We start from the raw sequence: 230,686 nt of genomic DNA, 5'->3' as shown, positions 1-230,686 counted from the left end.
CATGGCAAACACATCATTCACCGGTAAATTATTGTCGCGGAACAGCTGTGCCAGTGTCTGGCCTGATGCCACATTATAGGTGCGCCACTCGCCCTGCGAATCGGTTTTCGCCGGCGTGTTTTGCTGTTGATTATTGTCGTAAATCTCCGCCTGCATCGGCACTTCTTTAGCGCCAGTGTCCGCCGGACGCTCAACCGGATATTGCGGCGTGCTGCTCGGCCAGAGAAACGCCAGCAGCAGCACCAGCAGGGCAATGACGATGCCGCGACGATGCAAAGCGGGTAGCGGATCCATCCAGCGCACATCATCCAGCAAATGCCAGACGCGCTGTAGTGCGGCGGGAACGCGGGAAGGGTGATCGGAAGCCATTCGTGAATCCTCCTCGCTGGCGGCCTGGCGCGGAATGCGCGGCAGCCAACGTTGCAACCAAGGTAATAAAGTACGCGGTGCGCGCGTCCTGCGACGTCGTGGGGCGATCTGGCCCATGTATTCTCTCTTGTTCCGACGGTGGCGGGTGAAAACCTCGCCACAGCTATAGTATGAGCAATGCTGACAGGAAGTGCCTGGCAGCATTGAAAAATTTGACCGCTGTATTGTTTCCGTTTCGCCGGGAAATGTCATCTGCGGCGCGTGAGATTTTACGCCAGCCGCCCGCGCTGGTATGCTGCCGGTTCTATTTTTCTCCGGGATTAAGGAATCAAGATGACGACCCCTTCATTCGACAGCGTCGAATCACAAGCAAGTTACGGTATCGGTTTACAGGTAGGCCAGCAGCTGCAAGAGTCTGGACTGCAGGGTCTGCAGCCAGAAGCACTGCTCGCCGGCCTGCGCGACGCGCTGGAAGGGAACTCACCGGCCGTCCCGGTTGACGTGGTACATCGCGCACTGCGTGAAGTGCACGAGCGCGCTGAAGGCGTGCGTCGTGAGCGTGTAGAAGCGATGGCGGCAGAAGGTCAGACTTTCCTTGAGCAGAACGCACAACGCGAAGGCGTAAGCAGCACCGAAACCGGTCTGCAGTTCAGTGTCATCACGCAGGGCGAAGGTCCAATTCCTTCACGTCAGGATCGTGTGCGCGTGCATTACACCGGCAAACTGATCGATGGCACGGTATTCGACAGCTCAGTCGCGCGTGGCGAACCCGCAGAATTCCCGGTTAGCGGCGTAATCGCCGGTTGGATCGAAGCGCTGACGCTGATGCCAGTCGGTTCCAAGTGGGAACTGGCGATTCCACACAACCTCGCTTACGGCGAACGCGGTGCTGGTGCTTCCATCCCGCCATTCAGCACCCTGATCTTTGAAGTTGAGCTGCTGGAAATTCTGTAAGTAGCCAAGTTGATTCTCAAAACCGGCACGCGATCGTGCCGGTTTTTTTATATCTGTAGAACAAGCTGGTTTTAAATTAATCAGCGCATATAATGTGCGAATCGAACGATTCACACGAAAGGTGCGGTATGTATTCACTTTCCGCCAACGAAGCCAAAACCCAATTTGGCGATATGCTGCTGAAAGCGCAGCGTGAGCCGGTCCAGATTAGCCGTAACGGAAAGCCGGTAGCAGTGGTCATCTCCGCTGAGGAGTATCAGGCGATAGAGGCCATGAAGCAGCAATTTCTGCAGGAAAAAATTGCCCGAGCCAGAAATGATATTGCCAACGCACAACTGACCGATGGTGAAACCTTTTTCGACCAATTGCTGGGTTAAATGGCTAATTATCAGCTTACGGATGAAGCGCGGCAGGATCTTGTCGATATTCGCCGGTTCACTATGCAGAACTGGGGCGATGCGCAATCAAAAATCTATTTAAGGCGTTTGCAGGAGACGTTACGCACGCTGGCAGAAATGCCGACATTGGGAAAAAGCAGAGCGCTGGATGTTGCAGAAGGTGTACTCAGCTTTCCCTATGTCAGTCACATGGTTTATTACCAGCCAGGCCAGAAAGGCATTATTATTTTGGCGGTATTACATCAGAGCAGGGTGCCAGCTACGCATCTGGCAACCCGCTTATAACAACTATTTCTTCTGCAAATCCACCTGCCACAACGCAAAACCTATCTCGTCGCTGCCCACCGCTTTCATCGGGTAATCGGCGTGCTGTTCGATAAACTTCGTCGCTTTCGCACCAGGCGCGGTTTCAAAACGGATATCCAGCGGCGTGGTGCTGTTAATCGGCGCTAAACGCCAGTTGTGATCGGCCTGCGGTTTCACTTCGCCATGCACTTTGGTTTCGCTGCTGATATAGGCGGCAACCACCGAGCGATTCTCATCCGGCGACGCGAAGGCGACATACTTATCGCCGGTGCCGGCAAACTTGCCGCCATAAGCGCGATAGTTATTGGTGGCGACCAGGAAACTGGCCTGAGGATCAATAGGTTTGCCTTGCCAGCTGAGATCCTTAATGCGCGAAGCCCCCTTGTTAATCAGCGAGCACTCTGCGTCATAGCGCGCCGGCTGCGTGACATCGATTTGATACTGCACGCCATCGATTACATCGAAGTTATAGGTACGGAAATCCCAGTTAATCAGCGCTTGCGGTTTGCTGCTGTGCGGATCGATTTGATTAAACTGCGCGGCTGAACACTCCAGCCACTCTTTCACCTGTGCACCGCTGACTTTCATCACCACCAGCGTATTGGGGTAGAGATAGAGATCGGCGGCGTTACGGAAAGTGAGGTTACCTTTCTCCACTTCGACATAGCTGGCGGGATCGTTTTTGCGGCCGCCAGCTTTAAACGGCGCGGCGGCGGAGAGCACCGGCAAGCGGCCAAGATCAGGATCGCCCTGAATAAAGTGCTCGACGTAAGCGCGCTGCGCGTTGTTAACGATCTGCACCGTGGGATCGTCCTGCACCAGCGACAAGTAGCTGTACATCACGTCGGCGGATTTACCGATCGGTTTGGCAACAAAATCGCGCGTGGCGCGGTGATCCTGCTCCAGCACTTTCACCAGATCGGCATCTTCGGCAGCCAGCGATTTTTTCGCCGCGCTGTTATAAATTGGACGTGCCTCGGCTTTGCCCTGCGCAACCTGCCATTTGCCGCCCTCGTTATTCAGCACCAGATCGACCACACCCAGATGATCGCCCCACATACCGGGCATCACCGCCGGAATACCGTTAAGTGTGCCTTGGGCGATATCAGCGCCTTTAATTGCCGCAAACTCTTTGCTCGGGAAGACCGCGTGAGCGTGACCGAACATGATGGCGTTGATGCCAGCAACCTGGCTGAGGTAATAGACCGAATTTTCGGCCATGGCATGATAGGGTTCACTGCTCAAACCGGAGTGCGGAATAGCGATGATTATTTCAGCACCTTTTGCGCGCATTTCCGGCACATAGCGCTTCGCTGTTTCAGTGATGTCATCAACCCGCACTTTTCCCTGCAGATTGTTGCGATCCCAAACCATAATCTGCGGGGGAACGAAGCCGATGTAACCAATTTTCAGCGTATGCGGCTTACCGTCACGGTCTGTAACGGTGGTTTCCTTGATTAAGTAGGGCGTAAACAGTGGTTTTCCGCTCTTTTCATCGATAATGTTGGCGTTGACGTAAGGGAAACGCGCGCCGGCCAGCGCTTTTTGCAGATAAGGTAAACCGTAATTGAACTCATGATTACCGAGGTTTCCGACCGCGTAATCCAGCGTATTCATCGCTTTATATACCGGATGAACTTCGCCCGGTTTTAGCCCTTTCGCCGCCATGTAATCGCCCAGCGGACTGCCCTGAATAATATCGCCGTTATCGACCAGCACGCTGTTCTTCGCTTGCGCGCGGGCCTGCTGAATTAAGGTGGCGGTGCGTACCAGGCCAAATTTCTCCGTCGGCGTATCTTTGTAATAATCGAAATCCATCATATTGCTGTGCAGATCGGTGGTTTCCAGAATGCGCAGATCCACCGTAGCAGCCTGTACCGTGGCGGCAGTTATACAGAGTGCCAATAACGACATGCTCGCTTTGAACATCGCTTGCTCCTTGTTCGGTCCAATGGGCCTCTCAAAATAATGTAAAACCATGACGAATTATCATTTCAATTTGTGATGAAGCTCGGACTTTCATCCAATATCTCCCGCCGGGCCGCGCTAAAAGCGCATTCAGCATCCCGCCATAGCCGCCGATGATGAACTATGGTATTGATATTCAAATAGATTGCCGTAGCAGACAGCACAGTCGCAGGCTGTTGAATGACAACTGCTAAAATAAGGACAGATTGGCGGTTGGTGTCTGACAGGCAGAATCAGCGGAAAAGAGGTAAAGAATGTTAGATAAAATTTGTCAGCTGGCGCGTGATGCGGGCGATGCCATTATGCAGGTATATAACGGCGCAGAGCCGGTTGACGTGACCCGTAAGTCGGATGATTCTCCCGTTACCGCGGCCGATCTCGCGGCGCATCGCGTGATTGTGCAAGGTCTGACGGCGCTTTCGCCGGGGGTGCCGGTGCTATCTGAAGAGGATCCCCCGAGCTGGGACGTGCGTCAGCACTGGCAGAAATACTGGCTGGTCGATCCGCTCGATGGCACCAAAGAGTTCATCAAGCGCAACGGCGAGTTTACAGTCAACATTGCGCTGATCGAAAATGGCAAACCGGTATTGGGCGTGGTTTATGCGCCCGTGCTGGGCGTGATGTACTCGGCGGCTGAGGGTAAAGCCTGGAAAGAAGAGAACGGCCAGCAGACGCAGATTCATGCGCGTGAAGCGCGTCCACCATTAGTGGTGGTTAGCCGTTCGCATTTTGAGAGCGATACCGAGTTGCAGGAGTATTTGCACCAGCTCGGCGAGCATCAAACCACCGCGATTGGTTCATCGCTGAAGTTCTGTCTGGTAGCTGAAGGCAGCGCGCAACTCTATCCGCGCTTCGGGCCCACTAACATCTGGGATACCGGCGCAGGCCATGCGGTGGCGATTGCGGCTGGTGCGCATGTGCATGACTGGCAGGGGAAAACGCTGGATTACACGCCGCGAGAATCTTTCCTTAATCCCGGTTTCCGCGTTTCGCTGTTTTAAGATTTCATCGGGTCGCCATTGACGGCGACCTCCACTTACTTCTGCAACAACTCGTGAATTAACTTCATCGCCTGCTGCACTTCGTCCTGCGTCAGCGGACCATCTTTGACGTAGCGCACATGTGCGGTGTTATCCAGCACCACAATCGCGGATCCGCCTTTCTCCAGCTGCCAGGCCTGACGCGCGCTGCCGTTGCTATCGACGATAAACTGCGACCATGGGAACTGCTGCTTATTGCTCTCAAGGCTGCTGCGCACGAACATGCCGGTGCCCGGAATCGCATCGTCGGTATTGACGATAGTAGTGGTTTGATAACGATCGTGCGGCAGATGCGCAGCTTTGATGGCTTCAATTAACGCCGCATTCTGCTCTTTAGCAGAAGAGCGCCCGGCAATATGCAGGATAACGCGAACTTTTCCGCTTAGCTGCGCGCTATTCCAGGATTTGTAGCTAAACTTATCTTCATCTTGTTGATAAACCAGCTCTCCTTTGTCGTTAACGCCAACGGCTGGCACGCGTTCACCCAGTTTGAAGGCATGTGCCGCAGCCAGGCCCGGCAGCAAGAGTGCCAGTGCTATCACAGTGTGTCTCAAACGCATTTATTACTCTCCTTGGTGATCCGACCAGTTGTTCATGTTCCTGCAATATTAGGCGTGGATGATGCGTCTGTCGCAATGAGTTAACAGGTTTGCAACCTATGCCACAATTCCATAATGAGTGAAGGTTTATACTGGGTTTAGTGAGGCTGATAACAGAGTATTCTGTAATGATGTGTCAATTCAGTAAATAATTCACCTTTTCGGAACACGGCTAAGAAAGGATGCTCTATAGTTATGCCTCATTTGCGCTTCACGGGTTCGTACCAAATTTGGTGACGACGGAGCGTATTAAACATTTTAGGAGTTAAACAGCATGAAGATCTTCCAGCGCTATAATCCGCTGCAAATTGCGAAATATGTCAAAACGCTATTTAGAGGAAGGTTGTACATCAAGGACGTGGGCGCGTTCGAGTTTGATAAGGGCAAAGTGATGTTGCCGCGTGTCAAAGATAAACAGCATCTTAGCGTGATGTCAGAAATCAATCGCCAGGTGCTGCGGCTGCAAGCCGAGTACAACTAAGTAAGCATAAGAAAGGGCGCCGATGGCGCCCTCAGTTTTTAGTGCGGTTGTTGGCTTGTCGCCATCAATTGCGATCCTGGGACGACTCAGATTCATCCACCGTATTTTTGTTCACATTCAGCACCGGCGGGCGTTCATCAATACGCGTAACCAGCAGCTGGTCGATACGGTAGCTATCAATATCCACCACTTCAAACTTGTAGCCGGAAAACTTCACAAAGTCGGTACGCTTCGGAATCTTGCGCAGCATGTACATCATGAAGCCGCCGATGGTTTCATAATTGCCAGACTGCGGGAAATCATCGATATCCAGCACGCGCATCACGTCATCAATTGGCGTGCCGCCTTCGACCAGCCATGAGTTCTCATCGCGCGCGACAATCTGCTCTTCCTGACCTTGACCCACCAAATCGCCCATCAACGTGGTCATCACATCATTCAGCGTAATGATGCCCACCACCAGCGCGTATTCGTTCATGATCACCGCGAAGTCTTCACCAGCGGTTTTGAAGCTCTCCAGCGCTTCAGAAAGCGTCAGCGTATCCGGCACAATCAGCGCTGAACGAATCTGTACGCCGCTGTTCAGCGTCAGGCTTTGATTGCCGAGTACACGCAGCAGTAGCTCTTTGGAATCGACATAGCCGACGATGTGGTCGATATCGCCATCGCAGACGATGAATTTCGAGTGCGGATGCTGGGCGATTTTGGTTTTCAGTGTGGTTTCATCTTCGTGTAAATCGAACCACACCACGTTCTCGCGCGAGGTCATTGATGACGGCACGGTACGTGATTCCAGCTCAAACACGTTCTCAATCAGCTCATGTTCCTGCTTACGCAGCACGCCCGCCAGCGCACCGGCTTCCACCACCGCATAGATATCGTCGGAGGTGATGTCGTCTTTACGCACCATCGGCAGTTTGAACAGACGGAAGAAGACGTTCGCCAGGCCGTTGAACAGCCACACCAGCGGACGCAGCACCACCAGGCAGAAGCGCATCGGGTTGATAATGCGCAGCGCTACGGCTTCCGGTGCAATCATGCCGACGCGTTTTGGCGTCAGGTCAGCAAACAGAATGAACAGGCTGGTCACGATGGTGAAGGAGCAGATAAAACTGAGCTGTTCAGCCAATTCGGGTGCCATGATGCGGCTGAATAAGCTATTAAAGGCGGGCGAAAACGCCGCATCGCCGACGATACCGCCGAGGATCGCCACGGCATTCAGGCCAATCTGCACTACGGTGAAGAACATGCCAGGTTGTTCCTGCATCTTCAGCACGCGCTGGGCATTGATATTGCCTTCGTCAGCCAGCAGCTTCAGTTTGATCTTACGGGCGGCGGCCAGCGAGATCTCCGAAAGGGAGAAAAATGAACTGATGACGATCAGTAAAAGAATGACAAGTAAGCTATCGAGCATAAAAGGTCCGTTGGGTTAATCACTTGTCATTTTTGGCCTGGGCAGCGCGGGAATGGGCGTACGTCCGGTACTTGCCAGTCAAACAGGCTATCCGTGCCAAAAATGTCTGCGCCATTTCGACAAGATAAGGTTAACGTCGGGGCAGAAAGGGTGCAGGCGAGGCCTGCTGGTCGCTGATTATAGCAGCAGCGCTTATCATGCCGCTATAGGCGCGCATCAGGGGGTCGGATTAATCTGAGTGAGCGTCATTCGCGAGCTCAAGAATCGCCTTGGTTGTTGTATCGTTTAGCACATTTACCCACAATAGGTCACAATTTGGCTTAGTCGCTGAATTTGCGCCAGTGGGGGGAAAAGAGCGGCTATGCTGATGGGTAAACGCGCGCTGGTGATACCCTTCCAGAGAATAAACGCCCCTGCGGAATAGGGGCCGGCATTATTAACAGGAGTACGTGTGCCACGATTTCATATTTATTGTTTGGCCAGCCTGTTGCTTGCTGCACCTGCCGTTGAGGCAGCCAAAGTGCGCTTGCAGCTGGACGGTCTTAGCGGGGATTTGCAAAAGAACGTCAGGGCACGCTTGTCCACCATCGGCAGTGACGAGGTGTCGAACGACGGCCGTTTCCGCGCGCGCGTTGCGGAAGCGATCAAAGAAGGCCTGCGGGCGCTGGGTTATTACGAACCGGAGATCAATTTTGAATCGCGCCCGGCACCGCCGCAAGGTGGTCGTCCGGTATTGATCGCACACGTTAAGCCCGGCGAACCGGTCAAGATCGGCGGCAGCACCATTGTGATCGAAGGTGAAGCCCGCACCGACAAGGATTACCAAGCCTGGGTCAAACAGGGCACGCCGAAAGTCGGTACACAGCTGAATCACGGCGCCTATGACAAATTTAAAAACGGCTTCTCCAGCCTGGCATTGCGTAATGGTTACTTCGACGGTGACTTTAAGCAAAGCCAGCTTGGCGTTTCGGTTGAACGGCGCGAAGCCTTCTGGGACATCAATTACGATAGCGGCCCGCGCTACCGTTTCGGTGATGTCGGTTTCCAGGGCTCGCAAATCGACGAAGCCTATCTGCAAAATCTGGTGCCGTTCAAAAAGGGCGATTACTACAGCTCGCGCGATCTGGCCGAACTTAACCGCCGCTTGTCGGCGACCGGCTGGTTCAACTCGGTGGTGGTCGCGCCTGAGTTTGATAAAGGTCGTCAAAGCAAAGTGCTGCCGCTGAATGCGGTGGTATCGCCACGCGTGGAAAACACCATTGAAACCGGCGTCGGTTACTCCACCGATGTCGGGCCGCGCATTAAAGGCACGTGGAAAAAACCGTGGATTAACAGCAGCGGCCACAGCCTGGCCGCCAGCGCCTACGTTTCTGCGCCGGAGCAGCAGCTCGATCTCAGCTACAAAGTCCCGCTGCTGAAAAGTCCGCTGGAGCAGTATTACACCTTCTCCGGCGGTGTGAAGCGTACCGATCTCAACGACACCAAAGCCGATACCACCACGCTGGCGATGTCGCGAAACTGGGACAGCAGCAGCGGCTGGCAGAAGGCAATCAACCTGCGCTGGAGCCTCGATCACTTTACCCAGGCCAGCGTGACCAACACCACTATGCTGCTCTATCCGGGCGTTAGCCTGAACCGCACCCGTTCGCGCGGCGGTCTGATGCCGACGTGGGGCGATTCGCAGCGCTACTCGGTGGACGTGTCGGATACCACATGGGGTTCGGACGTTGATTTCGTCATCATGCAGGCGCAAAACGTCTGGATTCGCACGCTCGCCGATAAGCATCGCTTTGTGGCGCGCGGCAATGTGGGCTGGATCGAAACCAACGACTTCGACAAAGTGCCGCCGGATCTGCGCTTCTTCGCCGGTGGCGATCGCAGTATTCGTGGTTACAAATACAAAGACGTATCGCCACGTGATGATAACGGCAAGCTGACCGGCGCCTCGAAAATGGCCACCGGCTCGCTTGAATATCAATACAACGTGACCGGCAAATGGTGGGGCGCGGTGTTCGTCGATTCCGGCGAAGCGGTCAACGACATCAAGCAGAGCAACCTGAAAACCGGCGCCGGCTTCGGCGTGCGCTGGTCTTCTCCGGTCGGGCCGATCAAGTTTGATATCGCGCGGCCGATTGGCGACGACAAGGAGCATGGATTGCAATTTTATGTAGGATTGGGGCCTGAACTATGAAGCTGTGGAAAAAGGTCCTGATTGGCATCGGTATTTTTCTGGTGCTGCTGTTGGGCAGCATCGCGTTTCTGGTGGGCACCACGCCGGGTTTGCATCTGCTGCTGAAAGGCGCCGATCGCTGGGTGCCAGGTTTGTCGATCAAACAGGTGGAAGGTGGCTGGCGCGATCTGACGCTAAGCGGCGTGAAGTATGAGATGCCGGGCGTCAGCGTGGATGCCGGACGTTTCCACCTGGCGCTGAATCTCAACTGCCTGCTGCATTCGTCGGTGTGTGTCAATGACATTGCGCTGCAGGATGTCAGCGTGGTGGTCGATAGCAAAAAAATGGCACCGGCCAGCGCACCGCCGCCGGAAGAGGAGAGCGGCAGCACCAATCTCAGCACGCCGTATCCCATCACGCTCAGCAAAGTCGGGCTGCATAACATCAACGTTAAAGTGGATGACACCGCAATTTCCCTGCTCGACTTCACCAGCGGCCTGCAGTGGCAGGATCGCGCACTGACGCTGACGCCAACCCATATCCAAAGCCTGCTGATCGCGCTGCCGAAAGCGGCCAAAGTGGTGGATGAGCAGGTGGTGCAGCCAAAAGTGCATCAGCCGCAGCCGGATGAACCGCCGCTGGGCGAAACGCTGCAGGCGATATTCGCTAAGCCACTGTTACCAGATATGCCGGACTTCCAGCTGCCGCTGGATATCACCGTGCAGGAACTGTTGGGCGAACAGCTGCGCATCACCGGCGATACCGACATCTCAATCACGCGTCTGCTGTTAAAAGCCAAAACCGCCGATCGTCATCTCCAGCTGGAAACCTTTGATGTCGATTCGCCGCAAGGGCAGGTGAACGCCAGCGGTGAAGCAACGTTGGCCGATAACTGGCCGGTGAATTTTGCGCTGAACGGCACGCTCAATCTCGACCCAATCAAGGGCGAGAAGATCAAAATGAACCTTGCAGGCGCGATGCGTGACGAGCTGAAGCTGGGGCTGAATCTTTCCGGTCCGGTGCGTGCGCAGCTGGATGCGACCACGCAGCCTGCGGTCGCTGGTTTGCCGCTGGCGCTAAAACTCACCAGCCCGCAGCTGCGCTGGCCGCTCACCGGCGCGGTGCAGTATCAGGCGGATAATCTCGATTATCAGTTCAAAGGCAAAGCCACCGATTACGTGATGTCGCTGCGCACTGCGGTGAAAGGCGAAGGCGTGCCGCCTGCCAGCATTGCGCTGGACGGCAAAGGCAACGAGCAGCAGTTCAATCTTGATAAGCTGCGCGTGGCGGCGCTGCAGGGCAATATCGATCTGACGGCGCTGGTGGACTGGAGCAAAGCCATCAGCTGGCGCAGCGAATTGACGCTTTCGGGCATCAACACCGCCAAACAGTATCCGGATTGGCCAGCGAAGCTGGAGGGCAAAATTGCCACGCGCGGCAGCTTGTACGGCGGAACCTGGCAGCTCAGCGTGCCGCAGCTGGAGCTGAAAGGAAACGTTAAGCAGAACGCGGTGAGCGCCAAAGGTACGTTGACCGGCAACAGCTACAACCAGTGGAAAGTGCCCGGCCTTAACATTGCGCTGGGTCGCAACCATCTGGACGTGAAGGGCGAGCTGGGCGACACGCTCAATCTCGACGCCAGCATTGATGCGCCAAAGCTGGATAACGCGCTGCCGGGCCTGGGCGGCGTCGCCAAAGGCACCATCAAAGCACGCGGCACCTTACAAGCGCCGCAGCTGCTGGCCGATCTCACGGCTACCGGTTTGCGCTGGCAGCAGCTGCAGATCCGTCGTGTGGCGTTGCAGGGCGATGTGAAATCCAGCGATCAGATCGCCGGTAAGCTGCAGCTGCGCGTGGAACAATTGCAGCAGGGTGCGCTGAAAGTGAACCTGTTAACGCTGAACGCCGACGGCAACGAAAAGCAGCATCAGCTGAAGCTCGAGGTACAGGGCGAACCGGTTTCCGGTCAGCTGGCGCTGAACGGCAGCTTTGATCGCAAAACCCAGCGCTGGCAGGGCAATCTCAACAACACGCGTTTCGACACGCCGGTAGGCGAATGGCGACTGACGCGGGCGATGGCGATTGATTACCTCAACAGCAAGCAGACCGCCACCATTGGGCCGCACTGCTGGCAGAACCCGAACGCGCAGCTGTGCGTACCGGAACCGATTGAAGCCGGTGCCAGCGGACATGCGCATGTGGTGCTCAATCGCTTCGATCTGGCGATGATCAAACCGTTCCTCACCGATGCCACCAAACTGAACGGCGTGTTCAGTGGTGATGCGCGCGTTAACTGGACCGCCGACGGCGCGCTGCCAACCGGCGCCTTAGCGCTGAAAGGCAGCGGCGTGAAAGTGGAGCAAGACGTGCAGGGCAACAGTTTGCCTATCGCCTTCGACACGCTGAACCTGAATGCGGCGCTGCGTAACGGTCGCGCACAGCTTGACTGGCTGATCCATATCGTCAACAACGGCCAGCTGAGCGGCAATGTGCAGATCGCCGATCCTGAGAATCGGCGTCAGCTGTCGGGCAACATCGGCATCAGCAATATTTCGCTGGCGATGTTGAATCCGGCGCTGATGCAGGGCGAGAAGATCAAAGGCAACCTGAACAGCAACCTGCGCCTTGGCGGCACGCTGCAGCAGCCGCAGGTGTTTGGTCAGTTGGGGCTGAGCGATGTGGATGTCGACGGCAGCTTTATGCCGGTTGATCTCACCGCTGCCAACCTCAACATGGTGTTCAACGGCATGAGCTCAACGCTCAACGGCATGATTCAGACGGCGCAGGGCAATCTTAACCTGAGCGGCAACGCCGACTGGAGCCAGCTGGATAACTGGCGCGCGCGCGTGGCGGCGCAAGGTAGCCGTATCCGCGTTACCGTGCCGCCAATGGTGCGCATGGATGTCTCGCCGGATCTGGTGTTTGCAGCCACGCCGGCCGCGTTCAGCCTCGACGGCAAAGTGGATATTCCGTGGGCGCGCATTACCGTGCAGGAAGTGCCGGAAAGCGCCACCGGCGTCTCCTCTGATGAAGTGATGCTGGATCAAAATCTTAAGCCGATTCAGCCGAAAACAGCGGCAATCCCGATCAACAGCAATCTGGTGATCCACGTCGGTAATGATGTGCGGCTCTCGGCGTTTGGCCTAAAAGCCAGGCTGAATGGCGATCTCAAACTGGTGCAGGATAAAAATGGCCTCGGCTTGAATGGCCAGATCAACATCCCATCCGGCCGCTTCCACGCTTATGGTCAGGATCTGCTGGTACGTAAAGGTGAGTTGCAATTCGCCGGACCGCCGGACCAGCCTTACGTTAATCTCGAGGCGATCCGTAATCCTGAGGCCACTGAAGACGATGTCACCGCCGGATTACGGGTAACCGGGCTGGCGGATGAGCCGAAAGTGGAAGTGTTCTCCGATCCGGCGATGTCACAGCAGGAAGCGCTTTCTTACCTGTTACGTGGTCAGGGACTCAACAGCGATGGCGACAGCAACGCATTAACTTCCGCGCTGGTGGGATTGGGGGTTGCGCAAAGTGGTCAGGTTGTGGGTAAAATCGGCGAGACCTTCGGTGTCAGTAATCTCGCGGTTGATACCGCTGGCGTAGGCGATAGCCAGCAGGTGCAGGTGAGTGGTTACGTGTTGCCGGGTCTACAAGTAAAATACGGTGTTGGCATATTTGATTCACTGGCGACCTTAACCTTGCGTTATCGCCTGATGCCCAAACTCTATTTAGAAGCCGTGTCGGGTCTCGATCAGGCACTGGATCTGCTCTATCAGTTTGAGTTTTAGCAATGCGAATAATTGTCTATGGCAGTTTACGGCGCAAACAGGGAAACAGTCATTGGATGACGAATGCGCAGTGGCTCGGCGACCATCAGATTGTGGGGTTTGATCTCTACAATCTGGGTCACTATCCGGGCGTGGTGGAAGGAGAAGGCAGCGTTTATTGCGAGGTGTATCGCATTGACGCCAGCACGCTCGGCGAACTTGATGCCTTGCGCACCAAAAATGGCGAATACAAACGCCAGCTTATTCAGACGCCTTACGGCAGTGCCTGGCTGTATGTCTATCAGCGTTCAGTTGCGGGTCGCACGCATATCGCGAGCGGTGACTGGTTAAGGCGAGATGGCGAAACAGAGGCATAAATAAAAACACCGTCCATTGGACGGTGTTTTTTTATGCGTGGCAGAAAAGAATCTTACTTCTTCTGCGCGCGCTCGTAAGAGGCGATGATTTCAGCTTTGGCCGCTTCTGCGTTGTCCCAGCCGTCAACCTTCACCCATTTGCCTTTTTCCAGATCTTTGTAGTGCTCGAAGAAGTGGGTGATCTGCGCTTTCAGCAGTTCTGGCAGGTCGTTCACATCTTTGATGTGATCGTACTCTTTGCTCAGCTTGGTGTGCGGCACCGCTACCAGTTTGGCATCTTCGCCAGACTCGTCGGTCATTTTCAGCACGCCGACGGGACGGCAGCGGATCACTGAGCCCGGTACCAGCGGATAAGGGGTTGGCACCAGCACGTCAACCGGGTCACCATCCAGAGACAGGGTGTGGTTGATGTAGCCGTAGTTGCACGGATAGAACATGGCGGTAGACATGAAACGGTCTACAAACAGGGCGCCAGACTCTTTGTCGACTTCATATTTGATCGGATCGGCGTTAGCCGGGATCTCAATGACAACGTAGATATCTTCTGGCAACTCTTTACCTGCAGGCACCTGGTTCAAACTCATCTGGCTTTCCTTCATTAGTCATATGTTGAGTGACGGCTATTATAGCCAACTGACTCTGAAAGTATGCCCCCTTTTTGGCGTTTCGGAATGCTCCAACCCGCTACTTCGCCGTGACAAACAGCGAGACGATCCCCGCCGCAATCAGTGGTCCAACCGGCACACCACGGAAGAAGGCCACGCCAATCACCGTACCAATCAACAGCCCACCAATCACCGACGGCTGCACGCTCATAAAGTTCACGCCGCGTCCGCCCAGCCAGGCAACGAAAACCCCCACCACAATCGCGATAATTGATTGCCAGTTGGCGAACGATTTCAACAGCGAAGAAGCCGGCAGCGTACCGCTGGCCAGCGGCGCCATCACCGCAACGGTGAGGATGATGATGCCAATCTGAATGCCCTGTTTTTCCACATAGGGAAAGAATTGCGACAGCGGGGTGAGCTTGATCGCCAGCAGGATCAGAATCGAGATGGTAACGGCGCTGTTATGAACGAAATAGCTGAGGACGGCGAGGCAAACAAGAATGATGGTGGAGGCATAAGCAGCCATGGTTTCTCCCTGCAGATTAATGGGCGCGCTGGCCGATGCCAGCGCTAAGCGTATTAAACGCTTACATTAATCAACAATCGTCGGGGTTGGCGCAACTGCCTTTGTTAATTGATTGCAACATCAGCGCCTGATTACGCACCAGACTGACGCCCTGCGCACCAACTGACAGCGCGGCCATCGTGCCCTGGCTGCTAACAAAATAGCTGCGGCTGGCATCCAGCCAACTGTCGCGATAGGTCAGCCACGCGCGCTGGGCGCTGCGCAATTTGTCTTTAGGTGCGCCGGTTAATTTTTTCATCGCTTGGGTGTACTGCGCGTTCATCTCTTTATCCCAGGCTTTATTGGCGGTGCCGTAGCATTGAGACATGCCGGCGGTGCTGGATTCCTTATTCAGACACTGATCGAGCTGCTGATCGATAGGGTTTTGTTGCGCCGCCGCAAAACCACTGACCAACAAACACGCCATCGGGAGCCATTTTTTCATCGTTTCATTCCTTAAATTTTGCTGGGGCAGAGTTCAGTAAAAATGAAGTCTGGATGATCGTCAGCCAGTTGACCATCAACAATGGATAAAGTTTCCGCGATCAACTGCCGATAATCTTTCCGTTTTAGGGCCAGCGGATTTCTGCCTTTTCTTGCAAACGGGGATAATCATGTTCAAACAGCTATCAATTCGTACTGCATTACTCACGCTTTTGGCTTTTATGACGCTGCTGCTGCTGGCAGTCAGCGCGATGGGCATCTCTGCCATCAACGCAGGCAATCAATCACTGGATGCCATTAACCGCATTCAGGGAATTGAACTGAACAGTTTGTACCAAAGCAATGCCGACCTCATGCGCGCGCGCGGCAGCGCCGCATTGGCCGTGCGCAAAATCGAAATCGGATTACTGGAGGACGGCGCCAGCGTCACCAAACAAGCTGAGGAGGATGTCACCAGTTCCCAGCGTCATCTGAAAGCCTTTATTGATGCCGGGACGGTAACGGCTCAGGGTAAAATCCTCGCCGATGCCGTGGCTACTTCGTTCGCTTCCTATCATAAGGGCGCCATCGTGCCGATGATGGATGCGTTGCAAAAGCAGTATACCGACGAATATTACCAGGTTTTGGAAGGCAACCTCTCAACGCTGGCAAGCAACTACGCGAAAGCCGTGCATGATTTTGCCGTTTATGCTGATGAAGTCTCAGCTACACGTCTGGCGCAAGCTGCACACAATGAGTGGCAGATGAAAATCATGATTGGCGTGGCGATGGCGTTGACGCTATTGCTGATCGTCATTGCCTGGCAACTGCTGCGTCGTCTGCTGCTGCGTCCACTTGATGGCGCGATTGTGCATCTGGAGCAAATTGCGGCCGGCGATTTATCCCAGCCGCTGCCCGCAGCCGGAAAGAGTGAATTAGGCCGTCTCAATCAGGCGCTGGCGAATATGCAGCTGGCGCTCAGCAGTTCGGTCAGTCAGGTGCGCGAAGCCAGCTTGCAGATTGACGTAGGAAGCCGCGAGTTAGCGGCGGGCACCGTGCATCTCTCGCAGCGTACCGAAGAGTCCGCCGCTTCGCTGGAGCAAACCGCGGCCAGCATGGAACAGCTCACCGCCACCGTGCGTCTCAATGCCAGCAACGCCAAAGAGGCCAATCAGCTCGCCAGCAATGTCTCCGACAGTGCCGATCGCGGTGCCGAAGTGGTCGGCTACGTGATGGAGAAGATGCAGGAGATCACCCAAAGCGCCAATCGCATTGGCGACATCCTCAGCGTGATTGATGGCATTGCCTTCCAGACCAACATCCTGGCACTGAACGCTGCGGTTGAAGCCGCGCGTGCCGGTGAACAAGGGCGTGGTTTTGCCGTGGTCGCTAATGAAGTGCGCACGCTGGCTGGTCGCAGCGCCACCGCCGCCAAAGAGATCCGCGAGCTCATCGCAGAATCGCAGACGCGGGTGCAAGAGGGCAGCGATATGGCCACGCGCGCCGGTGAAACCATGGATGAGATCTCCAGCGAAGTGATGCGCGTGACTACGCTGATGAAAGAGATCTCCATTGCTTCGGAAGAGCAGAGTCGCGGTATCGAGCAGGTAAATCAGGCGGTGACGCAAATGGATGAAGCCGCGCAGCAGAACGCCGCGTTAGTCGAAGAAGCCAGCGCTGCCACCCAATCGCTGGAAGCGCAGTCGCAGCAGTTGCAGGATTCGATGGCGCAATTCCGCGTAGTCGCGGCTCTGCCTTCGTAGGCAGCAACAAAAAAGCCCGCACGGAGGCGGGCTTTGCACAGCGGGAAAAAACTTAGGCTGAATGGTCGTCCGGATATTCACGGATGAAGCGTTCAACGTCGCCTACCATTGCGTCGTTGCCGCAGAAGAACGGGCAGCGCTGATGCAGCGTTTCTGGCTGGATGTCGAGGATGCGATTGGCACCATCGCTGGCTTTACCGCCCGCTTGCTCCGCCAGGAAGGCCATTGGGTTGCATTCGTACAGCAGACGCAGCTTGCCTTTCGGGTGGCTGGCGGTGCTTGGATAGAGATAGATGCCGCCTTTCAGCAGGTTACGGTGGAAGTCGGCCACCAGTGAACCAATGTAGCGCGAGGTATACGGGCGCTTGGTGGCGATATCTTCTTCCTGGCAGAACTTCAGGTATTTCTTCACACCCTGCGGGAAGCGAATGTAGTTACCTTCGTTGATCGAGTAGGTGTAACCCTTCTCCGGGAAGGTCATGCGCTCGTGGCTCAGGCAGAATACGCCGAGCGACGGATCGTAAGTAAACGCATGCACGCCCACGCCAGTGGTGTAAACCATCATGGTCGAAGAACCGTAAACCACATAACCCGCAGCAACCTGCTTGTTGCCCGGCTGCATGAAGTCGGCTTCGGTGATTGGCGTGCCCGGCTCGCTGATGCGATGGTAGATAGAGAAAATGGTGCCGACGGAAACGTTAACGTCGATGTTTGAAGAACCGTCCAGCGGATCCATTAATACAACGTATTTGCCATTCTCTGAGCCTTCAAAGATGACGAACTCGTCTTCTTCTTCCGACGCGATACCGGCCACCACGCCGCGTGCTTTCAGGGCGGCTTTCAGCTTTTCGTTGGCAAACAGATCAAGCTTCATCTGCTGCTCACCCTGCACGTTTTCCACGCCGCTGGCACCCAGAATATCCACCAGACCCGCTTTGTTGATGTCGCGGTGGATAATTTTAGCGCCAAGCTTAATGGAAGAAATCAGCGCCGTCAGTTCACCTGTGGCGTGTGGAAAGTCGTGTTGCTTCTCGACGATGAATTCGCCTAACGTTTTCATAACACATTCCCTGCATCTACGATGGAGTGGCAGCAGCTGTAACAAGCTACCAACGTATGAGCGCAGTTTAGCCGATTGAACTTTAAAAACCATAGTCCTAATCCGTTTCTTCCCTCTCAACTCGGCGTTACACTGTGCGCCGAACTTTTGAGTAATGGATCTCTTTATGCGTATTCACATCCTCGGGATTTGTGGCACTTTCATGGGCGGACTGGCGATGCTGGCGCGCTCGCTGGGACACGAAGTGACCGGCTCAGACGCCAATGTCTATCCGCCGATGAGCACGTTGCTGGAACAGCAAAGCATTGAATTGACTGAAGGTTACGATGCCAGCCAGCTCGATCCGCAACCGGATCTGGTGATCATTGGTAACGCGATGACGCGCGGCAATCCTTGTGTCGAAGCGGTACTGGAACGCAACATTCCTTACCTCTCCGGCCCGCAATGGCTGCACGATTTCGTCCTGCGCGATCGTTGGGTGCTGGCGGTGGCGGGAACCCACGGCAAAACCACCACAGCCGGCATGGCAGCGTGGATTCTCGAGGCCTGCGGCCTGGAACCCGGCTTTATCATCGGTGGTGTGCCAGGAAACTTCGAGGTTTCGGCAAAATTAGGAAAAAGTCCATTCTTCGTCATCGAAGCGGATGAGTACGACAGCGCGTTCTTCGACAAGCGTTCCAAGTTTGTGCATTACTGCCCGCGCACGCTGATCCTCAACAACCTCGAATTCGATCACGCGGATATCTTTGACGATCTGCGCGCCATCCAGAAGCAGTTCCATCATTTGATCCGTATCGTGCCGGGCCAGGGTAAGATCCTGCTGCCGGAGCACGACAACAACATCAAGCAAGTGATGGCGATGGGCTGCTGGAGCGAGCAGGAAACGGTGGGCGATAACGGTCACTGGCAGGCGAAAAAGTTGACGCCGGACTCTTCACATTGGGAGATCTGGCTCGACGGCGAGAAAGTCGGCGAAGTGAACTGGGCGCTGGTGGGCGAGCACAACATGCACAATGGCCTGATGGCGATTGCAGCGGCGCGTCATGTTGGGGTGAAACCGGGAGATGCCGGTGAAGCGCTGAGCAGCTTCATTAATGCGCGTCGTCGTCTCGAACTGCGCGGTGAAGTGAACGCCATCAAGGTGTACGACGATTTCGCTCACCATCCTACCGCGATTCTCGCCACGCTGGCGGCGCTGCGCAGCAAAGTGGGCGGCACCGCACGCATTCTGGCGGTGCTGGAGCCGCGCTCAAATACCATGAAGATGGGGGTGAGCAAGAACGAGTTAGCGCCATCGCTGGGCCGCGCAGACGAAGTGTTCCTGTTCCAGCCGCACCATATTCCGTGGCAGGTTTCCGATGTCGCTGAGGCGTGCATTCAACCAGCGCAGTGGAGCGCGGATATCGATACGTTGGTGGAAATGGTGGCGAAGAAAGCCCAGCCAGGCGATTCGATTCTGGTGATGAGTAACGGCGGATTTGGTGGTATTCACCAGAAACTGCTGGAGCGGTTAGGGCGGTGATGGTGCGGCTTTTCCCCTCACCCTGGCCCTCTCCCGCAAGCGGGCGAGGGAATGTTTAGGTGGAGCTCGGTCAGCCCCTTCTCCCGCTTGCGGGAGAAGGTTGGGATGAGGGGAAAACCGCAGAAAACTTACGCTTCTGCCAACTCGCGCAGATACTGGAAAATCAGGCGGGCAGATTTTGGCGGCTTATTCGCGGCTTTCTCTTTCTGCGCGTTACGGATCATGCTGCGCAGTTGCTGACGATCGGCGTGCGGATAGAGGTTAAACACTTCAGCGACCGCGTCATCACCTTGCTCGATCAAACGATCGCGCAAAATCTCCAGCTTATGGAACAGCGCAACCTGCTGGTTGTGGCGGTTCTTCAGCTTATCCAGTGCCTGGCGAATCGGATCTTCATCGCGTGAACGCAACATCTTACCGATCAGCTGCAGCTGACGGCGACGGCCTTCTTTCTTGATGCGCTGCGCCAGTTCAATCGCGTCGCGCAGTTGTTCGTCGAGTGGGATCTTGTCGAGGGAATTTTTCCCCAGCTCAACCAGCTCGGCACCAAGGCGTTTTAGCTCTTCGGCATCGCGTTTAATTTCGCTTTTGCTGACCCAGATAATCTCTTCATCTTCTTCGTCATTATTATCCGGCACATCGTCGAGCCAGTCTTCGGGCTGCTTGGTCATCTCTTGGCTCCCAAAAAAAAGAGGCTAATCCTACCAGTTTATCGGGCGACTGCGAAATTGTTCTCTGAGTCTGATAGACTCAAACAATTCATACTTAAGATTAGACGGCAGGTCGATGAACGTATCTACTCAGGTTGCAGAACAACGTAAAGTGTTGGAACAGGCTGTCGCGCAGGCGTTGGAACTGGCAAAAGCCAGCACCGATGGCGCTGAAGTGGCGGTCACCAAAACCACCGGCATCGGCGTCAGTACCCGCTATGGCGAAGTGGAAAACGTCGAATTCAACAGCGATGGTGCGCTCGGCATCACCGTCTACCATCAAAACCGAAAAGGCAGCGCTTCCTCCACCGATCTCAGCCCGGATGCGATCAAACGCACCGTGCAGGCGGCGATCGACATTGCGCGCTACACCTCGGTGGATCCATTTGGCGCACCGGCCGATCCCGAGTTGCTGGCGTTTGACGCGCCGGATCTCGATCTCTACCATCCGTGGGAGATCGATGCCGATCGCGCTATCGAACTGGCCGCTCAGGCGGAACAAGCGTCGTTGCAGGCCGACAAGCGCATCACCAACACCGAAGGCGGCAGCTTCAACAGCCACGTTGGTATCAAAGTCTTTGGTAACAGCCACGGCATGTTGCAGAGCTACTGCTCCAGCCGCCATTCGCTCTCCAGCTGTGTGATAGCCGAGCAGGACGGCAATATGGAGCGCGATTACGCGTATACCATTGGCCGCGCTTTTGACGATCTGAAAAGCCCGGAATGGGTTGGCGCCGAGTGCGCCCGCCGCACGCTGTCGCGTCTGGCACCGCGCAAGCTCTCGACCATGAAAGCGCCGGTGATCTTCGCGCCAGAAGTGGCGACCGGTTTGTTTGGTCATCTGGTGGGCATGATCAGCGGCAGCAGCGTGTACCGCAAATCGACCTTCCTGCTTGATTCGCTCGGTAAGCAGATTCTGCCCGAGTGGCTGACCATTGAAGAGCATCCGCACCTGCTGAAAGGCCTGGCATCCACGCCGTTCGACAGCGAAGGCGTGCGCACCCAATCGCGTGACATCATTAAAGATGGCGTGCTGCAGAACTGGCTGTTGACCAGCTACTCGGCGCGCAAGCTCGGCTTGCAGAGCACCGGCCACGCAGGCGGCATCCATAACTGGCGTATTGCCGGTCAGGGCCACAGCTTTGACGACCTGCTGAAGCAGATGGGCACCGGTTTAGTGGTAACCGAGATGATGGGCTCCAGCATCAACGGCATGACCGGCGACTACTCGCGCGGCGCATCCGGTTTCTGGGTGGAAAACGGTGAGATTCAATATCCTGTGAGCGAGATCACAATCGCTGGTAACCTCAAGGAGATGTGGCTCAATATGGTGACCGTCGGTAACGACATTGAAACCCGCAGCAATATACAATGCGGTTCGGTGCTGCTGCCGGAGATGAAAATCGCCGGACAATAAGAGTCATCGCTTTTTGAAAGCAGCCCGCAAGGCTGCTTTTTTTTTGGCCCGACAATAATAAAAGGACATACCAATGCGTAATAAGCATGTGATTGCAGTGTTGTCGTTATCGCTGTTGTTCTCCTCGGCTAGCGTGTTTGCAGCCGATTTAGAAAAAGATATGGATACGCTCAAGGATGGTCTGAGCGTGGTGAAGAAAACCTCTGACGCGCAGGAAATGCATACCGCGTTGGGTAAGATGCGCCAGGCGGCAACGGATGCTAAGCAATCCACGCCGGAAAAACTGGAAGGTCAGGCGGCCGATAGCGCGCAGATCAAGGATTATCACGCCGGTCTGGATTCGCTGATTGCCCAGATCGATGTGGTTGATCAGTTGGCGCAAGCCAACAAGCTGGACGAAGCCAAGGCCGAAGCGAAGAAACTGGAAGATATTCGCAACGCCAACCATAAGAAATTCCGCTGATAACCCGGCCAGCCCCGTGGCTGGCCTTATTCCTCTTTGCCTTATCTCCGCTTTAATCCGCATAACTCCATCAATCCTCGCATTTTGTGACCGCTTTCGCACACTTCGTGCGTCCTGAGATCTGGCGCACACTCGCCCGCGGGATTTCCACTTTGAGGTGGAAAAGTTGCGACTCAACAGCCTGAAGGCGAAAGCGTACTTTCTTATCAACGAGAAATATCTGTAATTGTCCGCTGTAAACAGGAGTAACAAGGTGAGGAGTGAAGCTGTCCCGCTGAAACAGAGCACGCCGGAAGCGATCCAGGCGCTGGCGGATAAGGTGTTAAGCCAAATTGCAGCGATCTACGCCGCACATCACATCGAAGCCAACGCCGTGCAGCAGCAGATGCTGGCTTCGCATGTCCGGGCGATGGCATCGCGCTCTTTAACGGGTGAAGCGCTACCGGAAGTAGAAGCTGAGCTGTTTGAAGATATCTCGCCGGAAACCATGGCGCTGGCGCAGCAGGTGGTGGATCTGTTTGGCAATCTGCCCAAAGAGGAAGCCTGGTTGTTGTCCGTCCATATCGAAGTGGCGAAATCGAACGAAGCATAAATTGCGAGGAATTGAACATGGTAACTGTAGTGATTGGCGATCGTCTGGGTAAAGGTCAGAAAGTAGCAGCGGGCATCGAGAAAGCCGGTGGTCGTGCGGTGGTGGTGCCAGGCGTGGCAGCCGACATGAAGCTGGGCGATGTGATGAAAGCGGAAAACGCCGACTTCGGTATCTCCTTCTGCGGCAGCGGCGGTGCCGGTGCAATTACCGCGCAGAACAAATATGGCTACAAAGCCAAACACGGGATGCGTTCGATTGACGAAGGCATTACCGCCATCAATGAAGGTGCCACCGTGCTGGGCTTCGGCTTTATGGATAAAGAAGAGCTGGGTGAGCGTCTGGTGCAGGCCTGGACTAAAAAACACGGCAGCTAAGTATGAAACAGCAATACGAGACGCAGGTAACGGTGCAGGGCAAAGGCGACAGTAAAGCAAAAGCCTTTGCCGATGCGCTCAGCAAGGTGCAGCAGCAAGTGCTGCGCACCAGCCAAAAGATTCTGTTGCGCATTGAACCCATAGATGTGCGGGTGCTGCGCGCGCAGGAGAGCGTGCGCAAGGAAAAATTCTTGTTCTTCTTCCTCGCGCGTGAGCGACGGAATTACAGCGTTGAGCTGAACATTACCGTTAGCGTCACTGTGATCGACACCGACAAGGTGGACTTCATAGCGACTTAATAAAAACGACAACAAGGGTACGACGACATGTTTTTAATCATTTTGTTTAAGTCGTTAATCATTGGCGGATTGGTTGGCGTCGGGGTGGGAGCGGGCGCAGCGCGCATGTTCCACGCACCGACCACACAAGGTATGGGCGCGTTCCGTACCTTGGGAGAACTCAATTCCTGTGAAGGCGATCCGGCATCGCACTTCTCCTTTGGTCTCGGCTTCTTCTTTAACGCCTGGGCATCATCCGTGGCAGCGGGTTCCTTCACGCAGGACGTCGATCACCGCATTTTGCCGAACTGGGGCGCGGCGGCACTGATGGTGAAAAACCGCAACGTGGCGGAAACGCTGCACAACCCGAAACGCATGGCGATTGCCTGCGGCATCATCGGCATGATTGTGGTGGCCTTCCTTAACAGCACGGCATCTGCGGTTCCGGCGGCGCTGCAGGTTACCGCAGTAAAAGTGCTGGTGCCGGCGGCTAACCTGCTGGTGAATACCGTGATGCCAGTGATCTTCTGGCTGGCAGCGATTGATGCCGGTAAGAAATCTGGCTTCTGGGCCACCATTTTTGGCGGTCTGGCGCAGCTGATCATGGGTAACGCCGTACCGGGTTTGGTGCTGGGCATCCTGATCGGTAAGGGTGTGGAAGAGAGCGGCTGGAACAAAGTCACCAAGGTGATGATGTTTGCCATCGTGCTGCTGTTTGCCTTGAGCGGCTTCTTCCGCGGTTTCGATCTGAAACTGCTGCAATCCTTCCAGCTGGGTATTCCGGGCTGGCTGGATATGATCCACAACAGCGTCAGCGGCAAATAAGGAGCCATCAGCATGAACGAGAACGAAAACAAAGGGTTCTGGTACGCCGACTGGTCTTTCCCGATTTTTGTTGGCCTGCTCTCCTCCGGCGTATTTGCCGGTACGCACATGTATTACCTGTACGGCATTGGTGCTTTTAACGAAGTGGCGTTTGTCTCGATGCTGCGCTCCGGTATGGAAACCGGCGTGTATGGCGCGGTGGCGGCGTTTGGTGCCAGCTTCCTGTTTGCACGCATTATCGAAGGTTCGCTGGTGGGGATTCTCGATATTGGCGGCGCGATCCAGACCGGCGTCGGCCTCGGCGTGCCTGCGCTGCTGCTCGGTGCTGGCATTGTGTTCCCGGTCGCCAACTTTGCCGCATCGCTGGCTACGGGTTTGGTGGTGGGCTTAGCGATAGGTTATCTGATCATCCTGGCGCGTAAGTTCACCATCAACCAGAGCGACTCAACCTACGGCGCAGACGTGATGATGGGCGCGGGTAACGCATCGGGCCGTTTCCTCGGGCCGCTGATTATCCTTTCTGCCATGGCGGCGTCGATTCCTATTGGTCTCGGTTCGCTGGTGGGGGCGCTGCTGTTCTACCTGTGGAATAAGCCTATTACCGGCGGCGCGATTTTGGGCGCGATGGTGTTGGGTGCGATGTTCCCAATCTCACTCTGATACTGATGTGCGGCCATATGGCTGCACATATCCGTAGCGGCGCCATTTATTGCGCGATAAATCACGCCGCTACGAAATGAGCGTTTGTACGTGAGGAGTAAGCATGTTTGATCTGATTCTGCGCCGCGCACGTCTGTGCGACGAACAGCTGGTGGATATTGCCATCCAGCACGGCAAAATTGCCGCCGTCGGCGAGGTGAGCGGCCCGGCACAGCAGGAGCGCGATCTCGCCGGACGTTACTATGTCAGCGCTGGCTGGATTGATAGCCACGTGCACTGTTATCCCCAATCCCCGATTTATCACGACGACGCCGACACCATTGGCATGGCGCAAGGCGTCACCACGGTGGTGGATGCCGGCAGCACCGGCGCTGACGACATCGACGACTTTTATCAGCTCACGCGTTCGGCTACCACCGAAGTACGCGCGCTGATCAACATTTCACGCACCGGCATTGTGACGCAAAACGAGCTGGCCGATATGGCGCAGATTGATGGCGATGCGGTGGTGCAAGCGGTGAAACGCCGTCCCGACTTTATCGTTGGCCTGAAAGCGCGCATGAGCAGCAGCGTGGTGGGCGAGAACGGCATTCAGCCGCTGGTGCGTGCCAAGGCGATTCAGCAGGCAGCCGGAAACTTGCCGCTGATGGTGCACATTGGCAACAATCCGCCCGTGCTGGAAGAGATCGCCGATCTGCTGACCTCCGGCGACATCATTACCCACTGCTTTAACGGCAAGCCGAACCGTATCTTGTCACCGCAGGGCGAACTGAAAGCAGCGGTGAAAAATGCCATCGCGCGCGGCGTGAAGCTGGATATCGGCCACGGCGGCGCCAGCTTCAGTTTTGAGGTGGCGCGTCAGGCGATTGCGCAGGGCATTCTGCCCGACACCATCAGCTCCGACATTTACTGTCGTAACCGCATCAACGGCCCGGTGCATAGCCTGGCGCACGTGATGTCGAAATTCTTTAGCATTGGCATGACGCTGCCGCAAATCGTCGAGTGCGTCACCGTTAATGCCGCTGCTGGCTTGCGTCTGGCGGGCAAAGGGCGCTTGACCGCCGGTTATGACGCCGACCTGACCATTTTTACCGTCAAAGAGGAAGCCTGCCCGTTCGTTGATGCTGAAGGCGAACGGGTATTAGGTGAACAACATATTCTGCCGCTGGCCGTGGTTATCGCCGGTCACTGGCATCTGACTGATGAAGGGAAAGCGAATCATGTCTTCGATTTATGAAAAATATGACCTGAAACAGGTCATCAACGCCTCGGGCCGCATGACCATTCTCGGCGTCTCCACGCCGTCTGCGGATGTGGTGGATACCGTCAGCTATGGTCTGAATCACTATTTCGAGATGAAAGATCTGGTCAACAAGACCGGCGCTTACATCGCCAAACTGCTGGACGTGGAGAGCGCGGTGGTGGTGTCGTGCGCCTCAGCGGGCATTGCGCAGAGCGTGGCGGCGGTGATTGTTAAAGATAACGACTGGTTGCTGGAGAACCTGCACGCCGCACCGCTCAGCGTGCCGCACGATATCGTGGTGCCAAAAGGGCACAACGTGAACTTCGGCGCGCCGGTTGGCACGATGGTGGCGCTGGGCGGCGGGCGTTTGATCGAAGCCGGTTACAGCAATGAATGTTCGCCAGAGCAGTTGGCGGCGGCAATCACGCCGACCACAGCGGCGCTGATGTACATCAAATCGCACCACTGCGTGCAGAAAAGCCATCTTAGCGTGGAGCAGGCAGCGGTAGTGGCGCGCAAGCACGGCATTCCACTGATCGTTGATGCGGCAGCGGAAGAGGATTTGCAGTGTTACTACCAAATGGGCGCGGATCTGGTGATTTACAGCGGTGCTAAGGCGATTGAAGGGCCGACCAGCGGCTTAGTGATTGGTCGCACGCAATACGTTGAGTGGGTGAAGCGCCAGAGCAACGGCATTGGCCGCGCGATGAAAGTCGGCAAAGAGGGCATTCTCGGCCTGACGCAGGCGATTGAAAACTATCTGGTGCAGCCAAAAACCACCGGCGCCGAGATGGTCGCCAACATGACGCCGTTTATCGACAACCTCAACACGCTGAACGGCGTCACCGCCCGCGTGGTGTGGGATGCCGCCGGACGCGATATTGCGCGTGCCGAGATCAAGTTTGATGAAGCGGTCACCGGCTGGCCGACTGGCGAACTGGTGCAGGCGCTGAAAACCGGCGACATCGCCATCTATTTCCGTGGCTACAAAGCCAACGAAGGCATTATCGAAGCCGATGTGCGCAGCGTTAGCGCCGATCAGCTGCACATCATCTTTAGCGCTATTCAGGCGTTGATCAGCGGAGGAAAACGCGCATGAGTCTGAACCCGAATTTCTATCAGGATCGCCTGTGCCTTAACGTGCTGGCCGGTTCGAAGCAGAACGCAAAAGCGATCTGGCAGGCGGCTGAAGGTCATGTGCTGGTGGGCGTGCTGTCAAAAAACTACGCCAGCAATGAAGCGGCGATTGCCGATATGCGCGAGTATGCGGCGCTGATCGACAATGCGTTATCCGTGGGTTTGGGCGCGGGCGATCCCAACCAGTCGGCGATGGTGAGTGAGATCTCGGCGGTGCTGCAACCGCAGCACGTCAATCAGGTCTTCACCGGCGTGGCGACCAGCCGTGCACTGCTCGGCCAGACTCAAACCGTGGTGAATGGTTTGATTTCACCGACCGGCACGCCGGGCCTGGTGAAAATCTCCACCGGACCGCGCAGCTCGAAGAGCGCCGACGCGATTGTACCGATCGACAGCGCCATCGCCATGTTGCAGGACATGGGCGGCAGCTCGGTGAAATACTTTCCGATGGGCGGCCTGAAAGCGGTAAATGAGTATCGCGCGGTGGCGGAAGCCTGCGCGCGTCACGACTTCTGGCTGGAACCCACCGGCGGTATCGATCTCAATAACTTCGAAGAGATTGTGCGTATTGCGCTCGATGCGGGCGTCAGCAAAGTGATCCCGCACGTTTACAGTTCGATTATCGATAGCGCAAGCGGCGACACGCGCATTGACGATGTACGTCAGCTTCTGGCAACGTGCAAGAAACTGCTGTAACAAATGAGTGACAGGTGAGGCTCCGTGAGATTTCCCAATCAGCGTCTGACTCAGCTTTTCGCTGCGCTGCAAAATGAAACGCTGCCGCAGGATGAGCTGGCACGTCGCTTTTCCGTTTCAACGCGCACGGTGCGCACCGATATCACCGCGCTGAATGCGCTGCTGGAACAGCATGGCGCGCAGTTTGTGCTGGCGCGCGGCGCGGGATATCAACTCAAAATTGACGATGCGGCGCGCTTTGGCCGCTTACAGCAAGAGAGCGCGACGCCACTGCGCGTGCCGCGTACCTCACAGGAGCGCGTGCGCTATCTGCTGACGCGCTTTCTGACTGCGGCGTATTCGATCAAGCTGGAAGATCTGTCCGAAGAGTGGTTTGTCAGCCGCGCCACGCTGCAAAGCGATATGGCAGAAGTGCGCGAATGGCTGGGCCGCTATCACCTTAATATCGAAACCAAACCGCATTACGGCATGAAGCTGTTTGGCAGCGAGGCGGCGATCCGCACCTGCTTAACCGACCTGCTGTGGCAGATCGATCAGGAGACGCCGGACAGCCCGCTGCTGACGGTAGAAGCGCTGCACAGCGGCATTTTGGCGCAGCTCGAACCTTTGCTGCAACAGTGCTTCGCCCAGCACGCCATTCGCCTCAGTGATGAAGGCGACCGCTATCTGCAAATCTACTGCGCGGTGGCGGTACGACGCATCAGCGAAGGTTTCCCGCTCAACGATCCGGGTGCGGAAGATGTGGGCGAGGAAGTGCGCGAGGCGGCGCACGATCTGATTAACCTGATGCGTCCGCTGGTCGGCAAACCGATTTCACAGGCGGAAGAGAACTGGCTGCGGGTCAACATCGCCGCACGCCAGATTCAGGCGCTGGCACCGAGCACCATTAACGCTGACGACGCCGATGCGCTGGTCGATTACCTGCTGAATTACATCAACACCCATTACAACTATCGGCTGCAGCATGATGAGCAGCTGCGCGCCGATCTGCTCACCCATATCAAAACCATGATCACGCGGGTGCGCTACCAAATCCATATCCCCAATCCGCTGCTGAGCAACATCAAACAGCACTATCCAATGGCCTACGATGTGACGCTGGCGGCGGTGACCAGCTGGGGTAAATACACCCCTTACACTATCAGTGAGAACGAGATCGGTTTCCTGGTGCTGCACATTGGTGTTGGGCTGGAGAGGCATTACGACGTCGGCTATCAGCGCCATCCACAGGTGCTGCTGGTGTGCGACAGCGGCAACTCCACGCTGCGCATGATTGAGGCGCTGCTGCTGCGCAAATACCCGCAATTGGTGGTGACGGCGCGGCTGTCACAGCGCGACTATGAACTGCGCGAGCATATCGATGAAGACTTCGTGATCTCCACCGCGCGGCTCAGCGAGAAGAATAAGCCGATTGCGGTGATGTCGCCATTCCCAACCGAGTTCCAGCTGGAGCAGCTCGGCAAGCTGGTGCTAGTGGATCGCACGCGCCCGTACATGCTGGAGAAGTACTTCGACGCGCAGCACTTTATGGTGCTGGATAAGCCGATGGCGCAGTCAGAGTTGTTTCGCCTGCTGTGCGATCAGCTGGAGAGCGAAGGTTTTGTCGATGCGGATTTCTATCCGTCGGTTGAGGAGCGCGAAGCGATTGTCAGCACCCTGCTCGGCGAAGGCATCGCGCTGCCGCATTCACTCGGACTGCTGGCGCAGAAAACCGTGGTCTACACGGTGCTGGCGCCGCATGGCGTGAGCTGGGGCGAGGAGACAGCATCGGTGATTTTCCTGCTGGCGATCAGCAAGAGTGAATACGAAGAGGCGATGGCGATTTACGATCTGTTCGTCACCTTCCTGCGCGAAAGAGCGATGACGCGGCTGCGCGATTGCGCGGATTTTGTCAGTTTTAAAGCGGTGGCGATCGATTGTTTGAGTCGGATGTAAGGGTTGTGCGTGCTGTCCCCCATCCCGGCCTTCCCCCGCAAGCGGGGGAAGGAGATGCAGCTTCATCACTAACATGTGGCAGCATCTTCCTCCCCCATTTATGGGGGAGGACCGAGGAGGGGGAAACCCCGCACAATCTACCCGCGCTTCGCCAGTAACCTCGGAATCTCACGCAAACACCAGGCTTTGGCTTCGCCCATGCTGTCGCGGCGCCACGCCATAATAATGTCCACTTCGCGCGTATACTCGGCGCTCACCACGCGTAAACGACCTTCGGCGATATCCTGCTCCACCATCGGATACGGCATGGTCGCCACACCCAAACCGGCCAGCAGCGCGCGGCGTTTATCATCCATGCTGCTTACCGTCAGACGCTGCTGCTTATCCAGCAACTGCACCGTCAGCACTGGGCGCTCGCGCGCGGTGTCCGCCACTGCGATGCCGCGATACTTCACGCGCGTCACTTCTGACAGCGGCTCAGCTTCCTGATGAATGGGATGATCCGGGCTGGCAACGTAGACGCTCATCGTGCTGTACAGCTTGCGGGTGTTGATTTCGGTTGAGGCGCGGAAGTGCATATCCGGGGCAATCACGATATCGGCGCGGCCCTGTTCCAGCCGCTCCCAGGCGCCGGCTAACACTTCCGTGATGAGAGAAATTTGCGTATTGGCTTTTTCTGACAGCTTCTCAACCAGCGGGAATAAACGCTCGGAAGGCACCAGCGCCTCGGCAACAATGGTGAGATGCGTTTCCCAACCGCGCGCCAGCGCTTCGGCATCGGTGGTGAGCTTATCGGCGGCCTCCAGCAGCACGCGGCCCCGTTCCAGCAGCATGCGGCCCACGTTGGTGAACTTGGTGCGGTGGCCGGAACGGTCAAACAGCACCACATCCAGCTCTTCTTCCAGCTTCTGCATGGTGTAACTCAGCGCGGAAGGGACGCGACCCAGTTCATCGGCCGCAGCGGCAAAGCTGCCACGACGGTCAATAGCATCCATCACACGTAAAGCTTCAAGGGTTAACGCGCGGTCTTTTGCCATGCCGATTCTCTGTCAGTAAATTTGAACATGCCAGGCAGATTAACTGGCTTACAATCCGGCGTCCAGACTTTTACCATAATCCCATCAAGCCTGCGGTCGGTTCTCACCGCAGCGCGTCGGAGGATTATCATGATGACAACCCGCTGCGCGTCCGCATGTGGCCAGGCCGATTTCGGTTGGTTGCAGGCGCGCTACAGCTTCTCATTTGGCCACTATTTCGATCCAAAATTAATGGGCTACGCGTCGCTGCGCGTACTCAACCAGGAAATTCTGGCCCCGGGCGCCGCATTCCAGCCGCGCAGTTATCCGCAGGTCGATGTGCTGAATCTGGTGCTGCAAGGTGAAGCCGAGTATCGCGACAGCGAAGGCAATCATCTGGTGGCGCGTGAAGGCGAGGCGATGCTGCTCTCTGCGCGTCAGGGCGTGAATTACAGTGAAATTAACATCAGCAAAGATCGCCCGTTAACCCGCATGCAACTGTGGCTGGCGGCCTGTCCGGAACGTGAAAACCCGCTGTTGCAGAAGCTCGACCTGCCGCAACAAACCAGCGTACTGATCGCCTCGCCCGATGGCGCGCAGGGCAGCCTGCAGCTGCGCCAGCAGGTTTGGGTGCATCAGGTGACGCTAGCGCCGGGCGAGCAGTACACGGTGAAATTGCACGGACCGCGCGCTTACCTGCAATCGATCCATGGTTCGCTGGATGTGCAGGCCAGCAGCGCCAACCAGCAGCCGCTAGGCTGCGGCGACGGCGCGTTTCTCAGCGATGAGAACCAGATTAGCCTGCAGGCCAGAACGCCGCTGCGCGCGCTGGTGATTGACCTTCCCGCCTAACCCTCACGCACAAAAAAGGGCGACCGAAGTCGCCCTGATGCTTTGCTGCAACGCTTATTTGAGAATGGTGAAGGCCGTAGTCACGTGCTTCACGCCGCTCACCCGGCTGGCAACATCGGCCGCCGCCTTCGCTTCTTCTGCAGTAACCAGTCCCAACAGGAACACTTCACCGTTTTCGGTGGTCACTTTCACGTTGGAGGATTTCACCTGATCGCTGCCCAGCAGCTGCGAGCGGATTTTGGTGGTGATCCAGGTATCCGATGACGAGGTGCCGAGGCTGACTTTCTGTCCATTACGGATTTCGTTATACACCTCGGTGGCTCCATCAACGCCCATGGCGATCTGTTTGGCACGGCTTGCCAGATCCGGGGTTGGCGACTGGCCGGTTAGCAGTACTTTGCCCTGATAAGCGGTGACAACCACGCGGGCCTGGTTTTTGATCTGTTCATCTTTTGCCAGTGCGTTCGAGACGCGCAGCTCCAGCGTACCGTCATCGACCTGCGTGCCCACGGTGCGCGGGTCAGTGGCGGTTTTGGTGGCGACGGCAGCGCCGCCGGCAACCACGGCAACACAACCTTGCAGCAACATGGCGGTTAAGAGAATGGCGACAGCGTTCAATGCTTTCATTTGAGCTCCTTCAGTCATTCCTGGTGTGGGAATAAAGTGTTATCAATCAAATCGCACAGGCAGTTCAGCGTCAGCATATGCATTTCCTGAATGCGCGCACTGCGATGTGATGGAATGCGAATTTCCACATCATGCGGACCGAGCAGGCCCGCCAGCTCACCGCCGTCGTGGCCGGTTAACGCAACGATGGTCATATCGCGGGTAACCGCAGCTTCAACCGCTTTGACGATATCGCGGGTGTTGCCACGGGTGGAAATGGCCAGCAGCACATCACCAGCCTGACCAAGCGCTCGAACCTGCTTGGCGTAGATTTCATCGTGCAGACGATCGTTACCAATCGCCGTCAGCATCACATTATCAGCGCTCAGCGCCAGCGCAGGCAGGCTAGGGCGCTCTGTCTCGAAACGGTTAATCATGCTGGCGGCAAAATGCTGAGCATTCGCCGACGACGCACCGTTACCGCAGCTAAGGATTTTGTTACCGTTCAGCAGCGACTGCACCAGCGTCATCGCGGCGCGGGAAATCGCATCGGGCAGCGCTTCGGCTGCGGCGATTTGGGTCTGAATACTTTCGGTAAAACACGCTTTAATTCTGTCCTGCACAAGACCACCTGGTTCTATCCATCGGCATTAAAGGCATCGGGCAGCCACTCCAGCTCACGCCCGGTAATGGCAATGATGTCAAAACGGCAATTCACCGTATCAAAACTGCCGCCACGCGCCAGCAACCAGAGCGCGGCGGCACGCAGCAGCTTTTGTTGTTTCTGGCGCGTTACGCTGGCGGCGGCACCGCCGTAGCGCGCATCGCGTCGATAGCGCACTTCAACAAATACCCAGCAATCGGCGTCGCGCATAATCAGGTCAATTTCCCCGCTGCGACAGCGTACATTGCTGGCAAACCACTGCAGCCCGGCGCGCTCCAGATAGCGACGCGCCAGTTGTTCCTGCTCAGCGCCAATGCGCTGGCGGTTTACTGCACCGGAACGATCTGTCCCTGACGATACTGGTTCCATGCCAACTTCCTGTTGATCACGCAATCCGTGTCGGCGTTCAGCTTGCCGGTGTTGCCATCAATGGCAAAGCCAGGCACCTGACGCATCTGGTTAAAGTTATTCGCCAGCGTCCAGGCATCAATGCCCATCGCGTAGAGGCGAACCAGCGAATAATCGTTGTTAAACGACTTCGCCGCCTGCTGCATTAAGCCCGGATTGCTACCGGACAGCAGCGGAATATCGCTGAACTGCAGGCCATCCATCTCCAGGCGGAAGTCCGGGCCTGCACCCGCCTGCGCACTGCGTGAGCTGGCGTAGAGTGCGGTGTTGTTGCGGCTGCTGGTGCGCATCGCAATCATCGGCTTGATGAGCTGCAGCTCATCCTGGCTGGCGACGATGTACACCGCATCCACGCTACCGCTGCTGGCATCGGCCGTTGGCACCGGTGCGCTGGTTTGCGGTGCAGGAATCGTCAGGCCAGCAATCGCCACGCTCTGCGATTGCGCGGGCTCAACGTTGAGCGGCGTGCCGCTTAACGCGATACCCGCACCGCTGTTGATGCCTTGCTTGAGTTCGCCGACGCCGCCAAAACGCTGCTGCAGTACGGTTGAGCCACCCAGCGTTTGCCACTCTTGCGCGAACGCTTTGCTGATACGGTCGCCATAACTGCTGCGCGGCACCAGCAATAATGGCTGGCGTTTGCCTTGCTCGTAGATATGGTGCGCGGCATCGCGTGCTTCGTCTTCAGGAGAAAGCGCAAAGTAACAAATATTCGGATGGTTCTGGATCTGTTCTGGCTCGTTCAGGGCCAACACGTTAAGCGGCGTGTTGCTATTGGCGACGGTTTCAACGTCATTTTTTAGAAGCGGGCCGACCACCAGCGTGGCGCCATCTTGCTGCGCCTGCTGCATCACCTGCGCAATCTGCTGGCTACTGGTGTCATACACTTTCACCTGCGCATTGCTGTTGCCCTGTGCGGCGGCGGGTTGTGCGGCTGGCTGTGACTGCTCGGTTTGCGGCGGTGTGTTACCTGCAACGGCGGGGCTGACCACGCTATTGGCGTCCGCTGGCGGCTGTGCGCTGGCATCGGCTGTATTAGCCTCAGGAGCGGCTTGCGGTGCCGGTGCATTGAGCACGCCATTGCGCGCATCGGTGAAGCCTTTCTGAATCGCATTGGCAAACACCTGCGCCTGGCCGTTAAGCGGCAGCAGCAGCGCGATGGTATTGGTCGACGCTTTGGTGAAGTTCTGCACCTGGCTGAGCTGGGTTGGCAGTGTCTTCGCGCCTGGGTTCTGCGGATAACGCGTCTGCCAGTCCTGAATCGCCGCTTTCAACATTTGTGGGTCCTGGCTGTTTGCGCGCCAGGTATTCAGCAGATCGAGCCAGCCCTGCAGGGTATTTTCATCAGCATTGATCACCAGGCTGTTGATCTGATCCTGGGTCATCTGCGTCAGCGCTTGCCAGGTTGCATCGATATTGCTTTGGTGATCGGCACCTTTCAGCAGCGGCTCCTGCGCAATATAGGCACGCAGCAGCGAGAGTGAAGGGCGATTCTGTGCCGCCGCGATTTGCAGCGCGTAGTAACGCACCTGCTGGTCCTGCGACAAGCCGCCGCTTTTCAGCTGGCCCAGCAGCTGTTGCGCACCGGTGTAATCCTGCTGCCCAATCTGCATCTGCGCGCGCAGCAGCAGCAGTTCTTGCTGTTGCACTTCGCTTAACTGCTGCGGCAATTGATTGAGCTGATTCGCCGCCTGCGGATACTTTCCTTCCTTCAACAGGGCACGGATGGCAAGTAATTGCCAGTCGGTCTTGCTATCATCGCTGCTTTGCTGCACCTGCTGCAGATAATAGTCAGACCGGCCAGTCGCAGGACCCTGAATATTGACGTTAGAGGTTTGTTGCGGTCCCTGACCACTACAGGCGGCTAAAATCAGCCCAGCGAGAAGAACAGGTACTAAGCGTCCTGCTTTATGACGTACGACTTTTGAAGGAAGCATACTGTATCCAGTGATGTTTTTTTCAAGATGCTCAATATTAAATCGGCAATTCGGATGAAACAATGAAACAACTCGATCGGGCAGAGATTTCTGCCAGCACGCTCTATATCGTTCCTACCCCGATCGGTAACCTGGGTGATATCACTCAACGAGCGTTGACGGTGCTCTCAAGCGTCGATCTAGTCGCAGCGGAAGATACACGTCATACCGGGCTGTTGCTACAACATTTCGCCATCAATGCGCGACTCTTCGCACTTCACGACCACAACGAACAGCAGAAAGCTGAGGTGCTGTTAGCTAAGCTGCAAGAGGGCCAGAGCATCGCGCTGGTCTCCGATGCCGGCACGCCGTTAATCAACGATCCCGGCTACCATTTGGTGCGTCGCTGCCGTGAAGCTGGTGTGCGCGTGGTGCCGTTGCCAGGTGCTTGTGCGGCGATTACAGCATTAAGCGCGGCGGGGTTACCGTCCGATCGTTTCTGTTACGAAGGGTTTCTACCGGCCAAAAGCAAAGGACGTTGCGATGTGCTGCGCGCGCTGGGTGAAGAGCCGCGTACGCTGATTTTCTACGAATCGACCCATCGCCTGATCGATAGCCTGCAGGATATGGTCAGCGTGTGGGGCGGCGAGCGCTACGTGGTGCTGGCGCGTGAGATCACCAAAACGTGGGAATCTATTCAGGGCGCACCGGTCGGCGAGTTGCTGGCGTGGGTGCAGGAAGATGAAAATCGTCGTAAAGGCGAGATGGTGCTGATTGTTGAAGGCCATAAAGCCGATGAAGAAGCGCTGCCGGCGGAGGCGTTGCGCACGCTGGCGCTGCTGCAAAAAGAGCTGCCACTGAAGAAAGCCGCTGCGCTGACGGCGGAAATTCATGGGGTGAAGAAGAACGCGCTTTATAAGTACGCGCTGGAGCAGCAAGAGGCGTGACAAACGCTGGCAGATCGCCTATTATCCCGCGCCGAAGCTGACCAGACAGTCGCCGCTTTGTCGTCGTCCTCTTTCGGGGGGAGACGGGCAAAGGGGAGGAAAGTCCGGGCTCCATAGGGCAGGGTGCCAGGTAACGCCTGGGGGGCGCAAGCCTACGACCAGTGCAACAGAGAGCAAACCGCCGATGGCCCAGTAATGGGATCAGGTAAGGGTGAAAGGGTGCGGTAAGAGCGCACCGCGCGGCTGGCAACAGTTCGTGGCACGGTAAACTCCACCCGGAGCAAGGCCAAATAGGGGTTCACAAGGTACGGCCCGTACTGAACCCGGGTAGGCTGCTTGAGCCAGTGAGCGATTGCTGGCCTAGATGAATGACTGTCCACGACAGAACCCGGCTTATCGGTCAGTTTCGACTTTTTTAAACACAAAACCCGCTTCGGCGGGTTTTGTGTTTTCTGGGGCTGGGTGCGCGCTGGCCCTCATCCTAACCTTCTCCCGCAGGCGGGAGAAGGGACCGATCGAGCGATCTTTCAAACCGCAGCGGCTTATTCCCTCTCCTGTGGGAGAGGGCTAGGGTGAGGGCATCAGTCCAATAACATTAATTAAACGCCTCCACGTAAAGAAATGAAAATCCCTGAAAACATTACTGCCGCTATGCCAGAATAAGCGCGTGTTTAACTACTGAGGACAAATTTAATCCACACTGACGAGAAGCAACAACGTGGATAAGTTGTAATTTTATGGACAAAATGTTTGCGTCAAATAAGGCTCCACTCTCCTCCTCTCTCTCTGAATCAAACTGCTCAATCTGCGATCAGCACTGGCGCTTCGCGCTTTAGTTCCGTTCTCTCCTATTCTGACTTTTTAATTTAACTTTGCTAACACGCCTATTTTCGCGTGGGTGGCGTTTATTTCTCGTTCAGGAGAGAAATCATGCTGTATTGGATTTTATTAGCGCTGGCGATCGCCGCGGAAATTATTGGCACCGTCTCAATGAAATGGGCCAGCGTAAACGGTGGCAACGCCGGTTATATTTTTATGCTGGTGATGATCGCACTTTCTTATATTTGTTTATCCTTCGCCATCAAGCGCATTGCCCTTGGCGTGGCGTATGCCATGTGGGAAGGCATTGGCATTCTGTTTATTACGCTGTTTAGCGTGCTGTTGTTCGATGAAGCCTTATCCGCCATCAAAGTAGCCGGCCTGCTGACGCTGATCCTCGGCATCGTCCTGATCAAATCCGGTACGCTGAGCCGCAAGGAGCTGCGCCATGGCAACGTTTAACTGGCTGCATATCGCATGGCTGGCGCTGGCCATTGGCCTGGAGATCGTCGCCAATATCTTCCTGAAATACTCCAACGGTTTCCGCCGTCCACTGTTTGGCGTGTTATCGCTGGTGGCGGTGCTGGCGGCGTTCAGTGCGCTGGCGCAGGCGGTGAAAGGCATTGATTTGACGGTAGCCTACGCGTTATGGGGCGGGCTGGGATTGGTCGCCACCGTGGCGGCAGGCTGGATTCTGTTTGGCCAGCGTCTGAGTCGGGTTGGCTGGCTGGGCGTGGGATTGTTGTTGGTCGGTATGGTGCTGATTAAGTTTGCCTAAAGTCCCCTCTCCACGTTGGGAGAGGGTAAGAGCATCAACCCCGGCCGTGTGGCTCATCCCAGTCAAAGGCTGGACCCAGCGAGATCACGCCGCTTGGGTTGATGGTTTTGTGGCTGCAGTAGTAGTGATGGCGAATGTGCGGCAAATTAACCGTGTCAGCGATGCCTGGCATCTGATAGATATCGCGCAGGAAGCCGCTCAGATTACGGTAATCACTGATGCGGTGACGATCGCACTTAAAGTGGGTGACGTAGACCGGATCGAAGCGCACCAGTGTGGTCCACAAGCGCAAATCGGCTTCGGTAAGTTGGTTGCCAGTGAGATAGCGGTGTTGGCCAAGAATCTGTTCGAGACGCGCTAACGAATGGAACAGCGCCGTTACCGATTCATCGTACGCCGCCTGCGAAGTGGCAAAACCGCTTTTATACACGCCATTGTTGACCGTGTCGTAAACCCAGCTGTTCACTTCATCAATTTTGTCGCGTAGCTGCGCCGGATAATAGTCACCCGCGCGGGCACCTTGCGCATCAAAAGCGCTGTTAAGCATGCGCATGATGTCGGCAGATTCATTACTGACGATGGTTTGCTGGGTTTTATCCCACAGCACTGGCACGGTCACACGGCCGGAATAGTGCGCATCGGCGTGCAGATAGATTTGATAGAGAAACTCTTTTTGATACAACGCATCGCCGGTGGCGTCAGGGAAGCTGGCGTCAAAGGTCCAGCCGTTCTCCAGCATCAGCGGATGCACCACCGAAACTGAAATCATCTCCTCCAATCCCTTGAGTTTAAGCATTAACAGCGTGCGATGCGCCCACGGGCAGGCAAGCGAGACGTAAAGATGATAGCGACCACGCTCAGCGGCGAAGCCCGCTTTGCCGGTTGGACCGGCGCTACCATCGGCGGTAACCCAGTTACGCCAGACGGCTTCTGTGCGCTTGAAGCGGCCACCGGTTGACTTCGTATCGTACCAGGTATCATGCCAGACACCGTCAATCAGCTGTCCCATAAGCCCTCCATAATAAAAAGGGGCGAGGAAAATCCCCGCCCCTGCAATTCAGTATATGTGTTCTCTAACGGTTGTGCTGCTTAGCGTGCGGTTGCTGGCTGAACGCGCTGACGAATCAGTCGGTCAATGCTGTAAGCGCCTGGACCTACCAGACCCAACACCAGGAAGCCACCGGCGATGGAGAGGTTTTTCATGAACATCAGCTGGTTAACACCTTCCGCGAAGTTGCTGTGGAACAGGAACGCGGTCAGCAGAGTAAAGCCAGCGGTGAACAGGGCGGTAAAGCGCGTCAGGAAACCGAACAGAATCGCCAGGCCGCCACCGAACTCCAGCAGAATAACCAGCGGCAGCAGGAAGCCTGGGACGCCCATTGCCTGCATGTATTGTGCGGTACCGGCGTAACCGGTGATTTTGCCCCAGCCTGCGGTGATAAACAGAATGGTCATTAATACGCGTGCTACCAGCAGGCCTGAGTCTTCGAATTTTTTCATCATCTACTCCAACAAGGTTTTTGTTGCAGGTTGTTGGCCTGCGGGTTTTGAATCCCCTTGAACCGGTTGTTTCAGTTCACTGGGCTGATGGAGGGAGATGATAATCGCAGGTTGAAAGAGTTGTAAGCGAGATAAACTGTCAATGTTGTTCAGTAAATTTGAGGAGAGTAAAACCGAATCAATTCGATCCGGTTTTAGAGAGAGAAGCTAGCGGGTATTTAAAGTCGATTTGATCATGCGCCAGGTGCTCCAGACGCCGAAACCGCGCTTGGCCCAGCGCAGCAGACGATTGGGGCTGCGAATCGACCAAATGGCCAATGCACTGCTGCCAATCGCCAGATAACGACGCATGCCAATGATGGTTAACCAGCCGCGATCGTACTGCGCGGTGCTGGTCAGCCAGTCGCGGCTGTCGGCGCTGAGGTCAAGCCGCTGCTGCTGCACCTGATTGAGCAGTTCGTGAATGCGAGCTTCACGTTCGCGGCGGCTCATGAGCGATGCTCCTCCAGCAGTTTGCGATCGGTATCCAGCTCTTTACGCGTATGGCGCAACAACGTTGACTGACGCGATTTGTATAACGTCCACAAACCGAAGATGAGCGCCAGAGCAAATAGCACCGCCGTAGTGATGGCAATCGCCATCAGGCGATATTGTGCGTCCACCGCCCAGATGATCAACACCATCAGGCTCATGAGACCGAAAGCGGTAAACAGCATAGTAAGGCCCACCATCATCAGCATCTGAATCAGGTTGGCCTTTTCCTCTTCCAGTTCCACAATTGCCAGTCTGACGCGCGTCTCGACCATGCTAACCAGCGTGGTAACTACCCGTTGACCGATGTTAAAGACCCCTTTGCCGGGGCCGTGGCTTTGCTGACTATCACTCATCATTAACGCCGTGAGATTAAAATGCCGATGAGAATACCTACCGCTGCACCGATACCCACGCCGTGCCACGGATTGTCGCGCACGTATTCGTCCGCTTTTTCCGCTGCTTCACGCGTGGTTTGTGCAATACGTTCGCCGGAGTCGCCAAGACGTTCACGGGAGCTTTCAATAGCGCCGCGCGCTTTATGACGCAGTTTATCCAGCTCACCTTTGGATTTATCTGCTGAGCTGCTCAGCACTTCTTCCAGGGTATCAGCCAGATTTTTCAATTCAGCGCGCAGATGTTCAGATGTTGTTTCTTTAGCCATGGAAATCTCCTTTTACAGCATTGAGTTAAGTCCGATTAATAAGGTTCAGCTTCAAGCTTTTTCAGTTCGTGCTGCGCATCGAGCAGCTTACGTTCGCGCTTCTCAATTTTGTCCTTGTCGCCATCCTGACGCTCTTCTTTCAGCTCACGCTCACGTTCGGCGATTTTGTGCTTCTGCTCAGCGATGCGTTCGCTATGTGCAGATTTCAGCTTCTCATCGGTGCAGCCTGCGCGGACTTCGGTCAACGCGCGCTCCAGCCCGGTAACGCGGCGCTGGTTGTCGTGCTGTTTTGCCATATCGATCTCGCGTTGAATATCCTGCTCTTTTTGTTGGCAGAGCGATTCAGCCGCCAGCAGCGAACCCGAGAGTGAAAAAAGAATAGCACCTAGCAGTAATTGATGTTTCATCAGGTTGTGACCTTCCATTGTTGATGACCTGCCCGAGAGCAGACAGGAGAAGCTTCCCAGCATGTCTTAGGCTTACGCTATCTCTAAGGATAGACAGCAGACGAAAAAATTCAAAGAAGACGCGGGGATAGCGAGGATTAGCTCACCGCCTGGCTTAACGTCAGGCGGTGAAATTTAGCTAAAAATTGGGCGACTGGCGTCAGGATATTGCTGCGAAGCCTGCGGGCCAGCGGCGACGACAAAGCCTTGTGGCAACAGGCGCTTCAACACTTTTTGCGCCGCCAGGCTCTGTTCTTCATTCTCAAAATGAATCACCAGCGCATCGCCGGAGGGCGTAATACTTTTGATACGCACGCCCTGCGCAGAAAGTTGCTGATAAAGATAAAAACCATCGGGCAGATTGGTGCCGCTGTTGGCGACGCGGATCTGCACCACGGTTTCATGCTGCATCAAGGTCGGAACGAAACAGATCGCCAGCAGCGCCAACGCGCCACCCAGCGCCCAAGGCAGGAAACGCCTTGGGAATCCACGGAATGTGATCATGACTGTGAATTCCCGCTACGCGCAGACTGACGTTTACGCCAAATAACCACTAAAGAACCGACCAGGCCAACCACCAGCAGCACCAGCGGCAGCAGCATCAGGCACAACATCAGCTCATCTTCGTAACGACGGAAAATCGGCGTTTTACCCAGCGCGAAGCCCAGCACGGTAAGGATCAGCACCCACAGGAAGCCACTTACCCAGTTGAAGAACTGGAAGCGCGCATTACTCAGGCCAGAAAGCCCGGCGATGGTAGGGAGCAAGGTGCGAACGAAGGCAATAAAGCGACCCACCAGCAGTGCAGACAAGCCATGGCGATGGAACAATCGGTGGGCGCGTTGATGATATTGCGCGGGCAAGTGTGAAAGCCATTTTTGCACGGTAGGCGTATTACCGAGCCAGCGACCCTGAATGTAGCTCACCCAGCAGCCGAGGCTGGCGCCAGTGGTCAGAATCAGCAGCGTCAGCGGGAAACCCATGGTGCCTTTAGCAATCAAAACGCCGACCAAAATCAGTAAACTATCGCCCGGCAGAAAGGCGGCGGGCAGCAATCCATTTTCCAGAAACAGAATCATGAACAACACGCCATAAATGGCCCAAACCAACGTCGGGTCGGAGAGCATTTCGTAATCCTGCTGCCATAAGGCATGCAGCAATGCTTGCAAAATATCCATCAATCATTCCTGAACATCATTGTTAAACGTGCCCGTGAGGGGCTTAGGCGCAGACTGGCGTTGGTTATACATTTTAGATAAGCAGCCTGAGCAGGAGTTTCCGGATCCTTCCAGAATTGATTGTTAAATCAGCGACTTTTTAAAGCCCTGTCGCAAAGGGTAATAAAAGGGCGATAACTGTAACAAAAATAACGTTATCCAGACAGGGGAAAGTGCCTGCCGCACAGGAGTTTTACCTTTAGACGCAGGTGGTCAAAAGGAGCTTTACATGAGCTGACACTATTGCAGACTAACTGACTTTTTCAGCAACAAAACGCCTGAAAAATAAGCAGGATCAGCGTGGGTTTTCGCTACCTTCAGGCAGGATGACCGGATTTTCAGCAAACATGTAACGATCAACGTTAAATTCGAAATCATCGGTGGTGGCGTTAAACAGCATCTGCTTAGTATTTTCCAGATGTTGCCACATTGCCAGCTTACTGGCGGCGGGATCTTTGCGGATCAGGGCTTTGAGAATCTGGTCGTGATCGTCACACCAGCTGGTGATATTTTTGGCATCAATATGTTCGTGCAGCTTTAACCAGTAAGGATTGTGCAGACGGTGCAGCCACATCTTCTCGACAATCGCTGCTAAGGCGCTGTTCTGCGTCGATTGCGCAATGCGCACGTGAAACTCCATATCCCACGCCGAATCGCGCGAATGATCTTCCTGACGCGCTTTCTCCTGAATTGCCATCAATGCCACGATATCCTGGCGTGTCACCTGCGTGGCGGCAAACTCAGCCACGTTGCTTTCAATCAACTGGCGCGCCTGCAATAACTCGAAGGGGCCGAAATTAGCGAACTCCAGCTGGCTGGACGTTACCACGCGGTTCTGTTGCTGGCTGCTGATGACGTGAATGCCGGAACCTTTCCGCACCTCCACGTAACCTTCCACTTCCAGCATGATGATCGCTTCACGCACCACGGTACGGCTCACCTGCATCTCCTCCGCAATCAGACGCTCGGCAGGCAGTTTGTCGCCGACCCGATACTCGGCAGCTTCAATGCGGCGTTTGAGTTCGCTGGCGAGTTGTTGATAGAGGCGTCGTGATTCGGTCAGGTCCATTGCGCGGTCCGCTGTGGGAGAAAGTTGAGTTGTTATACCACTTCAGCCGCACAGAGGAAATGGGCTGGCCGATGCCAGCCCGGAAAGGTTAGGTGCGCACTGCAGCGGACTGCACCGCAGGCTGATCGTCGAGTTCAGAAACCGGCTGGTTTTTCAGCACCGTCCAGATAACCACCGCGCCTAGCAGATCAAACACCGCCAGCGCCGCGAACAGCGGGCTGAAGCCCAGCGTATCGGCCAGCGCACCGACCACCAACGCAAACAGGGTGCTCGCCGTCCAGGCCGCCATGCCGGTTAAGCCGTTGGCGGTAGCCACTTCGTTACGGCCAAATACATCCGAAGAGAGCGTGATCAGCGCGCCTGAAAGCGCCTGATGGGCAAAACCACCGACGCATAACAACCCAATCGCCACATACGGGCTGGTGAACAACCCGATGGTGCCTGGCGCAATCATTAACACCGCGCCCATGGTCACCACCAGTTTGCGTGAGACGATGAGATTGACGCCAAACCAGCGCTGAAACAGCGGCGGCAAGTAGCCACCGACGATGCAGCCGAGATCGGCGAACAACATCGGCATCCAGGCAAACATGGCGATCTCTTTCAGGTTGAAGCCGTACACCTTAAACATAAACAACGGGATCCACGCGTTAAACGTTCCCCACGCGGGTTCGGCGAGGAAACGCGGCAGCGCAATACCCCAGAACTGGCGATTGCGCAGGATCTGGCGTGCCGACATCTTCTTATTATTACCGGTTTGATGCTGCAACTCCTGGCCGGCAATGATGTAGTGACGCTCCTCATCGCTCAGCTTGGTTTGTTGTTTAGGATGCTTATAAAACACCAGCCAGCAGAGGGCCCACACCATGCTCAGCACGCCAGTAATAATGAACGCCATTTGCCAGCTGTGCGCCATGATCGCCCACACCACCAGCGGCGGAGCCAGCATTGCGCCAATCGACGAGCCCACGTTGAAATAGCCCACCGCCACCGAACGCTCTTTGGCAGGGAACCATTCGCTACTGGCTTTCAGGCCTGCGGGAATCATTGCTGCTTCGGCGGCACCCACCGCGCCGCGTGCCAGCGCAAAGCCGCCCCAACTGCCCGCCATCGCGGTTGCCGCACAGAAGATTGCCCACAGCACGGCAAACACTGCATAGCCTATTTTGGTGCCGAGCATGTCCAGCACATAACCGGCTACCGGCTGCATGATGGTGTAGCACGCCGAGTAGGCGGCGACGATATAAGAATATTGTTGCGTGGTGATACCCAACTGCGTTTCCAGCGTGGGCGCAGCGACGGCAATGGTATTGCGCGTCAGGTAACCGAGCACGGTGCCCAGCGTCACCAGCCCAATCATGTACCAGCGTAGCCCTTTGATCTTACGCATTATTAACCTCGTCCAGTCTGTCGTTGCGGTTTTACCGCTGTAGTTATCTGGAGCGGGAAGACGTGAACAGTGCTGTTCACTCCCGCAGTTCCTTGCCTATGCCATTAGTCCCGTTAGCAACGGAGCGAGAGGTTAACTTGTTATACCGCTTTAAAAGTTGAATGCCATCACATAAACCTTGCGGCCAGTGTGTGTTAGGGCTAAAGATCGTTAAAACAGCCATTTAATGCATTATCCGCAACATAATCGTCCATATACCCACAGTGAAACTGTCATTATTGTGAGTCGGATCGCAAATAATTTTGCCGCCCGTTTAAATTGGTATGATAACTTTTAGTTAAAAGCCATCTGGCTACAAAATGAGGAAGCAGGTATGTCGCGTTTTATGAGTGAGGATTTTCTACTCGACACCGAGTTCGCCCGTCGTCTGTACCACGACTACGCTAAAGACCAGCCGATTTTCGACTATCACTGTCACTTACCGCCGCAGCAGATTGCCGATAATTACCGCTTCACCAACCTCTATGACATCTGGCTGAAAGGCGATCACTACAAATGGCGTGCGATGCGCGCTAACGGCGTGCCGGAAGCGTTATGCACCGGCGATGCCAGCGATCGTGAGAAATTTAACGCCTGGGCGCGTACCGTGCCGCATACCATCGGCAATCCGCTCTATCACTGGACGCACCTCGAATTGCGCCGCCCTTTTGGCATCACCGATGTGCTGCTGAATGAGCAGAGCGCAGATCGCATCTGGCAGCAGTGCAATGAACTGCTGGCGCAGGACGCCTTCAGCGCGCGCGGCATCATGCAGCAGATGAAGGTGAAAATGGTCGGCACCACCGACGATCCGCTCGACGACTTACAGCATCACCGCAAGCTGGCGCAGGACAGCAGCTTTGACGTCAAAGTGCTGCCGAGCTGGCGTCCGGACAAAGCCTTTAACATTGAGCTGGAGAGTTTCCTGCCGTGGATTCAGCGCTTAGCGCAGGTCGCGGATGTTAACGTGCAGCGCTTTGACGATCTGCGCCGCGCCTTAAGCCAGCGACTCGATCACTTCGCCGCGCATGGCTGCAAAATTTCCGATCACGCGCTGGATGTGGTGGTGTTTGCGGAAGCGGATGACGCCACGCTGGATGGCATTCTGGCGCGCCGACTGCAAGGTGCAGCGCCTTCCGCTGAAGAGACGGCCCAGTTTAAAACCGCCGTGCTGGTGTGGCTCGGCAGCGAATATGCGCGTCGCGGCTGGGCGCAGCAGTATCACATTGGCGCGCTGCGCAACGCCAATCGCCGCCAGTTCGATAACCTCGGGCCGGATGTGGGCTTCGATTCGATTAACGATGCGCCGCTGGCGATTCCGCTGGCGCGTCTGCTGGATGCGCAGAACCGCAATAACGCGCTGCCCAAAACCATTCTTTACTGCCTCAACCCGCGCGACAACGAAGTGCTGGCGACCATGGCTGGCAATTTCCAGGGTGAAGGCGAACCCGGCAAGATGCAGTTTGGTTCGGCGTGGTGGTTTAACGATCAACTGGATGGCATGCAGCGGCAGATGACGCAGCTGGCGCAAATCGGCCTGCTGAGCCGCTTCGTCGGCATGCTAACCGACAGCCGCAGCTTCCTCTCTTACACGCGTCATGAATATTTCCGTCGTCTGTTGTGCCAGATGATCGGCAATTGGGTGGCGCGGGGCGAAGCGCCTGAAGACGAGGCGTTGTTAGGGCAGATGGTACAGAACATCAGTTTCAACAATGCGCGCGATTACTTCGGTATTGAGCTGGGAGCCTGATAATGCAGCGACTCAACCGTCACGATTTTCCTGGCGCGCACTACAGCGAGCGCGTTATCCAGTTTGGTGAAGGCAACTTCCTGCGCGCCTTTATCGACTGGCAGCTCGACTGGCTTAATCAGCATCACAATACCGATGCGGGCGTGGTGGTGGTGCGGCCGCGCAACCGCGTGGTGGAAGAGACGCTGAATCAGCAAGATGGCTTATACACCACGCTGATTCGCGGACTCAATGCGGCGGGCGAGCAGGTGAGTGAAGCCCGCCTGATCCGCAGCGTGAATCGTGAAATCCAGCCGTATCAGCAGTTTGATGCGTTTCTCGCGCTGGCACGCGCACCGCAAATGCGCTTTGTCTTCTCCAATACCACAGAAGCCGGCATTGCCTTTGCGGAGCAGGATCGGCTGGACGACACGCCCGCCTCATCCTTCCCCGGCAAGCTGACGCAGCTGCTGTGGGCGCGCTTCAACCATTTTGCCGGTGCCAGTGATAAAGGTTGGCTGGTGGTGCCCTGTGAACTGATCGATTACAACGGCGACACGCTGCGTGAGCTGGTGCTGCGCTACAGCCAGCATTGGCAGCTGCCGCCGGCGTTTGCCCGCTGGGTGCAGGATTACTGCGCGTTCTATAACACGCTGGTGGATCGCATTGTCACCGGTTATCCGGCGGATAGCGCGGCGATCGAAGCGTCATTAGGCTACGAAGATCGCTATCTGGTGGCGGGCGAAGTCTATTACCAGTTTGTGATTCAGGGACCAAATGCACTGGCGCAGGAGCTGCAGCTGCACGCGCTGGCACCGGAAGTGAAGCTGGTGGAGGACATCACACCGTACAAAGCGCAAAAGGTGGCGATCCTTAACGGCGCGCACACCGCGCTGGTGCCGGTGGCATTTCAGGCCGGGCTGGAGAGCGTGGGAGAGGCGATGGATGATGCGCAGATGGCTGGCTTTGTCGATGCGCTGCTGCGCGATGAGGTGATCCCCACGCTGGATCTGCCGCGCGACGAGCTGCACGCCTTTGCCGACGCGGTGCAGCGTCGCTTCCGCAATCCCTTTATCCGCCATGCGTTGCTCTCCATCGCCCTTAACGGCATGACCAAATTCCGCACCCGTTTGCTGCCGCAATTGTTGTTGTCGCAGCAGCAAAACGGGCAATGGCCTGTGCGGCTGACCTTCGCCTTTGCCGCGCTGCTGGCCTTTTATCGTGGTGCAGAGGGCAAACGTCACTGGCCGCTGCAGGACGACGAACAGTGGCTGCAGCGTTTCGCTGAACTGTGGTCAGCAGTAAATAACGATAAACAGACTCCAGAACAGTTGGTGCGTGCGGTACTCAGCGACGCCAATCACTGGGGCGAAGATCTCACTCAGCAGCCCGGATTAGTGGCTGCGGTCAGCCAACACCTGCAAAACATCATCGTCCACGGGATGCGGACGGCGTTGACACAACTGAGATAACGCTATGCAAGATGCCATTAGAATCCATTCACGCGACAACGTTGCTGTGGCGTTGCGCGATTTGCCAGCCAATACCCAGGTCGAAATCAATCAACAGGCGATCATCTTGCAGCAGGAGGTTGGGCGCGGCCATAAGTTTGCGCTGCAGCCTTTAGCCACCGACGCGCTGGTGATCAAATACGGTTTGCCGATCGCGCACGCCACTCAGCCGATTGCGGCCGGCGAGATCATTCACTCCAGCAATGCGCGCACCAACCTAAGCGACGTGGATGAGTATGACTATCAACCCGATTTTCTCGATCTGCCGCCGCAAGCTGGCGATCGCGACGTGCAGATCTATCGTCGCGCCAGCGGGGAAGTGGGCATCCGTAATGAGTTATGGATCCTGCCCACCGTGGGCTGCGTCAACGGCATCGCGCGGCAAATCCTGACGCGCTTTATGAAAGAGACCAATGACGCCGAAGGCATTGACGGCGTGCATCTGTTCAGCCATCCGTTTGGCTGTTCGCAGCTTGGGCAGGATCACGAGAACACCCGCACCATGTTGCAGAACATGGTGCGCCATCCCAATGCCGGCGCGGTGCTGGTGATTGGGCTTGGCTGCGAGAACAATCAGGTTGATGTGTTTCGTGAAACGCTCGGTGGCTTCGATAGCGAACGCGTGCAGTTCATGGAGTGCCAGAAGCAGGATGATGAAGTGGAAGCGGGGCTGGAACGTCTGCACGAACTCTATCGTGCCATGCGCGCGGATCAGCGTCAGCCGGGCAAACTCAGCGAGCTAAAGTTTGGTCTGGAGTGCGGTGGTTCGGATGGTTTTTCCGGCATCACCGCCAATCCTATGCTGGGCTGTTTCTCCGACCAGATGATTGCCAACGGCGGCACCACGGTGCTGACCGAAGTGCCGGAGATGTTTGGCGCAGAGCGCATTTTGATGAGTCGCTGCCGCGATGAAGCCACCTTTGAAAAAACCGTGGCGATGATAAATGACTTCAAGCGCTACTTTATCGATCACCAGCAGCCGATCTATGAAAATCCATCACCCGGCAACAAAGCGGGCGGCATCACCACGCTGGAGGAGAAGTCGCTCGGCTGTACGCAGAAGGCCGGACAAAGTCAGGTGGTGGATGTGCTGAAGTACGGTGAGCGCCTGCATACACCGGGACTGAATCTGTTAAGTGCGCCGGGCAACGATGCGGTTGCAACCAGCGCGCTGGCGGGCGCTGGCTGTCATATGGTGCTGTTTACCACCGGACGCGGCACGCCGTACGGCGGTTTTGTGCCGACGGTGAAGATCGCCACCAATACGCAGCTCGCCGAGAAGAAGCCGCACTGGATCGATTTTAATGCCGGGCGTTTGCTTGAAGGGATGAGTATGGCGGAGATGCTGGCGGACTTCGTCGATATGATTGTGGCGATTGCCAATGGCCAACCCGCGCGCAACGAAACTAATGATTTTCGCGAGTTAGCCATCTTTAAAAGCGGTGTGACCTTGTAAAACCAGGTCGCCATGAATGGCGACCTATTCAAAAACCTTACCTTACTCCGATTCTGACACCGTACGACGCGGCTGGCGCTCGGCTTCGGCCTGGCATACGGCCGCGGTAAACAGAATATCCGTCGAGGAGTTCAGCGCGGTCTCGGCGGAATCCTGCAGCACGCCAATAATAAAGCCCACCGCTACTACCTGCATCGCCAAATCATTCGGAATACCAAACATGTTGCAGGCTACCGGGATCAGCAGCAGCGAACCGCCGGCCACACCGGATGCGCCACAAGCACACAGTGACGCCACCAGACTCAACAGAATGGCGGTTGGAACATCCACCGCAATACCCAGCGTATGTACTGCCGCCAGTGTCAACACGGTGATGGTGATGGATGCGCCAGCCATGCTGATGGTGGCACCCAGCGGGATCGACACGGAATACGTGTCTTCATCCAGATTGAGACGTTTCGCCAGCGCCATATTGACCGGAATGTTAGCCGCTGAACTGCGGGTGAAGAACGCGGTGACGCCACTTTCACGCATGCAGGTAAACACCAGCGGATACGGGTTGCGGCGAATCTTCTGGAACACCAGCATTGGGTTGATTACCAGCGCCATAATCAGCATGCAGCCGAGCAGCAGCGCCAGCAGATTGGCGTATTCCCACAGCGCGTCAAAGCCGGTTGAGGCGAGGATGGAAGCCACCAGACCAAAAATCCCCAGCGGCGCACAGCGGATCACACAGCGCACGACCCAGGTCGCGGCATTGGACGCGTCGTTAAGAAACGCTTTGCTGCTTGGGCTGGCATGACGAAACGCCAGCCCCAATCCCAGCGCCCACACCAAAATACCGATGTAGTTGGCGTTCATCAGCGCTTCAATCGGGTTCGACACCATGCTCATCAGCAAACCGTGCAGCACTTCGGTAATACCCGACGGCGGCGTAATTTGCGTGGCGCCGACGTTCATCGACAGCGTCTGAGGGAACAGATGGCTGAAGATCACCGCCACAACCGCAGCAAAGAACGTGCTGAGCAGATACAGCATGATAATCGGGCGGATATTGGTTTTTTGTCCCTGCTGATGGTTAGCGATCGAAGAGATTACCAGCACCAAAACCAACAGCGGCGCGACGGCTTTTAGCGCACGCACGAACAGCTCACCCAGCAAGCCAACGGCCAGTGCGGCATCGCGTGAGAACCACGCCAGCGCCACGCCCGCCACCAGGCCGATCATGATTTGTTTTACCAGGCTTCCTGCGAACAGTGCGCCCAGACGTCCAATAAAGTTGTTTTGCATATCACAGTCTTTTTATATTCGCGGTCATGAGTATTGTGCGCGGTTCCACCACGCACAACGGTTTGCCCGGCGGAGTATAAGGAAAAGAGCTTATGAGGAAAGAGATAATTCTGTGCATGCGCAGCAGATCGGTTTTTTGATCTGCTGATGATGGGAAGTGTGACAGATATATAAAAGGTGAAGGTTGCCACTGGCGAAACAAAGCAGGGGCGATTAGCGCCCCTGCAGAAGATTATGGTGAGATCTTCTTCTGGTCGTTTCTGTGGTTTACCCAGGCGTTGATCAGCAGCGTACCGCCGAGAATTACACCCACCACCGTCAGCGAGATGCCGACGGGAATGTGATAGAACTCGACAATCAGCATTTTGATACCGATAAACACCAGCACAATCGCCAGGCCATATTTCAGCATCGAGAAACGCTCCGCCACGTTAGCCAGCAGGAAGTACATGGCGCGCAGGCCAAGAATCGCGAACAGGTTGGAAGTCAGCACAATGAACGGATCGGTGGTCACCGCGAAGATCGCGGGAATGCTGTCCACGGCGAAAATCACATCGCTTAGTTCAACCATGATCAGCACCAGCAGCAGCGGCGTAGCAAACAGCACACCGTTTTTGCGGGTGAAGAACTTCTCGCCGTCCAGACTATCGGTCATGCGCAGATGTTTACGCAGCCAGCGCACCACCGGTTTGTCGCCCACCGTGCTGTCATCTTCCTCTTTCGCCAGCGCCATTTTCAGGCCGGTGAACAGCAGGAAGGCGCCGAACACGTAAAGGATCCAGCTGAACTGAGTAACCAAATAGCTGCCAGCAAAGATCATGATGGTACGCAGCACAATTGCGCCCAATACGCCATAAATCAGCACGCGGCGCTGCAGGTTGGCCGGTACAGCGAAGTAGCTAAACAGCATCAGCCAGACAAAGACGTTATCCACCGCCAGCGCTTTCTCTAAAACGTAGCCAGTGAGGAAAGCGAGGGTTTGCGCGGTGGCGACTTCACGTCCGGCGGTGCCGTCGAGATACCACCAGAAGGCGGCGCTGAACAGCAGTGAAACTGACACCCAAATCAGCGACCAGACCGCTGCTTGTTTGAATGACATGGTCTGTGCGCCGCGTCGGCCCTGTAATAGCAGGTCGATCGCCAGCATGATGAGCACTACGACAGCGAAGCTGCCCCAAAGTAACGGTGTGCCAACTGAGTGCATAGTCGTATCCTTTTCCAGAAATAAAAAAGCGGCTGAAGTCAGAAGACGTCAGCCGCTTTGATCGTGCTGCAAGCAAACCTCGCCTTCCGGCAAGGTCTCACTTACAACTCAGAATAGATTCCGGGTTGCCTGACGACCGGATGCGTAACGCATATTGCGTGGCGCATCGTAATGACGATCAATCAGCGTAGAAGTTACTCCCCTTTGCAGCGCTAAACATACGGAGTTCGATAATCGCTTTCAAGAGGGCTCTGGAAATGTTTTGCAATATTTACACTTCAGTCTGATCCGCCGGGAATACCACGCCGGTCTGGCGACGGATTTCCGTGAGCAGTTGCGCCGTAATACGTGAGTTTTCTAAGGCCGCATGCTCAACTTCACCGGCTTCCACCAATTTGGCGAAGGTTTCGGCTTCATACAGCATGGTATTGATGTGCTGCGGCTGCGTCAGGTTTTGGCTCTCGCCACCGCGCGGGATAAAGCGCAGTTGCTGGCACTCGGAGATCTTTTCAATCACCAGCGATCCCGCTTCGCCCTGAATTTCACTCGGGATCAGTGAATCGCTGACCTTTGAGTGCAGCAGCGTGACATCAAAATCGCCGTAGCCCAGCACCACCACGCCATGCGCATCAACGCCACTTTCCAGCAGGGAAGCTTGCGCCTTGACCTGCTGTGGCGCACCCCATAAGGTGACAGCGGCGGCAAGGCAGTAAAAGCCGATATCCATCATCGAGCCATTCGACCAGCGAGGATTAAAGGTATTCGGGTTCTCGCCATCCAGATAGCGCTGATAACGCGAGGAATACTGGCAATAGTTGATCAAGGCTTTACGCAGTTTGCCCAATTGCGGCAGCGTTTTTTGCAGTTGCAGGAAGGTGGGCAGGCTGGCGGTTTTAAAGGCTTCGAACAGCACCACCTGATGCTGGCGCGCGCAGGCAATCATCGCCTCGGCTTCACGCAGGTTAGACGCCATCGGCTTCTCGCAAATCACATGCTTGCCATGTGACATAAACAGTATCGCCTGTTCACTGTGCAGCGCATTCGGACTGGCGATATACACCGCATCGATCTCACTGCTGGCGGCAAGCTCATCCAGAGAGGTGAAGGTCAGCTTGCAGGGATAATCCACCACAAACGCGTCGGCCTGCTGCTGATTACGCGAATAGACGCCGCTCAGCTTCATTTTGCCGGTTTCATGCGCGGCGTCGATAAACTGGCGGGTAATCCAGTTGGTTCCCACGATGGCGAAACGAATCACGTGCTGCTCTCCTGCTAAAGTAAAACGGCAGAGTAACATGTTCATCTGAGCGCCAGGCAGGCGAAATTTGATCCTGAGATCCGCATTCCAATATGATGATGCCGCACAACTTTTTAACCGACTTAGCGGGGACGCGCGGGTGAGTGGAAGTAAACATGCTCTGAACTGGACCACATTACTGATCGCCATCCCCGTTGGATGTGTGGCCTCGCTAGTGACGCTGGCCTTTCGCGGCGTAATTGAATTGATCAATTATCTGCTGTTCAACAGTGACAGTGAAATCACCGTGGCGATGCATGTCTGGCCATGGATCTTCTGGCCGCTGCTGGTGGGCGCGGGCGGCGTATTGGCCGGTTTTTTCCTGCGCTATGCGGTGGCGATTGAGAAACAGGAAACGGTGCAGACCGATTATCTGGAGGTGATCAACGCGCGGCTCGATGCGGTACCAACCAAAACCTCGCTGTTCCGTGCGCTGTCATCGATGGCCAGCATCGGCAGCGGCGCGTCGATTGGTAAAGAGGGGCCGATGGTGCAGCTATCGGCGCTTAGCGGCAGTTTAATTGGGCGCTGGCTGCCGAAATCGCTGAATCTGCGTAACAGCGATATCGTGGCGATGGCCGCTGCTGCCGGGCTTTCATCGGTGTATCACGCCCCGTTGGCGTCGGCGATATTTGTCGCGGAGATCGCTTTTGGCATCTCGGCGCTGCAACGCTTGATTCCGCTAATTGTCTCGTCGGCGGTGGCGGTGATGACCATGTGGTCGCTGGGTTTTCGCAGCGCGCTATATCCGTTATCCGAAGCGCTATTCCAGATGGATATCAGCAGTTTGCTGATGACGTTGCTGATTGGTTTTGTCGCCGGTATCGCCGGCTGGCTGCTGATCAAACTGATTGCGCGCAGCAAGGCGCTGTTTGGCCGCGTGCGTTCGCTGCCGCTGCGGCTCGGCACCGGTGGATTAGCGGTGGGCTTTTTGGCGCTGATCTCCACCGATATTCTCGGTAACGGTTACGAAGTGATCGTGAAAATCATTGATGGCCAATATCTACTGATGGGATTACTGGGATTGCTGGTGCTAAAAACGCTGGCGACCACGCTGTCGGTGGGTTCCAACGCGGTGGGCGGGCTGTTTACCCCTTCCTTATTGATCGGCGCACTGCTCGGCGTGGCGCTGGCGCAGATGGGTGTGATGCTGCATTTACCGGTCGGCAATACTTTGCTGTATGCGGCCATCGGCATGGCGGCGGTGCTGGCGGCGGTCAGCCAGGCACCGTTAATGGCGATGCTGATGGTGCTTGAGATGACGCTGAATAGTAGCCTGCTGTTCCCGATTATGATCGCGTCAGTGCTGGCCTCGATGGTGGTGTATCGCCTGCAATCATCCAGCACTTATCCGGTGGTGAGCAGCCATTTCAGTCGTTCCGAAGCCAAGTATGATTTCGATAACATGCGTGTCGATCAGTTGATCATTCCCGGCGCGGCGTTGCAGCCAGAAGAGTCAGTAGGTCAGGCGCTGGCGGTGAGCTCGCTCAAGCGGGAACGTTATGTCTATGTGATTAATAGTGAAGGGCAATTTCTCGGCGTGGTGTCGATACACGATATCTCACGCAAGGTGTTGTCGCAGGAGATCACGCTGCATTCGCCAGTCAGTAGCGTGATGGACAATAACTTTCCCTGCATTTATCAGAATCAAAGCATGCGCGAAGGCTGGGAAGCCTTTGCCCGCGTCACGCTTGAACGCCTGCCGGTGCTAAATAATCCGCAGGAGCGCCGTTTTATGGGCGCACTGACCAAAACCAGCCTGATCCAAAAAGCGCAGGAGTTTCTTTAAGCCGCGTTGCCGCGCATCGCCTGATCGGTCATCCACAAGCGGGCGTCAAATTCCAGCTGGTGATAATCCGGTTCCATGTGGCAGCAGAGTTGGTAAAACGCTTTGTCGTGCTCTTTCTCTTTCAGGTGTGCCAGCTCGTGCACCACGATCATGCGCAAAAACGCTTCCGGTGCGAGGCGGAAGAAAGTGGAGATGCGAATCTCCGCTTTGGCTTTTAGATTGCCGCCTTGCACGCGCGAAATCGCCGTGTGCAGCCCCAACGCGTGCTTCATCACCTTGATTTTATTGTCCCAAATCACTTTGCTCACCGGCGGTGCGCTGCGCATATAGCGGTTTTTCAGCGCCTGCGTGTAATCATAGAGCGCGCGGTCGCTGACGATATTGTGCGTATCGGGATAGCGTTGCTGGAGAAAGGCCCCTAAGCGCTCATGTTCGATCAGCGTCTGAACCTGCTCGAGGATGTTTTCAGGGTAGCCCTGCAGATAGATTAATGACATTGGGATTCCCGGCGAAAGACAGTATACTGCGCCCCCTTTTTAGGGCGAAAATCGCGCAAAGTGTACCACGCCGGAGATTCCATGAGCCAACTTGAACTGACCAATCGCACGCTGACGCTGCACCGCTTCCCGCCAATGCGTGAGGAAAGCCCGCTACAGGCGTGGGATTCCGCCGATGAATACCTGTTGCAGCAAGCGCTGCCTGAGGGACCGGTTTTGGTGTTCAACGACAGCTTTGGCGCGCTGACTTGCGGGTTGGGAGCACGTCCGGTGTGGCACGTCAGCGATTCGCTGCTGAGCGAACAGGCGGCAAAACAGAATCTGCGACTCAATGAGATGGATGAAGATCAGGTGCATTTTCTCGATAGCCTGGCGCCATTGCCGGCCGCACCGGCGGTGGTGATGATCAAAATCCCCAAAGCGCTGGCGCTGCTCGAGCATCAACTGCGTGCACTGCGCGAAGTGGTCACGCCGGACACGCTGATTCTGGCGGCGGCGAAGGCCAAAGATATTCACAACTCCACGCTGCAACTGTTCGAGCGCATCCTCGGCGAGAGCAAAACCTCGCTGGCGTGGAAAAAAGCGCGTCTGATTTACAGCCGCTTCACTGCGCCGCAATTAGCGGATCAGCCCGCCACCACCGTTTGGCCGCTGGATGATTCTGAGTACCAGATCCACAATCACGCCAACGTGTTTTCCCGCGCGTCGCTGGATCTGGGCGCACGCTTCTTTATGCAGCATCTGCCTTTTGACATTGAAGGTGAGATTCTCGACCTGGGTTGTGGCAACGGCGTGATTGGCTTGCTGGCACTGGAACAGAACCCAAACGCGGACGTGCTGTTTTATGATGAATCCTACATGGCGGTGGCATCAAGCAAACTGAACGTGGAAGTGAACCGTCCGCAGGATATGGCGCGCTGTCAGTTTCGCGTTAACAACGTGCTGAGTGGCTTCCCGTCCGATCGCCTGCACGCGGTGCTGTGCAATCCACCATTCCATCAGCAGCACGCGGTGACCGATCATCTGGCATGGCAAATGCTGCGTGATGCGAAACGCTGCCTGCAGTATGGCGGCGAGTTGCGCATCGTCGGCAACCGCCACCTCGGTTATCACGTCAAAATGAAAAAGCTGTTTGGCAACTGCGAGCTGGTGGCGTCCAACGCCAAGTTCGTGGTACTGCGTTCGGTCAAACTGCGCTAATTACACACTCAGCGCCAGTTCGGTCGCCTGAGCGATAGCGCGGCGAGCATCCAGCTCCTGCGCCACATCCGCACCCCCAATCACACGTACGGATTTGCCACGCGCGCTGAGCTGGTCCGCCAGCAGGCGCAGCGGTTCCTGCCCGGCACAAATCACCACGTTATCTATCGGCAGCGTCATCGCTTCGCCCTGATGGCGCAGATGTAATCCGGCGTCATCAATCTGCAAATATTCGACGTCGCCCCACATCTGCACGCCGTGCGCCTGCAAGCTGGCGCGGTGGATCCAGCCGGTGGTTTTCGCTAAGCCTGCGCCCGGCTTGCCGGATTTGCGCTGCAGCAGCCAGATTTGCCGATCGGCGGGCTGTGGCTGTGGCGCAATCAAACCGCCTCGCGCCTGCAGGCTGCGGTCGATGCCCCAGCTTTGGTAAAAATCGTCATGGCTGGTTTGATGCAGCAGAAACTCGGCGGTATCAAAACCAATGCCGCCCGCGCCGATAATCGCCACGCGTTTTCCCACCGGTTTTTTATCGCGTATCACATCAAGGTAGCTCAGCACGCTGGGATGATCGATGCCAGGAATCGTCAGCTGGCGCGGCAAGATACCGGTAGCGATGATTACTTCGTCAGCGGCTGCCAGTTCGTCAGCGCTGACGCGATGTTCCGTTTTAATCGTTACGCCTGCGGCAGCAAGTTGGTAACGGAAATAGCGCAGCGTTTCACTGAATTCAGCTTTGCCGGGAATCTGTCGGGCGATATTAAACTGCCCACCAATTTGCGCATCGGCCTCGTAAAGCGTGACCTGATGGCCGCGCTGCGCCGCCTGCAGCGCGAACGCCATACCCGCGGGTCCCGCACCCACCACCGCCAGCTGTTTCGGTTGCTTGGTGGCAATCACCGGCATCAGCGTTTCGTGGCAGGCGCGCGGATTCACCAGACAAGAGGTGATTTTGCCAACAAAGATTTGATCGAGGCAGGCCTGATTACAGGCAATGCAGGTGTTGATGGCATCGGGCTGGCCGGTTTCGGCTTTACGGACGAAAGCCGCATCGGCGAGGAAAGGGCGCGCCATCGAGACCATATCAGTGATGCCATCACGCAAAAGCTGTTCAGCGACATCGGGATGGTTGATGCGATTGGTGGCGATGACCGGCACCGATACGCGCTCGCGCAGGTGCTGCGTGACCCAGGCAAAACCAGCACGCGGCACGCAGGTGGCGATGGTGGGAATGCGCGCTTCATGCCAGCCAATGCCGCTGTTAAACAGCGTAACGCCGCACTGCTCCAACGCTTGCGCCAGTGAAAGCGTCTCTTCCAGCGAGCTGCCGTTATTGACCAAATCGAGCATCGACAGGCGGAAGATAATGATGAAGTCGCTGCCGACGGCATCACGCACCGCTTGCGTCACCGCTAACGCGAAGCGCTGGCGTCGCGTCACATCGCCGCCCCAGTCATCCTCACGCTGATTGGTGTGCGCCACCAGAAACTGGTTAATCAGATAACCTTCCGAGCCCATGATCTCCACGCCGTCATAGCCGGCCTGTTGCGCCAGTTTGGCGCAGTGCGCGAAGTCCTGAATGGTTTGCTGAATATCCGCATCGCTGAGCGCTTGTGGCGTAAAAGGATTGATCGGCGCCTGTAATGCCGATGGGGCAACCAGGTCACGCTGATAGCTGTAGCGCCCGGCATGCAGAATTTGCAGCGCGATTTTCCCGCCTTCTGCATGCACCGCATCGGTGATGATACGGTGCCAGTTGCACTGACTTTCCTGGTTGAGGATCGCTCCGCCTTGTGCCACCACGCCTTGCGGATTGGGCGCGATACCGCCAGTGACAATCAGCGCCACGCCTTCACGCGCTCGCTCAGCGTAAAAAGCGGCCAGACGCTCTGCGCCCTCAGCGTGTTCTTCCAGTCCGGTATGCATCGAACCCATCAGGAAACGATTTTTAAGCTGGGTGAAACCCAAATCCAGCGGGGCGAACAGGTGGGCATAATGCTCAGACATAATCACATACTCAGAGAGTGGTCGGATGAGTGAACTCTAGCGGGATTTTGCAGGGAAGGAAGTGTGTGGCGTTCAGCCTGTGAGAAGTATCAAAAAAAAGCAGGGCGGTAAGTCGCAGACGAAAGTATCGGACTTCTTTCGGCAGGCACGGGAAGAAACCTACTCGCCCTGTAATAGCATGAAGAAGGGGCTAATAAATTAGCTCTGTGGTTATTAATTCCTTTATAACTCAATCTTTTTAAAAACTGTCCGGGGTTAGGACAAGGCATATCATGCCACGCCATAACGTTATTAATCAGCAAGACTAGTCTTGATTTTTCTTTCAACAAGCCCCATTGCGACGTGCAAGTTCGATGATATCAACCAGGTTTTTTGACTCGAGTTTTTGGAATATCTTTGTTTTATAAGTGCTGATTGTTTTATTATTTAATCCCAATTCGCAAGCGATGGTTTTATTGGACTTCCCCTGTGCGAGCTGTCGCAAAATTAAATTTTCACGGTCAGTCAGGCGAGAAAGCATATCTTGCTCATTCGCATAACGCTGACGTTTATCCAGAATGTCGCCCGGTAGATAATTCACATTATTAGAAACGCAGCCAATGGCGGCGATCAGTGTTTGAATGGGATCGTAAGTTGACACGAACCCATTCGCACCCTGGCTAAGTGACTGTATAGAAAGGTGGTTATTGCCATCCTGACTAATCAGTATGACTTTCATCCACGTCTTTGATTTGACGATATCGCGTAAAAATGCGATGCCATTTTTTTCTTTAAAGTCAGGATCTAATATTAGTATGTCGATGTGGTGATGAATGATATCATCAATACCATCGTTAATTGTGTGCGCAGTAGTGACACAATTAAAGCCATTCATTAATAATAAAGCCTGCACGCCGGCGGCAACCAAACGATGCTCATCAACGATGAGGATTTTTGCATTAAACATATCTCTCCCTTTAACGGCACCGTAATGATGACGTTGACGGCCATTATGTCCGGCAGATTAATAGGGCGAACCGAGAAATGTCTCGATAAGATTATGATTCTATAAATCTTGATGATTTTTCAGGCGATGTTTCTCAAATTCTTGCAAGGATTCATTAACACGTTTCATTTCCTCGACAATCTGCTGAATTAACGCTTGCGGATCGAGGGCTTCTTCGCGGTGTTTCTCCAACTTGCGGCCCAGTTCAGTCAACGTTGGAGCATTTAGCATTGCTGCTCCTCCTTTTAATTTGTGACCCAGCTTTGACAGGGCGCTGGCATCATCGGTTTGCTGAAGTGATACCAACAACTCATCGTGGCTGGTTCGTATGCTGTTGAGTAACACCAGACAACCTTCACTATCCTGTTCGGCCAGTTGTGTTAACAGCTGTGGGAAGGAGGAGATACTCGCTGCCGGCGGGGCCTGGATTTCGGGTTTTATGGCGCTACGCCGGGTACAACGTGCAACCTGAGCAAGTAAGCTCTCTAAATCCAGCGGCTTGAAAAGACAATCGTTCATTCCCGCCTGAAGGCAGCGTTGCATAATATGCTGCTCAGCCGATGCAGTCAGGCCGAATAGCATGATCGGTGTTAACTGATGCTCATGCTCGTATAGACGCAGCGCTTCAGCGAACTGAAAGCCGTTCATGCCCGGCATATTACAGTCTGTGATGATGAGGTCGAAACGTAATGGATCCTGCTGCCATAATGTCAGTGCTTCTGCCGCACTTTCACTCACCATGACTTGATGGCCAGCCAGTTCAAGCTGTTTCCCAAGCAGTAATCGGTTGGGTGCGTGATCGTCGATGATCATCACGGAGAGCTTGTCGGAGATCAGCGGCTGCGACAAATGAGGCTGTGTTTGATCCTGCGGTTCCCCGGGCAAGGCACGGAAATAAAAAGAGAACACCGCGCCTTCCCCTGGCGCACTTTCCACAATCAGCTCACCATCCAGTAAATGCGCCAGATTACGACAAATGCTTAATCCTAATCCGGTGCCAATTTGCTGCTGCTGACGATCGCCCACCTGCACAAAAGGTTCGAAGATGGCGTGCTGTTGGTCTTCCGTCATGCCACAACCTTGATCGCTAACTTCGATCACGAATTCACAACCGTCCTCCTCCTGCGCAATGCCCTGCATGAGCACAACAGTGACAGTGCCGTAATCGGAAAACTTAATGGCGTTGCTCAATAGATTGGAGAGAATTTGATTCAGCATCAATGGGTCTGTTTTCACCCAGTAAGCAGCAATATCCATCTCTACCCGCAGTTCAAGTCCCTTAATCTCTGCTTTATTACGGAATAGCGTAACCGCTTGATCGAGAACATCAGGAAGGTAGACCGTTTCTAACGTTGGTTGATAAAGGCCGGACTCGATTTTCGACAAATCGAGAATATCGCCAATCAATGACAGCAACGCGCGTGCCGAATGGTACGCAACACGGATGTTCTCTGAGAGTGAATCAGCCGGTTGCAAGCGAGTTTCGAGCTCCAGTAAGCCAATCATGGCATGCAGTGGCGTGCGGATTTCATGGCTCATGCTGGCAAGAAATTCACTTTTGGAGCGGTTGGCTTTATCAGCCACATCTTTGGCGAGTTGTAACTCCTGCAGCAGCGCATTGCGTTCAGTGACATCCAGCCAGCCCCCAATAACACCTGCGACATCACCGTGCCGATCGCGAAACGGCAGTATCCAGTGATAAAGCTGGAATGTTCGCTGTTCAAAATCCATATGTATGTCGCGCATGACGGCTTCGCCATCCACTAAGGTTTTTTGATAGCCATCTTCAATACTGTGAATACTGGCGTTATTGCCAGTGAGAACGTCCGACAGTCGTTTACCGATGACATCTTCTCGCTGGAAATCCATAAAACGTAGGTAGGCATTGTTGCAATCCACTAATCGGGTTTGTTTGTCGCGGATATACATGGCAACGGGCGAGTCATTGAAGAGTGTATGGGTGAAATTGAGCTGATTTTTCAATGCATTTTCAGCCTGAATACGCTGCTGAATAACCTTCCGCAGATGACGGTTCCACAGCAAAATAAGGGCTATTAATCCGGTCGAGACCGACACAATCAGCAAGATAACTTGTTTGTAACTCTGCCATGAAGCACTGAGGAACGGCATCTCTGACTGACGCCAATGTGCCAGCAACTTGAACATGGTTTCGGGAGGAATCGCGATCAAGGCTTTATTGAGAATGCTAATCAGCGTTTCATTACCGGGTTCAACACGCATGACAAAACGTGCCGGGTCTGCACCCAACGTGGTTTCAATAATCAGGTCATCTGCGTAATGGTTGTGGAGCAGATAATCCACAAAAATCTTTGGCATCACTACCGCATCAATTTCATGCGCCTGCAATTCACGCAAGGCCTGCAAAGGATCATTGATATAGGCGAGGTTCAGATGGGGATAATGCAGAAGCATCCAATCCTTCATCTGCCGATTGTTCAGCATGAGAGCCGAGCCAAAGGGAAAAGGATCCCGAGCCATAATATTCCGAGGGCGTTTATGGCGAATAATGACCCAGTGTGAAACCAGCCATGGGCGGGTTATTAACTGAGGGGGCATATCCGGGGTAAGCATCTCAAGCGCATACAGATGTGGAAAATGCTTATCGGTTTGGTTACGTCCACTTTCTTCCTGAACTTCTGAATTAAATGTAATGCCACTTTGGTTGGCTATCAGATCTAAAACATCAATGATCATGCCGCGAAACGGCATGCTTCCGTTGCGACTGCTGAGTGGAGCGAGGGTTTGCGGTAGTGCGGTGTTAATACGCGGGTGTGCCTGTAGCCATTTCTCCTCTTCATGCTTGAGTGCAAGCGGATTACGCTGCAGCACATGGTACGTATCCAGTTGCCAGCGCTTCGCTATCTGCATGCGAATAGAGAGAGGAATTTGTGTTAAGGCAAAATTAATCGCTTCGGCAAGTTGTGGATAACGCGGGCTAATGCCAAAGCTGAAATTCATCGGAATAGCGTGGTTATCTTTGGTTATTTCCAGCCCATTTGCGAACATGAAGCGATTAAGGTGTGTAAGTGTGGCGGCATTGCCCCATACACGCTCTGTTTGGCCAAATGCTGTTGCTGCGACAGCATCGTAGTAACCAGGAAAGCGAACTAAAAGGTCGCTCTTAAAAGTCTCTTCTAAATGTGCACGCATCAACGCTGAACCAGACCAGGCCATGCGATTGGGTTCATCAATTTTTAATGGAGCGTTCTGCCCAGACTTAAAACCGATCGCTGCATAATCCAGCATCCAGGGGTCGCTGGCGATCAAGGTTTGCGGCTCTGATACTGAGGGGGGTTCTACATAGATCGCTAATAGTTGCATTTCTCCGCTGGTTACGGCTTCCTGGGCCGCGCTATGGCTGGCGTAATAATGGATTTCTATTGTGGTATCCAGCATATTCTGAATCAGAGAGAGATAATCCGCACTCACGCCTTCGAATCGTCGCGTATCTATATCCATAAAAAGGGGCGGTTGTGGTTGCCCAGCGACAGCAACTTTGAGAACGTGATGACGAAACTCCGAAGAGATTGGTTCAGCCAGTTGTAAAGCAGGTTGAGCTACATCATATCGCGCCAGTAATTGCAGTTTTTTCTCTGATGCTATTAATGAACATGAAACTAAAGCCAGAAAAAATAAGGCCAACAAGCGAAAAGTAGTAAGATTAATTAGCACGCTGCCTTCTTAAGGTATCCATTAATATCTATTGGGACCAGGGATTATAAAGATATTATTATCTTTCGCTCGTTCTATTCTTTTACTGTTGAAATTTTGCGACCATTCTCAAATATTTGATTTTTAGCGAAAGAGAGAGGGTGATGACGATGTAACTATATGATGTTCATTTCTTAGCTTATTCAGTTGGTTAGATTGCTCCTTTTCTTTCAAGACAATTCTTATGTGGTCTTGTTAAGGAGTTAAGTCAGACTTTTCCCACTTTTACGTGAGCAGGCAAGTAAGAATCTATCACGGAAAAATATAAACCTAAAAGGGGTATATGAAAATGACCGCTATTAGGGTGACGCTATCGATTTAGAATTCTGATGTTGTGAAGGCTATTTTTCACAGCTGTTGTAATCGACACCATTTATTTATTGAAGCGGGTGTGATAGTCAGAATTGGACAAAGTTAATGCTGTAATAAAGGAATAAATAAATGGTATATGCACATAATAAACAAGTGCGTGTGGCTGTCCTTGATGATCACCCCATGGTTCGTACCGTTTTCGAGTTGTGTTTAAAACATGAGCCCGATATTCATTTGGTGGGAACCTGGGCTTCAAGTAATGAATTATTTAATCAGCTAAGAAGTACCGTAGTTGATGTGCTGGTACTGGATTTCCTGCTGGGTGAACGTGAACTGGATGGTTTGGCGCTGGTGAAGCAACTGCGTAATCATTATCCCCAGCAAAAAATTCTGATCTCTTCTTCAATGGAGAGTCCGGCCATCGTCAAAATGGTGTTAAGCGCAGGCGTGAAGGGCTTTATTGGTAAAAGCCACAATATGCAGGAAATTACCCATGCGATTCGTCAGGTGGCGCAGGGCCGTTTGTTCTTGTCTAAAGAAGTCGCTTACGAGGTTGAAAATCTCTATGTCATGAGCGAAGAGTCGCTGGATGACAGCCTCGATTTCAGCAGCAAAGGCAATATGTATGAGAAGGTGAAAACCCTCAGCCCGCGTGAAGTTGAAGTGGTGCGCTGTTTTCTCGATGGTTTGAGCGTGTCGCAAATTGCCGTGAAGTTTAAACGCAGTCGTAAAACCGTGAGCGGGCAGAAACAATCGGCGCTGAAAAAGCTCGGTTTACGTTCGGATTCTGAGCTGTTCAAATACAGCCATGACCTGATGTCAGGCTATTAATTCTCTTCACAGGCGGCCACTTACGGCCGCCTGTTTCCTCTTCGGCATCGCAGACTTCACGTTCCAGGTAACAGCTTTCCGTAACATGTCTTTAGGTGATGTTCATCACAGTTTTAAGCCGCATAACCCGGTCTGATGGCCCCCATTGCTACAGCACTTATGGGGACGTTATGAATATCGAAACGCAATCCGGCGTGATCACTGGAAAAAAACAAGTCAGCGTTGCGCAGCAGCAGGTGAAATGGGACGGCAAAGGTACGCTGGTGCGTATCACGCGTGGCGGCATTTGTGGATCCGATCTGCATTACTATCAGGAAGGCAAGGTCGGCAGTTTCGAGATCAAAATGCCGATGATCCTGGGCCACGAAGTGATTGGTTATGTGGTGGAGAGCGACAATCCAGCTCTTAAACCCCAACAAAAAGTCGCGGTAAATCCCTCTAAGCCTTGTGGCGCGTGCAAATATTGCCAGCGCGATCAGGAAAACCAGTGCACCACCATGCGCTTCTTCGGCAGCGCCATGTATGTGCCGCACGTTGATGGCGGTTTTACCCAATACAAAGTGGTGGATAGCGCGCAATGCGTGCCGTTCCCGCAGGATGCTGATGAAACGGTCATGGTGTTCGCTGAGCCGCTGGCGGTGTGTATTCACGCCACGCAGCAGGCAGGTGATCTTAACGGCAAGCACGTGTTTATCTCAGGCGTGGGTCCGATTGGCTGCCTGATTGCGGCGGCGGCCAAAGCGCGCGGCGCGGCCTCCATTTTGTGCAGCGATATCAGCGAACGTTCACTGGAGATGGCGCTGCAGATGGGCGCAAGTGAGGTGATTCATGCCGCCGACGGCGATTTCGCGCCCTATCTTGCCGACAAAGGCTATTTCGATGTGGCGTTTGAAGCCTCCGGCCATCCTTCTTCGCTGCAGCGCTGCCTTGATGTGGTATGCGCCAAAGGCACGCTGGTGCAGGTTGGCATGGGCGGCACCATTCCCAATTTCCCGATCATGGCGCTGATTGCCAAAGAGATTAATCTGGTCGGTTCCTTCCGCTTCACTCATGAATTCAACACCGCCGTCGAATGGCTGGCCACCGGCGTGGTAAACCCGTTGCCGCTGTTCAGCGGTGAGTATGCCTTGCAGGATATCGATGCCGCGCTGCAGTTTGCCGGCGATAAAACCCGTGCCGCTAAAGTCCAGTTAACCTTTTAAGGAGCAGTGATGAGCCAGTTATTTTCCCTCAAAGGCAAGCGTGTGCTGCTGACCGGTTCGGCGCGCGGCATTGGATATCTGCTGGCGCGCGGCCTGGCGGAAGCCGGTGCTGACGTGATCGTCAACGCCACCACGCACGAAGGCGCAGAGAAGGGCGCGGCGCAGCTGCGTGAGTTGGGCTTACGCGCGCACGCCAAAGCGTTTGATGTCACGCAATCGGCGCAGGTAAAACAGGCGGTAGATGAGATCGAAGCGGAGTGGGGCGCGATTGATGTGCTGGTGAATAATGCTGGCATCCAGCGTCGTCGGCCGTTCCTTGAATTCCCGGAGCAGGACTGGAATGACGTCATCGCGGTCAACCAGACCGCCGTATTCCTGGTTTCGCAAACCGTGGCGAAAAAAATGGTCGAGCGTCAGCAGGGTAAAATCATCAATATCGGTTCGATGCAGAGCGAATTAGGGCGCGACACCATCACGCCTTACGCGGCCTCCAAAGGCGCGGTGACTATGCTGACGCGCGGCATGTGCGTGGAGTTGGCGCGTCACAATATTCAGGTGAACGCCATTGCGCCGGGCTATTTCGTCACGGAGATGACTCAGGCGCTGGCTGACGATCCTGCCTTTACCGGCTGGCTAACCAAGCGCACGCCAGCCGCTCGCTGGGGCAAACCGGAAGAGCTGATTGGCGCGGCAGTGTTCCTTGCTTCCAGTGCATCGAACTTCGTTAACGGGCATCTGCTGTTCGTTGACGGTGGCATGCGCGTCGCCGTGTGATGACCGGGCGCGGCTGGCATTATCATCGGCCCGCGCCTAAACCTTAATCACCCCTCTGTATTCCTAAGGATAATAAAAATGCCAATAACCATCATTGTGCTGGGTGTGATACTGCTGCTGGTGTTGATGATTGTATTTAAGGTCAATGGCTTCATTGCTTTGGTATTTGTCTCGGCGGTGGTCGGTATTGCCGAAGGCATGACGCCACTGAATGTAATGGCCTCGATCCAGAAAGGTATCGGCTCGACGCTGGGCGGATTAGCCATGATCCTCGGCTTCGGCGCCATGCTCGGGCGGCTGGTTTCCGATACCGGTGCCGCACAACGCGTGGCTACCACGCTGATCGCCGCTTTTGGTAAAGAGCGGCTGCAATGGGCGCTGGTGGTGACCGGACTGATCGTCGGCCTGGCGATGTTCTATGAAGTTGGCTTCGTACTGTTGCTGCCGCTGGTGTTCACTATTGTGGCGGCTGCCGGTTTGCCGCTGCTGTACGTCGGCGTGCCGATGGTCGCCGCGCTCTCGGTCACTCACTGCTTCCTGCCGCCGCATCCTGGCCCAACGGCGATTGCCACTATCTTTGGCGCCAATCTCGGTACCACGTTGCTCTACGGCATGATCATCACCATTCCAACGGTGATTATTGCCGGACCGGTTTTCTCGAAGTTCCTTAAAAGCTTTGAGAAGTCACCGCCGGAAGGGCTCTACAACCCAAAAATCTTCACGGAAGAGGAGATGCCAGGCTTCGGCATCAGTATTTTTGCCGCAGTGATTCCGGTGGTGCTGATGGCGATTGCCGCCGTCTTCGAGTTGACCACGCCGAAAGAGAACGCGCTGCGTCAGTTCTTCGAATTCATCGGTAATCCGGCAGTGGCGCTGTTTATCGCGGTGGTGATAGCGGTACTGACGTTGGGGCTGCGCAATGGCCGTAAGATGGAAGAAGTGATGGATATGTGCGGCGAATCGATTGCCGCCATCGCCATGATCATCTTTATCATCGCGGGCGGCGGTGCATTTAAACAGGTGCTGGTGGACAGCGGCGTGGGTAACTACATTGCCGATATGATGAAGGGATCGTCACTGTCACCGCTGCTGATGTGCTGGACGGTTGCGGCAATGCTGCGCGTGGCGCTGGGTTCAGCCACGGTGGCGGCGATCACCACCGCCGGTATTGTGACGCCAATTATCGCGGCCACGCATGCCGATCCGGCCTTGATGGTACTGGCGGTGGGTTCCGGCAGCGTGATCGCTTCACACGTGAACGATCCCGGCTTCTGGCTATTTAAGGGCTACTTCAACCTGAGCGTGGTGGAAACCCTGAAAACCTGGACGGTGATGGAAACGTTAATCTCGATTCTCGGTTTAGCCGGCGTGTTGGCGCTCAATGCCATAATTCACTGATCGATAAAGCTTCACAAGGACGTGAAGCTCTTAACCGCGCGTGCGGATCCACGAGAAACGTGACTGATAGCCGCTGTCAAAATGGGTGTTGTAGCGATAGCTGGAACCCGATTCCGCCATGCAGTAGGTACAGACGTTTAGCACTTCAATATGTTCCGCCACCACTCCCCGCTGTAACAACAAGCCTCGCGCCAGGTTAGGCAGATCAAACCAGATTCCATCCTGCTGGGCCTGCGGCTGCGGACGGATCGCTTGTGCGTTGTGCGGCTGCTGGGTGGAATAGGGTAACGGCGGAAGATCGTGACGATCCTGCATCTGTGTCACCAGATCGTTACCCAGTTCATAGCAGCACGGCCCGATCGCTGGACCGATTACCACACGCAGCGTTTCACGGCTGGCGCCGCGCTCTAGCAGACGATCAATCGCGTTGTTCAATACGCCACCGAGCGTGCCTTTTAATCCGGCGTGCACCGCCGCAACCTGCTGTTGTTGCGGGTCGGCAAATAACACCGGCAGACAATCGGCGGTATACACCGCGACCGGCAGATGATCTTCGCCAATCAAGCCATCCGATTCGCAACGCTTAGGCGGGATGTTTTGGCTTGCCAGCAACACATTGGCGCTGTGACGCTGTTGACCATAAGCCGCCTCTGCCGGAACGGGCTGGCCAGCCGGCTGAAAGGCGTATTCCAGCCAGGAAAAGTCATCCAATAGTCTTGATCGTGGACCGCTGTGGGGGTGCTGTACCATAAGTGTCTCCTCTCACCAAACCGCTGCTTTCTGCTGCCCACAGCTTACGTTAACTGCTACATTTTTAAAGCTTTACAAAAACTGACCCTAATCACTTAAGGATGAAATGATGAAGAAAACCACCTTGCTGGCGGCATCCGGCTTAATGGCGCTGGCATTAACCGGTTGTGCGCAGCCTTCTAAACAGCAGGCTCAGCAGCAGCTCGGCCAGCAATCGGTACTGGCAGTGAACTGGTTCCAGCAATCTGGCGAATATCAGGCATTAAGCTGGCAGGCGTTTAACAGCGCGCGCATGGCCTTCGATCAGGCGCCATCGCTGGCGGGTAAACCGAAAGCGGTTATCGTCGATTTAGATGAAACGATGATTGATAACAGCGCCTACAGCGCGTGGCAGGCGAAAAACGGCCAGCCCTTCTCGGGTAAAACCTGGTCAGCGTGGACGCAGGCGCGTCAGGCAACGGCCGTTCCGGGCGCAGTGGAGTTTGCCAACTACGTCAACAGCCACGGCGGCACTATGTTCTATATCTCCAACCGCGACCAAAAAGATTTTGCCGCAACGGTGGAGAACCTGAATAAGCTGGGCTTCAGCGGCGTGAGCGAGAAAACGGTACGCTTGAGCACCGGCAATTCTAATAAGCAAGAGCGCTTCGACGCGGTGAAGAATGCCGGTTACAACGTGGTGCTGTATGTGGGCGACAACCTGAATGACTTTGGCGGTTCAACCTGGCATCAGGGAAATGCGCAGCGTCAGCAGTTCGTTAGCCTTAATCATCAGCGTTTTGGCACCCAATTTATCGTGTTACCGAACCCGCTGTATGGCGACTGGGAAAGTGGCATGGCGGAAAACTACAACAAACTCACGCCTGAGCAGCAACTGCAGGTGCGTGAAGCGCGTATGAAAGCGTGGAACGGTAAATAATTCGTCAGGTAAAATAGCGTCTGCTTAGGCAGGCGCATTCATGTCCTTTTCAGGTCCATCAATATTTACATAACTCCGTAACTATTATTCCCCTCACTGTTTTCCTGATCTCTTACTAAATTCATGGCAACTGAATAGCGAAATATCTCGTCTTATTTGCTGAATGGCAGTGAATCGCACTAATCATAAATTTTTTAATTAGGAATTCTCCCAGCTCATAAGGATTAAATTATAGCGTCGCTAAAATGGCATATAATTTTTGCGTGTATTGTTTTGTAATTGCACCGAAAATATCACATTTAAAATCGCTCTTATTTAATTGTTAATAATGCTTTTTATCGTTCCTTCTCATCATTCCGCTCCTTGCATAAACTTACCTGATTCATACGTTTATTGAAGTTTCGTTTACAAAAAAATTCGTTTTGTCGACGCCAGAAATATTCATGATGCAAGGTAATGCTTAAGCGTCTATAAACTATTTTTGTGAGGAAGTTCTGCTTTCATCCTCAATGGTTCTCCATAGCCGCGTTTGATGACGTCGCTATCTGCCTGAAAGCGATCTTTTTAAATGTTGAGAGAAGATTATTGTGATGACCCTGAAACCCTTATTAGTGATAAATCGTACTCTGGCTTTGCGGCGCCGCGCGCGGTTAATTCAGCCATCTGCAGAGGAATCAACGCCATGAATTTAAGCACGCTTCGTCAGGATATTCCGGCTGGTTTGGTGGTGTTTCTGGTCGCGCTGCCGCTGTGTCTTGGTATCGCGCAGGCGAGTGGATTGCCGCCCTTTGCGGGTCTGCTCACCGGCGTGATTGGTGGGTTGCTGGTGACTGCGCTGAGCCCCTCGCGTTTTGCGGTTAGTGGTCCGGCGGCGGGATTGGTAACGATTGTGGTCGCGTCGATCGCCACGCTAGGCAGCTTTTCCGCCTTTCTCACCGCGCTGATTCTGGCGGGTGTGTTGCAGTGCCTGTTTGGCTTACTGCGTGCAGGACGTTTTATCGCCTTAGTGCCGAGCAGCGTGATTAAAGGCATGCTGGCGGCGATTGGTATTTTGCTGATTATGCAGCAAATTCCGGTAGCATTCGGCGCGGCGGGCGATGTTGAGCTGTTGTCGCTGGTAAAAGGGGAATTTCATTTTTCCAGCAGCGCGATGCTGGTTGCTGGCGTGGGATTGGCTATTTTATGGCTGTGGACCACGCCGCTGATCAAGTCAGTTAAAGTGCTGAGCTGGATGCCCGGTCCGCTGGTAGCGGTGCTGGTGGGCTGTGCGGCGACGGTGTTTGGCGATCGCCTGTTTCCAGCGTTAGCTGATGGCTTGCCGCGTATCGCGCTGCCCGCGTTCGACAGCATGTCGGCGCTGGTGGCTGAACTGGAAACGCCAGACTGGCAAGCATGGCAGAATCCTGCGGTGTGGATGGTGGCGATCACGCTAGCGCTCGTCGCGAGCCTTGAAACGCTGCTCAGCCAGGAAGCGCTGAAGAAACTGCGTCCGCAACATCCTGCACCTTCACCCAACAAAGAGATGTTTGCGCAGGGCATTGGTAACCTGACCGCCGGTTTCCTTGGCGCGATGCCGATTACTGCAGTGATTGTGCGCAGTTCGGTGAACGTCAGCGTCGGCGCGCAAACCAAACTGTCGATTCTGATTCATGGTGTGCTGCTGTTAATCTGCGGCCTGTGGTTCAGTAATCTGCTTAACGCGATTCCCCTTGCCAGCCTTGCGGCGGTGCTGCTGTATACCGGCTATAAGCTGGCCACGCCGCGCCTGTTCATTGAGCAGATGCGCATGGGACCGCAGCAATATGTGCCATTCCTTGCCACCATCGGCGGCATTATTGTGTTTGGCATGCTGGCCGGCATCGGAATTGGCATCGCTACGCAAATCCTCTACAGCATCTATAAAAGCCATCGCAACGCCTTGCAGCTTACGCGACATGACGATCACTACGTTTTACGCCTGCAGCAAAATCTGACCTTTATGCACAATCCAAAGCTGCAGGGATTGCTGGCGGAGATCCCGGAAAACAGCGTGGTGATTGCTGAGCACGGCAATGCCCAATATATGGATCCCGACGTTAAAGCGGTGCTAAAAGACTTTGGTGAAAACGCACGCCAACGTGGCATTCGTCTGAGTCAATGGCCTGTTGCGGTGAAATAGCCATAAGTCTGTGCTGGAACAACCGTTTTTAAAACTAAAAATCGGATATCTCGGATAGCCGATTTTTTTATTTACAGGGCATAATTGCCACAAGTTTTATCCTTTGTCTCTGGCGTTTCCACAATGCCATTTGGCGCGACGCTGCTTTTTATGGCAGGTGAGCGCCGTCCAGCCGCAGAGTAGGATGACGAACACTTGCTTAATTACCGAATCATCGCACGGTTATTTCCGGTTTAATGCTTGCTGATGCTTAGGGTTGATGCCGGCACTTTCCAGGTTACAGGGTTCAGACGTATGCGCGTTATGCTGTTTGAAGAGAATAATTTTAAAAAGAATGCCCTCACGCTGTTCTTCATTACGCTGTTTTTCTGCTTTATCGGCAGCCATTTACGCATCCCCGAAGAGTTCTCACTATTCTGGCCGGTGAATGCGCTGGTGGCGGGATTAATAGTGAGGAATCCGTTTTTGCACACTACCTCCAGCTATCTGGTGTGCTTCAGTGCGATGATTTTTAACGACACGGTATTTTCCGGCTGGGCGCTGCCAGCGTTTACCGTCAATTTTGCCAACATTCTGTTTATTCTCGTCGCGGTCAGCATGCTGATCAAACATCTGCAACGTCCTTCCGCCCACAGCCAGGTGTTCAATGCTATGCGCATTTTTCCCGCCTGTTTTCTTGGCGCGGCGGCTTGTGCAACCTGGGGCGCGTGGGCACAGGATATTGATTTCAATGCGCGCTTTATTGTGGCGTGGAGCGACTGGTTCAGCGAACAGTTCTCTACTTCGCTGATGCTGCTGCCGGTGATGCTGGCACGCCCGCTGCGAACGGTTTCACCGCGCACCTTAATGCATCCCGGCAAATTGCTGCCGCTGGCGGCGGTCATCCTGTCACTGATCGTTGGGGCATTGATTGGCGGGGCCGGCAGCCTGACGTTCCCGGTTCCAGCGCTGATCTGGTGCGCCATCGTGTTGCCGATTCCATTGACCAGCTTGGTGATCCTGATAACCGGTATCACGGAGATTGTGCTGGTGTCGCATGGTGTGATGAACATCCAGGGTGACGATGCACTGCTGCCGATTAGCCATCTCACCTCGGCACGGCTTGGCGTCGCCACCGTTGCGCTCAGCCCGCTGCTGGTAGCGGTGAGCATGGATGCGATCCGCCAGTTAAATCATCGCCTTGCACTCCGCGCTAATTTTGATTTTCTCACCCAGTTGCTGTCCCGTTCCGGTCTGTATGAAAGCTTAAGAAATGAACCTTTCTCGCTACAACGGGAAGCTGGCGTTATTATGCTTGATGTCGACTATTTCAAAGCCATTAACGACAATTTTGGCCACGATGCCGGTGATTGCGTGCTGGAAGAGATTGCGCGGCGCATTCAGCGTGTGGTTGGCAATCGTGGCATGGTGTGTCGCTTTGGTGGCGAAGAGTTTGTGATGGTGATGTTCGATTGTAGTCATAGCCAGCTTTACCAACTCGCCGAAACGGTACGTCAGGCGATGGTCAAAGAGAAGTTCTGGATTCAGGGCAATACGGTGACGGTAACTGCCAGTTTAGGTCTGGCGCGCGGCAGTGCGCAAAACGAACGTGAATGGCCAAGCGTGATCAATCGCTTAGTGTCAGCGGCGGATAAGAATCTTTATCTTTCCAAACGTAATGGCCGTAATCAAACCTCACCGGCGATGGAGCCGCGCAGCATGATGAATGACGTGGCCTGAGCCACGTCATGGCGATTCAAACGCTACTTTTCAGTTGGCTGGTTTGCTGGTGACGCTGCTGAGCCAGCTCAATCAGACGGGAAATCAGATCGCTGTAGCTCAAACCCGCGGCCTGCCATAACTTCGGATACATGCTGATATTGGTAAAACCTGGCAAAGTATTCACTTCATTGACAATGATCTCGCCGCTTTCCGTCAGGAACACGTCAACACGCGCCATGCCAAAACACTCCAGCGCCTGAAACGCAGTAATTGCCACCTGACGAATTGCCTCGCTGGCTTCATCGCTGATTGCCGCTGGCACCACCACTTGCGCACCGCTTTCGCTGATGTATTTGGTGTCGTATGAGTAGAAGGCATCATGCACCACCACTTCGCCGCACGGGCTGGCTTCTGGCGTATCGTTGCCCAGCACGGCACATTCAATCTCGCGCCCCTTAATCCCTTGCTCGATCAAGACTTTGCGATCAAACGTAAAGGCGAGATCCAGCGCGGCATCGAACGCTTCAGGGCTGTCGACTTTGCTCACGCCAACGGACGATCCCTGGTTAGCCGGTTTGATAAACAGCGGCAGGCCAAAGCGTGCAATCACGGCCTCAGCATCAATGTTCGCGCGCTGTGCCTGCGTCACGCTCAGCCAGGGTGCAACGTTCAGTCCGGCATCACGCAGCAGCCGCTTGGTAAAATCTTTGTCCATGCTGACGGCAGACCCGAGCACGTCAGAGCCGACAAACGGCAGATTCGCCATACGCAATAAGCCCTGTAGCGAGCCATCTTCACCCAGCGTGCCGTGCACGATGGGGAAAATGACATCCAGCTGTGACAAAGGCTGCGCTTGCTGACGGGTAATCAGCTGCTGGGAAGAACTGCCCGGAACCAGCGCAACATTTTCACCTGAACGATTAAGCGCAATCAGCTTCGGGTTCTCAGCGTTGAGCAAGTATCCCGAAGCATCATTGAGATGCCATTCACCCTGTTTATCTATTCCCAGCAACACCACCTCGTACTTGCTCTTATCGATGGCTTCGAGGATGTTTTTGGCCGATTGTAATGACACTTCATGCTCGGCCGATTTGCCGCCAAACACGATCCCTACGCGCTGTTTCACCATTGCTATTTGTCCGATTGCGATAAAGCGAGCCAGTAAGATAACACGCCCAGGACGAGCATCAACAGCCTTGCATTTTTCTGCGCCAGGCAGTGCAAAAAGCCCGCCTCCGTGCCTGCAATCACGAGTTTAAACAATTATTCCTAACCGTTTGAGACAAGTCTTGGACTGCTCAAAACCTGCCTTCTGTCAGAATTTTCCCAATTCAAACAGGTGCAACGGTGGGCAATGTGCTCACCGTTTTTTTGTCAGGTTTACAGGAGTCGGGAAATGGTCGACCAGAAGCAGGATGCTGTGGAGCAGGATGCGCGTTCTGTTGCTCGTATTGAAACCACGGTAGATGACACGCTGTTAAAAAGCGTGGCTTGGATCTGCAAACACTATAAACGCGAGAAAAGTGAAGAAGCGCTGGTGGCAGGTTTGCCAAAAGCGACATTGCTCTCACCATCACAGGCCATGACAGCGCTCGAAAACGCCGGCATTACCGGCGGCATGGTTGAGCGTCGTCTGCAGGATCTGCCGGAGCAGTTGATGCCGATGATTCTGCTGCGCAAAGGGGGCGGCGGTTGCATTGTGCTGTCGCGCCGCATTCACACTAATGAGGAAAATCAACGCGAATTGCGCTTCCAGCTGGTGATGCCAGAAGTCAGCGCTTCAGCCGTTGAGATGAATCTGGCCGAGCTGAATGAGATCTACGCGGGCTTCGCCGTCATGGCGAAACCCACTGCTGTGGTCGATGAGCGCGCCAGTGAAATGCTGCCGGAAGTAAAAGGCCATTGGCTGTTCACCACACTGTGGCGCTATCGCCGCTATTACCGCAGTGCCGCGATTGCGGCGGTATTGATCAACGTTCTCGGTCTTTCCAGCATCTTCTTCACCATGAACGTCTATGACCGTGTGGTGCCGAACCAGGCATTCGTGACGCTGTGGTCACTGGCGATTGGCGTGACCATTGCGATGATCTTCGAAGCCGTTACCCGCTTCGTACGCGCGCATCTGCTGGATATGGCCGGTAAAAAGGCCGATTTAGTGCTCGGCAGTATGCTGTTCCGCCAGGCACTTTCTATCCAGATGGAACACAAACCCGCTTCCTCCGGTACCTTCGCCAACCAGATTCGTGAGTATGAATCGGTACGTGACTTCGTGGCATCTGCCACGCTGGCGGCGATTTCCGATCTGCCCTTCATTCTGATGTTTGTGGGTGTGATCTTCTTTATCAGCGGTCCGCTGGCGATCATTCCACTGATGATGATCCCATTAATCATCATCGTCAGTGCCGCGATCCAGTGGCCGCTGGCCCGCATCATGAAAGAGAACCTGCGTGACGCCTCACTCAAGCAAGGTGTGCTGATCGAATCGGTTGAAGGTATGGAAACGCTGAAAGCAGTGGGCGGTGAAGCACACATGCAGCGTCGCTGGGAAAACTTCAGCGCACTGCAATCCGCTAACTCGATGAAATCAAAACGTTACTCAACGCTGGCAACCGGCGTGGTGACGTTCCTGCAGCAGTTTCAAACGGTGATGTTGGTGGTGGCCGGTGTTTATCTGATCAATGAAGGCACTTTCACCATGGGTGCGATGATCGCCACCGTGATGCTTGCCAGCCGCGCGACTGGCCCGCTCGGTCAGGTTATTGGCCTGGCTGTGCGTTATCAGCAAGCAAAAGCGGCGCTAACGTCACTCAATAAGCTGATGGAGATGCCTATTGATCGTGACAGCAGCAAAACCTATCTCACCGATCCGCCGCTGAGTGGTGAGATCACGCTGACCAATGTCAACTTCTCCTATCCGGCACCGCCAATGAAGCCGAACCCAGAGATCCTCAAAGATATCTCGTTGAGCATTAAAGCCGGGGAACGCGTCGCGATTCTTGGCCGCATCGGTAGCGGTAAATCCACCTTATTACGTGTGATGGCGCGTCTTTACCAACCGGTGAAAGGTCAGCTTTCGGCCGATGGTCTGGATGTTAATCAGATTGATCCGGCGGACTGGCGCAAGGCTGTTGGCTTTGTCGGTCAGGATGCGCGTCTGTTCTACGGCACGCTGCGCGAAAACGTAATGATTGGGCGCCCGGACGCCACCGCCAATGAGCTGCTGCGCGTGCTAAATCTGACCGGTTTGGACCACGTTGCGGCACGCCATCCAAGTGGTATCAATTTAACGGTTGGCGAGGGCGGCGAAGGCTTGTCTGGCGGTCAGCGTCAGCTGGTTTCTCTGGCGCGAACGCTGCTCACCCGTCCTAAAGTGCTGCTGATGGATGAGCCAACCAGCGCCATGGATAGCATGACGGAAAACCAATTCCTCGCGCATTTACGTCGCGCCAGTGAAGGACACACGCTGATTGTGGTGACGCATCGTCCATCCATTCTGGCATTGGTCGATCGCATCATCGTGGTGGAAGAAGGCAAAGTGGTGGCGGATGGCCCGAAAGATCAGGTGCTTGCCGCTTTAGAAGGAAAAAATAAAGCCCGCAAACAGCCGCGTCAGGCGGTTGAACCGGCGGTACGTGCGCCAGCTCCCGCTAACGATTCAGCGCCGAAGCAAGCAGCAGCAGAGGAGGCCGCAGTATGAGCAAGTTAATGTCATGGCGTAAGAGCGAGAAAGGTATGTCCGCTGCTGATGCCGAATTTATGAATGACGTGCAGGCTTCTCTGCTGTCGCAGACCACGCCGGGTTCCAAGCTAGTGATGTGGATCATCATTGCGGTGTTAGTTGGTGGCCTTACCTGGGCCAATTACGCACGAGTCGAAGAGATCACTAAAGGCGATGGCAAGGTCATCTCACGCAGCCGTGAACAGGTTATTCAAAGCCTGGAAGGCGGCATTCTGGCAGAGATGAATGTGCGTGAAGGTACGGTTGTAGATCGCGGTGATGTGCTACTGAAAATTGACCCAACGCGTGCGCAATCCAGCTATCGCGAAGTACTGAGTAAAGTGGTGGGTCTGAAGGGCAGCATTGCACGCTTACGTGCTGAAGCTTATTCATTGCCACTGGCGTTTGATGAGCAGGTACAGAGCGATCCCGCCGTTGTGGCGCAGGAAACTAAAGCTTATGAATCGCGCAAACGTGCGCTAAGTGACAGCATCAACTCATTGCAACGCAGTTACGCACTTTCGATGCGCGAGATACATCTGGCTGAGCCGTTAGCGGCCAAAGGTCTCTTGTCGGAAGTCGAACTACTGCGTATGCAGCGTCAGGCCAATGACATTCAGGCGCAAATCGTCGAACGTCGTAACCGCTATCAATCAGATGCCCACACCGAGCTGGGACGCCTGGAATTAGAACTGAGCCAGGTTAGCGAAAACCTGATTGGCCGTGCCGATATTGTTGATCGCACCACGATCGTCGCACCGGTGCGTGGCACGGTGAAAAACGTACGCGTTAACACCATTGGCGGGGTTATTCAGCCGGGTGAGCACATCCTCGAAATCGTTCCGCTGGAAGAGCAGTTGCTGGTGGAGGGAAAAATCCGTCCGTCGGATGTCGCCTTCCTGCGTCCAGGCTTACCGGCCAAGGTGAAAATCACCGCCTATGACTTTGCCATTTACGGCGGGCTTGATGGGCACGTGGAGTATATCAGTCCGGATACCTTAAAAGACGATCAAAAAGCCGCCAGTGGACGCCCGGATGATACCTACTATCGCGTACTGATCCTGACGGATAAAAGCACGCTGCACGCAGGTAACAAAGATCTGCCGATCATTCCCGGCATGATCGCTACCGTCGAGGTGCGCACGGGTGAGAAAACCATTCTCGATTACCTGCTGAAGCCGGTCCTGAAAGCTAAAGAAGCATTCCGCGAGCGTTAATAATCATGAAAAATAATAACAAGATGCGCCATGCACAGGCGCGTCATCTCTCTCTGCTTGCCGTTTGTATTGCCGTTGTGATGGCGCCCGCGGTTAACGTGATGGCGGATTCCACCAGTGAGTTGATGATGTTTGCGGAAATGAGCGGCCAGCGTCCTGTCGCTCCTGCGGCAGCGCCGGTGCGAACGCAACGTTTGCAAGGTTCTACGGCGCCTGCATCTGCTCCAACGACACCTGCGGCAAAGGTTGCGCAACCAACGTTCACTGCGCCAGCGCCGCTGTTTGTTGAAAGACAGATACCGGAGGTCGCGATTACTCCGCGGGTTCAGCCGTCAGTTGCGCCAATCGTACCGGCCCCAATAGCAGAAGCGCCGCACCAGCGCGAAGCCGCCGAACGTCCTGCACAGATCAGCGCGAAAACCAGCCAGTATGCTGAAATTCAGGGCGGAGGTTTCCTGACGGAGGATCAGCGTCGCCCTGAACCACAGCTGTTTAACCCGATGCAATCGTCGCGAAATGTGGGTCAGCAGCAGGCGGCAGCAACGAAAACCTATGCTCCAGCTGAAAGCGCTAAGGCAGATTTTAGTTATGTTAGCCTTCCAGCAGCGACTGCAGCGGCAGAAACGACTTCACCCGTTACGTTAAGCGGCGGAGTTAATGAAACAGTTGCCGAGAGTGAAATACGGCAAAAGTTTCTCTCAGCTGCGCGTATCACCTGGCGAATCAGCCCGGCACTGAAGTCCTATATCGCTCAGGGTGATGCGGCTGAAGCCAGCGTAGATGAAGCGAAAGGCCAGCGCTGGCCACAAGTTGATGTAAGTGCCGCTTCGGCAACCAAAGAGTTTGGTGGTGGAACTAAAAATTATGAATACCAAGGGAATATGCCGTCTTTAGGTGTTTCAGTAGCGACTAATCTAATCGACTTTGGCCAAACCAGTCGCACCATTGAAAGTCGCGAAGAGCGCGTTAAGTCAGCCTTACAGTCGGTACAGGCACAGCGAGAAGATTTGGCGATGCAGGTAAGTAACGCCTTGATTGAGTGGAATAAACAGCAGCACGTCATCGCCATCAGTAAGCAGTATTTGGCGCGTATGGCAGAGCTGACCAAAATGCTCAGCGGTATTGTTCAGTCAGATACTGGACGTCGCAGCGAACTGACGCAGGCAAAAGGGCGCTTACTGCAAGCGCAAAGCTACCTGGAAAATGCCGAGTCTCGCGCGCGGGATGTTGAAATCACTCTGAATCGCCTGATGGGCAACAACCGCGTGACGTTACCAGCCAGCGATAAGTGGGCGCTTTCCTTTGGTGATTTAAACCGCCAACTGACGAGTTTGGATGTCCATCCTCTGATCTTGCGCGCCAGCGCTGAGGAGCGAGCAGCATTCAAAGAGGCAGAGGCGATCAAAGCTTCTGGCCTGCCAAAGCTCAACTGGACGGTAAGCAAAAACACTCGTGAAGACCAGCTCGGACGACAACAGGCATGGCAAACCGGCCTGAACGTTAGCTGGGGCTTATTCCGCGGCGGTTCAACCAACGCCCAGGAAATTGCGGCGATTAAACGTGCCGAAGCGAGTCGTCAGCAGGTGCAGGAGCAACGCCGCGATCTGGAAAATCGTGTGCGTGCTGCCAACCAGAATGCCCACTCAACAGCGGAACGCGCCGTGCTGTATAAAAACCTGATTGTGGAATCCGATCGGATTCGTAAGGACTTCTTTGATCAGTGGTATCACTTAGGCCGCCGTTCATTGCTGGATGTATTGAGCGCAGAAAGCGATCTGTACAACAACCAGGTCAGTGAAGTCAGCAACCGTTTCGATAGCTATGCCGCCATTATCAGCGGATATGCTAACTCGGGCACGCTAAGTCGTTGGCTAACGACGGGGCGATAACAATTCCATACACCCGCTTCGGCGGGTTTTTTGTTTTAACCCAACGTAAACGAACGGGCTATTTGAGTTGGCAATGCTGCGTAAGTCACCTTAGAATCGCGGCGAATTTTTACCCAAGAGGAGAACGGCATTGGACACAAGTCCCAAACGATTACAGCAGGACCTCGCGGTAAGATAGCCTTCACGCTGTCTTAACTGCGCGTTAAGACGGTGAATTTCCTTCCAGAATCACCACTTTTCATAAGCACAATGCGGCTGGTTCCCAGCGGTATTCGCACTGTCTGTAATCCATTTATTAATCTTTTGTTCCGCAAACAGAAAGCTGCGGATTGAGGTCTATCATGGATTGGAAAATCTTTTTACTGCGCGTCACCGTCGCGCTGGTTTTGGGTGCGCTGATCGGCAGTGAGCGCCAACTACGTCAACGCATGACCGGATTACGCACCAATGCGTTGGTGAGCACCGGCGCTTGTCTCTTCGTTCTGATGACACAAAGCGTGCCCGGCATCGCTACGGATGCGTCACGCGTTGCGGCTTATGTGGTTTCCGGTATCGGTTTCCTCGGCGGCGGAGTGATCATGCGCGATGGCTTGAACATCCGCGGATTGAATACCGCCGCCACCTTATGGTGCACCGCGGCCATTGGCGTGCTGTGCAGCATGGGATTGCTGCTGGAGGCGGCCCTCGGCTGCATGGTGATCCTGTGCGCGAATATACTGCTGCGTGAACTGGCCTTGGGTATCAACCGCCAAACCATCGTCTCAGCAGCCGAAGCGATGCAACACTATAAAGTACAAATCATCTGCCTCGCGCAGGATGAGGTTCAGGTTCGCAGCCTAATGCTGCACACGCTGGGCGGCAGCGGATTGCGCCTGCAATCACTGCACAGTGAGGATTTGGATCCGCCGCATCGCATGGAGGTGAATGCTGAGGTGATTGGCAATCCAACATTAACCGATCAGCTGGAAAGCCTGGTGAGCCGCATCAGTCTGGAAAAGGGCGTAAGTTCGGTGCGGTGGCAGGTGAATGAGTTGGAGCGTGATTGATATTTAGATGTGCTTTAGAAAACGTATCGCCATTTGATCGCCACTATGAATGACAAACAAAAAGCCACCTCAAAAGGTGGCTTAACTGCATGATTTTCATCGCTAAATTTGGTGGCCCCTGCTGGGTTTGAACCAGCGACCAAGCGATTATGAGTCGCCTGCTCTAACCACTGAGCTAAGGGGCCAGCGGAGCGGGGATTATAGAGTATCTTGTTAGGGTGATCCAGAGTTCGCCATTTGGATGGTGAAAATTACAGCAATAGCTGACTCATTGATCTCAAAAGAAAATTCTATCGTCCCACGCTCTACGCTTATTAAGCGCCCAACCAGCATTGGTTTTTGAGACCAGGCTCATTCGAAAGTTTGCTTATGCTACAAATAGCGTGATGCAGGCTTGTTAAGCGAGATGAACGGCAATATGGCGATGCGTGCTTCTTCATAGCTCTGCCAAAGCTGCACATCTTCAACGGATGGGATGGTCACCAACTCGCCGGCATCAAGTCCACGTAGCGCAGCCGAGACTAAATCATCCACTTCCATCAGCATCTCAGCGGGAATTTCGTTAATGGATTTTCCTGCGCGCTCGAAGATCTCGGTACGCGTTAAGCCTGGCAACACCGCCTGCATACGCACACCGCTTTCGGCTAATTCACGATGCAAATTACGGGTCAGGGAAAGCACATACGCTTTGCTGGCGTTGTACGCGCCATTCGCCGATTCGCTCACTAGCGCTAGCACTGAAGCAATATTCACTATCGTACCATTGCGACGTGCACGAAACGCCTGCGCAGCAGTGTGGGCCAGCTGTGTCAGCGCCACGATATTTAACGTCAGCATTGTTTGAATTTTCGCGATGTCACCGTCGATGAATTCACCTTCAACCGTCATGCCCGCATTGTTTACCAGCAGAGTAATCGCTTTATTTTGCTGGATTTCGTGATCGACTCTTTGCAAATCATCATGGTTGGTGAGATCGGCCGCTAACACGCTGACTTCAACGCCATGTGATTCACACAAAGATTGCGCCAACAGATTGAGCCTGGCTGCATCGCGCGCCACCAGAATCAAGTTTGTGCCGCGTGCTGCCAGCTGTTTTGCATAGGTCGCGCCAATTCCGCTTGATGCGCCGGTGATTAAAGCCAGGTGTTGTGACATGGTGTATTCCTTTAAATGATGGTTATCATATTTACGAGGTTTAATATGACGACCATAATATTTGTCGTCAAGCTAGAATATGATGGTTGTAATAATTACACTGATTGCTATCAACGATATCGGAGTCAATGAAGATGGAAAAGCTGAGCCATAAAGCGCGTACGCGACAGCGCATTCTGGATGAAGCCTCTGTGGTAATGCGCGAGAACGGCACTGAAAGCATCGGTGTCGCGGCGCTGATGAAGCGCGTGGGCTTAACGCACGGCGGCTTTTATGCCCACTTCGCCTCGCGCGAAGATTTAGTGCAAGCGGTGATCGCTGAGATGTTTGCCGATTCGGCGCGCCGCTTTGCGGATATCACCTCAATTAACGATCCCGCTGAACGACTGAGTCAGTTAATCGATAGCTATTTATCCGAGCATCATTGCAACACGCCGGGTGAAGGCTGTCCGCTGCCTGCGCTGGTGAGTGAAATGGCACATTTATCGGTTGAGGCGCGCACACTATTTTCCCAGCGCCGAGAAGCGATGCGGCAGCGCCTGGCGTTGACGCTACATGAACTTAACCATCCGCATGCGGATGACGCCGCGACCACCATGTTGGCTGAGATGGTTGGCGCGGTGGCAATGGCACGCGCTTGTCCGGACGACGAGGAAGCACGTACGATGCTTGCGAGCAGTCGTCGGTCGGTAAAACAACGCGCCGGACTGGAGATGGCATGAGCGAGCACGATATCCGCGACATTATTGCGCCTGATTTACAGGTACTGTTTTGTGGCATCAATCCGGGCAAATCGTCGGCGCACACCGGATTTCATTTTGCGCATCCCGGCAATCGCTTTTGGAAGGTGATTTACCAAGCCGGCTTTACGCGCGAGTTACTTAAGCCCGAGCAGGAGCAGCGGCTGCTGGAAACCGGCTGTGGCATCACCATGCTGGTGGAGCGTCCAACGGTGCAGGCTAACGAGTTGGACGGCGATGAATTACGCGACGGTGGTTCACGCCTGCAGCAAAAAATTCTCCATTATCAGCCGCGTGCGTTGGCGGTGTTGGGCAAGGATGCTTTTCAGAAAGCGTTTCGTCAGCGCAAAGTTGAGTGGGGCGAGCAGCCGCAAACGCTGGGTGAAACGCGTTTGTGGGTGCTGCCTAATCCGAGCGGGTTAAATCGTGCGACGCTGGAAGAGATGGCCGCATCCTATCGCAAACTGCATGATTGGCTGCAGAACAACGCGTGAAAGAGCTATTCTTCAGGCAATAAAAAACCCCGGCAAGCCAGGGTTTTTTCATCTCGACAACGATTAATCGTCGAGGAAGCTACGCAGTACTTCTGAGCGGCTTGGGTGACGCAGTTTACGCAGCGCCTTGGCTTCGATCTGACGAATACGTTCACGCGTTACATCAAACTGTTTGCCAACCTCTTCCAACGTGTGGTCGGTGTTCATATCGATACCGAAACGCATACGCAAAACTTTCGCTTCGCGCGCGGTCAGGCCAGCCAACACGTCGTGGGTCGCTGAGCGCAGGCTTTCCGAGGTTGCGGAATCCAGCGGCAGCTCCAGCGTGGTGTCTTCGATAAAATCGCCCAGATGCGAATCTTCATCATCACCAATCGGCGTCTCCATAGAGATCGGCTCTTTAGCGATTTTCAGCACTTTGCGGATCTTATCTTCAGGCATCAGCATACGTTCAGCCAGCTCTTCCGGCGTCGGTTCGCGACCCATCTCCTGCAGCATCTGACGCGAAATACGGTTGAGTTTGTTGATGGTCTCAATCATATGCACCGGAATACGGATGGTGCGCGCCTGGTCAGCGATAGAGCGGGTGATAGCCTGACGGATCCACCATGTAGCGTAAGTTGAGAACTTATAACCACGACGATATTCAAACTTATCAACCGCTTTCATCAGACCGATGTTGCCTTCCTGAATCAGATCGAGGAACTGCAGACCACGGTTGGTGTATTTCTTGGCGATAGAGATAACCAGACGTAAGTTTGCTTCAACCATCTCTTTCTTCGCACGGCGCGCTTTCGCTTCGCCGATAGACATGCGACGGTTAATGTCCTTCACCTGCTCGATGGTCAAGCCGGTTTCTTCTTCGATCTGCTGCAGTTTGTACAGCGAACGATTCACATCATCTTCAACTTCCAGCAGCTTCTCAGACCATGGCTTGTTCATCGCCAGCGCGGCTTTGAACCAGCTTGGGTTGGTTTCGTTGCCGGTGAATAGCGTGATGAAGTTTTTCTTCGGCATCTTGCACAGTTCAATACACAGCTTCATGATCAGGCGCTCTTGCGTACGCACGCGCTCCATCATTTCACGCATATTGTTTACCAGGTAGTCGAACTGCTTCGGTACCAGGCGGAACTGCTTGAACACTTCAGAGAGATTCTGGATTTCGGCTACGGCGTCAGCATGGCTGCGACCTTTCGCTTTGATGACGGTACGCGTGGTTTCATACTGCGTACGCAGGTCGCCAAACTTCTCGCGAGCCAGTTCTGGATCGATAGAATTATCGTCGTCAGAGCTGTCGTCATCCTCTTCATCTTCTTCTTCATCGTCGTTACGATCTTCCTGAGATAACTCAGAACCCACGTGCGTGGCGGTCGGCGCGATATCTTCTTCCGCGTTAGGATCGATGAAGCCGATGATCAAGTCAGACAGGCGATAGTCGCCCGCTTCAACGCGATCATACTGATCGAGTAGATAGGTGATCGCTTCCGGATATTCGGCTACAGAGCATTGGACCTGGTTGATACCGTCTTCGATGCGCTTAGCGATGTCAATTTCGCCTTCGCGCGTCAGCAGTTCAACGGTACCCATTTCGCGCATGTACATGCGCACCGGGTCGGTGGTGCGGCCAATTTCAGATTCAACACTGGATAAAACCTGAGCGGCGGCTTCTGCGGCATCTTCGTCAGTATCGGAGCTGTTTTCATTCAGTATCAGATCATCAGCATCAGGCGCTTCTTCAACAACCTGAATACCCATGTCATTAATCATCTGGATGATGTCTTCGATCTGATCGGAGTCGACGATATCTTCCGGCAGATGGTCATTGACCTCAGCATAGGTCAAATAGCCTTGCTCCTTACCACGGGTGACAAGTAGCTTAAGCTGTGACTGCGGGTTTTGCTCCATAAGACGGTATCCACACTTCTGTTAATTAGATTGGTGTCGGTCGGCGCGAGCCAACTATAACAGTGAAGGCGTTGTGTTTTTGCCGCTGCCTACATCGCGGCCAGGGCTGAAGCCCATCTATAATCGGCACTTAAGCCGCTTGTGTTCTTTCCGAGGCTAACTTACTTGCCATTTTCAGTGCAGGCAGTGCTCGCAATCCTCACGTACTTCAGTACGCTCCGGTTGCTGTGCGCTGGCAGCACTGAAACTGGCTGCGACGTTGACGCCTCTAAATTTGTGCTGTGTGTTTCCGGCTTCGCTTATCGCGTCTATCAATCCGGAAATCACTGAACCAGAATGCTGTTTTTAACGTACTTGCGGTTCTGACCCCGTAAAAATCTTATTTTTTCGCTAATGCCTGGCTTAAAGCCCAGAATTCACGGCGTTCGACGGCGCTTAGGCCTTCAGTTCGCTCGCGTGCGATCAGCGCTTCAAGGCGCTGTTCGAGTGCGGAATCGTAAATGCTCGCCAGTGAATCCTGGAACACTTCTTCCGCCTCTTCATCCACTATCATGTGGTTCCAGGTGGCCAGTGTTTCAAGGGGCTGGCTAAAATTTGTTCCGCGATATAACTCTAGTAGCTGTCCGGTGGTCAGGCCAGGATTCTCTGTACAACGGCTGACTAACTCCACAAATAGCGGTAAACCCGCCATTTTTGACTGCTCCAGTCCATCCAGTGTAGGCACGATGGAGGCAAATTGCGGATTCTGCACTAATAACGCGATCAATACGCGCATGGTGGTGCGCTTCAACGGTGGGGCAGTTGGCAGCACTCCGCTTTCTGCCAGCTTCGGCATCAGCTTGTCTAACTGGTTATCGTCAAGAATCCCGAGTTTATTACCCAAGGTTTGACGCATATAAATGCGCAGCGTTTCACCGGGAATTTGACTAATCAGCGGTAACGCCAAGGTCGCCAGCTTGGTCTTGCCATCGCGTGTACTCAAATCCACTTGCGGCATCAGGCTGTCGAACAAAAACGTGGAGAGCGGTGTCGCCTGCTCCATCCGCGCTTCAAAGACTGCTTTGCCCTCTTTGCGTACCAGCGTGTCCGGATCCTCGCCATCGGGCAAAAACATAAAGCGTAGCTGACGACCATCATTCATGTAAGGCAATGCGGTTTCGAGCGTACGCCATGCTGCTTCACGTCCGGCGCGGTCGCCGTCGTAACAGCAAATCACGGTATCCGTTGAGCGATAAAGCAGCTGAACGTGTTCAGCGGTGGTCGACGTGCCCAACGAAGCTACGGCATAATCGATGCCAAACTGCGCCAGCGCCACCACGTCCATGTAACCTTCGACAACCAGCAAACGCGTGGGTTGCGGATGATTTTTTTGCGCTTCATAAAGTCCGTATAGCTGGCGGCCTTTATGGAAAATTGGTGTTTCCGGTGAGTTCAGATACTTCGGCGTATCGTTGCCCAGCACGCGGCCACCAAAACCAATCACGCGGCCACGTTTATCGCGAATAGGGAACATCACACGATCGCGGAAGCGATCGTAGGTGCGGCCAGAGTCATTGCTGACCAACATGCCCGCTTCCATCAGCGATTCGCGATCGTCTTTCTGCTGCCCAAAGCGCTTCAGAGCATTATCCCAACCCGCAGGCGCATAGCCGATAGCGAAGTGATCGATCACTTCCTGACTAAGACCGCGCGTGGCGAGATAGTTCTGTGCAGATTGCGCTTGTGGATTACGCAGGCTCTGTTGATAGAAGCCGTTCAGGCCATCCAGCAACTGATAAAGACTTTGACGTTGATGGCGCTCCATCTGGCTAGGACCGTTGCCCGCTTCATACGGCACTTCTAAGCCATGAAGCGTGGCGAGCTCCTCAACGCTCTCAACAAATTCCAGACGATCATGATTCATCAGGAAGTCGATGGCGTTGCCTTTGGCGCCACAGCCGAAGCAGTAATAGAACTGCTTCTCACCGCTTACGGTGAAAGAGGGGGTTTTCTCGTTATGAAAAGGACAGCACGCGTGATAGTTCTTACCCTGCTTTTTCAGCTTAACGCGGGCATCGATAATATCCACGATGTCCGTGCGGGCAAGTAAGTCGTTGATAAATATGCGTGGAATTCGTCCAGCCATAAGCCCCGATTTTTCAGCTCATAAACGACAACAAGCCGCGCTTCCTTTCGGAAAGCACGGCCTTTTACTTGACTCTGTCTGCGTTTATCACGCGGCGGAAGCAAGCTTCCGCAAGAAATTAGTACAGACGAGTGCGGCGTGCGTTTTCGCGAGCCAGTTTCTTGGCATGACGCTTAACTGCAGATGCTTTAGCGCGCTTACGCTCAGTGGTAGGCTTCTCGTAGAACTCACGGCTACGAACTTCTGCCAAAACACCTGCTTTCTCGCATGAACGCTTAAAGCGACGCAGTGCTACGTCGAACGGCTCGTTTTCACGTACTTTAATTACCGGCATGTAACTCTTACCTCGATAAAATTCGGTTTTTGCTGCTGACTGCGGCGCCAGCACATTTCAAAATGGTGCAGCATTTTACTCCAGCCGCGGCCGACTTGTAAAGCACCATGTATAATTTAGAACCAACAGGGGCATATGCCATCGCGGCTGCCGGTTTTTTCAGGCCGTGGAGTATAGCGCACTCTTTGTGCGACAGAAAAACACTTTTTCAGGGGCAAAGTCTCTGGCGTGAGAATTGCCTGTGTTACACTGCGCGCCGCACGAAGAGGGTGATAAAAGCTATGCGAGTTCTGGGTATTGAAACGTCCTGCGATGAAACCGGCATCGCGATTTACGACGATGCGTCCGGTCTGCTGGCAAATCAACTATATAGCCAGGTGAAACTGCATGCCGATTACGGCGGCGTGGTGCCGGAACTGGCATCGCGTGACCACGTCCGTAAAACCGTGCCGCTGATTCAGGCGGCACTGAAAGAAGCGGGCCTTGAGCCACAACAGATTGACGGCGTCGCCTACACCGCCGGGCCCGGATTGGTGGGCGCGCTGCTGGTTGGCGCCACCATTGGCCGAGCGTTGGCATTCGCCTGGAATGTGCCGGCGGTGCCGGTCCATCATATGGAAGGGCATCTTCTGGCGCCGATGCTGGAAGAGAATCCGCCGGAATTCCCGTTTGTCGCGCTGCTGGTTTCCGGCGGGCATACGCAATTGATCAGCGTGACCGGCATTGGTGAATACACCTTATTGGGCGAATCGATTGACGATGCGGCTGGCGAAGCGTTCGATAAAACCGCCAAGCTGCTGGGGCTGGATTATCCCGGCGGACCGATGCTGTCGCGTATGGCGCAGCAAGGCACGCCAAACCGTTTCCGCTTCCCGCGGCCAATGACCGATCGTCCGGGGCTGGATTTCAGCTTCTCCGGCCTGAAAACCTTTGCGGCGAATACCATTCGCGAGCATCAGGGCGACGAGCAAGCTCGCGCGGATATCGCCCGCGCATTTGAAGATGCGGTGGTTGATACCTTAATGATTAAGTGCAAACGCGCGCTTGAGCAAACTGGCTTTAAACGTTTGGTGATTGCGGGTGGCGTCAGCGCGAACCGCACGTTGCGTGAGCGCATGGCCGAGATGATGCAAAAGCGTGGCGGCGAGGTGTTTTACGCACGCCCTGAGTTTTGCACCGATAACGGCGCGATGATTGCTTACGCGGGCATGGTGCGTCTCAAAGGCGGCACCAGCGGTGGGCTCGGCGTCAGCGTGCGGCCGCGCTGGCCGCTGGCAGAATTGCCCGCCATCTAAAAAAACCGGCCTTGCGCCGGTTTTTTTATTTCTTCTTATTCCGTTTCCAGATCTTATTTTCCTGGCCGCGCCACAGGCGCTGGATGTTGTCGTGGTGCCGCAACAGAATCAGGCACGAGAGCATCGAAACGGGGAAAGTGAATTGCGGTTTGAACCACCACACGTAAAACGGTGCGATCAGCGCGCTGACAATCGCGCCAAGTGATGAATAGCCGCTTAGCAGCACCGTCAGCAGCCAGGTGCCGGTCATCAATCCCGTCAAATCCCAGCCAATCGGTGCAATCGCACCAAAGGCCGTCGCCACGCCTTTACCGCCGCGAAAACGAAAGAACACCGGATAGATGTGGCCCAGACAGGCGGCAATCGCCGTGAGGCCGAGATAGAGCGGGGCAACGTGCAGCAGATAAGCGATCCACACCGGCAGCATGCCTTTTGCCACATCGAAGATCAGCACTGCGGCAGCGGCGGCTTTGCCACCAATGCGCAAAACGTTGGTCGCGCCAGGATTGCCTGAGCCTTGCGAGCGCGGATCGGGTAAACCAGCCAGTTTACAGACCAATATCGCACTGGAAATCGAGCCGCAAAGATACGCGAAAATAATCATACCAAGCGCGATAGCACTCATAGCGTCGTACCGTTCCTTTTGGGTCGTTTTGTTCTCGATAAGCGTGGATAATACGCATAATCCGCCGGAAGTGGTATCCGGCTTAGCCAAAAACAGAGACTGACATCATGGATATCGTATTTATCGAGCAGCTTACCGTGTTCACAACTATTGGCGTTTACGACTGGGAACAGGGCATGCAGCAGAAGCTGGTGCTCGATGTCGAAATGGCGTGGGACAACCGTCACGCCGCCGCCAGCGACGATGTGAGTGATTGTCTGAGCTACGCCGATGTCACGGAAGTGATCCTTAATCATCTGCAAGGCCAGCGTTTTGCCCTGGTCGAAAGGGTAGCAGAAGAAATCGCCGATCTGTTGATGAATCGTTTCAAAACCCCTGGAGTACGCATAAAGGTAGGCAAACCGGGCGCTGTAGCGCAGGCGGCCAGCGTTGGCGTGCGTATTGAGCGCGGGACTATTCCGAAATAAATCTTCCGTGATTGCCATCACAATGAAACCAAACCAAATTATGGTGTGTCTCACTTGAGACCGTTGCGCTAACCAGCAGGAAGTGACCGAATTTCTTAAGGTTTCCTTCAGCGTGACGCAGGCATAATTTCAGGCGGTAGCCCTTTGCGACCGCCTTTTTACTGTTTAAAACGGATAGAGGAAATATTTTGATGGCAGACATTCACCAGCTTTGGGTAGCTGCAATCCTGGGGGTTGTAGAAGGCCTCACGGAATTCCTGCCGGTCTCTTCCACGGGCCACATGATTATTGTTGGCCATCTGTTGGGTTTTGAAGGCCAGACCGCTGAAACCTTCGAAGTGGTGATTCAGCTCGGTTCGATTCTGGCTGTGGTTGTGATGTTCTGGCGCCGCCTGTTTGGTTTGATCGGCATTCACTTCGGTGAGGTCAAACATGAAGGCGTGGGTACGGGCAAATTAACCCTGATTCATATTCTGTTGGGTATGGTGCCGGCGGTGGTGATTGGTTTGCTGCTGCACGACCAAATCAAAACGCTGTTTAACCCGATCAACGTGATGTATGCGCTGGTGGTCGGCGGTGTGCTGCTGCTGGTGGCGGAATACTTCAAGCCGAAGCAGCCGAAAGCGGTTGGCGTTGACGATATCACCTACCGTCAGGCATTTATGATTGGCTGCTTCCAGTGTCTGGCGCTGTGGCCGGGCTTCTCGCGCTCAGGTGCAACGATTTCTGGCGGTATGCTGATGGGCGTGAGCCGTTATGCGGCGTCAGAGTTCTCGTTCATTCTGGCGGTGCCGATGATGATTGGCGCCACCGGACTGGATCTCTACAAGAGCCTCGGCTTCCTGACGATGCAGGATTTCCCAATGTTTGCCGTCGGTTTTGTAACGGCTTTCGTCGTGGCGCTGCTGGCGATCAAGGTGTTCCTTGAGCTGATCAAGCGTATCTCGTTCGTCTCTTTCGCTATCTACCGCTTCATTGTTGCGGCCGTGGTTTACGCCATCTTTATGTAAGTTGCCCCGCGCGGCTGGTTACACTGGCCGCGCGTTAATCAATTGCGCCTGCAGCACCGCCACACGCCGACGCGTCAACTCTTCCCGCACTTCCGCCCCTTTAAAACCTGCTGCCACCACATCTTTGGTTGGCACCGCTTGCGCCAGCGCAAACGCCTGACGCAAATAGTCGCCTTGTGGATAAGTCATGCTTTCCAGACCCGCACGCCCGCGCGCATCCGCTTCGCTGGTCAGCGCCATCTTCTCCACGCGATCGGGCTTGCGCCAGGCATCAATTCGATCAAAAAGCGCGATTAACGCGTCAGCTGGCTGGCGCTCAATGGTGTGCACCACGTCATGAAATTCGGTCACCACTAACGCCAAATCACGCACCTGATTCGGCACGCGCAGGCGCTGGCACAGCGCTTCAACAATCGGCACGCCCGCGAGGCCATGACCATGATGGCTCGGCCATTTTTCTGCTGGCGTCAGCGCCTTACCGACATCGTGGAACAGCGTAGCGAAACGCACATCAAGCTGATCCGAGAGCGCAGCGGACATCGCCAGCGTCATCAGCGCATGGATGCCGGTATCAATCTCGGGATGCCATTTGATCGGGGCCGGAATGCCATAAAGATTATCGATTTCCGGGAACAGCACCTGCAGCGCGCCGCAATCACGTAATACCTGGAAATAGACCTGTGGATTGCGCGTCAGCAACGCTTTTTCCGTCTCTTTCCACACTCGTTCTGCGGTGAGATGCGCCAGTTCGCCGCTGACCGCCATTTCGCGCATCAGCGCCTGGGTTTCATCAGCAATCCGGAAATTCAGATGGGCAAAGCGGGCGGCGAAACGCGCCACGCGCAGTACACGCAGCGGATCTTCGTTAAAGGCGGCGGAAACATGGCGCAGCTGGCGTTTCGCCAGGTCGCGCTGACCGCCATACGGATCAATCAGCTCACCGCTGTCGCTTTGGGCGATGGCATTGATGGTGAGATCGCGGCGCTGCAAATCTTGCTCGAGCGTGACATCCGGCGCGAACTGCGTCACAAAGCCGGTGTAACCGTTGCCGCTTTTGCGTTCCGTACGCGCCAGCGCATACTCTTCACGGCTTCGCGGATGCAAAAAAACCGGAAAATCCCGGCCAACCTGCTGATAACCTTCCGCCAGCATCGCATCTGGCGTCGCGCCTACAACAACCCAATCTCTATCTTTTACCGGCAAACGCAGTAAGGCATCGCGCACTGCGCCACCGACCAGAAACGTCTTCACTCAACCACTCCAGAGGCAGATCAAAAATTGCGTGCTGAACACGCTTGTTACTTTATTGTTGCATACTTTGGCTAAATATCGGGCACGCCAAAAAGGGCATCTTACGATCCCCTTAAATAAAAGAACAAATCTGCGTGGCGCGTTAGTTCATCCAGCGATCGTTTTTCTTACGACGCGGCACCATATGCGGCAGCAACAGACCCAACAGCAGACCAACGCCCAGCACGCCGCCGCCATACATAAACCACTGCATGATGATGGTGCGCTGCTTGTCATCCAGCTGCACATTGGCGGCGCTGACTTTCTTCTGCGCGACAATCAGCTCATTTTTCAGCTTCTGATTTTCTGCTTTCAGGCCATCAATGGTGCCGTCGCTGTTGGCGACTTTGTTCTGCATCTCAGAAGTGCGCTGATTCCAGCTGTTGTCAATATTCGCTAGCTTGGCCGTCAGATCTTTAACCTGCTGCTCCAGCTGTGGTACGCGAGTACGCAGGCTAGGACTGGCGCTCAGTTGCGACAGTGGAATCCAGTTAGTTTTGCCTTCTGCATCACGAATCTGACCATATTGAGAGTCGTTATTGGTCTGCAGCAAGGTCACTTCTTCTCCGGCGTTCAGCTTACCGATTAGGCGATATTGATCGCCCGGACCGCTGCGCACCCAAGTGGATAATTCATCGGAGATGTAGCGTTTTTCGTCAGCAGCATGAGCAGGTGTGATGGCGCTGAAAGCCAGCAAAGAAAGGGCAGCAAGTGTGATTTTTTTCATTCGATGTCGTTTTTTCTTAATGGCGTAAAATTACCGGCACAGTCTGGAGACGCTTCTCAAAAATCTGAATGAGAACTATCCTGGTCTCAATCCGGTGCGAAAAGGGTCGTAAAAGCACAAGAAAGCGGAGACAGCGGGCTTCCGGTGCATTACTCTTCGCCAGATTAAACTCGTAAGTGCCAGCAGCGTATTGAATAAAAAATTATGACCATCGAAATCGAATTAAAGTTCATTGCTACACCGCAAGCCGCCGAAAAACTGGCGGAAAAGCTTGCCGCGTGGCCACATCAGCATTTCGCCGCGCGCGAGCTGACCAATATCTATTATGAAACCGACGACAACCAACTGCGTCGCTGGGACATGGGCCTGCGCATTCGTGGCGTTGATCAACGCTATGAAATGACGCTGAAAGCGGCCGGTAAAACCGTTGGCGGTCTGCATCAGCGTCCGGAATACAATGTTGATCTCACGGAGCCGCAGCTGGATATCGCGCGCCTGCCAGCCGAGATTTGGCCGCAGGGCACCGATATTGCTGCACTGCAATCGCGCCTGCAGCCGCTGTTCAGCACTCATTTCCAGCGCGAAGCCTGGTTGGTGCAATTTGGCGACAGCGAAATTGAAGTGGCGTTTGACCGCGGCGAAGTCGCTGCCGGTGAATTCAGCGAACCGCTTTATGAAGTCGAGCTGGAGCTTAAAAGTGGTCAACGCGATGACATGCTGAAGTTCGCTGAAGCGCTGGTTACGATGGGCGGATTACGTCTCGGCAGCCTGAGCAAAGCCGCGCGCGGCTATCAGCTGGCGCAGGGTAACTTACCGCGCCCCATCCGTACGTTGCCATTGCAGAAAATCGCCGCGAAAGCGTCGGTTGAGCAGGGCATGATCAACGCAATGACTGCGGCACTGAATCATTGGCAATATCACGAAGAAGTGTGGCTGCGTGGTAATAAAGATGCCAAAGCAGCGGTAATTGATGCGCTGGAAACGCTGCGTCAGGCGTTCTCACTGTTTGGTGCGTTGGTGCCACGCAAAGCCAGCAGCGATCTGCGCCAGAAATTAACCCGTCAGGAAGAGTTGCTGGCCGATGATGAGAACAATGCTGAAGCTACCTGCTTTTCGTTAACCTCGGTTGAAGCTCAGTTAGCACTTACTCACTGGCTGGTTGAGTCGCAGTGGCAAAAATGGCTCGACGACAAGAGCAAAAGCAAGCTGCAGGGATCGTTCAAACGCTTCAGCGATATTATGCTGAGTCGTATTGCCGCCGATCTCAGAGAAACATTCGTTGATGTTCAACTGTTCAATGAGTTCCAGGATAAAGCGACGCGCCTGAATCGCCAGTTGTTGGCGGTGAACCTGCTGGCGGGTGCTTATCCGGCCGAAGAGGTGAATGTTTGGCTGGACGGTTGGCTGGAGTTACAGCATGCGATTCGAGAGAAGCAGGAACGTGGCTTAATGCATCTGGTTAACCTGGCCGTGCGCCCCGCACCTTTCTGGCTCAATAGCGGAATCAAACGCTAACGAAAAATCCAATCAGGGAGAGAAGATGTTGTTACCGTTACCGGCGCTCATGCAGGCGCAGTTGGCTAATGTGGCAGAGCGACTTAATTTGCCATCCTCAGCGTTCACGCCAGAACAGGCGGGCGCGCTGACCTTTAGTGACTTTATCCTCGATAACCTGCAGCAGCATCCCGAATGGTGGCATCATCTGCAACAGCAAGCGCCTGCGCCAGATGAGTGGCAGCACTATGCCCGCTGGCTGAATGACGTGCTGCACTCAGTTGAAAATGAAACCTCCCTGATGCGTGAACTGCGTTTGTTCCGTCGTCATATGCTGGTGCGCATCGCCTGGATGCAGGCGCTGCAACATGCCACTACCGAACAAAGTTTGCAGCAACTCAGCACGCTGGCGGAAATCCTCATCGCTGCCGCGCGCGACTGGGTTTGGCAGGATTGCAGCCGCGACTTTGGTACGCCATGCAATGAAGCGGGTGAAGCCCAGCCGATGCTGATTCTCGGCATGGGTAAACTCGGCGGCTGTGAACTCAACTTCTCTTCTGATATCGATCTGATTTTTGCCTGGCCGGAAAACGGCGTAACCCAAGGTGGACGGCGCGAGCTCGACAATGCGCAATTCTTCACGCGCATGGGGCAGCGGCTGATCAAAGTGCTCGATCAACCAACGGTGGATGGATTTGTCTATCGCGTGGACATGCGCCTGCGTCCGTTTGGTGATAGCGGTCCGCTGGTGCTGAGTTTCGCGGCACTGGAAGATTATTATCAGGAGCAAGGCCGCGACTGGGAACGCTATGCGATGGTCAAAGCCCGGCTGATGGGCGACGATCACGGCCACTGGAGCCAGGAATTGCAGCAAATGCTGCGGCCGTTCGTCTATCGCCGCTATATCGATTTCAGCGTGATTCAATCGCTGCGTAACATGAAGGGCATGATTGCGCGCGAGGTGCGTCGACGCGGCTTGAAAGACAACATTAAGCTCGGCGCCGGCGGCATTCGTGAAACGGAATTCATTGTGCAGGTGTTCCAGCTGATTCGCGGCGGACGTGAGCGCTCACTACAACTGCGCTCCTTGCTCCCTACGCTCAAAGCAATTGGTCAGCTGGCTTTGTTAAGTCAGAAACAGGTCGATCATCTACGTGAAGCCTATTTGTTCCTGCGTCGGCTGGAAAACCTGCTGCAAAGCATTAATGACGAGCAAACGCAAACGCTGCCAGAGAACGAGCTCGACCGCCAGCGCTTAGCCTGGGCGATGGGCGCGGCAGACTGGACCGCGCTGATGGCGCAGCTTGAGCTGCAAATGGCCGGTGTGCGCGCCATCTTTGACGAGCTGATTGGCGACGATGCACCGGATGTCGACGATCAGCCGCAGTTGGCCGAGTTTGCCGGGCTGTGGCAGGACGCGCTGGAAGAGAGCGATCTCATCCCGGTGGTACCGCAATTGGACGATGCGCAGCGTCACGCGCTTTACAACGCGTTGAACAACTTCCGCCAGGATGTGAGCCGCCGGACTATTGGTCCGCGTGGTCGTCTGGCGCTCGACCAGTTGATGCCGCGTCTGCTCAGTGAAGTTTGTCCGCGCGAAGATGCCGATGTGCTGCTGAATCGTCTGACGCCGTTGTTGCTGGGCGTGCTGACGCGCAGCACTTATCTGGAATTACTCACCGAATATCATGGCGCGCTGCGTCATCTGATTCGTCTGTGTGCCGCGTCACCAATGGTTGCCAGCCAATTGGCGCGCTATCCGCTGCTGCTGGATGAGTTACTCGATCCCGCAACGCTGTATCAACCTACCGCAACCGACGCTTACCGCGACGAACTGCGCCAATATCTGCTGCGTATTCCCACCGATGACGAAGAGCAGCAGTTGGAAGCATTGCGCCAGTTTAAACAGGCGCAGCATCTGCGCATCGCCGCTGCCGATATTGCTGAAACGCTACCCGTAATGAAAGTGAGCGATCACTTAACCTGGCTGGCAGAAGCGATTATTGAATCCGTGGTGCAGCAAGCCTGGCAGATGATGGTGCAGCGATATGGTCGTCCATCGCATTTGACTAGCGACAGTGAGCGCGGTTTTGCGGTTGTCGGTTATGGCAAGCTGGGTGGTTGGGAGCTGGGTTACAGCTCTGACCTTGATTTGGTGTTCCTGCATGATTGTCCGGATGATGCGGAAACCGATGGCGAGCGCGTCATTGATGGTCGCCAGTTCTATCTGCGCCTGGCGCAGCGTGTAATGCATCTGTTTAGCACGCGCACGTCGTCCGGCATTTTGTATGAAGTGGATGCGCGTCTGCGTCCTTCTGGCGCGGCGGGTATGCTGGTCAGTACTTTTTCCGCTTTCAACGAATACCAGCGCAGCGAAGCATGGACCTGGGAACATCAGGCGCTGGTGCGCGCGCGCATCGTGTTTGGCGAACCTGCGCTCTGTGAACGCTTTGATGAAATCCGCCGTAACGTTCTTTGCCTGCCGCGAGACGTTGAGACGTTGCAAAAAGAAGTGCGTGAAATGCGCGAAAAAATGCGGGCTCATCTCAGCAACAAACAGAAAGGTCGCTGGGAAATTAAGACCGATGAGGGCGGGATCACCGACATTGAATTCATCGCGCAATACCTTGTCTTAAGCTACGCGGCCGATCAGCCAGCGTTGACGCGTTGGTCGGATAATGTCCGCATTTTCGAATTGATGGCGCGTCATGGCATTATGCCGGATGAAGAGGCGCAGGCTTTGACGCATGCGTACGTCACGCTGCGTGATGCGCTGCACCATCTGGCATTGCAGGAATTACCGGGCCATGTGGCGCCTGAAGCCTTTGTCGCTGAACGCGCGGTGGTCAACAACAGTTGGCAGCGTTGGTTAAGCGGTATCCAATCTGACAGCGCGGAACAGTGAGCCTGATGGCTTATGTGGTAATATCCCGCGCATTATTTTGACCGTGTTGGAGTCTCTGAATGAAAGTAACACTGCCCACTTTTGGCAAGGCCACTGTGCTGGTCGTCGGCGATGTGATGTTAGATCGCTATTGGTATGGCCCAACCAGCCGTATTTCCCCGGAAGCGCCGGTGCCGGTGGTGAAAGTGGATACCATTGAAGAGCGTCCAGGCGGCGCGGCAAACGTCGCCATGAACATTGCTGCGCTCGGTGCAGCATCACGGCTGATTGGCTTGACCGGCGCCGATGATGCCGCGCGCGTGTTGAGCGAAACCCTGCAAAAGGTCAACGTCGACTGTGATTTTGTGGCGGTACAAAGCCATCCAACCATCACCAAATTGCGCGTGCTTTCGCGCAATCAGCAGCTGATTCGCCTCGATTTCGAAGAGGGTTTTGAGGAGATTGATCCGCAGCCGATTCACGATCGTATGCGTCAATCGCTGACGCAAGCGGGTGCGCTGGTGTTGTCTGACTACGCCAAAGGCGCGTTGAACAGTGTGCAGACCATGATTCAACTGGCGCGTGAAGCTAAAGTGCCGGTGCTGATTGATCCTAAAGGCACTGATTTTGAACGTTATCGCGGTGCAACGCTGCTGACACCGAATTTGTCTGAATTCGAAGCGGTTGTGGGTAAATGCAAAACCGTGGAAGAGATTGTCAGCCGTGGCATGCAGTTAATCGCGGATTATGAGCTCTCCGCGCTGTTGGTAACCCGTTCTGAAAACGGTATGACGCTGCTGCAGCCGGGCAAAGCGCCGCTGCATCTGCCTACGCAGGCGCAGGAAGTGTATGACGTGACCGGTGCGGGCGATACGGTGATTGGCGTGCTAGCCGCGGTGCTGGCGGCTGGTGACAGCCTGGAAGAAGCCTGTTTCCTTGCCAACGCTGCTGCTGGCGTTGTCGTCGGTAAGCTCGGTACTTCCACTGTCAGCACTGTTGAGCTGGAAAATGCCATTCACGCCCGTCCGGAAACGGGATTTGGTGTGATGACCGAAGCGGAGCTGAAAGCCGCTGTTGCGCTAGCGCGTCAGCGTGGTGAGAAAGTGGTGATGACCAACGGCGTGTTTGACATCCTGCACGCTGGCCATGTTTCTTACCTGGCGAACGCGCGCAAGCTGGGCGATCGCCTGATTGTCGCTGTTAACAGTGATGCCTCAACTAAGCGTCTGAAAGGCGAAACGCGTCCGGTCAATCCGCAAGAAAACCGCATGATTGTGCTGGGTGCGCTGGAAGCGGTGGATTGGGTGGTGCTGTTTGAAGAGGATACGCCACAACGTCTGATTGCGGGAGTGCTGCCGGATCTGCTAGTAAAAGGCGGTGACTACAAGCCGGAAGATATTGCGGGAAGCAAAGAAGTGTGGGCGAACGGCGGTGACGTGCGCGTACTGAACTTTGAAGATGGCATCTCAACCAGCAACATCATCAAAACTATTCGCAGTCATTAAGTGTGAATAGGCGGGAGGAAAACTCCCGCCAATGAGCTTACTGCGGAGTATCAATTTTCCCAGCGGGATCTGGCGTGACGATCGCCGGCGCGGGTGCCGCTGGACTTTCACTTTCTAACTTCGCCAGGCGCTGTTCCAGCGCAGCTAATTTCTCGCGCGTGCGCAGCAGTACCTGCGTCTGCACATCAAACTCTTCACGATTAACCAGGTCCATGCGCGTCAACTGCGCCTGCAATACCTGACGGATTTTCTTTTCGACATCATCGCCAAAATCGCGAATCCCTTTCGGCATCGCTTCATGTACCTGGCGAGCCAGTTGTTCAATTTTTTTCGTGTCGATCATGATTATTTCCTGGTTACGGTGGCCGATAGCTGCGCGTGTTCGGACTCAATAGCTATTAAGTGTAATGCCTGAAACGAAAAGGTTAAACCTGAAATCCGCAACGCAGGAAATGCAAAAGCATTTGCACTTTTGTCGATTGCCCGACCAGATGATTGGCGTTATAGTTTGTTCGCTTATTCTCAGGGCGGGGCGAAATTCCCCACCGGCGGTAAATCAGCTCTCGCTGAAAGCCCGCGAGCGCTCTCACAGTAATGTGAGAGGTCAGCAGATCCGGTGTAATTCCGGAGCCGACGGTTAGAGTCCGGATGGGAGAGGGTAACGACATCAGCCGGGCTTTGCCCGCGTCACGTTTTTGCCATGTGTTTTGTACGCACTCCTAAGCACGCCCTGGTTCTGGTAACTCATATTTTATAAGGTTTTTTTACCATGAATCAGACGCTTCTTTCTGAATTTGGCACGCCTGAACAGCGTGTAGAGCGCGCCATTGATGCGCTGCGCAACGGCCGCGGTGTAATGGTGCTCGACGATGAAAATCGTGAAAACGAAGGTGACATGATCTTCCCGGCAGAAACCATGACCGTTGAACAGATGGCATTAACCATCCGTCACGGCAGCGGTATTGTGTGCCTCTGCATCACCGAAGAGCGCCGTCAGCAGCTTGAGCTGCCAATGATGGTGGAAACTAACACCAGCGCTTACGGCACCGGTTTCACGGTGACAATTGAAGCTGCAAGCGGTGTGACCACCGGCGTTTCTGCCGCCGATCGCATCACCACGATTCGCGCTGCGGTGGCTGATGGCGCGAAGCCTTCAGACCTTAACCGTCCGGGCCATGTTTTCCCGCTGCGTGCGCGTGAAGGCGGTGTTCTGTCACGTGATGGACACACCGAAGCGACTATCGATCTGGTGACGCTGGCGGGATTTAAACCTGCAGGCGTATTGTGCGAATTAACCAATGATGATGGCAGCATGGCGCACGCGCCAGAAGCGATCGTGTTTGCTAAGCAACATGATATGCCGGTCGTCACCATTGAAGATTTGGTGGCGTATCGCCGTCAGCGTGAAACGCGTCACGCCAGCTAACTGAATTAATACAGAAGAAAGAGGCCGGATAGATATCTATCTGGCCTCTTTTTTTTGTTTTAACGATTGGCATAAAACACGTGATTGCCAATTACTACTGTACGCTGAAAGGTATGACGCCAGGCCGGTTTAGCATGATGTGCATGGAAAAAGGTCGCGCCTTTCGTTACGTCCTGTAATTCCCCTTCAACAATCTTCTGTGCCAGCTTTCTGGCGCGTTGCCAGCTTTTATCTTCATGTGGTGGATAACGATAAGGATGCTTTTTGAGAGACGTCCAGGAGAACTGCTTAGGTGCATACACCACAGGGCAGATCTCTTTGACATCCCAATTGGCGCGGTTCATGGTCACCGTACCAACGGCTATTTGTCCTTTAATCGGTTCGCCACGCGCTTCATGGTAGATATTCATCGCCAGGCACAATATTGCTCCCTGAATTAACATAAATTCCAACTCATCTTTCTAAAACCGAATGGAGTTTAAGAAGTAGATTGATTGGATGTAACAAGACTGGTCTCGCTCGGTCTTAGGTGCGGGCTATATCACTGATACCCAAGAGGCGCGCGTGCAATATTAAGACCTAACCTGTGTCGAATTTATCCGCCCTATATCATTCAAATTCTCTGACAGAGACCATCATACTTATCAGCGTTAATCCCCCAGCGAAAGCGCGTATCGTAGCGGTTAACAAAGCGACACTTCGTCAAAGGATTAATCATGAGCACTACACGCATGCCTGCGCTGTTCCTTGGTCACGGCAGCCCGATGAACGTACTGGAAGATAATCGTTATACCCAAACCTGGCAGCAATTGGGCGCAACCTTGCCGCGTCCACGTGCGATTCTCGCGGTTTCGGCGCACTGGTACACACGCGGCACGGCGGTGACGGCGATGAATAATCCGCGCACTATCCATGATTTTGGTGGTTTCCCACAGGCGCTATTTGATGTGCGCTATCCCGCGCCAGGATCGCCAGAACTGGCTCAGCAAGTGATGAATTTACTGGCTCCGATCGCCGTTCATGCCGATCAGGAGTGGGGTTTTGATCATGGTTCCTGGGGGGGGCTGGCAAAAATGTATCCCGATGCCGACATCCCAGTGGTGCAACTGAGTATCGACGGCACTAAACCTGCTGAATGGCACTACGCCTTGGGGCAAAAGCTGGCGTCATTACGATATGAGGGTGTGATGATCGTGGCCAGCGGTAACGTGGTGCACAATCTGCGTATGCTGCGCTGGCAGGGCGCAGAAACCGCGTATCCGTGGGCGGAGAGCTTTAATCAGTTTGTACGTGAGAATCTGGATTTCCACGGTGAGGCAGCAGATCACCCATTGGTAAACTTTATGCAGCATCCGGATGCACAGCTTTCGAACCCAACGCCTGAACACTATTTACCGCTGCTCTATATTCTTGGCGCGCGTGCCGCTGATGAAGCGATCAGCATTCCTGTGGAAGGGATGGAGTTGGGGGCGATCAGCATGATGTCAGTGCAGATTGGCTAATGCGCAAGGCCGCCCGAAGAGTGCGGGCGGCACAGCCTTTACTCAACAAAGGTATGCGGATAGAAGCGCGACAGATCCTGCGTGATCAAGGCACGATCTTCGCGTAAGCCGATGCCCGCAGGTTGATCGTCAATCAGCCAACTGCCGATCAAGGTATAGCTATCACCAAATTTCGGTAGCTGATAGAACTGCTGGATAATCATGCCTTCTTCGCCATACGGACCATCGGCGCGGGCGATCTCCTGACCGTTTTCAATGATACGAATATTGGCACCTTCGCGTGAAAACAGCGGTTTCACCACGTACTTATCCATCTGCGGCGCGTTCTTATCATCGGCAAAGTAAGCGGGCAGCAAATTGGGATGATTAGGGAACATTTCCCACAGCAGCGGTAACAACGCTTTATTGGAAATGATGCTTTTCCAGGCCGGCTCCAGCCAACGCACGCCCGCATCCGCCAGCTTGGTGGAAAACACTTCGCGCAGCATGAATTCCCACGGGTAGAGCTTAAACAGATTGCTGATGACCTGATCGTTTACGTCGGTAAACTGGCCTCTTTCACCCAATCCAATCTCGTCAATATAGAGAAACTCGCTCGGCAAGCCGGCTTCAGTGGCGCAGTCCTGCAGATATTGCACCGTGGCGCGATCTTCCTCAGTATCACGGCAGCAGGAGAAGTGTAGCCAGTTGAAACCGAACTGCTGATGCAGCGTGGCGAAGCGCTCAATCAGCTTCTCTTGCAGGCTGTTGAACTGGTCGCTGCCCTGCGGCAGATTGCCCGCTTTGACCTGGTCTTCCAGCCAAATCCACTGAAAGAAGGCGGCTTCATACAGCGAGGTTGGTGTATCAGCGTTGTTTTCCAGCAGCTTAGCGTCACCTTTGCCATCCCATGCCAGATCGAGGCGCGAATAGAGCGAAGGCTGGCGCAACTTCCAGGAATCACGCACAAAGTCCCAGGTGTGCTTAGGAATACAGAAACGGGTGAGCAGCTCGTCACTGTTCACCACTTTTTCCACCGCCTGCAAAGACATCTGGTGCAGTTCGGCGGTGGTATCCTCAAGCTGTTCAACCTGCGCTAGCGTGAATTGGTAGTACGCATCTTCACACCAGTAAGGTTCGCCATACATGGTGTGAAACTGAAAACCATACTCCGCGGCTTTTTCACGCCAGTCTGGACGTTCGGGGATTGCAATACGTTGCATGCTGCGGCTTAGCCTCCCAGCGAGCGGCTGCCGGTGCCAGAAGCACTGCTGCGCTGCATGGTGTTTTGTTTTGCCACGCTGTCACCAAAGCCGCCACGCGTAATGGTGGAAGTGGTCGCGGGTTTCGGCGCCATTGCTGTTTTCGGCACGTTGATGGTGCGGCCCGATGTGGCATTACCGTAGTTTTTACCCGCAGCATCAACAAATTTACCGTTTGCCGGGCTGTTCGGATTTTTTGGCGAGAACAGGGGCTGCTGGGCAAAGCCTGCACCACCGCTCATCATGCGTCCCATCATGTAACCGGCCATCAACGGCATCCAGAAGCTACCGCTTTGCTGAGCTTCAGCATTGTTTGCGGTGGTGCCTACACCCGCTTGTGCAGGCGTTTGCTGGCATTGGTTTTCACCAAACTCAGCCACACAATCTTCGCGTGTAGCGTATTTTGGCGCGGTACGTTCGGCTTCTTTCTGTGCGTTGTTATACGCAGTGGTACATTGCGCGCTCTGGCCTGGATTGGCTTTGGCGCAATCATCCGCGTTTTGATAGAGCGACACCGTTTCGTCACTCTGCTCGCAGCCTGCCAGCATAAACACTGCGCTAACGGCAAAGGCGACTGGCGTTAAGTGGCGTGCCTGCCAGCTTTTACGAAAAGCGGCATGGCGAATATTTTTCGTCCGTTTCATTATTTTCATCCTGTGCCCAAAGGTGGGGTAAGGATAGGGGATGAGCGGTGGAAAATGAAGCGCGAAGCCAGATGGGGAAAGGATCTTTACGTAGCTATACGATTGAATGCGAAAGGGGCCGCATACGGCCCCCTGGGGAATTAATTACCGAATGGATTTCCGCTGCTGCGTGCGGCAGCTGGACGGGCTTGTGCGGCAGTTGAAGGCGATGAAGCTTTCGGACCGTTATCCACACGCGCGGCCTGCTGGTTATTCTCCGGCGCCACCACTTCAGGTGTTGTGGTGATCTCTTTGCCCAGCGTGCTGTTCAGCTGCTGCAGATCCTGCTCGTTCAGCGTACCCAGCGCATATTTGATATTCAGCTGGTTGATCAGATAGCTATAACGCGCATCAGAAAGCTGCTGTTTAGCATTGAACAGCGTGGTGGTCGCATCCAGCACATCGACGATGGTACGCGTACCGACCTGATACCCGGCTTCCATCGCATCCAGTGAGCTTTGTGCAGAGACAACGGCCTGCTTATAAGCATCAATGCTGCTGATTGAGGCATTCACGTTATTGAATGATGAACGCACCGTCTGAACCGCGCTACGATGCGCGCCTTCCAGCTGTTCGCTGGCCGCGACATAGTTGTACTGCGCCTGTTTCACCTGCGAGGTGACCGAGCCGCCGCTGTAAAGTGGCATGGTGAAGCTCAAGCCAACCTGGTTAGAACCTGTGATGGAATCGGTGCTGCCAGTGCTCTGATTGGCGCGACTGCCACCATATTTGTTGTTCGACATACCGGTTGAGGCGGTCAAATCCAGCGTCGGCATGTGGCCGGTTTCAGCTGAACGAATCTGCTCACGAGCCAAATCCTGGCTCAGTCGCGCAGAGAGCAAGGTCAGGTTGCGGCTTTCCGCTTCTTTCAGCAGGCTGGCCACAGCATCTGGACGCGCGGTTTTGAAACGATCGATATTCAATGAAGCCAGCGACAGATAATCCATGCCGGTAATCTGACGCAGCGATTCCACCGCATTATCGAGGTTGTTACGTGCGGTCACTTCGTTAGCCAGCACGGTGTCATACTGTGCACGGGCGTTCTGCACGTCAGTAATCGCGACCAAACCCACGTTAAAGCGCTGCGTGGTTTGATCCAGTTCGCGGTAGATAGATTGTTTCTGTGCTTCGGTGTAAGAAAGCGTGTCGATTGCCTTTAACACGTTAAAATAGGCAGTCGCCGTGTTAAGAATCAGGTCTTGCTGAGCAACCTGATAGGTAACATCCTGAATACCGGCCTGTTTTTCCTGCAGCGACAGCGCACGCCATTTCGACATATCGAAAATAGTTTGAGTTAATTGCAGAGAGGCGCTGGTCGTGTTGGAATGAAGTCCGCTGCTGTCACGGTAGCCATTGTCATATTTGTAATCTGCGCCCAAGCCTAACTGCGGCAATAATGGACTACGCGCTTCATTGATTTTCTCAAATGCAGCGTCGCGGTTAGCGGCAGAAGATCGCAGATCGGGGTTGCTAAGGCGCGCCTGCTGATAGACCTGCAACAGGTTTTCTGCCTGGCTGGCAAGGCTGAATCCGCCCAGAGTCAGCCCAATAAAAAGTGGGAGCAGTTTTTTCATTTGCATTCCTTTTGTTGCAGCAAAATGCACTGGTAGTGCTGCAGGTAAGCCAAAAAAATAATCGCCGATTCTACAGAGGCGGCGTCAGAGATAAGTTGGCTGAACGTGCCTTCTTCCCCTAATTTACGTAAATAATTCAAAAAGAACCACTCGGACGGAGCGGTAGACTTGGCTTTTCTTTGCTCCATCCCAATCTGCATAAGGAATCAGACGATGGCGAGTGAAAAAAAATCCCCTGTGACTTTCACAAAAAACGATGTAGAAATTATTGCACGCGAAACGCGTTACGATGGTTTTTTTTCCATCGTCAGCTACCGTTTCCGCCACCGTCGTTTTAATGGCGAAATGAGTGGTGAAGTGGTGCGCGAAGTTTTTGAGCGCGGACACGCCGCCGTGCTGCTACCCTATGATCCCTTGCGTGATGAAGTGGTACTGATCGAACAGATCCGCATTCCCGCTTTTGATTCCAGCCCAACGCCCTGGCTGCTGGAAATGGTGGCTGGCATCATCGAACCTGGCGAAACACCAGAAGATGTCGCACGACGTGAGGCGGTAGAAGAGGCTGGCCTTAAGGTTGGCCGCGTCAAACCGATAGTGAATTACTTAGCCAGCCCCGGCGGAACGTCTGAACGTTTATCGGTGCTGGTGGGCGAAGTGGATGCCAGCCTGGCAGAGGGAAATCACGGGCTGGAGGAAGAGAATGAGGATATTCTTGTCCATGTGGTGAGCCGCGAACAAGCTTATCGCTGGGTGGAAGAGGGGATTATTGATAACGCGGCATCTGTCATCGCCTTGCAATGGCTGGCGTTGCACCATGAAAAACTACGACAAGAGTGGAAGCTAAAATGAAACAGCGCTATACCCCTGACTTTCCCGAAATGATGCGCCTGTGCGAAACCAATTTCGCCCAGCTGCGTCGCCTGCTGCCGCGTAATGACGAGGCAGGCGCATCGGTGATTTATCAGGTGAATGGCGCCAGCTATCAGCTCACCATCGAAGAATCGACGCGTTACACCACGCTGGTGGAAGTGCGTCAGGTGGCGCCCGCAGTGAGTTACTGGAGCCTGCCTTCTATGTCGGTGCGGCTCTACCATGATGCGATGGTCGCTGAAGTGTGTTCCACTAAACAGATCTACCGATTTAAAGCGCGCTATGATTATCCTAATAAAAAACTGCATCAGCGCGATGAAAAACATCAGATTAACCAGTTCCTTGCGGATTGGTTACGTTACTGCTTAGCGCATGGCGCTGTGGCAGTACCGGTTTGCTGATAGCGTAAAAAGCGCAACGATGGCGTGGAGATTAAGGAAACGCTTTGGATAGCCTGCTAACTCTTCCTGCGCAAGATGGGTCTGATATCAGGATTTTACAAATCACGGATACCCATCTTTTCGCCGGAAAACATCAATCGCTGCTTGGGGTAAATACCTGGTCGAGTTTTGATGCGGTACTGGATGCTATTGAAGTACAACAGCGTCAGTATGATCTGATTATCGCCACTGGCGATCTCGCTCAGGATCACACCGTCGAAGCTTACCAACACTTTGTAGCAGGCATTAATCGTCTGCCAAAACCTTGCGTCTGGCTGCCGGGAAATCACGATTTTCAGCCGGCAATGGTGGATACGCTGGCCGACGCGGGCATCAAATCTGACAAGCACGTTCTTTTGGGCGATCACTGGCAACTGGTGCTGCTCGATAGCCAGGTATTTGGTGTGCCACACGGCATGTTGAGCGAGTACCAGCTGGAGTGGCTACACACCGCACTTAGCAAGTACCCGGAACGCCACACTTTGGTACTGCTGCATCATCACCCGCTGGCTTCCGGATGTACCTGGTTAGATCAGCACAGCTTGCGCAATCCGCATCAGCTGGAAGCGGTACTGCAGCACTTCCCACGCGCACGCAATCTGGTGTGCGGCCATATTCATCAGGAGCTCGATCTCGACTGGCATGGTCGCCGCGTGATGGCTTCACCATCAACCTGCGTCCAGTTCAAACCGCATTGCACTAACTTCACCATTGATACGCTGGCGCCGGGCTGGCGTTGGCTTACCTTGCAGCCCGACGGCTCGCTGCAGACCGAAGTGAACCGCCTGCAAAGTGACATGTTCCGCCCCGATCTTGATTCCGAGGGCTACTAAGCAATGGCGGCGCTGATCTATCTGCATGGCTTCAACAGTTCCCCGCAATCGGCGAAAGCCACGCAGCTGCAGCAGTGGCTCAACGAACAGCATCCGCATATTAATGTGATGGTGCCGCAACTACCGACGTTTCCGTCTGAAGCCGCCAGCATGCTGGAAGATCTGGTGATGCAATATGCCGGTGAACCGCTGGGATTGGTGGGATCGTCGCTGGGCGGCTATTTTGCTACCTGGCTGTCGCAGTGTTTTATGTTGCCAGCGGTGGTGGTTAATCCCGCCGTACGGCCGTTTGAGCTGCTGGTGGATTACCTCGGCGAAAACCGTAATCCCTACACCGGCCAGCAATATGTGTTAGAGTCTCGCCACATTTACGATCTGAAAGTAATGCAGATTGACCCTCTTGAAGCGCCCGATTTACTCTGGCTGCTGCAACAAACCGGCGATGAAATACTCGATTATCGCCAGGCGCTGGAGTATTACAGCGCATGCCGCCAGACGGTTGAAGAGGGCGGCAATCATGCCTATATCGGATTCGAACGCCATTTCGCACAGATCGTTGATTTTCTGGGATTAAACGCCCAGTGACCTTGCGAAGTGGGGCCATTTTCCTATTGCTAATCAGACATTTACGATGAGCCAATCAAGCTATAATGCCGATGCCATTGAGGTCCTGACCGGCCTTGAACCGGTGCGTCGTCGTCCGGGGATGTACACCGATACCACGCGCCCGAACCACCTGGGCCAGGAGGTGATCGATAACAGCGTCGATGAGGCGCTGGCCGGTCACGCTAAACGCGTGGAAGTCATTCTTCATGCCGACCAGTCGCTGGAAGTTATTGATGATGGTCGTGGCATGCCAGTGGATATCCATCCGGAAGAAGGCGTGCCAGCGGTTGAGCTGATTCTTTGTCGCCTGCATGCGGGCGGCAAATTCTCCAACAAAAACTATCAGTTCTCAGGCGGCTTGCACGGCGTCGGGATCTCGGTGGTTAACGCCTTGTCGAAGCGCGTGGAAGTTACCGTGCGACGTAACGGCGAAATCTACCAGATTGCCTTCGAAAATGGCGACAAGGTGCAGGATCTTACGGTTACCGGCACCGTCGGTAAACGCAATACCGGTACCAGCGTGCACTTCTGGCCAGATGAAAGCTTCTTTGATAGCCCGCGTTTCTCGGTTTCTCGTTTATCACATCTGTTAAAAGCCAAAGCCGTGCTTTGTCCGGGCGTTGAAATTGTTTTTAAAGACAAGGTCAACGACACCGAACAAACCTGGATGTATCAGGATGGCCTGACCGATTACCTGTGTGAAGCGGTTGACGGCTTACCCACGCTGCCGGAAAAACCCTTTGTGGGCAGTTTTGCTGGCGATGTGGAAGCGGTGGATTGGGCGCTGCTGTGGCTGCCGGAAGGCGGAGAGCTGCTAACAGAAAGCTACGTTAACCTGATCCCAACCATGCAAGGCGGCACGCACGTCAACGGCTTGCGTCAGGGCTTGCTGGATGCCATGCGCGAGTTTTGCGAATACCGCAATATTCTGCCGCGCGGCGTGAAGCTGTCGGCAGAAGATATCTGGGATCGCTGTGCATACGTGCTGTCGGTGAAGATGCAGGATCCACAGTTTGCCGGTCAGACTAAAGAGCGCCTGTCGTCGCGTCAGTGTGCGGCATTCGTCTCCGCGGTGGTCAAAGATGCCTTCAGCCTGTGGCTGAATCAAAACGTGCAGGCGGCTGAAATGCTGGCCGAGCTGGCAATCTCCAGCGCGCAGCGCCGCATGCGCGCCGCGAAGAAAGTGGTGCGTAAAAAACTCACCAGCGGCCCGGCGCTGCCGGGCAAACTGGCTGACTGCACCGCACAAGATTTGAACAAAACCGAACTGTTCCTCGTCGAAGGGGATTCTGCGGGCGGTTCCGCCAAGCAAGCGCGCGATCGTGATTATCAGGCGATCATGCCGCTGAAAGGTAAGATCCTCAATACCTGGGAAGTCTCTTCGGACGAAGTGCTGGCCTCACAGGAAGTGCATGATATTTCAGTGGCGATCGGTATCGATCCTGACAGCGAAGATCTGAGCCAACTGCGTTACGGCAAAATCTGTATCCTCGCGGATGCGGACTCCGATGGTCTGCACATTGCCACGCTGCTGTGCGCGCTGTTTGTGAAGCATTTCCGTACGTTGGTGCAACACGGCCATGTGTACGTGGCGATGCCGCCGCTGTATCGCATCGATCTCGGCAAAGAAGTCTATTACGCCCTGGATGAAGATGAGAAAGAGGGCGTGCTGGACCAGTTGAAGCGCAAGAAAGGTAAGCCGAATGTGCAGCGTTTTAAGGGCTTGGGTGAAATGAACCCGCTGCAGCTGCGCGAAACCACGCTTGATCCGAATACGCGTCGTCTGGTGCAATTGACGATAAGTGATGAGGATGTCGACCAAACCCTACGCGTGATGGACATGCTGCTGGCGAAGAAACGCTCGGAAGACCGCCGCAACTGGCTGCAAGAGAAAGGCGATTTAGCCGACCTCGAAGTGTAAAAAAACAGGGACGCCGCGGCGTCCCTGTTTTATTGCTGCTGTAATGCCTGTTTAACCCGCGTAATAACCGTGCTCCACGCTTCATCCTGCCCGCGCCCAAACAATCTCATTTGCGGATACCACGGCGATTCATCGCGATTTTCCAACCAGCGCCAGTCTCGCGCCCAGGCGGGAAGTAATACCCAGCAAGGTATCCCCATCGCCCCCGCTAAGTGAATCACCGACGTATCTACACCAATCACCAAATCCAGTTGTGAAATGACCGCGGCGGTATCCTGATAATCAGTGAATTGGGCACCAAGCGGCTGTATGTGTGGGAAGTCAGCGATTTCCTCTTCACCTGCACCTTTTTGCAGGCTAATCCAGTTGATATCAGGCAGGTCAAATAAAGGTGCAAACTGTGAAAGGTGCGCAAGCGATCGTTGGCTATCATTCTTATGCCCGCTAGAGCCTTTCCATACGATACCAATTTTTTTCCCGTTCCCCTTAATCGGCCACCTCGCCTGTTGTTCTACAGAGCTAAACAGATAGGGATGATGCGCGCTAAAGGGCTGTGTTGAGTTGAGGAAGTGCTGCGGTAAATCCAGTAGAGAGCACCAGTAATCTGCCGGTGGCAACGTGTGTTGTACATCTTCCCGTGTCAGATAATTATCGAGGTGCGGCAGCGTAACCATCAATGATTTTAAGGACTTGCTACCCAGCATGTTCACTTTTACCGCATGCTTCTCAGTTTTAACGCGTGTGAGATAACGACAGAACTGAATTTCGTCCCCCATGCCTTGCTCGGTCCGTACCAACAGCGTTTTGCCGCGCAGATCCTCTCCTTGCCAGTAGCGAATAGGGAGTTTCGGTAAGGTAAAGAAGCGATCGGGATTATCGGACGCATAACGCGCCTGATAGTTAGACCAGCCAGCAGCGAAGTTGCCTTGTTGTAGCTGAACCATGCCGAGCGAATTTCGGCAACGTTGATCGGCGTCACGCACTTGCAGCACTTGCTGCATCTGACTTTCTGCTTCTTGTAGCTGGCCCATGTGCGCTAGCAACGTACTTATGCCATAGCGGGCTTCGGTATAATCAGGCTGGCTCTGCAGCGCCAGTCGATACTGATCTAAAGCAAGGTGATAGCGCTGCTGTTTATGCAGCAAAATAGCGTAGTTATTGTGACAGGCGGCATAGCCCATATGTGATTGCAGCGCAGCCTGATAACAGGCTTCCGCCTCGCTCCAGCACCCGGCGTCATAATGGGTTAGGCCAAGACCGTTGAGTAATCCCGCATCTTTTGGCGCAAGTTTTAGCGCCCGCTGATAATAGCGCTGCGCCGTATCCAGATCGCCGTTGCGCCGTGCAAGCCGTGCGGCTTCATGAAGGAACCAGCCATCGTAGGGAGCAAGCGTCAGGTGCGCCCGAATCTTACGCCAGGCTTCTTCCTGTCGCCCTTGCTGCAGCAACTGGGTTACCGCTTGTTGCTGACGTAAATCGTTAGCCACCCGAGGTTTATGGCGCATTGTGATATCCTGCCGCTAATAAGGTGGCGTAATTTAAGCCAAAAGTGTCAGAAACCGCGCTAAGACAGGTCTCGATCTTTAAGGATGGGAATTTGAAAATAACACTGGAAGAGTTACGTGCCTGGGTTGCGGTGGTGGATACCGGATCAATCACATCAGCTGCGGAGCAGTTAGATCAAACCAGCTCTGGCGTGAGCCGTGCGCTTAGCCGGCTGGAAGGTAAGCTGCAAACCACCTTAATGCATCGCACCACGCGTCGCCTGGCATTGACCGAAGAGGGGCTGATTTTTCTCGATCATGCGCGGCAGATTCTGGCGTCGGTTGAACAGGCGGAAGAACTGATCGCGCAGCGCCGGGACATTCCTTCTGGACGCTTACGCGTCAATGCCAATACGCCTTTTACCCTGCACGTCATTGTGCCGCTGGTGGCGGAGTTTCGTCAGCGCTACCCGCTGATTCAGCTGGAATTAAACACCGACGATATTGTGATCGATCTGCTGGAGCAGCAAACGGACATCGCCATTCGCATCGGCGAACTGCGCGATTCGACGCTGCGTGCGCGTGTGCTCGGAAGCAGCGCCATACGCCTGTTAGCCAGCCCAGATTATCTTGAAAAGTTTGGTGTACCGGAAAACGTTGATGCACTGGCGAACCATCAGCTGTTGGGGTTCAGTCAACTTGATGTACACAACGTCTGGCCGGTTTGGCAGCGCGAAGGCGAGTTCCTGCGCATCAAACCTACGCTGTCCGCCTCCAGTGGTGAAACATTGCGTCAACTGGCTTTAGCTGGGCAAGGTATCGTACGTTTATCCGATTTTGTCAGCCGTGAAGATCGCGACAGTGGGCGTCTGGTACAGGTTTTAGCAACGGAAACCCGTGAACAGCGTTTACCCATCCACGCGGTCTATTATCGCAATCAATCCCTTACCTCGCGCATTACCTGTTTTCTGAGTTTTTTACGCGAAAAAATTCAGGAAAATCATCTGTTATAGTCTTGTTCCTGCTCAATAATTTACCCTTCATCTTCATATCTTTATTTATAAAAACGCTTTAATTCATATAGTTAATTAACTAATAACTTTTCTGTCAATGTTGGGAAATTTTTTCTTTCCTAACGGGACGTTTCTTATGTCTCGGAAATCTCTCTTTCCCGATTATGTCGCTCACTTTGAGCCCGCACAGGTGGGTTAAGCCAGGGAGATTGCTGCGTTTGTACGCAATCGCACAATCAAAATCTAATGTACGGAAGGGATTAAACATGAACGTTTCGCCCGTGAGTGTTGCGGTTATTGATAAAAAAACAATAACGAAAGCGGAAGCATTGCGTGTAGGTAAAGACGGTAAAGCTGCAAAAGTTCAGGCTATTACCAACGGCAAATATTTGCTGACCCAAGGTAATGACGGCGTTGCACCAGAAAACATTACCGTTAAGCGTGTCGGGAAAGATCTGCTGGTGATGCTGGAAGGATCCGACGCCAGCGAACCCGATCTGATTATCGAAGACTTTTTTGCTAAATCAGGTGCTTTAGTTGGTAAAGCTGAAGATGGCGCGATGCATGAATACGTCGCTACCGATGGTAATGCCGATCACGATGCTGCCGCATTGGCTGATGGCGAAACCACCGCATTAGCGCTTGGAGAGAGCACGGTTGATACCGATTCTGGTTTCATGCTGGCCTCGGGATTTGAATGGTCTCCGGCGTTGATCGCTTTAGGCGGATTGGCGGCTATCGCTGCGGCCGCCGGCCTGGGCTACGTGGCAGCCAAAGAGCAATATCAGGATAAAAACGCTCACGAAAACGGTAGCAGCGATCAAAATGGTGGAGACAACGGGAAGGGCGGTGATGACGGCGGTAAAGGTGGCGGCGACAGCGGCGGCGGCAATGTAAACGTCCCGGTAGTTAACGGCCTGTATGACGACGTAGGCAGCATTACCGGATTGATCGCGAAAGGCGGCCGTACCGATGACACCACGCCGACACTGAACGGCACGGGCACCAAAGGGAATGTCATTGAAATTTGGGATGGCAGCACAAAAATTGGTGAAACCACGGTTGGTGAAAACGGCACATGGTCCTTTACACCCGGTAAAGCATTGGGCGCCGGTAGCCACAGCATCACCACACGTGAACGCAATGAAAGTGGCGTAGTAGGCGATTCAAGCGAGGCCTGGAGCTTCGTTATCGATCTGACCGCCCCTGCCAAGGGCACCATTGGTAGCATGGTGGATGACAGCGTAAATCCGCCGAAAGAGATCGTGAAAGATGGCATCACCAAAGACAACACGCCGACGCTGGCGGGTAAGGCCGAAGCGGGCGCTACCGTTGAAATCTGGAAAGATGGCCAGTTGCTGGGCACTGCCAAAGTAGACAGCGAGGGTAACTGGACCTACACCAGCCCGACGCTGTCAGAGGGTAAACATGATTTCAGCATCGTCGTCGTAGATGAAGTCGGGAATAAATCGCTGCCTTCCGAAGCCTGGATTATCGAGGTTGATACCGTAGCACCAGAAAATAAAGGCATTGGTGCCATCGCTGATGATGAAGGTAAGTTGATTGAAAATGGTGGCGAAACGCAAGACAGCACACCAACCTTCTCTGGCGTCGGTGAAAAAGGCGACATCATTAAAATCATTGATAACGGCCAGGTTATCGGCAGCACCGTTGTCGATGACGAAGGAAAGTGGCAATTCACCCCAGAAAAAGCCATTGGTAATGGCGATCATGAATTCCAGATTATTGAAGTGGATCCAGCAGGTAATGAATCTGCGCCTTCAGAAAAAGTCATTATCGAAATTAACGATCCGAATAACCCTATTGATCCCGGCAAGGAAGTGATTCCGAATCCCGATGTACCGGTAACTGGCGCGGTTGACGACGTGTATCGTGATGAAATGTTGGATAACGGCGAAAAGTATTTCATCGGCAAACAGCCTATTGCTAACGGCGATGCGGTGAATGATTCAACGATTTTTGTGGGTGGAACCGGCAACGCGGGCGATATCGTTTATATCTGGCTCAGTGGGAGCAGTAACCATTATTACCTCTCCTCTGTCGTAGATGAGAACGGGAAGTGGAGTATCGCCACGCCAGAGTTATCTGATGATGTTTACAAGATTGAAGCGGCATTTAAAAATGCTGAAGGCGTAGTAACAGCCAAAACCGAAGCTTTTGAAGTTGAGATCGATACGATTCCACCGGAACCCATCGATCCGGGCGATCTCTTCCCTGATTTACTCAGCCATGTTGAATTATCTGAGCTGCTCTCGGCAAACGGTGACACGTTATTCAATGAAGCGCAGGAAGAATCTGCATTACTCAATAATATTGATGAAAGCATTTTAAGTAATATGGTTTTCGATGCGGATATTAAGAGTTCTGCAGTGGACGGCGTGATGTCTCTCGATATTACAGCTTTGAAGGATTTAGATATTCATTATTTATCTGAATAATTATCACATCATTGCGATTAATAGAATAAAAACAGGCGTCGTCTGGCGCCTGTTTTCTGGAGTTATAATGAAACTTAAAAAATATGCTATTGCCACGGTGCTTGCGTCATTGTCCATCAGCGCAACTCTCCAAGCGCAATCGAATTTTGGCAAAGCCTGGCAATCCATGCCGGCAGCGGCCTCAGAGCAAACCCGCATCGTTTATTATCGAGCTACAGACGATAATAATAATAAAGCAGCACACATCTATGTTGATGGCGAATTCCAAACGGCATTATTAACCGGCGGCTACACGGTGTTTTGCCTGAAACCGGGTGTACATTCGTTAGGAAGTTATATCGATGATGCGCCAGGTTATCAGGGCAAGCAGCAACAACCATGGCGCGATAATCTGGCGGCGGGCAAAACCTATTATATCATTGCCAGCCTTGACGGTTCCGGCCGTCCTCTGGTGATGGATAGCGAACAGGCTCAGCAGCAATTAGTGGGAACACGTCAGCAAACTCATTTGCTTTCCCGCGCGTCAGCGGTGGTGCCGTGCAAGGCTGGAACTACACAGTCTTATGATAATTATGAGTTTTCATCGGATTTGCTGTTTAATTTTGGTAGCGCGAACAGTGCCGATATTTCCGCTCAGGGTCATAGCGCCATTCAACAATTTGCAACCTTGTTGAAAAGCAAAAATAAAGCCGATCAGCGCATTATCGTCACCGGCTTTACCGATCCGATTGGGGAGGAGGAAAGCAACATCAAGTTAGGCCAACGCCGCGCGGATGCAATCAAGAAATTATTGGTTAATAACGGGCTCGCGAGTGATTATATTCAATCGCAAAGTATGGGTGAAAGCCAGGTCACTGCGCAGTGCGCGGGCTCCCTGAAGCAGCAGAAAGCATGCTATCAAGGCGAACGTCGTGTAATTATCAGTGTAGAGAATAAATAGTTTTATCACTTTCTAAAAATTAACCAATGGTCTGATTTTTTATAATTTAGGCCATTTTTTTCAACTTCACTTTACAATTAATGATTCTATTAAAAACCATTAATTAAGACATGTCCTGTGTTGGTTATTTCACTAACTGGTCGAGAATGCTTGCGTTCCGGGAGGAAACCGGAACACGAATCTAAATATTTAAAGGAATATATTCATGGCGAATAACAGCATTAATGAAATTAAAGAAATGAAAATCAGTACTATTACCGACAAAAAATTTGGTTGGAAAGATAAACAAGTCGATCTAAAAGATGCCGGTGGTCGTGTTGAGATTCTTATTGATGGTGTGGTTTACAAAGCACCTATCGATGAAAATGGTAAGTGGTCATTTACACCGCCAACGGGCTGGGACGAAGGCTTACATACCGTGCAGTTGATCACCATCGATAAAGCGGGTAACCGTGCACCACCAACGTCCTTCATTGTAAATCTGGATACCCAAGCTCCAGAAGCGCCAGAAATCTGGCGTGTGGTAGATAACACCGGTAGTAATAAAGGTAATTTGAATCCGGGCGAAATTACCGATGAACACAAGCCTGTCATTTCAGGCGTAGCGGAGCCGGACGCGATCGTTTACCTGTATGACAACGGTGGAAAAGATCCGATTGCTTCAGTCAAAGCTAATAGCATGGGGGCATGGACCATTACTCCAGAATTGGCTGATGGCGAACACAGCCTGACCGTAGTGGCTAAGGATGCTGGCAAACATGAAAGCCCAGTCTCAGCGCCATTCATTGTGAAAGTTGAAGCGGGCGCAGTAGTGATGGCCGAAGGCCCAACTGCAGAGTCGCAGCCGTCTGAGGATGCGACTGCAAATACCAATAATTTTGGTACTCATGGTAATGCTATTGAAAAATATACCAATAAAAGCTTTATCGAGATATCACCTAAAGTCGAACCTTTCGCACAGGTTCAAATTACGCTGAACAATGAAGTGTATCTTGTTACCGCAGATAAGGATGGCAATTTACATTTCAAGTCTGATGAACTGCCAGATGGGACCTACTACTATCAGACGCGTGTTCGCGATAGCGCTAATAACTGGGGTCCCGCTACCTCAATCATTCTGCATGTCGAAGCAGGCGCTCCGGAAGCACCACAGATCCTGCGCGTCATTGACGACGAAGGTAATGTTGATCACTTAACTTCGGGTCAATACACTGATGATAAAAACCCAACGCTGTCAGGCGTGGCTAAACCGGGATCGCTGGTCTTCATTTACGGCGTTGATTCAGCACCGATCGGCAGCGTGACCGCTGGCGGTGATGGACGTTGGACCTTCACACCGGAACTGACCACGGATGATACCTATATCTTCAACGTAGCGTATCAGGATCGCTACGGTCGTATGAGTCCGAAATCAGACAACTTCATCCTGAAACTGGATGCTACTGCACCTGAAGCGCCTTCACTGGAAGGTGTTTACGATGACGTAGGCCGCGTAACCGGTCAGCTGAAATCAGGCGATACCACTGACGACACCACTCTGTCGCTGTCGGGTAAAGCGGATGCCGGCTCCATTGTACGTATCTGGGATGGCGAAAAATTAGTTGCAACCGTTATTGCCAACTCACGTGGTCAATGGTCTTACGAACTGGATGTGGCCGAAGGCAAACATGCGCTGCGCGTAGATTCCGTCTCCAAAGGTGGTGCTGCTTCTACTCCATCAGAAGAGTTCATTGTGATTGTTGATACCCAAACGCTGCCTCCGGCACAGATTGAAGAGATTGTCGCCAACAACGGTGCAGAAGAGCGTCCACTGGTGAGCGGTGATGCAACCAACGATGACACCCCAGTGCTGCGCGGTTCAGGTGAAGAGGGTGAAATTGTTTATGTTTACGATAAAGACAAAGTCATTGGTTCTGCTGCCGTAGGCAAAGATGGCAAATGGGAAATCGAGCTTGATCCACTGGTAGAAGGTTCTCATGAGCTGAAGATCAAAGTCGAAGATCCAAAAACTGGCAAAAGTTCAGACTTCTCAGATCCGGTCACCATCGTGGTGGATTTAACTGCACCTGAAAAACCGGTCGCTCCGGGCATTATCGACAACACCGGTGATGAGCAGGGCGTCATCCAGCCAGGCACGCCAACTGACGAAACCCAGCCGGAGTTCACCGGTGGCGGTGCAACGCCGGGTGACGTTGTGGAAATCATCATCATTGATAAAGACGGCAAAGAGCAGGTCATTGGTAGCGGCGTCGTTGACGAGAAAGGTGATTGGACAGTCACCCCAACCGATCCAATCGGTGATGGTGATTACGACGTGGTGGTTGAAATTACCGATCCGGCGGGCAACACCTCCGATCGTTCCGATCCAATTGAACTGATTATCGATACCAAAGTGCCGGACGAAATCACGGACTTCGAATTGTGGGATGACGTGGGCGTCATCACTGGTCAGATCCTTGATGGCGGCATCACTGATGACAAATCACCAACCGTACGCGGTACCGGTGAAAACGGTTCTAAAGTCATTATCTATGATGGCGAAAAACAGATCGGTTCAGCAACCGTAGTTGATGGTAAATGGAGTATTGATCTGCCTGCCCTGACGGAAGGTGCGCATAATATCCGCGTTCAACCTGTCAGCGCTTCAGGTGTGAAAGGCCCTATCAATGACGGCATCAACTTTGATGTGGATCTGACCGCACCACAGGCTGGTACTTACACCGGTGGTTCATTCCTTGATGTAGAAGGTTTTACCCGCCCGATCGGGTCGGATATCAACGGTCGGGTCATGAAGCTGAACGGTACCGGTAAAGAAGATGGCACCGTGGTAGTGGTCTATGGCGATGCGGCTCGTACTGAAATTATTGGCAGCGCGGTGGTGACCAACGGCAAATGGACGCTGGATACCAATGAGCTGGCTGAAGGCAGCTACCATATCTCCTTCGGTTACCGTGACGCGGCGGGTAATGAAGTGGCCGGTGAAGAATCGTTCGATGTGAACGTCGACGTTACTCCACCAGAGCCTATCGATCCAGGCGACCTGTTCCCAGACTCATTCAACGAAGCGCTGATGAGCATGTCACTGACGGATATTCTGTCCATGAGCGATGACTCGTTATTCATCGACAACGGTAAAACGCAGTTGATGATTTCGGATTCTGCGCAGGAAGTGACCTTGCAAGACATCCTGCCGGAAGGTGAAGACGTGAATAACTGGAGCCAGGCAAATGGCACCGTAACCGTGGCAGGCGTTGAATATAACGTTTACCAGAACAACGGTGGCGATGCTGAAGTGATGGTTCCACAGCACCTGCTGCAGGAACAACAGCACTAATTTCTGATTAGCTGCGAAACAAAAGCCCCGATCGAAAGACCGGGGCTTTTTTATGCATAATGATGAACGAGAAAAAATCGGCTTACTTAGCCGGTTCCAGCACCAGGATCTTCACATCAACCACTTCATCTTTAATCAACGCGCGATGTGCATCCATGTGTGGCATCTGCTGATGCTGCTCCAGATGACGCAGTGATTCCCACAGCTCCAGCATGAAAATGGAATCGGGTGAATTCTGTTTCCAAGGCACTTGCGCCTGATGATCAACTAACGCGTCATATTGATGACAGCCATCTTCTTCCAGCACGGTAGGAATCAGCTGGTTAATCGCATCCAAAACCACCTGGCGACGGCCCGGTTTGACACAAATCTCTGCAACGACGGTTAACATAATGCTTCCTCTTTTCCCTGGGTGCTTACAGTTAAGCAAAGATCTGGTTGAGATGAGTCCGATAACGTTCGATATCGCGCGGTACGTCCGGCATTTTAATTACATCGTTACAGATAAAGGTCGGTAAACCTTCCATGCCGAGGAACTGGTTGGCCTTATGGAAGTGCAGATACAAACCGTCCACGCCCACGCCTTCAAAGAATTGCTCAGGATCGTTAAAGGCTTCCAGCGGAGCGTTCCAGGTCAATGACAGCATGTATTTCTTACCTTGAATCAGGCCGCCGGAGCCGTATTTTTTACCGGCATCGCTGCGTGTGCGGCCATCGCTGGCATACAGTGAACCGTGACCTTCGGTGAAGACATCATCGATATACTTTTTTACTGTCCACGGCTCGCCCATCCACCAGCCTGGCATTTGATAAATCACCACATCGCTGTCGAGGTATTTCTGCACTTCTTCTGCCACGTTGTAGTCGCTGTCAGCAATCGTTACCTGTACCTGATGACCAAGATCGCGCAACTGGCTGGCTGCGACGTCAGTTAAGGTATGGTTCAGTTCGCCTTTCGAATGGGCGAAGGTTTTGCCACCATCGATAATTAAAAAGTTCATGTCATCCGCTCCGTTTCTCGTTGATGCCGCACACTCTACGCGCGCGCAGCAGCGAGAAAAATGCGTGATTGATCACAACACTTTTGCTAATAAAGCAATAATACGCAGGGTTATGAAACAATCCGTGAGCAAACCAACATCAACTCCCATAAAAGAAGAAAACATGAAAACCCCGATACTGAGTGTATTATTTCTGGTGACGGGCGCTGCTCAGGCGCAATCCCACCTCGATGACATCCGCGCAAGCAAAACCTTAAAAGTCTGTACCACCGGTGATTACAAGCCATATAGCTATTTGCGCAGCGATGGCCAATACGAAGGATTGGATATCAGCATGGCGCAATCGCTGGCGGCAAGCCTGGGTGCAAAAGTGCAGTGGGTGCCAACCACATGGAAAACCCTGAGCGATGATTTTGTGGCCAAGCAGTGTGACATCGCATTGGGCGGCGTATCGGTCACCCTCAAGCGTCAGCAGATCGCCTGGTTTGCCCAGCCGCTCGGCATCGATGGAAAAATTCCACTGGTGCGCTGTGCTGATAAAGCGAAATATCAGACGGTTGAGCAGATTAACAAGGCGAGCGTGCGCGTGATCGAACCGGCAGGCGGCACCAACGAAGCCTTCGTGCACAGCCATCTGCCGCAGGCAACGCTGCAGCTGGCTGACAACGTGGGGATTTTCCAGCAGTTAGTGGATAACAAAGCGGACGTAATGATCACCGATGCGTCTGAAGCGCTGTTCCAGCAGCAGCATTATCCCACGCTGTGCGCCATCAATCCGGACAAACCGATGCAGTACGGCGAGAAGGCCTACATGATCCCGCGCGATGATATGAGCTGGAAGTTGTATGTCGATCAGTGGCTGCATCTCAGCACCGCCACCGGCGAATACGCCCAGATTACGAAGAAATGGTTAGGCGCGAAGTAGCGACGCCATTCCTGGCGATCTGAGTTTCTGGTGCGCCATAACGCGCACCAGATAACAGAACTCAGCGATACAAACTCGCCTTACCCAACCCGCCAAACAGATTCATTTTGTAGCGAATGACTTCCTTCGCCGCCGCAATGGCATCGGGATAAATCACATTCGGATCCCACCAGGTTTCGCGTGCCAAAATCTCGCGCAGCTTAGCGAAATAGGCGAACTTCATGTCGCTGGAAATATTGATTTTGCCCACGCCCAGCGTCACCGCTTCCGCGATCTCGGCATCCGGATTTGCTGAACCGCCGTGCAGCACCAGCGGAATAGTGGTGCGCTGCGCAATGTCTCTGAGGATATGCATCTGCAGCTCAGGCTTCATATCTTTCGGGTAGATGCCGTGCGCGGTGCCAATCGCTACCGCCAACGTATCCACACCGGTGCGCTGCACGAAATCCTCTGCCTGCGCCGGTTCGGTGTAGATCACTTTACTCACGCCGCCTTCCACTGAAGTGCCGGTATCGCCGATGGTGCCGAGTTCACCTTCCACCGAAACGCCCACCGCATGCGCCAGTTTCACCACTTCTTTGGTCAGCGCCACATTCTCTTCATAAGGCAGCAATGAACCATCGATCATCACTGAGGTAAAGCCGCATTGAATAGCGCGCAGCACCTGAGCAATGGACGCACCGTGATCGAGGTGGATGGTGAACGGCACTTTGCTTTTCAGCGTGCGCTCGCGCACATAGCCAAAGAACTCATCAGTGACAAACTCCAGCTCGCTTGGATGGATGGAAATGATCGCCGGCGTATGGGTAGCTTCAGCTTCTTCAACTACCGCGCGGATAAAGCAGCTGTCGGCCACGTTAAAAGCGCCAATCGCGTAGCGGTGTTCACGAGTTGGTGCCAACATCTCTTTCATTGAAATCAACATGTTAATATTTCCTCAGCGTGATGTTTACCGGAGCCGACGCATGCGCCGACCCGATAGTGGATATGAATGTGAAATTGATAATGCGACCTTGTGTCGCCATTCATGGCGAACACCAACCAACCTGATGACTAAACCTTGCCCGCCGATCCCGACCAGCTCAGATACTCCGCCACCACTTCACGGCAGGCGGACTCCATCAGCCCAAGCACATCGGCTAACTCAGCGTGAGGATGCTGCTTCAAGGCCTGTTCCACCGCCATTTTTCCGGCATCAAACACCGCCGCGCCGACGTTGATCTTAGCAACGCCAAACTCACTAACGCGGCGAATATCCTCAGCGGGCGTGCCCGATCCGCCGTGCAGCGCCAGCGGTCGCGAAGAAATGGCCTGCAACTCCTGCAAGCGCTGAAAGTCGATCTTTGGCTTCACGCCCGCCGGATAGAGCCCGTGCGCGGTACCGACCGAAATCGCCAGCAAATCAATGTGGGTTTGCTCGATAAACGGCAGCACATCGGCCACCTGCGTCATCTTCACTGAGGCATCAGCCAGTTCGTAGGTTGGCGCATCGGCAATATGTCCTAGCTCGCCCTCGACGCACACGCCGGCGGTATGCGCCATCTTCACCACGGCGGCGGTCTGGCGAATGTTCTCGGCGAGCGGTTCAGAAGAGGCATCGATCATTAAGCCGGTAAAACCGGCGCGAAACGCCTGACCAATCAGCGGAAAGGCTTTGCCGTGATCGAGTGCCAGCGCCACCGGCACGCTGGCAGTCTCGGCCAGCGCACGCACTAACGGCACCGCGACAGCAGGCGGGAAGTGCGCGCTGTGTCCCTGATAAACATTGAGGATCAGCGGAGCGCGCTGCTGCTCGGCGGCCTGAATGGCGGCGCGCGCGGTTTCAAGGTTGAAGCAGTTGATCGCTAACACCGCATAGCGCTGTTGGGCGGCGGCCTGAATCAGGTCGTTCATCATGGCAAACATGGTGGCTCCTTATTCCAGAGTGAATTTGATCTCTTCATCGCGGACGCCGGGGGCTTCCACGTCATCGAACTCTTCATCCGCCTGCGTCACCGGCTTTTTCAATACCGACAGCATCACGCCGCACACCGTGGTGCCGATGCCGAGTGCCAAACAGAACAGCCAGGGTTTAGTGAACAGCGGCACCACAAACATGCCGCCGTGCGGCACCGGTGCGCCGACCCCCCACACCATAATCAGCCCACCGGCGATGGCGGAGGCCACCACGCAGCTGCCGACCACGCGGAACAGGTCGCGCGCTGCAATTGGAATCACGCCTTCGGTAATCATGCAGATGCCCATCGGGAAGGCGGCTTTTAGCGCTTCTTTTTCCGCTTTGGTATATTTGTTGCGGCTCAGCAGATAAGAGAGCGTGATGCCGAACGGCGGAATCATTGAGCCAACAAACTTCACCGCTTCCGGTCCGTAAATGCCGTCAACCAGCATGCCGTCGGCGAACAGCGACATGGTTTTATTCACCGGACCGCCGAAGTCGAAGGTGGCCATCGCGCCAAGGATCGCGCCCATCACAAATTTCGAACCGCCTTGCATCGACTCCAGCAGGGCAATCAGCGCCTTCTGCAGCCAGACAATCGGCTGGCCGATGAAGGTCATCATCAGCAGCCCAGCGATAATGGTGCTCAGCACCGGCAGCACCATAATCGGCATCAAGCCCTGCATCGATTTCGGCAACTTAATGGTGCGGCGCAGCAGCAGCACGGTGTAACCGACCAGGAAGCCACCGAAGATGCCGCCGATAAAGCCGGTACCGATCTGCCCGCAGATAAAACCGACGATCAGGCCAGGCGCGAAGCCGGGACGATCGGCAATCGAGTAAGCAATCGCCGCGCTGATCAGCGGCACAATTAGCCCCATGCCCCAACCGCCGATCTGATTCAACATCCACGCGAGAGTGCCGGTCTGTTTGCCGACATCCGGCCCGCCGATCACCTGGCCGAGCGCGATGCAGATCCCGGCGGCGACGATCAGCGGGATCATCCACGAGATCCCGGTAAGCAAATGCCCTTTGATCTCCTGGCCGTACTGACGTTTGTTGTCACTCATGATGGATCTCCTCAGGCGCGCGCCAGTGAATCCGCCACTTTTTCGAGGAATTTCACCGGTGATTTGATCACTACTTCGGTTTTCACTCGCACAATGGGTTTGCCCTGAAAGCGCTCCTCGCCTTTGATCTTCACGTCAACGGCGAGGATCACCACGTCCGCAGCGGCGATATCTTGCTGCGTCAGCGCCGTTTCGGTGCCGATGGTGCCCTGAGTTTCAACGTGGATGGTGTGGCCCAGCGCGTGGGCCCCTTTAATCAGTTTTTCGCGCGCAATATAGGTATGCGCGATGCCTGCCGTGCAGGCCGCTACACAGACAATATTCATGTGTCACCTCAGAGAGTTAGGGTGTTAACAGAGGTCGGTTTCGGCGTACTGACTAAACAGCCGGATGATATTGCTGGCATCGTTTTCCACCAGCAGTTGGGCTATCACCTCATCATCGGCCAGCGCACTGGCCACCTGCGACAACAGGCGAATATGGGTGGTGTTCTGATCTTCCAGTCGCACCGCGAACAGGATGATGCAGCGCACCTGGCTGCCATCGAGCGTTTCCCACGGTATGTCGTGTTGGGTGCGGCCGATGGCGAGCGTGGTTTGTTTCACCGCGGCGGATTTACCGTGCGGGATGGCGATATGATTTTCGAAGCCGGTGGAACCTTCAGCTTCCCGCAGCCAGACGTCTTCAATAAAGGCGGCGCGGTCGCTGATGGCGCCGTCGTGGTAGAGCAAATCGGTGAGCTCATGAATCGCTTGCTCTTTGGTGGTGGCGGTCAGCGCCAGGTTAACGCGGCGCGGCGTCAGAATGCGCGAAATATCCATGATCAATCCTCATTCAATTAATGTTCAGCCAAAGCGCAGGAGGCGCCGTCAGGCAGCTGGCTGCCAATCATGGCGTCAGTCACCCGCCGAATATCGTCATCGTTAAAAAAGGCGCTGACATACACCGCCGGAACCGCTCCGGCGTTAAGGTGAATAGTAGTAATCACCAAATCCACCGTTTCTCGCTGGCAAAACTCCGCGTGATTACTGGCGGAAACCACGCCGACAATCTCCCAATCCGGGAAGGCGCGCAGAATGCGACTCTTCAAAAGATGCGAGGTTCCCACGCCGCTGGAGCACACCACCAGAATGCGTTTGTGGGCGATTTGTCGCTCCAGCGCTGCCTGGAAATGCACGCACAGATAACCTATTTCGTCATCCGCCACCGATGAAAGTCCCTGGCTGCGCGCGGTTAATTGCATCGCCTGTTGCGTTAATGAAAATATTTCCTTCATCTCCTGCTGAATATCCTCCAGCAGCGGATTACGAATGTGAATATGATATTTGAGTCGATTTAATAATGGCTTTATATGAACTAATAACCCTTCAAATAATAATCGGTCCTGCGCTAAGTCCTGCTGAATAAATGACGCGAAGCGATCGATTAATTCACAGGTTATTTTCACTGATTCAGCGGTGGAAAATTGATTATGCAGCGGGGCATTATCGCCACGCTCTTCCACCACAATGCCGGACGAGACAATATATTGATAAATAAAACCCACTTCATCGGCGGGCAATGCGCAGCACATGCGCTGTTCAATCTGCACCACCATATTTTGGGCAATCTTCAGAATGCGCTGGTCAAGATCCTGCGCGCTGGTCAGGGTTTCCAGCGCCAGCGCGTTACCTTGCGCCATGCGATGCATCATGATCAGAATATGGGTGCAGAGATTGAGGTACCACGCGTCGCCCAACGGATAACTCAGTTGCTGCTCCATTTGCTGCAGCAGCGCCTGCACAAAAGCCACATCCTCGTCGCCAAAATAGTGCACCAGCGCTTGCTGGCTGCCGGGATCGAGGCGTGGTAGCAGCGGCGTGCCGGCGACGTTTTGCTGCATCACATCATTAATTAGCGACACCATCGCCTGGCGCAGCGTCTGCTCATTGCCTTCGATGTGGGTGCCGCCGGGGCCGCGCTGCAGCACCAAACCCAGCGGCTGCAGCCACTCTTCGATCACCTTCAGGTCATTCACGATTGACGCATGACTAATAAAGTAGCGTTCCGACAATTTACTGATTGAAGTTGCGCGTGGCGCATCGCTCAGCAGCTGCGAGGCAATTTTCACCCGTCGGCTGTTGTGGCTCAGCGCATCCGAACTGCTTTCGTCGCCGTTAAGCTGCTGCTCCAGTTGCAGACGCTGCTGCAGATCGTCTACCCGCAGACGTATGCCGCGTCCCGGCATTTTTTCCAGCTGCAGCGACCAGTCGCGAAGCCAACTCTCCAGCCATTGCAAATCGCGCTGGATGGTTTTCTCCGACACGCCAAGCTGTAAAGCTAATTCTTTTGTCGGCTGCGGTGCGGCATGATGCAGCAGCAATTTTACTAATCGGTGTTGTCGCGAAGTCAGTATTTGCATTCGTTCACCCTTATTTTGGCAAAACGTTTATGGCTAATTGGTGGTTATATTTATTCCATGCCAGAAATCAGACGCGCAAAAATGTGGGGCTTGTGGAGTATGAATTTAGGAGAGTAATCACTAAGCAACAATACTAAATGTTGTCCTGGCTTGCGGACACTATTAATACGCTAATTGCCTCGCGATATTAATTGCGAAGTTGCTCACAGATTATTGCCGATATTCACTGTGACATGGCTCCCATTCCGTTTTAATTTTCCAACCAATATCACGCTATTTAATGCAAGACGATTCTGTTTGCTGAACGGGCTTCTCTGTGACTAAACCGCACGAATAAGGTAATATCCTCGCCAAATGACCGCCGGATGTCCCGCCGTTGCGGGCCACGAAGTGAGGATGCGAGCTGAATGAGCGAATTGACGCAGGATGGTGCAGAGCGTCTTGCCCTGCACACGTTTACCGAAAACGCGTACCTGAACTACTCCATGTACGTGATCATGGACCGCGCGCTGCCGTACATCGGCGATGGCCTCAAGCCAGTGCAGCGCCGTATTGTGTATGCCATGTCGGAATTGGGTCTCAATTCCAATGCTAAATTCAAAAAATCGGCGCGTACCGTTGGTGACGTGCTGGGTAAATACCATCCGCACGGCGACAGCGCCTGTTATGAAGCGATGGTGTTGATGGCGCAGCCGTTCTCCTACCGCTATCCGCTGGTGGATGGCCAGGGAAACTGGGGTGCGCCGGACGATCCAAAATCCTTCGCCGCGATGCGTTACACCGAATCGCGCCTGTCTAAATACGCTGAAATCCTGCTGGGTGAACTCGGTCAGGGCACGTCCGATTACATCCCGAACTTCGACGGCACCCTGCAGGAGCCGAAGATGTTGCCGGCGCGTCTGCCCAACATTCTGCTCAACGGCACCACCGGCATCGCCGTGGGGATGGCGACCGACATTCCGCCGCATAACCTGCGCGAAGTAGCGGAAGCAGCGGTCAAGCTGATCGACAACCCGAAAACCACGCTGAATGAGCTGCTGGATATTGTGCAAGGTCCGGATTACCCGACCGAAGCGGAGATCATCACGCCACGCAGCGAAATCCGTAAGATTTATCAGAGCGGTCGCGGTTCGATTCGTCAGCGTGCGGTGTGGAAAAAAGAAGATGGTGATGTGGTGATCACCGCGTTGCCGCATCAGGTGTCGGGCGCACGCGTGCTGGAGCAGATCGCTAACCAGATGCGCAATAAAAAGCTGCCGATGGTGGAAGATCTGCGTGATGAGTCCAACCACGAAAACCCGACGCGTTTAGTGATTGTGCCGCGCTCCAATCGCGTGGATCTCGAGCAAGTAATGAATCACCTGTTTGCCACCACCGATCTGGAAAAAAGCTACCGCGTTAACCTGAATATGATCGGACTGGATAACCGTCCGGCGGTGAAAAACCTGCTGGAAATCCTCTCTGAATGGCTGGTGTATCGCCGCGATACCGTGACGCGCCGCCTCAACTATCGTTTAGATCGCGTGCTGCGTCGCCTGCATATTCTTGAAGGTATGCTGGTGGCGTTCCTCAATATTGATGAAGTGATCCACATCATCCGTACCGAGGATGAGCCGAAGCCGGTGCTGATGTCGCGTTTTGACATCAGCGAAACCCAGGCCGAAGCGATTCTCGAACTGAAACTGCGCCATCTCGCCAAACTGGAAGAGATGAAGATTCGCGGCGAGCAGGCGGATTTGGAAAAAGAGCGCGATCAGCTGCAGGCGATTCTGGCGTCCGAGCGTAAGATGAGCAATTTGCTGAAGAAAGAGCTGCTGGCCGATAGCCAAACCTACGGCGACGATCGCCGTTCGCCGCTGCACGAGCGCGAAGAAGCCAAAGCGCTGAGCGAAACCGAGCTGGTGAGCGCTGAGCCGGTGACCATCGTGCTGTCGCAGATGGGCTGGGTGCGCAGCGCCAAAGGTCACGATATCGATCCGGCGGGCTTAAGCTACAAAGCGGGCGACAGCTATCTGGCCGCCGCACGCGGCAAGAGCAATCAGCCGGTGGCCTTTATCGACTCCACCGGACGCAGCTACACGCTGGATCCGACCTCATTGCCGTCCGCGCGCGGACAGGGCGAGCCGCTCACCGGCAAACTGACGCCACCGCCGGGCGCGGTGATTGAGCAGGTGCTGATGGAGCCCGACGATCAGAAGCTGTTGATGGCCTCTGACGCCGGTTACGGTTTCATCTGTACCTTTGCCGATCTGGTGTCGCGCAACCGTGCCGGTAAAGCGCTGCTGACGCTGCCGGAAAACGCCAAAGTGATGACGCCAATGGCGGTACATTCGGGCGATGATATGCTGCTGGCAATTACCCAGGCCGGACGCATGTTGATGTTCCCGGTTGGCGATCTGCCGCAGATGTCGAAAGGCAAAGGCAACAAGATCATTTCGATTCCTGCAGCGGAAGCCGCGGCGGGCACCGACAAACTACAATGGTTGCTGATTCTGCCGCCGGGCGCGTCAATCACCGTATATGTCGGTAAACGTAAGCTGATCATGCGTGATGAAGATCTGCAGAAAGTGCGTGCCGAGCGCGGTCGTCGCGGCAGCGTGGCGCGTGGCCTGCAACGCATCGATAGCGTAGAAGTGAATGCACCAGCGCGTCCGAAAGCCGACGCGAGTGAAGAGTAACGCTGTAATTCAGGCGATGGAATGCCCCATTTGAGGAATCTATGTTACTAATTTTACGAGCAATTATTGTTATTGTTTATTCGATTCTGGTCAGTATTGTTGGCTGTATCTGGTGTCTGTTTTCACCGCGTAATCCGCGTCACGTCGCAACCTTCGGCCATCTGCTCGGTCGTCTGTCGACGGTGTTTGGTCTCAAAGTGGAACTGCGTAAACCGGCGGAAGCCGCGCATTACGGTAACGCGATCTATATCGCTAACCACCAGAACAACTACGACATGATCACGGCGGCCAAAATCGTGCAGCCGACCACGGTGACCGTGGGCAAGAAAAGCCTGCTGTGGATTCCGTTCTTTGGCCAGCTCTACTGGCTGACCGGTAACCTGCTGATTGACCGTGATAACCGCTCCAAAGCGCACGGCACCATCGGTGAGTTGGTGGAACAGTTCAACAAAAAGCGCATTTCGTTCTGGATGTTCCCGGAAGGGACGCGCAGCCGCGGTCGTGGTTTGCTGCCGTTCAAAACCGGTGCGTTTCATGCAGCGGTAGCAGCCGGTGTGCCAATCATCCCGATTGTGGTTTCCAACACCCACGACAAGATCAAGCTGAACCGCTGGAACAACGGTTTGGTAATTGTGGAGATGTTGCCGCCGGTCGATACCTCGCAGTTTGCCACCACCTCGGTGCGTAAGCTCGCCACGCACTGCCGTGAATTAATGTCGACTAAACTGGAAGAATTGAACGCCGAAGTCGCCGAACGCGAAAAAAACGGTAAACTCTGAGCAGCCAAAATGGGGCAGGTGATCATCTGCCCCGTTCTCAAGCCACACAGCAACTCATCATTAATTAGAACAACATGGACACGGCGTCCTCACGCCACGCTCAAAAGGTCTGAAGTTTTATGTCTTGCAGCAGACGTCAGTTTATTCAGCTTTCTGCCGGTGTCGCACTGGCTTCCGGTGCTATGCCTTTCGCCGCCCGCGCCGCCGCGCCATTGGGCGATACGCCACTTCCTATTCCACCGCTGATTGAATCACGTCGCGGTCAGCCGCTGTTTCTCACCTTGCAGCGCAGCCATTGGTCTTTCAGCGGCAACAGCAACAAAGTGCCGGTGTGGGGCTTTAACGGCATGTATCTCGGCCCAACGGTGCGCGTGTATAGCGGCGACGATGTGAAGCTGATTTACAGCAACCGCCTCAACGAACCGGTATCGATGACCGTCAGCGGTTTGCAGGTGCCGGGCGCGTTAATGGGCGGTGCGCCGCGCATGATGTCGGCCGGAGCTGATTGGGCGCCGGTGCTGCCGATTCGTCAGGGCGCGGGCACATTGTGGTATCACGCCAATACGCCAAATCGCATGGCGCCGCACGTCTACAACGGACTCGCCGGCATGTGGCTGGTGGAAGATGACGTCAGTAAATCGCTGCCGCTACCGAAGCATTATGGCGTCGATGATTTCCCGCTGATTATTCAGGACAAGCGCCTCGATAACTTCGCCACGCCGGTTTATAACCCGCCCTCCAGCGGCGGTTTTATGGGCGACGTGCTGCTGGTGAACGGCGTGCAAAATCCCTATGTCGAAGTGTCGCGCGGCTGGGTGCGTTTGCGTTTGCTGAACGGCTCGAACGCGCGCCGCTTCGATCTCACCTTCTCCGATAGTCGTCCCTTTACGGTGATCGCCAGCGATCAGGGCTTCCTGCCTGCGCCGGTGGCGGTGCAGCTGCTGACGCTGGCTCCCGGCGAACGTCGTGAAGTGCTGGTGGATATGTCGCAGGGCGATGAAGTTTCGATCATGGCCGGAACGGCGGCGGGTTTGATGGATCGCCTGCGCGGATTGTTTGAGCCGTCATCGATTCTGACCAATACGCTGGTGCTGAGCTTACGCCCAACCGGTTTATTGCCGCTGGTGACTGACAATCTGCCGATGCGTTTGCTGGCGGATCAGATTCTTGATGGTGTGGCGGTGCGCACGCGCGAATTCCGCATTGGCGATAGCGAGCCGGGCATTAACGGCGTGTTGTGGGACATGAACCGCATCGATACCACCGTGCAGCAGGGCACCTTTGAGCGCTGGATTATCCACGCGGATCGCCCGCAATCGCTGCATATTCAGGGCGTGATGTTCCTGATTAAGAACGTCAATGGCGCGCAGCCGATGGGCGAAGATCGCGGCTGGAAAGATACCGTTTGGGTGGATGGCAGCGTGGAACTGCTGGTGAGCTTCCCGCAGAGTTCGTCGGATCATTTCCCGTTTGTCTATTACAGCCAGACGTTAGAGATGGCAGATCGCGGGACGGCGGGGCAGTTATTGGTGAATTCAGCGTCTTAATGCCCTCACCCCAGCCCTCTCCCGCAAGCGGGCGAGGGAGCAGATCGAGCAAAACGCACCTTACGGTTCCCTCTCCCGCAAGCGGGCGAGGGAGCAGAGCGAGCAAAACGCACCTTACGGTTCCCTCTCCCGCTAGCGGGTGTACAGTCCGGGGACATGGTGAACACTTGTTCGGGGACATGGTAGACACTTACAACTAAGGCATAAGAACCCGTTTATGGAGTCGCTTATGTCCTGGGATGCGAGAGATACCATGTCATTACGTAAAGAGTTTGTTCTGTTCGCCTCGCAAGACGGGGCGAACATCCGCGCACTCTGCCGTCACTACGGCATTTCTTCCGCCACTGCCTACAAGTGGCTTCGCCGCTGGGCTGAAGAGGGAGAATCCGGTCTTGAGGACCGCCCCTGCATACCCCATCACTCTCCCAACCGCTCGTCTGACGACATCACTGACCTGCTTCGTATGGCGCATGAACTTCATCAGCACTGGGGCGCGCGCAAGATAAAGCGCTGGCTCGAAGACCGCGGACACCGCATGCCCGCCTTCAGCACCGTCCACAGCCTGATGGCCCGCCACGACCTGCTGCCGGGCTCAGCTCCGGGTGTCCCGGCCACGGGCCGGTTTGAACATGCGGCCCCGAACCAGCTCTGGCAGATGGATTTCAAGGGGCATTTTCCCTTTGGCGGCGGCCGCTGCCACCCGCTTACCCTCCTTGACGATCACTCCCGCTTCTCGCTTTGCCTCGTACACTGCGCTGATGAGCGGCGTGAGACGGTGCAGAAGCAGCTGGTCAGCGTCTTTGAACGTTACGGCCTGCCGGACCGGATGACGATGGATAACGGTTCACCGTGGGGCGACACTACCGGGACCTGGACGGCCGTCGAGCTGTGGCTTATGCGACAGGGTATCCGGGTGGGGCACTCCCGGCCTTATCATCCGCAGACGCAGGGCAAGCTGGAGCGCTTTCACCGCAGCCTGAAGGCTGAAGTGCTGCAGGGGAAGTGGTTCGCGGACGACGGTGAGCTGCAGCGCGCCTTCGACCACTGGCGGACGGTTTATAACCTTGAACGCCCGCATGAGGCGCTGGATATGGCGGTGCCGGCGTCGCGCTATCAGCCATCGGCTCGGCAGTACAGCGCCAGCGTAACGTCAGCGGAATACGACGAGGGCGTGATGGTCAGGAAGGTGGATATCAGCGGGAAGCTGAGTATAAAAGGCCTGAGTCTGAAGGCAGGCAAGGCGTTCAGGGGAGAGCACGTTGGCCTGAAGGAGATGCAGGAAGACGGGTGCTACGAGGTATGGTGGTACAGCACAAAAGTGGGGGTGATCGACCTGAAGAAAAAGTCGATCACCATGGGTAAAGGATGTTAAAAAGTGTTCACCATGTCCCCGAACACCTGTCTACCATGTCCCCGGACTGTACAGCGGGAGAGGGTTAGGGTGAGGGGAAACGCGCGCCATTCTACCCGTTAAACGCCTCCGGATCCGGTCCCAAACGGTTGCCGCTATCCAGCTTACTGATCTCACTCACTTCAGTTTTATCCAACCTAAAATCAAACACCTGGAAATTCTCACGAATGCGTTCCGGGGTAATCGACTTCGGAATCACCACCAGGCCGCTATCCAGATGCCAGCGAATCACGATTTGTGCCGGCGTCTTGCTATATTTCTTCGCCAGCTCGCGGATAATCTCCTGATCAAACACGCCTTTACCGCCTTGCGCCAGCGGGCTCCAGGATTCGGTTTGAATCTGGTGCAGCGCATTCCACGCATGCAGCGTGCGCTGTTGCAGCATAGGATGCAGCTCGATCTGGTTCACCACCGGCGACACGCCGGTTTCATCGATCAAACGCTTCAGATGCGCCTCGTGGAAGTTACATACGCCGATGCTCTTGGTTAAGCCCTGTTGCTGCAGCTCAATCAAACCTTTCCAGGCTTCAACGTAGTGATCTTTTTCCGGGCACGGCCAGTGCATGAGATACAAATCCACCTGCTCTAACTGCAACTTCTTCAGGCTGGTTTCCATTGCCTGTTGCCAGTTGGTCTGGTCGTCGTTCCACAGCTTGGTGGTGATAAAAATCTCATCGCGCGCCACGTCGGTCTCTTGCAGCGCTTGCCCAACCGCTTCCTCATTTTTGTAGATAGCGGCGGTATCGATGGAGCGATAGCCAACTTTCAGGGCTTCCAGGATGGCGTTGCGCGCATCCTCAATGCTCGCTTGCCACACGCCGAGGCCAAGCTGCGGCATCATGTTGCCGTCGCGCAATTTAATAATGGGTTGATCTGCCATAATTGCTCCTTATCTGTTGCAGGGACTTACCGTAGAAAAGATGTGCTTAAGTCTAGTCAACAAACCTCACCTCAGGATCATTGTGGCAAGCGGGCGGCACTTTTGCCTGATAGATTTCTGCAAGAATCTTGCCTGATTCTCCAGAATGATGGAGCTTTGTACAGCCTTACGGCAAACTGACTTTTTTGCTGCCTGAGAGAGATGCATGCCAAACGACGCCCTTTGCCGCCAGCTAGCGCAGCGCGTAGTTGCGCTGATGAGTGACCTGCATAAGCCGCTGTGCACGGTAGAAAATGTCAAATTGATCTATGCCTGCGAAACCTTGCCGCGTACGCCGATGATGTATCAACCCGGCATCGTGATTCTGTTTCAGGGGCGTAAAACCGGCTATCTCGGCAGCACCGTTTTCCACTACGACGCCACCAAATATCTGATGCTCACCGTACCGCTGCCGGTGGAGTGCGAAACCGAAGCCACGCTGGCGGAGCCGCTGGCCGGCATGTGTTTGAGCGTGGATGTCGCCAGCCTGCAGGATTTGCTGATGGATATCGGCGATGACGAGCAGTTCCAGCCGCAGGCACAAACCTCCGGCATCCATTCGGCGTTCATGAGCGAAGAGATGCTGTGTGCGGCCGAACGCTTGCTGGATGTGATGAATAACCCGCGCGACGCCCGCGTGCTGGGGCCGCAGCTGGTGCGCGAGATCATCTATTACGTGTTAACCGGACCGATTGGCGGCGCGTTGCTGTCGCTGGTCAATCGTCAGACGCAGTTCAGCCAGATTGCGCGCGCGCTGCGTCGCATCGAAAACCACTTCGCGGAGAGTTTGAGCGTCGACATGCTGGCCGCTGAAGTGAACATGAGCGTTTCGGCGTTTCATCATAACTTCAAAGCGGTGACGCAAACCTCGCCGCTGCAATACCTTAAGCGCTATCGCTTGCATCAGGCGCGCCTGATGATGCTGCAGGATGGCATGAAAGCCAGCGCGGCGGCGGTGCGCGTCGGTTATGAAAGCCCATCGCAGTTTTCGCGTGAGTTTAAGCGCTATTTCGGCGTGACGCCGGGAGAAGAGGCGAGCCGCGTGCGTCAAACCTTACCGTTTGACGCCGCGTCGTAATCAGGAGAGTTTCTGGCGGCGTTTTTTCCAGATCACCACAATGCTGCCGGCCAGGCCGATAAACAGCAGCGCGATCGGCAGAATCATCAGGATCGCCATCACCTGATCTTCATGGCGCTTGATAAAGGGCACATGGCTGATGCCGTAGCCCAGCGTCACCACAATTCCAACCCACAACAAGCCGCTCAGCCAGTTAAACAGCTGGAAGCGGCCATTGTTTAAGCCGGAAATCCCGGCCATGGTCGGCAGTAAGGTGCGCACAAAGGCCAGGAAGCGGCCAACCAGCAGCGCCATCAAACCGTGGCGGTTAAACATATTCCACGCGCGCTGATGATATTGCGCGGGCAGATGCAGCAACCAGCTTTTCACCAGTTTGGTGTTGCCGAGCCAGCGTCCTTGCAGATAGCTGAGCCAGCAGCCGAGACTGGCCGCCGTGGTCAGAATCACAATGGTCGGCACGAAGTCCATCACACCTTTGGCGACCATCGCGCCCGCCAGTAACAGCAGGCTATCGCCCGGCAGGAATGACGCGGGCAGCAAACCGTTTTCCAGAAACAGCGTTAAAAACATCACGCCGTAGACAATCCAAACCACATCCGGATTGCCGAGCGCGGCAAAATCCTGATGCCAAAGCGCCTGGACAATCTCATGTAAAACACCCATCAGCTATTCCATCGAGTCACAAGGAGTCTAATTTTAACCTTCTGTGGCATTGCATACGTTGATCTCTCATCGCCGCCACAGCGTGGTTTATCTTCTGTTTAACTTCTTAAACGTGCAAAACCGGCTTTAAGATCATCCAGCAAGTCATCGACATGTTCGAGGCCGATATGCAGACGCACCAGCGTGCCGTCAAAATCCACGCCGCCCGCCGGACGAATCGCCGCCAGCTCTTCAGGCTGGTTCGCCAAAATCAGGGATTCATAGCCGCCCCACGAATACGCCATGCTGAAATGGTGGAAGTGATCGAGGTAATTTGCCAGCTGCTCACGGCTCAGTTTTTCATGCAGGATGAACGAGAACAAACCGCTGCTGCCGCTGAAATCGCGCTGCCAGAATGCGTGGCCTTTACACTGCGCCAGCGCCGGATGATTAACGCGCGCCACTTCCGGCTGCGTGGCCAGCCATTCCGCCACCTGCAATCCGCTCTCTTCGTGCTGACGCAGACGTGTGCCCAGCGTACGAATGCCGCGGCTCGCCATATAAGCGGTATCGGCATCGACCATTTGGCCCATCAGATAGGAGTTCTCGCGCAGCTGCGGCCAGCAACGCTCATTTGCTACCGCCGTGCCAATCATCGCGTCGCTGTGACCAATGATGTATTTGGTGCCGGCCTGAATCGAAATATCGATGCCATGCTCCAGCGCGTTAAACAACACGCCCGCCGCCCAGGTGTTATCGATCATGATGATCGCCTCCGGCGCTTTGGCGCGCACGGCGGCAACAATCGCGGGAATATCCTGCACTTCCATGGTGATCGACGCCGGTGATTCCAGGAACACCACGCGCGTATTCGGCTGCACCAGTTCGCCAATTTCGCTGCCGATGCAGTGATCGAAATAGGTGGTGGTGACGTTCAGCTTACTGAGAATTTTCGAGCAGAAATCCTGTGTCGGTTCATAGACCGCGCCGCTCACCAGAATATGGTCGCCGGCTTCGACAAAGGACAAAATGGCATTAGAGACCGCCGCCGCGCCGCACGGATAGAGCGCGCAACCTGCGCCGCCTTCCAGCTCGGTCATGGCGTCTTGCAGCGAGAAATGGGTGAGGGTGCCGCGACGACCATAAAACAGCTCGCCTGACGCGCGGCCAGCGGTAGCACGTTTCTTGTCGGCGACCGTGTCAAAAACCAGGGATGAAGCGCGTTGAATTACGCTGTTAACTGAGCCTTGCGTGTAACGTTTACTGCGTCCCGCGCTGACAAGCGTGGTGTCTATTTTTTTCGTTGCCATCACTGCCTTTCCTGACATTTCCCACAAAACATTCACGTTACCACGAATCAGTGTAGCGGGTTGAGCCTGATTGCGGATTATCAGAGTGAGGCCAGTATTGCGCATAACATCCGCTAACTTGTGGAAATGGCGGGCATCTTTGCTTTGTAAATAGTAATGAGAACCACTATCACTTCGGTGGTGTTTTTTGCTATGATCCGCGCTTCAATCGTGAACTGTGCAACAGAAGTTGGAGATGCAGCGTGGTAGCCAGTGATTTGATGCAAACGGATCTTTCCGTTTGGGGCATGTATCAGCATGCCGATATCGTGGTAAAGATTGTGATGATTGGCCTGTTACTGGCTTCGGTTGTCACCTGGGCAATTTTCTTCGGTAAGTTTGCTGAGCTGAGCGGGGCAAAACGTCGCCTGAAACGCGAGCAGCAAGCGCTGGGCGAAGCCCGCTCATTAAACGATGCTTACCGTGCTGCTGAAAACTTCAAAAGTAACAGCCACAGCGCTGTGCTGCTTAACGACGCGCAGAATGAGCTGGAGCTCTCCGCTGGTACTGAAGATCTGGATGGCATCAAAGAGCGCACCAGCTTCCGTCTCGAACGCCGCGTGGCTGCATTTAGCCGTCATGCCGGTCGCGGTAATGGATTCCTCGCCACCATCGGTTCCGTTGCGCCGTTTATCGGTCTGTTCGGTACCGTTTGGGGCATCATGAACAGCTTCATCGGCATAGCGAAAACGCAAACCACTAACCTCGCAGTCGTCGCGCCGGGCATCGCCGAAGCGCTGCTGGCTACCGCGATTGGTTTGGTGGCGGCAATCCCCGCCGTGGTTATCTACAACGTCTTCGCGCGTATGATTGCCAGCTACAAAGCGTCGCTGGGCGATGTCGCCGCGCAGGTGATGTTGCTGCAGAGCCGCGATCTGGATCTCGGCAACGTTGATACCGCGAAAGAAGCCAACCGTCCAGCGGCGGCACAGAAACTGCGCGTAGGATAAGTATTATGGCGATGCGTTTAAACGATGACTCGGTCGGCGATGGCGAAATGCACGAAATCAACGTGACGCCGTTTATCGACGTCATGTTAGTTCTGCTGATCATCTTTATGGTCGCCGCGCCATTAGCTACCGTCGATGTGCGCGTTAACCTGCCAGCATCGACCAGCGCGCCGCAGCCGCGTCCGGAAAAACCGGTTTATCTCTCCATCAAGGAAGATAAGCAGATCTTCATCGGAAACGATGCGGTCACCAAAGAGACGCTGGTGAATGCGCTGACGGCACAAACCGAAGGCAAGAAAGACACCACCATCTTCTTCCAGGCGGATAAATCGGTGGATTACGCCACCCTAATGGAAGTGATGGATCAGCTGCGTGAAGCCGGTTATCTGAAGATTGGTTTGATGGGCATGGAAACGGTGAAGAAGTAACGTCACTCCACTTAACCTTGCCGTAAAGGTCGCTCCCGCAGCGGCCTTTTTTAATGCCTGCACGCAATTTGTTAATTTATTGTTACTATTGGTCGTATTTTTGTAAACTGCAATGGTGAAGAAGATCACGTTTATTCCTGTCCCGGCACGCTACAACGGAAGAAAAACCAGGAAGGACAATATGAGCGCGAGTCACTCTTTACAAAAGTCGCCGCAAAGCGGTGCCAAAACCATCTTTAGCGTTACCAGCGGTAACTTCCTTGAGATGTACGATTTCATGGTGTTTGGCTATTACGCCACGGCGATCGCCAAAACCTTTTTCCCCGGCGATGATCCCTTTGCCTCTCTAATGCTCACGCTGATGACCTTCGGCGCAGGCTTCCTGATGCGCCCGCTCGGCGCGATTATTCTTGGCGCTTACATCGACCATCATGGCCGTCGTAAAGGCTTGCTGTTAACGCTCGGCTTGATGGCGATTGGGACCTTAACCATCGCGCTGGTGCCCGGATACGCCACGCTCGGTGCCGCCGCACCGATCCTGATTCTGCTCGGTCGTTTATTGCAGGGCTTCTCGGCGGGCGTTGAGCTGGGCGGCGTCTCGGTGTATCTGGCGGAAGTGGCGCCGAAAGGGCGCAAAGGCTTCTATGTCAGTTGGCAATCGGGCAGCCAGCAGGTTGCGGTGATCTTCGCCGCGCTGCTCGGTTTGGGCCTGAACCATCTGCTGGCGAAAGACGCCGTCACCGAATGGGGCTGGCGTATTCCGTTTGTGGTGGGATGTATGATCGTGCCGTTCCTGTTCTATATCCGCCGCATGCTGGAAGAGACCGAAGCTTTCAGCCAGCGTAAACATCATCCTTCAATGCGTCAGATTATGCGTTCGGTCGGGCAGAACTGGGCGCTGGTGCTGGCAGGCATGTTGATGGTGGTGACCACCACCGTGATGTTCTACATGATTACCGCCTTTACCCCGACGTTCGGCAAAACCGTGCTGATGATGAGTGACAAACAGAGCTTCCTGGTGACGCTGTTTGTCGGCATCTCCAACCTGTTTTGGCTGCCGGTGATGGGTTCGCTGTCGGATCGCATCGGTCGTCGTCCGCTGCTGATTGTCTGCACCCTCTTGATGATTTTAACTACCTGGCCGGTGCTGCATTGGCTGGTGGGAGCGCCGACCTTCTCCCATCTGGTTGAGGCCGAGCTGTGGCTGTCGTTCCTGTATGCCAGTTATAACGGCGCGATGGTGGTGTATCTGGCTGAGATCATGCCGGCAGAAGTGCGCGCTTCGGGTTTCTCACTGGCCTACAGCCTGGCAACCGCGCTATTTGGCGGTTTTACGCCAGCGGTGTCGAGCTATCTGATTCATGCGACAGGCGATAAAGCGATGTCGGGCGTGTGGCTCTCTTTTGCGGCGGTGTGCGGATTGGTCGGTACGCTGCTGATTGGCCGCATGGTGAAGCAGTATCAAGCGCAACACCGTTCCCCTCACCCTAACCCTCTCCCGCAAGCGGGAGAGGGAATGTTTAGGTAAAAACTTAACTCACAAACCTCTCGATCAGCCCCTTCTCCCGCCTGCGGGAGAAGGCTGGGATGAGGGACAGCGCGCACCCCGCTAAAACGACACATCCACCACCACGCTATCGGTATAATTCCCCGCCGCGGGCGTATTCTGCGTGGTCAAAATCTGCGCCGTATAGGTAAAGTTGCGCGTCACGGTATCCGCATTCAACGATGTCGAGGTGGTGCTGCTCCAGCGATCGGTGCCGGTCGGTCCCCAGCGCGATGTGGTAGTGGTGCCTTTGTAGATGTCATACGCCAGCCGGTTAGTTCCGCTCGCCATCTGCCGAGTGGTGCCGCTGTAGTAACTGCCGTTGCTCAAGCCCACGGTATAAGTGCTGCCCTTCGAACACACCACGTTAATCGTCTGCTGCACCGTTGAGAAACTGCCCACCAAAGGCGCGCTGCCAAAACTGACGTTGGGCGCAGTGATGGTGGTGCAATCGTTGGTCACCACCAGATTCACGGTAATCGGCATCGCCGTACCCGTGCTGCTCTGTACCGTTCCCACACACAATCCTCCCACGTTTAACCCGGCGCACACCGTATAACTCACGGTAATGGTAATGGTGGTGGTATAGGTGCCGGCGGCGATCACCTGGCCGGGTACGGTGCGGAAGTAGAGCGGAATATTGAAGTTAAGGGTGTTTCCCAACGCCAGCAGCGAGGCGGAACTCCAGCGATAGCTGCCGCCCTGCTGTAATTCGGTGGCGCAGGCGCTGTCGATACACAGCTGAATCGGAATGTTATCGGTGCCGCCGCTGGCGGTTTTCAACACGGCGCGCGTGCCGCTGAGGTTTGAGGCGGTGGTAAAAGCGTAGGTAATGTTATCGGAGCCCAGCAGCGAAAGCGTACCCGAACCGCAGTTGACGTTAGTGGTGCTTGAGGTGTTATTCACCGTTGAAGCGACGGAAAACGTGGTAACCGATCCGAACGTGGCGGCGGGGGCCGATAAGCTACACAACGCATAGCTGGTGCCCGGCAGTAAAAACAGCGCCAGCAGGAGCAGAAGCTTTCTCATGGTGAAATCCCTGACGGTGAATTATCCGCGTTGCTCACCCCAGAGCCTTGCGGTGGCGGTGGCAGCGGGCAGGTAAGCGGTCCGTAAGTTTCCAGCGCTTTTGGCTGGCCGTCGGCGATAGCCAGTTGCGTATCGCAGCTGCGTCCATCCGGCGTCACCACGTGAATCGGGTTATTGGCACCGAGATCTTCCATCCACACAATGCCGTCCCAGCCGACATATTCGGTGGCCTGATTCGGACGTAACACCTGGCTGGAAATCGGCAGCGGCTGATGATTGCTGTCATGCAGTACCACGCTGGCGGCGCGCAGACGCTCCACTGGGAAGTTGAGCAGATAGCCGCTCTTACGCTTCACCGCTAAGCGCTGTTCAACTTTCGGCGCAGTGCGATCGGCGGGCAGGTCCAGCGTATCGATGTCGTATTTGGCGCCGTAATAGCTGCTGATCGATGGCACCAGCAGATAGCCTTGTTTATCGGTGCGGCCCATGGTCTGGTTCTCATAACGCACCGTGACATCCGGATAATCGGTTTTCACTACTACGAAGGCATCGTTAATGTCGTTGGCAGCGAACACGCGGTTATCCATCAATACCACCGAGCCGGTAAAATCGGCCCATTGCGTGGTGTTGTCGTTATCGCCGTAGAAACCGGCTGAGGTATCAATTTTGTTATTGCGATAACGCAGGCTGCCCTGGCGATAATCGCCGCTGTCGCTGCCCTGATTAGCCCAGGCCGCATCCCAGGAGAAGCCACCGTCGGTTGGCATCGCGCGCGACACATACAGACGCTGGCTGTTATTGCCCTCCTGATCGCGTTCCGTACTTACCGAGGCGCTGCTCTGTTCGCCGAACGGGATGATTAGCGAAATGGCGCCGCTCCAGTTGCCCTGATCCTGATCGCGGCTGGCGGAGATATACAGGCTGCTGTTGCCCCACAGATTTTTACTCCACGACAGATTCAGTAAACGCGTACGGTCACCGTTGCCGCCGGAGATATCAAAATAAGCCAGGCCAAGACTGCCGTAGTCACTCAGCGACACGCTGGCGGTGTATTGCGCGCTGCGTCGTGCCAGCGAGTAACTGGTGTTCGCGCTATCGCCACGGCTGCCGACCAGCGCGAGATTCCCGAAATCGACGCTACGAATGATGTGCTGGGTTCCCAGGCTGAACCAACTATTGTTGTACTGATAGCCCCAGCTGTATTGCGTGCCGGGATTACCGTCCATCTGGCTCTGCGCCAGCGCGCCATTCACCACGCCAAAACTGCCCAGTTTCAGCAATCCACCCGCGCCGCCCATCGCCACGCTGTCGCTGCCTTCCGCATGGCTCTCCAGCGTCAGCCAGTCGTTCAGCCCGTAGCGATAGGAGCCGCTGGCTGCCGCCGCACCGTAATCAAAATTGTTGATGCCGTAGTTTTCGCGAATGGCACCGGCGGAGAATGAATAATCGGATAACCCGGTTTTCAGCAAGCTGCTGGAGACGTAAAACGGCAGTGTGGTGGTGACTTGTCGGCCCACCGCATCGGTGGTGGTGATCACCGCATCGCCGGCGCCGTTAACGAAAGGGACGTTGGTAAGCGACCATGGGCCCGGTTGCACGTCGGCCTGGGTGCTGCGATAGCCGTTGATAAACAGATCGACCGAAGAGGGCACCGCCGCCTGGCCGGAAAAGGCGGGCAGCGGATAGGTCACCAGATCCGGCCGTACGCTGAAGTCGCGGCCAATCTGCACGCCACCCAGCCGCACGCTGTTGCTCCAGCTCAGCGCATCAGTAACCAAATCCCCGGCGCGCCAGCTGATTGCTGCGTTCTCGTTTTCATTACTGAACCACGTATCGTAGCGGATATAGCCTTCCTGCTGACCGGCAACGCCACCTTCCAGTTGCTGCACGTAAACGCCGTTGGTAGAAAACTGACCAGCCGGGCCAAACAAGCGCAGTTCGTTCCAGCTGGAGAGGCGCGAACCGGCGTTATCGGTACGGGTGGCGTAAAAGTCATAGTTGAGCAGCGCGCCATTGCTGGCGCGACCGGGAAAGCGCGGTGCATGCTGTAACTGGCCAATGGTTTGACCCGGCAGCCAGGCCGGTGGCACCGTCAATAACAGGCGCTGGCGTCGTTCGTCATACTCCACTTTCGCTCCGTTGAGTTGATTGACATCGATCTGCTGGCCTTGCAGTTTCTCGGCCGGAATACCGGCGCGTTGCAAATCGCCGCGTCGCAACCAGAAATCACCATTCTTACGTTCAACCGGCACGATGTCGCCACGTTCGCCCTGATTCACCACCAGTTCCAGCATGTATTGCTGACCGCTGGCGTTATTCTCCAGCGCAGGCGGCGGTGGCAGTTCGGAGAAGGTCTCCGCGCTGCTACTCATCGGACTGATACAAAGCACGCTGGCGACGGCCAGCGCGCAGGGATGCGGCGTAAACTTCATCAACGCGCGGCCGCGCTGCTCCAGTGACCTTTATTCATTTCGGCCGACAGCTCACCGCTCACGCTGCGGGTTAACGGCCAGCGATGGCTGCTGTTGGCCAGCACATAGCCAAACAAGCCGTTGCCCATTTTGCGTCCGCCAATGGTGACGTTACTTAAGCGCGCGTGGCCATTACCGCGATTAGTCAGCTCCAGCCAGCGTTTGCCGCCGCTGTTCACTTCCTGCCAGCTCAGCTGCGGTTTTGCCGTGTCGCGCGTCACGCCGCTGCCGTAGATGAACAGCGGCACCGAATAGCGCATCTGGAAAGTGAGTCCGGCCTGATTTTCGCCTGGCGTACGCGGCGTAGGGATCTCATCCAGCACCACGCGAAAGGCCACTTCACGTCCGGCTTCAGGTGGCGTTTGCTTAATTAAACGCACCAGCTGCTTCTGTCCTGGCTCGAGGCGCACCATCGGCGGGCTCGCCACCACTTGCTGCTGGGTTTGATACTGCTCCTGGCCGTTAACCTGCTGCCAGCTGAAGATGCGCACCTGCATCATGGTGGTGGCATTGCCGCGATTCTCCAGCCACAGCTCGCTGGCTTTATCTTCCGGATCAATCGCCGGATCGATCGGCCACACCATCAGCGAATTGGCGGCATGCACCGCAGGCGTTAGGGCCACAAATAACAACAGGATCAGGGCGCGCAGGTTAATCATCATTCCTCCTTTTAAGTGACGCCATCACCAACTCAGCGTGACGGTTAAAGTGTCGGTATAGGTCCCGGCGCGCGTGGGGCCGGGCAGCGTTAATAAGCCGTAAATCGGCAACGTGATGTTGTTGGCATTGCTGTAGCTCAGCGCCATTGGGCTATTCACCGGAATAGCCGTGGTGTGTGCCGCATTGGTATACAGGCTGTACGCCACGGTATTGGTGTTACTGGTGTGTTTGAGATTGCGCGTGGAGGTGTAATGACTGCCGCCGTTGATGCTCATACTCACGGCGGTGCCTGGCGTGCAGGCGAGCGTGATGGTGGTGCTTTGTACATAGCTGGCGCTGACGCTGCTCGCGGCCACGCCAGATTGGGTACCAAAATTAAGCGTGCCAAATACCCCGGTATTGGTTCCGGAGACAACACAGCCTGCCACTACTGATGCTGAAACCTGAAACGTTGCGGTCGGCAACCCCCAGGCGGAGACGCTCCCTATCAGCAGGGCAAGGCCGCCTGCACTGTGCACCCACCGTTGCACCACGGCCTCCCTGATTATCCTTTCCCTCAGTAATTCACCGCCACGTTGATGGTGTCGGTGTAGGTCCCTGCCGGAATCAAGGGGTTAAACCCGCCGCCCACAACCTGACCATAGATGGCGTAGTTGGTCCCGAGTGTAGGATCGGTGGTACCACTGGCAGCGATATTGGTGTTGTTGGCGATGGCGGTAGTGAATGCGGCGTCGCTATACAGCGTATAGGCAATGCCTTGCGTATTGTTGGAGCCGAGGATCAGGTAGCGTGGCTGGCCACTCACCGTACCGTAAACGGTCGCCGGTGCAGCGTTGCTGCTGGTGACCTGCACGTTGAAAGTTTGTCCGGTGGTGCAGCGAACAAAGATGCCGTTACCTGCTGCGCCAACCAGGGTGGCATTGAGCGTATCAAAAGTGGCTGCGCTGCTACCAAAGTTCAGGGTACCGAAGTTCACTCCCGCCGTGGCCGATTGACCGTTCACCAAACAACCGGTGGTCAGCGTCAACGTCGCATTGATGGTTCCCGTTGTGGTGGCGGCAAAAACAGCATGAGGTGCCAGTGCGGCGCTTAGGCTAGACGCCACAAGAAAAAGCTTGAGTTTCATAATCATTCCTTACTGATTATCCAAGGTCAGTGCTTTTTCACCTGGTCATACATTTATGGAAATACATCCGAAATCAAACAAGAGCCGCAATGGACTCGACAGCGTAAGCGCCTGCCGCCTAAGAAAATTCCTGGATGGCGGATTAATGATTTATATCAGTTTTCTTTACTATAGATCAGCAAATTGGCCCCTGTATGCAGATGGTTCAATTTTTCCCTAATCAATTCACACTTTTCGCCGATAACTCAGTAATCACAAGGGGTAGCGAGCGGTTAAAAAAACTAAATAGACGATGATTTCACCCTCTACCGCGCGCTTCGGTTCAATGTTATGTTCGTGCATTAATCAGATATTATTAATTTTTCGCTTAACGACTGACGATGAAAATAAAAAAAATCCGCACGACAACTCCAGATTTTTCTGGACCAGTTCTGTATTGAACTGCGCCGCAGGGGGACATTAATCGCCCTTGATCGGCGCTTTATCATTCTTGTTTTGTTTTGACGACACCGCACCCGCTCCGCAGCGGGTAGAGTTTAGGAGCGCACATGCTGCTGGTTACCTGGGATAGCGTTCTGGTTACCGTTTCACTGATCGTGGCCTTCATTGCCGCGTTCACCGCCTTAGATACCGCCGGGCGCGTGGCCGTTTCACGCGGTTATCTGGCAACACTGTGGTTGATCGGCGGGGGCACCGCGATGGGCATCGGCGTGTGGGCAATGCACTTTATTGGCATGCTGGCGATGATGATGCCAATGACCATGCGCTACAACGTCGAGCTGACCGCCATCTCATTGCTGGTGGCGATTATCAGCGCCATCTTCGCCTTTGCGCAGGGCGTGCAGGGCAGTCATCTCACCCGACGCCGCTTAATTCGCGGCACCTTAATCATGGGAAGCGGCATCATTGTCATGCACTACCTCGGCATGAACGCGTTGATGATTGCCACCCCGATTTACTGGAATCTGCCGCTGGTGACGCTTTCGGTGCTGATTGCCTACGCAGCATCAGGTGCGGCGTTATGGCTGGCGTTTCATCTGCGCCAGGGCGAAAGCCTGCTGCTGCTGCGCGCCTGTGCAGCACTGGTGATGGGCATTGCGATTGCCGGCATGCATTACACCGGCATGGCGGCAGCAGAATTCGTTATGCCGGTGAGCATGCAACACCACGGCGCCAGCGAAGAGGGAATGGCGGTGTGGGTCACGATTATCACGCTGAGCATTCTGGGGCTGATGTTACTGATCTCGATGCTGGATGCGCAACTGCGTGCCGCGCGTCTCGCTGCCAAACTCAAGCGCGCCAACAGCGAGCTGCGCCAGCTGGCGATGCATGACAACCTCACCGCGCTGCCAAATCGCGTGATGCTGGAGCAGCAACTCACCACGGCGATCAAGCAGGCGACGCTGCAGGATGAAAACTTCGCGCTGATGTTCATGGATCTCGATGGTTTCAAAGCCATTAACGACACATGGGGCCATCACGTTGGCGACCGCTTGCTGATCGCGGTAGCCGATCGTTTGCGCGATGAACTGAGTGAGGAGATTCTTTTGGCGCGTCTGGGCGGCGATGAATTCGTCATACTGTGCCCGCAATTTCATCTGCATCAGGCCACCAAACTGGCGCAGCGTTTGGTTCAAATCATTGATGCGCCTTTCGAACTTGATCGCTATTCGCTGCGCGTCTCGCTCAGCGTCGGTATCGTTATCTTCCCGCTGCATGGTCGCAGCCAGCAGGAGCTGATGTTCAACGCCGACTCCGCCATGTATCACACCAAACACAGCGGGCGTAACGGCTGGTGCCTGTTTGAACCGGCGATGAGCGCGGTGGCGCAGCATCAGTTGGCGCTGGCTAACGATCTGTGGAACGCGCTGGAGTATCAGGAGATGCGCCTGTTCTATCAGCCAAAATTCCGCGCGGGTGGCACCGTATTGATGGGCTTCGAGGCGCTGCTGCGCTGGCAGCATCCGCGTCGTGGCCTGCTGATGCCCGATATGTTCCTGGCGCGCGCCGAGAAAACCGGGCAAATTGTCGCGCTGGGTAACTGGGTGATCAATGAAGCCTGCCGCCAGCTGAAGCAGTGGCACGATGAAGGTAACGGCGACTGGACGGTATCGGTCAACCTCTCGGCTCTGCAGTTCCAGCAGCGTGATTTGATTGAGAGCGTGCGCCAGGCATTGCAGCGCCATCAAATCCCTGACGGGGCGTTGATGCTGGAAATTACCGAGAATATCGCGATGCGCGATCCGCAGTTCAGCCAGCAGCGCATTGCCGAACTGCATTGTCTTGGGGTGAAAGTGGCGATTGATAACTTCGGCATCGGCTACGCCAACTTGCTGCACTTGAAACACCTTGAAGCTAGCGAGTTGAAAATCGACCGCGCCTTTATCAACAGTTTGCGCGCCGGCAGCGAAGACGCCACGGTGGTCACTGCGATGTTGACGCTGGCACAAACGCTTAACCTGCGCATGGTGGCGGAAGGGGTCGAAACCGAGGAGCAACAGCGTTTGCTCACCGGGTTAGGCTTCGACACGCTGCAAGGTTATCTGCTCGGCAAGCCCACGCCAGCCGATCGCATCGGTGAATTTACCGCTGCGCTTGCGGTGCCGCTGGCCTTTAGCGATAACGTGGTGCCGCTGGCGGGCGCGCAATAAACAATTTTTAGTTTCTTCCCCATCGGAAGGTTTCATCGTTCAAAAACTCATATCGGCAGTTACGCTGCCGATAATTCCTACAATAAAACCAATAGACCGCACTTTTTTAACAACAACACCACAGCTGACTTACACCGGCTTTTACTTGGGAAATCACTATGTTAGTGACTTCGTACGATTCGTTTACCGTCATCGTCTCGATTCTGGTAGCGATGCTGGCCTCGTTTACTGCGCTTGATATGGCAGGGCGCGTGGCTTCCTCAACTGGCAAGGTGGCGCTGGTTTGGTTATTCGGCGGTGGATTCGCTATGGGCGTGGGCATCTGGGCGATGCACTTCATTGGCATGCTGTCGATGAGCCTCGATATGGTCATGAGCTATGATCCCACGCTGACCGTCACCTCCATGGTGGTGGCGGTATTAGCCTCGGTTTTTGCGCTGTGGCTGGTGTGCTCAACGCCCACTTTGCCGTGGCTGCGACTGTGTGGAGGCGCTGTGGTGCTGGGTTCCGGCGTGGTCGCCATGCACTACACCGGCATGGCGGCGCTGATGTTTACGCCCGGCATCACCTGGAATTGGGGTTGGGTGGCGGCATCGGTGGCGATTGCGCTGGTGGCCTCAGGCGCCGCGCTCTGGCTGGCGTTTAACCTGCGCGAAGGTCACGGCCGCGTCACCGCGCTGCGGTTAGGCGCCTCCGTGGTGATGGGCTGTGCGATTGCCGGCATGCACTACACCGGCATGGCGGCGGCCAATTTCCCGATGCACAGCCATGCGACGCACATGGGCGTAAACAGCAACTGGCTGGCGGTGGTGGTGACGGTGGTGACGCTAGCGATCCTCGGCATTACTTTGCTGGTCTCAATGCTCGATGCACGTCTGCAAGCGCGCACCTCGATCCTTGCCCACTCGCTGGCGGAAGCCAACCGTGAGCTGGCACAGCTGGCGCTACACGATAACCTGACGCGTCTGCCCAACCGTATTTTGTTGGAAGATCGTCTGGAGCAAGCCCTCAATAAAGCCAACCGTGAGAAAACGCAGTTTGCGCTGATGTTTATGGATCTGGATGGATTCAAAGCGGTAAATGACGCTTTTGGCCATCACGTGGGCGACAACCTGCTGATTGGCGTGACCGAGCGCATGACCGAACAGATGAAAGGGCACTACACGCTGGCGCGCATGGGCGGCGACGAGTTTGTGCTGCTGCTGGAAATTGATGAACCCAATGATGCCGCAGCGGTTGCTGATACGCTGGTAAAAGCGGTGGATCGCCCATTCGATATCTCGCGCTATGAGCTGGTGGTGTCGCTGAGTATTGGAATTGCGGTTTACCCTGGTGACGGCAAAGATGATCGCGAGCTGATGTTCAACGCCGATGCCGCCATGTATCACACCAAGAACAACGGCCGCAACGGTTACACCTTCTTCCAGCCGTCAATGAACACACTGGCGCAGTCGCAATTGCAGCTGAACAACGATCTGTGGCAAGCGCTGGATAACGAAGAGTTACGCCTGTTCTATCAGCCAAAATATTGCGCGCCGAGCGGCCCGATCCTTGGCTTTGAAGCGCTGCTGCGCTGGCAGCATCCTTCACGCGGTTTACTGGCACCGGACGCCTTTCTGCCGATGGCGGAAAAGACCGGCATGATCATTAACATCGGCAATTGGGTGATCAACGAAGCCTGTCGCCAGCTGCGTGCCTGGCATCTGCAGGGTCATCCGCACTGGTCGGTGGCGGTCAATTTGTCGGCTGTACAATTTGAGCAAAGCAATCTGGTGGAAACCGTTACCGAGGCGCTGACGCAGCACCAGATTCCGGCTGAACTTTTGACGCTGGAAGTGACCGAAACCACGGCGATGCGCGATCCGGAAGAGAGCGTGCGTATCCTCACCGAACTCACCAACATGGGCGTAAAAGCCTCGATTGATGATTTCGGCACCGGCTACTCCAGCTTGTTGTATCTCAAGCGGTTACCGGCCAGCGAGCTGAAAATCGATCGCGCTTTTGTTAATGAACTGCAGGCGCATTCGGAAGATGCCACCATCGTCTCCGCCATTGTCGCGCTGGCGCAGTCGTTGCATCTGAAAGTGGTCGCCGAAGGGGTAGAAACCCAGGATCAACAGGCGTTCCTCACCGGTTTAGGCTGCGATACCTTGCAGGGCTATTTACTGGGTAAACCGGTGCCGCCGGAACGCATTGGCGAGTTGCCGAATTTTTATCAAGAAGAGTTAGCGCTGGAGCAGGTGCCTTAACGCCTTCATTCCCTCTCCCGCTTGCGGGAGAGGGTTAGGGTGAGGGAAACTAGCCGCCAAATCCTCTACATCGGAGTTCGGGTGGCGAAATATCAGCAGTTGGTCGAGCAGCTTCGCACGCAAATCGAGGCGCGCATCTGGCCGCCGGGCGAAAAACTGCCGTCGCTACGCCAGCAGGCGGAGCAGAGCGGGTTGAGCCTGATGACGGTGATGCACGCCTATGAAGTGCTGGAGAGTCAGGGCTGGATCGTCTCAAAGCCGCAATCCGGCTATTACGTGGCGCCGCGCGCCGCCGAAAGCCGTCCGCGACTGCCCACGCAAGAGATCGGCAAAACCGATCAGGCGGATACCAACAGCTTCGTGTTCGACGTGCTGCAAGCCACGCGCAATCCCGCCATCATGCCGTTTGGCTCAGCCTTTCCCGATCCCGAACTCTTCCCGCAGCGCCAGCTGATGCGCTCGCTGGTAAAAGTCTCACACAACTTAAAGCCCACCGATGCGCTCAACAACCTGCCGCCAGGCAATGAAGCGCTGCGCAAAATTCTCGCCCAGCGCTACGCACAGCAGGGCATCACGCTGTCGCCGGATGACATCGTCATTACCAATGGCGCAATGGAAGCGCTCAACCTCAGCCTGCAAGCCGTCACCGAACCCGGTGATTGGGTGATCCTCGAAAACCCATCGTTTTATGGTGCGCTACAGGCGATTGAACGCCTGAAGCTGAACGCGATTGCCATCGCCAGCGATGTCGAACACGGCATGGATCTGGATGAGCTGGAGCAGGCCTTGCAGCGCTGGCCGGTGAAAGCCTGCTGGCTGATGACCAACCGGCAAAATCCGCTCGGCTTTACCCTGAGCGCCGAGCGCAAGCAGCAGTTGGTGGAACTGCTGGCGCGCTTCAACGTGGCGATGATTGAAGACGATGTGTACGGCGATCTGTATGAAGGCCAGGACAAACCGCTGCCGGCTAAAGCTTTTGATCTTGATGGCAACGTGCTGCACTGCGGCAGTTTCTCGAAGAATCTGGTGGCGGGATTTCGTGTCGGTTGGGTGGCGGCCGGACGTCATGCGCAGCGCGTGCAGCGTATTCAGTTGATGAGCACGCTCTCGACCAGCGCGCCGATGCAGCTGGCACTGGCCGATTTCCTCAGCACGCGCAGCTACGACACGCATTTAAAGAAGCTAAGGCAGACACTGGCTAAACGTAAGCAGCTGGCGCAACAGGCGCTGCGCCGTGTGTTGCCGGCCGATGCCAGTATCAGCGATACGCCGGGCGGTTATTTTCTCTGGGTTGCGCTGCCAGTGCAGATCAATACCACTGAGCTGTATCATTTGGCCTTGCAGCAGGGCATCAGCATCGCGCCCGGCCAGCTGTTTTCCAGCAGCGAAGGCTTCAGCCACTGTTTCCGCTTCAACACCGCCTGGCCGTGGGATGCACGGGCCGAGGCGGCGGTAGAGACGTTGGGAAAACTGATTGGCACGCTAAACGGTTAAACCTGGGCCGCCTGCTGGTGGCCCCAGGTGAGATAGTAAACGTCGTAGAAATCCACTTCACCTTTCTGCTTCATCAGGCGATCAATGCCGCTGCGTACGCGCTCCGGCGTGTGGGGGTTATCGAGAATCTTATCCAGCGCTTGTTGAGAAACCGGCTGCACGTAATACCATTCGCCGTTGTAACAAACGCGCAAATCCAGCGTGTCGATATCTTCGAAGCGATATTTCGGGTTGATATCCATCAGCATCAGCACGCTCATCACCACCACAAACACCGTGGCAAACCAGAACGCTGGCCAGCCGAGCATGTCGGTTGAAAAGATCAGCGCCACGCACAGCGCGTAGCACAGATACATGATGGCCCAGAGCCCCGGATGGGTTTTGAGGAAGGAAAAGCTAAAGCGCGGCAAATTATCACGCTGTCCTTCGCGGTTCAGCGTGGCGATTTCGTCGAGCAGGATTTGTTTGATCGCGTCCATTGTTCACCTCTAATTATCACTGCCTGCCAGTAAAGCACATAACAGTGAAGCGAATTAGAGACAGATTCGCTGTGTTTTTTTATAACAGTTGCGAGGGGCCGGTGTTTCCCTCACCCTAACCCTCTCCCGCAAGCGGGCGAGGGAACCGATTGAGCCCGTTCTAACTACCCTTTCTACTTGTGGGAAAGGGCCGGGGTGAGGGCATCAAGCCGCAGAGTAATAAATCAAGAAACCTGACCCACAATCTGCAAATTCGCATCATCGGGCACTTCGTTGTACGACAACACATTCAACCCATTGGCAAACAGACGGGCGTAGCGCGCAATCAGCGGGCGCAATTGCGGTGTTACCAGCAGCACCTGCGTCAGGTTCTGCGCTTTCAACTGCTCCACCATCACCGGCAGCGTGCTCTGCAGCTGCGTCAGGATATTCGGATCAACCGGGAAGCTATCCAGCGCCACTTTGCCGGCTTGCTGTGCCTGATTCAGCGCCGCCAGCAGCAGATTCTCCAGGCTGTTTTCCAGCGTATAAGCCGACAGCGGTTTGTTGTCCGGCGCAATCGCCGCCACCATGGCGCGACGCAGGGCATAGCGCACATCGGAAGTCAGCAGGATCGGATCTTTGGTGATCGCCGCGCTCTCCAGCAACGTCGTCGCGATGGTGGTGATGTCTTTCAGCGACACCTGATCGTTCAGCAGCAGACGATACACCTTCAGCTGCAAGCTGAAGTTCACCGCCGCATTCACATCTTCCGACAGCTTAGGCGCCACATTCGCCAGACGCTGATGCAGCTGAGTGATGTCATCGTAGTTAAACAGCTCCGGCAGATTCTCGCGCACCACTTTATTCACATGGGTGGCCACCACGCTGGCGCAATCCACCACCTGATAACCCAGGTTCAGCGCTTTGGCTTTCTGCTCGGGCAGAATCCACGTCACCGCCATGCCGTAGGCCGGATCGGTATCTAATACGCCATCGATTTCGCCGTACTGTTCCGGCGTCGGGATCGCCATCAGACGATCGGCATGCACTTCGCCGACGGCGGTGCGCACGCCATTGATCTTGATCGCGTACTGCGCCGGCTTGAGGTGGAAATCTTCGCGCAGCGCAATTTCCGGCAGCAGCACGCCGCTGGTTTCCGACACCACTTGCCGCACGCCACGCATACGCAGCGTCAGCGGCGCACCTTTGCCTTTATCCACCAGCGTCACCAGCTTGTAGCCGAGATTCAGCCCGATCGGCTCAACCATCGGGATAGTGTCCCAACCGATGGCGGGCTGATCGTCCGGCTGCGTCAGCGCCTGGTTGATCGCTTCCATAGCGTGATGATCTTGCGTCGGCGCTTTGATTTTCTGGCTTTGACGCCACGCAGCGAACAGCAGCAGGCCGGTAAATACCAGGAACACCAGATGCGGCATGCCCGGCACCACCGCCAGCACAAACATCACGGCCGCAGCGGTATACAGCGTACCTGGCTTAGCCAGCAGCTGAGACTTGATGTCATCGCCCATGTCCGCACCATCGCTGATGCGCGTCACGATAATCGCCGCCGCCGTTGAGAGCAGCAGTGAAGGAATTTGTCCGACTAAGCCATCACCGATGGTCAGCAGGACATATTGTTCAAACGCTTGTCCTGCCGGTAAACCGTATTTGAATACGCCAATCAAAATACCGCCAACCACGTTAATCAGCAGGATCATGATGCCGGCGATGGCGTCGCCGCGTACGAATTTGGACGCGCCATCCATTGCACCGTAGAAGTCGGCTTCGTTTGCCACATCCTGGCGACGCGTGCGCGCCTGTTCCTGATTGATCAACCCGGCATTGAGATCGGCATCGATCGCCATCTGTTTGCCTGGCAACGCATCAAGCGTAAAGCGCGCCGAAACTTCAGATATACGTTCGGCACCTTTAGTGACCACCACAAAGTTGATCATCAAACGCGGCGGCAAAAAGGCACACCATGCGCATCATGGCGGCGCGTGGAAAGTGGCCTTTGCGGACTTCACGTTGGCGATGATGGCGCTGTTTATGGTGCTGTGGATCATGGGCGCGGTGAGTGAAGAGGAGCGTAAAGAGATCGTCGCGCAATTGAACGGCACGTCGGTTTTTGATGGCACCAATTTCAATCCTTTTGACGTTGAGAACTCCGGCGGATCGGCGATTATCGGCGAAACCATGGCAATTTCCCCGCCGACGCAAACAGCGACTGTCAGCCAAGGTAAGGCTGACATCAGTTTGAACGCCGGCAGCAAGCCACAGGAAGATTTAGACAGCGTGCTGTCACGCTCGGATGCGGAGTTGGTGTTGTTACACAACCAGCTGCAACGGATGATCAACAGCTATAACGCGCAAAATTACCTGATGCTGGAAACCTTGCCACAAGGGCTGCGCATTCTGATTCAGGACGATCAGGATCGCATGATGTTCCCACGCGGTAGCGCGGTACTAACGCCATTCTTCCAGAAACTGCTTACCGAGCTCGGCCCGGTGTTTAACCGCATCGACAACAAAATCATGATCAGCGGCCACACCGATGCCGCGCAGTACAGCGGCAACGCCGCCTACAACAACTGGAATCTGTCTGGCGATCGTGCGCTGGCGGCACGCCGCGCGCTGGAGCGTGGCGGGCTGGAGAGTGCGCGCGTATTGCAGGTTAATGCCATGGCGTCACGCATGCCGCGCGATCATGACGATCCCATGAGTGCGCGTAATCGCCGCATCGAAATTCTGGTGTTAACCGATGCCGCTGCAGAAACTCTGTTCCAGTTTTATGGCCGCGAAGGGGAGAACGTTGTGAAACCTATCGCTGAGCGCCTGCGATAACCTGTCAGTGCCTTTGAATCGCTTTTTTTGATTCGGCCGGTGGCGAAATCCACCGGTTTTTTTTGTCTTAAATTCGTGCCGCTTTGCGGCCAGGTGCGCATAAATGCGCGCCAGTTATGGCGACCCTCATTCACCCGCACGAGATGTTAATTATGTTGCTAATAAATTTGGCTTTAGTTAGCTAAATCATTCTTTTTTGTGAATTTTGTTGGTGGGCGCACATTGCAATGCCACTTTGGTAAGCCACAATTAAGCATCGTGATTAACCGGAGAAAGAGTATGACTGCCAACCACTCCAGCCTGCTGTTACTGATGTCTTTCGCCGCCGGCACCTTTTCCGCTGGATCCTCCAGCAATCCGCAACATCTGATGCTGTCGCTGCCGTCGGGCGGCGTGCCCAATAGCCCGCTGCCGCTGATCATCTGGCCCGGCATTGTGCCGTATGACGATGAAAATCCGACGGAAGACAGCGCCGCCTGGTTTGAAAAAACCTTTACCCGCAACGGCTGGCCCGCCGCATGGCGTGCGCCGATCTTCCCTTATACGCATTACCATCCGAACACCCATGAAGTGCTGGGTGTTGCGGCTGGCTGGGCGGAAGTGCTATTCGGCGGCGACAGCGGTCGCATGGTGACGCTGCGTGAAGGCGATGCGGTACTGATCCCGGCGGGTGTCGGCCACAAACAGGTGTTTGCCTCAGAGGATTTTTTCACCGTTGGCGCCTATCCTGAAGGCATGTCCCCGGAAACCGTGCGTGATGAGCCGTCGCGTTTACGTACGTCGAAGGAGAAGATCCAGCAGGTGCCGCTGCCATCCCGCGATCCTTTTACCGGTGGCGAAGGCGCGATGACGGAGATCTGGCTGCCAATCGCGCAGCAGTTAATGCACCAGTAAAGTGCAAAACAGCCATTTCCGTTGACGCGGCGCGTGTGCCTTACCGGGGCAAGCCTCTGGCACAGTTTGTGCAGGAGAGAGTGAGGTCCTCTGACAAGCGCCGGGTAAATCATGAAAGAAAGCTACCAGATAGCATCACAATTCTATGATGAGATGTGGCTGAGCGATGGCCAACACCGCGCTCACTACCAGCAATACTGGGAATGGTTACAACAGGCGGACAAAGAGGCCGTGGCGCGCAAACGTGAAGAAGCGGAACTGCTGTTTCATCGCGTCGGCATCACCTTCAACGTCTACGGTGATGACGGCGGCGCGGAACGTTTAATTCCTTTCGACAGCGTGCCGCGCATCATTCCTGCCAGCGAGTGGGCGATGCTCGATCGCGGCATTCGCCAGCGGGTACAAGCCCTCAACGCCTTCCTTCACGACATCTACCATCAGCAACTGATCCTCAAAGCCGGCATCGTGCCCGCTGAACAGGTGCTGGTGAACGATCAATATCAGCCCTGTATGCAAGGCGTCGATCTGCATCGCCACATCTACGCGCACATTGTTGGGGTAGACATGGTGCGCAATAACGACGGCGAATATTACGTTCTTGAGGATAATCTGCGCACGCCGTCTGGCGTCTCCTATATGCTGGAGAACCGCAAGATGATGATGCGCCTCTATCCGGAACTGTTCGCCGGGCAGCACATCGCGCCGGTAGAGCGTTATCCTTCGCATCTGCTGCAAACCCTGCGCGAAAGCTCGCCGGTCAACGATCCGGTGGTGGTGGTGCTGACGCCGGGCCGCTTTAACAGCGCCTACTTCGAGCACAGCTTCCTCGCGCAGCAGATGGGCGTTGAGCTGGTGGAGAGCGCCGATCTGTTCGTCAAAGATGGCGCGGTGATGATGCGTACCACCGCCGGGCCGTGCAAAGTCGATGTGATCTATCGTCGCGTTGATGATGCCTTCCTCGATCCACTGGCGTTCCGCCCGGATTCGATGCTCGGCGTGCCGGGCTTGTTGTCGGTGTATCGATCCGGCAACGTGGTGCTGGCGAACGCGATCGGCACCGGCGTCGCCGATGACAAATCGATCTATCCGTACGTACCGGACATGATCCGTTTCTATCTCGATGAGGATCCGATCCTCAATAACGTACCCACCTGGCAATGCCGCAAACCGCAGGATCTCACCTACGTGCTGGCCAACCTGGCGAAAATGGTGGTGAAAGAGGTGCACGGCGCGGGCGGTTACGGCATGTTGATTGGCCCGGTGGCGAGCCAGCAGGAGCTGAGTGATTTCCGCGATCGCCTCAAAGCGCGCCCGGAAAACTACATCGCGCAGGACACGCTATCGCTCTCCACGTGTCCAACCTTTATCGATAACGGCCTCGCGCCGCGCCACATCGATCTGCGCCCGTTTGCGCTGTGCGGCGCGGATATTCGTCTGGTGCCCGGCGGCTTAACCCGTGTGGCGCTGAATGAAGGTTCGCTGGTGGTGAACTCGTCGCAGGGCGGTGGCACCAAGGACACGTGGGTTCTGGAGGATGACGCATCATGCTAAGCCGCACGGCCAGTGGCCTTTATTGGATGGCGCGCTATCTTGAGCGCGCAGAACAACTCGCTCGCGTGTTAGACGTGACCAACCGTTTGTCGTTAATGCCGGTGCGCGGTGACCAGGGCGACGATCTGCTGCTGCCGCTTAATCTCACCGGCACGCGTGAACTGTTTGAAACCCTCAACGGCCGCTTCACCATGCCGCAGCTGTTCAACTTTTTCGCCCTCGACGATCGCAATCCGTGCAGCATTTTCAGCTGCTGGCAGGAGGCGTGGAACAATGCGCATGCGGTGCGCGGCAGTTTATCGTCGGAAGTGTGGGAGAGCATCAACTCGACGTGGATTGAGATGCGCAATACGCGGCGGCGCGGCATTACCAGCGCCAACGCCGATAGCTTTTTCGATTGGGTGAAAGAGCGCTCGCACCTGTTTCGTGGCGCGATGTTCGGCACCTTGCTGCGCGGTGATGCCATGAGTTTTATCCGCATCGGCACGCTGATGGAGCGCAGCGACGGCACCGCGCGTTTGCTGAGCGTCAATCAGCAACTGCTGGAACAACAGTCCGATTCGGTGCGCGAATATTATCGCCTCGACACCTTGCTGCGCGCGGTGTCGGCGCGTGAAGCCTACAACGCCATCTTTAAGCAGCAGCTGTTACCGGATCTGGTGAATGAGATGCTGATCCTGCGCAGTGAAAGTCCGCGATCGCTGCACTCCTGTATTGATGAGATCGCTACCCAGCTCGAGCAGATCGGCAGCAGCGGCGAAGATCGTCCGCGTTATCTGATCACCGTGCTGCTGGCGGAAATCAGGTTTAGTACCTGGGAAAGCCTGACCCAGGAAGGGTTAACGCACTGGCTCAATGCATTCCTGACGCGCCTGAACGCGCTGGCAGACAGCATCAATCACACTTATCTGGAGGCGAAATGAGACTGAACATCGAGCACAAAACCCGTTACGCCTACGAGCAGCAGGTGACACTCAGCACCCAGTATCTGCGTTTGACGCCGCAAAATTCGGTGCATCAGCAAATTATCTCGTGGGATTTGGAGCTGCCCTGCGCAGCCACCTGCACGCAGGATGCTTACGGCAACGTGATGCATGTGCTAACGCTGGATACGCCGCATCAGCAACTCGATATCGCCGCGCGCGGTGTGGTGGAGATCCTTGATGCCGGCGAGTGGGCACCCGATCCGGAGTGCGCGTTGTCGCCGCTGGTGTTTCTGCGCGCCACGCCGCTGACGCTGCCCAATCCCGAGATCCGCGAGTTTGCCCAGCGCTACTGGCGACCGGAAAAGCCGCTCGCCAGCCTGGAAAAGTTGATGGATGAATTGCTGCTGAAGATGCCGTATCGTCCCGGCAGCACCCAGGTAACTGATACCGCCGCGAAAGTATTTGCCGCCGGTAGCGGCGTTTGCCAGGATCACAGCCACGTGTTTCTCGCCTGCTGTCGCACTCTGGGAATTCCGGCGCGCTATGTAAGCGGCTATCTCTATACTGAAAACGTTGAGCACGTCGCCACTCACGCCTGGGTTGAAGCCTGGCTGGATGGCAGTTGGCACAGCTTTGATATCACCAATAATACTCGCAGCACGCGCCAGCATTTACGTCTGGCGGTTGGTGTGGATTATCTCGATGCCTGTCCGGTGCGCGGTATGCGGCTGGGCGGCGGCGGTGAAGATATGCTGGCGGTGGCTGCGGTGCTTCAGGTGCATGCGCAGCAGTAATCAGAACAGGCGTAACTATGACTTATTGTGTGGCAATGCGTTTATCGTCAGGGATGATTTTTGTCTCTGATTCGCGGACCAATGCGGGCGTCGATCATATTTCCTCATTCCGTAAACTGCATGTGTTTCAGGTCGATGATGAACGCACGCTGGTGCTGCAAAGCGCTGGCAATCTGGCTACCACGCAGAGCGTGCTGAGCCTGCTGCGACGGCATAACGGCGATAACGATCAACCCAATTTGCTGAATGGACGATCGCTGTATGACATTGCGCTGATGGTGGGTGAAACGCTGCGCGAGGTGATCAAGCGCGATGGCGAGGAGTTTGGCGGCACGCTGCTGCTGGGGGGACAGATTCGTGGCGAGGAGCCGCGTCTGTTCCAGATCTATCCGCAGGGCAATTTCATCGAAGCCAGCGTTGATACGCCTTATTTCCAGATTGGTGAGAGCAAGTACGGCAAACCGATTATTGATCGCGTGCTGCGCTATGAAACGCCGCTCAGTCAGGCGATGCAATGTGCGTTGATTTCAATGGATTCCACGTTAGCGAGTAATATTTCGGTGGGATTACCGCTGGATGTGATGGTCTATCGCACCGACAGTTTCAGCGATAGCGAGCAATATCACATCACCGAACAGCATCCCTATTTTTCACAAATTCGTCAGCTGTGGAGCAAAGGATTGTTGAGCGTGTTTTCGCAGCTGCCACCGTTAAAACTCTAATTGAGTGGGGTCGCCATGAATGGCGACCAGGTTTTTCACACTAACTCATTCAATTTTGCTGTCATATTAATGCCACTAATCCCTTTTAAACCTAATTTACGCAGGATTTTTATTTTATAGGTACTCACTGTTTTACTGCTGAGTTGCAATTGTGAGGCGATCTCTTTATTTGTCATTCCCGACGCCAGTTTCACCAACACCATCAGTTCCCGGCGCGTCAGGCTCATCAATTTTTCACTCTCAATTAACTCGTTTACCTCGGCCGCTTCCTCCGTTACCGGATAAAAACGCTTACCACATTCCACCTCTTTTATTGCGGTAAGGAGAGTGTCTAAATTGCCGCGTTTACACACATAGCCTTCCACGCCTAATTGCAAGCAACATCGTTGATAAAAAAGGCTTTCTGACGCGGTATAAACAATGATTTTGAGGTCTGGCAACGCGCGCTTAATGTCCGTAATCAACGGAATGCCAGCGCGCCCAGGCATGGTGAGATCGAGCAGCAAAACGTCCGGACGAGTCCTATGCAGCTCGGTAATTAACAGATCGCTTTTATTAGCAGTGCCAGCGATGGCGTAGTGATATGACTGCAGTAATGCCTGAATGCCCGTACAGATTAACGGATGGTCATCAACAATAAATACCGAATGAATCATATGTGTAGCCCAGAGGAAAAAATAAAAAATAAACGCAAAGTTAAAACACCCTTTAACAAACTATTTAACTGGTGTGACCAGATTAATTCACGCTGCTTAACAATAAGCTTTAAGTCATGTCTTGAATTTGGGGTTTTAAGGTCAGTTTTTGTTTTTTATGCGCAAGAACAATGCAAGTGGCTGCTTTTTAGGCTTTCACGACGCCGCAGTCATAAATCTGAAAACAAGCCGTTTTAACGTCGAGGCGATAAACCGCTGCGTGTAAAAGGTGAATGATGTTTTCCGTTGATCAGCTTCTCGATACCTACTGGCCAGGTCATCAACCGGCAAACTGGCAGAAAAGCGCCCTGAAATGGGCCGTTCGCGAACATGAATTCCAGGCGTTTGCCGCCCGCTATCGTCACCTGAAAGGCGTGGATATGGTGGAGCAGGTACTGGAGCATCTTGATGTGCGCTGTGAACTGAGCGAGCGCGATTTGGAGCAGATACCCACGCGTGGCCCGGTGGTGATTGTTGCCAACCATCCGCTCGGTGCGCTGGATGGTTTAGCATTGCTGGCGGCGGTTTCGCAGGTGCGACGCGATGTGAAAATTGTCGCCAACCGCATGTTGATGATGCTGGAGCCGATCAACAACATGATGTTGCCGGTGGATAACATGGGCAACCGTACCAGCCGCGAACAGCTAACGCGCATGCAGCAGCATCTCGATAATCAGGGCGTGCTGATTATCTTCCCGGCGGGTGAAGTGTCGCGCCTTTCCAGCCGAGGCGTGCGCGATCGTCACTGGCATCACAGCTTCTTACGCCTCGCGGCCCGCGCTCGCGCGCCCATCGTGCCGGTGCACGTGGTGGGGCGCAACAGCCTGGCATTTTACGCCGCCGCAAAAATTGCCTCGCCGCTCGCGCTACTGATGCTGGTACGCGAAATGTTTCGTCAGCGCGGTTCGCGCATTAAGTTACACATCGGCGAACAGATCCCGTTTGCCAACTGGCATGATGGCCACACGCCGGGCAAAGAGCTGGCGAAGCGGCTGCGCAAACATCTGTATCGCATTGGTCAGGGACGACGCGGCTTGTTTCAGACCGAAGCGGCGATTGCGCGGCCGGAAGATCGCGCCGAACTGAAAAAAGCGTTGATGGAGAGCGAGCGACTCGGCACGCTGCCGGATGGCAAGCAGATCTACCTGTGGCGACGCAACGGTGCCAGCTGGGTGCCGCTGCTGCGTGAGCTCGGGCGCTTACGGGAAGTGGCATTCCGCGCGGTGGGTGAGGGCAGCGGGCGGCGTCGCGACCTCGATAAATACGATGACGATTACTATCATCTGATTCTGTGGGACGACGATGCGCTGGAGATCGTCGGCGCCTATCGCTTTATTCCGGGCGCCGAGCAGCTGGAGCGTCGTGGGCTGGAAGGCATCTACAGCGACAGCCTGTTCCACTACGACGAGCGCATGTTGCCGATCATCAACCAAGGTCTGGAGCTGGGCCGCAGTTTTATTCAGCCTGCCTATTGGGGCAAACGCGGCCTCGATTATCTGTGGATGGGCATTGGTGCCTACATCGCTAAATATCCCGAAACCCGCTACTTATTTGGTCCGGTCTCGATCTCGGGCGGCATGCCGCTGGCGGCGCGCGATCTGCTGGTGGCGTTCTATCGTCTCTATTTCCCTACCGAACTGCCGCTGGCGACTTCACGCCGCCCTTATCCAGCCTCGTTACCGGAAGTGCTGGCGCAGTTCACCGGCGATAACTACAGCGAAGATTTACGCCGGTTGAAACATCTGCTGGCGAATCTCGGCACCGCCATTCCCACGCTCTACAAGCAATATTCCGAGGTGTGCGAGCCGGGCGGCGTGCAGTTTATCGATTTCGGCAGCGATCCCGATTTCAATAACTGTATTGATGGCTTAGTGCTGGTGGATCTCACGCGGGTGAAGCCCGCGCGCTATGAGCGTTATATCGGCATGCATCTGTGAATCGCGTCATGCCGCTTAGTTAAGCACGGAGCGGCTTTCGTTCGCCTTGAACCTGGGCAGTTGCAGCACTTCGGTGCGGCGACCGAGCAGAGGACGCCTGGCCGCGCCCTCTGCACTCCCGGGCCTTGCGCCAGCCCAACCCGCCGCTTCGCGGTGCCTTCACTCATTCACGATTCCTGACGGACCGGCGGCGATTCGCTCCTGCTCAGCGCCGCCTCTCGCCGCATCCCTGCGGCTCGCCCTGGAATCTCTCATTCGTTCAGCGGGTTAGGATGTCGCCCCCACACCCTCGCTGCAGCAGTGGTGCGTATTCTTAACTCAAAATCGCTATGAATCCCCTGGGATTGCCATTCATGGCAACCAGATGCGCATAAATGCAGACTCTCGAAAAACCAAGCCAGGCATTCTGATACTGCTGGATGCTTAGCGGGCGATACCCCTGCGATGTCAGCGCGCTGCTTATCAGACAAGCATTACGCCATTTAGGGCGACCAGCTTCAATGTCATGGAATCGTCATCACAGTGTCGTAGGGTCTTAGCCGGACGGTTAGCGAAAGGCCAGAAACATGGCATCAATCACACTGCGCGGGCTGCGCAAATCCTTTGCGGCGCAGCCGGTATTGCAAGACATCTCACTGCAGATTGCGCAGGGGGAATTTATCGCCGTATTGGGCCCGTCGGGCTGTGGCAAAACCACCTTGCTGCGCCTGCTGGCCGGTTTTGAAACCGCCGATGCCGGAGAGATCCACGTGGGCGAACGCTGCTTCGCTGCGCCGGGCGTGCATCTGCCGCCGGAAGATCGTCAGCTTGGCGTGGTGTTCCAGAGCTACGCACTGTGGCCGCATATGACGGTGGCGGAAAATGTTTCCTACAGCCTGAAAGTGAACGGCGTCGCGCGTGCCGAGCGCGAGCGCCGCACGCAGCAGGCGCTGGAGCTGGTGGGATTGGAAGCGTTCGCCGCCCGTCGTCCCGCCGATCTCTCCGGCGGTCAGCGTCAGCGCGTGGCGCTGGCGCGCTGTTTAGTGGCGCAACCGACCTTAGTTCTGCTCGATGAGCCGCTCGCCAACCTCGATGTCCACCTGCGCGCCACCATGGAAGAGGAGTTCCGCCGCTTCCATCATCACAGTCACGCCACCTTGCTCTACATCACCCACGATCAGCATGAAGCGATGGCGCTGGCCGATCGCATCGTGGTGATGGATGCCGGCCGTGTGATGCAGTTCGCCACGCCGCAAACGCTGTGGCGCGAACCGGCAAACGCCATGGTCGCGCGCTTTATTGACGACGGCAAAGTGCTGCCGATCAGCGATATCGAACCGCTCGGCGAGGGCCGCGCTTATGCCACCCTGTGCGGTATGCGCGTGTCGTTACGCTGCGCGCCGCATCAGCGCCCGCAGCCGCAGGCGCAAGCCAGTTTTCACGCAGTGGATTTCCACTTAGCCGCGCCGGGCGAACCACAGTTTGCCGCGCGCGTGCAGCGGGTGATCTATCGCGGCGGCCACTATCAGCTCAACGTGACGCCGCTGGCCGCGCCCGAATGCAGCATCACGCTGCTGCTGGCCGATCAGCCTTTACCCGTTGTCGACGCCACCGTGGGTGTGGCGCTGCGTGACGGCTGGATTCTTCCTTCTTAATCTTCTAAACCTTCAGGGAAATGCTATGCGTACGATGTTCAACGTGTTGATGTTAGCCAGTGGATTCGTAATCTCTGCCGCCAGCTTTGCCGACGAGGCGCCAGCAGGGAAATTGGTGGTTTATACCTCGCAGGCACCCGAAATTGCCCAGCAAACCATGGATGCGTTTAAAGCCGCCTATCCCAATGTGCAGGTCGAGTGGACGCGCAACGGCACCACGCAGTTAATGAACGTGCTGCGCACCGAAATGATGAGCGGCGAAGCCAAGCCGGATGTGCTGCTGATTGCCGACGCCATCAACCTCGGCGCGCTGAAAAACGAAAACCATCTCTACAGCTACAGCGATGCGCCGCTTAGCCACATCAATCCATCGTTTTACGACAAAGACAAAACCTTCTTCGGCACCAAAATCATCGCCACGGTAATTGCCTACAACACCCAGCATGCGCAGCCGATTGATAGCTGGAACGCGCTGGCGGTGGAAGCCAACAAAGGGCAGATTGCGGTACCAAGCCCGCTTTACTCCGGCGCGGCGCTCTACAAGCTGCACACCGATATCAACACGCCATCGATTGGCTGGAGCTTCTACAAAAAGTTGGCGGCCATCGGCATCGCGCCGCAGGGCGGCAACGGCCCGGCGCTGAAGGCGGTCGCCAGCGGGCTGGATAAGTACGGCATCATCACCGACGCCGACGTGATTCTGGCGAAGAAAAAGGGTTCACCGGTGGATCTGGTCTATCCCAAAGAGGGCGTGTCGTATGTCACCGAACCGGTTGCCATCATGAAAACCGCGCACAACCTGCCGGCCGCCAAAGCCTTCGTTAACTTTATGCTTTCCGAGCCAGGCCAGAAGCTGGTGGTCGAGCAGGGCAACCGTCCGGTGGATGATCGCGTCTCAGCACCGGCAGGTTTCACGCCGATCAATAAAATCAAGCTGCTGTCGCCGGACGTGGCGAAAGCGATCAAAGAAGATGCGGCAGTGCGCGATCGGTTCAGCGCGCTGTTTGGTGGCTAAGCATGAGCGTGTTGAGCAACGAATGGCGCAATGTGACGCGCAAAGCGCCGCGCGTTAACAGCGAACGGCTGATTCTGGCGCTGCTGGTGCTGCTGATTGGTTTGCTGTCGGTGGCGCCGCTGATGCGGTTGGTGTGGACCGCCATTGCGCCCAGCGGCGTGCCGGATATCGCACGCTTAACGCGCCTGCTGGCGAGCGATCGCGTGTTGATCGCCAGCGGCAATACGTTGCTCATCGCGCTCAGTTCTACTTTGATTTCCGTGGTGCTCGGCACCGCCGCTGCGTGGCTGGTGGCGCTTAGCGATCTGCGCGCCAAAACCGCGTGGGTGTTTGCGTTTATCCTGCCGCTGATGATTCCGCCGCAGGTGACGGCGCTGGCCTGGCTGCAGGCGCTGGCTCCGAGCAGTCCGCTGGCGCTGCTGTTTGCCACGCTTGAGTTGCCGTGGTTTGCGCCCGGCGAGCAGCCGCTCTACTCCTTAACCGGCATTGTGCTGCTGCTTGGCACGCACAATGCGCCGTTGGTGTTCCTCACCGTGCGCGCCGGTTTGCGCCGTTTGCCCGCCGATTTGGTGGAAGCGGCGCAGGCCAGCGGTGCGTCACGCGCGCGTATCCTGTTCACCATTGTGCTGCCGCTGGCGCGACCGGCGATTTTTGCCGGTGCCGCGCTGACCTTCGTTGCGGCGGCGGGCAACTTCGGTATTCAGGCGATGCTGGGGATTCCGGCACGCGTGCCAACGCTGATCACGCTGGTGTATCAGCAGTTGAATGGCATTGGTGCGAGCGCGCTGCCAAACACCGCGGTGTATGCGTTATTGATTGCGGTGATTACGCTGGCGGGCATGGCGGCCAGCGCCTGGTTGGGCGGACGCCATGATGTGCGCGTCAACGGTGCACCGCGCCTGTGGCAGCAATCGCTGGGGCGCGGGCGTATGGCGGTTGAGGGCGTCGCCTGGCTGTGGATGGCGCTGACCTTGCTGTTGCCGCTCAGCGCGCTATTGATCACCGCGCTCACCAGCGGTTTTGGCCAGGCGCTGAGCTGGCAAACGCTGACGCTGGAGAACTTCTGCGCCGCGTTGTGGGGTTATCCGGCGGTGCGACAGGCGTTTCTCACCAGCCTCGGATTGACCACGCTGGCGGCGCTGATTTTAACGGTTTGCGCGCTGTTTCTCGCCTATTTCCTCAGCTGGCGGCGAACCAAATTAGTGCGCGGTTTGTGGCTGGCGAGTGAACTGACTTACGCGCTGCCGGGCATTGTCACCGGCGTAGCGGCGATGCTGTTCTTCCTGCGTCCGCTGCCGATCGTCAATGTCTCGCTGTATGGCACGGTGTGGATCATCCTTGCCGCCTATCTGGCGAACTTCCTCGCGCTGGTGCTGCGCCCAACGCTGGCCGGATTCGCCCAGCTGGAACCGGCATTAGATGAAGCGGCACGTTTGTGCGGCGCCGGTTTTCTGCGCCGCATGCGCGACATCTTATTGCCACTGGCGGCACCGTCGGCGCTGGCGGGCAGCGTGCTGGTGTTTCTCACCGCGCTGAATGAAATCCAGGTTTCGGTGCTGCTGGTCACCTCGCAAACGCAAACCATCGGACCGACCATCGTATTCCTTGATGAAGGCGGATCCGCGTCGCTGGCGGCGGCGGTGGGCTGCCTGATGATTGTGGTGGTTTGCTTATTAATGGCGCTCGCCACACGCCTGACGCAACGCCTGCCGCACGGCATTTTGCCGTGGCAAGCGTAACGCCAGCCTGCCGTCAACGTATGATGATTTGTGAAGTATCCTACTGAACATTTTCTCGCCACTGCCGATAACTTACCTACCAACATTTGTCTGCGGATGAATAGCGCTTGTCAGCGCTGCGTATTTGCGCTTAAGTCTGCATGATAATTAAGAATTTTCTTAAGTTTTCAACGATACCAGCCCAGCAATAGGCGAATAACAATGAATAATAACTCTGACGTCATGTACCGACTTTTGGTACAGAGCGTGGTGGATTACGCCATTTACATGCTCAAACCCGATGGCACGGTGGCGAACTGGAATAGCGGCGCGCAGCGCGCCAAAGGTTACACGCCCGATGAAATCGTAGGGAAGAATTTTGCGCTGTTCTACAGCGAAGACGATCGTAAAAACGGCGCGCCACAGCGCGGACTGGCGACCGCGACAGCAACCGGGCGCTTTGAAACCGAAGGCTGGCGTTACCGTAAAGATGGCAGCGCGTTTTGGGCGCATGTGGTGATCGACGCTATCCGCGATGAGTTTGGTGAGCTGCTGGGTTTTGCCAAAATCACCCGTGACTGCACCGAGCAGCAAGAGCAGCAGCGCAAACAGCGCGAGCAGGAACAGCGCTTTCGCATGCTGGTGGAAGGCGTCAGTGATTACGCCATCTATATGCTCGACTTGGACGGCAACGTGGAAAACTGGAACGTAGGCGCACAGCGCGCGAAAGGCTACGTTGCCGAAGAGATTGTTGGACAGCACTTCTCACGCTTCTACAGCGCCCAGGATCGTAAAAACCATATCCCGGAAAAAAATCTCACCACCGCCTTCAAAACCGGTCGTTTCGAAGATGAAGGCTACCGGTACCGCAAAGATGGCAGCGCGTTTTGGGCACATGTCATCATTGACGCGATTCGTGATGATGCCGGCAAGCTGATTGGCTACGCCAAAATCACCCGCGACTGCACCGAACAACAGGCGCTGCTGCGTAAACAACACGAGCAGGAGAAGAACTTCCGTCTGCTGGTGGAAGGCGTGCGCGATTACGCCATCTATATGCTGGATGTGCAGGGCCGCGTGGTGAACTGGAACAACGGTGCACAGCGCGCCAAAGGTTATCTGGCTGACGAGATTGTCGGTCAGCACTTCTCGGTGTTTTACAGTTCAGCGGAACGTCATGCCAATGCGCCCGAAGCTAACCTCGGCATTGCGTTGAAAACCGGGCGTTTTGAAGATGAAGGCTGGCGCTACCGCAAAGATGGCTCGGCATTTTGGGCCCACGTTGTTATCGAAGCGATTCATGATGAAAGCGGCAAACTGATCGGTTTCGCCAAAATTACCCGCGATATCACCGAACGGCGTGAGAACGAGCAGCAGCTGCTGCGCGCACGGGATCTGGCGCAGTCGCAGAGCGCGAAAATGTCGGAGCTGTCGGGTTTTCTCGACACCATCATCAGCAATATTCCCTCGTGCGTGATCGTTGAAGATGCCATCAGCCGTGAAATCCTGATGGTGAATGACAAAGCCGAGCAGCTGTTTGGCATTAATAAAGCGCTGATCATGCATAAGCGCCCGCACGAATGTATGTCGGCGGAGCTGGGGGATTACTTCAACAGCCTGGCGGATGTGGCGCTGCGCAGCGAAGGCATTCACTCGCGCGAACAGCTGCTGCTGACGGCGGGCGGCGAGCGCATTCTGCATACGCGCGCCACCACCATTAGCGGCAAAGATATGCGTCAGAACTACGTGATGCTGATTGTTGAGGATGTGACCGACCAGCGTGAAGCCGATGCGCGCATTCGTCACATGGCACATCACGACAATCTCACCAGCCTGCCGAACCGCGTGCTGTTCCGCCAGAAGCTGAGTGAAGCGCTGCGCGTCGACAGTCAGAACCACCAGGTCAGCGCCACGCTGTGTCTCGATCTTGATAACTTCAAAAACGTCAACGATGCACTCGGCCACCAGATTGGTGATGACCTGCTGCGCGTGGTCGCAAAACGCCTGCGCAGCGCGCTGCGCGATCACGATACGCTGGCGCGCATTGGCGGCGATGAGTTTGCCATCGTGTTACCCAATGTTCGTGCTGCCGATGAAGCGGCGGTGGTGGCGCAGCGGCTGATCGAGGCGATTCGTCCGCCGATCAACGTTGAAGGGCATAATCTGTCGGTGGGCTTGAGCGTTGGCATCGCGCTCACCTCGCAGGCCACCAACACGCCGGAGCATATGCTGCGCTGCGCCGATATGGCGCTGTACGAAGCCAAACGTAATGGCCGCAATCGCTTCGAACACTTCACCATTGAGATGGACAATCAGGCGCGCAGCCGTCGCGTGATTGAGAACGATCTGCGTGATGCGATTTCTGGTCGTCAGCTTAAGCTTTACTATCAGCCGATTACCAACGAGCAGGGCATCATCGGCTATGAAGCGCTGATGCGCTGGCATCACCCGATCAAAGGGCTGATCATGCCGAACGATTTCATCCCGATCGCTGAAGAGACCGGTTTGATTCACATGCTCGGCGCCTATGCGCTGTATGAAGCCTGCCGCGAAGCGCAGAGCTGGAACACCGAACAATCGGTGTCGGTGAACCTGTCGCCGCTGCAGTTTAAAAACAGCTCGCTGGTGTCGGTGGTGGAAGGTGCGCTGCGGGAATCCGGGCTGGCGCCGCATCGGCTGGAAGTGGAGATCACCGAATCAGTGCTGCTGGACGACACGCTCGGTAATATCCGCACCTTGCAGAGTTTGAAAACGCTTGGCGTGCAGATTGCGCTGGATGATTTCGGCACCGGCTACTCATCGCTCAGTTATCTGCGTTCATTCCCGTTCGACAAAATCAAAATCGATAAGTCGTTTATCAACGATATGGGCGACAGCCGCGAGGCGCTGGCGATTATCCGCGCCATTACCGGCATGAGCCGCAGCCTCGATATTCAAATTACCGCTGAAGGCGTGGAGAACGGCGAGCAGTTTGCGAAGCTGCGCGAAGAGGGGTGTACGCTATTCCAGGGCTATTTCTTTGGCCGTCCGCAGCCGTCGGAGTTGCGGTTGAAAGAGTTGGAATAGGCATAAAAAAACGCCCGACATGTCGGGCGTTCTCAATTTTTGCTGTGTGTAATCTTTATTATTATGCGCCGTGGCCGTCGACGGACATGTGGCCGAGATCTTTGTCCACCAGGAACAGGCCTTCGCCTTTGTTGCCGACCATCGCCAGTTTATCCAGCACGGTTTTGAACAGCTTCTCTTCTTCATGCTGCTCGGCAACGTACCACTGCAGGAAGTTGAAGGTTGAGTAATCCTGGGTGGTTAAGGCGGTGTGCACCAGCTCGTTGATTTTTTTGGTAATCAGCTGCTCATGCTTCAGCGCTTCTTCCAGCACGTCGTTCAGTGAAGTCCAGCTAATCGCTGGCGCCGCAATGCTGCCCAGTACCGGCAAAGCGCCGGCATCGCTGACGTAATCGAACAGCTTCTGCATGTGCTGCATCTCTTCGCGAGAATGCATTTTCAGGAATGAAGCGGCACCTTCATAGCCTTTATCGCTGCACCAGGCACTCATCTGCAGATAGAGGTTGGCAGAGAAGAATTCGAGGTTCAGTTGGTCGTTTAAACGCGAGGTCATTTCAGCAGTTAACATGGCTGAGTCCTTTTTAATTTGTCAGGTGAAGTACGGCGAATTATGCATCAATCTATACTTTTTTGTGAAGGGTTTTTCGCAAAAAGGTTGAATTTATCTTATTGATTGTAAATGGAATTATTCCACATGTTGAATGCGAGGAGTTCTCATTTTTGACTAATTTTCATTCACGCTGGATTGATTATAGCTGCGCATCGGGCGATGCTGAGGCTTGCCTTTACTTGTCAGGAGCTTAGCGGTGTCGAACGTCTTAGAGCATTACCATTTTCTGCATGAAATTCCCGAACTGGGTTTTCAGGAATTCAAGACCTCTGCTTATATTGCCGATCAGCTGGAGAGCGCCGGAATTAAGGTGACGCGCGGCATCAATAACACCACCGGCATGGTGGCGGAAATCGACAGCGGCGTGCCCGGTCCGGTGCTGGCGCTGCGTGCGGATATGGATGCGCTCGGCCATATCATTGATGGCGTAGCCTGTGCGCGTCACACCTGCGGCCACGATGGCCATTCGTCGGTGGTGCTGACGGCAGCGCAAGAGCTGATGAAAGAGGGCGCGATCAAGAAAGGGCGGCTCAAGCTGCTGTTCCAGCCGGCGGAAGAGCTCGGTGCGGGTGCGCTGGCGATGATTGAGGGCGGCGCGCTGGAGGATGTGGAGATGATTCTCGGCTTCCATGTGCGTCCGCTGGAAGAGTGTCATGTGGGACAGGCGACGCCAGCGGTGATTTACTCTGCCTGCAGCACGCTGGAAGCCACCATCAAAGGTGCACCGGCGCATGCGGCGCGTCCGCATTTGGGCGTCAACGCGCTGGATGCGGCGGTGCAAGCGGTACAGGCCGTCAACGCCATCCATCTGCCGCCGGGTTTGACCTGGAGCGTGAAAGCTACACGCTTTCTGTGCGATGCGGGCGTGACCAACTCGGTGCCGGATGAGGCGCGCGTGGTGTGGGATCTGCGTTCGCAGGAAAACGCGCCAATGGCGGTGCTGAAAGAGAAAGTCACGCTGGCGATTCAGCACAGCGTGGCGGCGCTGGGTGCTACAGCGGACGTGGTGGTGCTAAAAGAGATGCCGGCGGCAGAAATTCATGAGGAAGCCACGGCGGTGATTCGCGCGGCGATTATCGACGTGCTGGGCGAAGCCGGTTTGCTGGATACCAAAACCACGCCGGGCAGCGAAGATTTCTTCTATTACCCGGTGAAAAACCCGCAGGTTAAAGCCGGTTTCTGGGGATTGGGAACCAATCTGGTGCCGGGTTTACATCATCCTGAGATGCGCTTTGAGCTGAGCTCGCTGGAGATTGGCGTGAAGATCTTCAAGGCGGCAGTGGTGCGGGTGTTGGGGTGATTAGAGGGTCAGGGTGAGGGCTATTAGGGCACCGATTCCCCCTTTCTGCGAAATATTGTATGCTATGCCGCCTCAATGCTGACGGGATTCAGGACTGCCGCCAATGTAGATCGCACACCTCTTGCTGTGAACCGACGCCACTGCGTCGCCATTGGCCGCGTTATCCTGCGGAATGACCTCGAAACGATTTATTCGCAGCGCGCTGTCCGCGTGTTGCCCTTGAAGAAGAATTCACTCAATGTCTAATGCCTCCTTTTTAGAAGAAGTGGCGCGCCGCCGTACCTTTGCGATCATCTCGCATCCGGACGCCGGTAAAACCACAATCACCGAAAAAGTGCTGCTGTTCGGACAGGCGATTCAAACCGCCGGTACCGTCAAAGGCCGCGGCTCCAACCAGCATGCGAAATCGGACTGGATGGAGATGGAGAAACAACGTGGTATATCCATTACCACCTCGGTGATGCAGTTCCCGTATCGCGACAGCCTCGTGAACCTGCTGGATACGCCAGGACACGAAGACTTCTCTGAAGATACTTACCGTACGCTGACGGCGGTTGACTGCTGTTTGATGGTGATCGACGCCGCGAAAGGTGTTGAAGATCGCACCCGCAAGCTGATGGAAGTCACGCGCCTGCGCGATACGCCAATCATCACCTTTATGAACAAACTCGACCGTGACATCCGCGATCCCATGGAGCTGCTGGATGAAGTGGAGAGTGAGCTGAAAATCGCCTGCGCACCTATTACCTGGCCGATTGGCTGCGGCAAGTTGTTCAAAGGGGTTTATCACCTCTACAACGACGAAACTTACCTGTATCAAACCGGTAAGGGCCACACCATTCAGGAAGTGCGCATTGTTAAGGGGCTGGCGAATCCAGAACTGGATGCCGCAGTAGGCGAAGATCTGGCACAGCAGCTGCGCGATGAGCTGGAGCTGGTGCAGGGCGCTTCGCACGAGTTCGATCAGGAGCTGTTCCTGAGTGGCAAAATCACGCCGGTGTTCTTCGGCACCGCGCTGGGTAACTTCGGCGTTGATCATATGCTGGATGGCCTGGTTAGCTGGGCGCCGCGTCCAATGCCGCGCAACACCGACGCGCGTTTGGTGGAAGCAAAGGAAGAGAAATTTAGCGGCTTCGTGTTTAAGATCCAGGCAAACATGGACCCGAAGCACCGCGACCGCGTCGCCTTTATGCGTGTGGTATCCGGCAAGTACGAAAAAGGCATGAAGCTGCGTCAGGTGCGTACCGGTAAAGATGTGGTGATTTCCGATGCACTGACCTTTATGGCCGGCGACCGTTCGCACGTAGAAGAAGCCTATCCGGGCGACATCATTGGTCTGCACAACCACGGCACCATTCAGATTGGCGACACCTTTACGCAGGGTGAAAACATGAAGTTCACCGGCATTCCGAACTTCGCGCCAGAGCTGTTCCGCCGTATCCGTCTGCGCGATCCGCTGAAGCAGAAACAGCTGCTGAAAGGGCTGGTTCAGCTGTCGGAAGAGGGCGCGGTGCAGGTGTTCCGTCCGGTGCACAACAACGATTTGATCGTGGGCGCGGTCGGTGTGCTGCAGTTCGAAGTGGTGGTGGCGCGCCTGAAAAGCGAATATAACGTTGAAGCGATCTACGAAGCCATCAATGTCTCAACCGCTCGCTGGGTTGAGTGTGATGATGCGAAGAAATTCGACGATTTCCAGCGCAAAAACGAAGTGAACCTGGCGCTTGATGGCGGTGATAACCTCACGTATATCGCGCCAACCATGGTGAACCTCAACATCACTCAGGAACGCTATCCTGACGTGAGATTCCGCAAAACGCGCGAGCACTAATCGCCGCTACCAGCAGGGCCTGTGATTTTCACTGGCCCTGTTTTGTTTGTTACAGACTCCTCCTAATTCCGCTGTTTTTTTCTCTTTTTGGCGATATATCAACCACAAGAGCCAGCAAAAGCTGTAATCCCTACTACTATTATCCTGTCGGACGAGAAAAGAGACCTTTCGGGTTTCATTACGTCCAGTAACTCAGCAACGCCGTTCGTTGCTGGCGCATCCGCGATAACGGATGAGTTAACTGATAGAAGGATGATATCGATGAATAAGACTAAGATTGCTAAAACCCTGATTGCTGCCCTGGCTGGTTCTGCTCTGCTGAGCGGTGCGGCATTTGCAGATGAATCACTGTCGCAGAAAGCACAGCAAACCTCCGACAGCGCGGGTGCGAAGATCGATAGCTCTATGAAAAAAGTCGATGGTTATATGGATGACAGCGGCATCACGGCTAAAGCCAAAGCGGCGCTGGTGGATGATGACGCAATTAAAAGCACGGATATCTCCGTCAAAACGCACGATGGCGTGGTGACACTGAGCGGCTTCGTGGCTTCTCAGGATCAGGCTGAAAAAGCCGTCGCGCTGGTGCAGAAAGTCGAAGGTGTTAAATCCGTCAGCGACAAACTACACGTTAAAGACAGCAAAAATGCTTCTCTGAAAGGTTATGCGGGCGATACCGCAACCACCAGCGAAATTAAAGCTAAGCTTTTAGCAGATGATATCGTGCCATCACGCAACGTTAAGGTGGAAACCACCGACGGCGTGGTGCAGTTATCAGGGGAAGTGGCGAATCAGGCACAGTCCGATCGTGCTGAGAAGATCGCCAAAGCCATTGAAGGCGTGAAAAGCGTGAAGAATGACCTGAAGGTGAAATCTTAACGCGAGCGACTCGGCACCAGCAGGTGCCGTTTCGTAATAAAAACAAAGGTGTAAATAAGCAGTTCGATTTTCACAATGGTAAAGGAGAGGCTTATGTTTCGTTGGGGTATTATCTTTCTGGTCATCGCTCTGATTGCTGCGGCATTAGGTTTCGGCGGTCTGGCGGGTACGGCAGCATGGGCAGCTAAAATTGTCTTCATTGTCGGTATTATTCTGTTCCTCGTGAGCCTGTTTACCGGGCGCAAACGACCCTGACTACTTGCGTCTCAATAGACGCTAACCCGCGAGTCACCTAAAGCGGAGACCGGTCTTGTGCGGCATACTACGAATCCGCAACGATTGCAGAAGCAATTGGTCAGGGAACGACAATGACTGGTTCTCTGGGATGCTGCTTCGGCGACTCCCTCAGAGCAAGCAACACTGAGGGACATCCATTGGGCACACGTATACCGTTGACATTAGGTTCATTCGAACCGCTGGCTTTAACTCCTTTCAAATCAAATAAAATTGCCTTGGTGTGCGAAGGCGGCGGTCAGCGCGGCATCTTTACCGCAGGCGTGCTGGACGAATTTCAACGCGCAGGCTTCAATCCTTTTCAACTGTTACTCGGCACCTCGGCCGGGGCGCAAAACCTGTCGGCATTTGTCTGTGGCCAGCCTGGCTACGCGCGACGCGTGATCTCCCGTTACACCACCAGCAAACTGTTCTTTGATCCGCTACGATTCGTGCGCGGCGGGCACCTTATCGATCTCGATTGGCTGATCGATATTACCAAACAGGAATTCCCGCTGGCGCTCAACACCGCCGAAGGGCTGTTTGCCAAAGGCAGCGAATTCTATATGTGCGCCTGCCGCAGCGATGATTACCGCGCCGAGTACTTCAACCCGATCAGCACCAACTGGCACGACATCCTAAAAGCGTCCAGCGCGATCCCCGGTTTTTACCGCAGCGGCGTGCAGATGGATGGCGTGAGCTATCTTGACGGCGGCATCAGTGATGCCATTCCGGTACGAGAAGCTGCGCGCCGTGGCGCGGATACCATTGTGGTGATCCGCACCGTGCCGTCGCAGGTGTCCTACACGCCGAAGTGGTTTAAACGCATGGAGCGCTTTTTGTCCGACAGCGCATTGCAGCCGATGATCAACATCCTGCATCAGCATGAAGAGAGCTATCGCGAGATTCAGCAGTTCATCGAGCAGCCGCCGGATAATCTGCGCATCATCGAAATCTGTCCGCCGAAACCGCTGGCGAGCATGGCGCTTGGCAGCCGCTTGTCATCGCTGAATCAGGATTACCATTTAGGCCGACGCAGCGGGCGCTATTTCCTCGCCACGCTTGGTCAATGGTTGAGTGATGCTGAGCCGCTGGTGCGTTCAACCACGGTTACGCCGCCGGCAGCGGTGGCGAATGCGCCCGACAATCGCCCACTGATTACGCCCGCGCTGGCGGAAAACGATGCCGATTTTGATAAAGGTTCGCTGGCATGAAGTTTATCGACACGCATTGCCACTTCGATTTTCCGCCGTTCGTTGATGATGCGCACGCCAGCATTGCACGCGCTGCGCAGGCCGGGGTGGAACGCATCATTGTACCGAGCGTGGATGCCAGCCGTTTCGCGCTTGTGACGCAACTGGCTCAGCAGCATCCGGCGCTGTATGCCGCGCTGGGCCTGCATCCAATCAATATTGCTGAGCATCAGGAAGATGCGCACCTTGATGAATTAGCGCGCTGGCTGAAAAAGCCGGATAGCAAGCGTGTGGCGATCGGCGAGATCGGCCTCGATCTCTATATGGACGATGCGCAATTTGCCAAACAGACGCGGCTGCTCGATAAGCAGCTCAAGCTGGCGAAGCAGTATGATCTGCCAGTGATTCTGCACTCGCGCCGCACCCACGATCAATTAGCGCTGCATTTACGTCGTCACGATCTGCCGCGTCGCGGCGTGGTTCACGGTTTTGCGGGCAGCCAGCAGCAGGCGGAGCGCTTTATTCAGCTTGGCTATGCCATTGGCGTTGGCGGCACCATCACCTATGAACGCGCCAGTAAAACCCGCAACACCATCGCCAACCTGCCGCTCAAGGCGTTATTACTGGAAACCGACGCGCCCGATATGCCGCTGCACGGTTTTCAGGGCCAGCCCAATCGTCCGGAGCGGGCGCGCAACGTGTTTGACGTGCTGTGTCAGTTACGCAGCGAATCCCCTGAAGCGATCGCCGATGCGCTGTGGCATAACAGCCAGCAGCTGTTCGCCTTGCCTGCCTGATTCTCACCCGACAGATTCTGCATTTACGCTGCCTTACGCCTGATTAGCTACATTGATAAAGCTGAGAGTACACTTTTGCGTCCATTTTTGTGATAATAATAACAATGGCCATCACGGCGCATTCCCGCTTGGTTAGCAATTATTTGTGATAATCATCACTAAATGATTGTATTTAAATGACAGGTTTTCTTTTTCGTGTGACGTGAAGCGCAATTCATTGTCACGGTAGTTGTTAGAATTATCACATTCCCCGGTGGGTTGTGCCCGCCGATCTGAATTTTGGAGAGCATCATGACCGACCTGAAAGCAGCAGCACAGCGCGCATTGCAACTGATGGATTTAACCACCCTGAACGAAGACGACACCGACGAGAAGGTGATCGCGCTGTGCCGTCAGGCGAAATCCCCAGCCGGTAACACCGCTGCCATCTGCATCTATCCGCGTTTCATCCCGGCAGCGCGTAAAGCGCTGCGCGAGCAGGGCACGCCGGAAATCCGCATCGCCACCGTCACCAACTTCCCGCACGGCAACGATGACGTTGAGATCGCGCTGGCCGAAACTCGCGCGGCCATCGCCTACGGCGCTGACGAAGTGGATGTGGTGTTCCCGTATCGTGCGCTGATAGCCGGTAACCGTGATATCGGTTTCGAGCTGGTGAAAGCCTGTAAAGAAGCCTGCGCGGCGGCGAACGTGCTGCTGAAAGTGATCATCGAAAGCGGCGAGCTGAAAGACGAAGCGCTGATTCGTGCCGCTTCGGAAATCGCTATCGATGCGGGTGCCGATTTCATCAAAACCTCCACCGGTAAAGTGCCGGTCAACGCGACGCCAGAAGTGGCGGCGATCATGATGCAAGTGATCCGCGACAAAGGCGTGAAGCAGCAGGTTGGTTTCAAACCGGCGGGCGGCGTGCGCACTGCGGAAGACGCGGCGCTCTATCTGCAACTGGCGGACGACATTCTGGGTGAAGGCTGGGCGGATGCGCGTCATTTCCGCTTCGGTGCCTCCAGCCTGCTGGCAAGCCTGCTGAATACGCTGGGCCACGAAACCGCGACCAGCAAAGCCGGTTATTAAGTTCACATCATTCTTTGTAGGGTCGCCATTTATGGTGACCTCTTTTTTATTCCGGGAGGCCATTGTGTTCCTGCCACAAGAAATTATTCGTAAAAAACGCGACGGCCAGGCGCTGAGTGAAGCTGAGATTCGCTTCTTCATCAACGGCGTGCGCGACAACAGCGTTTCGGAAGGTCAAATTGCCGCATTGGCGATGACCATCTATTTCCATGATATGACGCTCGACGAGCGCGTGGCGCTGACTATGGCGATGCGCGACTCCGGCACGGTGCTGAACTGGAAATCGCTGAATCTCAACGGCCCGATTGTTGATAAACACTCCACCGGCGGCGTTGGCGATGTCACTTCGCTGATGCTCGGCCCAATGGTAGCGGCGTGCGGCGGTTATGTGCCGATGATCTCCGGGCGCGGCCTTGGCCACACTGGCGGTACGCTGGATAAACTTGAAGCGATTCCGGGCTTTGATATCTTCCCGAGCGACGATCGTTTCCGCCAGATCATTAAAGACGTCGGCATCGCGATCATTGGCCAGACCAACTCGCTGGCGCCGGCCGACAAACGTTTCTACGCCACGCGCGATATCACCGCCACCGTGGACTCCATTCCGCTGATCACCGCATCGATCCTCGCCAAAAAACTGGCGGAAGGATTGGATGCGCTGGTGATGGACGTGAAAGTGGGCTCCGGCGCCTTTATGCCGACCTTCGAAGCCTCAGAAAATCTGGCGCAGGCGATTGTTGGCGTCGCCAATGGCGCAGGTTGTAAAACCACCGCGCTGCTCACCGACATGAATCAGGTGCTGGCTTCCACCGCCGGTAATGCGCTGGAAGTGCGTGAAGCGGTGCAGTTCCTGACCGGCGAGGCGCGCAATCCGCGCCTGCTGGAAGTGACGATGGCGCTGTGCGCGGAAATGCTGGTCTCCGGCAAACTGGCTGAGAATGACGCCGATGCGCGCCAAAAGCTGCAGCAGGTGCTGGATAACGGCAAAGCCGCTGAAGTGTTTGCCCGCATGGTGGCGGCGCAAAAAGGTCCGGTGGATTTCATCGAGCGCATGGACAGCTATCTGCCAGCGCCAACCCTGAGCAAAGCGGTATACGCCGATGGCGCGGGTATCGTCAGCGCGATGGATACGCGTGCGCTCGGCATGGCGGTGGTTGCGCTCGGCGGGGGCCGCCAGCGCGCCAGCGACAGCATTGATTACAGCGTGGGCTTGAGCGACGTGACCACGCTCGGCACGCAAGTTGACCCACAGCGTCCGCTGGCAATTATCCACGCCGCGTCGGAAGCGCAGTGGCAGCAGGCCGCCGCCGCCGTTAAAGCAGCCATCACGCTGAGCGACACTGCGCCAGCGATCACGCCGGTAGTTTATCGTCGCATTAGCGAATAACTGGCGCTTCTTCGTGCCAGGCAGCGGCCGTTCGGGTATACTGATCTGATCGCTTTTTTTTGACTTGTCATCGCGCATTGCGCAGGAGACTTGCATGAAACGTGCTTTTATTATGGTTCTCGACTCCTTCGGGATCGGCTCCAGCAAAGACGCCGATAAATTCGGTGATGAAGGATCGGACACGCTCGGCCATATCGCCGAAGCCTGTTTCGAAGGCCGCGCCAATGAAGGTCGCGAAGGCCCGCTGCACTTACCTAACCTGACCAAACTGGGCCTCGGCAAAGCGGCTGAGCTCTCTACCGGTCGTTTCCCGCCAGGCCTCGATCCCAACGCGGAAATCATCGGGGCGTATGCTTACGCCAGCGAATTGTCGTCCGGTAAAGATACGCCGTCGGGCCACTGGGAAATCGCTGGCGTGCCGGTGCTGTTTGATTGGGGCTACTTCAGCGATAAAGAGAACAGCTTCCCGCAGGCGCTGCTGGATACTCTGGTGAAACGTGCCGATCTACCGGGATATCTCGGTAATTGTCACTCATCGGGCACGGTGATCCTCGACCAGCTCGGCGAAGAGCACATGAAAACCGGCAAGCCGATTTTCTACACCTCGGCGGATTCGGTTTTCCAGATTGCCTGCCATGAAGAGACCTTTGGCCTTGACCGTCTGTACGAACTGTGTGAAATCGCCCGTGAGGAGCTGACCAATGGTGGCTACAACATCGGTCGCGTGATTGCGCGTCCGTTCGTGGGCGACAAAGCGGGTAACTTCGAGCGTACCGGCAACCGTCATGATCTGGCGGTGGAGCCGCCTTCAGCGACCATGCTGAAAAAACTGGTTGATGAGAAGGGCGGTGAAGTGATTTCGGTGGGTAAAATTGCCGATATCTACGCCGAGCAGGGCATCACGCAGAAAGTCAAAGCCACCGGCTTAGACGCGCTGTTCAACGCTACCATCGAGCAGATGAAGAAAGCGCCAGATACTTCGATTGTGTTCACTAACTTCGTTGATTTTGACTCAACGTGGGGACATCGTCGCGATATCGCCGGTTATGCGGGCGGACTGGAGTTGTTCGATCGTCGTTTGCCAGAGCTGATGGAATTGGTGAAAGAGGGCGACATTCTGATCCTCACCGCCGATCACGGCTGCGATCCAAGCTGGAAAGGCACCGAGCACACGCGTGAGCACATTCCGATTCTGATCTACGGCCCGAATGTGAAGCCAGGATCGCTGGGATACCGCGATACCTTCGCGGATATCGGCCAGACCATCGCAAAATATTTTGGCCTGTCCAGCATGGACTACGGCAAGAGCATGCTGTAAAACAGCGCCCCAAATTTAATAAGGAAAATAACCATGGCAACGCCTCATATTAATGCAGAAATGGGTGATTTCGCGGACGTCGTGCTGATGCCAGGCGATCCGCTGCGCGCAAAGCACATTGCGGAAACCTTCCTCGAAGATGTGGTGGAAGTGAACAACGTGCGCGGCATGCTGGGTTACACCGGGACTTATAAAGGCCGCAAGATTTCGGTGATGGGTCACGGCATGGGCATTCCATCCTGCTCGATCTACACCAAAGAGCTGATCACCGATTTCGGCGTGAAGAAGATTATCCGTGTTGGTTCTTGCGGCGCAGTGCGCGCAGACGTGAAACTGCGTGACGTGGTGATTGGTATGGGTGCCTGCACCGATTCCAAAGTGAACCGCATGCGCTTCAAGGATCACGACTTCGCGGCGATTGCTGACTTCGACATGGTGCGTAACGCCGTTGATGCCGCGAAAGCGCTGGGCGTTGATGCGCGCGTGGGTAACATCTTCTCCGCCGATCTGTTCTATACGCCAGATCCGCAGATGTTCGACGTGATGGAGAAGTACGGCATTCTGGGTGTGGAGATGGAAGCGGCGGGTATTTACGGCGTGGCAGCAGAGTTTGGTGCGAAAGCGCTGACCATCTGTACCGTGTCGGACCACATCCGCACCCACGAGCAGACCACGGCGGCTGAGCGTCAGACCACCTTCAACGATATGATTAAGATCGCGCTGGAGTCAGTGCTGCTGGGCGATTGATTTTTTCCCTCACCCTAACCCTCTCCCGCACGCGGGAGAGGGGATTGATCGAGCTCACATATGGCAGCGTCTCCCTCTCCCCGGGGTGAGGGCACCATCCCGTAAACATCTGACACACTTTTACCCAGGCTTGTGCATCTTCGTGCTGGCTCTGAAACAATCTCTGCTTATCATTAGCGTGATAACAAAGAGATTAAGCCCACCTGATGAATTTCCGTAATTTCGAAGCAGAAGAAAAGCTGTTTGCCCGCCGTGCGATTGTCGCTTTTGCCCTGGTTGTCATCTGCTTTACCATTTTAGGCATCAACCTGTATCGCCTGCAGGTCGATCAGCACAGCTATTACCAGACGCGTTCCAACGAAAACGACATCAAAATGATCCCCATCGCGCCCACGCGTGGATTGATCTTCGATCGCAACGGCATTCCGCTGGTGCGCAACGTCAGCTGGTATGACATTCACATCACACCGTACAAAATCGACAATATGCAGGAAACGCTGAAAGAGCTGACGCCGATTGTCGATCTTACGCCGGAAGAGATTGAAACCTTCGAGCATGAACTCAAACAGAACAGCCGCTACAAGCCGGTTGAACTGAAAGCGGAACTGACTGACGAAGAAGTCGCGCGCTTCGCCGTCAATCAATTCCGCTTTAGCGGCGTCACCGTCGATACCTATCAGGACCGTGAATATCCTTACGGTGCCGACCTGGCGCACGTACTTGGCTATGTTTCGAAAATCAACGATAACGACTACAAACGCCTGAACGCAGAAGGCGTTGGCGAGAACTACGCGGCTGACCACAACATCGGTAAGCAGGGCATTGAAGGCTATTATGAATCGCTGCTGCACGGCAAAACCGGCTATCAGGAAGTGGAAGTGGATAACCACGGCCGCATCGTGCGCGTGCTAAAAGAGGTGCCGCCGGTGGCCGGTCAGAACATCACGCTGACGCTCGATCTGCATCTGCAGCAGTACGTCGAGAGCCAGCTAGCCGGGCAACGTGCGGCGGCGCTGATTGAAGATCCGCACGACGGCAGCGTGTTAGCGATGGTTTCCGCGCCGAGCTACGATCCCAATCCGTTCGTCAAAGGCATCAGCTACAAAGCCTATAAAGCCCTGCTGCAGGATAAAGACCTGCCGCTGATCAACCGCGTTACGCAAGGCTTGTATCCACCGGCGTCCACCGTGAAGCCTTATATGGCGATGTCGGCGCTGCTGACCAAAGTCATCACGCCGAGCTTTACCCTATTTGGCGCGCCGACCTGGACGCTGCCGGGCACCGATCGTAAATATCGCGACTGGAAAAAAACCGGTCACGGCATGCTGGACGTCACTAAAGCCATCGAAGAGTCGGCGGACAGCTTCTTCTATCAGGTGGCGTTTATGATGGGCATTGATCGCATCCACACCATGCTGAGCCAGTTTGGCTACGGCAAATCGACCGGCATCGATCTTAACGAAGAGTACGCTGGATTGCTGCCGAGCCGCGAATGGAAGCAGAAGGTGCACAAACACGTGTGGTATCAGGGCGATACCGTTTCAGTGGGCATTGGGCAAGGTTATTGGGTGGCGACGCCGATTCAGATGGTGAAAGCGATGGTGGCGCTTATCAACAACGGGCGTGTGATCAATCCCCATCTGCTGGAGAAATCACAACGCGGCAAGGAGGTGCAGCTCTACCAGGCAAAACTACCGCAGCCGCAGATTGGCGATGCTAAATCGCCGTATTGGTCGCTGGTGCGCCACGCCATGTTCGGTATGGCGAATGCGCCGAACGGCACCGGCTACAAATACTTTCACACCGCGCCGTACGGCATTGCGGCGAAATCCGGCACCTCGCAGGTATTCAGTCTGAAACAGAATCAGGTGTATAACGCCAAAATGACGCCGATGCGCCTGCGCGACCACATCTTCTACACCGCGTTTGCGCCGTTTAACGATCCCAAAGTGGCGGTGGCGTTGATACTGGAAAACGGCGGCAACGAAGGCGTCACGGCGGCGCCGCTGATGCGCAATATTCTCGACCACATTTTTATGCCGGAAGCCACACCGCCGCCGGTGGCGACGGCGGCGCACTAAACCATGCGGCCTTGGCAGGTTATTGTCATGCCGCCTGGTTTGTGGGGTCGCGGTGCATTGCGACCTGCAACGCATCACTCCTCTCGCAATGTCGCGGTAACATGCCCAATCGCGCGCACCACTTCGCTGGAACTGTCACGAATATCCGCCATCATGCCGCCAGCTTCTTTCGCCAACCCCACGCCCTGATCGGCGCGTTTCAGGTTGGAGGCGATACCTTTCAGCGCTTTCTCCGCCAGCGTATGGTTCTGCTGCACCATGTTCTCAATTTCGGTGGTGGCGCGGTTGATGTTGGCAGCCAGCGTGCGCACTTCATTGGCCACCACGGCAAAGCTGCGACCATGCTGACCGGCACGCGCCGCTTCCACCGCGGCGTTCAGCGCCAGCAGGTTGGTTTGATCGGCAATCCGGCGAATACTCTCAACAATGGCGCCAATGCGATCCGACGACTGACTCAGATCGTTGATATCACCAGAAATGCCGTGCAGCTCGCCCGCCAAATCATTCATGGTCTGCACGCTGTTCTCAATCACCGTGGCGCCAAGGCGCGTGCTTTCGCTGGTTTGCAGCGCGGTTTGATACGCCTGCTGCGCCGCGTCGCGCTCTTGCTGATTCTTCTCCACCTGCGCGGTGACATCGGTAGCGAACTTCACCACTTTGTACAGCTCGCCGGTTTCGTTAAACACCGGGTTGTAAGTGGCGCGCAGCCACACCGTTTGGCCGCGCTTATTCACGCGCTGGAACTGGCCGGAGATAAATTCGCCCTGATTCAGCTTGTGCCAGAAGCGGCGATATTCGTCGCTGTTGCGCATCTCCGGCGGGCAGAACTGGCTGTGATGCACGCCGATCACTTCTGACGCGTTATAGCCCATGGTTTTCAGGAAGTTGTCGTTGGTCATCAACACTTCGCCCTTGAGATTGAAGGCAATCACCGCCATCGAACGCTCAATCGCAGTGGTCATGGCGCGCTGCTCTTGCGCATCCATGATGCGCGCGGTGATATCGCTCGCCAGCTTGACGATTTTAATCACGCGGCCGCTGCGATCCTGCACCGGCACGTAATTCGCCTCCAGCCAGATAGGACGGCTGTGTTTTGCCACGCGCAGGAATTTATCGCTGAAGCCTTCGCCGCGATTCAGGCGTCGCCAGAAGTCGCGGTATTGCGGTGAGTTGAGCATATCGGCGGTGCAGAACATGCTGTGATGCTGACCAACAATCTCTTTGAGCGTGTAACCCATGCGCTCGAGAAACAGCTCATTGGCGGTAAGGATCTTACCTTCTGGGGTGAATTCGACCATGGCGATGGCATCTTGTAATGAACTGAGCGTTGCCTTGCTGTGACCGCGTTTTTGCCACGCAAGGCGTGACAGTATTCCTGATGTAATAGTGCTGAACATGGTGGACCTTATTATTGGTATCGGTTGTCAGCAAGGTTATCGGCACAAGCGACTAAAAATTCACCTATACCAGCGATAGGCGAATGAATTTTTACCGGTTGGTCTGAAGGTTGCTGTAAAAGGCATCAGTCAGCTGATTTTTGCCGAAAAGCGTTTGACGGTGCCGCGCGAGTAGGGTTTAATGCGCCCCGTTGCCCGGATAGCTCAGTCGGTAGAGCAGGGGATTGAAAATCCCCGTGTCCGTGGTTCGATTCCGCGTCCGGGCACCAACATTCTGAAAACCCAGCTTATGGCTGGGTTTTTGCTTTTCTGGGTTTCATCACTCTTCATACAACCTTGCGACGATTACGGCTCGATGCGGTGCTTGAGTCTCAGTATCTCAAAAGCAGGAAAGGTTGTTCTAAGCGGTTGGACGCTCGTTCCAAGCATCGGTGTACTGGATGTTGCCATCCACAATTCGCCACGTGATTTTTTCATACTGCAAACTGACGCTTTCCGTATGGTTTAGTTTGTCATTGCCTGCAAGCTTCACATTTGCCACGCCGCAGTTAACGCCGGTGACTTTCACGTATTCCATCAGCACTATGTAATAGCAAACCTCCTGGCCAGCATCGCTAATGTTATAGAAGCGAAGTTCAGCGCTTTTTAGCGTCTGCCCGGTGGCTGCTGCCTTGTACAGATAAGGCGTGGAGCTATCCACTTCTTTCTCAATCATCATTGATGAATGCTGGCGCGTACCGGTGATCCTACCGTTAGATCCGTCCACTGGCAGGTTGATGCCGTGGGTCATGCCGATAATTTCAATGCTGCCTTCACGGTCGTGAACATCGACAGATCCTCGAATATCTGCGCCACCATCATCTTTAAGCCACATATACGGAGGGATTGGCATTTTACTTGCTCCGTATTTTTTTGATCAACTTCATGGTTATTAAGTAAACAGCCGTGGTGATGGACACCACGATGACAACATCAATGTAGAAATAGGCGTCGTAGAGAGTTTCAATGTTGGATTCGCCGCTGATAAACACGGCAACCTTTCGTGCGAAATTCAGTGAGATGTAGGTTTCAGCGCCACCGAGCGATCTGCCCACAGCCAGCGTTATTAGTATGAAGAAAACGCATTTTGCGGCCCTACGGGCAAGTGTTTGAGCCATTGGCAACAACCTCAATTAATTCTCGGGCCATCAGCGAAGGCTTGCCTGGCACGGGCACCATTAATGTGTTCATAAACGCCTGGCGGATACGCGCATAATCGGAGTTGTGGGGGGATGGTGATGCAACCTTCTGACACGGTTCCTGGATGAAGCCGGAATAATTCGCGGCGCACGCCCTCATACCAGGTTTCGTCGTCAATGGCTGCATCCTCCCGATAGAGTGCAAACCATTCACTTCGGCCAAAAGCCACGCCTTTCGTGTACTTGTTCCAGGCGTCCTGTAATTCCGCCTTTCGCTTACCAAAGAAACCACCCGCGCCGCGGTCGACAACCCAGTATTTCCCGGGTGGCAATGGGCCGTCACCCGAAACTGCGCCGCATCCACCTCGATTTCGATAAGCGCCGTTACCAGAAAACGCCATGAAAACGCCGACGCCATAGATGTTTAATGGTGCGTAATCCGCGCCGTTCAGAATAAGTGTTCCATTCAATGCCATCGTTCCCTCATTAACCATGTAATAACCGTGGGTGATAGTAACAATGAATGGAATATAGTGCCAAAAATTGTTAGGGATTCTTATGGGTTGATCTAACGTTTTGAACTAATGTTTTTTTGAATGGCGTAGTTTTTATTTTTTTATTTAATATAAAACAGTTGGATATAAGTATTTATCTCTAAAATTTGTTTGATAAAATCAGCACTGCCAATTGAATTATTGATAAGCCTGTAAAAAGGTTAACTCCAGAAATCAGCCTTACCACAGCAGCTATGTCCAAATAAAGAATCGCTTGTCGCCCACAACAATCCTTCATAAATTCTTTCACACCCCAACAAAATTAACGTAGGCCGCAGAGATGAGTGAGTTCGTCGTAGAAGAGTGGAACAAAGAGGGTTATTTGATCAGCACGGACGAAAATAAACTGGACCTCGCCGCCATACACCGTTATCTCACCACTTCGACATGGGCAGCAGGCATTGATGAAGAGACGGTCAATGCTTCGATACAAAACAGTCTTAACTTTGGTCTTTACCATCAGGGCGAACAGATTGGCTTTGCGCGGTTAATCACGGATTACGCCACCTTCGCTTATCTGTGCGATGTTTACGTGCTCGACGCGTATCAGGGAAACGGCCTGGCACGCTGGTTGATGGCGTGCATTCATGCGCATCCGGTTTTTGCGCGGCTGCGCAGAATTACGCTGTTCACCAGCACGGCGCCGTGGCTGTATGAAAAGTTTGGCTATCAACCGGTTAACCAGCCGAATTACGCGTGGACGATTACCCGGCCTGAGATCTACAAAAACAAAGCGTGATAAATCTCACAGCGCCAGCTGAATCGCCTGCACCTCATCCTCCTGCTGCGCCGGCCGCGCGCAGCAGATCAGCACTTCATCATCCGCCACTTGCGCGCTCGGTGGCGTTGGGTAAGTCACCGCGCCTTGCAGCAGTTTGGTTTTACAGCTGCCGCAATGTCCGGCGCGACAGCTGTACGCTGGGCTCAGGCCACGCGCTTCAGCCAGCTCAAGCAGCGAACCGGTATCCGGCGTCCAACGCGCCTCTTTCAGTGAATCCATGAACTTCACCGGCACCGATTGGGTTGCTATCGGCAACAGCGGTTTTGCTTCTTTAACAATATCGTTGGTGCGCTGCAGCGACGATGGCCCAAAGGCTTCGGCGTGAATGCGATCGTCGGCGATATTCAAGGCGCGCAGCCCGTCGTACAGCGCCTGGGTAAATTGCGGCGGACCGCACAGATAGAAGTCGTAATCGTTAAACGGCAGCACCCGCGAGAGCAGCGCCATATCGATGCGGCCGGCAAAATCGTAATCAACATCCGGTTCTGCATCCGCCGTCTGGCTTAGCACGCGCACCAGTTTCACCGCGCCGTGCGCCGCCGCCAGCAACTGGTCGAGTTCGCGCACAAAAGGGCGCTCGGCTTTGCTGCGCGCCGACTGGAACAGAAACGTAGGGCGCAGGCGCTGTTTGCGCACTCCTTCGTATATCAGATGTCGCAGCATCGCCAGCATCGGCGTGATGCCCACGCCAGCGGCAAGCAGCACCGCCGGACGCGGTTCGCTGGCGTCGAGAGTAAAATCACCCGCCGGCGCACGCGCTTCCAGCGTATCTCCGGTGTGGAGATGATCGTGCAGGTAACGCGAAACCGCGCCATCGCGCTTGACGCTGATGCGGTAAAAATTCTCCGATGGCGCGACCGAAAGCGTGTAGGCGCGCATCAGCGGCTTATCCGTACCGGGCAACTGCAGGCGAATCGGCAGATGTTGACCGGCCAGATGCGGCAACAGACCCGCGCCATCATCCGGCACTAAATGAAACGAGCGGATCGTGGCGCTCTCATCCACCACCTTAATCACCTTGAACGGACGCCAGCGCGAAGCCAGATCTGCTGCACGCAGGCGTTCGGCGGCGGCTTGCCAGTCGCCGGTCATCAGCGAACTGGGTGCGACGCCATCCGGCGGCGTTAACCAGCGTAAGGCGAGGGCGGCACGACGACGCACGATACGGCGCGCACGAAACGTCCACAGCCGCTCGGCACCCTGAAAGGCGGCGATCTCGGGCGAGTCGAGAATCACTTCGGCATCGCCGCTCAGTTGCAGCGTGTCGCCGCTGGCGTAATCAACAAACAGCAATCCCGCTTTGCCATTCTGGTGAATGTTGCCCAGCGTGGAGAAAAACAGATTGCCGTTGAAGTCGGGAATGGTCAGCAGGCCATCTTCACTGACGCGCACGAAACCCGGTTTACCACCGCGATGCGAGGCATCAACCTGGCGTTCGGCATAGCTGGCGACGTAAAAGGTATCCGCCGCGCCGATGCTGGCGCGCGCGGCATCATCCAGCGCGCTCAGGGTTTCCACCTCACCGCGATAAGGTTCGGCGGGAGGATGTGCAAAGTGAAAGTCACGCAGCTGGATATAGCGCGGGCAGTTGCCAAAACTCTGTTCCACCTGCACGCGAAAACCAGCGCCAATCGCCTGCAGCACGCCGTTCATGCGGTTACGTCGCCGCGTATGCAGTTCGATGCCCAGCAGCCCAATCGGCGCGCCATCCTGCATGCCCGCCGCCGCGGGATCGCCTTGATGCGGACGCGCCTCGATATCCAGCGTGGTGGCATTCGGCGAGAAGATAAAACCGGGTTGGCCTTCCAGCAGCGTGGCCCACGCATCGCCGTGCGCATCCACGCTGCCCGCCACAATAAACGGCAGCTGCGCGTAGAAGTCGCGGTGTTGATCGGGCATGTGATCGCGGATCACGCGCTGGCCGACGTCCGCCATGCGCTCCGCCACACCCGCCTGTTGCTGAAGCGCAATTTCACCCTGATGCCAAACCGGTAGTTTCTTGCTCATGATGGTGGACTCAGGCGATGCTGCGCAGGCCAGCCGCAGTTTGAGGGAAGGGCACAAAGCCCGGCAGCGCTTCGATGCGACGCAACAGCGCGTTCACCGCCGGATAGCCGGAGAGATCGACATTGCCTTCTGGCGCACCCACGATATAGCTGTACTGCGCAACGTCGGCAATAGTCGGGCGATCGCCAACCAGCCATTCACGGCCTTCAAGATGCTGCTCAATGCGTGACAGCACCAGATGCGCGCGGGCAATCACCTCTTCAGGATTGAACGGGCGGCCAAACACGGTAATCAAACGCGCCGCGGCTGGACCAAAGGCGATATCACCGGCTGCCACGGTGAGCCAGCGCTGTACCGCCGCCGCGCCCTGCGCATCTTCCGGCAACCATTCGCTGCGACCGCTTTTCTTCGCCAGATAGACCAGAATGGCGTTGGAATCGGCAATAAACACGCCGTCATCTTCCAGCACCGGCACCTGACCAAACGGATTCATGGCGAGGAATTCCGGCGTTTTGTTTTCGCCAGATTTGAGATCAACATCGATGACTTCATGCGGTAAATCCAGCAGCGACAGGAACAGACGTGCGCGGTGAGCATGACCAGAAAGCGGGAAGTGATAGAGTTTCATGTTGCGGTTCCTTAGGTGTTGCTCGGGATAATCCCGAGCCTTGCCATAAGGTTCGCACAGACAATTTAGCGGCAGAATAGCCGGGTTAGCGAAGTCATTGTTGCGAAAAATGGAAGAATCGTGCCGGAGCTACTTCTTAGCTTCCACGCCTGGCGTAGCGGAGCGAATCAAATACTGTTCGGTCACGTCCGGCAAATGCGTCAAGGTCCAGTCGGCCATGGCGATTTCCTGCTCGCGGATGCGCGAGAAGATATCGGCACTTTCGTGATCGTTGAGATGCTGCGCCGCCGCAATCAGTGAGGTGTAGCTGGCAATCTCAAGGTGCTCAAACACGTGGCCGCTGATCGCGCCTTTCACCACTTCATCTTCCACCATCACGCCGCCAATCGACTGACCGAAAGCGGAGATTTTGCCGGCGAGATCTTTCAATACCGATTGAGAAGTGGAGTAGCGATCGATCACGCTCTGCACCAGCGTCTGATGTTCACGGGTCTCAACAATATGCTGTTCGATACGCAGTTTAAGGTCGGGATAGTGTTCAAGGCGCGAGGCCATTTTTTCCAGCATGCTTTCAGCCTGTTTTTCCATGGCATGGGCATCTTTTACCCAATCGAGAAAGTGCTCTTCGCTGTTGTGGCTCATAATATTTTCCTGACAAATAAATAAAAGGAGATTGCGGCTGTTGCCGAATTACCGGCCGTTATGCGGGAGATTTATCGACGACTCGACGGCTTTTTTTACCGCCTTTTCGTCCCGCTTCAATCGCACGCTCTGGATTATTACGAAAATTGCCGCCGCTTAATTGGCCGCCTTTTTTACCCGCTTCGCGGGCTCTTTCCGGGTCCATGGCAAAATTGCCAGAACCGCCACGTGGTGTTGTCATAATGAATACCTCAGATAAAGGGGATAACGCATATTTCATTTGCTACTTAAGGTTAGCCCTAAAAGCCAAACGTACAACCAATTGCAATTAGGAATTATCCTAAGATGGTTGAAATCGTTAAGTTATTTTACATACTTAAAATAATTTGATTTGGCAAAAAAGATAATTAAAGCTTCGCGATTAATGGGTGAGAGAAAATAATTGACCGCTGCGCTTATAACTTTTTTCTCTTCCAACGTGATGAAATAAATTAACATTCCTGATGCTTTTATTTATTTCTCAAACAGAGAGTGGCGACCAGATCATTAGCCATAATCTTAAAAGGGGTTTAATAAATATAAATGCTAATAAAAAAGGGATTATTTTAAGCGAAGCGCACTATTTCTGCTTTTTAACCATAAATAGTGCGTTGGGATTATTTTACCAGCACCTGCGCACCGGCGTTTTTCTCCAGTCGCATTACGTCAAACAGCGACAGCAGCACCAACAGCGCCACACCGGCGAAGGCGATATGAATATCGCTTTGCGCAATTTCGCTATGCTCCTGCCACAACATGGATGCGCGCAGGAACAGCGCCGCCAGCGCAATACCCGCGCTCATGCTGAACTGGAAGAAGATGCTGAACACCACCGAGGCATCGCTCATCTTGTTTTGCGGCACATCGGCGAAGCCCAGGCTGTTGTAGCAGCTGAACTGCAGCGAGCGCGACAGCCCGCCAACAAACAGAATCGCGGCAATCGCGAAGTAGCCCAGCGACGGATTGAGCAGCAAGCAGCCGAGCATCGCTGCAAGGCTGATCATGCCATTGAACATCAGCACGCGACGAAAGCCCCAGCGCTTCATCAACCAGGTTGTCGCTGGCTTCATCGCCAGGTTTCCGGCAAATACCCACAGCACCATCGCACCGGCCTGCGCCGCGCTCCAGCCAAAGCCAAGCTGAAACAGCAACGGCAGCAAATAGGGCACCGCGTTGATCGAGGCGCGGAACAACGAGCCGCCAATCACCGCATTACGGAAGGTGGCAATTTTCATCGCGCTAAACGGCAGCAGCGGCTGCGCATCGCGGAAGCTGTGGCGATACGCCAGCCAGCTGCACAGCATGCCCAGCAGCAGCAACGGAATGCCAAAACTGAGATGCATCTGTCCCAGCGCTTCCAGCGCGATAATTAATGAGGTGCAGGCGGTGGCGGTAAGCACAAAGCCGCGCACATCAAACGGCCGCCGCTGTTCGCTTTTAAACTGCGGCACCAGATAAGCGGTGGCGATAATGGCGAGGATGCCGAGCGGAATATTGAGCCAGAAAATCCACGGCCAATGCCCGTAAGTAACAATCAATCCGCCCAGCGGCGGGCCAAGCACCGGCGCAATCAAACCCGGCCAGGTAATAAAGGCGATGGTCTTCACCATGTCCTTTTTCTCCGTGACGCGCAGCACTACCATGCGACCGACCGGCACCATCATCGCGCCGCCAATCCCTTGCAGAATGCGACTCAGCGTGAACGTCGGCAGCGTGTCGCTCAAGCCGCAAAGGATCGAGGCGAGGGTGAAAATCAGGATGGCGCTGGCGAATATCGTGCGCGCGCCAAAGCGCTCCGCCAGCCAGCCGCTCATCGGAATGAACACCGCCACCGCCAGTAAATACGCGCTGACGCCAATGTTCAGCGCTACCGGGCTGGAGGCGAAGTCGCGCGCCATCTGCGGAATCGCGGTGGTGATCACCGTGGCATCGAGGTTTTCCATAAAGAAGGTCACGGCAACCAACAACGCTAACAGCAGGGTGCGATGGGAATTCGGTCGGGCTTCTCTGCCTGAGTCGATCATGCGAGGTCCTGCGAAAACAGAAGGATGCAAAGACTTTTAATGAAAAGCGCAGCAGGTGCAAATCAAAATCACAGAATGCATGAGTCGTAGCGGCGCAATTCATTGCGCGATAAATCGCGCCGCTAAGCAATGTGCGATGACAGGATGCGCACTGGATAAAATCAGATGGCTTCTGCCACAGTAGCTTTTGCCTCAATAAACTCCACCACCGCACGCGTTACCTCAGCGGTATTCGCCGTGCCGCCGACATCCGGTGTCAAAATGCCCTGAGCGCAGACATATTCAATACCTTGCATAATCAGCGCCGCAGCATCCCGCTCGCCGAGATGCTCCAGCATCTGCACCGCCGTCCAGAACGTGGCGATCGGGTTGGCGATGCCTTTGCCGGTGATATCAAACGCCGAGCCGTGAATCGGTTCGAACATCGACGGGAAGCGACGTTCAGGATCGATATTGGCGGTGGGCGCCACGCCCAAACTGCCCGCCAGCGCTCCGGCCAGATCCGACAAAATATCGGCGTGCAGATTGGTGGCGACAATGGTATCGAGGCTCTGCGGATGCAGCGTCATGCGATGCGTCATCGCATCCACCAGCATTTTGTCCCACTGCACATCCGGGAACTCCTGCGCCACTTCGGCGGCAATCTCATCCCACATCACCATGCCGTGACGCTGGGCGTTGGATTTGGTCACCACCGTCAGCAGCTTGCGTGGGCGTGACTGCGCCAGTTTGAAGGCATAACGCATTATGCGCGTCACGCCAACGCGGGTGAAGATCGCCACTTCGGTGCCGACTTCTTCCGGCAAACCACGATGCGCGCGCCCACCATTACCGGAATATTCGCCTTCTGAGTTTTCCCGCACAATCACCCAGTCGAGATCGCCGGGGCCGCGATTGCGCAGCGGCGAGGTGACGCCCGGCAGAATTTTGGTCGGACGCACGTTGGCGTACTGGTCAAAGCCCTGACAAATTGGCAAACGCAAACCCCACAGCGTGATGTGATCCGGCACGTCGGGCGCGCCGACCGCACCAAAGTAAATCGCATCAAACGTCTTCAGCGTTTGCAGGCCATCTTCCGGCATCATTACGCCGTGTTGCTTGTAGTAATCCGAGCCCCAGTCAAAGGTTTGCACCGTAAACGTCAGCTGCGGATCGCGGCGCGTCAAGGCGTGCAGCACGGCAACGCCAGCAGAGATCACTTCCGGGCCAATACCATCCGCAGGAATCGCGGCAATTGAGTAGTTACGCATGATGTTTCTCCAGTTAGGTCAATGTGTATGAGGATGAGCAAGCTCTGCGGGATGCGGTGTTTTGCCGCGGGCAGAGAGAATCAGAACTACAATCGCCGATAGCACCAGCAGCCCGGCAACAAAATAGAGTCCCCACGTATAGCTGCCCGTTTGCTGACGGATCACGCCAATCATCATCGGGCCGACAAAACCGCCAAGGTTGCCGATAGAGTTGATGGTGGCGATGCCCGCGGCCGCCGCGGGACCGCTCAGGAACAGCGTCGGCATGCTCCACAGCGGCGGTTTGGAGGCGCTGATGCCGACGGTGACCAGCGTCAGGGCGATAATCACCGTAAACAGCGTGCTGACGTTCCCGGCATAAATCAGTCCGGCAGCCGCCAGCAAACAGGCACCGATAACATGCCAGCTGCGCTCTTTGGTGCGGTCCGAATGGCGCGCCCACAGAATCATGCCGATCACGCCCAGTACCGCCGGGAAGGCGTTGAGGAAACCAATTTCTATTGAGGACGCGCCGAAGCTGCGGATGATTTGCGGTGACCAAATGCCCAACGTGTACAAGCCTGCGGATGTGCCGAAATAGACCAGCGCCAGCGCTAACACACGCTTATCGGCCAGTCCGCGCCAGGCGCTGCTGTGGCTTTGATTGGCCGCGCGCGCCTGTTCTTCGGCCTGCATGGTCTTTTCCAGCCACGCCCGTTCTTCATCGGTGAGCCACTTGGCTTTCGCCGGGCGATCGGTGAGGTAAAACAGCACCACGATGCCGAATATCAGTGCCGGTATCGCTTCCAGCACAAACATCCATTGCCAACCGGCGTAGCCAAGCAGGCCATGCATCTCCAGTAATGCGGCGGAAATGGGCGAACCTAACGCAGTGGAAAGTGGGGCCGCAGCCATAAAGATGGCGGTGACCTGCGCACGTTTTGCCGCCGGGAACCAGTAGCTGAGATAGAGGATGATGCCGGGGAAGAAACCGGCTTCTGCCACGCCAAGCAGAAAGCGCAGCAGGTAGAAGCTGGTGGTGCCCTGCACAAATGCCATGCAGCCGGAAACCAATCCCCATGTGATCATGACGCGCGCAATCCAGATGCGGGCGCCGACTTTATGCAGAATTAAATTCGACGGTACTTCAAACAGAAAATAACCGAGGAAAAAGATTCCAGCGCCAAAGCCAAATACCGTGGGCGAGAAACCTAAATCCTGATTCATAGTTAATGCAGCAAAACCAATATTGACGCGATCGAGAAAAGCGATGAAGTAGAGCAGCATGATGAAGGGCACAATGCGTAACGTCACTTTACGCATCACCCTTTTTTCGAGGTGAGAGTTCATATTAAAGTGCTCCAGATTGTGTAGGGTGGTGTTATTTTTTTGTAATCGAGTTCAGTATGCAGTTTTGCTTTGGCTTATCATCAGATGTGGATTATATAAACTATTTGCATAATCAGCGGGTGAGGGGAATGTGGATATAAATCAATTGCGTTGCTTTATTGCGGTCGGTAAAGAACTGCATTTTGGCCGCGCCGCACAAAAGATGGAAATGATGCCTGCGTCACTTTCTCGCTTCATTCGTTTACTGGAAGAGGACCTCGGCGTGCGTCTGTTAAATCGATCGACGCGTAATGTTTCATTAACTGCCGAAGGCGCGCTCTTTTTTGACGACGCCAGCAAATTAATCGATCAATTTGATGCGCTGGCGAAACGTTTTAAAGTGGGATTAAAAGATGAACGCCGCACATTACGTATTGGTGCGATTGATAGTGCCGCGCGTGGGTTAGTTCCGGCGTTACTTAATTTATTTGTTCCGCTGCATCCGCACAGCGATATTCATATTATTGAAGACAAAACCATTAATTTAATTCCGAAATTAAAGTTGGGTTGGCTGGATATGATTTTTATTCGCGAGCCGCAAAGTATTGATGCGTCATTAGCGGTGCGCTTTATCACGCGCGAAAGCTGCGTGCTGGCGGTGCCGATTCAGCATGCGCTGGCGGCTCGTGAACGGGTGGCGGTGGCTGATTTTCAACACGAAGCGATGATCATTCCAGACCGGCGCACACGCCCGCACAGTCACGATCTCACCATGAGCCTGTTTAAACTGGCGGGATTCACGCCGCACATCGCGCAGTTTGCCGAAGAGAAACAAACCATCCTGAGCCTGGTTGCTGCGGGGCTGGGATTGGCGGTGGTGCCCGCCTCGTATCGCACCATGAACAGCGACAGCGTTAGCTATATTGCGCTGGATCTGCCGGAGCAGATTAAAGGATTGCCATTGAGCATTGCCTGGCAGAAGGGCAACGAAGATAGTTTTCTACTGGATATGCTGCGTTTGTTGCGTGAGCATCATGGCGAGTTGACGGAGAATTTGTGATAAAAATATTTTTAAACTCAAATGTAATTTAAGAGAAACATAAGGTCTTATTAAGCAGCTTAAATTGAAGCATGCTTTTGAAAGAGTCGCTTAAACAATTCTCGAACAATTTTTTTCGACAACTTGAAAGTTAAAGTTAAATCTAAAGATAATGATTTTATCTTTAGATTTATGAGTTAATTTGAGCCTTCGATTTGTCTAATAATGCTTAATGCGTGTGCTTTTATAAAAGGTGGAGGCAAAGCATTACCAATCATCAATGAAATTGAACCTTTACCATGTTCAGGGATGAACTTGTAACTAATCGGAAACCCCTGTAAAAGCGCGGCTTCTCTTAATGATATTGCCCTATCCTTTTCAGGGTGAATAAAACGTCCCTTCGATGGATTATTGCATCCGCTAGTAATTGTAGGTGATGGATCATCCCATTGCATTCGACCATAAACATCATAGAATCCATTTGATTTTCTATGACATTCAAGTTGTAGGTGTGGAGGTAATGAAGTTCTGCTACCTCCATTTTTGGGGATGTTTTTAATTATCTCCATTACTTTTTGAGAACGTTTATCAGTTAAACTATGTATGTTATCATTCTCAGGAATTTCTTTTTTTCCAATCGCATCTCTTACAGTTTTAAATTTTGATGACTTAGCTGCTAAATTAGGAATGCAACTTATAGAAGCTAATAAGATTAATCTTTTCCTTCTTTGAGGGACTGAATAATCTTTTGCATCGAGTACGTCAAATTTATAAGAGTAGCCCAATGTGTCTAATGAAAGGCAAAACTCATGAAATCTATGGTCTTTAATCAGTGTTGGGACATTTTCAAGCATGATGTTTTTAGGCTTCATGACTTTAATATATTCAAGAAAATAAAATATAAGATCATTTCTGGTATCTTCTGATGCAAATCCTTTATTTTTTGTTCTTAGACGTGAAAAGCCTTGGCATGGCGGGCATCCAGCTAAAAGATCTAATTCCCCAGGGGAAATGTTTAATTTATCAAGTGCTTCTTCAGGTGGTAAAGAGATTATATCCATATTGAACATTTTAGTTTTGGGATGATTCAATGTGTATGTTGTTGCAGCTTTTTTATCTAACTCAATAGCTGCCAAAACCTTAAAGCCAGCTTGAACTAAACCTTGAGATAAACCACCACACCCACTGAAAAGGTCAATAGCAGTATGTTTTTTATTGATAGTCTTGGCTTTTGATTTATCCACGCTGAATCCACTCCTTAACTTTAGATGCAATTATAACCAAATCAGCCGAATTGTCATCCATTTTATTTAAGTAGTGTTTTGATAGAGTAATTATCTCAAGTGACGAAATATCCGGATCGTTGTAGATTTGTTTTAATGCATTTTTATATTCTTCTGATGAATTATAAGTCGCGCTTTCATCTATAGAATTTAAAACGATAGCATCCGGACATAATCTTGGTAGGTAACTGAGATTATTATAAATCCATGACAAGTATTTTAATTTCATATCTGTTTCAGCAACTTTATTACCAGCTTTGTCATTTCCTCCATTTAATAAAAGTTGTGGTTTGCATTTGACTGTTTCTTTGATTTTTTCATCCAGCGTAAAGTATTCAGATGGTGGAATGGTGCTTGGATCATGAAAAGTTTCAAGTAGTTTTTGGTCGCCGTCAAGGTATACGAAACTTTTGGATTCTTTTATTATTAGTGTTGGGATAATATATTTTAAAATAGTATCGGCGCCACCAGGCGCAACAATTATTTCAATACTCAACTTTTCACCGGGGTCTAACTGTCTGGTTGCTCTTTCGATAACAGCTTTTGCCATCAAGTCTTCAACATAGATTGTAGTTTTATCATTATTTAAGCTTCCAAGTCTATTTAATGCAATTAGAGATGAGCAGCTATTCATAATCCTTGTTCTACCCATTCCATTACCTTCTAAAACTTTAATAGCATTGTTAGGTAATTCAGAAATCATATCACTTGAATGTGTGGAAATTATTATTTGTAATTTTTTTATGATGATCATTTCCAGTAAAAACGAAAGGAGTTCCCTTTGGGCTCCAGGATGTAAAGAAGTTTCTGGTTCATCGAGTAATACTAAAGTATTTTCATTAGAAGCTAACAATTCAGTAACAATTTTCACAATGGAAAGCTCACCACTTCCAGCATATGCTTCTGAATACTTTATTCCTCGGTCAAAGATAACGCTAAGGTCACTTCCATTTTGGCTAGGATATAAAGAATGTTCAATATAACGGGCTGAAATATACTTTCTACCTAAGATCCTTGAAACTATCTCCAGTTCATTATCATTTAATAATCTATTGCAGAATACTCTATCCCTGCCTCCGCCTAACTTCCATTCCTGAATGTTGTTGCTGGCAACTCGACTAAGTCGCTTTGCGCCCTTAAGCATTTCTTCATGTTTCTCACTTTGGCCAGTTGGCCCTTTATGAATTGAATAATTAATTTTGTCATCGAAATTCATTGTCCTGTCAAATGCGCCAATAACCATTTTCATATTCATGTAAAGAACTTCACGTTGCACTGGATTCCAGCGATCAGCATCTTTTCTTTCGTAAGGCTCTTTAGGCATTTTTTTCATATTATCACGAATGCTGATCTTCGTTGGTTCCCAGTATTCATAATTTCTGTTAACACGTTTCATTCGAGCTTTTCTAGTCTCAACAATATTATTGTATTTTTGATGCCAATGACCATATATATAGCGAGCAGGGTTTTTATTAATATCGATGATAGGATCTATATCAGTTGAAAACCAAAAACGTGATGTACTATATCTTTCAGGCATACCGTACAAAGCATGAAGAATTGAGCTTTTACCGCTTCCATTTGCGCCAACTAATGCAGTTAAAGGAAAGTCAAACGTAATTTTTGCGTTTTCTTCTAATCCTTTAAAGTTAGGGAATCTTGCGTGATGAATATAATTTTTAAATGCTTTTCCATTCATCATTTTTTGAATGTTTTCAATTAAATTCGAAACCGGAGGTTGTTTTTTGATTTTTTGGTTCATCAGCATATCCTAATGCAAAAATAAAATAATGGATTGTTTTGAGTTGTAACAAAATTTACTACTTTAAGAACGTTTTGTCTAATTTTTTAGATGGTAAATATAAGATGTTTGTAGTGTCTAGAGTGGGTTTGTTAAGGTGTGATTTAATAAAAATTTTTAAATCGTAATTTTAAATTTTATCTCTTAAGGATGGTTGTAATTAGGTTGATGCTTTAGATTTCATAATTAAGTGAAATGTTTAATGCTTTAAGTGATTGTATATACTTTACTTCCAGTAGCTAATTCCCACCACTCTCTCTATGATGAAAACTTTCCCGCGCCAATGTCGGGAACGATCAATGAGTTAGGGAAAAATTGCGCGATGACCATTTTAAACGACCTGGATTTGCGGCAGCTGGAAGCCTTTTCGGCGGTGATCTCTGCCGGTAGCGTCACGGCGGCGGCGAAGGCGCTCAATCGCTCGCAGCCGGCGGTGTCGCGTTTGATTCAGGAGCTGGAACAATCGCTGGGTTATCCGCTGTTTATCCGCAACGGGCCGCGCATTCATCCTTCGGAAGAGGCGCTGCAGCTGCATCAATACGTGCAGAAAGCGCTGCTCTCACTGCAGCAGATTCGCCTGCGCGCGCAGGAGATCGCCCATCAGCAGCATCGTCCGCTGAGCATCGCCGCCACGCCGGCATTGGCGGCGGGTTTGCTGCCGCAGGCGCTGGCCGCGCTGAATCTGCAGAACAAAGTGCAGATCATCAGCGAATCCGCAGTGCAGACGGCACATGCGGTGATCACTGCCGAAGCCGATCTCGGTTTATGCAGTTTGCCGCTGGAGCATCACGCGGTGGAGCTGCACTGGATTGGCCAGTCGCAATGCGTGGTGGCGCTGCCAGAGCATGACGAGCTGGCGGCGCAATCTCAGCTGTCGTTGAGCAGCCTGGCGGGACGCCGTTTGATTGCACCGTGGAGCCCGCAGCGGTTGCGCGGGCGCTACGAAAAGGCGCTGAAAATGGTCAAAACGCCGCTGCACGAAACCATCGAAACCAACTCCTCCGCCAATATTCTTGGCTGCGTGCGCGCCGGGCTGGGCGTGGCGATTCTCGAACCGGTCACCGGTTGGGGCATGCCGCTGGCCGGTGTGGCGATCCGTCCGATTGAGGAGGATATTCCCTACTACTTTGGCGTGATCACGCCGCAGGGAAGACAGATTTCAGCTGCCGCGCAGGCGCTGGTTGAGGCGTTAGCCAGCGTGGCCGCCGATTTGCTGCCGGGTTTTGAGCGTCTGCCCGCCAGCGAGCATCCGCGTATTATGCGGTTGATTAATCAGGATTAAATATCTCACCCCAATCGTATTTTGTAGCGGCGCAATGTTTTGCGCGATAAATCGCGCCGCTACGGAATGTACGTGATTTCAGTCATCAGCCTGCGTATGAAAATCTTCTTTTAAAAGCCTTATAACATTTCCGGCATAAGATATAAGAAATCCATTGGTCAAAAGCTGAGCGCGATTATTGACTCTGTTTTAGGGCAAGAGGATTATGCGAAACCTTAGCTCTTACTATGTGATTTAGTGATTAATGACCATTAACTATGTGTTATCAGGATAATGGAAATGCACAATCACTTACGCGATTTGGTGGTTTCGTCCGCACCCTGGCCGCCGCTTATTTCTGGGAAAACATGTATGACTTATGCCGCCGATGGCCTTGCCGCGCTGGAAGCTCAGCTTCAGCAGGATCTGGAATATCTTGAACTGCCCGCTAAATCCTGGGTGCCCGAGCGCACGCAGGATGGCGCACCCGTGCGTGACGTGGTGGTGATCGGCGCGGGCATGTGCGGGCTGGCGGCGGTGGCGAAATTGCAGTTCAGCGGCATCAGCAATGTGGTGGCGTATGACGCCGCACCCGCCGGGCTGGAAGGTCCGTGGGTGACCTTTGCGCGCATGGAAACGCTGCGTTCACCTAAATCTCTACAAGGCCCGGCGCTCGGCATGGCGCAACTGACGTTCCGCGCGTGGTTCACCGCGCAGTGGGGCAAAGAAGCCTGGCAAGCGCTGGATAAAATTCCCAAAGCGCAGTGGATGGATTATCTGATTTGGTATCGCAAGGTGCTGAATCTGCCGGTGCGCAACAATGTGCGCGTCACCCATATTGGCTTTGCTGGCGATCTGATTGCGCTCGATGTAAGCGGTGCCGAAACCGGCCGCATATACACTCGCCGCTTGGTGCTGGCCACCGGACGTTCTGGTCTTGGCGGCTTCGCCGTGCCGGATTTCCTGCAAGGTATTAGCCGCCAGTTCTGGGCGCACTCCGCTGACGACATTGATTTCTCAGCCCTAAAAGGCAAACGCATCGCGGTGATTGGCGCAGGTGCATCGTCAATGGATAACGCCGCCACCGCGCTGGAAAACGGCGCGGGCGCGGTGGATCTGCTGATTCGTCGCAAGCAGATGCCGCGCATCAACAAAATGACCGGCATCGGCAGTCAGGGCGTGGTGCACGGCATGCATCAGCTGCCGGACGCGTGGAAGTGGAAGTTTGTCGATTACACCGCCACCACGCAAACGCCGCCGCCGCGCTCCTCGACGCTGCGCGTATCGCGTCATGCCAATGCTCGCTTCTTGCTTAATTGCGGCATCAAAGCGGTTAAGCAAGAGGCCGATGGGCTGCTGATCGAAACCACGCAAGGCGCGCTGCGCTACGACTACCTCATTGCGGCTACCGGCTTTAGTAACGATTTCCACGACCGCCCGGAGTTTGCCGCGCTCGCGCCACATATCCGCAGCTGGCGCGACGGACGTTATCAGCCCGAAATGGGCGCGCCGCGAGCCAATCTGCTGGAAGCGCCGGATCTCGGCCTCGCCTTTGAATTCCGCGAACTGACACCAGGCGCATGCCCGCTGTTGGCGCACATTCACTGCTTCAACGATGCCGCGATGCTGACGCACGGCAAAGTCTCCGGCGATATCCCGGCGGTGAGCGCCGGTGCCGATCGTCTGGTGCGCGGCATTACCGCTTCGCTGTTTGCCGAAGACGTCGAGCAGCATTACGCCAACTTACAGGCTTTTGACACCCCTGAATTGCAGGGCGATGAATGGGTGGATTCCACGCCCTTACTCAACCAGGAGAACGCGCAGTGAGTGACGCAATTGATCGCGCAGTCGGCTTAAACGCTGAAGATGCGCTGTACGGCACGCGCCGCCTGCGCCCGGAATTTGTTGACGGCGCGGAGCAGTGCCGCATCTCGGTGCTGGCACCCAACGACGATCAGGGTTTAGCGCCGGATGTACGTTTTGCGCTGGCGCAGCGCATGGCGCAGCTGAATAACGATGCCGCGCTGCAACAGGATTATCAGACGCAGCTGGCGGCGTTGCAGCCGTCAGAGGCGCTGCTGGCGCTGGCGGCAGGCGCCGCCGATCTGCCAGAACCGCTGGCGACCATCGCGCGCCACGCCGATCTCATTACCCAGCAGCCAATGCACGCCACCGAGCAGCACATTCGCCTGCTGGAGCAAGCCGGATTGAGCAATCCGCAGATTGTGGCGCTCTCCGAGCTGATCGCTTTTATTAACTTCCAGACGCGCGTCGCGGCCGGATTACGTTTGTTGAGGTCTGCATGATTCCATCGGTTAATCTCAAGCCGCTGCACTGGCATCCGTATATCGCGCCGGTCGAGGTAGAAGAGGCCACGCCCGCGCAGCTCGATGCGATGAAAGTGACGCCATCCAATAAGAAGATCTCCGAATATGTGCGCACGTTAGCACACGATCCCGACAGCTACGTGGCGCGTACCGTGCTGTTCAACGCCATCATGTATGTCGATGGCGGGCTGGATCGCGCGGATCGTGAACTCGGCGCGCTGGGCGCGTCGATCGTCAATGGCTGCAAATATTGCGCGGTGGTGCATGCACGTCGTCATGCGCAGCTGGCCGAAAGTGATGCGGTGGTGAGCGCCATCTATTTTAATCGTGCGGATGTGCTCGGCGAGCGTGATGCGGCGATCTACCGTTTTGCCCGTCGCCTGTCGGTGACGCCGTCAGAAGCCAACGCCGAAGATATGGCGGCACTGCGCGCGGTCGGCATGAACGATCAGGAGATTATCGATCTGATCCACGCCATCGCCATTTTTGGCTGGGCCAACCGTCTGATGCATGTGCTTGGCCATGCTGACCTGCACAAATAAGGGCTGCTGCATGTTAGAACTCAACGATATTACGCTCTCTTACGGCAGCACGCCGATCCTGAAAGGTGTCGATCTGTCGGTGAAACGCGGCGATGTGGTGTCGATCATCGGGCCAAGCGGCACCGGCAAAACCACGCTGCTGCGCTGCATTAACTATCTGGCGAAACCGGCGTCGGGCACCATTCAGCTCGATCAGATCCGCATGGATTATCAGTCACCGGATAAAGCGGCGATCCAGGCGATCCGCCTGCGCACCGCGATGGTGTTTCAGCAGTTCAACGTGTTCAAAAACATGACGGTGCTGGAAAACGTGATGGATCCGCTGATCGTCATTCAACGCAAAAGCAAACAGCAAGCGCGCGATATCGCCGTGCAGGAGCTGGAGCGCGTCGGATTGTGCGCCAAACTCGATCACTATCCGTCGCAGCTTTCCGGCGGTCAGCTGCAGCGTACCGGCATCGCCCGCGCGCTGGCGGTGCGTCCTGATGTGATGTTGTTTGATGAACCGACCTCATCGCTCGATCCGGAGCTGGTGGGCGAGGTGCTGAAAGTGATTAAAGATGTGGCGTCCTCCGGCATTACCTCGCTGCTGGTGACGCACGAAATGCAGTTCGCCAAAAGTATCTCGAACCGCATCGTCTTTATGGATCAGGGCGTGGTGGCCGCGCAGGGCAGCCCGACTGAGATGTTTGATAATCCAACCCTGCCGCGACTTGCTCAGTTCCTCAATTCAGAACGCGTATTCTAATAATTAAAGGAATCAACGACATGCCTGCAATCAAAACCACTTTACGTCGCCTGGCCGCGCCTGGCATCATCGCGCTGGCACTCATCAGCGGTAACAGCTTCGCCGACGCGGTGCGCACTATCAAAATCGCCACTGCGGCGGAGTCTAAACCGCTGTCGTGGGGCGCGATTGGTCACGAGCCGCAGGGCTACGAGCCGGACGTGCTGAAAGCCATCAACGCTAAACTGCCGCAGTACAAATTTGTGATGGAAGGTGCGGCGGATATCGCCCAGGAAACCGGCCTCGCCACCGGCAAATATGACATGGCGACCGGCGGTTATTACAAAGCGCCAACGCGCAGCAAACAGTTCCTGATTCCGGATGCACCGATCGGTGCCAGCCTGATGAAAATCTACAGCCGCAGCGATAGCACCATCAACAGCATGAAAGATCTGGTCGGCAAGAAGATTGTGCCGGTTACCGCCGGCGGCGGCGTGTACAAATTCGTGACGCAGTGGCAGCAGGACAACCCGAACGGCAAAGTTGAGATCAAAGCTTCGAGCGCTGGCGTGCCTTATCCGGATCGTCTGAAAGAGGTGCAGCGTGGCAAATATGATGCGCTGATCCTGCCTTCGAACCTCGGCGAGCAAACGGTGATCGACAACCAGAAACTGGCGATCAAAGCCAGCGAGCCGGTTGCCATCAACAACACTTACGTGCTGATTCACCGTTCAGCCGAGAACCAGGCGCTGAACGATGACATCAACAAAACGCTGCAACAGCTGAAAGCGGACGGCACGCTGGATAAGCTGGCGCAGAAGTGGTTTGGCGAAGACGTCACGAAGTACATGAAGTAAGGATTCACTAAAGCTGCACCCGGTGCTGAGCCGGGCGTTGCTTCATTGTTAGCAGGAGTGTTTCACCGTGAATCTGACTTCGATGATTCCCGAGCTGCTCTCGGCGCTGCCGTTGACGCTTGGCATAATGTTTGTCGCGATGATCGTCGGGTTCTTCCTGGCGCTGATCGCCACCGTGTTCCGCGTGCGCCGCATCCCGGTTATCAGCCAGTTTGTGGATTTGTACGTCTCATACGCGCGCAGCGTGCCGGTGGTGCTGCAGCTGTTTGTCGCGTTTTATGGCTTGCCGCTGGTGGCCGAGCAGTTTGGCTTCAGCGATTTTGTCACCGCCAACATCGCGGCGATGATTGGCCTGAGTCTGTATCACGGCGGTTATCTGTCGGAAGTGATGCGCCCGGCGTTTCTCGCCGTGGAGAGCGGCCAGCATGACGCCGCCGACAGCATGGGCTACAGCTTCCGCCAGAAAATGCTGCGTATTGTCGGTCCGCAAGCGGTGCACTATGCGCTGCCGGGTTACGGCAATGCGATTATCTATCTGATTCATAACGTGGCGCTGGTGATGTACATCGGTGCGGCGGATGTGATGGCGACTGCGCATCTGATCATGGAACGCGACTACAACCAATATCAGTTCGGCACTTATCTGGTGCTGGCGGTGCTCTATTCGCTGCTGTGCGGCGTGGCCTGGTTGATTATCCGTTTCTTCGAACAACGTCACGCGAAGTACAGCTCGAAAACTGCTGCACGCGTCAAATTCACCAGCGTCTGATAAGGGAGAGAAACCATGTTTGATCTTGAGGTTTTACTGCCGGACTTCTGGAGCATTCTCGATGCGGTGCCGGTGACGCTGCTGATGGCGGTGACGGTGTTTATCTGTTCAACGCTGCTCGGCGGGCTGTTTGCCTTTGTTGAACATCGCCGCCTTCCGGTGCTGCGTCAGTTGGTGATCGCCTACAAAATTGCCTTTAAAGGCGTGCCGATGGTGGTGGTGATTTTCCTCGCCTATTACGGTTTGCCGCCGGCGCTGGATTTCGTCGCCACGCTGTTTGGCGTGAAAGTGAATGCGCACTCGCTGCCGAACTGGGTGATCATCATCGTCGCCCTGAGCGCCTGCGTCGCGGCGTTTCAGGCGGAAGTGTGGAAGGGCGCGCTCAACTCATTTGATAGCGGACAATCGGATGCAGCGCTGTCGCTCGGTTACAGCGGCGGCCAGCTGTTCCGCCGCGTAATGTTCCCGCAGATTATCGTGGCGGCGATTCCTGATCTGGCGAACGCCTTTATGGTGATCATGAAAGCGCTGTCGCTGGCGTTTGCCATCGAAGTGGTGGATATCTTCGCCCAGGCGCAACTGACCGCGGCGCTGAATTTCTACTACCTCGAAGCCTTCCTGGTGGCGGTGGTGTTTTACATGGTGATTGCCTATGTGGTGACCAAGATCGCCGATAAGATTGAGGCGAGATTGCGGGTACGGACCTGACCAAATCCGCGCGATAAATCGCGCCGCTACGATCAAGTGCGCCCAACCGTAGCGGCGCACTTTATTGTGCAAAGAAGCCATCGCCAAATCACTTTCACTCTGCAAGTTACTTGCAAAATGAAAGTCACTCTGCAACAGTATCCGCCATCAAACCGATGCGGGATAGCCAACCTTGAAAAACCAAACGCTCCACAACATGCCTTGTCCCATCGCGCGCAGCCTTGGGCGCATTGGCGATGGCTGGAGCATACTGATTATGCGCGATGCGCTGGCCGGTTTTACGCGCTTCGATGAGTTCCAGAAAAGCAGCGGTGTAGCGCCCAACATATTGTCGCGGCGGCTGAAAGAGCTGGTGGACGATGGCTTGCTGGAGAAGGTGTGTTACAGCACCAGCCCGGCGCGCTTCGAATATCACCTGACGGCCGTTGGTCGCGATTTTCGCGGCGTGATTCTGGCGCTCACCGAGTGGGGCAGCACGCATTTCTCGCCGGAAGGTCGCCAGATGCAGCTGGTGGAAAGCGCTACGCAGCGTCCGGTGAAGATGCAGCTGGTCGATAGCGAAAACGGCCAGCCGCTGACGCTGGATAACTATCAGATGGTGCCCGGCCCGGCAGCGGAGCCGATGATGCACTATCGCCATGATTATCTGCAGAAAAAACGCGCTGGAGATAACACCCAGAAATTTGCGCCGCCGCCGCTGCACCAGCCGCAGTCATAACGGCAACGCGCAAGTATCCGCAGATTAAGGAATAATAAATGAAACGAATTGTCATTACCGGCATGGGGCTGGTATCGCCGCTGGGCTGCGGCACGGAAGCGGTTTGGCAGTCGCTGCTGGCGGGAAAATCGGGCATCAGCGCCTTGCCGCCAGAGATGGTGCAGGATATCGCCTGCAAAGTGGCGGGACAGGTGCCGACGCTGGAGCAGGATCCCCAGCACGGTTTTAATCCAGACGGCATTATCGCCGCCAAAGATCGCAAGAAAATGGATCGCTTTATTGAGTTCGCGCTGGTGGCGGCGCATGAAGCACTGACGCAGGCCAACTGGTTCCCGCAGGACAGTGCGCAACAGCAGCGCACCGCCACGGTGATCGCCACCGGCATCGGCGGCTTTAACGAAATCGCCAACGCGGTTGAAACCACCGCCGAGCGTGGGCCGCGTCGCTTGTCGCCGTTTACCATTCCTTCGTTTCTCGCCAATCTGGCCGCCGGACACGTTTCGATTGCACACGGTTTTCGTGGGCCAATTGGCGCGCCGGTAACCGCGTGCGCGGCGGGTGCGCAGGCGATTGGTGATGCGGCGCGCTTGATTCGCAGCGGCGAAGCGGATATTGCGCTGTGCGGCGGCACCGAAGCGGCGATCCATCGCGTGAGCCTGGCCGGATTTGCCGCAGCGAAAGCGATGTCGGGCGGCTTTAACGATCGTCCAGAGCAGGCTTCGCGTCCGTTTGATCGCGACCGCGACGGTTTTGTGATGGGCGAGGGCGCGGGATTGCTGGTGATTGAATCGCTGGAACATGCGCAGGCGCGCGGCGCGGCACCGCTGGCGGAGCTGGTGGGTTACGGCATCAGCGCAGATGCTTACCATCTCACCGCCGGTCCGGAAAATGGTGAAGGGGCACGCCGGGCAATGGAAACCGCGCTGGCGCAGGCGGGCATTACGGCGAGCGAGGTGCAGCATATCAATGCGCATGCCACGTCGACGCCGGTCGGCGACAAGGGCGAACTGGCAGCAATTAGCTCGCTGTTTGCTGGCAGCAAGGTGGCAATCACTTCCACCAAATCGGCCACCGGACATCTGCTCGGTGCGGCGGGTGGCGTGGAAGCGATCTTCTCGATTCTGGCGCTGCGCGATCAGGTTGCTCCGCCGACGCTCAATCTGCAGCATCCGGATGAAGCGGCTGTTGGGCTGAATCTGGTGGCACTCAAGCCACAGCCGACGGCAATGACCTATGCGCTTTCCAACGGTTTTGGCTTTGGCGGCGTGAATGCCAGTTTGTTGTTTAAAGCCTGGCAATAGGTTTCCTAATGCTCGTCAGTCAAGACATGAAAACCCTTAATCACTGAGAGCACACATTGTAGCGGCGCAATTCATTGCGCGATAAATCGCGCCGCTACGAAATGTGCGGTGATTTGATAGGGTGCTTAACTGAGGCATTAGGCAATAGGTTTCCTATAATGGACCGACGATAGCGCGCAGGAATCGCCCCTTTGAGCACTGAAAATGAAACCCAGCAGCTGGCGGAAGAGCTCCGTAAGATAGTCAGCCATTTGGTACGTAACGTCCGCGTCAGCACCGCGACCGTGCGCACCTCGCAATATGAAACCTTAGATCTGCTCGACAGCCATGACGCGCTTTCTATCGCCGATCTCGCGCGGCTGCGCGGCGTGAAGCATCAAAGCATGCGATTAGTGATTAACGAACTCGAGGCGCAAGATTTGGTGCTGCGACAAAAAAGCGCGCAGGACGCGCGGGCGCAGGTGATTGTGCTGAGCGATCAGGCGCGCGCTGCGTTGGCGGCCGCACGTCAACAGCGTGCCGACTGGCTTGCGGCGCGCATCAATGAAACACTCGACCAGCAGGATCGCGACGATCTGCAAAAAGGGCTGGCTGCGTTACGCAAACTGCTTTAACTGCGTTATCACCGCCGCCAGCGTGTTCATGCCCCAATGTTCCGCGTATTTTCCCTCTTCAATTCGCACCATATCGATCACCGCGATCGTTACGGGTAAACCGGTGGGCGCGATGCCCATCAGCGATCCGCTGTGAACGCCGGTTATTGTTTTGCGCGTGGTGACCCAATCGCGCTCGGCGATTTGATCTTCAACGTGCACCTGAAGATGGGAGAAAGCGGGGCGCAGGATCTGATCGAAGGTGTGCCAAAGACTTTCGCGATCGCTGGGCGCGCCGGCTGGCGCTGAGCGGTTAATGAAGTTTTCGCCGACGAGTTGATCGAAAGCCTGGCGATCGCCTTCGGCAATCACCTGCTGATTGAATCGACGCACAACGGCTTTGTTATGTTCTGACATGGTGATTCCCCGCTGAATATGTACAGTTTGACTGTATATATTTAACGGCAAGTGGGGAAGGCGAGTTTGTCAGGTTGTGCGGTGATTATGGTGCGCGCTGATGCCCTCACCCCGGCCCTCTCCCACGGGGAGAGGGAGCAAAAAGTTCCTCTCCCGCTTGCGGGAGAGGGCTAGGGTGAGGGACAAAGCGCACCCAACTCAGCGCTTACCCAGCGCTTCCCACAATCCCAGCAGATAGGTGGTGCCCAGCGCGCGGTCGTACAAACCGTAGCCCGGACGGCCGGTTTCACCCCAGATAAAGCGGCCGTGATCTGAACGGATGTAGCCATCGAAGCCGTTGTCATACATCGATTGCAGCACTTTATACATATCCAGCGAACCGTATTCGGTTGGGTGCGCGCATTCGTAGAAATCTTTATCCCGAATAATCTTGATGTTACGCACATGGGCGAACGGAATACGTTTGCGGCGCGAGAACTCCGCCAGAATGGCGTACACATCATTACTCGGATCTTCGGCAATCGATCCGGTACATAGCGTGATGCCGTTAGCCTCGGAATCGACCACGTTACAGATCCAGTCGAGATCGTCGCGGTTCTTCACCACGCGCGGCAGGCCAAAGATCGAATACGGTGGATCGTCCGGGTGGATCGCCATCTTCACGCCCACTTCTTCACATACCGGGATCACCGCTTTCAGAAAGTAAGCGAGGTTTTCACGCAGCTTAGCGTCATCAACATCTTTGTATTGGGCAAACAGATCCTGCACTTTTGCCAGACGTTCCGGTTCCCAGCCCGGCAGGGCGAAACCATTGGCGTTGCCCAGCACTTCCTGCACCACCTCGTCGAGGCTCTTATCAATGCCTTTCTTCTCGAACGCCATGGTGAGCGAGCCGTCTGGCAGCACGTAGTTCATGTCGGTCTTCATCCAGTCAAACACCGGCATGAAGTTGTAGCAAATCACTTTCACACCCGCTTCGGCCAGGTTACGGATGCTCTGCTGATAATTTTCGATGTAACGATCGCGGCTTGACAGACCGATTTTGATGTCGTCGTGAATGTTGACGCTTTCGATCACTTCCACGGTCAGCCCGGCGGCATGCACCTGCTCAACCAGCGCGTTAATTTTCTCTTTCGGCCAGGTTTCACCTACCGGCACGTCATACAGCGCGCCCACGACGCCGCGCACGCCCGGCACCTGACGAATATATTCCAGCGAAACTTTATCTTCTTTCGGACCAAACCAACGCATTGTCAGCTGCATAATGTCATCCACCGTTATCGTGTCTGTGATAACTGATAAACTACCATTCTAGTAAACATCATGACAGCGCAGCGCGGCCAATAAGCCTTGATCCGCGTCACAGAACACAATTTATGCATCAGTGATGCAGCACAATTTCACCGAAATGCTCTTTGTATTTGAATAATTCCAAATCAGATCGCAGACCCAATTTACGCAGTGCAGTCTGTTTTTGCCCGCTGATGGTTTTACGGCTGCGCGCATATTTTCCGGCGATTTGCGTAATGCTTAATCCATCCAGATAGCAACGGATCACCTCGATCTCACGTGGGCTGAGATTGCGCAGCAGCAGCGTGATATCTTCGCCAGTTTGACGCGGCAATAAATAGTCATGCATTTCCCGATCGCTCTCCTGAAACTTATCCATCTCCAGCAGCATATCGGCGGTGAGAAAACGCTTGTTACGGCATACCTGATGCAGGGCGGTAATCAGCACTTCCTGGTCTTCACTTTTACCCACAAAGCCATGCACACCCGCTTTTAACAGCAGTTGCACTATTGCCGGTTTTTCTACTGCCGAGGAGATCAGGATTTTTAAATCGGGATATCGCGCGCGCAGCTGTTTCACCATCTGCAGGCCGTCGAGTTCGTCTTCGCCAAGCATGTAGTCCAGCACCAGCACGTCCACTGAATGACGCTGTAGAAATGCCATCAGCTGTTGGCGTTGCGAAAAGGCGCCAGCCAGCTCCAGCAGCGCTTCCTGCGCCAGACGATACTGAATTGCTTTGCCGATCAGTGGATGATCGTCTAATACGGCAACCTGCCAGATTGCATCTTGTTTCATGGTTTCACCTCATTATCAGGATTATTTTTTAGTGCGTGGAGGAAGATCGCTTCCAGTTCGGCCACTGCTGTAGCGACTGCGGGAATCAGCTGCTGCAGGAACGCACTCTCTCGTTGTTCGGCTGCCTGCTCGGCGGCAAGGCAACTCTGTTGTAGGCTTTCAGCGCGCAGTAATTTGGCGCTGCCAAGTAATTGATGTGCAGCGTGGTGTGCGCTTGGGAAGTCCTCCGCCATGGCAGCTTGCTCCAGTTGTGCAAGATCGCGCGCATTTTGCTGCTGAGCGGTGGTGACCAGATCGCGCCAGGCTTGCGGATCATTGGCCGCGAGGTTTTCCAGGGTAAGCAGGGTTTCATTGCGCGCACTGCTGGCAGCGCTGCCAGTGACCACTCGCAGCAGCTGGGTGCGCTCCAGCGGTTTAAACAGGCAACCATCCATGCCAGCCTGCGTCGCGAGTTGTGCAACACGCTCTTCTGCCATCGCCGTCAGGCCATAAATCGGGACTGCGCGGCGATTCATTAGCTTCTCCTCAATACGTAACTGGCGGGTAAATTCAAAGCCATCCATGCCTGGCATATTGCAATCGGTGATCACACGATCAACGTCATGTTCGCGCCACAGTGCCAGCGCCGTTTCACCGTCTTCTGCCACCAACACATGATGCCCGGCGTAACGCAACTGTTGTGCCAGCAGCAGGCGATTGGTGGCGTTGTCATCCACAACCAGCATTCTTAAGGATGCGTGCACAACGTCATCAACTGGCTCAGCTTCTGCTTCAGTCAGCGTGGCGGGCTGGGCGATGAAGCGCAGCATAAATACGCTGCCCTCATCGGGCTCGCTCTCTACATGCAGCTCGGTTCCCAGCATCACCGCCAGACGGCGACAGATGTTGAGACCCAGTCCGGTGCCACTGACGCGATTAGTGCCCTGATCCACCTGAATAAAGGGCTCGAAAATCGCCTTTTGCTGTTCTGGCGTGAGACCCACCCCACTGTCGCAGACTTCCAGTACGTATTCGGGTTTAGTGATATCTGCCTGGTAAAGCGCTACTTCAACTTCACCCCGCGCGGTAAACTTAATGGCATTGCTGACCAGGTTCGCCAGGATCTGCTTCAACGCCACGGGATCAAACAGCACGCTGTCCTGATCGATATCCAGCATGACATTGAGTGCCAGCCCTTTATTTAGCGCCACCTGACGGAATAGCGCTTCAGTGTCGTAAACCACATCGCTCAGTGACATCGGCATGTGGCGAATGCTGAAATGACCGGATTCGATTTTCGCCAGGTCGAGAATATCGCCGACCAGCGAGAGCAGTGAACGAGAAGATTCCCATGCCAAATCGATATTCTTTTGCCGCTGCGCTTCGTCGCTCTGACCTAAATGTTCAATCTCCAACAGGCCAATCAGTGCCGCCAACGGCGTGCGGATTTCATGGCTCATATGTGAAAGGAAAGTACTTTTCGCCTCGCTGGAGCGCAGTGCCGCACGCTTCGCTTTACGCACGTCCTCTAATAAGGTTTCGATCGTGTGCAGTTGGTTGCTGATTTCGCGCTCGTGCTGGCGCTGCCTCGCCAGCGACGATTTCAGCAGATGGTTGCGCCACAGGAAGAACAGCAGGCAAATGCCGGCCACCGCAGCAATACGCAGCACGTAACTGCGATAGCTCTGCCAGGACGTGCTGGTGGCGGGCGGCGTGTACTTGATCCAGCGCTCCATCAGTGACTGCATGGTTGGCTGCGGAATATCTGACAGCGCTTTATTCAGGATGGAATTCAGATGCTCATCCGCCACATTGGTGGCCATCGCCATGCGAAACATCGGCAACGGTGCGACAAACGCCACTTTGAAGCGATCGTTGAAGTGGTTATTCAGCAAATATTGCGCCGATTCGTAGGGCACGATAAAGCCGTCAACCTCTTTGTCCTGCAGCTGCCCGAGGGAGTCGAGCGAAACCGCATTTTCACTAAAATCGATGGTTGGCCAGCGGCGACGCAGATCAAAGCGATAATAAGAACGCTCGTAGATGCCGATGCGTTTCCCTGTCATCTCATCGAAACTGTGCCAGTTACTGTCGCTGCGGGTCATCACCACCCAAGGCGAATAGACATAAGATCGCGTGTATTGAATCTGCGGGCTCTGCTTTGACGCGCCGTCACTCACCACAATCAGGGAATCGCGTTGATTAACCAGCGCATCGCGCATATTGCTCAAGCCCCGCATTGGGTTGTAATGAAAACGAATACCGGTGCGTTGCGAGATAAGATTTAACAAATCAACGCTGAGTCCGGCGACACGCTGTTTGCTGTCCAGGAAGGTGAAAGGCAGATGTGTAGGGTCGTAATTCACCGTGATGTCGCGGTGCTCCGCCAGCCATTTTGCTTCGGCTTCGCTAAGGTCCAAAGGATGATTCTTCACCACCGACCGGTAATCAAGCCCCCAGGCTTCGGCAATTTGTACGGCATTACGTAGCGGGATATTTTTAAGAATTTCATTAATGGCGTCGATTAGCTCAGCATTGTCCGCGCGGGCGGCAAAGCGTGCATCCACATCGTTCATGTAAGGCGTGCTATGGCCTTCAATGATGTTCTGCAAGCCGCGCTGCGACAAATAGCGCTGCGTGGCGGAGTTACTCCAGAACACCATGTCCTCATTAAAAGCGGTATCGGTATAGGCCCAGAGCGGCGGTGAGGCGGGCGCTAATGTGGCTTCGGGATAGCGTTTATGCAGCAGCGCTTTCAGTTCGTCGTCACCGTAGTACATCAGGCGATAGCGGCTGTCATTCAGCTGACGATCAAATTTTGCCTGGCGGCGGCTAATCAACACGCTTTGCGCCAGCGAATAGGGAATACTCAGCGCCAGTTTGGTTTCATGATTAGCAGCCTGCGGGTAGTAAGGAATTAAATCGACTTGCTTGTTATTGAGCGCGTTAACCAGATCGAGACGGGTGTTATAGCGCTTAACTTCGACCGGGCGATTCAGCGTTTTCGCGATGATGGCCAGATAATCGGCGGACAGTCCTTCAAAGGTGTCCTCTTCGAATTCAACCGAATAGGGCGGTAACGTATGGCTCCATACGCCGATGCGCAGCACCGGATGACGTTTTAGCCACTGCTGTCCCTCTGCATTCAGCGTCACTTCAGGGGAAACCAGACCGTAACGCGGCGTGAATTTTAAGGTGGTGGCGCTCCAGGCCGACAGACAAAAGCCCAACAAAAAAATCATGCTAAAAATGCGTTTGCCCACGAATTGATTCTCAGTTTTCTTTGCTGCTTTAGGCACTGCCGTGCGGCGGTGCGGCCCTCTGGCTGCGCTTTAATGCGCCAGTGACCCTTCACAGCGGCACGAAGCTCAACGGTTATTAAATACTTTTTAAGAAATTTCTTACGTATGTAGGCGGGGCTTACTACAAGCTGGTACTTAAGTAAGTTAAGTTAGCTGTTTTGACAGGAAACTTTCGACGTAACTCCTGAAGTTTCTCCAATTTGCCGCTGCTAATCGGCTTTTCATTTGTTTTATTTACAGAAACTTCCCGGCAGGCAAAATAGCGCTTATTTCCTCTCCTTCAGCCAACCATGTCAGAAGAAGCGCTGCGTCAGCAGATTCAGAACCTGAAAAAGCATAATGCGCGGTTAAAGCGTATAGCGCATGACGCGCGTAATAAGCTGAGTGCAGCGCTGGATGGAACCGGTTTATGTTTGTGGCAGCTGGATATTCCCAGCGGTAAGCTGGTGATTTTTAATCGTCGCTGGGGTGCGATGCTGGGTTTTCAGCCGAAAGAGACCAAAGCGCAGTTCGATGTGTGGCGCGAACGCCTGCATCCGGATGACGCCGACGAAGTGCTCAAAGCCTTTTACGATCACATTGAAGGGCGCGCGCCTTATTACGAAGCGCTGCACCGCATGCTGGGCAAAAACGACAACATTAAATGGGTGCTGGATCGCGGACGCGTTACAGAATGGGACGCAGCGGGCAATCCGCTCAAAGTCACCGGCACGCACATTGATATGACCAAAGAGAAGCAGTACGAAGCGCAGCTCTCATCGCTGGCGCATCACGATCCGCTAACCGGACTGACTAATCGCCATGCGCTAAATACGCAGTTCAGCAGGATGAAAGCGCTCGGCCCACTGTGCGTGGCGTTTATCGATCTCGATAACTTCAAACACGTCAACGATACCTTGGGACATCGCAGTGGTGATGAGGTGTTGATTCAACTGAGCCAGCGCATCATCGACGTGGTGCCGCCAAACGTGGTGATTGGCCGACTCGGCGGCGACGAGTTTGTGCTGCTGATGCCGTTCCTGATCGACTATCCGAAAGTGCGCATTATGATGCAGGCGGTGCTGGATGCCGCGCTGACGCCGTTTGATATTGATAATGGACATGCGCAGATTGGTGCGTCAATTGGCATTGCGCAGGTGCAGGAACGCGACAGCTTCGATGAAGCGCTGACGCGGGCCGATGAGGCGATGTATCAGATTAAGAAGAATGGTAAGCAGGGTTTTGGGTTGGCGAGGTAGCTTTTACCCTCGCCCTAACCCTCTCCCGCAGGCGGGAGAGGGGACGGATCGAGCGGATACGTGTGGATATGTGGCAGCGTTTCCCTCTCCTCAGGCCCATCGAGCTTACATATGGCAGCGTTTCCCTCTCCCTGTGGGAGAGGGCCAGGGTGAGGGCATCAGGCCGCACCGATCTCAATCCGCCAGCAAATGCCCATACATGGTCATCAATCTGCGGGTGACGCCATTAGTCCAGCCGAAGCCGTCCTGCAGCGGATATTCGCCGCCGCCACCCGGACGGGCGCGATCGCCGCTGATGTCATACTTCTCCACCAGCTTATGATGCAGTGAATAGAAATTATTTACCGTATTCAGCCAGTTAACGGCAATTTCTGTCGCCAGCGTCTCTTCACCGTAGTGATTCAAACCGACCACCGCCATCCACTGCAACGGCGCCCAGGCATTGGGTTTATCCCATTGTTCGCCGCTCTCCACCATTGAGGTTAACAAGCCGCCTTGCGTCAGTAACAGATGACGCAGCGCAACGGCCTGCAGGTGCGCCTGCTCGGGCGAGGCGAGGCCGAGGAACAGCGGCACCACCGCAGCAGCGGTGAAGGCGCCAAAGCGTTCGCGACGCCAGTCGTAATCGCGGTACACCCCGGCAGTGTTATCCCACAGATAGCGATGAATCGCCTGCTTACGCGCATCGGCTTTTTTTTGCCACGCCAGCGCCGTGAGCTCTTCACCTTTGGCATGTGACAGCGTCGAAATCATCAGCTCCAGCTTGTAGAGGAACGCGTTGAGATCGATCGGAATAAATTGCGTGGTGCGGATACTCGCCAGACGCTGCGGATCGCGCAGCCAGCGTGAAGAGTAATCCCAGCCCGATGCGGCACCGGCACGCAGATCGCGATAAACCTCGTTGGCCGGACGACCTGATTTCTTCGCGGTTTCAATATCTTCCAGCCACGACTCATCGCGCGGCGTGTCGCGATCGTCCCAGTAACGGTTGAGCAGCGAACCATCTGGCATGCGCACCACGTGGCGATAGGCCTGATGCGGCATCAGCTCACCCGCGCCGTCCATCCAGAACTGGTACTCTTTCATCAGCTGATCGAGATAGCGTTTCGCACCGCGAATGCCATCTTCTTCAAACAGTTCCACCATCAGCGCAAACACCGGCGGCTGCGAACGGCTGAGGTAGTAAGTACGGTTGCCGTTCGGCACGTGACCGTAGTTATCAATCAGCCAGGCGAAGTTATCCGCCATATGACGCAGCAGATCGTCACGGCCTGCATCGGCGAGGCCGAGCATGCTGAAGTAGGAGTCCCAGTAATAGGTTTCTCCAAATCGGCCGCCGGGCACCACGTAAGGTTTCGGCAACGGCAGCAGCGATGAGTGCGCTAAATGTTGCTGTGGCATTTTGGTTAACACCGGCCACAGATCGTCAATATGTTCGGTTAAGGTTTTATCTGGATTAGAAACATAAAAACTCTCATTCACCTGAGGTGAATAAAAATGTTCGTGCACGAATGCTTCCAGATCAAAATCCGCTGCGCGTTTACGGCGACGAAAACGGATTAAAATATCCAGCGGATCGAATTTTGGTGCGCAGTCCGGAAACGTTTTGCTGTCAGCAAATATGTGCGATGTCTGTACCTGCTCAAACAGTTCCATGTAGCGATCGGCAGGCGTCAGCGCATCCGGCGCGGGCAAACCTTCAATCAGCTCGGGTTCCGGCTCCGAATCCTGCATACCTTCGCGAACGAACTCGTGAGGATTATATTGATACTCCAGTTCAGCATCAGCGCGTCGATCCTCGAAAGCGTTATATTGCTGTTGGTTAGTATTAATAGCAGCCTCCTGGTAAATTCTTGAATGCGTAAAGAACAAATTATAGAGCTCTGAACGGGCGAAACAACAATGCGATTTATCTATGAACGTAATAAATCATGTCGATGGATCCGGTGTTTTTATGATTTTTCAGTGATTACAACGGACTATATTTCAGGAAATGAAAGCGGCTTTTAGGATGGATGTTTAAATAGCTGCACAGAAATATCTGTATTTAAGAAAATCGCTAAAATTTGCGCAAAAAAGCGTGGAATGGCTTGATCAATTTATGGCAAACGCAGCGGAGATTGAGCTGTATTTCCCTCACCCTAACCCTCTCCCGCAGGCGGGAGAGGGAACCGATAGAGCTAAAATGTGGCAGCGACTCCCTCTCCCCGTGGGAGAGGGTCGGAGTGAGGGCATCAGGCCGCACCTTACTTCTGCAACGCCGCCTTTATCACGTCCGCATATGGCGTGGTGGGGCGACCAATCAGTTTGCTTAGCGTATGGCTATCGTCAAACAAACCGCCTTTTTCGGCGCCGGCATCTGAATCTGCCAGCATCTCTGACAAGCCCTCTGGCAAACCGGCACCTTTCAGCGCGGCGGCAAATTCGGCTTGTGGCAGATTGATGTAATCCACTTGCTCGCCAGACTGTTTAGCAATCTCGGCGCTGAACTGCGCCAGCGTGTAGCTGTCGTCGCCAGCCAGTTCATACACCTTGCCCGCCTGATCGTCACGGCTGATCACTTCGGCCGCTGCCGCCGCATAGTCAGCGCGCGCCGCGGAAGCGATGCGACCTTCGCCGACCGCACCAATAAAGGCATGATGCGCCAGCGCGGGCGCAATACTCGCCGCGTAGTTTTCGGTGTACCAGCCGTTACGCAGCAGCGCGAAAGGAATGCCTGAGGCTTTCAGCTGGGCTTCAGTCGCACGATGCTCAACGCCTAAACCCAACGGTGAGGTATCGGCATGCAGTAAGCTGGTGTAGGCGATAAAGCCAACGCCGGCGGCTTTAGCCGCATCGATCACCGCCTTGTGCTGCACTTCACGCTGGCCGACTTCACTGGAAGAGATCAGCAGCAGTTTATCGACACCGGCGAAGGCGCTTTGCAGCGTTTCCGGTTGGCTGTAATCCGCCGCTCGCAGCGTTACGCCCAGCGCCTGCAGATCGGCCGCTTTCTCGGGCGAACGCACCGCCGCAATGATTTCGCTAGCCGGCACTTTTTTCAATAACGCATTAATCACCAGACGGCCCAGTTGGCCTGTGGCACCTGTAATCGCAATCATGTTGTTCTCCTGTTGAACTGGTATGAAAACAGCCTAAGCGATAAACTAACTTTTAGTAAGTACTTACAGATTTGTTAGTTTGGAGAAGCTGAGTTAAATGTCTGAAAAGTTGAGTGAAAAATTTACGCGCGGTGAGTTGCTTAACGTGAATTGCCCGTCACGCGACGTGTTGAAGCGCATTACCAGCCGCTGGAGCGTACTGATTTTGCTGGCGCTGCGCGAAGAAACCCTGCGTTTTAGCGAGCTGCGCCGCAAGATTGGCGGCGTCAGCGAACGTATGCTGGCGCAGACGCTGCGTTATATGGAAGAGGATGGTTTTGTTGAACGCATTGCCTATGACGTGTTGCCACCGCACGTTGAGTATCGTTTGACGTCGTTAGGCCGCGAAGTGGAAGGGCAGGTGACCGGGCTGGCGGATTGGCTGGAGAGCAATGTGCATCGGATTTTGAAGGCGCATTGAGAAGGGCCGCCATTTATGGCGACCGCCGCACCCTCAAGCGCGTAAATACTTCTCAAACCAACCCAGCGTGCGGCTCCACGCTAATTCGGCGGCGGCTTTGTCATAACGCGGCGTCGAATCATTGTGGAAGCCATGATTCACACCGGGATAAACATAGCCTTCATAGATTTTGTGATTGGCTTTCAACGCCTCTTCATAGGCTGGCCAACCTTCGTTGATGCCTTTATCCAGCGCGGCGTAGTGCAGCAACAGCGGCGCTTTGATGCGCGGCACATCTTCCGCTTTAGGCTGACGGCCGTAGAACGGTACCGCGCAGGCCAAATCAGGGAACGCGACTGCCGCCGCATTGGCTACGCCGCCGCCGTAGCAGAAGCCGGTGATACCCACTTTGCCGGTGCCCTCTTCGTGGTGCATCAGGAAATCAATCGCGGCGAAGAAGTCATTCATCAACTTGGTGGGGTCGACTTTGGCCTGCATCACTTTGCCTTCATCATCATTCCCCGGATAACCGCCCAGCGAGCTCAAACCATCGGGCGCCAGCGCGATGTAACCGGCTTTCGCTACCCGTCGCGCCACGTCTTCGACATAGGGATTGAGGCCACGATTCTCGTGCACCACTACCACCGCAGGCACTTTGCCGGATGCATTGGCCGGTCGCACCAGATAGCCGCGCACCTCGCCGTGACCTTGCGGTGACGTATAGTGAATGTATTCCGGTTTGATCGCCGGATCGGTAAATTCCACCTGCTGCGCCAGAGCATAATTGGGGCTCATGGCGCTGAGCAGCGTGGCGCCGGTCATGCCGGCGATGGTGAATTTCGCCGCCATCGCGATAAATTCGCGTTTGCTGATTTTGCCGTGGGCGTAGTAATCGTAAAGCTCGAGCAGTTCCTGAGGGAAATCCTGTGCAGTAAGACGGGCCATAACCTCTCCTTCGCTGTTTAACTGGTTGATTACTGCTCTAAAAAAGCACAGCTTGTCGCCGCTGGCAAATACCATGCCGCAGTAGGTTAACGTCACTGCGTTTACATCACCTGTTTAATAAACAGCAGAAATATATCTTTTTGTTCTAAAAATATTAGCTTTTAATTAACAATCCTGATCATCCTGCGCTGTCCGGAAATATTTACATGCTCAACTTATTTACCGTAAATAACGCCATTTTTCTTCGCACTAAAAAATAAATAAATGAAGTGCTTACCTGATAAGCACAGCGGGAATAGGCGGAAAACAATAACAATATTGTCACAATGAATGAGGGTGATTAACCTTAACGTAGTGATTTTTAAAGTATTAGTTTCTGCTGAAAACAATGATCGAAATCAAAAAACACTGTTATAGTTTTACCGACTTCCCCTGTATCTTTTTGTTCGCACCACTTCCTTTTACATTGGCGCGACATTTCTTTAAGCACGGCGAAATAACCGCTGCGCTCTGCTTGTTAATTATAAGTAAAAATTCGGTGTAATTTGTGGCAATGAGGTAAGCAATGTTTGGATTAGACGCCTTTCATCTGGCCAGGATTCAGTTCGCATTTACTGTTTCCTTCCATATTATCTTTCCAGCCATCACCATCGGTCTCGCCAGTTTCCTGGCGGTGCTTGAAGGGATGTGGCTGAAAACCCGTAACGAGACCTATCGCGATCTCTACCATTTCTGGTCAAAAGCGTTTGCCGTTAACTTCGGCATGGGCGTGGTATCCGGATTGGTGATGGCGTACCAGTTCGGTACTAACTGGAGCGGTTTCTCACAGTTTGCTGGCAGTATCACCGGCCCGCTGCTCACCTATGAAGTGTTAACCGCCTTTTTCCTTGAAGCGGGCTTCCTTGGCGTGATGCTGTTTGGCTGGAACCGCGTCGGTCCGGGCTTGCACTTCTTTGCAACCTGCATGGTCGCGCTCGGCACCATCTTCTCCACCTTCTGGATTCTGGCGTCAAACAGCTGGATGCATACGCCGCAGGGCTACATCATCCAGAACGGCATCGTGGTACCGGAAGATTGGCTGAAAATCATCTTCAACCCCTCGTTCCCTTATCGCTTGTTTCACATGTCGGTCGGTGCCTTCCTGGCCAGCGCCTTCTTTGTCGGCGCGTCGGGCGCATGGCATTTACTGCGCGGTAACGACAATCCAGCGATTCGTAAGATGTTCTCGATGGCGCTGTGGATGGCGCTGATCGTGGCACCGATTCAGGCGATGATCGGTGATGCGCACGGCCTGAACACCCTTGAGCATCAGCCTGCGAAAATCGCGGCAATTGAAGGACACTGGGAAAACAAGCCGGGTGAAGCCACGCCGCTGATTCTGTTCGGTGTGCCGGATATGGAGCAGGAGCGCACCAAGTACGCGCTGGAAATCCCGTACCTCGGCAGCCTGATTCTGACGCACAGCCTGGAGAAGCAAATCCCTGCGCTGAAGAGCTTCCCGAAAGAGGACCGTCCAAACTCCACCATCATCTTCTGGTCATTCCGCGTGATGGTGGCGCTGGGCCTGCTGATGATTACGCTCGGCGTGGTGTCTTTGTGGCTGCGTTTCAAAGGCCGTTTGTATCACTCGCGTCCGTTCCTGTGGTTCACGCTGCTGATGGGTCCATCGGGTTTGATCGCCATTCTGGCCGGTTGGTTTACCACCGAGATTGGGCGTCAGCCGTGGGTGGTATATGGCGTGCAGCGCACCATTGATGCGGTCTCGGCACATGGCGATATGCACATGAGCATCAGCCTGCTGGCGTTCATTCTGGTCTACTCGTCGGTGTTTGGTGTCGGTTATCTCTACATGATGCGTCTGATCAAAGAGGGTCCGGTGACCGGCGAAGGTAAAGAGGTTGATCACGGTGGTCCGGGTCAGCATCACACGCCAGCGCGTCCGTTGTCGGCGGCCAAAACCCATAGCGAAAAGAGTGGGGAGCACTAAGATGATCGACTTTTCAATTATCTGGTTTGCCATCATCGTGTTTGGCACCTTGATGTACATCGTGATGGATGGTTTCGATCTCGGCATTGGCTTGCTGTTGCCGTTCAATAAAGATCCCATCGAACGCGACATGATGGTTAATACCGTTGCCCCGGTTTGGGATGGCAACGAAACCTGGCTGGTGCTGGGCGGCGCGGCGCTGTATGGCGCGTTCCCACTGGCCTACTCGGTGTTGCTGGATGCGCTGTCGATTCCTTTGACGGCGATGCTGATTGGCCTGATCTTCCGTGGCGTAGCGTTTGAGTTCCGCTTTAAAGCCACGCTAGAACACCGTGCGTTCTGGGATAAGTCATTCATTGCCGGTTCACTGCTGGCCACCTTCAGTCAGGGCGTGGCCGTGGGCGCTATCCTGAATGGTTTCCCGGTGGTTGGCCGTGAATATGCGGGTTCAGCGATGAGCTGGTTAGCGCCGTTCCCGCTGTTCTGCGGCGTCGGTCTGGTCATCGCCTATGCACTGCTGGGTTGTACCTGGCTAATCATGAAAACCGAACACGATCTGCACCGTAAGATGTCTGCGCTGGCGACGCCGCTGACGCTGACGTTGCTGCTGGTGGTGGGCATTATCAGTATCTGGACGCCGCTGACGCACGCGGATATCGCGCAGCGCTGGTTCTCGCGTCCGAACCTGTTCTGGTTCCTGCCGGTTCCGGTACTGGTGGTGCTGTGTTCGTGGGGGATTGTGCGCGCCATCAAACGTGAAGCGCATTACTCGCCGTTCATCCTGACATTGGCGCTGATTTTCCTTGGCTTCTCGGGCCTCGGTATCAGCATCTGGCCGAACATCATTCCACCGTCAATCACCATCTGGCAGGCGGCGTCTCCGGCGAGCAGCCAGGCGTTTATGCTGGTGGGCGGCCTGCTGATTATTCCGGTAATTCTGGGTTACACCTTCTGGAGTTACTACGTGTTCCGCGGAAAAATCAAAGCCGACGAAGGATACCATTGATATGAAAACCTAGGTCAGCAACATGAAAACTCACTCTGAAACGAAGATTCCGTGGTGGAAGCAGGTGATGTGGCTGGTAGTCATTTACGGCGCAAGCGTGCTGGCACTCGGTGTGGTGGCATCACTGTTTCGTATGATGATGACGGCAGCAGGCATGCGTTCGCACTGAGCCCGCGCACCGCTTCAAGCAGTTGATATCACCGCAAGGTCGTCATTCGTGACGACCTTTTTTCTTTTCGTGCGCGATAAAAACGTTAGTAACCTAAGCAATTAATGCTTTTCCCGTTGCGCTACCTTTACTCTTCCTTACGTTGGTAATACGTTTTTGTTATATTTATGTGACGAATAACGCAAATTCATGACGTTAACCACCTCATTCGACTATCAAAATCATGCTCAGCCTGAATGTAAAAAAACAGTACATCAACGATCTGGTGGACTGGATAGAAGCGAACCTGACCGACGAGCTCAACATCGATCTGATTACCCTGAAATCCGGTTACTCCAAATGGCACATGCAGCGCATGTTCAAAGAGATGACCGGACAAACGCTGGCGTCCTACACGCGCAAACGTCGTCTGACCATGGCGGCGATGGCGCTGCGTCTGACCAGCATGCCGCTGATCGATATTGCGGTGCGCTTTGGTTTTGATAATCAGCAGAATTTTACCCGTGTGTTTAAAAGCCACTTCTCGATGACGCCGGGTGCTTATCGTCGCATTCCGGAAATGCTGATGAAGGATTTCCACAGCCGCATCTCCACGCAGCGTGAGTGGGTCAATGCGCGTCTGGCGCAGAAGCCGGAGATTCAGTTGTGTGGCGAAGTGATTGAGTGGGAATGCCGCTTCGGGGAATACATCGATCATCAAAATCATGTGGTGGCGCAGCATACGCGCGATTTCATCGCTTTTGCCGGTCAGCATGTGAACCGCGGCTGGCTGGGCTTTCAGTTCAGTCCGGGCGTGCATTCTGCCGACCAGCAACACATCAGCCTGTTCCAGGCGCTGGAGAGTCAATACGCCGACGTGCTGCCGCGTAACGTGCAGAACTGGACCGGCGAGAGGGGTTTGTGTGCGGAGATTGACTGGCACGGCGCGCCGGAAGAGATCAACGCGTTCACCGCGGAGATTTACTACAACCACTTGCCAGCGCTGGGCGTGGCACGCCGTGCGGGCAAAGATTTGCTTAAGCTGGATTTGAAATACAGCACGCCCGATCTGCTGCAAGGCACCTTCTATATTCCGGTGACGGATAAGTAATGCATAATTCGTGCGGTAAACCGTGACAAACCGCACGATTTTATAAACTCACTGGCGTAATAAGCGTAAAATTCTTCATCGAAACCTGATTGGCCGCGTAAATCACCAGCCGCCACACATCAGGCTGGATAATCACCTGCATTTCTGGTCCATTCCGGGCCGCTATAGTGAACAGACAAAAAAATTATGCGACTTCTACCGTTGTTCCTCATGACAGCGCTTGTAGCGTTTTCTTCGCTGGCAAGTGCACAAATGGCTGAGCCTTTTTCACCGCCGGGCGGACTGCATCCGCATCAACCGCATTGTGCGCAGCATGAAATTCTGGGCGACAATGTGCTGCCGAAACATAGCCAGGATGATGGCAGTTTCGTGACCTGCGGCAATCGCCAGGCGTAATCCGGTTTTAAAATCCGTGACCGCTGCAATCTAAGCGCGGTCTCGGCAGTCAAACGCATTTATGTATTGCGTAATAAATTGCGGCGCTCCACTTCCTGCTTGTCATTTGCACCTTATCCCTCACTGCTCTTCATCGTAGCGGCGCGATTTATCGCGCTGTTTTAACATGCCAATTTACCAATAGCATTTTTCGGCATTGCGTCGAAGATATATCATAACTATTCTCTCCCCATCAGATGAGAATGACTTTCACTATCTTTTAGGGAGACACTACTTGCAAACTCACCCTTCCAAACGCGCGCCACGTCGTGTGCGCAATGAACTGCGTTTCCGCCACATCAGCGTGGTCAGCAAGACGCTGATTGCCGGTGAATTCTGGCGCATTGTTTTCAACGGTAGCGATCTGGCCGGCTTCAACTCGCCATCGTTTGACGATCACATCAAAGTGTTCTTCCCGGAACATGCCGGTGCAGAGTTGGCGCTGCCGCAGATCACCGATGAAGGCATCGTTTGGCCGAATGGTGTGCGTCCTGCCGCGCGTGATTACACGCCGCTGGAATTTAACGGCGTCGATTCTCTGACCATCGATTTCTACATCCACGATGGCGGCGTTGCCAGCAGCTGGGCAAACCAAGCCAAAGTGGGCGATCAAATCGCGATGGGCGGCCCGCGCGGTTCGTTGGTGATACCGGCGGATTACGCCTGCCAGATTTACGTCTGTGATGAGACCGGTCTGCCCGCCTTTAAACGTCGTTACAGCGAAATCCAGGCGCAGGAAATTCACCTGCTGGCCTATGCCGATGAAGCCACCGGCCGCGATTATCTCGGTGATCTGCCAAATGTGCAGGTGAGCTGGTTGGGCAGCGGCACCATGCAAGCCGATAACCTGGCACCGATTAAGGCGCAGCTGGATAGGATTGCGCTGCCTGCCACTGAATACTTCATCTGGCTGACGGGCGAGGGCGAAGCGGCGAAACTGCTGAGCGATTACTTCACCCAGGGACGCGGTGCACATACCGATTTCGTGCGCGCCGTAGCTTATTGGCATCAGAAATAACGCCAACGCCGCGCGCGCTGCCGCCTGTGTTGAATTTTGCCAGGTGGCAGACTACTATCAACCTCCCTTAATTAGCGCTCAGGAAGGCAATGAAACAGCAGCGGGATTTTCCATGGCAGTCCGATCACGCACAGCGCACCGTCTGTGCAGGCGCACGCAAGAAGCGTCGGGAGCGGATGCTGGATGCCAGCGATATCCGATTGTTAATGCTGCACTTTCTCGCCATCAGCTCTGCGCACGGGTATGAGCTGATTAAATCGGTTGAAGAGCTCTCCAAAGGGGAATATTCACCCAGCCCCGGCATTATCTATCCCAACCTTACGTTGCTCGAAGAGATGGATGCGATTCGCGTGGTCGATGCGCAGGCATCGCGTAAAGCCTATGCGCTGAATGAAGGCGGCGAGGCGCTGCTGGCGGAGAATCGTGACAATGTGAATGCGATTATCGAGCGCTTAACCTCGCTGGCGATTTTGGTGAATAACCGCAGCATTCCGCAGGTCGAACAGGCGATTCATCTGATCAAACACACCTTGAATCATCGTCTGGCGCAGGAAGAGATTTCGGATGAGGCGCTGGAGATCGTGATCAGCGCGCTGCAGGAAGCGGCGGAAAAAATCGCTAAAAGTTAGCAGGTTGCCATGAATGACGACCTTAGGTGCGTGTACATCCGTTTATTCCGATAACGCACGAACCCCAAATCAACTCTTCTTCTTATCCACATGCCCTAACGCGCGATCCGGCCAGCAGACGTCGCGCACGCGCTGCTTCAGCGCTGCCGCATCCGGGAATCCGCCTTCCTGCTTACGCTCCCAAATCACCTGACCATCAATGGTAATCTCAAACACGCCGCCGGTTCCCGGCTGTAGCGTTACCGCTCTTAAATCCTCGGCAAAGGTATGCAGCAACTCCTGCGCCATCCAGGCGGAACGCAGCAGCCAGTTACATTGTGTGCAGTAATGAATGGTAATCGCTGGTTTTTGTGACATAACGTGTCTCATTTAGATAATGAAGTTAACAAAATGTGCGGTCCAAGATACATCTTAGCTTACTGCTAGTTGATAATGATTACCACTTGCATTACATTCCTTTCGACATCATTTATTACAAAAAATAAGTCCATAATTTTTGCGGTCTTTTAACCAAGGTCCGTACTTTCCGGCAGCAAGCAAGTGAGCGAATACTAACAATTAACCAGGTATTTCGCGCATGTCTTCACTCTTTCAGGGAACAGCCCAGCAACGTCTTTTCAAAGTTGCCATCTTATCTTCAGCTATTCATGCCGCTTGCAGCTTTGCCGCCAGCGATAGCACCAGCAATGGACCGGTTCTCACCGTCACCGCGCCAAAACAGCAGGCCGGCAATAAAACCACCATCACAGCACAAGAGCTGCAAAAACGCGGTGCGAACGATTTCGGTTCGATCATGCGTTATGAGCCGCTGATCAGCGCCACCGGATCCAGCGGCGGATCCTCTGCCGGTAAAAGCGGTTTCGACCGCGCGGGTTACACCGGTTACAACATTCGTGGTCTGGAGAGTAATCGCGTCGGCATGGATATCGACGGCATTCCGATTCCCGATGCCACCGGCCGCCCTTACGTCAGCCGCACCGGCAACAACACCTTTGGTATTGGCCGCGATTACATCGATCCCTACCTGTTCGGCAGCGTTGATATTGAGAAGGGCGCCACGGCGGTGGATCAGCCGAATACCTCGATTGGCGGTAACGTCTCGTTCCACAATAAAACCGCTGACGATTACCTTAGCAGCGACAAAAATACTTATTTCGGTTACCAGAGCGATTACGACTCATCGAATCGCAGCTGGCACAACGGCATCACCGCCGCTGCTGGCGATGATGAGCTGCGCGGCCTGTTTGTTTACAGCCGTCGCGATGGCCAGGAAACCCGCAACAACAGCGACGCGAAACAGGCTTATCCGGCCAACTGGCACTCTGACGCCTTTATGACGTCCGGGATCTGGCAGCCGAACGATCAGCACAAGCTGAGCGCTACCTTTGATTACTACCACAAAACCAACCACAGCCATTACGATACCTGGGACACCAGCGGCAACACCGTTTGGGGCACCGCGCAGCAGCAGAGCGATACGCGCCGCTGGGGCATCAATCTGGCGGATGAGTGGACGCCGTACAACGACTTTATCGATACGCTGACCACGCGCCTTTACTGGCAGCAAACTCAGGCGCACGACAATACCTATCTGCCGACCAGCGCCAGCCAGTACGGCTTTGTCTATTCCGATTTCAACGTCGATAGCTATGGCTTCGACACGCGCGGCACCAAAACGCTGGGCCGCCACGAGCTGAGTGCCGGTGTCAATGCGCGCCTCGACAACAGCGAGCGTCCGTTCCGCCAGGAGCCAGCGCCGAGCGCCTTTAGCGCCATCACCCAACCGCAGTCTGACAGCCGCACTTTTGCGGTGGCAGGATACCTGCAAGATAAGATCAATTTCGATCTTGATAGCCACAACTTCGCGGTCATCCCCGGCGTGCGCGTGATGTATCAAAGCACTAAGCCGAAAAATCTCGGCGATCTCACCACCGGCAGCACGGTGCTGACCGAAGAGCAGGTTGATGCGCTGTATGGCAAAACTAACTCCGATACGCAGGTGCTGCCATCGCTGACTTTCCAGTACGATTTAACGCCATCGCTGACCACCTATCTGCAATACAAACGCGGCGTGCAGTTCCCCACCACCAGCCAGCTGTATGGCTCATGGAACCTGGGTTCCAGCTATGCGGGTAGCGCGCAATATGCGCTGATTGGTAACACCGATCTGAAAACCGAAACCAGCAACAACTTTGAGTGGGGCCTGAAAGGCCAGGCGACAGAAGGTGTAACGGTCAACACCTCGGTGTTCTATAACCAGTACAAAAACTTCATCGCCTACACCCGCTATCGCCGCGCCACCAATCCGGAGATGTTCGTCAACGTTCCGAGCAACATCTACACCAGCTATCAGGCTGAAAACCGCGATAAGGCCTACATTTATGGTGCTGAGATATCCACCAAAGTGAATTACGGCACCTGGTTCCCGCAGGTCGATGGCCTGAGCAGCACCTTTGCGCTGGGCTATAACGAAGGTAAATCCAAGTCCAGCTACGCCGGTGACAAGTACATCGATCTCGATAGCGTCGCGCCATTGAAAGCGATTGTTGGCCTGGCGTGGGATGACAAAGCGCGCGGCTACGGCGCCGCGCTGACCGCCACCTTCGTGAAAGGCAAGCAGGCCACGGCGACCAACCGCGAAAGCTACACCAACACCGGCACGGCGATCACCGATTCCACCACGGAATATATGCGCGTGCCGGGTTACGGCATGGTGGATGCAACGGCTTACTGGCAGGCGACGAAAAACGTCAAGCTGAGCGGCGGTATCTACAACATTACCGATCGCAAATACTGGGATTACACCAGCAGCCGCACGCTGACCAGCAGCAACGCCCAGGAACGCAACGACATCAACCTGGCGGTGATGCCAGGCCGCACCTTCCAGTTGGGTGTGAACGTCGATTTCTAATCCCTTTTCGCCCTGCGGCAGCGCAGGGCATTTTCATGGAGCAAGGCAATGAACTCACGTTACGATCACTATCTGGCGCTGAAAGGCGAGCATCCGAAAAAGTACGCGCGCGATCTCGCCGCGCTGATGGGCATTGGCGAAGCGCAGCTGTGTGAAGCGCG

The 230,686-nt window shown here is 54.6% G+C and carries 205 protein-coding genes, 2 tRNA genes, 1 other RNA gene, 2 pseudogenes and 1 riboswitch (2 of these 211 only partly in view); of the genes and pseudogenes, 120 read left to right on the top strand and 90 right to left on the bottom strand.

Annotated features, from left to right (window positions below):
- A protein-coding gene (locus ACYAC5_RS17010; RefSeq protein WP_158238609.1) for a LysM-like peptidoglycan-binding domain-containing protein crosses the window boundary here: on the bottom strand, positions 1-486 show its 5' portion. It extends 168 nt beyond the left edge of the window; 486 of the gene's 654 nt are visible here — the first part of the coding sequence; its start codon is at positions 484-486; the stop codon falls past the left edge of the window.
- Positions 487-702: 216 nt separating this feature from the next.
- Between ACYAC5_RS17010 and fklB the strand changes: the two genes are divergently transcribed.
- The 3 genes from fklB to ACYAC5_RS16995 all read left to right on the top strand — a co-directional run bounded on the left by fklB (position 703) and on the right by ACYAC5_RS16995 (position 2,006).
- Positions 703-1,323: an FKBP-type peptidyl-prolyl cis-trans isomerase gene (gene fklB / locus ACYAC5_RS17005; protein ID WP_008103590.1), complete on the top strand. Its 621-nt coding sequence runs from the start codon at positions 703-705 to the stop codon at positions 1,321-1,323.
- Positions 1,324-1,451: 128 nt separating this feature from the next.
- Positions 1,452-1,700: a type II toxin-antitoxin system Phd/YefM family antitoxin gene (locus ACYAC5_RS17000; protein WP_192412251.1), complete on the top strand. Its 249-nt coding sequence runs from the start codon at positions 1,452-1,454 to the stop codon at positions 1,698-1,700.
- Positions 1,701-2,006 (top strand): type II toxin-antitoxin system RelE/ParE family toxin, encoded by a 306-nt coding sequence (locus ACYAC5_RS16995; protein WP_192412249.1) that lies wholly within the window; start codon positions 1,701-1,703, stop codon positions 2,004-2,006.
- A 3-nt stretch (positions 2,007-2,009) separates the two neighbouring features.
- On the opposite strand, the gene ACYAC5_RS16990 is transcribed toward ACYAC5_RS16995, so the two are convergent.
- Positions 2,010-3,956: a bifunctional 2',3'-cyclic-nucleotide 2'-phosphodiesterase/3'-nucleotidase gene (locus tag ACYAC5_RS16990; protein ID WP_192412247.1), complete on the bottom strand. Its 1,947-nt coding sequence runs from the start codon at positions 3,954-3,956 to the stop codon at positions 2,010-2,012.
- A gap of 293 nt (positions 3,957-4,249) precedes the next feature.
- Between ACYAC5_RS16990 and cysQ the strand changes: the two genes are divergently transcribed.
- The gene (gene cysQ / locus ACYAC5_RS16985; RefSeq protein ID WP_101762878.1) at positions 4,250-4,996 is read left to right on the top strand and encodes a 3'(2'),5'-bisphosphate nucleotidase CysQ; all 747 of its coding nucleotides are present in this window, start codon (positions 4,250-4,252) and stop codon (positions 4,994-4,996) included.
- Positions 4,997-5,031: 35 nt separating this feature from the next.
- Here cysQ and ACYAC5_RS16980 read toward each other — a convergent pair whose 3' ends face one another.
- Complete coding sequence (locus ACYAC5_RS16980; protein WP_101762879.1) at positions 5,032-5,595, bottom strand: YtfJ family protein; 564 nt, start codon at positions 5,593-5,595, stop codon at positions 5,032-5,034.
- A 313-nt stretch (positions 5,596-5,908) separates the two neighbouring features.
- Between ACYAC5_RS16980 and ACYAC5_RS16975 the strand changes: the two genes are divergently transcribed.
- Positions 5,909-6,115 (top strand): DUF1107 domain-containing protein, encoded by a 207-nt coding sequence (locus tag ACYAC5_RS16975; protein ID WP_007892150.1) that lies wholly within the window; start codon positions 5,909-5,911, stop codon positions 6,113-6,115.
- Positions 6,116-6,179: 64 nt separating this feature from the next.
- Here ACYAC5_RS16975 and paeA read toward each other — a convergent pair whose 3' ends face one another.
- Entirely contained in the window at positions 6,180-7,529 is a 1,350-nt protein-coding gene (gene paeA, locus ACYAC5_RS16970; protein ID WP_101762880.1) for a polyamine export protein PaeA, read from the bottom strand.
- Positions 7,530-7,980: 451 nt separating this feature from the next.
- On the opposite strand from paeA, the gene tamA reads away from it, so the two are divergent.
- The 3 genes from tamA to ACYAC5_RS16955 are packed head-to-tail and all read left to right on the top strand — an operon-like array spanning position 7,981 to position 13,843.
- Positions 7,981-9,720 (top strand): autotransporter assembly complex protein TamA, encoded by a 1,740-nt coding sequence (gene tamA, locus ACYAC5_RS16965; RefSeq protein ID WP_137386596.1) that lies wholly within the window; start codon positions 7,981-7,983, stop codon positions 9,718-9,720.
- A complete protein-coding gene (gene tamB / locus ACYAC5_RS16960; RefSeq protein ID WP_312464850.1) occupies positions 9,717-13,487 on the top strand; it encodes an autotransporter assembly complex protein TamB in 3,771 nt (1,256 codons plus the stop codon). Before tamA ends, tamB begins: the two co-directional genes overlap by 4 nt.
- Before the next feature lie 2 nt (positions 13,488-13,489).
- Positions 13,490-13,843, top strand: coding sequence for a gamma-glutamylcyclotransferase family protein (locus ACYAC5_RS16955; RefSeq protein ID WP_101762883.1), 354 nt, complete (start codon positions 13,490-13,492; stop codon positions 13,841-13,843).
- A gap of 53 nt (positions 13,844-13,896) precedes the next feature.
- Here the strand turns inward: ACYAC5_RS16955 and ppa are convergent, their stop codons facing one another.
- The 3 genes from ppa to ACYAC5_RS16940 form a co-directional block, all read right to left on the bottom strand.
- On the bottom strand, positions 13,897-14,427 hold the full coding sequence (gene ppa, locus ACYAC5_RS16950; protein WP_007892166.1) for an inorganic diphosphatase: 531 nt from the start codon (positions 14,425-14,427) through the stop codon (positions 13,897-13,899).
- 100 nt (positions 14,428-14,527) lie between these two features.
- Positions 14,528-14,977, bottom strand: coding sequence for a DUF441 domain-containing protein (locus tag ACYAC5_RS16945; RefSeq protein WP_008103576.1), 450 nt, complete (start codon positions 14,975-14,977; stop codon positions 14,528-14,530).
- 70 nt (positions 14,978-15,047) lie between these two features.
- Positions 15,048-15,461 carry a lysozyme inhibitor LprI family protein gene (locus ACYAC5_RS16940; protein ID WP_101762885.1) on the bottom strand — a complete coding sequence of 138 codons (414 nt, stop codon included), beginning with the start codon at positions 15,459-15,461 and terminating at the stop codon, positions 15,048-15,050.
- A 169-nt stretch (positions 15,462-15,630) separates the two neighbouring features.
- Between ACYAC5_RS16940 and ACYAC5_RS16935 the strand changes: the two genes are divergently transcribed.
- Positions 15,631-17,202: a methyl-accepting chemotaxis protein gene (locus tag ACYAC5_RS16935; RefSeq protein WP_462062049.1), complete on the top strand. Its 1,572-nt coding sequence runs from the start codon at positions 15,631-15,633 to the stop codon at positions 17,200-17,202.
- A 52-nt stretch (positions 17,203-17,254) separates the two neighbouring features.
- Here ACYAC5_RS16935 and fbp read toward each other — a convergent pair whose 3' ends face one another.
- Positions 17,255-18,262 (bottom strand): class 1 fructose-bisphosphatase, encoded by a 1,008-nt coding sequence (gene fbp / locus ACYAC5_RS16930; protein ID WP_008103565.1) that lies wholly within the window; start codon positions 18,260-18,262, stop codon positions 17,255-17,257.
- A 166-nt stretch (positions 18,263-18,428) separates the two neighbouring features.
- On the opposite strand from fbp, the gene mpl reads away from it, so the two are divergent.
- Entirely contained in the window at positions 18,429-19,784 is a 1,356-nt protein-coding gene (gene mpl, locus ACYAC5_RS16925) for a UDP-N-acetylmuramate:L-alanyl-gamma-D-glutamyl-meso-diaminopimelate ligase (protein ID WP_277974144.1), read from the top strand.
- A 128-nt stretch (positions 19,785-19,912) separates the two neighbouring features.
- On the opposite strand, the gene yjgA is transcribed toward mpl, so the two are convergent.
- Entirely contained in the window at positions 19,913-20,455 is a 543-nt protein-coding gene (gene yjgA, locus ACYAC5_RS16920; protein WP_101762888.1) for a ribosome biogenesis factor YjgA, read from the bottom strand.
- 115 nt (positions 20,456-20,570) lie between these two features.
- Between yjgA and pmbA the strand changes: the two genes are divergently transcribed.
- The 11 genes from pmbA to ACYAC5_RS16865 all read left to right on the top strand — a co-directional run bounded on the left by pmbA (position 20,571) and on the right by ACYAC5_RS16865 (position 30,114).
- Positions 20,571-21,911, top strand: a complete 1,341-nt coding sequence (gene pmbA, locus ACYAC5_RS16915; RefSeq protein ID WP_110867418.1) for a metalloprotease PmbA — start codon at positions 20,571-20,573, stop codon at positions 21,909-21,911.
- 73 nt (positions 21,912-21,984) lie between these two features.
- Positions 21,985-22,374, top strand: a complete 390-nt coding sequence (gene cybC / locus ACYAC5_RS16910) for a cytochrome b562 (RefSeq protein ID WP_110867416.1) — start codon at positions 21,985-21,987, stop codon at positions 22,372-22,374.
- 253 nt (positions 22,375-22,627) lie between these two features.
- Positions 22,628-22,966: a glycine dehydrogenase gene (locus tag ACYAC5_RS16905; RefSeq protein ID WP_007892186.1), complete on the top strand. Its 339-nt coding sequence runs from the start codon at positions 22,628-22,630 to the stop codon at positions 22,964-22,966.
- Positions 22,967-22,983: 17 nt separating this feature from the next.
- The gene (locus tag ACYAC5_RS16900; RefSeq protein ID WP_462062048.1) at positions 22,984-23,340 is read left to right on the top strand and encodes an SFCGS family glycine-rich protein; all 357 of its coding nucleotides are present in this window, start codon (positions 22,984-22,986) and stop codon (positions 23,338-23,340) included.
- A gap of 2 nt (positions 23,341-23,342) precedes the next feature.
- On the top strand, positions 23,343-23,639 hold the full coding sequence (locus ACYAC5_RS16895; RefSeq protein ID WP_462062047.1) for a DUF4312 family protein: 297 nt from the start codon (positions 23,343-23,345) through the stop codon (positions 23,637-23,639).
- Positions 23,640-23,666: 27 nt separating this feature from the next.
- Positions 23,667-24,443 (top strand): DUF4311 domain-containing protein, encoded by a 777-nt coding sequence (locus ACYAC5_RS16890; RefSeq protein ID WP_101762892.1) that lies wholly within the window; start codon positions 23,667-23,669, stop codon positions 24,441-24,443.
- Between the two features lie 12 nt (positions 24,444-24,455).
- Positions 24,456-25,103 (top strand): DUF4310 family protein, encoded by a 648-nt coding sequence (locus ACYAC5_RS16885; protein WP_064738408.1) that lies wholly within the window; start codon positions 24,456-24,458, stop codon positions 25,101-25,103.
- Between the two features lie 103 nt (positions 25,104-25,206).
- A complete protein-coding gene (locus ACYAC5_RS16880) occupies positions 25,207-26,340 on the top strand; it encodes an amidohydrolase/deacetylase family metallohydrolase (protein ID WP_137386586.1) in 1,134 nt (377 codons plus the stop codon).
- On the top strand, positions 26,324-27,445 hold the full coding sequence (locus tag ACYAC5_RS16875; protein ID WP_101762894.1) for a DgaE family pyridoxal phosphate-dependent ammonia lyase: 1,122 nt from the start codon (positions 26,324-26,326) through the stop codon (positions 27,443-27,445). The genes ACYAC5_RS16880 and ACYAC5_RS16875 overlap by 17 nt, the downstream gene beginning before the upstream one ends.
- The gene (gene dagF, locus ACYAC5_RS16870) at positions 27,442-28,179 is read left to right on the top strand and encodes a 2-dehydro-3-deoxy-phosphogluconate aldolase (protein ID WP_280172129.1); all 738 of its coding nucleotides are present in this window, start codon (positions 27,442-27,444) and stop codon (positions 28,177-28,179) included. The genes ACYAC5_RS16875 and dagF overlap by 4 nt, the downstream gene beginning before the upstream one ends.
- A 24-nt stretch (positions 28,180-28,203) precedes the next feature.
- On the top strand, positions 28,204-30,114 hold the full coding sequence (locus ACYAC5_RS16865) for a BglG family transcription antiterminator (protein ID WP_222185353.1): 1,911 nt from the start codon (positions 28,204-28,206) through the stop codon (positions 30,112-30,114).
- A 137-nt stretch (positions 30,115-30,251) separates the two neighbouring features.
- Here ACYAC5_RS16865 and ACYAC5_RS16860 read toward each other — a convergent pair whose 3' ends face one another.
- On the bottom strand, positions 30,252-31,151 hold the full coding sequence (locus tag ACYAC5_RS16860; protein WP_101762897.1) for a LysR family transcriptional regulator: 900 nt from the start codon (positions 31,149-31,151) through the stop codon (positions 30,252-30,254).
- A gap of 129 nt (positions 31,152-31,280) precedes the next feature.
- On the opposite strand from ACYAC5_RS16860, the gene ACYAC5_RS16855 reads away from it, so the two are divergent.
- Positions 31,281-31,982: a pirin family protein gene (locus tag ACYAC5_RS16855; RefSeq protein WP_110867406.1), complete on the top strand. Its 702-nt coding sequence runs from the start codon at positions 31,281-31,283 to the stop codon at positions 31,980-31,982.
- 54 nt (positions 31,983-32,036) lie between these two features.
- On the opposite strand, the gene dolP is transcribed toward ACYAC5_RS16855, so the two are convergent.
- The 4 genes from dolP to ACYAC5_RS16835 are packed head-to-tail and all read right to left on the bottom strand — an operon-like array spanning position 32,037 to position 35,597.
- Complete coding sequence (dolP, locus tag ACYAC5_RS16850; RefSeq protein ID WP_101762899.1) at positions 32,037-32,609, bottom strand: division/outer membrane stress-associated lipid-binding lipoprotein; 573 nt, start codon at positions 32,607-32,609, stop codon at positions 32,037-32,039.
- 14 nt (positions 32,610-32,623) lie between these two features.
- Positions 32,624-33,211 carry a DnaA initiator-associating protein DiaA gene (gene diaA / locus ACYAC5_RS16845; RefSeq protein WP_007890352.1) on the bottom strand — a complete coding sequence of 196 codons (588 nt, stop codon included), beginning with the start codon at positions 33,209-33,211 and terminating at the stop codon, positions 32,624-32,626.
- A 14-nt stretch (positions 33,212-33,225) separates the two neighbouring features.
- A complete protein-coding gene (locus ACYAC5_RS16840; RefSeq protein ID WP_008103534.1) occupies positions 33,226-33,621 on the bottom strand; it encodes a YraN family protein in 396 nt (131 codons plus the stop codon).
- Complete coding sequence (locus tag ACYAC5_RS16835; RefSeq protein WP_462062046.1) at positions 33,579-35,597, bottom strand: penicillin-binding protein activator; 2,019 nt, start codon at positions 35,595-35,597, stop codon at positions 33,579-33,581. The genes ACYAC5_RS16840 and ACYAC5_RS16835 overlap by 43 nt, the downstream gene beginning before the upstream one ends.
- A gap of 62 nt (positions 35,598-35,659) precedes the next feature.
- Between ACYAC5_RS16835 and rsmI the strand changes: the two genes are divergently transcribed.
- From rsmI to mdtI, 4 genes are all read left to right on the top strand, one after another.
- Positions 35,660-36,523 (top strand): 16S rRNA (cytidine(1402)-2'-O)-methyltransferase, encoded by an 864-nt coding sequence (rsmI, locus tag ACYAC5_RS16830; protein WP_101762901.1) that lies wholly within the window; start codon positions 35,660-35,662, stop codon positions 36,521-36,523.
- A 33-nt stretch (positions 36,524-36,556) separates the two neighbouring features.
- An RNA gene (gene rnpB / locus ACYAC5_RS16825) (RNase P RNA component class A) lies at positions 36,557-36,935 on the top strand.
- Positions 36,936-37,453: 518 nt separating this feature from the next.
- Positions 37,454-37,804 (top strand): multidrug/spermidine efflux SMR transporter subunit MdtJ, encoded by a 351-nt coding sequence (mdtJ, locus tag ACYAC5_RS16820; RefSeq protein WP_101762902.1) that lies wholly within the window; start codon positions 37,454-37,456, stop codon positions 37,802-37,804.
- A complete protein-coding gene (mdtI, locus tag ACYAC5_RS16815; protein ID WP_101762903.1) occupies positions 37,791-38,120 on the top strand; it encodes a multidrug/spermidine efflux SMR transporter subunit MdtI in 330 nt (109 codons plus the stop codon). Before mdtJ ends, mdtI begins: the two co-directional genes overlap by 14 nt.
- A 34-nt stretch (positions 38,121-38,154) precedes the next feature.
- Here mdtI and ACYAC5_RS16810 read toward each other — a convergent pair whose 3' ends face one another.
- The 10 genes from ACYAC5_RS16810 to ACYAC5_RS16765 form a co-directional block, all read right to left on the bottom strand.
- A complete protein-coding gene (locus ACYAC5_RS16810) occupies positions 38,155-39,129 on the bottom strand; it encodes a glutathione S-transferase family protein (RefSeq protein WP_101762904.1) in 975 nt (324 codons plus the stop codon).
- A gap of 80 nt (positions 39,130-39,209) precedes the next feature.
- A complete protein-coding gene (locus ACYAC5_RS16805) occupies positions 39,210-39,620 on the bottom strand; it encodes a DoxX family protein (RefSeq protein WP_008103518.1) in 411 nt (136 codons plus the stop codon).
- A gap of 207 nt (positions 39,621-39,827) precedes the next feature.
- Positions 39,828-40,112 (bottom strand): YqjK-like family protein, encoded by a 285-nt coding sequence (locus tag ACYAC5_RS16800; protein WP_008103516.1) that lies wholly within the window; start codon positions 40,110-40,112, stop codon positions 39,828-39,830.
- The gene (locus tag ACYAC5_RS16795; RefSeq protein ID WP_192236531.1) at positions 40,109-40,507 is read right to left on the bottom strand and encodes a phage holin family protein; all 399 of its coding nucleotides are present in this window, start codon (positions 40,505-40,507) and stop codon (positions 40,109-40,111) included. The genes ACYAC5_RS16800 and ACYAC5_RS16795 overlap by 4 nt, the downstream gene beginning before the upstream one ends.
- 2 nt (positions 40,508-40,509) lie before the next feature.
- Positions 40,510-40,815, bottom strand: a complete 306-nt coding sequence (locus ACYAC5_RS16790; RefSeq protein ID WP_007890363.1) for an ElaB/YgaM/YqjD family protein — start codon at positions 40,813-40,815, stop codon at positions 40,510-40,512.
- Positions 40,816-40,850: 35 nt separating this feature from the next.
- Positions 40,851-41,222 (bottom strand): DUF1090 domain-containing protein, encoded by a 372-nt coding sequence (locus ACYAC5_RS16785; protein WP_146001298.1) that lies wholly within the window; start codon positions 41,220-41,222, stop codon positions 40,851-40,853.
- A gap of 174 nt (positions 41,223-41,396) precedes the next feature.
- Complete coding sequence (gene mzrA, locus ACYAC5_RS16780) at positions 41,397-41,765, bottom strand: EnvZ/OmpR regulon moderator MzrA (RefSeq protein ID WP_101762907.1); 369 nt, start codon at positions 41,763-41,765, stop codon at positions 41,397-41,399.
- Complete coding sequence (locus ACYAC5_RS16775) at positions 41,762-42,439, bottom strand: DedA family protein (protein WP_101762908.1); 678 nt, start codon at positions 42,437-42,439, stop codon at positions 41,762-41,764. Before ACYAC5_RS16775 ends, mzrA begins: the two co-directional genes overlap by 4 nt.
- Before the next feature lie 334 nt (positions 42,440-42,773).
- Positions 42,774-43,547: a transcriptional regulator ExuR gene (exuR, locus tag ACYAC5_RS16770; protein WP_192412237.1), complete on the bottom strand. Its 774-nt coding sequence runs from the start codon at positions 43,545-43,547 to the stop codon at positions 42,774-42,776.
- Positions 43,548-43,635: 88 nt separating this feature from the next.
- Positions 43,636-44,937 (bottom strand): MFS transporter, encoded by a 1,302-nt coding sequence (locus ACYAC5_RS16765; RefSeq protein WP_101762910.1) that lies wholly within the window; start codon positions 44,935-44,937, stop codon positions 43,636-43,638.
- 373 nt (positions 44,938-45,310) lie between these two features.
- Here ACYAC5_RS16765 and uxaC point away from each other — a divergent pair, with 373 nt between their 5' ends.
- Genes uxaC through ACYAC5_RS16750 form a run of 3 tightly spaced genes read left to right on the top strand, consistent with a single transcriptional unit; the run spans position 45,311 to position 49,672 of the window.
- Positions 45,311-46,726 (top strand): glucuronate isomerase, encoded by a 1,416-nt coding sequence (uxaC, locus tag ACYAC5_RS16760; protein ID WP_462062045.1) that lies wholly within the window; start codon positions 45,311-45,313, stop codon positions 46,724-46,726.
- A gap of 2 nt (positions 46,727-46,728) precedes the next feature.
- Positions 46,729-48,177, top strand: coding sequence for a tagaturonate reductase (locus tag ACYAC5_RS16755; RefSeq protein WP_462062044.1), 1,449 nt, complete (start codon positions 46,729-46,731; stop codon positions 48,175-48,177).
- 4 nt (positions 48,178-48,181) lie between these two features.
- Positions 48,182-49,672 (top strand): UxaA family hydrolase, encoded by a 1,491-nt coding sequence (locus ACYAC5_RS16750; RefSeq protein ID WP_462062043.1) that lies wholly within the window; start codon positions 48,182-48,184, stop codon positions 49,670-49,672.
- 42 nt (positions 49,673-49,714) lie between these two features.
- On the opposite strand, the gene sstT is transcribed toward ACYAC5_RS16750, so the two are convergent.
- The 3 genes from sstT to ACYAC5_RS16735 all read right to left on the bottom strand — a co-directional run bounded on the left by sstT (position 49,715) and on the right by ACYAC5_RS16735 (position 53,424).
- The gene (gene sstT / locus ACYAC5_RS16745; RefSeq protein WP_101762914.1) at positions 49,715-50,962 is read right to left on the bottom strand and encodes a serine/threonine transporter SstT; all 1,248 of its coding nucleotides are present in this window, start codon (positions 50,960-50,962) and stop codon (positions 49,715-49,717) included.
- A gap of 232 nt (positions 50,963-51,194) precedes the next feature.
- Positions 51,195-52,166 carry a TerC family protein gene (locus tag ACYAC5_RS16740; protein ID WP_008103489.1) on the bottom strand — a complete coding sequence of 324 codons (972 nt, stop codon included), beginning with the start codon at positions 52,164-52,166 and terminating at the stop codon, positions 51,195-51,197.
- A 271-nt stretch (positions 52,167-52,437) separates the two neighbouring features.
- A complete protein-coding gene (locus ACYAC5_RS16735) occupies positions 52,438-53,424 on the bottom strand; it encodes a Gfo/Idh/MocA family protein (RefSeq protein ID WP_192412319.1) in 987 nt (328 codons plus the stop codon).
- A gap of 139 nt (positions 53,425-53,563) precedes the next feature.
- On the opposite strand from ACYAC5_RS16735, the gene ACYAC5_RS16730 reads away from it, so the two are divergent.
- The gene (locus tag ACYAC5_RS16730; RefSeq protein WP_462062042.1) at positions 53,564-55,252 is read left to right on the top strand and encodes a chloride channel protein; all 1,689 of its coding nucleotides are present in this window, start codon (positions 53,564-53,566) and stop codon (positions 55,250-55,252) included.
- Here ACYAC5_RS16730 and ACYAC5_RS16725 read toward each other — a convergent pair.
- Entirely contained in the window at positions 55,249-55,749 is a 501-nt protein-coding gene (locus ACYAC5_RS16725; RefSeq protein ID WP_101762916.1) for a M48 family metallopeptidase, read from the bottom strand. The two genes, ACYAC5_RS16730 and ACYAC5_RS16725, sit on opposite strands and share 4 nt — an antisense overlap.
- A gap of 81 nt (positions 55,750-55,830) precedes the next feature.
- Between ACYAC5_RS16725 and rlmG the strand changes: the two genes are divergently transcribed.
- Positions 55,831-56,949 carry a 23S rRNA (guanine(1835)-N(2))-methyltransferase RlmG gene (gene rlmG / locus ACYAC5_RS16720; protein ID WP_309833052.1) on the top strand — a complete coding sequence of 373 codons (1,119 nt, stop codon included), beginning with the start codon at positions 55,831-55,833 and terminating at the stop codon, positions 56,947-56,949.
- Here the strand turns inward: rlmG and ACYAC5_RS16715 are convergent, their stop codons facing one another.
- The 3 genes from ACYAC5_RS16715 to ACYAC5_RS16705 form a co-directional block, all read right to left on the bottom strand.
- Positions 56,950-58,953, bottom strand: a complete 2,004-nt coding sequence (locus ACYAC5_RS16715; protein WP_309833055.1) for an NADPH-dependent 2,4-dienoyl-CoA reductase — start codon at positions 58,951-58,953, stop codon at positions 56,950-56,952. It lies immediately after the preceding gene.
- Between the two features lie 322 nt (positions 58,954-59,275).
- The gene (locus tag ACYAC5_RS16710; protein ID WP_192412225.1) at positions 59,276-59,899 is read right to left on the bottom strand and encodes a response regulator transcription factor; all 624 of its coding nucleotides are present in this window, start codon (positions 59,897-59,899) and stop codon (positions 59,276-59,278) included.
- 99 nt (positions 59,900-59,998) lie between these two features.
- Positions 59,999-63,631 (bottom strand): ATP-binding protein, encoded by a 3,633-nt coding sequence (locus ACYAC5_RS16705; protein WP_309833057.1) that lies wholly within the window; start codon positions 63,629-63,631, stop codon positions 59,999-60,001.
- A 480-nt stretch (positions 63,632-64,111) separates the two neighbouring features.
- On the opposite strand from ACYAC5_RS16705, the gene ACYAC5_RS16700 reads away from it, so the two are divergent.
- The 4 genes from ACYAC5_RS16700 to ACYAC5_RS16685 all read left to right on the top strand — a co-directional run bounded on the left by ACYAC5_RS16700 (position 64,112) and on the right by ACYAC5_RS16685 (position 68,187).
- A complete protein-coding gene (locus tag ACYAC5_RS16700) occupies positions 64,112-64,813 on the top strand; it encodes a response regulator (RefSeq protein WP_008103473.1) in 702 nt (233 codons plus the stop codon).
- A gap of 170 nt (positions 64,814-64,983) precedes the next feature.
- Entirely contained in the window at positions 64,984-66,015 is a 1,032-nt protein-coding gene (gene idnD, locus ACYAC5_RS16695; protein ID WP_309833059.1) for an L-idonate 5-dehydrogenase, read from the top strand.
- A gap of 9 nt (positions 66,016-66,024) precedes the next feature.
- Positions 66,025-66,789 carry a gluconate 5-dehydrogenase gene (gene idnO, locus ACYAC5_RS16690; protein WP_309833061.1) on the top strand — a complete coding sequence of 255 codons (765 nt, stop codon included), beginning with the start codon at positions 66,025-66,027 and terminating at the stop codon, positions 66,787-66,789.
- A gap of 78 nt (positions 66,790-66,867) precedes the next feature.
- A complete protein-coding gene (locus ACYAC5_RS16685) occupies positions 66,868-68,187 on the top strand; it encodes a gluconate:H+ symporter (RefSeq protein ID WP_008103467.1) in 1,320 nt (439 codons plus the stop codon).
- 30 nt (positions 68,188-68,217) lie between these two features.
- On the opposite strand, the gene ACYAC5_RS16680 is transcribed toward ACYAC5_RS16685, so the two are convergent.
- Positions 68,218-68,937, bottom strand: a complete 720-nt coding sequence (locus ACYAC5_RS16680; RefSeq protein WP_309833064.1) for a purine nucleoside phosphorylase YfiH/LACC1 family protein — start codon at positions 68,935-68,937, stop codon at positions 68,218-68,220.
- Between the two features lie 109 nt (positions 68,938-69,046).
- On the opposite strand from ACYAC5_RS16680, the gene ACYAC5_RS16675 reads away from it, so the two are divergent.
- From ACYAC5_RS16675 to ACYAC5_RS16665, 3 genes are all read left to right on the top strand, one after another.
- Complete coding sequence (locus tag ACYAC5_RS16675; protein WP_101762925.1) at positions 69,047-69,856, top strand: 5'-nucleotidase, lipoprotein e(P4) family; 810 nt, start codon at positions 69,047-69,049, stop codon at positions 69,854-69,856.
- A 682-nt stretch (positions 69,857-70,538) separates the two neighbouring features.
- Positions 70,539-72,014, top strand: a complete 1,476-nt coding sequence (locus ACYAC5_RS16670; RefSeq protein WP_377726298.1) for a SulP family inorganic anion transporter — start codon at positions 70,539-70,541, stop codon at positions 72,012-72,014.
- A 294-nt stretch (positions 72,015-72,308) separates the two neighbouring features.
- Positions 72,309-73,733: a GGDEF domain-containing protein gene (locus ACYAC5_RS16665; protein WP_462062041.1), complete on the top strand. Its 1,425-nt coding sequence runs from the start codon at positions 72,309-72,311 to the stop codon at positions 73,731-73,733.
- A gap of 16 nt (positions 73,734-73,749) precedes the next feature.
- Here ACYAC5_RS16665 and ddlA read toward each other — a convergent pair whose 3' ends face one another.
- Entirely contained in the window at positions 73,750-74,844 is a 1,095-nt protein-coding gene (gene ddlA, locus ACYAC5_RS16660) for a D-alanine--D-alanine ligase (protein ID WP_462062040.1), read from the bottom strand.
- Between the two features lie 267 nt (positions 74,845-75,111).
- Between ddlA and ACYAC5_RS16655 the strand changes: the two genes are divergently transcribed.
- The 4 genes from ACYAC5_RS16655 to ACYAC5_RS16640 all read left to right on the top strand — a co-directional run bounded on the left by ACYAC5_RS16655 (position 75,112) and on the right by ACYAC5_RS16640 (position 81,585).
- Complete coding sequence (locus tag ACYAC5_RS16655; protein WP_110867372.1) at positions 75,112-77,412, top strand: type I secretion system permease/ATPase; 2,301 nt, start codon at positions 75,112-75,114, stop codon at positions 77,410-77,412.
- On the top strand, positions 77,409-78,650 hold the full coding sequence (locus tag ACYAC5_RS16650; RefSeq protein WP_137386563.1) for an HlyD family type I secretion periplasmic adaptor subunit: 1,242 nt from the start codon (positions 77,409-77,411) through the stop codon (positions 78,648-78,650). Before ACYAC5_RS16655 ends, ACYAC5_RS16650 begins: the two co-directional genes overlap by 4 nt.
- A 5-nt stretch (positions 78,651-78,655) precedes the next feature.
- Positions 78,656-80,539, top strand: coding sequence for a TolC family protein (locus ACYAC5_RS16645; RefSeq protein ID WP_309833070.1), 1,884 nt, complete (start codon positions 78,656-78,658; stop codon positions 80,537-80,539).
- A 341-nt stretch (positions 80,540-80,880) separates the two neighbouring features.
- The gene (locus ACYAC5_RS16640) at positions 80,881-81,585 is read left to right on the top strand and encodes an MgtC/SapB family protein (protein WP_110867369.1); all 705 of its coding nucleotides are present in this window, start codon (positions 80,881-80,883) and stop codon (positions 81,583-81,585) included.
- A gap of 109 nt (positions 81,586-81,694) precedes the next feature.
- On the opposite strand, the gene ACYAC5_RS16635 is transcribed toward ACYAC5_RS16640, so the two are convergent.
- A tRNA-Ile gene (locus ACYAC5_RS16635) sits at positions 81,695-81,770 on the bottom strand.
- A 187-nt stretch (positions 81,771-81,957) separates the two neighbouring features.
- Complete coding sequence (locus ACYAC5_RS16630; RefSeq protein WP_280172097.1) at positions 81,958-82,740, bottom strand: SDR family NAD(P)-dependent oxidoreductase; 783 nt, start codon at positions 82,738-82,740, stop codon at positions 81,958-81,960.
- Positions 82,741-82,874: 134 nt separating this feature from the next.
- Here ACYAC5_RS16630 and ACYAC5_RS16625 point away from each other — a divergent pair, with 134 nt between their 5' ends.
- A complete protein-coding gene (locus ACYAC5_RS16625) occupies positions 82,875-83,462 on the top strand; it encodes a TetR/AcrR family transcriptional regulator (protein ID WP_192412310.1) in 588 nt (195 codons plus the stop codon).
- The gene (mug, locus tag ACYAC5_RS16620; RefSeq protein WP_210081095.1) at positions 83,459-83,974 is read left to right on the top strand and encodes a G/U mismatch-specific DNA glycosylase; all 516 of its coding nucleotides are present in this window, start codon (positions 83,459-83,461) and stop codon (positions 83,972-83,974) included. The genes ACYAC5_RS16625 and mug overlap by 4 nt, the downstream gene beginning before the upstream one ends.
- Positions 83,975-84,037: 63 nt before the next feature.
- Here mug and rpoD read toward each other — a convergent pair whose 3' ends face one another.
- From rpoD to rpsU, 3 genes are all read right to left on the bottom strand, one after another.
- The gene (gene rpoD, locus ACYAC5_RS16615) at positions 84,038-85,879 is read right to left on the bottom strand and encodes an RNA polymerase sigma factor RpoD (RefSeq protein WP_064738465.1); all 1,842 of its coding nucleotides are present in this window, start codon (positions 85,877-85,879) and stop codon (positions 84,038-84,040) included.
- Between the two features lie 379 nt (positions 85,880-86,258).
- Positions 86,259-88,004 (bottom strand): DNA primase, encoded by a 1,746-nt coding sequence (gene dnaG / locus ACYAC5_RS16610; protein ID WP_462062039.1) that lies wholly within the window; start codon positions 88,002-88,004, stop codon positions 86,259-86,261.
- A gap of 118 nt (positions 88,005-88,122) precedes the next feature.
- Positions 88,123-88,338 (bottom strand): 30S ribosomal protein S21, encoded by a 216-nt coding sequence (gene rpsU / locus ACYAC5_RS16605; protein WP_008103436.1) that lies wholly within the window; start codon positions 88,336-88,338, stop codon positions 88,123-88,125.
- A gap of 281 nt (positions 88,339-88,619) precedes the next feature.
- Here rpsU and tsaD point away from each other — a divergent pair, with 281 nt between their 5' ends.
- Positions 88,620-89,633, top strand: coding sequence for a tRNA (adenosine(37)-N6)-threonylcarbamoyltransferase complex transferase subunit TsaD (tsaD, locus tag ACYAC5_RS16600; protein ID WP_008103434.1), 1,014 nt, complete (start codon positions 88,620-88,622; stop codon positions 89,631-89,633).
- Positions 89,634-89,658: 25 nt separating this feature from the next.
- On the opposite strand, the gene plsY is transcribed toward tsaD, so the two are convergent.
- Positions 89,659-90,258, bottom strand: a complete 600-nt coding sequence (plsY, locus tag ACYAC5_RS16595; RefSeq protein WP_101762983.1) for a glycerol-3-phosphate 1-O-acyltransferase PlsY — start codon at positions 90,256-90,258, stop codon at positions 89,659-89,661.
- Between the two features lie 107 nt (positions 90,259-90,365).
- On the opposite strand from plsY, the gene folB reads away from it, so the two are divergent.
- Together folB and bacA are read left to right on the top strand one after the other, a co-directional pair.
- Entirely contained in the window at positions 90,366-90,725 is a 360-nt protein-coding gene (gene folB / locus ACYAC5_RS16590) for a bifunctional dihydroneopterin aldolase/7,8-dihydroneopterin epimerase (RefSeq protein ID WP_309833087.1), read from the top strand.
- Between the two features lie 191 nt (positions 90,726-90,916).
- Positions 90,917-91,735: an undecaprenyl-diphosphate phosphatase gene (gene bacA / locus ACYAC5_RS16585; protein WP_101762986.1), complete on the top strand. Its 819-nt coding sequence runs from the start codon at positions 90,917-90,919 to the stop codon at positions 91,733-91,735.
- An 18-nt stretch (positions 91,736-91,753) separates the two neighbouring features.
- Here bacA and ACYAC5_RS16580 read toward each other — a convergent pair whose 3' ends face one another.
- Together ACYAC5_RS16580 and ACYAC5_RS16575 are read right to left on the bottom strand one after the other, a co-directional pair.
- Positions 91,754-92,986, bottom strand: a complete 1,233-nt coding sequence (locus ACYAC5_RS16580; RefSeq protein WP_192412132.1) for a multifunctional CCA addition/repair protein — start codon at positions 92,984-92,986, stop codon at positions 91,754-91,756.
- 142 nt (positions 92,987-93,128) lie between these two features.
- Positions 93,129-93,752 (bottom strand): TIGR04211 family SH3 domain-containing protein, encoded by a 624-nt coding sequence (locus tag ACYAC5_RS16575; RefSeq protein WP_101762988.1) that lies wholly within the window; start codon positions 93,750-93,752, stop codon positions 93,129-93,131.
- A gap of 204 nt (positions 93,753-93,956) precedes the next feature.
- Here ACYAC5_RS16575 and ACYAC5_RS16570 point away from each other — a divergent pair, with 204 nt between their 5' ends.
- The 3 genes from ACYAC5_RS16570 to hldE are packed head-to-tail and all read left to right on the top strand — an operon-like array spanning position 93,957 to position 99,635.
- Entirely contained in the window at positions 93,957-95,267 is a 1,311-nt protein-coding gene (locus ACYAC5_RS16570; RefSeq protein ID WP_110867315.1) for a CYTH domain-containing protein, read from the top strand.
- A 25-nt stretch (positions 95,268-95,292) separates the two neighbouring features.
- Positions 95,293-98,151, top strand: a complete 2,859-nt coding sequence (gene glnE, locus ACYAC5_RS16565) for a bifunctional [glutamate--ammonia ligase]-adenylyl-L-tyrosine phosphorylase/[glutamate--ammonia-ligase] adenylyltransferase (protein WP_462062038.1) — start codon at positions 95,293-95,295, stop codon at positions 98,149-98,151.
- 59 nt (positions 98,152-98,210) lie between these two features.
- On the top strand, positions 98,211-99,635 hold the full coding sequence (gene hldE, locus ACYAC5_RS16560) for a bifunctional D-glycero-beta-D-manno-heptose-7-phosphate kinase/D-glycero-beta-D-manno-heptose 1-phosphate adenylyltransferase HldE (RefSeq protein WP_222185383.1): 1,425 nt from the start codon (positions 98,211-98,213) through the stop codon (positions 99,633-99,635).
- 37 nt (positions 99,636-99,672) lie between these two features.
- Here hldE and ubiK read toward each other — a convergent pair whose 3' ends face one another.
- Positions 99,673-99,978 (bottom strand): ubiquinone biosynthesis accessory factor UbiK, encoded by a 306-nt coding sequence (gene ubiK, locus ACYAC5_RS16555; protein ID WP_110867312.1) that lies wholly within the window; start codon positions 99,976-99,978, stop codon positions 99,673-99,675.
- A gap of 171 nt (positions 99,979-100,149) precedes the next feature.
- A riboswitch (FMN riboswitch) is annotated at positions 100,150-100,299 on the top strand.
- A gap of 105 nt (positions 100,300-100,404) precedes the next feature.
- On the opposite strand from ubiK, the gene ribB reads away from it, so the two are divergent.
- Positions 100,405-101,061, top strand: a complete 657-nt coding sequence (gene ribB / locus ACYAC5_RS16550) for a 3,4-dihydroxy-2-butanone-4-phosphate synthase (RefSeq protein WP_312464405.1) — start codon at positions 100,405-100,407, stop codon at positions 101,059-101,061.
- Positions 101,062-101,120: 59 nt separating this feature from the next.
- Here ribB and ACYAC5_RS16545 read toward each other — a convergent pair whose 3' ends face one another.
- Positions 101,121-101,504, bottom strand: a complete 384-nt coding sequence (locus tag ACYAC5_RS16545; RefSeq protein ID WP_110867311.1) for a cell wall hydrolase — start codon at positions 101,502-101,504, stop codon at positions 101,121-101,123.
- A gap of 273 nt (positions 101,505-101,777) precedes the next feature.
- On the opposite strand from ACYAC5_RS16545, the gene ygiD reads away from it, so the two are divergent.
- Entirely contained in the window at positions 101,778-102,563 is a 786-nt protein-coding gene (ygiD, locus tag ACYAC5_RS16540) for a 4,5-DOPA-extradiol-dioxygenase (RefSeq protein ID WP_462062037.1), read from the top strand.
- A gap of 38 nt (positions 102,564-102,601) precedes the next feature.
- Here ygiD and ACYAC5_RS16535 read toward each other — a convergent pair whose 3' ends face one another.
- The 4 genes from ACYAC5_RS16535 to ACYAC5_RS16520 all read right to left on the bottom strand — a co-directional run bounded on the left by ACYAC5_RS16535 (position 102,602) and on the right by ACYAC5_RS16520 (position 106,249).
- Positions 102,602-103,765, bottom strand: coding sequence for a glutathionylspermidine synthase family protein (locus ACYAC5_RS16535; RefSeq protein ID WP_192412128.1), 1,164 nt, complete (start codon positions 103,763-103,765; stop codon positions 102,602-102,604).
- Positions 103,766-103,773: 8 nt separating this feature from the next.
- Positions 103,774-104,448: a DUF1190 family protein gene (locus ACYAC5_RS16530; protein WP_061720467.1), complete on the bottom strand. Its 675-nt coding sequence runs from the start codon at positions 104,446-104,448 to the stop codon at positions 103,774-103,776.
- Positions 104,449-104,588: 140 nt separating this feature from the next.
- Positions 104,589-106,061, bottom strand: a complete 1,473-nt coding sequence (gene tolC, locus ACYAC5_RS16525; protein WP_462062036.1) for an outer membrane channel protein TolC — start codon at positions 106,059-106,061, stop codon at positions 104,589-104,591.
- On the bottom strand, positions 106,058-106,249 hold the full coding sequence (locus tag ACYAC5_RS16520) for a hypothetical protein (RefSeq protein ID WP_225614418.1): 192 nt from the start codon (positions 106,247-106,249) through the stop codon (positions 106,058-106,060). The genes tolC and ACYAC5_RS16520 overlap by 4 nt, the downstream gene beginning before the upstream one ends.
- A 25-nt stretch (positions 106,250-106,274) precedes the next feature.
- Between ACYAC5_RS16520 and nudF the strand changes: the two genes are divergently transcribed.
- From nudF to parE, 5 genes are read left to right on the top strand one after another with little or no spacing between them, the layout of a single operon-like run.
- Positions 106,275-106,910: an ADP-ribose diphosphatase gene (gene nudF / locus ACYAC5_RS16515; protein WP_101762996.1), complete on the top strand. Its 636-nt coding sequence runs from the start codon at positions 106,275-106,277 to the stop codon at positions 106,908-106,910.
- Complete coding sequence (locus tag ACYAC5_RS16510) at positions 106,907-107,332, top strand: DUF1249 family protein (protein WP_008103400.1); 426 nt, start codon at positions 106,907-106,909, stop codon at positions 107,330-107,332. The genes nudF and ACYAC5_RS16510 overlap by 4 nt, the downstream gene beginning before the upstream one ends.
- A gap of 44 nt (positions 107,333-107,376) precedes the next feature.
- Positions 107,377-108,204 carry a 3',5'-cyclic-AMP phosphodiesterase gene (gene cpdA / locus ACYAC5_RS16505; RefSeq protein ID WP_192236279.1) on the top strand — a complete coding sequence of 276 codons (828 nt, stop codon included), beginning with the start codon at positions 107,377-107,379 and terminating at the stop codon, positions 108,202-108,204.
- 3 nt (positions 108,205-108,207) lie between these two features.
- Positions 108,208-108,789 carry an esterase YqiA gene (gene yqiA, locus ACYAC5_RS16500; RefSeq protein ID WP_101762998.1) on the top strand — a complete coding sequence of 194 codons (582 nt, stop codon included), beginning with the start codon at positions 108,208-108,210 and terminating at the stop codon, positions 108,787-108,789.
- A gap of 46 nt (positions 108,790-108,835) precedes the next feature.
- Positions 108,836-110,731 carry a DNA topoisomerase IV subunit B gene (gene parE / locus ACYAC5_RS16495; protein ID WP_101762999.1) on the top strand — a complete coding sequence of 632 codons (1,896 nt, stop codon included), beginning with the start codon at positions 108,836-108,838 and terminating at the stop codon, positions 110,729-110,731.
- Between the two features lie 29 nt (positions 110,732-110,760).
- Here parE and ACYAC5_RS16490 read toward each other — a convergent pair whose 3' ends face one another.
- Complete coding sequence (locus ACYAC5_RS16490) at positions 110,761-112,236, bottom strand: glycosyltransferase family 9 protein (protein ID WP_462062035.1); 1,476 nt, start codon at positions 112,234-112,236, stop codon at positions 110,761-110,763.
- Between the two features lie 92 nt (positions 112,237-112,328).
- Here ACYAC5_RS16490 and ACYAC5_RS16485 point away from each other — a divergent pair, with 92 nt between their 5' ends.
- From ACYAC5_RS16485 to ACYAC5_RS16470, 4 genes are all read left to right on the top strand, one after another.
- Positions 112,329-113,228, top strand: a complete 900-nt coding sequence (locus ACYAC5_RS16485; protein WP_192412124.1) for a LysR substrate-binding domain-containing protein — start codon at positions 112,329-112,331, stop codon at positions 113,226-113,228.
- A gap of 266 nt (positions 113,229-113,494) precedes the next feature.
- Positions 113,495-115,687 carry an Ig-like domain-containing protein gene (locus ACYAC5_RS16480; RefSeq protein WP_462062034.1) on the top strand — a complete coding sequence of 731 codons (2,193 nt, stop codon included), beginning with the start codon at positions 113,495-113,497 and terminating at the stop codon, positions 115,685-115,687.
- A gap of 67 nt (positions 115,688-115,754) precedes the next feature.
- On the top strand, positions 115,755-116,627 hold the full coding sequence (locus tag ACYAC5_RS16475) for an OmpA family protein (RefSeq protein ID WP_137386547.1): 873 nt from the start codon (positions 115,755-115,757) through the stop codon (positions 116,625-116,627).
- Between the two features lie 205 nt (positions 116,628-116,832).
- Positions 116,833-119,961 (top strand): Ig-like domain-containing protein, encoded by a 3,129-nt coding sequence (locus tag ACYAC5_RS16470; protein ID WP_462062033.1) that lies wholly within the window; start codon positions 116,833-116,835, stop codon positions 119,959-119,961.
- Between the two features lie 82 nt (positions 119,962-120,043).
- On the opposite strand, the gene ACYAC5_RS16465 is transcribed toward ACYAC5_RS16470, so the two are convergent.
- Positions 120,044-120,352: a putative quinol monooxygenase gene (locus ACYAC5_RS16465; protein WP_210081107.1), complete on the bottom strand. Its 309-nt coding sequence runs from the start codon at positions 120,350-120,352 to the stop codon at positions 120,044-120,046.
- Between the two features lie 31 nt (positions 120,353-120,383).
- Positions 120,384-120,962 (bottom strand): NAD(P)H-dependent oxidoreductase, encoded by a 579-nt coding sequence (locus tag ACYAC5_RS16460; RefSeq protein ID WP_192412121.1) that lies wholly within the window; start codon positions 120,960-120,962, stop codon positions 120,384-120,386.
- 163 nt (positions 120,963-121,125) lie between these two features.
- Here ACYAC5_RS16460 and ACYAC5_RS16455 point away from each other — a divergent pair, with 163 nt between their 5' ends.
- The gene (locus ACYAC5_RS16455) at positions 121,126-121,887 is read left to right on the top strand and encodes a transporter substrate-binding domain-containing protein (protein ID WP_192412120.1); all 762 of its coding nucleotides are present in this window, start codon (positions 121,126-121,128) and stop codon (positions 121,885-121,887) included.
- Between the two features lie 61 nt (positions 121,888-121,948).
- Here the strand turns inward: ACYAC5_RS16455 and ACYAC5_RS16450 are convergent, their stop codons facing one another.
- From ACYAC5_RS16450 to ACYAC5_RS16425, 6 genes are all read right to left on the bottom strand, one after another.
- Entirely contained in the window at positions 121,949-122,812 is an 864-nt protein-coding gene (locus ACYAC5_RS16450) for a ketose-bisphosphate aldolase (protein ID WP_101763006.1), read from the bottom strand.
- A gap of 128 nt (positions 122,813-122,940) precedes the next feature.
- A complete protein-coding gene (locus ACYAC5_RS16445) occupies positions 122,941-123,792 on the bottom strand; it encodes a class II fructose-bisphosphate aldolase (protein ID WP_462062032.1) in 852 nt (283 codons plus the stop codon).
- A 9-nt stretch (positions 123,793-123,801) separates the two neighbouring features.
- Positions 123,802-124,893 (bottom strand): PTS fructose transporter subunit IIC, encoded by a 1,092-nt coding sequence (locus ACYAC5_RS16440; RefSeq protein WP_101763008.1) that lies wholly within the window; start codon positions 124,891-124,893, stop codon positions 123,802-123,804.
- A gap of 11 nt (positions 124,894-124,904) precedes the next feature.
- On the bottom strand, positions 124,905-125,219 hold the full coding sequence (locus ACYAC5_RS16435) for a PTS fructose transporter subunit IIB (RefSeq protein WP_101763009.1): 315 nt from the start codon (positions 125,217-125,219) through the stop codon (positions 124,905-124,907).
- 24 nt (positions 125,220-125,243) lie between these two features.
- A complete protein-coding gene (locus ACYAC5_RS16430) occupies positions 125,244-125,714 on the bottom strand; it encodes a PTS sugar transporter subunit IIA (RefSeq protein ID WP_061720482.1) in 471 nt (156 codons plus the stop codon).
- Positions 125,715-125,731: 17 nt separating this feature from the next.
- The gene (locus ACYAC5_RS16425; protein WP_101763010.1) at positions 125,732-127,294 is read right to left on the bottom strand and encodes a BglG family transcription antiterminator; all 1,563 of its coding nucleotides are present in this window, start codon (positions 127,292-127,294) and stop codon (positions 125,732-125,734) included.
- Positions 127,295-127,701: 407 nt separating this feature from the next.
- On the opposite strand from ACYAC5_RS16425, the gene parC reads away from it, so the two are divergent.
- The 4 genes from parC (at position 127,702) to ACYAC5_RS16405 (ending at position 133,670) form a co-directional block, all read left to right on the top strand.
- Positions 127,702-129,972 carry a DNA topoisomerase IV subunit A gene (gene parC, locus ACYAC5_RS16420; RefSeq protein WP_137386541.1) on the top strand — a complete coding sequence of 757 codons (2,271 nt, stop codon included), beginning with the start codon at positions 127,702-127,704 and terminating at the stop codon, positions 129,970-129,972.
- Between the two features lie 41 nt (positions 129,973-130,013).
- Positions 130,014-130,751 carry a 1-acylglycerol-3-phosphate O-acyltransferase gene (locus ACYAC5_RS16415; RefSeq protein ID WP_101763012.1) on the top strand — a complete coding sequence of 246 codons (738 nt, stop codon included), beginning with the start codon at positions 130,014-130,016 and terminating at the stop codon, positions 130,749-130,751.
- A gap of 119 nt (positions 130,752-130,870) precedes the next feature.
- On the top strand, positions 130,871-132,298 hold the full coding sequence (gene ftsP, locus ACYAC5_RS16410) for a cell division protein FtsP (protein ID WP_462062031.1): 1,428 nt from the start codon (positions 130,871-130,873) through the stop codon (positions 132,296-132,298).
- A gap of 229 nt (positions 132,299-132,527) precedes the next feature.
- On the top strand, positions 132,528-133,670 hold the full coding sequence (locus ACYAC5_RS16405; protein ID WP_462062030.1) for an IS481 family transposase: 1,143 nt from the start codon (positions 132,528-132,530) through the stop codon (positions 133,668-133,670).
- Positions 133,671-133,761: 91 nt separating this feature from the next.
- On the opposite strand, the gene dkgA is transcribed toward ACYAC5_RS16405, so the two are convergent.
- Positions 133,762-134,589: a 2,5-didehydrogluconate reductase DkgA gene (gene dkgA, locus ACYAC5_RS16400; RefSeq protein ID WP_462062029.1), complete on the bottom strand. Its 828-nt coding sequence runs from the start codon at positions 134,587-134,589 to the stop codon at positions 133,762-133,764.
- 205 nt (positions 134,590-134,794) lie between these two features.
- Between dkgA and ACYAC5_RS16395 the strand changes: the two genes are divergently transcribed.
- Positions 134,795-135,706, top strand: a complete 912-nt coding sequence (locus ACYAC5_RS16395; RefSeq protein ID WP_462062028.1) for an AraC family transcriptional regulator — start codon at positions 134,795-134,797, stop codon at positions 135,704-135,706.
- On the opposite strand, the gene ACYAC5_RS16390 is transcribed toward ACYAC5_RS16395, so the two are convergent.
- The gene (locus tag ACYAC5_RS16390; protein WP_101761796.1) at positions 135,707-136,369 is read right to left on the bottom strand and encodes a DedA family protein; all 663 of its coding nucleotides are present in this window, start codon (positions 136,367-136,369) and stop codon (positions 135,707-135,709) included. It abuts the gene before it with no gap.
- Positions 136,370-136,467: 98 nt separating this feature from the next.
- A complete protein-coding gene (gene metC / locus ACYAC5_RS16385; protein WP_192412117.1) occupies positions 136,468-137,658 on the bottom strand; it encodes a cystathionine beta-lyase in 1,191 nt (396 codons plus the stop codon).
- Between the two features lie 260 nt (positions 137,659-137,918).
- On the opposite strand from metC, the gene exbB reads away from it, so the two are divergent.
- The 3 genes from exbB to tcuC all read left to right on the top strand — a co-directional run bounded on the left by exbB (position 137,919) and on the right by tcuC (position 140,603).
- Positions 137,919-138,647: a tol-pal system-associated acyl-CoA thioesterase gene (exbB, locus tag ACYAC5_RS16380; RefSeq protein ID WP_192236537.1), complete on the top strand. Its 729-nt coding sequence runs from the start codon at positions 137,919-137,921 to the stop codon at positions 138,645-138,647.
- A gap of 5 nt (positions 138,648-138,652) precedes the next feature.
- Positions 138,653-139,075 carry a TonB system transport protein ExbD gene (gene exbD / locus ACYAC5_RS16375; protein WP_008103349.1) on the top strand — a complete coding sequence of 141 codons (423 nt, stop codon included), beginning with the start codon at positions 138,653-138,655 and terminating at the stop codon, positions 139,073-139,075.
- A gap of 181 nt (positions 139,076-139,256) precedes the next feature.
- Positions 139,257-140,603, top strand: a complete 1,347-nt coding sequence (gene tcuC, locus ACYAC5_RS16370; protein WP_462062027.1) for a tricarballylate/proton symporter TcuC — start codon at positions 139,257-139,259, stop codon at positions 140,601-140,603.
- Between the two features lie 81 nt (positions 140,604-140,684).
- Here tcuC and ACYAC5_RS16365 read toward each other — a convergent pair whose 3' ends face one another.
- From ACYAC5_RS16365 to ACYAC5_RS16345, 5 genes are read right to left on the bottom strand one after another with little or no spacing between them, the layout of a single operon-like run.
- Positions 140,685-141,650 carry a Csu type fimbrial protein gene (locus tag ACYAC5_RS16365; RefSeq protein ID WP_137386536.1) on the bottom strand — a complete coding sequence of 322 codons (966 nt, stop codon included), beginning with the start codon at positions 141,648-141,650 and terminating at the stop codon, positions 140,685-140,687.
- Complete coding sequence (locus ACYAC5_RS16360) at positions 141,647-144,082, bottom strand: fimbria/pilus outer membrane usher protein (protein ID WP_462062026.1); 2,436 nt, start codon at positions 144,080-144,082, stop codon at positions 141,647-141,649. The genes ACYAC5_RS16365 and ACYAC5_RS16360 overlap by 4 nt, the downstream gene beginning before the upstream one ends.
- Positions 144,082-144,780, bottom strand: a complete 699-nt coding sequence (locus tag ACYAC5_RS16355; protein WP_192236538.1) for a fimbrial biogenesis chaperone — start codon at positions 144,778-144,780, stop codon at positions 144,082-144,084. The genes ACYAC5_RS16360 and ACYAC5_RS16355 overlap by 1 nt, the downstream gene beginning before the upstream one ends.
- 24 nt (positions 144,781-144,804) lie before the next feature.
- Positions 144,805-145,314 (bottom strand): Csu type fimbrial protein, encoded by a 510-nt coding sequence (locus ACYAC5_RS16350; protein WP_192412114.1) that lies wholly within the window; start codon positions 145,312-145,314, stop codon positions 144,805-144,807.
- A gap of 23 nt (positions 145,315-145,337) precedes the next feature.
- On the bottom strand, positions 145,338-145,907 hold the full coding sequence (locus ACYAC5_RS16345; protein WP_101761803.1) for a spore coat protein U domain-containing protein: 570 nt from the start codon (positions 145,905-145,907) through the stop codon (positions 145,338-145,340).
- Between the two features lie 548 nt (positions 145,908-146,455).
- Between ACYAC5_RS16345 and ACYAC5_RS16340 the strand changes: the two genes are divergently transcribed.
- The 3 genes from ACYAC5_RS16340 to ACYAC5_RS16330 all read left to right on the top strand — a co-directional run bounded on the left by ACYAC5_RS16340 (position 146,456) and on the right by ACYAC5_RS16330 (position 152,301).
- Positions 146,456-148,558: a putative bifunctional diguanylate cyclase/phosphodiesterase gene (locus ACYAC5_RS16340; protein ID WP_192412113.1), complete on the top strand. Its 2,103-nt coding sequence runs from the start codon at positions 146,456-146,458 to the stop codon at positions 148,556-148,558.
- Positions 148,559-148,716: 158 nt separating this feature from the next.
- Positions 148,717-150,807, top strand: a complete 2,091-nt coding sequence (locus tag ACYAC5_RS16335) for a putative bifunctional diguanylate cyclase/phosphodiesterase (RefSeq protein ID WP_192412112.1) — start codon at positions 148,717-148,719, stop codon at positions 150,805-150,807.
- A gap of 81 nt (positions 150,808-150,888) precedes the next feature.
- The gene (locus tag ACYAC5_RS16330) at positions 150,889-152,301 is read left to right on the top strand and encodes an aminotransferase-like domain-containing protein (protein ID WP_462062025.1); all 1,413 of its coding nucleotides are present in this window, start codon (positions 150,889-150,891) and stop codon (positions 152,299-152,301) included.
- Here the strand turns inward: ACYAC5_RS16330 and ACYAC5_RS16325 are convergent.
- Positions 152,298-152,780 (bottom strand): YlaC family protein, encoded by a 483-nt coding sequence (locus ACYAC5_RS16325; RefSeq protein ID WP_101761807.1) that lies wholly within the window; start codon positions 152,778-152,780, stop codon positions 152,298-152,300. The genes ACYAC5_RS16330 and ACYAC5_RS16325 overlap by 4 nt on opposite strands.
- A gap of 224 nt (positions 152,781-153,004) precedes the next feature.
- A pseudogene (locus tag ACYAC5_RS16320) lies at positions 153,005-154,720 on the bottom strand (flagellar biosynthesis protein FlhA); the annotation flags it as partial.
- Between ACYAC5_RS16320 and ACYAC5_RS16315 the strand changes: the two are divergent.
- The 6 genes from ACYAC5_RS16315 to ACYAC5_RS16290 all read left to right on the top strand — a co-directional run bounded on the left by ACYAC5_RS16315 (position 154,695) and on the right by ACYAC5_RS16290 (position 160,493).
- A complete protein-coding gene (locus ACYAC5_RS16315; RefSeq protein ID WP_280172075.1) occupies positions 154,695-155,606 on the top strand; it encodes a flagellar motor protein MotB in 912 nt (303 codons plus the stop codon). The pseudogene ACYAC5_RS16320 and the gene ACYAC5_RS16315 overlap by 26 nt on opposite strands.
- 279 nt (positions 155,607-155,885) lie before the next feature.
- The gene (locus ACYAC5_RS16310; protein WP_110867284.1) at positions 155,886-156,500 is read left to right on the top strand and encodes a cupin domain-containing protein; all 615 of its coding nucleotides are present in this window, start codon (positions 155,886-155,888) and stop codon (positions 156,498-156,500) included.
- A gap of 111 nt (positions 156,501-156,611) precedes the next feature.
- Positions 156,612-158,051, top strand: coding sequence for a circularly permuted type 2 ATP-grasp protein (locus tag ACYAC5_RS16305; protein WP_101761811.1), 1,440 nt, complete (start codon positions 156,612-156,614; stop codon positions 158,049-158,051).
- Positions 158,045-158,974, top strand: coding sequence for an alpha-E domain-containing protein (locus tag ACYAC5_RS16300; protein ID WP_101761812.1), 930 nt, complete (start codon positions 158,045-158,047; stop codon positions 158,972-158,974). Before ACYAC5_RS16305 ends, ACYAC5_RS16300 begins: the two co-directional genes overlap by 7 nt.
- A complete protein-coding gene (locus ACYAC5_RS16295) occupies positions 158,971-159,771 on the top strand; it encodes a transglutaminase family protein (protein WP_101761813.1) in 801 nt (266 codons plus the stop codon). The genes ACYAC5_RS16300 and ACYAC5_RS16295 overlap by 4 nt, the downstream gene beginning before the upstream one ends.
- A 17-nt stretch (positions 159,772-159,788) precedes the next feature.
- Positions 159,789-160,493 carry a proteasome-type protease gene (locus ACYAC5_RS16290; protein WP_101761814.1) on the top strand — a complete coding sequence of 235 codons (705 nt, stop codon included), beginning with the start codon at positions 159,789-159,791 and terminating at the stop codon, positions 160,491-160,493.
- Between the two features lie 35 nt (positions 160,494-160,528).
- On the opposite strand, the gene ACYAC5_RS16285 is transcribed toward ACYAC5_RS16290, so the two are convergent.
- Positions 160,529-161,149 (bottom strand): response regulator, encoded by a 621-nt coding sequence (locus ACYAC5_RS16285; protein ID WP_101761815.1) that lies wholly within the window; start codon positions 161,147-161,149, stop codon positions 160,529-160,531.
- 275 nt (positions 161,150-161,424) lie between these two features.
- Here ACYAC5_RS16285 and olsF point away from each other — a divergent pair, with 275 nt between their 5' ends.
- The 5 genes from olsF to ACYAC5_RS16260 all read left to right on the top strand — a co-directional run bounded on the left by olsF (position 161,425) and on the right by ACYAC5_RS16260 (position 170,558).
- Positions 161,425-163,125, top strand: coding sequence for a bifunctional ornithine lipid synthase OlsF (olsF, locus tag ACYAC5_RS16280; protein ID WP_101761816.1), 1,701 nt, complete (start codon positions 161,425-161,427; stop codon positions 163,123-163,125).
- Positions 163,126-163,691: 566 nt separating this feature from the next.
- Complete coding sequence (locus ACYAC5_RS16275; protein ID WP_192412107.1) at positions 163,692-164,759, top strand: ABC transporter ATP-binding protein; 1,068 nt, start codon at positions 163,692-163,694, stop codon at positions 164,757-164,759.
- 34 nt (positions 164,760-164,793) lie between these two features.
- The gene (locus tag ACYAC5_RS16270) at positions 164,794-165,774 is read left to right on the top strand and encodes an ABC transporter substrate-binding protein (protein ID WP_370445570.1); all 981 of its coding nucleotides are present in this window, start codon (positions 164,794-164,796) and stop codon (positions 165,772-165,774) included.
- A gap of 2 nt (positions 165,775-165,776) precedes the next feature.
- The gene (locus ACYAC5_RS16265; RefSeq protein WP_462062024.1) at positions 165,777-167,513 is read left to right on the top strand and encodes an ABC transporter permease; all 1,737 of its coding nucleotides are present in this window, start codon (positions 165,777-165,779) and stop codon (positions 167,511-167,513) included.
- A gap of 201 nt (positions 167,514-167,714) precedes the next feature.
- Entirely contained in the window at positions 167,715-170,558 is a 2,844-nt protein-coding gene (locus ACYAC5_RS16260) for a bifunctional diguanylate cyclase/phosphodiesterase (protein ID WP_192412104.1), read from the top strand.
- Positions 170,559-170,619: 61 nt separating this feature from the next.
- Here the strand turns inward: ACYAC5_RS16260 and ftnA are convergent, their stop codons facing one another.
- On the bottom strand, positions 170,620-171,126 hold the full coding sequence (gene ftnA, locus ACYAC5_RS16255; RefSeq protein WP_101761821.1) for a non-heme ferritin: 507 nt from the start codon (positions 171,124-171,126) through the stop codon (positions 170,620-170,622).
- A 238-nt stretch (positions 171,127-171,364) separates the two neighbouring features.
- Between ftnA and ACYAC5_RS16250 the strand changes: the two genes are divergently transcribed.
- The 11 genes from ACYAC5_RS16250 to mrdA all read left to right on the top strand — a co-directional run bounded on the left by ACYAC5_RS16250 (position 171,365) and on the right by mrdA (position 184,039).
- Positions 171,365-172,468 carry an amidohydrolase gene (locus tag ACYAC5_RS16250; RefSeq protein WP_192236319.1) on the top strand — a complete coding sequence of 368 codons (1,104 nt, stop codon included), beginning with the start codon at positions 171,365-171,367 and terminating at the stop codon, positions 172,466-172,468.
- Positions 172,469-172,706: 238 nt separating this feature from the next.
- Positions 172,707-174,296, top strand: a complete 1,590-nt coding sequence (prfC, locus tag ACYAC5_RS16245) for a peptide chain release factor 3 (RefSeq protein ID WP_192412102.1) — start codon at positions 172,707-172,709, stop codon at positions 174,294-174,296.
- A 261-nt stretch (positions 174,297-174,557) separates the two neighbouring features.
- The gene (gene osmY, locus ACYAC5_RS16240; protein WP_101761824.1) at positions 174,558-175,172 is read left to right on the top strand and encodes a molecular chaperone OsmY; all 615 of its coding nucleotides are present in this window, start codon (positions 174,558-174,560) and stop codon (positions 175,170-175,172) included.
- Between the two features lie 93 nt (positions 175,173-175,265).
- Positions 175,266-175,427, top strand: a complete 162-nt coding sequence (locus ACYAC5_RS16235; RefSeq protein ID WP_007893192.1) for a DUF1328 domain-containing protein — start codon at positions 175,266-175,268, stop codon at positions 175,425-175,427.
- A gap of 179 nt (positions 175,428-175,606) precedes the next feature.
- Complete coding sequence (locus ACYAC5_RS16230) at positions 175,607-176,659, top strand: patatin-like phospholipase family protein (protein ID WP_110867276.1); 1,053 nt, start codon at positions 175,607-175,609, stop codon at positions 176,657-176,659.
- Positions 176,656-177,435: a TatD family hydrolase gene (locus ACYAC5_RS16225; protein WP_192412101.1), complete on the top strand. Its 780-nt coding sequence runs from the start codon at positions 176,656-176,658 to the stop codon at positions 177,433-177,435. The genes ACYAC5_RS16230 and ACYAC5_RS16225 overlap by 4 nt, the downstream gene beginning before the upstream one ends.
- Positions 177,436-177,726: 291 nt before the next feature.
- Positions 177,727-178,506 (top strand): deoxyribose-phosphate aldolase, encoded by a 780-nt coding sequence (gene deoC, locus ACYAC5_RS16220; RefSeq protein ID WP_192412100.1) that lies wholly within the window; start codon positions 177,727-177,729, stop codon positions 178,504-178,506.
- Positions 178,507-178,570: 64 nt separating this feature from the next.
- The gene (gene deoA / locus ACYAC5_RS16215) at positions 178,571-179,893 is read left to right on the top strand and encodes a thymidine phosphorylase (protein ID WP_192412099.1); all 1,323 of its coding nucleotides are present in this window, start codon (positions 178,571-178,573) and stop codon (positions 179,891-179,893) included.
- A gap of 94 nt (positions 179,894-179,987) precedes the next feature.
- Positions 179,988-181,211: a phosphopentomutase gene (gene deoB / locus ACYAC5_RS16210; RefSeq protein ID WP_101761829.1), complete on the top strand. Its 1,224-nt coding sequence runs from the start codon at positions 179,988-179,990 to the stop codon at positions 181,209-181,211.
- Positions 181,212-181,244: 33 nt separating this feature from the next.
- Positions 181,245-181,958: a purine-nucleoside phosphorylase gene (gene deoD, locus ACYAC5_RS16205; protein WP_008103284.1), complete on the top strand. Its 714-nt coding sequence runs from the start codon at positions 181,245-181,247 to the stop codon at positions 181,956-181,958.
- Positions 181,959-182,164: 206 nt separating this feature from the next.
- Positions 182,165-184,039 (top strand): penicillin-binding protein 2, encoded by a 1,875-nt coding sequence (mrdA, locus tag ACYAC5_RS16200; RefSeq protein WP_192412098.1) that lies wholly within the window; start codon positions 182,165-182,167, stop codon positions 184,037-184,039.
- Positions 184,040-184,113: 74 nt separating this feature from the next.
- On the opposite strand, the gene ACYAC5_RS16195 is transcribed toward mrdA, so the two are convergent.
- The gene (locus ACYAC5_RS16195; protein ID WP_110867273.1) at positions 184,114-185,436 is read right to left on the bottom strand and encodes a methyl-accepting chemotaxis protein; all 1,323 of its coding nucleotides are present in this window, start codon (positions 185,434-185,436) and stop codon (positions 184,114-184,116) included.
- Between the two features lie 193 nt (positions 185,437-185,629).
- On the opposite strand from ACYAC5_RS16195, the gene ACYAC5_RS16190 reads away from it, so the two are divergent.
- Positions 185,630-185,705: transfer RNA gene (locus tag ACYAC5_RS16190), tRNA-Phe, on the top strand.
- Between the two features lie 131 nt (positions 185,706-185,836).
- Here ACYAC5_RS16190 and ACYAC5_RS16185 read toward each other — a convergent pair.
- The 3 genes and pseudogenes from ACYAC5_RS16185 to ACYAC5_RS16175 all read right to left on the bottom strand — a co-directional run bounded on the left by ACYAC5_RS16185 (position 185,837) and on the right by ACYAC5_RS16175 (position 187,090).
- Positions 185,837-186,328 (bottom strand): Hcp family type VI secretion system effector, encoded by a 492-nt coding sequence (locus ACYAC5_RS16185; protein ID WP_192412097.1) that lies wholly within the window; start codon positions 186,326-186,328, stop codon positions 185,837-185,839.
- A 1-nt stretch (position 186,329) separates the two neighbouring features.
- Positions 186,330-186,593 carry a hypothetical protein gene (locus tag ACYAC5_RS16180; protein ID WP_192412096.1) on the bottom strand — a complete coding sequence of 88 codons (264 nt, stop codon included), beginning with the start codon at positions 186,591-186,593 and terminating at the stop codon, positions 186,330-186,332.
- Positions 186,571-187,090 (bottom strand): annotated as a pseudogene (locus ACYAC5_RS16175) (DUF2778 domain-containing protein). The gene ACYAC5_RS16180 and the pseudogene ACYAC5_RS16175 overlap by 23 nt, the downstream one beginning before the upstream one ends.
- A gap of 358 nt (positions 187,091-187,448) precedes the next feature.
- Between ACYAC5_RS16175 and ACYAC5_RS16170 the strand changes: the two are divergent.
- The gene (locus tag ACYAC5_RS16170) at positions 187,449-187,907 is read left to right on the top strand and encodes a GNAT family N-acetyltransferase (protein ID WP_192412095.1); all 459 of its coding nucleotides are present in this window, start codon (positions 187,449-187,451) and stop codon (positions 187,905-187,907) included.
- A 6-nt stretch (positions 187,908-187,913) separates the two neighbouring features.
- On the opposite strand, the gene ACYAC5_RS16165 is transcribed toward ACYAC5_RS16170, so the two are convergent.
- The 7 genes from ACYAC5_RS16165 to ACYAC5_RS16135 all read right to left on the bottom strand — a co-directional run bounded on the left by ACYAC5_RS16165 (position 187,914) and on the right by ACYAC5_RS16135 (position 195,868).
- Positions 187,914-189,956, bottom strand: a complete 2,043-nt coding sequence (locus ACYAC5_RS16165) for a 2Fe-2S iron-sulfur cluster-binding protein (protein ID WP_192412094.1) — start codon at positions 189,954-189,956, stop codon at positions 187,914-187,916.
- Positions 189,957-189,966: 10 nt separating this feature from the next.
- Positions 189,967-190,584: a glutathione S-transferase family protein gene (locus ACYAC5_RS16160; protein ID WP_192236345.1), complete on the bottom strand. Its 618-nt coding sequence runs from the start codon at positions 190,582-190,584 to the stop codon at positions 189,967-189,969.
- Between the two features lie 129 nt (positions 190,585-190,713).
- Positions 190,714-191,226: a ferritin-like domain-containing protein gene (locus ACYAC5_RS16155; RefSeq protein ID WP_137386456.1), complete on the bottom strand. Its 513-nt coding sequence runs from the start codon at positions 191,224-191,226 to the stop codon at positions 190,714-190,716.
- A gap of 58 nt (positions 191,227-191,284) precedes the next feature.
- A complete protein-coding gene (locus ACYAC5_RS16150; protein ID WP_110867269.1) occupies positions 191,285-191,467 on the bottom strand; it encodes a con-10 family general stress protein in 183 nt (60 codons plus the stop codon).
- 415 nt (positions 191,468-191,882) lie between these two features.
- On the bottom strand, positions 191,883-193,289 hold the full coding sequence (locus tag ACYAC5_RS16145) for an MFS transporter (RefSeq protein ID WP_192412093.1): 1,407 nt from the start codon (positions 193,287-193,289) through the stop codon (positions 191,883-191,885).
- A 161-nt stretch (positions 193,290-193,450) separates the two neighbouring features.
- Complete coding sequence (locus ACYAC5_RS16140; RefSeq protein WP_192412092.1) at positions 193,451-194,539, bottom strand: tartrate dehydrogenase; 1,089 nt, start codon at positions 194,537-194,539, stop codon at positions 193,451-193,453.
- 18 nt (positions 194,540-194,557) lie between these two features.
- Positions 194,558-195,868, bottom strand: coding sequence for an MFS transporter (locus ACYAC5_RS16135; RefSeq protein ID WP_101761864.1), 1,311 nt, complete (start codon positions 195,866-195,868; stop codon positions 194,558-194,560).
- 130 nt (positions 195,869-195,998) lie between these two features.
- Here ACYAC5_RS16135 and ACYAC5_RS16130 point away from each other — a divergent pair, with 130 nt between their 5' ends.
- The gene (locus tag ACYAC5_RS16130; RefSeq protein ID WP_462062023.1) at positions 195,999-196,907 is read left to right on the top strand and encodes a LysR family transcriptional regulator; all 909 of its coding nucleotides are present in this window, start codon (positions 195,999-196,001) and stop codon (positions 196,905-196,907) included.
- Positions 196,908-197,083: 176 nt separating this feature from the next.
- Here the strand turns inward: ACYAC5_RS16130 and ACYAC5_RS16125 are convergent, their stop codons facing one another.
- Positions 197,084-198,130, bottom strand: coding sequence for a DNA cytosine methyltransferase (locus ACYAC5_RS16125; RefSeq protein WP_192412090.1), 1,047 nt, complete (start codon positions 198,128-198,130; stop codon positions 197,084-197,086).
- Positions 198,123-199,931: an ATP-dependent nuclease gene (locus ACYAC5_RS16120; protein WP_462062022.1), complete on the bottom strand. Its 1,809-nt coding sequence runs from the start codon at positions 199,929-199,931 to the stop codon at positions 198,123-198,125. The genes ACYAC5_RS16125 and ACYAC5_RS16120 overlap by 8 nt, the downstream gene beginning before the upstream one ends.
- Before the next feature lie 361 nt (positions 199,932-200,292).
- Between ACYAC5_RS16120 and ACYAC5_RS16115 the strand changes: the two genes are divergently transcribed.
- The 11 genes from ACYAC5_RS16115 to ACYAC5_RS16065 all read left to right on the top strand — a co-directional run bounded on the left by ACYAC5_RS16115 (position 200,293) and on the right by ACYAC5_RS16065 (position 209,794).
- Entirely contained in the window at positions 200,293-201,252 is a 960-nt protein-coding gene (locus tag ACYAC5_RS16115) for a LysR family transcriptional regulator (RefSeq protein WP_199559714.1), read from the top strand.
- A gap of 351 nt (positions 201,253-201,603) precedes the next feature.
- A complete protein-coding gene (locus ACYAC5_RS16110) occupies positions 201,604-203,058 on the top strand; it encodes an NAD(P)-binding domain-containing protein (protein ID WP_277974096.1) in 1,455 nt (484 codons plus the stop codon).
- Positions 203,055-203,537 carry a CMD domain-containing protein gene (locus ACYAC5_RS16105; protein WP_462062021.1) on the top strand — a complete coding sequence of 161 codons (483 nt, stop codon included), beginning with the start codon at positions 203,055-203,057 and terminating at the stop codon, positions 203,535-203,537. The genes ACYAC5_RS16110 and ACYAC5_RS16105 overlap by 4 nt, the downstream gene beginning before the upstream one ends.
- Positions 203,534-204,100, top strand: a complete 567-nt coding sequence (locus ACYAC5_RS16100; protein WP_280172060.1) for a peroxidase-related enzyme — start codon at positions 203,534-203,536, stop codon at positions 204,098-204,100. The genes ACYAC5_RS16105 and ACYAC5_RS16100 overlap by 4 nt, the downstream gene beginning before the upstream one ends.
- Positions 204,101-204,110: 10 nt before the next feature.
- The gene (locus ACYAC5_RS16095; protein ID WP_462062020.1) at positions 204,111-204,848 is read left to right on the top strand and encodes an amino acid ABC transporter ATP-binding protein; all 738 of its coding nucleotides are present in this window, start codon (positions 204,111-204,113) and stop codon (positions 204,846-204,848) included.
- 20 nt (positions 204,849-204,868) lie between these two features.
- Positions 204,869-205,684 carry a transporter substrate-binding domain-containing protein gene (locus tag ACYAC5_RS16090; RefSeq protein WP_462062019.1) on the top strand — a complete coding sequence of 272 codons (816 nt, stop codon included), beginning with the start codon at positions 204,869-204,871 and terminating at the stop codon, positions 205,682-205,684.
- Positions 205,685-205,766: 82 nt separating this feature from the next.
- Positions 205,767-206,453 carry an amino acid ABC transporter permease gene (locus tag ACYAC5_RS16085; protein ID WP_154155525.1) on the top strand — a complete coding sequence of 229 codons (687 nt, stop codon included), beginning with the start codon at positions 205,767-205,769 and terminating at the stop codon, positions 206,451-206,453.
- Positions 206,454-206,468: 15 nt separating this feature from the next.
- Positions 206,469-207,161 carry an amino acid ABC transporter permease gene (locus tag ACYAC5_RS16080; protein WP_110867259.1) on the top strand — a complete coding sequence of 231 codons (693 nt, stop codon included), beginning with the start codon at positions 206,469-206,471 and terminating at the stop codon, positions 207,159-207,161.
- 172 nt (positions 207,162-207,333) lie between these two features.
- On the top strand, positions 207,334-207,879 hold the full coding sequence (locus ACYAC5_RS16075; protein WP_101761873.1) for a winged helix-turn-helix transcriptional regulator: 546 nt from the start codon (positions 207,334-207,336) through the stop codon (positions 207,877-207,879).
- Positions 207,880-207,917: 38 nt separating this feature from the next.
- Complete coding sequence (fabF, locus tag ACYAC5_RS16070; RefSeq protein WP_462062018.1) at positions 207,918-209,180, top strand: beta-ketoacyl-ACP synthase II; 1,263 nt, start codon at positions 207,918-207,920, stop codon at positions 209,178-209,180.
- A gap of 191 nt (positions 209,181-209,371) precedes the next feature.
- Complete coding sequence (locus tag ACYAC5_RS16065; protein ID WP_192412083.1) at positions 209,372-209,794, top strand: MarR family winged helix-turn-helix transcriptional regulator; 423 nt, start codon at positions 209,372-209,374, stop codon at positions 209,792-209,794.
- Here the strand turns inward: ACYAC5_RS16065 and ACYAC5_RS16060 are convergent.
- The 4 genes from ACYAC5_RS16060 to ACYAC5_RS16045 form a co-directional block, all read right to left on the bottom strand.
- Positions 209,777-210,190, bottom strand: coding sequence for an ester cyclase (locus tag ACYAC5_RS16060; protein WP_137386445.1), 414 nt, complete (start codon positions 210,188-210,190; stop codon positions 209,777-209,779). The two genes, ACYAC5_RS16065 and ACYAC5_RS16060, sit on opposite strands and share 18 nt — an antisense overlap.
- Before the next feature lie 198 nt (positions 210,191-210,388).
- Positions 210,389-211,453: a mannonate dehydratase gene (gene uxuA / locus ACYAC5_RS16055; protein ID WP_462062017.1), complete on the bottom strand. Its 1,065-nt coding sequence runs from the start codon at positions 211,451-211,453 to the stop codon at positions 210,389-210,391.
- Positions 211,454-211,571: 118 nt separating this feature from the next.
- On the bottom strand, positions 211,572-212,276 hold the full coding sequence (locus tag ACYAC5_RS16050) for a response regulator (protein ID WP_137386443.1): 705 nt from the start codon (positions 212,274-212,276) through the stop codon (positions 211,572-211,574).
- Positions 212,273-215,497, bottom strand: a complete 3,225-nt coding sequence (locus ACYAC5_RS16045) for a transporter substrate-binding domain-containing protein (RefSeq protein ID WP_462062016.1) — start codon at positions 215,495-215,497, stop codon at positions 212,273-212,275. The genes ACYAC5_RS16050 and ACYAC5_RS16045 overlap by 4 nt, the downstream gene beginning before the upstream one ends.
- Positions 215,498-215,847: 350 nt before the next feature.
- On the opposite strand from ACYAC5_RS16045, the gene ACYAC5_RS16040 reads away from it, so the two are divergent.
- Entirely contained in the window at positions 215,848-216,795 is a 948-nt protein-coding gene (locus tag ACYAC5_RS16040; RefSeq protein WP_462062015.1) for a diguanylate cyclase domain-containing protein, read from the top strand.
- Positions 216,796-216,969: 174 nt separating this feature from the next.
- On the opposite strand, the gene treF is transcribed toward ACYAC5_RS16040, so the two are convergent.
- Both treF and ACYAC5_RS16030 read right to left on the bottom strand, forming a co-directional pair.
- Positions 216,970-218,628 (bottom strand): alpha,alpha-trehalase TreF, encoded by a 1,659-nt coding sequence (gene treF / locus ACYAC5_RS16035; protein WP_052026007.1) that lies wholly within the window; start codon positions 218,626-218,628, stop codon positions 216,970-216,972.
- A gap of 413 nt (positions 218,629-219,041) precedes the next feature.
- Positions 219,042-219,896, bottom strand: coding sequence for an SDR family oxidoreductase (locus ACYAC5_RS16030; RefSeq protein ID WP_110867251.1), 855 nt, complete (start codon positions 219,894-219,896; stop codon positions 219,042-219,044).
- A 97-nt stretch (positions 219,897-219,993) separates the two neighbouring features.
- On the opposite strand from ACYAC5_RS16030, the gene ACYAC5_RS16025 reads away from it, so the two are divergent.
- Entirely contained in the window at positions 219,994-220,356 is a 363-nt protein-coding gene (locus tag ACYAC5_RS16025; protein ID WP_462062014.1) for a winged helix-turn-helix transcriptional regulator, read from the top strand.
- Positions 220,357-220,389: 33 nt separating this feature from the next.
- On the opposite strand, the gene yghX is transcribed toward ACYAC5_RS16025, so the two are convergent.
- Positions 220,390-221,280 (bottom strand): YghX family hydrolase, encoded by an 891-nt coding sequence (gene yghX / locus ACYAC5_RS16020; protein ID WP_462062013.1) that lies wholly within the window; start codon positions 221,278-221,280, stop codon positions 220,390-220,392.
- A gap of 565 nt (positions 221,281-221,845) precedes the next feature.
- On the opposite strand from yghX, the gene ACYAC5_RS16015 reads away from it, so the two are divergent.
- From ACYAC5_RS16015 to ACYAC5_RS16000, 4 genes are all read left to right on the top strand, one after another.
- A complete protein-coding gene (locus ACYAC5_RS16015; RefSeq protein ID WP_101761884.1) occupies positions 221,846-223,267 on the top strand; it encodes a cytochrome ubiquinol oxidase subunit I in 1,422 nt (473 codons plus the stop codon).
- 1 nt (position 223,268) lies between these two features.
- On the top strand, positions 223,269-224,273 hold the full coding sequence (cydB, locus tag ACYAC5_RS16010; RefSeq protein WP_064738586.1) for a cytochrome d ubiquinol oxidase subunit II: 1,005 nt from the start codon (positions 223,269-223,271) through the stop codon (positions 224,271-224,273).
- A gap of 22 nt (positions 224,274-224,295) precedes the next feature.
- Positions 224,296-224,442 carry a DUF2474 domain-containing protein gene (locus tag ACYAC5_RS16005; protein ID WP_462062012.1) on the top strand — a complete coding sequence of 49 codons (147 nt, stop codon included), beginning with the start codon at positions 224,296-224,298 and terminating at the stop codon, positions 224,440-224,442.
- A 223-nt stretch (positions 224,443-224,665) separates the two neighbouring features.
- Positions 224,666-225,532 carry a helix-turn-helix domain-containing protein gene (locus ACYAC5_RS16000; RefSeq protein WP_192412078.1) on the top strand — a complete coding sequence of 289 codons (867 nt, stop codon included), beginning with the start codon at positions 224,666-224,668 and terminating at the stop codon, positions 225,530-225,532.
- A gap of 195 nt (positions 225,533-225,727) precedes the next feature.
- On the opposite strand, the gene ACYAC5_RS15995 is transcribed toward ACYAC5_RS16000, so the two are convergent.
- Entirely contained in the window at positions 225,728-225,784 is a 57-nt protein-coding gene (locus tag ACYAC5_RS15995; RefSeq protein WP_137386906.1) for an SEC-C metal-binding domain-containing protein, read from the bottom strand.
- On the opposite strand from ACYAC5_RS15995, the gene ACYAC5_RS15990 reads away from it, so the two are divergent.
- The 3 genes from ACYAC5_RS15990 (at position 225,785) to ACYAC5_RS15980 (ending at position 227,614) form a co-directional block, all read left to right on the top strand.
- Positions 225,785-225,928 (top strand): hypothetical protein, encoded by a 144-nt coding sequence (locus ACYAC5_RS15990; RefSeq protein WP_167391184.1) that lies wholly within the window; start codon positions 225,785-225,787, stop codon positions 225,926-225,928.
- A gap of 274 nt (positions 225,929-226,202) precedes the next feature.
- Positions 226,203-226,985, top strand: a complete 783-nt coding sequence (locus tag ACYAC5_RS15985) for a siderophore-interacting protein (protein WP_462062011.1) — start codon at positions 226,203-226,205, stop codon at positions 226,983-226,985.
- An 89-nt stretch (positions 226,986-227,074) separates the two neighbouring features.
- Positions 227,075-227,614, top strand: coding sequence for a PadR family transcriptional regulator (locus tag ACYAC5_RS15980; RefSeq protein ID WP_137386436.1), 540 nt, complete (start codon positions 227,075-227,077; stop codon positions 227,612-227,614).
- Between the two features lie 69 nt (positions 227,615-227,683).
- Here ACYAC5_RS15980 and ACYAC5_RS15975 read toward each other — a convergent pair whose 3' ends face one another.
- The gene (locus tag ACYAC5_RS15975) at positions 227,684-227,971 is read right to left on the bottom strand and encodes an Rdx family protein (RefSeq protein WP_462062010.1); all 288 of its coding nucleotides are present in this window, start codon (positions 227,969-227,971) and stop codon (positions 227,684-227,686) included.
- 220 nt (positions 227,972-228,191) lie between these two features.
- On the opposite strand from ACYAC5_RS15975, the gene ACYAC5_RS15970 reads away from it, so the two are divergent.
- Positions 228,192-230,525 carry a TonB-dependent receptor domain-containing protein gene (locus tag ACYAC5_RS15970; protein ID WP_462062009.1) on the top strand — a complete coding sequence of 778 codons (2,334 nt, stop codon included), beginning with the start codon at positions 228,192-228,194 and terminating at the stop codon, positions 230,523-230,525.
- 48 nt (positions 230,526-230,573) lie between these two features.
- Positions 230,574-230,686, top strand: the 5' portion of a protein-coding gene (locus tag ACYAC5_RS15965) for a hemin-degrading factor (protein WP_280172051.1). The gene runs 910 nt beyond the window's last position; 113 of the gene's 1,023 nt are visible here — the first part of the coding sequence; its start codon is at positions 230,574-230,576; the stop codon falls past the right edge of the window.

The sequence above is a fragment of the Pantoea sp. y20 genome (genome assembly GCF_054903455.1).
The sequence above is the reverse complement of the archived record's forward strand: the minus strand, read 5'-3'. Positions and strand labels throughout refer to the sequence as shown.

Excerpts from the sequence above, each read along its gene's own strand:
- dkgA (WP_462062029.1), bottom strand. The coding sequence starts at position 134,589 with ATGGCAGATCAACCCATTATTAAATTGCGCGACGGCAACATGATGCCG.
- ACYAC5_RS16885 (WP_064738408.1), top strand. The coding sequence starts at position 24,456 with ATGAACGAGAACGAAAACAAAGGGTTCTGGTACGCCGACTGGTCTTTC.
- ppa (WP_007892166.1), bottom strand. The coding sequence starts at position 14,427 with ATGAGTTTGAACCAGGTGCCTGCAGGTAAAGAGTTGCCAGAAGATATC.
- ACYAC5_RS16875 (WP_101762894.1), top strand. The coding sequence starts at position 26,324 with ATGTCTTCGATTTATGAAAAATATGACCTGAAACAGGTCATCAACGCC.
- ACYAC5_RS16810 (WP_101762904.1), bottom strand. The coding sequence starts at position 39,129 with ATGGGACAGCTGATTGACGGTGTCTGGCATGATACCTGGTACGATACG.
- yjgA (WP_101762888.1), bottom strand. The coding sequence starts at position 20,455 with ATGACCAAGCAGCCCGAAGACTGGCTCGACGATGTGCCGGATAATAAT.
- ACYAC5_RS16665 (WP_462062041.1), top strand. The coding sequence starts at position 72,309 with ATGCGCGTTATGCTGTTTGAAGAGAATAATTTTAAAAAGAATGCCCTC.
- ftsP (WP_462062031.1), top strand. The coding sequence starts at position 130,871 with ATGTCTTGCAGCAGACGTCAGTTTATTCAGCTTTCTGCCGGTGTCGCA.
- ACYAC5_RS16135 (WP_101761864.1), bottom strand. The coding sequence starts at position 195,868 with ATGAACTCTCACCTCGAAAAAAGGGTGATGCGTAAAGTGACGTTACGC.
- ACYAC5_RS16755 (WP_462062044.1), top strand. The coding sequence starts at position 46,729 with ATGCAGCGACTCAACCGTCACGATTTTCCTGGCGCGCACTACAGCGAG.
- ACYAC5_RS16325 (WP_101761807.1), bottom strand. The coding sequence starts at position 152,780 with ATGGACGCGATCAAACAAATCCTGCTCGACGAAATCGCCACGCTGAAC.
- ACYAC5_RS16110 (WP_277974096.1), top strand. The coding sequence starts at position 201,604 with ATGACTTATGCCGCCGATGGCCTTGCCGCGCTGGAAGCTCAGCTTCAG.
- dnaG (WP_462062039.1), bottom strand. The coding sequence starts at position 88,004 with ATGGCTGGACGAATTCCACGCATATTTATCAACGACTTACTTGCCCGC.
- ACYAC5_RS16025 (WP_462062014.1), top strand. The coding sequence starts at position 219,994 with ATGTCTGAAAAGTTGAGTGAAAAATTTACGCGCGGTGAGTTGCTTAAC.
- deoC (WP_192412100.1), top strand. The coding sequence starts at position 177,727 with ATGACCGACCTGAAAGCAGCAGCACAGCGCGCATTGCAACTGATGGAT.
- exbD (WP_008103349.1), top strand. The coding sequence starts at position 138,653 with ATGGCGATGCGTTTAAACGATGACTCGGTCGGCGATGGCGAAATGCAC.
- glnE (WP_462062038.1), top strand. The coding sequence starts at position 95,293 with ATGTTGTTACCGTTACCGGCGCTCATGCAGGCGCAGTTGGCTAATGTG.
- ACYAC5_RS16685 (WP_008103467.1), top strand. The coding sequence starts at position 66,868 with ATGCCAATAACCATCATTGTGCTGGGTGTGATACTGCTGCTGGTGTTG.
- deoD (WP_008103284.1), top strand. The coding sequence starts at position 181,245 with ATGGCAACGCCTCATATTAATGCAGAAATGGGTGATTTCGCGGACGTC.
- ACYAC5_RS16265 (WP_462062024.1), top strand. The coding sequence starts at position 165,777 with ATGAGCGTGTTGAGCAACGAATGGCGCAATGTGACGCGCAAAGCGCCG.
- ACYAC5_RS16335 (WP_192412112.1), top strand. The coding sequence starts at position 148,717 with ATGTTAGTGACTTCGTACGATTCGTTTACCGTCATCGTCTCGATTCTG.
- exuR (WP_192412237.1), bottom strand. The coding sequence starts at position 43,547 with ATGGACCTGACCGAATCACGACGCCTCTATCAACAACTCGCCAGCGAA.
- ACYAC5_RS16090 (WP_462062019.1), top strand. The coding sequence starts at position 204,869 with ATGCCTGCAATCAAAACCACTTTACGTCGCCTGGCCGCGCCTGGCATC.
- yghX (WP_462062013.1), bottom strand. The coding sequence starts at position 221,280 with ATGGCCCGTCTTACTGCACAGGATTTCCCTCAGGAACTGCTCGAGCTT.
- ACYAC5_RS16570 (WP_110867315.1), top strand. The coding sequence starts at position 93,957 with ATGACCATCGAAATCGAATTAAAGTTCATTGCTACACCGCAAGCCGCC.
- ACYAC5_RS16900 (WP_462062048.1), top strand. The coding sequence starts at position 22,984 with ATGGTAACTGTAGTGATTGGCGATCGTCTGGGTAAAGGTCAGAAAGTA.
- ACYAC5_RS16980 (WP_101762879.1), bottom strand. The coding sequence starts at position 5,595 with ATGCGTTTGAGACACACTGTGATAGCACTGGCACTCTTGCTGCCGGGC.
- rpoD (WP_064738465.1), bottom strand. The coding sequence starts at position 85,879 with ATGGAGCAAAACCCGCAGTCACAGCTTAAGCTACTTGTCACCCGTGGT.
- ACYAC5_RS16785 (WP_146001298.1), bottom strand. The coding sequence starts at position 41,222 with ATGAAACATCAATTACTGCTAGGTGCTATTCTTTTTTCACTCTCGGGT.
- ACYAC5_RS16475 (WP_137386547.1), top strand. The coding sequence starts at position 115,755 with ATGAAACTTAAAAAATATGCTATTGCCACGGTGCTTGCGTCATTGTCC.
- ACYAC5_RS16195 (WP_110867273.1), bottom strand. The coding sequence starts at position 185,436 with ATGTTCAGCACTATTACATCAGGAATACTGTCACGCCTTGCGTGGCAA.
- ACYAC5_RS16535 (WP_192412128.1), bottom strand. The coding sequence starts at position 103,765 with ATGCAACGTATTGCAATCCCCGAACGTCCAGACTGGCGTGAAAAAGCC.
- ACYAC5_RS17000 (WP_192412251.1), top strand. The coding sequence starts at position 1,452 with ATGTATTCACTTTCCGCCAACGAAGCCAAAACCCAATTTGGCGATATG.
- ACYAC5_RS16365 (WP_137386536.1), bottom strand. The coding sequence starts at position 141,650 with ATGAGAAAGCTTCTGCTCCTGCTGGCGCTGTTTTTACTGCCGGGCACC.
- ACYAC5_RS16445 (WP_462062032.1), bottom strand. The coding sequence starts at position 123,792 with ATGTTTGCCATGATGAACGACCTGATTCAGGCCGCCGCCCAACAGCGC.
- ftnA (WP_101761821.1), bottom strand. The coding sequence starts at position 171,126 with ATGTTAACTGCTGAAATGACCTCGCGTTTAAACGACCAACTGAACCTC.
- ACYAC5_RS15975 (WP_462062010.1), bottom strand. The coding sequence starts at position 227,971 with ATGTCACAAAAACCAGCGATTACCATTCATTACTGCACACAATGTAAC.
- ACYAC5_RS16670 (WP_377726298.1), top strand. The coding sequence starts at position 70,539 with ATGAATTTAAGCACGCTTCGTCAGGATATTCCGGCTGGTTTGGTGGTG.
- cysQ (WP_101762878.1), top strand. The coding sequence starts at position 4,250 with ATGTTAGATAAAATTTGTCAGCTGGCGCGTGATGCGGGCGATGCCATT.
- prfC (WP_192412102.1), top strand. The coding sequence starts at position 172,707 with ATGTCTAATGCCTCCTTTTTAGAAGAAGTGGCGCGCCGCCGTACCTTT.
- bacA (WP_101762986.1), top strand. The coding sequence starts at position 90,917 with ATGGCAGACATTCACCAGCTTTGGGTAGCTGCAATCCTGGGGGTTGTA.
- ACYAC5_RS16415 (WP_101763012.1), top strand. The coding sequence starts at position 130,014 with ATGTTACTAATTTTACGAGCAATTATTGTTATTGTTTATTCGATTCTG.
- ACYAC5_RS16710 (WP_192412225.1), bottom strand. The coding sequence starts at position 59,899 with ATGTTTAATGCAAAAATCCTCATCGTTGATGAGCATCGTTTGGTTGCC.
- ACYAC5_RS16160 (WP_192236345.1), bottom strand. The coding sequence starts at position 190,584 with ATGAAACTCTATCACTTCCCGCTTTCTGGTCATGCTCACCGCGCACGT.
- ACYAC5_RS16775 (WP_101762908.1), bottom strand. The coding sequence starts at position 42,439 with ATGGATATTTTGCAAGCATTGCTGCATGCCTTATGGCAGCAGGATTAC.
- tsaD (WP_008103434.1), top strand. The coding sequence starts at position 88,620 with ATGCGAGTTCTGGGTATTGAAACGTCCTGCGATGAAACCGGCATCGCG.
- ACYAC5_RS16165 (WP_192412094.1), bottom strand. The coding sequence starts at position 189,956 with ATGAGCAAGAAACTACCGGTTTGGCATCAGGGTGAAATTGCGCTTCAG.
- ACYAC5_RS16840 (WP_008103534.1), bottom strand. The coding sequence starts at position 33,621 with ATGGAACCAGTATCGTCAGGGACAGATCGTTCCGGTGCAGTAAACCGC.
- ACYAC5_RS16120 (WP_462062022.1), bottom strand. The coding sequence starts at position 199,931 with ATGAACCAAAAAATCAAAAAACAACCTCCGGTTTCGAATTTAATTGAA.
- ACYAC5_RS16940 (WP_101762885.1), bottom strand. The coding sequence starts at position 15,461 with ATGAAAAAATGGCTCCCGATGGCGTGTTTGTTGGTCAGTGGTTTTGCG.
- ACYAC5_RS16260 (WP_192412104.1), top strand. The coding sequence starts at position 167,715 with ATGAATAATAACTCTGACGTCATGTACCGACTTTTGGTACAGAGCGTG.
- ACYAC5_RS16490 (WP_462062035.1), bottom strand. The coding sequence starts at position 112,236 with ATGCGCCATAAACCTCGGGTGGCTAACGATTTACGTCAGCAACAAGCG.
- ACYAC5_RS16545 (WP_110867311.1), bottom strand. The coding sequence starts at position 101,504 with ATGTTAATTCAGGGAGCAATATTGTGCCTGGCGATGAATATCTACCAT.
- deoB (WP_101761829.1), top strand. The coding sequence starts at position 179,988 with ATGAAACGTGCTTTTATTATGGTTCTCGACTCCTTCGGGATCGGCTCC.
- cybC (WP_110867416.1), top strand. The coding sequence starts at position 21,985 with ATGCGTAATAAGCATGTGATTGCAGTGTTGTCGTTATCGCTGTTGTTC.
- tolC (WP_462062036.1), bottom strand. The coding sequence starts at position 106,061 with ATGAAAAAACTGCTCCCACTTTTTATTGGGCTGACTCTGGGCGGATTC.
- ACYAC5_RS16185 (WP_192412097.1), bottom strand. The coding sequence starts at position 186,328 with ATGCCAATCCCTCCGTATATGTGGCTTAAAGATGATGGTGGCGCAGAT.
- ACYAC5_RS16880 (WP_137386586.1), top strand. The coding sequence starts at position 25,207 with ATGTTTGATCTGATTCTGCGCCGCGCACGTCTGTGCGACGAACAGCTG.
- ACYAC5_RS16640 (WP_110867369.1), top strand. The coding sequence starts at position 80,881 with ATGGATTGGAAAATCTTTTTACTGCGCGTCACCGTCGCGCTGGTTTTG.
- fabF (WP_462062018.1), top strand. The coding sequence starts at position 207,918 with ATGAAACGAATTGTCATTACCGGCATGGGGCTGGTATCGCCGCTGGGC.
- rlmG (WP_309833052.1), top strand. The coding sequence starts at position 55,831 with ATGAGCCAACTTGAACTGACCAATCGCACGCTGACGCTGCACCGCTTC.
- ACYAC5_RS16680 (WP_309833064.1), bottom strand. The coding sequence starts at position 68,937 with ATGGTACAGCACCCCCACAGCGGTCCACGATCAAGACTATTGGATGAC.
- ACYAC5_RS16725 (WP_101762916.1), bottom strand. The coding sequence starts at position 55,749 with ATGTCATTAATCTATCTGCAGGGCTACCCTGAAAACATCCTCGAGCAG.
- fbp (WP_008103565.1), bottom strand. The coding sequence starts at position 18,262 with ATGAAAACGTTAGGCGAATTCATCGTCGAGAAGCAACACGACTTTCCA.
- ACYAC5_RS16005 (WP_462062012.1), top strand. The coding sequence starts at position 224,296 with ATGAAAACTCACTCTGAAACGAAGATTCCGTGGTGGAAGCAGGTGATG.
- ACYAC5_RS16095 (WP_462062020.1), top strand. The coding sequence starts at position 204,111 with ATGTTAGAACTCAACGATATTACGCTCTCTTACGGCAGCACGCCGATC.
- ACYAC5_RS16455 (WP_192412120.1), top strand. The coding sequence starts at position 121,126 with ATGAAAACCCCGATACTGAGTGTATTATTTCTGGTGACGGGCGCTGCT.
- ACYAC5_RS16945 (WP_008103576.1), bottom strand. The coding sequence starts at position 14,977 with ATGGCTGCTTATGCCTCCACCATCATTCTTGTTTGCCTCGCCGTCCTC.
- parE (WP_101762999.1), top strand. The coding sequence starts at position 108,836 with ATGAGCCAATCAAGCTATAATGCCGATGCCATTGAGGTCCTGACCGGC.
- ACYAC5_RS16480 (WP_462062034.1), top strand. The coding sequence starts at position 113,495 with ATGAACGTTTCGCCCGTGAGTGTTGCGGTTATTGATAAAAAAACAATA.
- hldE (WP_222185383.1), top strand. The coding sequence starts at position 98,211 with ATGAAAGTAACACTGCCCACTTTTGGCAAGGCCACTGTGCTGGTCGTC.
- ACYAC5_RS16275 (WP_192412107.1), top strand. The coding sequence starts at position 163,692 with ATGGCATCAATCACACTGCGCGGGCTGCGCAAATCCTTTGCGGCGCAG.
- ACYAC5_RS16625 (WP_192412310.1), top strand. The coding sequence starts at position 82,875 with ATGGAAAAGCTGAGCCATAAAGCGCGTACGCGACAGCGCATTCTGGAT.
- ACYAC5_RS16855 (WP_110867406.1), top strand. The coding sequence starts at position 31,281 with ATGATGACAACCCGCTGCGCGTCCGCATGTGGCCAGGCCGATTTCGGT.
- ACYAC5_RS16995 (WP_192412249.1), top strand. The coding sequence starts at position 1,701 with ATGGCTAATTATCAGCTTACGGATGAAGCGCGGCAGGATCTTGTCGAT.
- ACYAC5_RS16150 (WP_110867269.1), bottom strand. The coding sequence starts at position 191,467 with ATGACAACACCACGTGGCGGTTCTGGCAATTTTGCCATGGACCCGGAA.
- ACYAC5_RS16520 (WP_225614418.1), bottom strand. The coding sequence starts at position 106,249 with ATGGAGCAAAGAAAAGCCAAGTCTACCGCTCCGTCCGAGTGGTTCTTT.
- uxaC (WP_462062045.1), top strand. The coding sequence starts at position 45,311 with ATGTCGCGTTTTATGAGTGAGGATTTTCTACTCGACACCGAGTTCGCC.
- fklB (WP_008103590.1), top strand. The coding sequence starts at position 703 with ATGACGACCCCTTCATTCGACAGCGTCGAATCACAAGCAAGTTACGGT.
- ACYAC5_RS16085 (WP_154155525.1), top strand. The coding sequence starts at position 205,767 with ATGATTCCCGAGCTGCTCTCGGCGCTGCCGTTGACGCTTGGCATAATG.
- ACYAC5_RS16225 (WP_192412101.1), top strand. The coding sequence starts at position 176,656 with ATGAAGTTTATCGACACGCATTGCCACTTCGATTTTCCGCCGTTCGTT.
- ACYAC5_RS16795 (WP_192236531.1), bottom strand. The coding sequence starts at position 40,507 with ATGAGTGATAGTCAGCAAAGCCACGGCCCCGGCAAAGGGGTCTTTAAC.
- ACYAC5_RS16750 (WP_462062043.1), top strand. The coding sequence starts at position 48,182 with ATGCAAGATGCCATTAGAATCCATTCACGCGACAACGTTGCTGTGGCG.
- ACYAC5_RS16470 (WP_462062033.1), top strand. The coding sequence starts at position 116,833 with ATGGCGAATAACAGCATTAATGAAATTAAAGAAATGAAAATCAGTACT.
- plsY (WP_101762983.1), bottom strand. The coding sequence starts at position 90,258 with ATGAGTGCTATCGCGCTTGGTATGATTATTTTCGCGTATCTTTGCGGC.
- mpl (WP_277974144.1), top strand. The coding sequence starts at position 18,429 with ATGCGTATTCACATCCTCGGGATTTGTGGCACTTTCATGGGCGGACTG.
- rsmI (WP_101762901.1), top strand. The coding sequence starts at position 35,660 with ATGAAACAACTCGATCGGGCAGAGATTTCTGCCAGCACGCTCTATATC.
- ACYAC5_RS16295 (WP_101761813.1), top strand. The coding sequence starts at position 158,971 with ATGAGACTGAACATCGAGCACAAAACCCGTTACGCCTACGAGCAGCAG.
- ACYAC5_RS16435 (WP_101763009.1), bottom strand. The coding sequence starts at position 125,219 with ATGAATATTGTCTGTGTAGCGGCCTGCACGGCAGGCATCGCGCATACC.
- ACYAC5_RS16300 (WP_101761812.1), top strand. The coding sequence starts at position 158,045 with ATGCTAAGCCGCACGGCCAGTGGCCTTTATTGGATGGCGCGCTATCTT.
- dagF (WP_280172129.1), top strand. The coding sequence starts at position 27,442 with ATGAGTCTGAACCCGAATTTCTATCAGGATCGCCTGTGCCTTAACGTG.
- ACYAC5_RS16460 (WP_192412121.1), bottom strand. The coding sequence starts at position 120,962 with ATGAACTTTTTAATTATCGATGGTGGCAAAACCTTCGCCCATTCGAAA.
- ACYAC5_RS16345 (WP_101761803.1), bottom strand. The coding sequence starts at position 145,907 with ATGAAACTCAAGCTTTTTCTTGTGGCGTCTAGCCTAAGCGCCGCACTG.
- ACYAC5_RS16955 (WP_101762883.1), top strand. The coding sequence starts at position 13,490 with ATGCGAATAATTGTCTATGGCAGTTTACGGCGCAAACAGGGAAACAGT.
- olsF (WP_101761816.1), top strand. The coding sequence starts at position 161,425 with ATGTTTTCCGTTGATCAGCTTCTCGATACCTACTGGCCAGGTCATCAA.
- ACYAC5_RS16645 (WP_309833070.1), top strand. The coding sequence starts at position 78,656 with ATGAAAAATAATAACAAGATGCGCCATGCACAGGCGCGTCATCTCTCT.
- ACYAC5_RS16715 (WP_309833055.1), bottom strand. The coding sequence starts at position 58,953 with ATGTCTGAGCATTATGCCCACCTGTTCGCCCCGCTGGATTTGGGTTTC.
- ACYAC5_RS16030 (WP_110867251.1), bottom strand. The coding sequence starts at position 219,896 with ATGATTGCGATTACAGGTGCCACAGGCCAACTGGGCCGTCTGGTGATT.
- ACYAC5_RS16805 (WP_008103518.1), bottom strand. The coding sequence starts at position 39,620 with ATGAAAAAATTCGAAGACTCAGGCCTGCTGGTAGCACGCGTATTAATG.
- ACYAC5_RS16650 (WP_137386563.1), top strand. The coding sequence starts at position 77,409 with ATGAGCAAGTTAATGTCATGGCGTAAGAGCGAGAAAGGTATGTCCGCT.
- ACYAC5_RS16015 (WP_101761884.1), top strand. The coding sequence starts at position 221,846 with ATGTTTGGATTAGACGCCTTTCATCTGGCCAGGATTCAGTTCGCATTT.
- ACYAC5_RS16145 (WP_192412093.1), bottom strand. The coding sequence starts at position 193,289 with ATGATCGACTCAGGCAGAGAAGCCCGACCGAATTCCCATCGCACCCTG.
- dolP (WP_101762899.1), bottom strand. The coding sequence starts at position 32,609 with ATGAAAGCATTGAACGCTGTCGCCATTCTCTTAACCGCCATGTTGCTG.
- ACYAC5_RS16040 (WP_462062015.1), top strand. The coding sequence starts at position 215,848 with ATGTCAGAAGAAGCGCTGCGTCAGCAGATTCAGAACCTGAAAAAGCAT.
- folB (WP_309833087.1), top strand. The coding sequence starts at position 90,366 with ATGGATATCGTATTTATCGAGCAGCTTACCGTGTTCACAACTATTGGC.
- sstT (WP_101762914.1), bottom strand. The coding sequence starts at position 50,962 with ATGCAAAACAACTTTATTGGACGTCTGGGCGCACTGTTCGCAGGAAGC.
- ACYAC5_RS16675 (WP_101762925.1), top strand. The coding sequence starts at position 69,047 with ATGAAGAAAACCACCTTGCTGGCGGCATCCGGCTTAATGGCGCTGGCA.
- ACYAC5_RS16180 (WP_192412096.1), bottom strand. The coding sequence starts at position 186,593 with ATGGCTCAAACACTTGCCCGTAGGGCCGCAAAATGCGTTTTCTTCATA.
- parC (WP_137386541.1), top strand. The coding sequence starts at position 127,702 with ATGAGCGAATTGACGCAGGATGGTGCAGAGCGTCTTGCCCTGCACACG.
- ACYAC5_RS16890 (WP_101762892.1), top strand. The coding sequence starts at position 23,667 with ATGTTTTTAATCATTTTGTTTAAGTCGTTAATCATTGGCGGATTGGTT.
- osmY (WP_101761824.1), top strand. The coding sequence starts at position 174,558 with ATGAATAAGACTAAGATTGCTAAAACCCTGATTGCTGCCCTGGCTGGT.
- mdtI (WP_101762903.1), top strand. The coding sequence starts at position 37,791 with ATGGCAACGTTTAACTGGCTGCATATCGCATGGCTGGCGCTGGCCATT.
- ACYAC5_RS16990 (WP_192412247.1), bottom strand. The coding sequence starts at position 3,956 with ATGTTCAAAGCGAGCATGTCGTTATTGGCACTCTGTATAACTGCCGCC.
- mug (WP_210081095.1), top strand. The coding sequence starts at position 83,459 with ATGAGCGAGCACGATATCCGCGACATTATTGCGCCTGATTTACAGGTA.
- ACYAC5_RS16465 (WP_210081107.1), bottom strand. The coding sequence starts at position 120,352 with ATGTTAACCGTCGTTGCAGAGATTTGTGTCAAACCGGGCCGTCGCCAG.
- idnO (WP_309833061.1), top strand. The coding sequence starts at position 66,025 with ATGAGCCAGTTATTTTCCCTCAAAGGCAAGCGTGTGCTGCTGACCGGT.
- ACYAC5_RS16765 (WP_101762910.1), bottom strand. The coding sequence starts at position 44,937 with ATGCGTAAGATCAAAGGGCTACGCTGGTACATGATTGGGCTGGTGACG.
- ACYAC5_RS16000 (WP_192412078.1), top strand. The coding sequence starts at position 224,666 with ATGCTCAGCCTGAATGTAAAAAAACAGTACATCAACGATCTGGTGGAC.
- ACYAC5_RS15990 (WP_167391184.1), top strand. The coding sequence starts at position 225,785 with ATGGCTGAGCCTTTTTCACCGCCGGGCGGACTGCATCCGCATCAACCG.
- ACYAC5_RS16790 (WP_007890363.1), bottom strand. The coding sequence starts at position 40,815 with ATGGCTAAAGAAACAACATCTGAACATCTGCGCGCTGAATTGAAAAAT.
- tamB (WP_312464850.1), top strand. The coding sequence starts at position 9,717 with ATGAAGCTGTGGAAAAAGGTCCTGATTGGCATCGGTATTTTTCTGGTG.
- ACYAC5_RS16935 (WP_462062049.1), top strand. The coding sequence starts at position 15,631 with ATGTTCAAACAGCTATCAATTCGTACTGCATTACTCACGCTTTTGGCT.
- ACYAC5_RS16800 (WP_008103516.1), bottom strand. The coding sequence starts at position 40,112 with ATGAGCCGCCGCGAACGTGAAGCTCGCATTCACGAACTGCTCAATCAG.
- ACYAC5_RS16575 (WP_101762988.1), bottom strand. The coding sequence starts at position 93,752 with ATGAAAAAAATCACACTTGCTGCCCTTTCTTTGCTGGCTTTCAGCGCC.
- ACYAC5_RS16310 (WP_110867284.1), top strand. The coding sequence starts at position 155,886 with ATGACTGCCAACCACTCCAGCCTGCTGTTACTGATGTCTTTCGCCGCC.
- tcuC (WP_462062027.1), top strand. The coding sequence starts at position 139,257 with ATGAGCGCGAGTCACTCTTTACAAAAGTCGCCGCAAAGCGGTGCCAAA.
- pmbA (WP_110867418.1), top strand. The coding sequence starts at position 20,571 with ATGAACGTATCTACTCAGGTTGCAGAACAACGTAAAGTGTTGGAACAG.
- ACYAC5_RS16430 (WP_061720482.1), bottom strand. The coding sequence starts at position 125,714 with ATGGATATTTCGCGCATTCTGACGCCGCGCCGCGTTAACCTGGCGCTG.
- ACYAC5_RS16060 (WP_137386445.1), bottom strand. The coding sequence starts at position 210,190 with ATGTCAGAACATAACAAAGCCGTTGTGCGTCGATTCAATCAGCAGGTG.
- ACYAC5_RS16975 (WP_007892150.1), top strand. The coding sequence starts at position 5,909 with ATGAAGATCTTCCAGCGCTATAATCCGCTGCAAATTGCGAAATATGTC.
- ACYAC5_RS16655 (WP_110867372.1), top strand. The coding sequence starts at position 75,112 with ATGGTCGACCAGAAGCAGGATGCTGTGGAGCAGGATGCGCGTTCTGTT.
- cydB (WP_064738586.1), top strand. The coding sequence starts at position 223,269 with ATGATCGACTTTTCAATTATCTGGTTTGCCATCATCGTGTTTGGCACC.
- ACYAC5_RS16510 (WP_008103400.1), top strand. The coding sequence starts at position 106,907 with ATGAAACAGCGCTATACCCCTGACTTTCCCGAAATGATGCGCCTGTGC.
- ACYAC5_RS16115 (WP_199559714.1), top strand. The coding sequence starts at position 200,293 with ATGACCATTTTAAACGACCTGGATTTGCGGCAGCTGGAAGCCTTTTCG.
- ygiD (WP_462062037.1), top strand. The coding sequence starts at position 101,778 with ATGAGCACTACACGCATGCCTGCGCTGTTCCTTGGTCACGGCAGCCCG.
- ubiK (WP_110867312.1), bottom strand. The coding sequence starts at position 99,978 with ATGATCGACACGAAAAAAATTGAACAACTGGCTCGCCAGGTACATGAA.
- ACYAC5_RS16390 (WP_101761796.1), bottom strand. The coding sequence starts at position 136,369 with ATGGGTGTTTTACATGAGATTGTCCAGGCGCTTTGGCATCAGGATTTT.
- ACYAC5_RS16405 (WP_462062030.1), top strand. The coding sequence starts at position 132,528 with ATGTCCTGGGATGCGAGAGATACCATGTCATTACGTAAAGAGTTTGTT.
- uxuA (WP_462062017.1), bottom strand. The coding sequence starts at position 211,453 with ATGCAGCTGACAATGCGTTGGTTTGGTCCGAAAGAAGATAAAGTTTCG.
- paeA (WP_101762880.1), bottom strand. The coding sequence starts at position 7,529 with ATGCTCGATAGCTTACTTGTCATTCTTTTACTGATCGTCATCAGTTCA.
- metC (WP_192412117.1), bottom strand. The coding sequence starts at position 137,658 with ATGGCAACGAAAAAAATAGACACCACGCTTGTCAGCGCGGGACGCAGT.
- ACYAC5_RS16450 (WP_101763006.1), bottom strand. The coding sequence starts at position 122,812 with ATGTTGATTTCAATGAAAGAGATGTTGGCACCAACTCGTGAACACCGC.
- ACYAC5_RS16290 (WP_101761814.1), top strand. The coding sequence starts at position 159,789 with ATGACTTATTGTGTGGCAATGCGTTTATCGTCAGGGATGATTTTTGTC.
- mdtJ (WP_101762902.1), top strand. The coding sequence starts at position 37,454 with ATGCTGTATTGGATTTTATTAGCGCTGGCGATCGCCGCGGAAATTATT.
- ACYAC5_RS16080 (WP_110867259.1), top strand. The coding sequence starts at position 206,469 with ATGTTTGATCTTGAGGTTTTACTGCCGGACTTCTGGAGCATTCTCGAT.
- ACYAC5_RS16740 (WP_008103489.1), bottom strand. The coding sequence starts at position 52,166 with ATGCACTCAGTTGGCACACCGTTACTTTGGGGCAGCTTCGCTGTCGTA.
- ACYAC5_RS16305 (WP_101761811.1), top strand. The coding sequence starts at position 156,612 with ATGAAAGAAAGCTACCAGATAGCATCACAATTCTATGATGAGATGTGG.
- ACYAC5_RS15970 (WP_462062009.1), top strand. The coding sequence starts at position 228,192 with ATGTCTTCACTCTTTCAGGGAACAGCCCAGCAACGTCTTTTCAAAGTT.
- mrdA (WP_192412098.1), top strand. The coding sequence starts at position 182,165 with ATGAATTTCCGTAATTTCGAAGCAGAAGAAAAGCTGTTTGCCCGCCGT.
- yqiA (WP_101762998.1), top strand. The coding sequence starts at position 108,208 with ATGGCGGCGCTGATCTATCTGCATGGCTTCAACAGTTCCCCGCAATCG.
- ddlA (WP_462062040.1), bottom strand. The coding sequence starts at position 74,844 with ATGGTGAAACAGCGCGTAGGGATCGTGTTTGGCGGCAAATCGGCCGAG.
- mzrA (WP_101762907.1), bottom strand. The coding sequence starts at position 41,765 with ATGATCACATTCCGTGGATTCCCAAGGCGTTTCCTGCCTTGGGCGCTG.
- ACYAC5_RS16700 (WP_008103473.1), top strand. The coding sequence starts at position 64,112 with ATGGTATATGCACATAATAAACAAGTGCGTGTGGCTGTCCTTGATGAT.
- ACYAC5_RS16140 (WP_192412092.1), bottom strand. The coding sequence starts at position 194,539 with ATGCGTAACTACTCAATTGCCGCGATTCCTGCGGATGGTATTGGCCCG.
- ACYAC5_RS15980 (WP_137386436.1), top strand. The coding sequence starts at position 227,075 with ATGAAACAGCAGCGGGATTTTCCATGGCAGTCCGATCACGCACAGCGC.
- ACYAC5_RS16170 (WP_192412095.1), top strand. The coding sequence starts at position 187,449 with ATGAGTGAGTTCGTCGTAGAAGAGTGGAACAAAGAGGGTTATTTGATC.
- rpsU (WP_008103436.1), bottom strand. The coding sequence starts at position 88,338 with ATGCCGGTAATTAAAGTACGTGAAAACGAGCCGTTCGACGTAGCACTG.
- ACYAC5_RS16360 (WP_462062026.1), bottom strand. The coding sequence starts at position 144,082 with ATGAAGTTTACGCCGCATCCCTGCGCGCTGGCCGTCGCCAGCGTGCTT.
- ACYAC5_RS16440 (WP_101763008.1), bottom strand. The coding sequence starts at position 124,893 with ATGAGTGACAACAAACGTCAGTACGGCCAGGAGATCAAAGGGCATTTG.
- ACYAC5_RS16270 (WP_370445570.1), top strand. The coding sequence starts at position 164,794 with ATGTTCAACGTGTTGATGTTAGCCAGTGGATTCGTAATCTCTGCCGCC.
- ribB (WP_312464405.1), top strand. The coding sequence starts at position 100,405 with ATGAATCAGACGCTTCTTTCTGAATTTGGCACGCCTGAACAGCGTGTA.
- ACYAC5_RS16155 (WP_137386456.1), bottom strand. The coding sequence starts at position 191,226 with ATGAGCCACAACAGCGAAGAGCACTTTCTCGATTGGGTAAAAGATGCC.
- ACYAC5_RS16100 (WP_280172060.1), top strand. The coding sequence starts at position 203,534 with ATGATTCCATCGGTTAATCTCAAGCCGCTGCACTGGCATCCGTATATC.
- ACYAC5_RS16530 (WP_061720467.1), bottom strand. The coding sequence starts at position 104,448 with ATGAAACGGACGAAAAATATTCGCCATGCCGCTTTTCGTAAAAGCTGG.
- ACYAC5_RS16395 (WP_462062028.1), top strand. The coding sequence starts at position 134,795 with ATGCCAAACGACGCCCTTTGCCGCCAGCTAGCGCAGCGCGTAGTTGCG.
- ACYAC5_RS16860 (WP_101762897.1), bottom strand. The coding sequence starts at position 31,151 with ATGGCAAAAGACCGCGCGTTAACCCTTGAAGCTTTACGTGTGATGGAT.
- ACYAC5_RS16425 (WP_101763010.1), bottom strand. The coding sequence starts at position 127,294 with ATGCAAATACTGACTTCGCGACAACACCGATTAGTAAAATTGCTGCTG.
- ACYAC5_RS16235 (WP_007893192.1), top strand. The coding sequence starts at position 175,266 with ATGTTTCGTTGGGGTATTATCTTTCTGGTCATCGCTCTGATTGCTGCG.
- ACYAC5_RS16835 (WP_462062046.1), bottom strand. The coding sequence starts at position 35,597 with ATGCTTCCTTCAAAAGTCGTACGTCATAAAGCAGGACGCTTAGTACCT.
- ACYAC5_RS16630 (WP_280172097.1), bottom strand. The coding sequence starts at position 82,740 with ATGTCACAACACCTGGCTTTAATCACCGGCGCATCAAGCGGAATTGGC.
- exbB (WP_192236537.1), top strand. The coding sequence starts at position 137,919 with ATGCAAACGGATCTTTCCGTTTGGGGCATGTATCAGCATGCCGATATC.
- ACYAC5_RS16050 (WP_137386443.1), bottom strand. The coding sequence starts at position 212,276 with ATGAAACAAGATGCAATCTGGCAGGTTGCCGTATTAGACGATCATCCA.
- idnD (WP_309833059.1), top strand. The coding sequence starts at position 64,984 with ATGAATATCGAAACGCAATCCGGCGTGATCACTGGAAAAAAACAAGTC.
- ACYAC5_RS16895 (WP_462062047.1), top strand. The coding sequence starts at position 23,343 with ATGAAACAGCAATACGAGACGCAGGTAACGGTGCAGGGCAAAGGCGAC.
- ACYAC5_RS16045 (WP_462062016.1), bottom strand. The coding sequence starts at position 215,497 with ATGATTTTTTTGTTGGGCTTTTGTCTGTCGGCCTGGAGCGCCACCACC.
- nudF (WP_101762996.1), top strand. The coding sequence starts at position 106,275 with ATGGCGAGTGAAAAAAAATCCCCTGTGACTTTCACAAAAAACGATGTA.
- ACYAC5_RS16355 (WP_192236538.1), bottom strand. The coding sequence starts at position 144,780 with ATGATTAACCTGCGCGCCCTGATCCTGTTGTTATTTGTGGCCCTAACG.
- ACYAC5_RS16340 (WP_192412113.1), top strand. The coding sequence starts at position 146,456 with ATGCTGCTGGTTACCTGGGATAGCGTTCTGGTTACCGTTTCACTGATC.
- ACYAC5_RS16285 (WP_101761815.1), bottom strand. The coding sequence starts at position 161,149 with ATGATTCATTCGGTATTTATTGTTGATGACCATCCGTTAATCTGTACG.